The organism is Slackia piriformis YIT 12062 (genome assembly GCF_000296445.1).
GTDB lineage: Bacteria > Actinomycetota > Coriobacteriia > Coriobacteriales > Eggerthellaceae > Slackia > Slackia piriformis.
This window is the reverse complement of the sequence record NZ_JH815198.1, coordinates 60,172-290,857: the sequence shown is the minus strand read 5'-3', so window position 1 is coordinate 290,857 and position 230,686 is coordinate 60,172. Positions and strand designations below refer to the sequence as shown.

At 56.7% G+C, this 230,686-nt stretch carries 209 protein-coding genes, 3 tRNA genes and 1 pseudogene (1 of these 213 cut by a window edge); 42 read left to right on the top strand and 171 right to left on the bottom strand.

Translation table 11 applies throughout. The features are described from left to right. Window positions 1-223: 223 nt before the first annotated feature. Window positions 224-1,522, top strand: coding sequence for a glutamate-cysteine ligase family protein (locus HMPREF9451_RS01330; RefSeq protein WP_009138498.1), 1,299 nt, complete (start codon window positions 224-226; stop codon window positions 1,520-1,522). 159 nt (window positions 1,523-1,681) lie between these two features. Here HMPREF9451_RS01330 and pheT read toward each other — a convergent pair whose 3' ends face one another. Together pheT and pheS are read right to left on the bottom strand one after the other, a co-directional pair. After that, window positions 1,682-4,114 carry a phenylalanine--tRNA ligase subunit beta gene (gene pheT / locus HMPREF9451_RS01325; RefSeq protein ID WP_009138497.1) on the bottom strand — a complete coding sequence of 811 codons (2,433 nt, stop codon included), beginning with the start codon at window positions 4,112-4,114 and terminating at the stop codon, window positions 1,682-1,684. 19 nt (window positions 4,115-4,133) lie between these two features. After that, window positions 4,134-5,216 (bottom strand): phenylalanine--tRNA ligase subunit alpha, encoded by a 1,083-nt coding sequence (pheS, locus tag HMPREF9451_RS01320; RefSeq protein WP_009138496.1) that lies wholly within the window; start codon window positions 5,214-5,216, stop codon window positions 4,134-4,136. A gap of 787 nt (window positions 5,217-6,003) precedes the next feature. On the opposite strand from pheS, the gene HMPREF9451_RS01310 reads away from it, so the two are divergent. Together HMPREF9451_RS01310 and HMPREF9451_RS01305 are read left to right on the top strand one after the other, a co-directional pair. Continuing rightward, window positions 6,004-6,273 carry a type II toxin-antitoxin system Phd/YefM family antitoxin gene (locus HMPREF9451_RS01310; protein WP_009138495.1) on the top strand — a complete coding sequence of 90 codons (270 nt, stop codon included), beginning with the start codon at window positions 6,004-6,006 and terminating at the stop codon, window positions 6,271-6,273. Continuing rightward, window positions 6,263-6,574, top strand: coding sequence for a type II toxin-antitoxin system RelE/ParE family toxin (locus HMPREF9451_RS01305; RefSeq protein WP_009138494.1), 312 nt, complete (start codon window positions 6,263-6,265; stop codon window positions 6,572-6,574). The genes HMPREF9451_RS01310 and HMPREF9451_RS01305 overlap by 11 nt, the downstream gene beginning before the upstream one ends. Window positions 6,575-6,973: 399 nt before the next feature. On the opposite strand, the gene HMPREF9451_RS01300 is transcribed toward HMPREF9451_RS01305, so the two are convergent. After that, window positions 6,974-7,918 carry a LysR family transcriptional regulator gene (locus HMPREF9451_RS01300; RefSeq protein WP_009138493.1) on the bottom strand — a complete coding sequence of 315 codons (945 nt, stop codon included), beginning with the start codon at window positions 7,916-7,918 and terminating at the stop codon, window positions 6,974-6,976. A gap of 238 nt (window positions 7,919-8,156) precedes the next feature. Here HMPREF9451_RS01300 and HMPREF9451_RS01295 point away from each other — a divergent pair, with 238 nt between their 5' ends. Then, window positions 8,157-9,884 carry an FAD-dependent oxidoreductase gene (locus HMPREF9451_RS01295; protein WP_009138492.1) on the top strand — a complete coding sequence of 576 codons (1,728 nt, stop codon included), beginning with the start codon at window positions 8,157-8,159 and terminating at the stop codon, window positions 9,882-9,884. 156 nt (window positions 9,885-10,040) lie between these two features. Here HMPREF9451_RS01295 and HMPREF9451_RS09920 read toward each other — a convergent pair whose 3' ends face one another. Next, window positions 10,041-10,547 carry a hypothetical protein gene (locus HMPREF9451_RS09920; protein ID WP_009138491.1) on the bottom strand — a complete coding sequence of 169 codons (507 nt, stop codon included), beginning with the start codon at window positions 10,545-10,547 and terminating at the stop codon, window positions 10,041-10,043. Between the two features lie 308 nt (window positions 10,548-10,855). Here HMPREF9451_RS09920 and HMPREF9451_RS01285 point away from each other — a divergent pair, with 308 nt between their 5' ends. The 3 genes from HMPREF9451_RS01285 (at window position 10,856) to HMPREF9451_RS01275 (ending at window position 14,051) form a co-directional block, all read left to right on the top strand. Then, window positions 10,856-11,422, top strand: a complete 567-nt coding sequence (locus HMPREF9451_RS01285; RefSeq protein ID WP_009138490.1) for an NUDIX hydrolase — start codon at window positions 10,856-10,858, stop codon at window positions 11,420-11,422. Window positions 11,423-11,541: 119 nt separating this feature from the next. Continuing rightward, entirely contained in the window at window positions 11,542-12,642 is a 1,101-nt protein-coding gene (locus tag HMPREF9451_RS01280) for a pyridoxal phosphate-dependent aminotransferase (RefSeq protein ID WP_009138489.1), read from the top strand. Window positions 12,643-12,827: 185 nt separating this feature from the next. Beyond that, window positions 12,828-14,051 carry a YkvI family membrane protein gene (locus HMPREF9451_RS01275; RefSeq protein WP_009138488.1) on the top strand — a complete coding sequence of 408 codons (1,224 nt, stop codon included), beginning with the start codon at window positions 12,828-12,830 and terminating at the stop codon, window positions 14,049-14,051. A 205-nt stretch (window positions 14,052-14,256) separates the two neighbouring features. On the opposite strand, the gene rpmE is transcribed toward HMPREF9451_RS01275, so the two are convergent. From rpmE to sppA, 3 genes are all read right to left on the bottom strand, one after another. Beyond that, a complete protein-coding gene (gene rpmE, locus HMPREF9451_RS01270) occupies window positions 14,257-14,706 on the bottom strand; it encodes a 50S ribosomal protein L31 (RefSeq protein ID WP_009138487.1) in 450 nt (149 codons plus the stop codon). A gap of 203 nt (window positions 14,707-14,909) precedes the next feature. Next, window positions 14,910-16,925 carry a class I tRNA ligase family protein gene (locus tag HMPREF9451_RS01265; RefSeq protein WP_009138486.1) on the bottom strand — a complete coding sequence of 672 codons (2,016 nt, stop codon included), beginning with the start codon at window positions 16,923-16,925 and terminating at the stop codon, window positions 14,910-14,912. Continuing rightward, window positions 16,922-18,133, bottom strand: coding sequence for a signal peptide peptidase SppA (gene sppA / locus HMPREF9451_RS01260; RefSeq protein WP_009138485.1), 1,212 nt, complete (start codon window positions 18,131-18,133; stop codon window positions 16,922-16,924). Before sppA ends, HMPREF9451_RS01265 begins: the two co-directional genes overlap by 4 nt. Before the next feature lie 132 nt (window positions 18,134-18,265). Here sppA and HMPREF9451_RS01255 point away from each other — a divergent pair, with 132 nt between their 5' ends. Continuing rightward, window positions 18,266-18,745 (top strand): VanZ family protein, encoded by a 480-nt coding sequence (locus HMPREF9451_RS01255; protein ID WP_009138484.1) that lies wholly within the window; start codon window positions 18,266-18,268, stop codon window positions 18,743-18,745. A 129-nt stretch (window positions 18,746-18,874) separates the two neighbouring features. Here the strand turns inward: HMPREF9451_RS01255 and HMPREF9451_RS01250 are convergent, their stop codons facing one another. Both HMPREF9451_RS01250 and HMPREF9451_RS01245 read right to left on the bottom strand, forming a co-directional pair. Continuing rightward, on the bottom strand, window positions 18,875-19,324 hold the full coding sequence (locus HMPREF9451_RS01250; protein ID WP_009138483.1) for a NanQ anomerase/TabA/YiaL family protein: 450 nt from the start codon (window positions 19,322-19,324) through the stop codon (window positions 18,875-18,877). 18 nt (window positions 19,325-19,342) lie between these two features. Next, on the bottom strand, window positions 19,343-21,088 hold the full coding sequence (locus HMPREF9451_RS01245) for a phospho-sugar mutase (protein ID WP_009138482.1): 1,746 nt from the start codon (window positions 21,086-21,088) through the stop codon (window positions 19,343-19,345). Between the two features lie 407 nt (window positions 21,089-21,495). On the opposite strand from HMPREF9451_RS01245, the gene HMPREF9451_RS01240 reads away from it, so the two are divergent. Continuing rightward, window positions 21,496-21,702, top strand: coding sequence for a hypothetical protein (locus HMPREF9451_RS01240; protein WP_009138481.1), 207 nt, complete (start codon window positions 21,496-21,498; stop codon window positions 21,700-21,702). A gap of 233 nt (window positions 21,703-21,935) precedes the next feature. Here HMPREF9451_RS01240 and HMPREF9451_RS01235 read toward each other — a convergent pair whose 3' ends face one another. The 27 genes from HMPREF9451_RS01235 to HMPREF9451_RS01100 form a co-directional block, all read right to left on the bottom strand. Then, window positions 21,936-22,325, bottom strand: a complete 390-nt coding sequence (locus HMPREF9451_RS01235) for a GtrA family protein (RefSeq protein WP_009138480.1) — start codon at window positions 22,323-22,325, stop codon at window positions 21,936-21,938. A gap of 54 nt (window positions 22,326-22,379) precedes the next feature. Next, window positions 22,380-24,545 carry a hypothetical protein gene (locus tag HMPREF9451_RS01230; protein ID WP_009138479.1) on the bottom strand — a complete coding sequence of 722 codons (2,166 nt, stop codon included), beginning with the start codon at window positions 24,543-24,545 and terminating at the stop codon, window positions 22,380-22,382. A gap of 297 nt (window positions 24,546-24,842) precedes the next feature. Next, complete coding sequence (locus tag HMPREF9451_RS01220) at window positions 24,843-25,469, bottom strand: adenylate kinase (protein WP_009138478.1); 627 nt, start codon at window positions 25,467-25,469, stop codon at window positions 24,843-24,845. Between the two features lie 192 nt (window positions 25,470-25,661). Further along, the gene (locus tag HMPREF9451_RS01215; protein ID WP_009138477.1) at window positions 25,662-26,429 is read right to left on the bottom strand and encodes a type III pantothenate kinase; all 768 of its coding nucleotides are present in this window, start codon (window positions 26,427-26,429) and stop codon (window positions 25,662-25,664) included. A 3-nt stretch (window positions 26,430-26,432) separates the two neighbouring features. Further along, window positions 26,433-27,134: a bifunctional phosphopantothenoylcysteine decarboxylase/phosphopantothenate--cysteine ligase CoaBC gene (coaBC, locus tag HMPREF9451_RS01210; RefSeq protein ID WP_009138476.1), complete on the bottom strand. Its 702-nt coding sequence runs from the start codon at window positions 27,132-27,134 to the stop codon at window positions 26,433-26,435. 187 nt (window positions 27,135-27,321) lie between these two features. Next, window positions 27,322-28,602: a preprotein translocase subunit SecY gene (secY, locus tag HMPREF9451_RS01205; protein WP_009138475.1), complete on the bottom strand. Its 1,281-nt coding sequence runs from the start codon at window positions 28,600-28,602 to the stop codon at window positions 27,322-27,324. After that, entirely contained in the window at window positions 28,596-29,045 is a 450-nt protein-coding gene (gene rplO / locus HMPREF9451_RS01200) for a 50S ribosomal protein L15 (protein ID WP_009138474.1), read from the bottom strand. Before rplO ends, secY begins: the two co-directional genes overlap by 7 nt. Window positions 29,046-29,285: 240 nt before the next feature. Continuing rightward, a complete protein-coding gene (rpmD, locus tag HMPREF9451_RS01195; protein ID WP_009138473.1) occupies window positions 29,286-29,477 on the bottom strand; it encodes a 50S ribosomal protein L30 in 192 nt (63 codons plus the stop codon). A gap of 3 nt (window positions 29,478-29,480) precedes the next feature. Beyond that, on the bottom strand, window positions 29,481-30,020 hold the full coding sequence (gene rpsE / locus HMPREF9451_RS01190; RefSeq protein ID WP_009138472.1) for a 30S ribosomal protein S5: 540 nt from the start codon (window positions 30,018-30,020) through the stop codon (window positions 29,481-29,483). Window positions 30,021-30,034: 14 nt separating this feature from the next. Next, complete coding sequence (gene rplR / locus HMPREF9451_RS01185; protein WP_009138471.1) at window positions 30,035-30,403, bottom strand: 50S ribosomal protein L18; 369 nt, start codon at window positions 30,401-30,403, stop codon at window positions 30,035-30,037. 26 nt (window positions 30,404-30,429) lie between these two features. Continuing rightward, window positions 30,430-30,975, bottom strand: coding sequence for a 50S ribosomal protein L6 (gene rplF, locus HMPREF9451_RS01180; RefSeq protein WP_009138470.1), 546 nt, complete (start codon window positions 30,973-30,975; stop codon window positions 30,430-30,432). Window positions 30,976-30,993: 18 nt separating this feature from the next. Next, the gene (gene rpsH, locus HMPREF9451_RS01175; protein ID WP_009138469.1) at window positions 30,994-31,392 is read right to left on the bottom strand and encodes a 30S ribosomal protein S8; all 399 of its coding nucleotides are present in this window, start codon (window positions 31,390-31,392) and stop codon (window positions 30,994-30,996) included. A 99-nt stretch (window positions 31,393-31,491) separates the two neighbouring features. Then, window positions 31,492-31,677, bottom strand: a complete 186-nt coding sequence (locus tag HMPREF9451_RS01170; RefSeq protein ID WP_009138468.1) for a type Z 30S ribosomal protein S14 — start codon at window positions 31,675-31,677, stop codon at window positions 31,492-31,494. A 52-nt stretch (window positions 31,678-31,729) separates the two neighbouring features. Further along, on the bottom strand, window positions 31,730-32,278 hold the full coding sequence (rplE, locus tag HMPREF9451_RS01165) for a 50S ribosomal protein L5 (RefSeq protein WP_009138467.1): 549 nt from the start codon (window positions 32,276-32,278) through the stop codon (window positions 31,730-31,732). Window positions 32,279-32,414: 136 nt separating this feature from the next. Further along, window positions 32,415-32,738 (bottom strand): 50S ribosomal protein L24, encoded by a 324-nt coding sequence (gene rplX, locus HMPREF9451_RS01160; protein WP_009138466.1) that lies wholly within the window; start codon window positions 32,736-32,738, stop codon window positions 32,415-32,417. Window positions 32,739-32,752: 14 nt separating this feature from the next. Then, entirely contained in the window at window positions 32,753-33,121 is a 369-nt protein-coding gene (gene rplN / locus HMPREF9451_RS01155) for a 50S ribosomal protein L14 (RefSeq protein ID WP_009138465.1), read from the bottom strand. Between the two features lie 41 nt (window positions 33,122-33,162). Further along, window positions 33,163-33,426 (bottom strand): 30S ribosomal protein S17, encoded by a 264-nt coding sequence (rpsQ, locus tag HMPREF9451_RS01150; RefSeq protein ID WP_009138464.1) that lies wholly within the window; start codon window positions 33,424-33,426, stop codon window positions 33,163-33,165. 17 nt (window positions 33,427-33,443) lie between these two features. After that, on the bottom strand, window positions 33,444-33,653 hold the full coding sequence (rpmC, locus tag HMPREF9451_RS01145; RefSeq protein ID WP_009138463.1) for a 50S ribosomal protein L29: 210 nt from the start codon (window positions 33,651-33,653) through the stop codon (window positions 33,444-33,446). After that, on the bottom strand, window positions 33,653-34,075 hold the full coding sequence (rplP, locus tag HMPREF9451_RS01140) for a 50S ribosomal protein L16 (protein WP_009138462.1): 423 nt from the start codon (window positions 34,073-34,075) through the stop codon (window positions 33,653-33,655). Before rplP ends, rpmC begins: the two co-directional genes overlap by 1 nt. Beyond that, window positions 34,075-34,794: a 30S ribosomal protein S3 gene (gene rpsC / locus HMPREF9451_RS01135; RefSeq protein ID WP_009138461.1), complete on the bottom strand. Its 720-nt coding sequence runs from the start codon at window positions 34,792-34,794 to the stop codon at window positions 34,075-34,077. The genes rplP and rpsC overlap by 1 nt, the downstream gene beginning before the upstream one ends. Continuing rightward, window positions 34,795-35,136 carry a 50S ribosomal protein L22 gene (gene rplV / locus HMPREF9451_RS01130; RefSeq protein ID WP_009138460.1) on the bottom strand — a complete coding sequence of 114 codons (342 nt, stop codon included), beginning with the start codon at window positions 35,134-35,136 and terminating at the stop codon, window positions 34,795-34,797. Between the two features lie 14 nt (window positions 35,137-35,150). Continuing rightward, window positions 35,151-35,420: a 30S ribosomal protein S19 gene (gene rpsS, locus HMPREF9451_RS01125; RefSeq protein ID WP_009138459.1), complete on the bottom strand. Its 270-nt coding sequence runs from the start codon at window positions 35,418-35,420 to the stop codon at window positions 35,151-35,153. 25 nt (window positions 35,421-35,445) lie between these two features. Further along, window positions 35,446-36,276 carry a 50S ribosomal protein L2 gene (rplB, locus tag HMPREF9451_RS01120; protein ID WP_009138458.1) on the bottom strand — a complete coding sequence of 277 codons (831 nt, stop codon included), beginning with the start codon at window positions 36,274-36,276 and terminating at the stop codon, window positions 35,446-35,448. A gap of 252 nt (window positions 36,277-36,528) precedes the next feature. After that, on the bottom strand, window positions 36,529-37,719 hold the full coding sequence (locus tag HMPREF9451_RS01115) for a chloride channel protein (protein WP_009138457.1): 1,191 nt from the start codon (window positions 37,717-37,719) through the stop codon (window positions 36,529-36,531). 165 nt (window positions 37,720-37,884) lie between these two features. After that, complete coding sequence (locus HMPREF9451_RS01110; RefSeq protein WP_009138456.1) at window positions 37,885-40,425, bottom strand: DNA topoisomerase I; 2,541 nt, start codon at window positions 40,423-40,425, stop codon at window positions 37,885-37,887. Window positions 40,426-40,613: 188 nt separating this feature from the next. Continuing rightward, window positions 40,614-41,807: an MFS transporter gene (locus tag HMPREF9451_RS01105; RefSeq protein WP_009138455.1), complete on the bottom strand. Its 1,194-nt coding sequence runs from the start codon at window positions 41,805-41,807 to the stop codon at window positions 40,614-40,616. Between the two features lie 3 nt (window positions 41,808-41,810). After that, the gene (locus tag HMPREF9451_RS01100) at window positions 41,811-42,425 is read right to left on the bottom strand and encodes a TetR/AcrR family transcriptional regulator (RefSeq protein WP_009138454.1); all 615 of its coding nucleotides are present in this window, start codon (window positions 42,423-42,425) and stop codon (window positions 41,811-41,813) included. A 211-nt stretch (window positions 42,426-42,636) separates the two neighbouring features. Here HMPREF9451_RS01100 and HMPREF9451_RS01095 point away from each other — a divergent pair, with 211 nt between their 5' ends. Then, window positions 42,637-43,482 (top strand): DegV family protein, encoded by an 846-nt coding sequence (locus HMPREF9451_RS01095; RefSeq protein ID WP_009138453.1) that lies wholly within the window; start codon window positions 42,637-42,639, stop codon window positions 43,480-43,482. A 192-nt stretch (window positions 43,483-43,674) separates the two neighbouring features. On the opposite strand, the gene HMPREF9451_RS01090 is transcribed toward HMPREF9451_RS01095, so the two are convergent. The 8 genes from HMPREF9451_RS01090 to HMPREF9451_RS01060 form a co-directional block, all read right to left on the bottom strand. Next, window positions 43,675-43,971, bottom strand: coding sequence for a hypothetical protein (locus tag HMPREF9451_RS01090; RefSeq protein WP_009138452.1), 297 nt, complete (start codon window positions 43,969-43,971; stop codon window positions 43,675-43,677). A gap of 183 nt (window positions 43,972-44,154) precedes the next feature. Continuing rightward, window positions 44,155-46,644 carry a homocysteine S-methyltransferase family protein gene (locus HMPREF9451_RS01085; RefSeq protein WP_009138451.1) on the bottom strand — a complete coding sequence of 830 codons (2,490 nt, stop codon included), beginning with the start codon at window positions 46,642-46,644 and terminating at the stop codon, window positions 44,155-44,157. After that, entirely contained in the window at window positions 46,632-47,309 is a 678-nt protein-coding gene (locus HMPREF9451_RS01080) for a hypothetical protein (protein ID WP_009138450.1), read from the bottom strand. Before HMPREF9451_RS01080 ends, HMPREF9451_RS01085 begins: the two co-directional genes overlap by 13 nt. A 2-nt stretch (window positions 47,310-47,311) precedes the next feature. Further along, window positions 47,312-48,169: a methylenetetrahydrofolate reductase gene (locus HMPREF9451_RS01075; protein WP_009138449.1), complete on the bottom strand. Its 858-nt coding sequence runs from the start codon at window positions 48,167-48,169 to the stop codon at window positions 47,312-47,314. Window positions 48,170-48,561: 392 nt separating this feature from the next. Next, complete coding sequence (locus tag HMPREF9451_RS09915) at window positions 48,562-49,869, bottom strand: type IIL restriction-modification enzyme MmeI (RefSeq protein ID WP_316245092.1); 1,308 nt, start codon at window positions 49,867-49,869, stop codon at window positions 48,562-48,564. 11 nt (window positions 49,870-49,880) lie between these two features. Next, window positions 49,881-51,428: a DNA methyltransferase gene (locus HMPREF9451_RS09910; protein WP_009138447.1), complete on the bottom strand. Its 1,548-nt coding sequence runs from the start codon at window positions 51,426-51,428 to the stop codon at window positions 49,881-49,883. A 113-nt stretch (window positions 51,429-51,541) separates the two neighbouring features. After that, entirely contained in the window at window positions 51,542-52,150 is a 609-nt protein-coding gene (gene fic / locus HMPREF9451_RS01065; protein WP_009138446.1) for a protein adenylyltransferase Fic, read from the bottom strand. A 63-nt stretch (window positions 52,151-52,213) separates the two neighbouring features. Beyond that, window positions 52,214-53,587 carry a U32 family peptidase gene (locus HMPREF9451_RS01060; RefSeq protein ID WP_009138445.1) on the bottom strand — a complete coding sequence of 458 codons (1,374 nt, stop codon included), beginning with the start codon at window positions 53,585-53,587 and terminating at the stop codon, window positions 52,214-52,216. A gap of 199 nt (window positions 53,588-53,786) precedes the next feature. On the opposite strand from HMPREF9451_RS01060, the gene HMPREF9451_RS01055 reads away from it, so the two are divergent. Next, entirely contained in the window at window positions 53,787-54,287 is a 501-nt protein-coding gene (locus tag HMPREF9451_RS01055) for a YbhB/YbcL family Raf kinase inhibitor-like protein (RefSeq protein ID WP_009138444.1), read from the top strand. Between the two features lie 344 nt (window positions 54,288-54,631). On the opposite strand, the gene HMPREF9451_RS01050 is transcribed toward HMPREF9451_RS01055, so the two are convergent. The 6 genes and pseudogenes from HMPREF9451_RS01050 to HMPREF9451_RS01030 all read right to left on the bottom strand — a co-directional run bounded on the left by HMPREF9451_RS01050 (window position 54,632) and on the right by HMPREF9451_RS01030 (window position 61,752). Beyond that, window positions 54,632-56,347, bottom strand: a complete 1,716-nt coding sequence (locus tag HMPREF9451_RS01050; RefSeq protein ID WP_009138443.1) for a proline--tRNA ligase — start codon at window positions 56,345-56,347, stop codon at window positions 54,632-54,634. Between the two features lie 10 nt (window positions 56,348-56,357). Continuing rightward, on the bottom strand, window positions 56,358-57,425 hold the full coding sequence (gene ispG, locus HMPREF9451_RS01045) for a flavodoxin-dependent (E)-4-hydroxy-3-methylbut-2-enyl-diphosphate synthase (RefSeq protein WP_009138442.1): 1,068 nt from the start codon (window positions 57,423-57,425) through the stop codon (window positions 56,358-56,360). 68 nt (window positions 57,426-57,493) lie between these two features. Continuing rightward, window positions 57,494-57,769, bottom strand: a complete 276-nt coding sequence (locus tag HMPREF9451_RS10225; protein WP_009138441.1) for a hypothetical protein — start codon at window positions 57,767-57,769, stop codon at window positions 57,494-57,496. Next, window positions 57,755-58,731, bottom strand: a pseudogene (locus HMPREF9451_RS01040) (glycosyltransferase); the annotation flags it as partial. The pseudogene HMPREF9451_RS01040 and the gene HMPREF9451_RS10225, both read right to left, overlap by 15 nt. Before the next feature lie 67 nt (window positions 58,732-58,798). Further along, the gene (locus HMPREF9451_RS01035; RefSeq protein WP_009138439.1) at window positions 58,799-59,128 is read right to left on the bottom strand and encodes a hypothetical protein; all 330 of its coding nucleotides are present in this window, start codon (window positions 59,126-59,128) and stop codon (window positions 58,799-58,801) included. Window positions 59,129-59,130: 2 nt separating this feature from the next. Next, on the bottom strand, window positions 59,131-61,752 hold the full coding sequence (locus HMPREF9451_RS01030; RefSeq protein ID WP_009138438.1) for a protein translocase subunit SecDF: 2,622 nt from the start codon (window positions 61,750-61,752) through the stop codon (window positions 59,131-59,133). 204 nt (window positions 61,753-61,956) lie between these two features. Here HMPREF9451_RS01030 and HMPREF9451_RS01025 point away from each other — a divergent pair, with 204 nt between their 5' ends. Further along, on the top strand, window positions 61,957-62,763 hold the full coding sequence (locus tag HMPREF9451_RS01025; RefSeq protein WP_009138437.1) for a DNA alkylation repair protein: 807 nt from the start codon (window positions 61,957-61,959) through the stop codon (window positions 62,761-62,763). 413 nt (window positions 62,764-63,176) lie between these two features. Here the strand turns inward: HMPREF9451_RS01025 and HMPREF9451_RS01020 are convergent. From HMPREF9451_RS01020 to HMPREF9451_RS09765, 4 genes are all read right to left on the bottom strand, one after another. Beyond that, window positions 63,177-63,253, bottom strand: a tRNA-Glu gene (locus tag HMPREF9451_RS01020). A 231-nt stretch (window positions 63,254-63,484) separates the two neighbouring features. Beyond that, window positions 63,485-64,633 carry a tRNA guanosine(34) transglycosylase Tgt gene (gene tgt, locus HMPREF9451_RS01015; RefSeq protein WP_009138436.1) on the bottom strand — a complete coding sequence of 383 codons (1,149 nt, stop codon included), beginning with the start codon at window positions 64,631-64,633 and terminating at the stop codon, window positions 63,485-63,487. A gap of 83 nt (window positions 64,634-64,716) precedes the next feature. Beyond that, window positions 64,717-65,802: a tRNA preQ1(34) S-adenosylmethionine ribosyltransferase-isomerase QueA gene (queA, locus tag HMPREF9451_RS01010; RefSeq protein WP_009138435.1), complete on the bottom strand. Its 1,086-nt coding sequence runs from the start codon at window positions 65,800-65,802 to the stop codon at window positions 64,717-64,719. After that, window positions 65,792-66,517: an epoxyqueuosine reductase QueH gene (locus HMPREF9451_RS09765; RefSeq protein WP_009138434.1), complete on the bottom strand. Its 726-nt coding sequence runs from the start codon at window positions 66,515-66,517 to the stop codon at window positions 65,792-65,794. The genes queA and HMPREF9451_RS09765 overlap by 11 nt, the downstream gene beginning before the upstream one ends. Before the next feature lie 177 nt (window positions 66,518-66,694). On the opposite strand from HMPREF9451_RS09765, the gene HMPREF9451_RS09760 reads away from it, so the two are divergent. Both HMPREF9451_RS09760 and HMPREF9451_RS00995 read left to right on the top strand, forming a co-directional pair. After that, a complete protein-coding gene (locus tag HMPREF9451_RS09760) occupies window positions 66,695-67,444 on the top strand; it encodes an HAD family hydrolase (protein ID WP_009138433.1) in 750 nt (249 codons plus the stop codon). Between the two features lie 106 nt (window positions 67,445-67,550). Further along, a complete protein-coding gene (locus HMPREF9451_RS00995) occupies window positions 67,551-68,444 on the top strand; it encodes a proline iminopeptidase-family hydrolase (protein WP_009138432.1) in 894 nt (297 codons plus the stop codon). 140 nt (window positions 68,445-68,584) lie between these two features. Here HMPREF9451_RS00995 and HMPREF9451_RS00990 read toward each other — a convergent pair whose 3' ends face one another. The 11 genes from HMPREF9451_RS00990 to HMPREF9451_RS00940 all read right to left on the bottom strand — a co-directional run bounded on the left by HMPREF9451_RS00990 (window position 68,585) and on the right by HMPREF9451_RS00940 (window position 79,227). Continuing rightward, on the bottom strand, window positions 68,585-68,788 hold the full coding sequence (locus tag HMPREF9451_RS00990; RefSeq protein ID WP_009138431.1) for a cold-shock protein: 204 nt from the start codon (window positions 68,786-68,788) through the stop codon (window positions 68,585-68,587). Between the two features lie 228 nt (window positions 68,789-69,016). Beyond that, window positions 69,017-69,442: a hypothetical protein gene (locus HMPREF9451_RS00985; RefSeq protein WP_009138430.1), complete on the bottom strand. Its 426-nt coding sequence runs from the start codon at window positions 69,440-69,442 to the stop codon at window positions 69,017-69,019. Next, on the bottom strand, window positions 69,442-70,500 hold the full coding sequence (gene ruvB / locus HMPREF9451_RS00980) for a Holliday junction branch migration DNA helicase RuvB (protein WP_009138429.1): 1,059 nt from the start codon (window positions 70,498-70,500) through the stop codon (window positions 69,442-69,444). Before ruvB ends, HMPREF9451_RS00985 begins: the two co-directional genes overlap by 1 nt. Window positions 70,501-70,596: 96 nt before the next feature. Next, window positions 70,597-71,190, bottom strand: coding sequence for a Holliday junction branch migration protein RuvA (ruvA, locus tag HMPREF9451_RS00975; RefSeq protein WP_009138428.1), 594 nt, complete (start codon window positions 71,188-71,190; stop codon window positions 70,597-70,599). Beyond that, the gene (ruvC, locus tag HMPREF9451_RS00970) at window positions 71,187-71,729 is read right to left on the bottom strand and encodes a crossover junction endodeoxyribonuclease RuvC (RefSeq protein WP_009138427.1); all 543 of its coding nucleotides are present in this window, start codon (window positions 71,727-71,729) and stop codon (window positions 71,187-71,189) included. Before ruvC ends, ruvA begins: the two co-directional genes overlap by 4 nt. Window positions 71,730-71,883: 154 nt before the next feature. Continuing rightward, window positions 71,884-72,849, bottom strand: a complete 966-nt coding sequence (locus HMPREF9451_RS00965; RefSeq protein ID WP_009138426.1) for an FHA domain-containing protein — start codon at window positions 72,847-72,849, stop codon at window positions 71,884-71,886. Continuing rightward, window positions 72,836-74,692, bottom strand: coding sequence for a serine/threonine protein kinase (locus tag HMPREF9451_RS00960; RefSeq protein ID WP_009138425.1), 1,857 nt, complete (start codon window positions 74,690-74,692; stop codon window positions 72,836-72,838). The genes HMPREF9451_RS00965 and HMPREF9451_RS00960 overlap by 14 nt, the downstream gene beginning before the upstream one ends. Then, a complete protein-coding gene (locus tag HMPREF9451_RS00955) occupies window positions 74,692-75,633 on the bottom strand; it encodes a hypothetical protein (RefSeq protein WP_009138424.1) in 942 nt (313 codons plus the stop codon). The genes HMPREF9451_RS00960 and HMPREF9451_RS00955 overlap by 1 nt, the downstream gene beginning before the upstream one ends. 203 nt (window positions 75,634-75,836) lie before the next feature. Continuing rightward, complete coding sequence (locus HMPREF9451_RS00950; protein ID WP_009138423.1) at window positions 75,837-77,039, bottom strand: hypothetical protein; 1,203 nt, start codon at window positions 77,037-77,039, stop codon at window positions 75,837-75,839. 22 nt (window positions 77,040-77,061) lie between these two features. Next, window positions 77,062-77,748, bottom strand: a complete 687-nt coding sequence (locus HMPREF9451_RS00945) for a hypothetical protein (RefSeq protein WP_009138422.1) — start codon at window positions 77,746-77,748, stop codon at window positions 77,062-77,064. A 216-nt stretch (window positions 77,749-77,964) separates the two neighbouring features. Then, window positions 77,965-79,227, bottom strand: coding sequence for a lysylphosphatidylglycerol synthase transmembrane domain-containing protein (locus HMPREF9451_RS00940; RefSeq protein WP_009138421.1), 1,263 nt, complete (start codon window positions 79,225-79,227; stop codon window positions 77,965-77,967). 246 nt (window positions 79,228-79,473) lie between these two features. Here HMPREF9451_RS00940 and HMPREF9451_RS00935 point away from each other — a divergent pair, with 246 nt between their 5' ends. From HMPREF9451_RS00935 to HMPREF9451_RS00925, 3 genes are all read left to right on the top strand, one after another. After that, complete coding sequence (locus tag HMPREF9451_RS00935) at window positions 79,474-80,502, top strand: ABC transporter substrate-binding protein (protein WP_009138420.1); 1,029 nt, start codon at window positions 79,474-79,476, stop codon at window positions 80,500-80,502. Between the two features lie 118 nt (window positions 80,503-80,620). After that, window positions 80,621-81,397 (top strand): ABC transporter permease, encoded by a 777-nt coding sequence (locus HMPREF9451_RS00930; protein WP_009138419.1) that lies wholly within the window; start codon window positions 80,621-80,623, stop codon window positions 81,395-81,397. A gap of 89 nt (window positions 81,398-81,486) precedes the next feature. After that, window positions 81,487-82,143: an ATP-binding cassette domain-containing protein gene (locus tag HMPREF9451_RS00925; RefSeq protein ID WP_009138418.1), complete on the top strand. Its 657-nt coding sequence runs from the start codon at window positions 81,487-81,489 to the stop codon at window positions 82,141-82,143. An 80-nt stretch (window positions 82,144-82,223) separates the two neighbouring features. On the opposite strand, the gene HMPREF9451_RS00920 is transcribed toward HMPREF9451_RS00925, so the two are convergent. The 7 genes from HMPREF9451_RS00920 to HMPREF9451_RS00885 form a co-directional block, all read right to left on the bottom strand. After that, window positions 82,224-83,282 (bottom strand): ribonucleotide-diphosphate reductase subunit beta, encoded by a 1,059-nt coding sequence (locus tag HMPREF9451_RS00920; RefSeq protein ID WP_009138417.1) that lies wholly within the window; start codon window positions 83,280-83,282, stop codon window positions 82,224-82,226. A gap of 64 nt (window positions 83,283-83,346) precedes the next feature. After that, entirely contained in the window at window positions 83,347-85,902 is a 2,556-nt protein-coding gene (locus tag HMPREF9451_RS00915) for a ribonucleoside-diphosphate reductase subunit alpha (RefSeq protein WP_009138416.1), read from the bottom strand. 343 nt (window positions 85,903-86,245) lie between these two features. Next, complete coding sequence (locus HMPREF9451_RS00905) at window positions 86,246-87,550, bottom strand: MFS transporter (protein WP_040625902.1); 1,305 nt, start codon at window positions 87,548-87,550, stop codon at window positions 86,246-86,248. A gap of 165 nt (window positions 87,551-87,715) precedes the next feature. Further along, window positions 87,716-88,516 (bottom strand): creatininase, encoded by an 801-nt coding sequence (locus HMPREF9451_RS00900; protein ID WP_009138414.1) that lies wholly within the window; start codon window positions 88,514-88,516, stop codon window positions 87,716-87,718. Between the two features lie 59 nt (window positions 88,517-88,575). Further along, a complete protein-coding gene (locus HMPREF9451_RS00895) occupies window positions 88,576-89,133 on the bottom strand; it encodes a hypothetical protein (RefSeq protein WP_009138413.1) in 558 nt (185 codons plus the stop codon). Window positions 89,134-89,285: 152 nt separating this feature from the next. Further along, complete coding sequence (locus HMPREF9451_RS00890; RefSeq protein ID WP_009138412.1) at window positions 89,286-90,365, bottom strand: DMT family transporter; 1,080 nt, start codon at window positions 90,363-90,365, stop codon at window positions 89,286-89,288. A 271-nt stretch (window positions 90,366-90,636) separates the two neighbouring features. Then, window positions 90,637-91,785: a serine/threonine protein kinase gene (locus HMPREF9451_RS00885; RefSeq protein ID WP_009138273.1), complete on the bottom strand. Its 1,149-nt coding sequence runs from the start codon at window positions 91,783-91,785 to the stop codon at window positions 90,637-90,639. A gap of 389 nt (window positions 91,786-92,174) precedes the next feature. Between HMPREF9451_RS00885 and HMPREF9451_RS00880 the strand changes: the two genes are divergently transcribed. Further along, a complete protein-coding gene (locus HMPREF9451_RS00880; protein WP_009138411.1) occupies window positions 92,175-92,774 on the top strand; it encodes a TetR/AcrR family transcriptional regulator in 600 nt (199 codons plus the stop codon). Between the two features lie 209 nt (window positions 92,775-92,983). Here HMPREF9451_RS00880 and HMPREF9451_RS00875 read toward each other — a convergent pair whose 3' ends face one another. Continuing rightward, window positions 92,984-93,343 (bottom strand): DMT family transporter, encoded by a 360-nt coding sequence (locus HMPREF9451_RS00875; RefSeq protein WP_009138410.1) that lies wholly within the window; start codon window positions 93,341-93,343, stop codon window positions 92,984-92,986. Window positions 93,344-93,346: 3 nt separating this feature from the next. After that, window positions 93,347-93,664: a DMT family transporter gene (locus HMPREF9451_RS00870; RefSeq protein ID WP_009138409.1), complete on the bottom strand. Its 318-nt coding sequence runs from the start codon at window positions 93,662-93,664 to the stop codon at window positions 93,347-93,349. Between the two features lie 270 nt (window positions 93,665-93,934). Here HMPREF9451_RS00870 and HMPREF9451_RS09305 point away from each other — a divergent pair, with 270 nt between their 5' ends. Then, the gene (locus tag HMPREF9451_RS09305; RefSeq protein ID WP_009138408.1) at window positions 93,935-94,768 is read left to right on the top strand and encodes a MerR family DNA-binding transcriptional regulator; all 834 of its coding nucleotides are present in this window, start codon (window positions 93,935-93,937) and stop codon (window positions 94,766-94,768) included. 87 nt (window positions 94,769-94,855) lie between these two features. Here the strand turns inward: HMPREF9451_RS09305 and HMPREF9451_RS00860 are convergent, their stop codons facing one another. Together HMPREF9451_RS00860 and nhaA are read right to left on the bottom strand one after the other, a co-directional pair. After that, the gene (locus HMPREF9451_RS00860) at window positions 94,856-95,653 is read right to left on the bottom strand and encodes a YebC/PmpR family DNA-binding transcriptional regulator (RefSeq protein WP_009138407.1); all 798 of its coding nucleotides are present in this window, start codon (window positions 95,651-95,653) and stop codon (window positions 94,856-94,858) included. Window positions 95,654-95,811: 158 nt separating this feature from the next. After that, window positions 95,812-97,380 carry a Na+/H+ antiporter NhaA gene (gene nhaA, locus HMPREF9451_RS00855; RefSeq protein ID WP_009138406.1) on the bottom strand — a complete coding sequence of 523 codons (1,569 nt, stop codon included), beginning with the start codon at window positions 97,378-97,380 and terminating at the stop codon, window positions 95,812-95,814. A gap of 298 nt (window positions 97,381-97,678) precedes the next feature. Here nhaA and HMPREF9451_RS00850 point away from each other — a divergent pair, with 298 nt between their 5' ends. The 3 genes from HMPREF9451_RS00850 (at window position 97,679) to HMPREF9451_RS00840 (ending at window position 100,898) form a co-directional block, all read left to right on the top strand. Further along, the gene (locus HMPREF9451_RS00850; RefSeq protein WP_009138405.1) at window positions 97,679-99,313 is read left to right on the top strand and encodes an amidohydrolase; all 1,635 of its coding nucleotides are present in this window, start codon (window positions 97,679-97,681) and stop codon (window positions 99,311-99,313) included. A gap of 234 nt (window positions 99,314-99,547) precedes the next feature. Further along, on the top strand, window positions 99,548-100,114 hold the full coding sequence (gene hpf / locus HMPREF9451_RS00845) for a ribosome hibernation-promoting factor, HPF/YfiA family (protein ID WP_009138404.1): 567 nt from the start codon (window positions 99,548-99,550) through the stop codon (window positions 100,112-100,114). Window positions 100,115-100,334: 220 nt separating this feature from the next. Next, window positions 100,335-100,898 carry an FAD-binding protein gene (locus HMPREF9451_RS00840; RefSeq protein ID WP_009138403.1) on the top strand — a complete coding sequence of 188 codons (564 nt, stop codon included), beginning with the start codon at window positions 100,335-100,337 and terminating at the stop codon, window positions 100,896-100,898. Between the two features lie 228 nt (window positions 100,899-101,126). On the opposite strand, the gene HMPREF9451_RS00835 is transcribed toward HMPREF9451_RS00840, so the two are convergent. Beyond that, window positions 101,127-102,860: an FAD-dependent oxidoreductase gene (locus HMPREF9451_RS00835; RefSeq protein ID WP_009138402.1), complete on the bottom strand. Its 1,734-nt coding sequence runs from the start codon at window positions 102,858-102,860 to the stop codon at window positions 101,127-101,129. A gap of 218 nt (window positions 102,861-103,078) precedes the next feature. On the opposite strand from HMPREF9451_RS00835, the gene HMPREF9451_RS00830 reads away from it, so the two are divergent. Then, window positions 103,079-104,560, top strand: a complete 1,482-nt coding sequence (locus HMPREF9451_RS00830; protein ID WP_009138401.1) for a helix-turn-helix transcriptional regulator — start codon at window positions 103,079-103,081, stop codon at window positions 104,558-104,560. A gap of 111 nt (window positions 104,561-104,671) precedes the next feature. Here the strand turns inward: HMPREF9451_RS00830 and HMPREF9451_RS00825 are convergent, their stop codons facing one another. The 9 genes from HMPREF9451_RS00825 to HMPREF9451_RS00780 all read right to left on the bottom strand — a co-directional run bounded on the left by HMPREF9451_RS00825 (window position 104,672) and on the right by HMPREF9451_RS00780 (window position 115,089). After that, the gene (locus HMPREF9451_RS00825; RefSeq protein ID WP_009138400.1) at window positions 104,672-106,228 is read right to left on the bottom strand and encodes a carbon starvation CstA family protein; all 1,557 of its coding nucleotides are present in this window, start codon (window positions 106,226-106,228) and stop codon (window positions 104,672-104,674) included. Window positions 106,229-106,886: 658 nt separating this feature from the next. Continuing rightward, window positions 106,887-107,654: an amino acid ABC transporter ATP-binding protein gene (locus HMPREF9451_RS00815; protein ID WP_009138399.1), complete on the bottom strand. Its 768-nt coding sequence runs from the start codon at window positions 107,652-107,654 to the stop codon at window positions 106,887-106,889. A 24-nt stretch (window positions 107,655-107,678) separates the two neighbouring features. Continuing rightward, window positions 107,679-108,317 (bottom strand): amino acid ABC transporter permease, encoded by a 639-nt coding sequence (locus HMPREF9451_RS00810; RefSeq protein WP_009138398.1) that lies wholly within the window; start codon window positions 108,315-108,317, stop codon window positions 107,679-107,681. Window positions 108,318-108,585: 268 nt separating this feature from the next. Continuing rightward, on the bottom strand, window positions 108,586-109,419 hold the full coding sequence (locus tag HMPREF9451_RS00805) for an amino acid ABC transporter substrate-binding protein (RefSeq protein ID WP_009138397.1): 834 nt from the start codon (window positions 109,417-109,419) through the stop codon (window positions 108,586-108,588). Window positions 109,420-109,615: 196 nt separating this feature from the next. Next, window positions 109,616-110,473 carry a dimethyl sulfoxide reductase anchor subunit family protein gene (locus tag HMPREF9451_RS00800; protein WP_009138396.1) on the bottom strand — a complete coding sequence of 286 codons (858 nt, stop codon included), beginning with the start codon at window positions 110,471-110,473 and terminating at the stop codon, window positions 109,616-109,618. 7 nt (window positions 110,474-110,480) lie between these two features. Further along, window positions 110,481-111,155: a molecular chaperone TorD family protein gene (locus HMPREF9451_RS00795; protein ID WP_009138395.1), complete on the bottom strand. Its 675-nt coding sequence runs from the start codon at window positions 111,153-111,155 to the stop codon at window positions 110,481-110,483. A 72-nt stretch (window positions 111,156-111,227) separates the two neighbouring features. Further along, the gene (locus HMPREF9451_RS00790; protein ID WP_009138394.1) at window positions 111,228-111,863 is read right to left on the bottom strand and encodes a 4Fe-4S dicluster domain-containing protein; all 636 of its coding nucleotides are present in this window, start codon (window positions 111,861-111,863) and stop codon (window positions 111,228-111,230) included. Between the two features lie 137 nt (window positions 111,864-112,000). After that, on the bottom strand, window positions 112,001-112,639 hold the full coding sequence (locus tag HMPREF9451_RS00785; protein WP_009138393.1) for a 4Fe-4S dicluster domain-containing protein: 639 nt from the start codon (window positions 112,637-112,639) through the stop codon (window positions 112,001-112,003). A gap of 14 nt (window positions 112,640-112,653) precedes the next feature. Next, window positions 112,654-115,089, bottom strand: a complete 2,436-nt coding sequence (locus HMPREF9451_RS00780; protein WP_009138392.1) for a DMSO/selenate family reductase complex A subunit — start codon at window positions 115,087-115,089, stop codon at window positions 112,654-112,656. A 174-nt stretch (window positions 115,090-115,263) separates the two neighbouring features. Here HMPREF9451_RS00780 and HMPREF9451_RS00775 point away from each other — a divergent pair, with 174 nt between their 5' ends. After that, window positions 115,264-116,802, top strand: coding sequence for a response regulator transcription factor (locus HMPREF9451_RS00775; protein WP_009138391.1), 1,539 nt, complete (start codon window positions 115,264-115,266; stop codon window positions 116,800-116,802). Window positions 116,803-116,812: 10 nt separating this feature from the next. On the opposite strand, the gene HMPREF9451_RS00770 is transcribed toward HMPREF9451_RS00775, so the two are convergent. The 5 genes from HMPREF9451_RS00770 to HMPREF9451_RS00750 form a co-directional block, all read right to left on the bottom strand. After that, window positions 116,813-117,895 (bottom strand): 4Fe-4S binding protein, encoded by a 1,083-nt coding sequence (locus HMPREF9451_RS00770; protein WP_009138390.1) that lies wholly within the window; start codon window positions 117,893-117,895, stop codon window positions 116,813-116,815. A 103-nt stretch (window positions 117,896-117,998) separates the two neighbouring features. Continuing rightward, window positions 117,999-118,640 (bottom strand): SanA/YdcF family protein, encoded by a 642-nt coding sequence (locus tag HMPREF9451_RS00765; RefSeq protein ID WP_148508447.1) that lies wholly within the window; start codon window positions 118,638-118,640, stop codon window positions 117,999-118,001. A 326-nt stretch (window positions 118,641-118,966) separates the two neighbouring features. After that, complete coding sequence (gene leuS, locus HMPREF9451_RS00760; RefSeq protein ID WP_009138388.1) at window positions 118,967-121,516, bottom strand: leucine--tRNA ligase; 2,550 nt, start codon at window positions 121,514-121,516, stop codon at window positions 118,967-118,969. 950 nt (window positions 121,517-122,466) lie between these two features. Then, window positions 122,467-123,576, bottom strand: coding sequence for a coiled-coil domain-containing protein (locus HMPREF9451_RS00755; RefSeq protein ID WP_232204079.1), 1,110 nt, complete (start codon window positions 123,574-123,576; stop codon window positions 122,467-122,469). Between the two features lie 61 nt (window positions 123,577-123,637). Beyond that, window positions 123,638-125,155: an IMP dehydrogenase gene (locus HMPREF9451_RS00750; RefSeq protein WP_009138386.1), complete on the bottom strand. Its 1,518-nt coding sequence runs from the start codon at window positions 125,153-125,155 to the stop codon at window positions 123,638-123,640. Window positions 125,156-125,406: 251 nt separating this feature from the next. On the opposite strand from HMPREF9451_RS00750, the gene HMPREF9451_RS00745 reads away from it, so the two are divergent. Then, on the top strand, window positions 125,407-126,840 hold the full coding sequence (locus HMPREF9451_RS00745; protein WP_009138385.1) for an aminopeptidase: 1,434 nt from the start codon (window positions 125,407-125,409) through the stop codon (window positions 126,838-126,840). 577 nt (window positions 126,841-127,417) lie between these two features. Here HMPREF9451_RS00745 and HMPREF9451_RS00740 read toward each other — a convergent pair. Beyond that, window positions 127,418-128,371 carry a lactate/malate family dehydrogenase gene (locus HMPREF9451_RS00740; RefSeq protein WP_009138384.1) on the bottom strand — a complete coding sequence of 318 codons (954 nt, stop codon included), beginning with the start codon at window positions 128,369-128,371 and terminating at the stop codon, window positions 127,418-127,420. Window positions 128,372-128,713: 342 nt separating this feature from the next. On the opposite strand from HMPREF9451_RS00740, the gene HMPREF9451_RS00735 reads away from it, so the two are divergent. Beyond that, the gene (locus tag HMPREF9451_RS00735) at window positions 128,714-130,552 is read left to right on the top strand and encodes an ABC transporter ATP-binding protein (RefSeq protein WP_009138383.1); all 1,839 of its coding nucleotides are present in this window, start codon (window positions 128,714-128,716) and stop codon (window positions 130,550-130,552) included. A 79-nt stretch (window positions 130,553-130,631) separates the two neighbouring features. Here the strand turns inward: HMPREF9451_RS00735 and HMPREF9451_RS00730 are convergent, their stop codons facing one another. Continuing rightward, a complete protein-coding gene (locus tag HMPREF9451_RS00730; RefSeq protein ID WP_009138382.1) occupies window positions 130,632-131,534 on the bottom strand; it encodes a diacylglycerol/lipid kinase family protein in 903 nt (300 codons plus the stop codon). A 278-nt stretch (window positions 131,535-131,812) separates the two neighbouring features. Beyond that, window positions 131,813-133,129: a response regulator transcription factor gene (locus HMPREF9451_RS00725; protein WP_148508443.1), complete on the bottom strand. Its 1,317-nt coding sequence runs from the start codon at window positions 133,127-133,129 to the stop codon at window positions 131,813-131,815. Between the two features lie 495 nt (window positions 133,130-133,624). On the opposite strand from HMPREF9451_RS00725, the gene HMPREF9451_RS00720 reads away from it, so the two are divergent. Next, the gene (locus HMPREF9451_RS00720; RefSeq protein WP_009138380.1) at window positions 133,625-135,289 is read left to right on the top strand and encodes an FAD-dependent oxidoreductase; all 1,665 of its coding nucleotides are present in this window, start codon (window positions 133,625-133,627) and stop codon (window positions 135,287-135,289) included. 232 nt (window positions 135,290-135,521) lie between these two features. On the opposite strand, the gene HMPREF9451_RS00715 is transcribed toward HMPREF9451_RS00720, so the two are convergent. The 25 genes from HMPREF9451_RS00715 to HMPREF9451_RS00595 all read right to left on the bottom strand — a co-directional run bounded on the left by HMPREF9451_RS00715 (window position 135,522) and on the right by HMPREF9451_RS00595 (window position 163,678). After that, window positions 135,522-135,965 carry a rhodanese-like domain-containing protein gene (locus HMPREF9451_RS00715; RefSeq protein WP_009138379.1) on the bottom strand — a complete coding sequence of 148 codons (444 nt, stop codon included), beginning with the start codon at window positions 135,963-135,965 and terminating at the stop codon, window positions 135,522-135,524. Between the two features lie 59 nt (window positions 135,966-136,024). Continuing rightward, a complete protein-coding gene (locus tag HMPREF9451_RS00710) occupies window positions 136,025-136,576 on the bottom strand; it encodes a metallophosphoesterase family protein (protein ID WP_009138378.1) in 552 nt (183 codons plus the stop codon). Between the two features lie 3 nt (window positions 136,577-136,579). Continuing rightward, entirely contained in the window at window positions 136,580-138,439 is a 1,860-nt protein-coding gene (locus tag HMPREF9451_RS00705; RefSeq protein WP_009138377.1) for a DUF3825 domain-containing protein, read from the bottom strand. 323 nt (window positions 138,440-138,762) lie between these two features. After that, window positions 138,763-139,233 carry a 23S rRNA (pseudouridine(1915)-N(3))-methyltransferase RlmH gene (gene rlmH / locus HMPREF9451_RS00700; RefSeq protein WP_009138376.1) on the bottom strand — a complete coding sequence of 157 codons (471 nt, stop codon included), beginning with the start codon at window positions 139,231-139,233 and terminating at the stop codon, window positions 138,763-138,765. A 253-nt stretch (window positions 139,234-139,486) separates the two neighbouring features. Continuing rightward, on the bottom strand, window positions 139,487-140,035 hold the full coding sequence (locus tag HMPREF9451_RS00695) for an NYN domain-containing protein (RefSeq protein ID WP_009138375.1): 549 nt from the start codon (window positions 140,033-140,035) through the stop codon (window positions 139,487-139,489). A 10-nt stretch (window positions 140,036-140,045) separates the two neighbouring features. Further along, complete coding sequence (gene rlmB, locus HMPREF9451_RS00690) at window positions 140,046-140,807, bottom strand: 23S rRNA (guanosine(2251)-2'-O)-methyltransferase RlmB (protein WP_009138374.1); 762 nt, start codon at window positions 140,805-140,807, stop codon at window positions 140,046-140,048. Further along, complete coding sequence (locus HMPREF9451_RS00685; protein WP_009138373.1) at window positions 140,800-141,276, bottom strand: pyridoxamine 5'-phosphate oxidase family protein; 477 nt, start codon at window positions 141,274-141,276, stop codon at window positions 140,800-140,802. The genes rlmB and HMPREF9451_RS00685 overlap by 8 nt, the downstream gene beginning before the upstream one ends. Before the next feature lie 125 nt (window positions 141,277-141,401). Further along, window positions 141,402-142,910 (bottom strand): cysteine--tRNA ligase, encoded by a 1,509-nt coding sequence (cysS, locus tag HMPREF9451_RS00680; protein ID WP_009138372.1) that lies wholly within the window; start codon window positions 142,908-142,910, stop codon window positions 141,402-141,404. An 87-nt stretch (window positions 142,911-142,997) separates the two neighbouring features. Further along, window positions 142,998-143,489: a 2-C-methyl-D-erythritol 2,4-cyclodiphosphate synthase gene (gene ispF / locus HMPREF9451_RS00675; RefSeq protein WP_051000998.1), complete on the bottom strand. Its 492-nt coding sequence runs from the start codon at window positions 143,487-143,489 to the stop codon at window positions 142,998-143,000. Between the two features lie 27 nt (window positions 143,490-143,516). Next, window positions 143,517-144,371 (bottom strand): 2-C-methyl-D-erythritol 4-phosphate cytidylyltransferase, encoded by an 855-nt coding sequence (gene ispD / locus HMPREF9451_RS00670; protein WP_009138370.1) that lies wholly within the window; start codon window positions 144,369-144,371, stop codon window positions 143,517-143,519. Window positions 144,372-144,575: 204 nt separating this feature from the next. After that, window positions 144,576-145,685, bottom strand: a complete 1,110-nt coding sequence (locus HMPREF9451_RS00665) for an ATP-binding protein (RefSeq protein WP_148508440.1) — start codon at window positions 145,683-145,685, stop codon at window positions 144,576-144,578. 173 nt (window positions 145,686-145,858) lie between these two features. Next, window positions 145,859-148,429 (bottom strand): ATP-dependent Clp protease ATP-binding subunit, encoded by a 2,571-nt coding sequence (locus tag HMPREF9451_RS00660; protein WP_009138368.1) that lies wholly within the window; start codon window positions 148,427-148,429, stop codon window positions 145,859-145,861. Between the two features lie 368 nt (window positions 148,430-148,797). Next, window positions 148,798-150,795 (bottom strand): lysine--tRNA ligase, encoded by a 1,998-nt coding sequence (lysS, locus tag HMPREF9451_RS00655; RefSeq protein ID WP_009138367.1) that lies wholly within the window; start codon window positions 150,793-150,795, stop codon window positions 148,798-148,800. A 62-nt stretch (window positions 150,796-150,857) separates the two neighbouring features. Then, window positions 150,858-151,325 carry a transcription elongation factor GreA gene (greA, locus tag HMPREF9451_RS00650; protein WP_009138366.1) on the bottom strand — a complete coding sequence of 156 codons (468 nt, stop codon included), beginning with the start codon at window positions 151,323-151,325 and terminating at the stop codon, window positions 150,858-150,860. 111 nt (window positions 151,326-151,436) lie between these two features. Continuing rightward, a complete protein-coding gene (tatA, locus tag HMPREF9451_RS00645; RefSeq protein ID WP_009138365.1) occupies window positions 151,437-151,706 on the bottom strand; it encodes a twin-arginine translocase TatA/TatE family subunit in 270 nt (89 codons plus the stop codon). 62 nt (window positions 151,707-151,768) lie between these two features. Then, a tRNA-Pro gene (locus HMPREF9451_RS00640) sits at window positions 151,769-151,845 on the bottom strand. A gap of 80 nt (window positions 151,846-151,925) precedes the next feature. Next, window positions 151,926-153,260, bottom strand: a complete 1,335-nt coding sequence (locus HMPREF9451_RS00635; RefSeq protein WP_009138364.1) for a coiled-coil domain-containing protein — start codon at window positions 153,258-153,260, stop codon at window positions 151,926-151,928. A gap of 389 nt (window positions 153,261-153,649) precedes the next feature. Continuing rightward, the gene (locus HMPREF9451_RS00630) at window positions 153,650-154,912 is read right to left on the bottom strand and encodes a coiled-coil domain-containing protein (protein WP_009138363.1); all 1,263 of its coding nucleotides are present in this window, start codon (window positions 154,910-154,912) and stop codon (window positions 153,650-153,652) included. A 196-nt stretch (window positions 154,913-155,108) separates the two neighbouring features. After that, window positions 155,109-155,861 carry a peptidoglycan-binding domain-containing protein gene (locus HMPREF9451_RS00625; RefSeq protein WP_009138362.1) on the bottom strand — a complete coding sequence of 251 codons (753 nt, stop codon included), beginning with the start codon at window positions 155,859-155,861 and terminating at the stop codon, window positions 155,109-155,111. Window positions 155,862-155,878: 17 nt separating this feature from the next. Beyond that, window positions 155,879-156,949 (bottom strand): polyprenyl synthetase family protein, encoded by a 1,071-nt coding sequence (locus HMPREF9451_RS00620; protein WP_009138361.1) that lies wholly within the window; start codon window positions 156,947-156,949, stop codon window positions 155,879-155,881. Window positions 156,950-157,158: 209 nt separating this feature from the next. Beyond that, window positions 157,159-157,243 (bottom strand) — tRNA-Leu (locus HMPREF9451_RS00615). 256 nt (window positions 157,244-157,499) lie between these two features. Then, the gene (locus HMPREF9451_RS00610) at window positions 157,500-158,438 is read right to left on the bottom strand and encodes a Ppx/GppA phosphatase family protein (RefSeq protein ID WP_009138360.1); all 939 of its coding nucleotides are present in this window, start codon (window positions 158,436-158,438) and stop codon (window positions 157,500-157,502) included. A 53-nt stretch (window positions 158,439-158,491) separates the two neighbouring features. Further along, window positions 158,492-159,706: an FtsB family cell division protein gene (locus HMPREF9451_RS00605; RefSeq protein WP_009138359.1), complete on the bottom strand. Its 1,215-nt coding sequence runs from the start codon at window positions 159,704-159,706 to the stop codon at window positions 158,492-158,494. Window positions 159,707-159,920: 214 nt separating this feature from the next. Further along, on the bottom strand, window positions 159,921-161,390 hold the full coding sequence (locus HMPREF9451_RS00600; RefSeq protein WP_009138358.1) for a basic amino acid/polyamine antiporter: 1,470 nt from the start codon (window positions 161,388-161,390) through the stop codon (window positions 159,921-159,923). Window positions 161,391-161,716: 326 nt separating this feature from the next. Beyond that, the gene (locus tag HMPREF9451_RS00595) at window positions 161,717-163,678 is read right to left on the bottom strand and encodes a leucine-rich repeat domain-containing protein (RefSeq protein WP_009138357.1); all 1,962 of its coding nucleotides are present in this window, start codon (window positions 163,676-163,678) and stop codon (window positions 161,717-161,719) included. A 183-nt stretch (window positions 163,679-163,861) separates the two neighbouring features. Between HMPREF9451_RS00595 and HMPREF9451_RS00590 the strand changes: the two genes are divergently transcribed. Continuing rightward, entirely contained in the window at window positions 163,862-165,382 is a 1,521-nt protein-coding gene (locus HMPREF9451_RS00590; protein WP_009138356.1) for a vWA domain-containing protein, read from the top strand. Between the two features lie 120 nt (window positions 165,383-165,502). Then, on the top strand, window positions 165,503-167,011 hold the full coding sequence (locus HMPREF9451_RS00585) for an ATP-binding protein (RefSeq protein ID WP_009138355.1): 1,509 nt from the start codon (window positions 165,503-165,505) through the stop codon (window positions 167,009-167,011). Between the two features lie 160 nt (window positions 167,012-167,171). Here the strand turns inward: HMPREF9451_RS00585 and eno are convergent, their stop codons facing one another. The 10 genes from eno to infA all read right to left on the bottom strand — a co-directional run bounded on the left by eno (window position 167,172) and on the right by infA (window position 173,641). Next, entirely contained in the window at window positions 167,172-168,464 is a 1,293-nt protein-coding gene (eno, locus tag HMPREF9451_RS00580; protein ID WP_009138354.1) for a phosphopyruvate hydratase, read from the bottom strand. Between the two features lie 233 nt (window positions 168,465-168,697). Then, entirely contained in the window at window positions 168,698-169,417 is a 720-nt protein-coding gene (locus tag HMPREF9451_RS09300; protein WP_009138353.1) for an energy-coupling factor transporter transmembrane component T family protein, read from the bottom strand. Between the two features lie 149 nt (window positions 169,418-169,566). Further along, entirely contained in the window at window positions 169,567-169,944 is a 378-nt protein-coding gene (locus tag HMPREF9451_RS00570; RefSeq protein ID WP_009138352.1) for a hypothetical protein, read from the bottom strand. Between the two features lie 235 nt (window positions 169,945-170,179). Then, on the bottom strand, window positions 170,180-170,698 hold the full coding sequence (gene rplQ / locus HMPREF9451_RS00565) for a 50S ribosomal protein L17 (RefSeq protein ID WP_009138351.1): 519 nt from the start codon (window positions 170,696-170,698) through the stop codon (window positions 170,180-170,182). Between the two features lie 13 nt (window positions 170,699-170,711). Then, window positions 170,712-171,662, bottom strand: coding sequence for a DNA-directed RNA polymerase subunit alpha (locus tag HMPREF9451_RS00560; protein WP_009138350.1), 951 nt, complete (start codon window positions 171,660-171,662; stop codon window positions 170,712-170,714). A 32-nt stretch (window positions 171,663-171,694) separates the two neighbouring features. After that, window positions 171,695-172,291 (bottom strand): 30S ribosomal protein S4, encoded by a 597-nt coding sequence (rpsD, locus tag HMPREF9451_RS00555; RefSeq protein ID WP_009138349.1) that lies wholly within the window; start codon window positions 172,289-172,291, stop codon window positions 171,695-171,697. A gap of 21 nt (window positions 172,292-172,312) precedes the next feature. Continuing rightward, window positions 172,313-172,708 (bottom strand): 30S ribosomal protein S11, encoded by a 396-nt coding sequence (rpsK, locus tag HMPREF9451_RS00550; protein ID WP_009138348.1) that lies wholly within the window; start codon window positions 172,706-172,708, stop codon window positions 172,313-172,315. A 12-nt stretch (window positions 172,709-172,720) separates the two neighbouring features. Continuing rightward, window positions 172,721-173,089 (bottom strand): 30S ribosomal protein S13, encoded by a 369-nt coding sequence (gene rpsM / locus HMPREF9451_RS00545; protein ID WP_009138347.1) that lies wholly within the window; start codon window positions 173,087-173,089, stop codon window positions 172,721-172,723. Window positions 173,090-173,110: 21 nt separating this feature from the next. Next, window positions 173,111-173,224 carry a 50S ribosomal protein L36 gene (rpmJ, locus tag HMPREF9451_RS00540; protein WP_006363204.1) on the bottom strand — a complete coding sequence of 38 codons (114 nt, stop codon included), beginning with the start codon at window positions 173,222-173,224 and terminating at the stop codon, window positions 173,111-173,113. Window positions 173,225-173,422: 198 nt separating this feature from the next. After that, the gene (gene infA / locus HMPREF9451_RS00535) at window positions 173,423-173,641 is read right to left on the bottom strand and encodes a translation initiation factor IF-1 (protein ID WP_009138346.1); all 219 of its coding nucleotides are present in this window, start codon (window positions 173,639-173,641) and stop codon (window positions 173,423-173,425) included. A 287-nt stretch (window positions 173,642-173,928) separates the two neighbouring features. Here infA and HMPREF9451_RS00530 point away from each other — a divergent pair, with 287 nt between their 5' ends. Beyond that, window positions 173,929-175,065, top strand: a complete 1,137-nt coding sequence (locus HMPREF9451_RS00530) for a threonine aldolase family protein (protein WP_009138345.1) — start codon at window positions 173,929-173,931, stop codon at window positions 175,063-175,065. A gap of 115 nt (window positions 175,066-175,180) precedes the next feature. Then, entirely contained in the window at window positions 175,181-175,633 is a 453-nt protein-coding gene (locus tag HMPREF9451_RS00525) for a universal stress protein (protein ID WP_009138344.1), read from the top strand. Between the two features lie 123 nt (window positions 175,634-175,756). On the opposite strand, the gene tsaE is transcribed toward HMPREF9451_RS00525, so the two are convergent. Both tsaE and HMPREF9451_RS00515 read right to left on the bottom strand, forming a co-directional pair. Continuing rightward, complete coding sequence (tsaE, locus tag HMPREF9451_RS00520) at window positions 175,757-176,200, bottom strand: tRNA (adenosine(37)-N6)-threonylcarbamoyltransferase complex ATPase subunit type 1 TsaE (protein WP_009138343.1); 444 nt, start codon at window positions 176,198-176,200, stop codon at window positions 175,757-175,759. A 208-nt stretch (window positions 176,201-176,408) separates the two neighbouring features. After that, a complete protein-coding gene (locus HMPREF9451_RS00515; RefSeq protein WP_009138342.1) occupies window positions 176,409-177,305 on the bottom strand; it encodes an acetamidase/formamidase family protein in 897 nt (298 codons plus the stop codon). A 168-nt stretch (window positions 177,306-177,473) separates the two neighbouring features. Between HMPREF9451_RS00515 and HMPREF9451_RS00510 the strand changes: the two genes are divergently transcribed. Beyond that, window positions 177,474-178,400 carry a DMT family transporter gene (locus HMPREF9451_RS00510; RefSeq protein ID WP_009138341.1) on the top strand — a complete coding sequence of 309 codons (927 nt, stop codon included), beginning with the start codon at window positions 177,474-177,476 and terminating at the stop codon, window positions 178,398-178,400. A gap of 77 nt (window positions 178,401-178,477) precedes the next feature. On the opposite strand, the gene HMPREF9451_RS00505 is transcribed toward HMPREF9451_RS00510, so the two are convergent. Then, window positions 178,478-179,416, bottom strand: a complete 939-nt coding sequence (locus tag HMPREF9451_RS00505) for a beta/alpha barrel domain-containing protein (protein ID WP_009138340.1) — start codon at window positions 179,414-179,416, stop codon at window positions 178,478-178,480. Between the two features lie 252 nt (window positions 179,417-179,668). On the opposite strand from HMPREF9451_RS00505, the gene HMPREF9451_RS00500 reads away from it, so the two are divergent. Then, a complete protein-coding gene (locus tag HMPREF9451_RS00500) occupies window positions 179,669-180,160 on the top strand; it encodes a hypothetical protein (RefSeq protein WP_009138339.1) in 492 nt (163 codons plus the stop codon). A 183-nt stretch (window positions 180,161-180,343) separates the two neighbouring features. On the opposite strand, the gene HMPREF9451_RS00495 is transcribed toward HMPREF9451_RS00500, so the two are convergent. Next, window positions 180,344-181,834, bottom strand: coding sequence for an FAD-dependent oxidoreductase (locus HMPREF9451_RS00495; protein WP_009138338.1), 1,491 nt, complete (start codon window positions 181,832-181,834; stop codon window positions 180,344-180,346). Between the two features lie 238 nt (window positions 181,835-182,072). On the opposite strand from HMPREF9451_RS00495, the gene HMPREF9451_RS00490 reads away from it, so the two are divergent. Together HMPREF9451_RS00490 and HMPREF9451_RS00485 are read left to right on the top strand one after the other, a co-directional pair. Beyond that, window positions 182,073-183,041 (top strand): hypothetical protein, encoded by a 969-nt coding sequence (locus HMPREF9451_RS00490; RefSeq protein ID WP_009138337.1) that lies wholly within the window; start codon window positions 182,073-182,075, stop codon window positions 183,039-183,041. 144 nt (window positions 183,042-183,185) lie between these two features. Beyond that, the gene (locus HMPREF9451_RS00485; RefSeq protein ID WP_040625890.1) at window positions 183,186-183,683 is read left to right on the top strand and encodes a response regulator transcription factor; all 498 of its coding nucleotides are present in this window, start codon (window positions 183,186-183,188) and stop codon (window positions 183,681-183,683) included. Here the strand turns inward: HMPREF9451_RS00485 and nadE are convergent. The 3 genes from nadE to HMPREF9451_RS00470 form a co-directional block, all read right to left on the bottom strand. After that, complete coding sequence (gene nadE / locus HMPREF9451_RS00480) at window positions 183,676-184,491, bottom strand: NAD(+) synthase (protein WP_009138335.1); 816 nt, start codon at window positions 184,489-184,491, stop codon at window positions 183,676-183,678. The two genes, HMPREF9451_RS00485 and nadE, sit on opposite strands and share 8 nt — an antisense overlap. Window positions 184,492-184,625: 134 nt before the next feature. Next, the gene (locus HMPREF9451_RS00475) at window positions 184,626-185,144 is read right to left on the bottom strand and encodes a prolyl-tRNA synthetase associated domain-containing protein (protein WP_009138334.1); all 519 of its coding nucleotides are present in this window, start codon (window positions 185,142-185,144) and stop codon (window positions 184,626-184,628) included. An 18-nt stretch (window positions 185,145-185,162) separates the two neighbouring features. Further along, window positions 185,163-185,765 (bottom strand): cysteine hydrolase family protein, encoded by a 603-nt coding sequence (locus tag HMPREF9451_RS00470; RefSeq protein WP_009138333.1) that lies wholly within the window; start codon window positions 185,763-185,765, stop codon window positions 185,163-185,165. Window positions 185,766-186,046: 281 nt separating this feature from the next. Between HMPREF9451_RS00470 and HMPREF9451_RS00465 the strand changes: the two genes are divergently transcribed. Continuing rightward, on the top strand, window positions 186,047-186,685 hold the full coding sequence (locus HMPREF9451_RS00465) for a helix-turn-helix transcriptional regulator (protein WP_009138332.1): 639 nt from the start codon (window positions 186,047-186,049) through the stop codon (window positions 186,683-186,685). 91 nt (window positions 186,686-186,776) lie between these two features. On the opposite strand, the gene hypB is transcribed toward HMPREF9451_RS00465, so the two are convergent. From hypB to HMPREF9451_RS00405, 12 genes are all read right to left on the bottom strand, one after another. Further along, on the bottom strand, window positions 186,777-187,433 hold the full coding sequence (hypB, locus tag HMPREF9451_RS00460) for a hydrogenase nickel incorporation protein HypB (RefSeq protein ID WP_009138331.1): 657 nt from the start codon (window positions 187,431-187,433) through the stop codon (window positions 186,777-186,779). 93 nt (window positions 187,434-187,526) lie between these two features. After that, on the bottom strand, window positions 187,527-187,919 hold the full coding sequence (hypA, locus tag HMPREF9451_RS00455; protein ID WP_009138330.1) for a hydrogenase maturation nickel metallochaperone HypA: 393 nt from the start codon (window positions 187,917-187,919) through the stop codon (window positions 187,527-187,529). 415 nt (window positions 187,920-188,334) lie between these two features. Continuing rightward, complete coding sequence (tatC, locus tag HMPREF9451_RS00450) at window positions 188,335-189,186, bottom strand: twin-arginine translocase subunit TatC (RefSeq protein WP_009138329.1); 852 nt, start codon at window positions 189,184-189,186, stop codon at window positions 188,335-188,337. After that, window positions 189,186-189,833, bottom strand: a complete 648-nt coding sequence (locus HMPREF9451_RS00445; RefSeq protein ID WP_009138328.1) for a twin-arginine translocase TatA/TatE family subunit — start codon at window positions 189,831-189,833, stop codon at window positions 189,186-189,188. Before HMPREF9451_RS00445 ends, tatC begins: the two co-directional genes overlap by 1 nt. A gap of 184 nt (window positions 189,834-190,017) precedes the next feature. Beyond that, window positions 190,018-190,356, bottom strand: a complete 339-nt coding sequence (locus HMPREF9451_RS00440; protein ID WP_009138327.1) for a P-II family nitrogen regulator — start codon at window positions 190,354-190,356, stop codon at window positions 190,018-190,020. 52 nt (window positions 190,357-190,408) lie between these two features. Further along, a complete protein-coding gene (locus HMPREF9451_RS00435) occupies window positions 190,409-191,674 on the bottom strand; it encodes an ammonium transporter (RefSeq protein WP_009138326.1) in 1,266 nt (421 codons plus the stop codon). Window positions 191,675-191,942: 268 nt separating this feature from the next. Further along, complete coding sequence (locus tag HMPREF9451_RS00430) at window positions 191,943-192,620, bottom strand: winged helix-turn-helix domain-containing protein (RefSeq protein ID WP_009138325.1); 678 nt, start codon at window positions 192,618-192,620, stop codon at window positions 191,943-191,945. A 9-nt stretch (window positions 192,621-192,629) separates the two neighbouring features. After that, entirely contained in the window at window positions 192,630-193,961 is a 1,332-nt protein-coding gene (locus tag HMPREF9451_RS00425) for a glutamine synthetase family protein (RefSeq protein ID WP_009138324.1), read from the bottom strand. A gap of 232 nt (window positions 193,962-194,193) precedes the next feature. Then, window positions 194,194-194,922, bottom strand: coding sequence for a type 1 glutamine amidotransferase (locus HMPREF9451_RS00420; RefSeq protein WP_009138323.1), 729 nt, complete (start codon window positions 194,920-194,922; stop codon window positions 194,194-194,196). A 2-nt stretch (window positions 194,923-194,924) separates the two neighbouring features. Beyond that, the gene (locus HMPREF9451_RS00415) at window positions 194,925-196,271 is read right to left on the bottom strand and encodes a Mur ligase family protein (protein ID WP_009138322.1); all 1,347 of its coding nucleotides are present in this window, start codon (window positions 196,269-196,271) and stop codon (window positions 194,925-194,927) included. 118 nt (window positions 196,272-196,389) lie between these two features. After that, a complete protein-coding gene (locus tag HMPREF9451_RS00410; protein WP_232204078.1) occupies window positions 196,390-196,572 on the bottom strand; it encodes a CASC3 protein CASC3 in 183 nt (60 codons plus the stop codon). 13 nt (window positions 196,573-196,585) lie between these two features. Beyond that, window positions 196,586-197,965 (bottom strand): amidohydrolase family protein, encoded by a 1,380-nt coding sequence (locus HMPREF9451_RS00405; protein ID WP_009138320.1) that lies wholly within the window; start codon window positions 197,963-197,965, stop codon window positions 196,586-196,588. A gap of 88 nt (window positions 197,966-198,053) precedes the next feature. Between HMPREF9451_RS00405 and HMPREF9451_RS00400 the strand changes: the two genes are divergently transcribed. Continuing rightward, a complete protein-coding gene (locus HMPREF9451_RS00400; protein WP_009138319.1) occupies window positions 198,054-198,809 on the top strand; it encodes a class I SAM-dependent methyltransferase in 756 nt (251 codons plus the stop codon). A gap of 102 nt (window positions 198,810-198,911) precedes the next feature. On the opposite strand, the gene HMPREF9451_RS00395 is transcribed toward HMPREF9451_RS00400, so the two are convergent. The 10 genes from HMPREF9451_RS00395 to ppk1 all read right to left on the bottom strand — a co-directional run bounded on the left by HMPREF9451_RS00395 (window position 198,912) and on the right by ppk1 (window position 210,978). After that, window positions 198,912-199,499, bottom strand: coding sequence for a TlpA family protein disulfide reductase (locus tag HMPREF9451_RS00395; RefSeq protein WP_009138318.1), 588 nt, complete (start codon window positions 199,497-199,499; stop codon window positions 198,912-198,914). Window positions 199,500-199,501: 2 nt separating this feature from the next. Continuing rightward, window positions 199,502-200,416 (bottom strand): 4Fe-4S binding protein, encoded by a 915-nt coding sequence (locus tag HMPREF9451_RS00390; protein WP_009138317.1) that lies wholly within the window; start codon window positions 200,414-200,416, stop codon window positions 199,502-199,504. A 4-nt stretch (window positions 200,417-200,420) separates the two neighbouring features. Next, window positions 200,421-200,621 (bottom strand): CD1871A family CXXC motif-containing protein, encoded by a 201-nt coding sequence (locus tag HMPREF9451_RS00385; RefSeq protein ID WP_009138316.1) that lies wholly within the window; start codon window positions 200,619-200,621, stop codon window positions 200,421-200,423. Between the two features lie 182 nt (window positions 200,622-200,803). Next, window positions 200,804-202,390 carry a bifunctional phosphoribosylaminoimidazolecarboxamide formyltransferase/IMP cyclohydrolase gene (gene purH / locus HMPREF9451_RS00380; RefSeq protein ID WP_009138315.1) on the bottom strand — a complete coding sequence of 529 codons (1,587 nt, stop codon included), beginning with the start codon at window positions 202,388-202,390 and terminating at the stop codon, window positions 200,804-200,806. A 116-nt stretch (window positions 202,391-202,506) separates the two neighbouring features. Further along, window positions 202,507-203,319, bottom strand: coding sequence for a tyrosine-protein phosphatase (locus tag HMPREF9451_RS00375; RefSeq protein ID WP_009138314.1), 813 nt, complete (start codon window positions 203,317-203,319; stop codon window positions 202,507-202,509). 37 nt (window positions 203,320-203,356) lie between these two features. After that, window positions 203,357-204,337: an XdhC family protein gene (locus HMPREF9451_RS00370; protein ID WP_009138313.1), complete on the bottom strand. Its 981-nt coding sequence runs from the start codon at window positions 204,335-204,337 to the stop codon at window positions 203,357-203,359. A 98-nt stretch (window positions 204,338-204,435) separates the two neighbouring features. Beyond that, window positions 204,436-205,047, bottom strand: coding sequence for a phosphoribosylglycinamide formyltransferase (gene purN, locus HMPREF9451_RS00365; protein WP_009138312.1), 612 nt, complete (start codon window positions 205,045-205,047; stop codon window positions 204,436-204,438). A gap of 149 nt (window positions 205,048-205,196) precedes the next feature. Beyond that, a complete protein-coding gene (gene purM / locus HMPREF9451_RS00360) occupies window positions 205,197-206,249 on the bottom strand; it encodes a phosphoribosylformylglycinamidine cyclo-ligase (protein WP_009138311.1) in 1,053 nt (350 codons plus the stop codon). 191 nt (window positions 206,250-206,440) lie between these two features. Next, complete coding sequence (gene srtB, locus HMPREF9451_RS00355) at window positions 206,441-207,535, bottom strand: class B sortase (protein ID WP_187364025.1); 1,095 nt, start codon at window positions 207,533-207,535, stop codon at window positions 206,441-206,443. Between the two features lie 593 nt (window positions 207,536-208,128). Further along, the gene (gene ppk1 / locus HMPREF9451_RS00345; RefSeq protein WP_009138308.1) at window positions 208,129-210,978 is read right to left on the bottom strand and encodes a polyphosphate kinase 1; all 2,850 of its coding nucleotides are present in this window, start codon (window positions 210,976-210,978) and stop codon (window positions 208,129-208,131) included. Between the two features lie 181 nt (window positions 210,979-211,159). On the opposite strand from ppk1, the gene HMPREF9451_RS00340 reads away from it, so the two are divergent. Then, entirely contained in the window at window positions 211,160-212,809 is a 1,650-nt protein-coding gene (locus HMPREF9451_RS00340; protein WP_009138307.1) for a polyphosphate--AMP phosphotransferase, read from the top strand. Window positions 212,810-212,899: 90 nt separating this feature from the next. Here the strand turns inward: HMPREF9451_RS00340 and groL are convergent, their stop codons facing one another. Continuing rightward, window positions 212,900-214,525, bottom strand: coding sequence for a chaperonin GroEL (gene groL, locus HMPREF9451_RS00335; RefSeq protein WP_009138306.1), 1,626 nt, complete (start codon window positions 214,523-214,525; stop codon window positions 212,900-212,902). Between the two features lie 234 nt (window positions 214,526-214,759). Further along, a complete protein-coding gene (locus tag HMPREF9451_RS00330; protein WP_009138305.1) occupies window positions 214,760-215,224 on the bottom strand; it encodes a low molecular weight protein-tyrosine-phosphatase in 465 nt (154 codons plus the stop codon). 293 nt (window positions 215,225-215,517) lie between these two features. Here HMPREF9451_RS00330 and HMPREF9451_RS00325 point away from each other — a divergent pair, with 293 nt between their 5' ends. Next, window positions 215,518-216,744, top strand: a complete 1,227-nt coding sequence (locus HMPREF9451_RS00325) for a cation:proton antiporter (protein WP_009138304.1) — start codon at window positions 215,518-215,520, stop codon at window positions 216,742-216,744. Between the two features lie 31 nt (window positions 216,745-216,775). Here HMPREF9451_RS00325 and HMPREF9451_RS00320 read toward each other — a convergent pair whose 3' ends face one another. The 5 genes from HMPREF9451_RS00320 to HMPREF9451_RS00300 all read right to left on the bottom strand — a co-directional run bounded on the left by HMPREF9451_RS00320 (window position 216,776) and on the right by HMPREF9451_RS00300 (window position 222,107). After that, a complete protein-coding gene (locus tag HMPREF9451_RS00320; protein ID WP_009138303.1) occupies window positions 216,776-217,303 on the bottom strand; it encodes a gamma carbonic anhydrase family protein in 528 nt (175 codons plus the stop codon). Between the two features lie 1,058 nt (window positions 217,304-218,361). Then, window positions 218,362-219,255, bottom strand: coding sequence for a TrmH family RNA methyltransferase (locus tag HMPREF9451_RS00315; RefSeq protein WP_009138302.1), 894 nt, complete (start codon window positions 219,253-219,255; stop codon window positions 218,362-218,364). Window positions 219,256-219,409: 154 nt separating this feature from the next. Beyond that, window positions 219,410-219,925: a GNAT family N-acetyltransferase gene (locus tag HMPREF9451_RS00310; protein ID WP_009138301.1), complete on the bottom strand. Its 516-nt coding sequence runs from the start codon at window positions 219,923-219,925 to the stop codon at window positions 219,410-219,412. 412 nt (window positions 219,926-220,337) lie between these two features. Beyond that, a complete protein-coding gene (locus tag HMPREF9451_RS00305; protein WP_009138300.1) occupies window positions 220,338-221,702 on the bottom strand; it encodes a PFL family protein in 1,365 nt (454 codons plus the stop codon). A 132-nt stretch (window positions 221,703-221,834) separates the two neighbouring features. Continuing rightward, the gene (locus HMPREF9451_RS00300; RefSeq protein ID WP_009138299.1) at window positions 221,835-222,107 is read right to left on the bottom strand and encodes an ACT domain-containing protein; all 273 of its coding nucleotides are present in this window, start codon (window positions 222,105-222,107) and stop codon (window positions 221,835-221,837) included. 253 nt (window positions 222,108-222,360) lie between these two features. Here HMPREF9451_RS00300 and HMPREF9451_RS00295 point away from each other — a divergent pair, with 253 nt between their 5' ends. Further along, complete coding sequence (locus HMPREF9451_RS00295; RefSeq protein WP_009138298.1) at window positions 222,361-223,779, top strand: sodium-dependent transporter; 1,419 nt, start codon at window positions 222,361-222,363, stop codon at window positions 223,777-223,779. Window positions 223,780-223,871: 92 nt separating this feature from the next. On the opposite strand, the gene HMPREF9451_RS00290 is transcribed toward HMPREF9451_RS00295, so the two are convergent. From HMPREF9451_RS00290 to rlmD, 5 genes are all read right to left on the bottom strand, one after another. After that, window positions 223,872-224,912, bottom strand: coding sequence for an MBL fold metallo-hydrolase (locus HMPREF9451_RS00290; RefSeq protein ID WP_009138297.1), 1,041 nt, complete (start codon window positions 224,910-224,912; stop codon window positions 223,872-223,874). 230 nt (window positions 224,913-225,142) lie between these two features. Further along, the gene (tilS, locus tag HMPREF9451_RS00285; protein WP_009138296.1) at window positions 225,143-226,225 is read right to left on the bottom strand and encodes a tRNA lysidine(34) synthetase TilS; all 1,083 of its coding nucleotides are present in this window, start codon (window positions 226,223-226,225) and stop codon (window positions 225,143-225,145) included. Window positions 226,226-226,227: 2 nt separating this feature from the next. Next, on the bottom strand, window positions 226,228-226,860 hold the full coding sequence (locus HMPREF9451_RS00280) for a Maf family protein (RefSeq protein WP_009138295.1): 633 nt from the start codon (window positions 226,858-226,860) through the stop codon (window positions 226,228-226,230). A gap of 43 nt (window positions 226,861-226,903) precedes the next feature. Beyond that, window positions 226,904-227,881, bottom strand: a complete 978-nt coding sequence (gene cysK, locus HMPREF9451_RS00275; RefSeq protein ID WP_009138294.1) for a cysteine synthase A — start codon at window positions 227,879-227,881, stop codon at window positions 226,904-226,906. Window positions 227,882-227,935: 54 nt separating this feature from the next. After that, complete coding sequence (gene rlmD, locus HMPREF9451_RS00270; protein WP_009138293.1) at window positions 227,936-229,240, bottom strand: 23S rRNA (uracil(1939)-C(5))-methyltransferase RlmD; 1,305 nt, start codon at window positions 229,238-229,240, stop codon at window positions 227,936-227,938. A 142-nt stretch (window positions 229,241-229,382) separates the two neighbouring features. On the opposite strand from rlmD, the gene HMPREF9451_RS00265 reads away from it, so the two are divergent. Both HMPREF9451_RS00265 and HMPREF9451_RS00260 read left to right on the top strand, forming a co-directional pair. Further along, window positions 229,383-229,754, top strand: coding sequence for a phage holin family protein (locus HMPREF9451_RS00265; RefSeq protein ID WP_009138292.1), 372 nt, complete (start codon window positions 229,383-229,385; stop codon window positions 229,752-229,754). 78 nt (window positions 229,755-229,832) lie between these two features. Beyond that, window positions 229,833-230,369, top strand: coding sequence for a helix-turn-helix transcriptional regulator (locus tag HMPREF9451_RS00260; protein WP_009138291.1), 537 nt, complete (start codon window positions 229,833-229,835; stop codon window positions 230,367-230,369). Between the two features lie 109 nt (window positions 230,370-230,478). Here HMPREF9451_RS00260 and HMPREF9451_RS00255 read toward each other — a convergent pair whose 3' ends face one another. Next, window positions 230,479-230,686, bottom strand: the 3' end of a protein-coding gene (locus HMPREF9451_RS00255; protein ID WP_009138290.1) for a helix-turn-helix domain-containing protein. It continues 1,310 nt past the right edge of the window; 208 of the gene's 1,518 nt are visible here — the last part of the coding sequence; its start codon lies beyond the right edge, outside the window; its stop codon occupies window positions 230,479-230,481.

Here is a 230,686-nt window from a genome sequence, read left to right as displayed (position 1 = left end):
AACGAATCGGAACAAGAATGAATATTCACTGCACCAATTCGTTGTTTTTCGGCAATGCCGTACCATTTTTTGCGGAAAAAGCCGACAAAACGTCTTCTCTGTTGCATATTGCGTGTAGAACAATGCAACAGAGAGGAAACAAGACCGTGATTCCTTCTTCGTCGACATCATGGGAGGGCCTTCATGCGCTACCATACGCTCAAACACGTTGCAAGGAGAAAACATGCACGATACCGATCTGTTCGCCCTTCAGGGCAAAGCCGATGAACACAGCCTCGCGCAACATCAGCCTGCCCGCAAACGCAACATCGAAGCGCTCGTTTCCTTTTTCCGATCAGGCTGCAAGCGGGATTCTCGAGATGTTGGCATCGAGCTCGAGCATTTCCTCGTGGACGGAACCGGAGAGCCGCTCTCCTACAGCCAGCCCCACGGCGTCCGAGATATTCTCACAGGCCTTAGCGAACGCTACCCTCAGGTCACAACGCATAACGGAGACATCCTCGGCGTTGCAAAGCCCGGCATGAACGTCACCATAGAACCGGCCGCTCAGCTCGAGCTCTCCGCTGGACCGTTCTGCTCGCTCGATACCGCACGCAGGGTTTTCGACGAATTCGAATCTGACGTCGCACGCGAACTCGAGCCCGTATCCGGCAAATCCCTCGCCATAGGCTACGATCCCGCCTGCCGCGCCGTCGATAAAGAGCTCATCCCCAAAGCACGATACGAATTCATGAACGAGTATCTTTCCGCCATTTCGCCATGGGGCCCGCGCATGATGCGTGCGAGCGCCTCCACCCAGGTTTCCATCGATTACCGCGACGAGAAGGACTGCGTCAAGAAGATGCGCGTCGCTTCGGTGCTCGCTCCCCTTTTCGCCCTTGTATGCGACAACGCCGCCGTCTTCGAAGGCGGTCCGCGCCCGCACAGGCTCATGCGCACCGAGGTCTGGAAATACTGCGACCCCGATCGCTGCAACACGCCCCCGCATGTTCTGGACGATGATTTCGGATTCGAATCCTACGCGGAATATATCCTCGATACACCCGCCATCGTTCGCGTCGACGACGCAGGCGAGGTGCACTACGACCCGCGCACATTCGGGGAAATCTACGCGAACACGCCCATGAACCGCGCGAATGTCGAGCATGCCCTTTCCATGGTATTTCCCGACGTGCGCTTGAAAACATACGTGGAAATTCGTCCCGCAGACTCTATGCCCACCCCGTATGCGATTGCATACGCTGCGCTCATCAAGGGTCTTTTCTACTGCGATGAATGCCTGGAGGTTCTGCATGCCGCGTGTGAAAATGTCACCCTGGAAGACATTTGGCGCGCAAAAGAATCCCTTATGGAGAACGGATACCGCGGGAAAGCCTACGGCAGAAACGTCGACGAGATATGCGACGAGATGTTCAGTCTTGCGCGTCGCGGCCTGAATGCGATCGCGCCGCACGAGAAAGATTACCTGGAGCCCCTTGCCAAGCTCGTTGCCGCGCGCACAACGCTGGCCGACCTTTCCTAAACGCCGCACGTCCCATGGGCGTCGGGGCGTTTCGCGAACATCGATTTCGCAAAACGGTCCGCTTCATGCACAACGGCCTCAGGATACATGTCCTGAGGCCGTTTTCATTTGACATCTCGCAATCTGGGCCTGGTCTCTGCCCTGAAATCAAGCCTGCGACTAAGCGCGCTGCTCGGCTCCCGTAGCGTTCGAGACCTTCTTCACCAGGCGATCGTGAGCCTTGTCCACTTCTTCGCTTGTAAGCGTTCGGTCCGCTGCACGATAGGTGAGCGAATACGCCATGGACTTCTTGCCTGCGCCGATGCGCTCTTCATCGCGGTAGACGTCGAACAGCTGCACGCCTTCGAGCAGCTTACCGCCCGCAGACGTCATGCACTGCATGAGCTTCTCGTTGGTGACAGATTCGTCCACCACGAACGCGGCGTCACGCGCGACTGCGGGGAACTGAGGGACGTCCACGTAATCGCGAGCAGGACGTGCAGCGCGCTCGAGCACAGCCATGTCCAACTCGAATGCAACAACGGGCGCTGCAGCCTCGAAGGCATCGGCCGCAAGAGGATGGATTTCGCCGACCCAACCAACCACGTCGCCGCCGGAAAGCATCTGAGCCGCTCGGCCAGGTTGCAGGTGCGGAGCCTCTTCGGCAGAAAGAGCCTTGAAGCGAACCTTGGGCAGGGCCAATTCGCGGGCGATGGATTCAAGCACGCCTTTGCCGTCGAAGAAGTCAAAGGCCGCAGGAGCATTATTCCAGCCCACAGGGCCCATGGCTCCAGCCAAAACGCCGGCAAGCTTGCGGCGTTCCTTCGGCTGTGCCGCTCCCTCGCGAGCCGAGAATACGGTACCGATTTCGTAGAGTTGGATATTGCTCACGCCTCGGCTTTGGTTGTACGCCACGCTGCGCAGCAGTCCGGGAACAATGGTGCGACGCATGCAAGACTGCTCGGCATTCATCGGGTTGATGAGCTCGGCCGCCTCGCCAAGGCCCTCTTCGTTCATGCGCAGCTTCTCGACATCGTCTGCGGCGGCGAACGAATACGTCATAGTCTCGTTCATGCCGCATGCGGAAAGCGTAGCATGAAGCTTCGCATCCATGAGCTGCTGCGGAGTGCGCACGCCAAGACGTCCGCGGCCTGCGGGCAGCGTAGACGGAATGCGATCCATACCGTAGAGACGCAAGACCTCCTCGTAAAGGTCGATCTCGCGCTCGAGGTCGGGACGGAACGTGGGCGCCACCACGCGCAGCACGCCCTCGCCCTTGTCGGCCACGGCGCAGCCGAGGCGCTCGAGGCACTCGACGATGAAATCGACGGGGATCGCTTCGCCCATCATCTTCTGGAAACGCTCGATGCGAAATGCCAGCACGCGCTCTTCGGGTGCGCCCGCGGGCCATTCGTCAACGATGCCGGCACAGACGGTACCGCCGGAAACCTCAGAGATCAGGGCGGCTGCGTAATCGGCGCGCTGATTGACGTTCATGTCGTCCACACGGCGCTCGTAACGCAAAGAGGATTCGCTGATCAATCCCAGGTTGCGGCTCGTGCGGCTGGTATGCGCCGGGCTGAATGCGGCGGTTTCCAGCAAAACGTTCACGGTGGCATCGGTCACTTCGGAATCGAGCCCGCCCATAACGCCCGCCAACGCCACGGCACGCTTCGGCGTGGCGATGACGGTCATGTCGCCGGTCAGCTCGCGTTCGGCTTCGTCGAGCGTAACGAGTTTTTCGCCATCCTGGGCGGCGCGCACGATGATATGCGCCGCGCCGTCTTCAAGGTCAAGCGTGTCGAAGTCGAAGGTGTGCAGCGGCTGGCCGAGCTCGAAGAGCACGTAGTTGGTCACGTCAACGATGTTGTTGATGGGACGCTGGCCGATAGCAGTCAGACGCTCGACAAGCCAATCAGGGCTCGGGCCCACCTTCACGCCCTTGATCAGGCGCGCGGTATAGCGGGGGCAACGCTCGGCATCATCGATGGCAACACTGACCTGACCTTCGATGGATTCGTCGGATTCCTCGAGCTGAGCAGCGGGCTCGCACCAATCAAGGCCGTACATAGCGCCCACCTCGCGCGCAAAGCCCACCATGGAAAGGCAATCGGGACGGTTCGGCGTGATCTCCAGATCGATGACCGTGTCAGTAAGGCCCAGGTATTCGGCGATCGGCGTGCCCACGGCGGCGTCTTCGGGAAGAATCCAGATGCCTTCGTGATCGGTGCCAAGACCGAGCTCGCGCTTCGAGCAGCACATGCCGCAGCTAGCAACACCGCGCAGCTTGGATTTCTTGATTTTGAAATCGCCGGGAAGCACCGCGCCAACCGTGGCCACGGGGACCTTGATACCCTGAGCGATATTGGGAGCGCCGCACACGATCTGAACGGGCTCTTCGCCGCCTACATTGACGGTGACCACATGCATGTGATCGCTGTCAGGATGCTCTTCGCACGTTTCCACATAGCCCACGACCACACCGTCGAAGGTGGCACCGAGCGTCTCGACGCCTTCGACGCCCGTGCCCGTCAGGTCCAGGCGATCGCAGAATTCTTTTATATCGGAAGGCACGTCCACATAATCGGACAGCCACTTCAAAGAAACTTTCATGCTGTTTTCCCTTCGAAACCTAGAACTGACGCAGGAAGCGCATATCGCCTTCAAGCAGCATGCGCAGGTCGGGCACGTTGTACTTCAGGCAAGCGATGCGTTCGACGCCCATGCCGAATGCGAAGCCGGAATACTTTTCGGGATCGATGCCAACGAAACCGTAAACGTTAGGGTCGACCATGCCGCAGCCCAAGATTTCAAGCCAGCCGGTGCCTTTGCACATGCGACAGCGTTCGCCGTTGCGCAGATGGCCCGTACCGCCGCACACGCCACAGCTCACGTCGGCTTCGGCGGAAGGCTCCGTAAACGGGAAGTAATGAGCGCGGAAGCGAGTCTTGCGATCTTCGCCGAACATCTGCTTGCAGAAGTATTCGAGCGTGCCTTTCAGGTCGCCGAAGGTGATGCCCTCGTCTACCACAAGACCTTCCACCTGGTGGAACTGTGGGAGATGGCTGGGGTCGGCCACGTCGCGGCGATACACCTTGCCCGGCGCGATGATATAGATCGGCGGCTTCTGCTCTTCCATGGTATGCACCTGCACGCCAGAGGTCTGGGTGCGCAAGAGCACCTTGGATTCGCCGCGCACGGCCGCGTGGTCGCCGGAACGGTCCACCATGTAGAAGGTGTCCTGCATGCCGCGAGAGGGATGGTCTTCGGGAGCGTTGAGCGCCTGGAAGTTGTAGTAGTCGGTCTCAACCTCGGGACCGCGGGCCACGGAGTAGCCCATGCCGAGGAAGATGTCCGAGATTTCGTCGATGATGCCACTGATCAGATGACGCGTGCCCATCTGCTGCACACGGCCAGGAAGCGTGATATCCACCGCTTCGGCGTCCATCTTCGCCAAAAGCTCGGCCGATGCAAGCTCTGCCTTGCGCGCCTCAAGCGCCGACTCCACAGCGTTACGCACTTCGTTGGCGGTTTTGCCCACCGTGGCGCGGTCTTCGGGCGCAAGCTGGCCCATGCCGCGCAAATATGCGGTCAGCGTGCCTTTCTTGCCCAGCACGCTCACGCGCACAGCCTCGAGCTCAGACGTGTCGGCAGCCTGCGCGATGCTGTTCAGCGTGGCGGATTTCAGATCGATAAGCTCGTCGATTATCGCCATGTCTCCTTCGCCTTTCCTTCGTGCGGGCACCTAACGCCCGCCCCAAACAAAAAAGAGCCTTCTTTCATCCCAGCTGAACCTCGCGGTTCAACATCCAAGGACGAAAGAAGGCTCTCGCGGTACCACCTTGGTTGACGGAGACCTCGCACAGCACGAAAGAGCAGGAAACGCCGCCTTCGTCATGCGAAGAAGGCGCAGCGTCGCGGACGGCTTCGCTTCGACGAAAGCGGGCCGGGCAAACGGCAACGTGCAACGTGCGGGCAGCCGCCCACTCGTTTGTTCTATAACGGGAACACCCGACGCGGCTTACTGTACGTCCATGCGCCTCGTGCAAAAAACACGAATGTCGGAAGCCCGACGACGCATCCCGCGTTCGGCCACGCTGCTCGGAAGGGAATCAACGTGCGCTCTGCCGGATTCTTCCAGCCTGGGAATCCTTCTCTGGAGGCTTTGCCTGCACGTTGCTGTCTTCGTCAGCGCATTTGCGTATCAAGCGATACAAAGCTGAAGTATAGCGCAACTGCTAGCGCAGGATAAAGTGCCTGCGAGGATAAATCACGAATTGCAGCCGCCTTGTCCGACGAGAAACGGCACGACCCCCTCAGTCGCCACGTCAACGAAGAATGGCACGGACCCTTCATTGGCAAACCCACACGAAGCCCCTTCCAGCCCTCCACGCCCCGTTCCATATGCCGGAAACAAACAGAGAACAAGAGCTGCTCTTATCTGGTTGTTCAACGCAATATATGACATAATTATGTTCATTAAAATGTTTATAGGAGGCATCATGCCACTCTGCGTCCCCATTAAAGACCTAAGAAACACCGCCGCCTTCGACGAAATGGTCTCGAACAGTCCGTCGCCGGTCATTGTGACAAAGAACGGCTACGATCGATTCGTATGCATCAAAAGCTCCGAATTCAACCAATGGGAGCAGGCGGAAACCCGCGCCCGCTTGCTTGAACGCATTATGATTTCCGAGCGCGAACGTACCGAAGGGCTCCATTCCGACGCTTTTGAGACGACCGAATCACTGAGAGCAAAGTATGGCCTGTAGGGTAAAAATCCAGCCAACGGCCTCGAAAGAGCTGGAAGGCATAGTTGCCTATCTTTCCAGCTTCGGCCCCAATACCGCAGCTTCCTTTCTTGACGAATGGGAAAACGCCCTTGAAAGACTTCGGGAAGAATCCATCATACATCGCCTGTCCAGATTCGACATCCTCGCGCGTCTTGGCTATTGCACCATTCTAATCAAGGGGTATATCGCACTGTATTTCATTGAAGATGGCGATGTGATAATCGCCCACCTTTTCCACCAAAGCCAGGATTACGCAAACATCGTCCTTAACGGAATATAAGAAGCAAGGGGCTCCACTGCTTTTAGAATCGCCCAGAGCCCCAGATGGGTTTTAAGCACAAGTCAAGCCTCATGTCTCCAAAAGGGCCGCTTCAGACAACGCCGAAGCGGCCCTTTTGCTTGCACCTCTACATGCCGTAATCAAGTTTTCGTTTCAACGCCTCGCGATACACATCGTCATCGCAAATGCCAAGGGCGCCATGACCTCCTTTTCAGGAATGGCGGGGATTCCTTCGTTTGACGAAAGCCCCTCTTCAGCGAGACCCATTAAAACCAAATTCTCGCACGCGGCGCATAGAAAGCCCAATCGCCAACTTCATCTTGGCCTAAGCGAGGCTGGCGATCAGCCAATAACCCAGCAAGCCACCACAAGGCGAAGGGTCGGCCACAATGCAGGCCACTACAAGGAGCCGCCCGACTCGGCCTGTGCCGGCAGCCTACCCGCCTCTTGTCCGATTTCGCCAAGATAGCCCCAAAAACTCCGCTCAATAGGCGTAAGGCGAACGTCCTTGCGCTTGATGGCATATGTTGCAAATTGCGGATCGAAGTCGAACTCGAGGGGTACAAGAGTATGCGTGTCCCGATACTTCTCCGCAAAGAAAGGAAACCCGAAGAAACACGCTTTGTGCTCGACCGCCTGCTCTACAAGGAGATTCGCATTCGAGCTCGTAAAGAGAACGTCGGGCCTTACACCCAACGCCAGGCACTGCTCATGCACGAATCGATGCAAGTGGTCGCGAACCCCCATGGTCACAAAGGGCCGCCCGTCTAAATCCGAAGGGCTCAATACGCTCTTTTCCGCAAGATCGCTTTCGACGGGAACAAGAACATGAACGCCAGTGTAGACAATCATCTGAAAGTCGAAATCTTGCAAATACCGAGGAGTGGACCCCACAAGGCCAATACTCGCCTCCCCGGAATCGACCATATCCAAAACCCCTCTTGTCGTACTCTGCTCAATAGAGAAAATCATATCCTCATGAGCCTGTTCGAATGCGGCAATGGCATTTTTAGGCAAGGATAAAAGAGCGCCGTGCACCGCCGCGGCAGCAAGCGGCCGCCTCCCTTGATGACCCACGACATCGAAGGCGGCATGCGCTTTGCAGAAAGCTTCCCATGCATTTACGAGAGAAACAGCATCCCCCATGAGCTGGGTGCCTTTTTGAGTAAGCTTCAGCTGGCTCTGTCCGGGCACGCTGATAAAAAGCGGCTCGCCCACTTCTTTTTCTAGATGCTTCACGGTCTTGCTTAACGCCTGACGTGAAACGAACAGCTCTTCGGCTGCTTTGGTGTAGTTGCCTTTTCGGGCAACAGCCACAAAACATTCGATCTGCCGTATATCCATAATGCCCTCCCTGAATGCGTCGCCGCAACAATATGGATTCCGGTACGGTAGGTTTTCCAAAAAAGTCTAGCAAAGATAGCTCCGAAAAGAAAACCGCGTTGCATAGGGATGGGCACGCTCAATTTCATTGCAGCCCCGCAACGCAAAAATGCTTCCCGCAAATATGCAACGATCCATATGATGGTTTCAAGAAAGTGCTCGAAAAAGGGGTTTCGAGCTCACTTTAAGGAGGGAACAAATGGAAAAGGGATTCTCGCGTCGCGACTTTCTGAAATTCGGCGCAGCAGGAGCCGCAGGCGCCGCCACAATCGGCCTAGCAGGCTGCTCGCCCGCAACATCTGGAGAAGGAGCTGGCACTCAAGCTGCAGAAGGCGTCATCAACTCTTCCGAAGCAGTCATCAAATTGACCGACGCTATGCCCAAATGGTCGTTCATGGTTGCCCCCGAGCCCATCCCCGATGACGAAATCACCGAAACCATCGAAAACGACATCGTCATCGTAGGCGCAGGAATGTCGGGTCTCACCACTGCTGTAGCCGCAGCCGAAAAAGGTGCGAACGTCACGCTGTTTTCGGCCTCAAGCGCCCCCATTTCTCGTGGCGGTTCGAATTACGCGCGCAATTCGAAGGTCATGGAAGAGCTGGGCGTTGAACCATTCGACCCCTCGCCATTCTATTACCACGAGTATCGAGCCGCCTCCGATAATGTCGACCAACGTAAATGGATGAAGGGATTCAATCATTCCGAAGAAGCTATGAACTGGATGATCGACATCGCCCGCGAAGCAGGGCTGGAAGTCATCCTGGAGCGCGATAATACATTCGACCTCGGCCCAAATTACGCTCATGCGTTTTCGACCCTAGGCGATAGCGCCATGGTTTCAACGGGCCAGCAAGGAGCTGTTGAGGCGCTTGAAATGAAGGCCAAGGAATACGGCGTGCAATTGATATACGACACCAAGGCCGAGCAGCTCATCCGCGAAGACGGAGGCCGCGTGACAGGCGTCGTAGCTTCCAAGACCTCCGATGGCAGCTATGTGAAATTCGTCGCCAAAAAAGCCGTGGTTCTAGCAACGGGCGACTATTCGCGCGACAAAGAAATGCTGGCTTGCTACTGCCCCGAAGCGTTGAAGTTCGTCGGCTTCGAGCAGGAAGAGATCGACTACAACACGAGCTTCGTCATGGGCGGCATCTACGGCGGCGACGGACAGAAGATGGGGCTTTGGGCCGGCGCTGCATGGCAGCGTACAACGGCAGCTCCCATGTATCAGGGCGGCTGGGGCGGAAGCCACGAACCGCTTGCATTCCATATGGGACTGAACGTCAACGCAAACGCCGAGCGTTATCAGCGCGAAGACATGTCGGCACCGTACAGTGCGCATCAGCTTTTGTCCCAGCCCGGCAACATTGCATATGGCATCTGGACTTCCAACTATCCGCAAGAAATCATAGACCGCGGCCACGAATGGTACTCTTTCGGATCCGACTACACCTTGCCCCCGAAAACCGCGGAAGAGCTGATTGCAATATGGGACGCAGGAGTCGAAGACGGATCATATTTCAAGGCAGACACCCTGGATGACCTGGCTCAGCAGCTCGAACTCGACGCCACGAAATTAAAGGAAGTCGTAGCCCGATACAACGAACTGTGCGAAAAGGGCGTAGACGAAGATTTCTATAAGAACCCCGACTTCCTGGTAAAAATTGAGGAAGAAGGTCCTTATTACGCCGCGGTGAACACCTGCACCTTTATGACGATTATGGGCGGCCTGCGTACGAGCGTGGATATGGAAGTGTGCGACGAAAACGACCAGCCCATCCCCGGCCTTTTCAACGTCGGCTGCATGATAGGAGACATGTACGCTAACCAATACAACTTCGCCATTCCCGGCAACAGCTACGGCCTGAACTGCCTGACCTTCGGATATCTGCTCGGCCACGACCTCGCAGAAGGAAAGTTCGACTAGCACGACCAATTAGGAATCGCGCATCGATACCGCAGAAAATACAATCGTCCGCCCCTCGCCGCCAAGAGCTCCCCTCCCTTTAGCTCTTGGCGGCTTGTTCGCTAAATCAAACCCACTATCCCAGGCATCTATCAGACAGCCTATTTCGGCAGCGACTCAACGGTCTTTCTTGGAAATGAGCAGAAGAATACCTGCGACAAGCGAAGAAAAGATGAGCGTGCATACGCCGAAGGCGACCGTATTGGCCTTCGTTCCCTTGTAAATGCCCCACGAAATCACGCACATGGGAATCAGCCAGGCAAGCGGAATAATCAGCCAGCACATCGTGACGAGCGAAATAATATTGAAGATGAACGCAATCAAGCGCAACGTCTTATCCTGATCGCTTACGTAGTAAGTTCCCGACACCGACCCTGCAGGCCGTGCGTAGCCATAAGACTGCTGCGGCTGATATGGCTGTTGATACTGGCCGGATCCCTGTGGAGCCTGATACGGCGCCGGCTGGGGTTGAGGCTGCGGAACCTGATACTGCGCCGGCTGCGGCTGCGGTGCCTGAGGCTGGGTCTGCGGTTGCGGATATTGCGGGCTTTGCTGCGCCCCGAAGTTTTGAGCCTGGTCTCCCTGAGGCTGGGCCGGCATTTGAGGCTGCTGCTGTTCCTGCATGATGCTCTCCTATCACGAAAAGACGCCAAGTGCCTGTTGTGCTCCATAATACACGCAGCGAGCGCCCCTGTTGCGGGGTTACCTGCGCGATAATGCCTCACGTCAGTTTTCCCGCCCTCAAATCTCAAGTTCCTGCCGACCCGCATCACGGGCCCCTCTGCCGACGAAAGCACAAAGCAAAGTTCATGGACAATTCGCTGTAATTTGCTGATTAATGCCTTCTTTTACCCCTCGTTCCAGTCAACATCGCCTTTGCAATTGATACACTCCGTTTTAAACTTGCGAAAATCCAGGAGGAGACAAAGCGCATGAGCCTTTATGAAAGCATCGCCGCATTTCAGCCTTTCAACGAACAGGAAGCGACAGACAAAGAAGTCATCCTCCATGCCCTGAAAAGCGACCCGCATTGCCTCGACCGCAGCGCACAGGCGCACATGACCTGTTCGATATGGACCGTTGACGCAGCCATGAAACAAACGCTCATGGTCTATCACAACGTCTACGATTCCTGGTCGTGGATCGGCGGCCACGCAGACGGCGAACACGACCTTGCCGCAGTGGCTCTGCGCGAGCTGGAAGAAGAAACCGGAGTGGCAAACGCCCATCTGGTACCGTGTGGCCCGGAAGGCATCTTCTCCCTCGAAGTGCTCACCGTAGATGGTCATGAGAAACGCGGGGCGTACGTGGGCTCGCATCTACACCTCAACGTAACCTACCTTGCCATCGCCGACCCGAAAGAACCCCTGCGGATAAAACCGGACGAAAACAACGCCGTTGCATGGATGCCTCTTACCGAAGCGATCGAACGCTCCAGCGAACCTTGGATTCGCGATCGCATCTATCGCAAGCTCATCGACAAACTGGCCGCATTCTAGAACGCTTCGCCACCGCGATTCGAAACAGCCACCTTTCTCTATGCGATTTACAACTGCGCTTTATCGCGCTATCGTGCGATAAAGTCATCACTCGTATAACGAATCTTCGGAGGCAAACCATGTACGGAATTCACGATGTTTTGCTCCAGCAGGAGCGCGGCGACTATTCGGAGCATCTCAGCGAAGGCGACTTCATCCTCGATTGTTCCATGGGCTCGAACCCCTACGGATCGCCAGAATTCACCATTCCCGCCAATGTCATGCAAGACATCGCACACTACCCGCACTCCGACGCAGAGCTCACAGAGCTGATTCGCCAGCGTTTCGCTGACGTCCTCCCCATCACCGACGACATGGTCGCGTTTTCGTGCGGATCGATCGGCACGTGCGTTGCGTTGAACCGCATGTGTCTCAAGCCTGGCAAGACGGTTGTCTGCATGGCGCCCACCTTCACAGCGGTCACCGATGACATGACCACCTACGGCGTCGAATTCGAACACGTCTATTTGCGCCGCGAAAACAATTATGCGTTCGATGCCAATGAGCTCATCGAACGCATCGAGCGCAACCCCGGCGCATTCGTCTATCTTGACAACCCCAACAATCCCACTGGCCAGGTATTTCCGCTTGACCAGGTGCGGCGCGTCGTGCAGGCGGCGCAAAAAGCAAACTCGTTCATCGTCATGGACGAAGCCTACGGCGACTACATGGACGACGACCAAACCGCCCTTTCCCTTGTGCCCGAATTCGACAACCTGGCCGTGGTACGCACGTTTTCGAAGGGATTCGGCGCAGCGGGCGTTCGTCTGGGATACTGCATCGCCCAACCCCAAATCATGGCAGCGTTTCACAAGGTGAACATCCCGTTTTCAAAGAATTCCCTTGCCGACGCATTCGCCATCCAGGCCATGCAGGCCCGCTGGGCACAGAAAACACTCGAACGCGTCAAGCAAGACAAACCGAAGCTCCTGGCCGCCCTTGCCGAATGCGAGCATCTACACGTTGCCCACACTTCGCCCGGAGTGTCCATCAGCATGCTCTACGTAGATGACGAACAGATTAATTTGGAAAAAGTACTATCGCATGCTGGAGTGCGCGTGGTAACCTGTAGTGGCTACGACGGATTGGGGTGCAATGCCATTCGCCTCAACCTACACGAAGATATCGACACGCTGACAAACCTCGTCAGAAAGGCGGACGACCTTGTCCTACATGCATAAGGCATACCGATTTACCTACGCACATCCATGATTCGGCACGCCGATTGCTTGTTCATACACCAATGCACAAGGGGGGCGCGTCGGCGCTCCCTTTTCTTTTGCAGCCCATTCGTCTGGAGCACCCCTTGCCGAAACCGACAAGGTAAGAAACGCCGGCATACCGGCATGGAAGAAAGGATGCCATCATGGCAGAAACGACACCAAACGCCGCAGCCACGGGCCATTCCGGAGGCCAAGGCAGGCCCATGCAAGACTCGAGCAAGGAGCGAGTAAGCGCATTGAACGTCTTGAAGTTCGCAGGCGCCTTCGTCGCATTCCTCATCGGATCGGGATACGCCTCAGGCCAAGAGATCATGCAGTTCTTTACCGCATACGGAATCTGGTCCATCGGAGGTTTACTCATCGCGCTTGTACTGTTTGCATGGCTGGGTAAGGTTCTGATGAACTACGGATATCGCCATCACGACCTGGGGCCAGACCATATGGCCGACCAAGGATTTCGTTACTACTGCGGCAAATATTTCGGTGCGTTTCTCGCGTGGTTCATCCCTGTGTTCTTGTTGCTCGTGTGCATCGTCATGACCTCGGGCGCAGGCGCAACCCTTGCTCAGTATTTCGGGCTTCCTAACTGGGTGGGTTCGGCCGGCATGTGCGCGCTGGTTTTGGTGACGAATTTCTTCGGATTCAAGCGCATCGTCGACGTCATCGGCATCGTAGGCCCCGTAATCATCGTGTTCTCCGTGGTCATTGCAACAGTCGCCATAGCCGCCAACCCCGGTGGCCTTATGGAGGTGGGCGCGCATGCCGCAACGTTCGAAAGTATGGCCAACGCAACCAACGGCGCACCCTTGTGGGCTTTGGCGGGTCTGCTCTATGCAGCCTACAACGTCACTGGATCGCTGCCGTTCTTCACGCAAACCGGCGGCACCGCTTGCTCGGCTCGCGAGGCGAAATGGGGCGGCATCGTCGGCGGCATCGCATTCATCGGCGCGGCCATCCTCATGAACATAGCGCTGCTTTGCCATATCGAAGACGTTGCTCAGCTCGAAGTTCCCACACTGTTCCTGTCCGATCTAATCAGCCCCGTAATCAGCGTCATCTTCGCCGTCATCCTCATGGGCGGCATCTATTCCACCGCCGCACCCATGATGTGGACTTCGGTCAATCGCTTCGCTCCCGAAGGAACCAAGCGCAACAAGGCCGTGCTGGTCATCTTTTCCATCGTCATCATGCTGATTGTTTCCAGCCCGCTTTCCTACGGCCAGCTCATGGGCATTATCTACCCCTACACGGGCTACATCGGCATCGCCTTCATCGCATGCGTCATCGTTCGTCAAATCATCGAGGCGTACAACAAGAAAAAGGGACTCGATGTAGAAACGCCCCTCTTCTTCAAGGACAAGGAATAGCCTTCGCATTCGCATGGCAGCAGCCTGCGAATCGAATGCACGGAATTGCATGAATCAACGAAGCGATGCCGAACCATCCGGCACCGCTTCGTTTGTCTACAGCTTGAAGACGGGAACACTTTACGGCCTGCTTGCGCTTGCAAACAAAAACCCGCCTCGATGAGACGGGTTTTCCATACTATGAAATCAAGCTATGCATGCGCTGTTATTCAGCAGCGGTCTCCTCTGCGGGAGCCTCGGCGACCTCAGCCTCAACAGCCTCGGCGGCTTCCTCTGCGGGAGCCTCTGCAGCAGCCTTAGCGGCAGCAGCTTCAGCCTTCTTGGCGTACTCGGCAGCACGAGCGGCCTTCTCAGCAGCCTTGGCCTCGCGCTCAGCCTTCTTCTTTGCCTCGAGCTCGGCAGCAGCGGCAGCCTTGGCAGCCTTCTTGGCAGCCTCACGCTCGGCAACAGCAGCGGAAGCGGAACCGAACTTGTCGGCGAAGCGCTGGACGCGTCCACCGGTGTCGATCAGCTTCTGGGTGCCGGTGAAGAAGGGATGGCATGCATTGCAGATGTCAATCTTCAGCTCAGACTTGGTAGAACGGGTAACGAAGGTGTTACCGCAGGTGCACTTGACGGTGCAGTCCACATACTCGGGATGAATACCCTGCTTCATGTTGGTTTCTCCTTTTCAGGCGCCTTGGTTTCCGACCAAGACAAGACAGCCTTGGCATAATACCACACGGCACAACATCGGTGAAGGATTCTTTGCAAAGAATGCAGAAGAACCCCGCTTCTTAAACGCCCCCTGCATTGCGGGTTAACCGAGCGCTTGCGCTAGAAGGCTTATCGGAGCGAGGTTCTTCGCGTCTACTGCGTCTACTTGAACTGACTCGGATGACGCTCGAAGAAGTCGGTCCTCGGAGGAAGCTCGCGCACGGCATGACCGCCGGCGGCCACTTCCTCGCGGCTGCACAGCTCGCCCATATCCACAAAAGGCGCGTTCCAGCTAAAGAAAGCCTCGGGGGCGACCTGCAAGCAGTCCACGATTTTCTCGCAACCGCGCGGCGCAACAGGATGCATCAGAAGCGTCGCAACGCGCAAGACGAAGAAGCTGTCCACGAGTACCTGACGACGAGCATCGGCATCATCCGCCGCTTCCGCAGTCTTGATGCCGTCGGCCCAGTGTTTGTTTCCCCAGCGAATGAAGTCATCCATCAAATTCATGACGGAGTGCAGCTCGGCGCGATGCATGATACGTTCATACTCGGCCATCGTTTCATGGGCGCGACTCACAACCGCCTCGTCCACTTCGCCGATCGGCATCATGCCTTCGAAATTCTTCTGGGCCTCGTAGAAGCAGCTGCGCGCCAGGCGATTGAAGACGTTGGTCAGAAGAGCGCCTTCCTTCAAGGCCGGGTCGGCCACGCGGGGGTCGTTGCGCTTCTCTTCATCAGGGTCGAACGGCTTCGGCTTGAAGCCCACGGATTTCTGGCCGAGGCCCAAGCCGAGCCAATGGGCGCGAAGCTGCTCGACCGTGTAGTAATTCAGCAGATCATCGGCCGAAGGAGGCTTGACGGAGCCCGAAGAAGACGCCTTGGTCTTGCCGAACAGGATATGGTGGTTCGCGATCAAACGCGTTTGCTGCAGCTGGCCCTCTGCGGGCTCGGCCTGCATGGCGTTGCCGTCTTCAAGGCCCACCCAAAGCGCGGGCTGTGCCACGCCGTAGAAATACAGGTTGTCCTGACCGATGAACTGATACACACACGCATCGGAAGAGCACCACCAGTCGCGCACGGACGCAAGGTCGAAGCCGCGCTCTTCAAGGGCCGTGGCGGAGAAGCTGATGGGGGCCCAAAGGCTTTCGGGCCAGCACCACACGGTCAGATCGTCGACACCCTCCATCTCGGGCACCTTCACGCCCCACTCCACATTCCCGGAAATGCGGAACGGCACGAGCGCCTTGCCGGTGCGGAAACGAACGCCCGCCTCGAAAAGAACGTCGCGCGCCCTATCGCGGTCTTCGATGCTTTCGAACTCTATTTCGAAGGACTGCTTTCCTTTTTCGGCTTCGTGGAACGAATGCTTGGGCAGCTTATCGGCAACGGCGCGATAGTCTTGTTCGAGTTCGTTTTTGATATACATCACGGGCGGCACGAGGAATTCTTTCGCGCCTTTCACCACTACGGGGCGAACCTCTTCGTCCGCTTCAAGGCGCGAAGCGTGCTCTTGCAGCTGCGCGCGGAAATTGGGCAGGTCGAAATACCAGTTGCGCACAGGACGCATCTCGGGCACTTCCCCCGAAAGCGTGGAAACGGGCTTGATCAGGTCTTCGGGGTTGAACTGATGACCAAGATCGCATTCGTCCGCATAAGCTTTCTCGGATTTGCAGCCTTGCACGGGGCAATGACCAAGCACCTGGCGGCCGTTCAAGAACGCGCCGACTTTGGCGTCGTAGAACTGAAGGGTCTCCATAAGGGTCAGATGCCCGTTTTCATGCAGACGACGCAGCACGCTGTTCGTGACCAGCTGATGCACCTCGCCCGCACGGCCTATTCCGCTGCCTTCATAGATGGAAAGGTCGATGTCGTACGCATCGAGCGTCGCCTTCTGGGCGTCGTGATTGCGCTGCACGTAGTCGCCAATCGTGCCTTCAAAGCCTTCGTTCTCGCACGCTTTGCGATACCCCTCCTGAATAGGAGAGCCAAAGCAGTCGGTTCCGGAGACGAACAGCACGTTATCGCGACCAAGGCGGTCGCGCAAAAAGCGCGCGTACGCATCAGCGGGAACAAAAACGCCCGCAACATGGCCAAAGTGTAATTTCTTGTTGCCATACGGCATGCCGGCCGTCACCACCGCGCGGCGAGGCCAAGGCGTAGTGCTTACATAGCTCACGAACGAGCCCCCTCCTGTTTCATAGACTCAAGCAGCATCTCTGCCACCGAAGACGATTCCGAAGTACCCAGCAGGTCCATCAAGGCAGACAGATCAGACGGCGACTGGGTCAAGGACACGACATCGTACGCACCATCGAACGACTCGATGCCGCCGAGCTGCGCCGCCTTATCCAAAGCGTCTTCATAGATGCCCACTTCGTCGGCCAATCCGTTTTCGACCGCTACCGTGCCCGCGAACTGCATGCCGGTGGCAAGCGCGCGAACCTTCTCGACGGTCATGTCGCGGCCTTCGGCAACCGAGTTGATGAAGGTCTCGTTGATGGTGTCTACAAGCTCCTGGTAATACGCCCGCTCTTCATCGGTCAAAGGACGCGTGCCGTAGCTGGAATCCTTGGAATCGGCCGAAGCGATATTGTCCACGGAAATTCCCAGCTTGTCTAGCAGCTCGGAGATGTCGGTCGACTGCATGATGGTGCCGATGGCCCCGATCGCCGTGGTTTCGTTAACGAAGATGTAGTCTGCCTGGCTGGATATCTCATAGGCGGCGCTGCAGTTCATCGACGCGCTGGAAACAACGATGGGCTTAGAGAAATCGCGCACATAGGCAGCCATCTCCTCGCCGGCCGTAGCCGTGCCTCCGCCCGAATCCACACGAAGCACCACCGCTTTGATGTCGGGGTTCTCCTCGGCTTGGTTCAAAAGCTCCCGTAAACCTTCAGGACTGCACGACGTTCCGTCGTACTGTATGGTTCCGGCCATATCGATCACACCGACACTGTCACCCGTCGTGAGGGCCGCGTAATCCTGCGTCGGCGCAGAAATGCTCGAGACCATGTGGGAGCAGGACAGAGCTCCAATGGTGAAAACGAACACGATGGCGAAAAGGATGATGCCAAGAACCACCCACACGGCCTTTCCGCCCTTGCGAGACGCCGAAGCGGCGCCGGCATTGGCCCCCGCCGCGTACGCTTGCTGGGCATAGGCGGACTGGGCATAGGCCTGCTGCTGGGCGTAAGGCTGCTGAAACCCTTGCGGTTGCGCGCCGTACACAGGCTGCGTCTGAGGCTGCTGGGCGAAAACCTGCTGGTTCGCCGGCGCCTGAGGCTGCGGCGGAACCTGAGGCTGCCCAACCTCCCCCTTCATCAAGGGAGCCTGCCCGCCGTTGGAATATGCGGAAGGTTCTTGGTTGTCGTATCGATCGGCCATGCGAGATTCTCCTTCGTATTCGCGGCCTGCCTTAGCGCCCGCGCGCAAATGCGAACGCATCACATGGAGACATGGTAGCGGAAAGCCTTTTCAAAGACAGGTACAGCCATCGTTTTGCTACAATCCTCAACCATGATTTCCCCCGAAAAACACCGCATCGCCGCCATAGCGGCATCATGGGCGCTCGTCCTTGTTATCGCCGCGCTCATTTTCACGATGAGCGCCAAAGACGGCGCGACGTTAGACCACGGATCGGGCTTTGTTTCAGCGGTAAAAACTTGGCTCGCAAGCACGGGCCAGGCCTTGTTCGGCCATCCCGTGGACGTCTCCCCCGTAGGCCATTTCAGCGAGTATTTCGTCTTCGGCGCATCTCTTCTCAACGCGCTGCGCTGGCATTTCCCCGCAAAAAACGCGCTATTCGCGGCTCCCCTGATTGCAAGCCTCTACGGAGTCACCGACGAAATTCATCAGATCTTCGTCCCCACGCGCTCCTGCGACCCGGCCGACTGGGCGGTAGACACCGTTGCGGCGATCGTCGGCGCGATACTTGCCTACGTCGTGATCAAACGCCTCAAAAAGACGAAAGGCGCCGACAAAACGCCGACGCCTTAAGGGCAAACCGCAAGGATGCGCTTCATCGTCGTCCGCGGCGAGCGTAAATCTCCGCATGCCGAGCGCTATGCCCGCGCGGCGTGCTTGCGCTCTACGCCCATGCGTTCGCCCGCGCATGCGACTCGCGTGCTACACCAGCACCTTAAAGACGGCTTTTTTCACCGGTTCCGACCCGTTGACCGCAATGCCCGGCTTATGGGCGTCTTCGGGGAAGCAGGCGACAAACGTGCCCGGGGTCATGACGACAGAAGCCGCCGCGGCGCCATCGAGAAACATGTTGTCGGCCTCTTCGTCGAAAGGCTCAGCCTCGAGCGCATCCACGAATTGGACGTCGATGCGCTCCTGCCCCTCAAGCACCATCTGCACGTCAATATAACGACGATGGGCCTCGAAACGGCAATCTTCGAGCGCACGCGTATCGTAGGAGCACGCGTTCACGAACAGCACGTCGCCGTCTATTTCATTGCGGCCCGCCTCAAGAAGAGACAGGTCGTGTTCTTTCGCGTATGCGAGGGCGCGACGCACGCCCTCGTGTCCGATTTCGTTGCAATCGGTCTGGTCAAGATGTCCAAAAATCATGGTATCAACGTCTTTCTACTAGGCTAAAAGCTCGCGAGCAGCAGTATCGAGCCTATCAAGCAAGGCTGCGGATTGGTCGGCGCAATCCGCCTTGGCAAACAGGTAGGCTTTGATCTTGGGTTCGGTGCCGCTGGGACGTACGATAAGCTTGCACCCGCCCTGCAAGACGAACTCGACAACATTCGCACATGGCAAAATCTGCGAGGTTTCGCCGCCCACCACAGGCATCGACGCCTGAGTGTTGTAGTCTATCACGCGCTCGACGGGCAGACCGGCAATCGCCGCAGGAGCCTCGCGACGCACACGCGTCATGATGTCGGCCATCTTCGCCGCGCCGTCAGCTCCCGGATACGTCAAGGAGACCGTACGGTTGAAGCAATACCCGAAGCGTTCGTACAGAGCCCTCATGGCGTCGACGAGGGACATACCGCGCGCACGGTAGTAACGCGCCATCTGGCAGATCAGCATGCTTGCCACCACGGCATCTTTATCGCGCACATGCGTTCCTGCAAGGTAGCCGTAGCTTTCCTCGAAACCGAACATGAAGCGGTCAGCCTCGCCCGCCGCCTCAAGCATGGCAATCTGCTCGCCGATGTATTTGAAGCCCGTAAGCACGCGGCGAAGTTCGAAGCCGTGCGCCTCGGCCACTTCGTCGGCCATGGCGGAAGAGACGATCGTGGTGATGGCGACGCTACGGTCCAGGGATTCGCCGCGTTCGAGCTTACGACGCGCGATGAAATCCATCAGCAAAATGCCCATCTCGTTGCCCGTGATAAGCGCGAAATCATCGCCGTCAGGAACCGCCACGCCGACGCGATCGGCATCGGGGTCGGTCGCCAGAAGCAGGTCGGGCGTACGGCCAGCAGCCGCTCGTTTGCGGCACAGCTCGATGCCCTTCTCAAGCGCGGCGCGCTCTTCGGGATTGGGATATTCGCACGTCGGGAAATCTCCATCGGGCACATCCTGACCCGGAACTACGTTCAGATACGGCACGCCGATCTTCACAAGCACGGCCTGAACGCATTCGAGACCGGTGCCGCACAGCGGCGTATACACAATGTCGAGAGGAGCGTCGGCATCGTCGGGCTCTTCCTGGGACTGTTCGAGCACGGCGTTCTCAAAACGCGCCAGAACATCTTCGCCAATCCAATTGACCAAGCCGCCGTCGAGCATATCGCGAATATCAGCGATTTTCGCGCACACGCCATCCTCCTCGAAGTACCCCAGGCGTGCGATGCAATCCGAAATTTCCTTTGCAGCCTCGCTCGTAATCTGGCAGCCGTCAGCGCCATAGACCTTGTATCCGTTGTATGCCGCAGGATTATGACTGGCCGTCATGTTGATACCGGCGGAACAACCCAGGTCGCGAACGGCGAACGACAGCGCGGGCGTAGGCTCGACGCGAGGATAGATGTACGAACGAATGCCGTTCATCGCCAGCACGGACGCCGCCGTGTTAACGAAAAGCTGTCCCTTGTGGCGCGAATCGCGCGCGATGGCAACGCTCGGGTCGTCGAAATGGGCATTGAGATAGTCAGCAAGACCCTGCGTGGCACGAGCGACCGTGTAGATGTTCATACGGTTCGTGCCTGCGCCGATAATTCCGCGTAATCCCGCAGTTCCGAATGCCAGGTCCTGAAAGAATGCATCGGCAACGGCCGCATCGTCCGCATTCGAGAGATTATCTAGTTCGGAGGCTAATTCCGCATCCGCCACACATTCTTTCCAGTGCGCCAGCTTCGCGCGCACATCAATATCGCCCATGATTCGTCCTTTTTTCGCATAACGCCTGATAGTGCGCAATTCCGAACCACCCGGCCCGTGAATCGCACACCGATTCTACCAATGATGCCCCAAGCTCACCAGAGATCGTTCGACAAAGAGCCGCACATCCCATAATCCGAACAGGATTTATCACCACGCCTCGCATGTCCTACGACGGCATCCTTAGAGAAAGCAGCTCCCTACTCCTTGTTTTGACGCCAACTTGATGCCGTCCGCCATTTTTCAAGCGCCTTATGCCGATTAGTTATGGTGAAAAATTGACAAATGTTACAAGCGTATGTACAAAGTTCCACTTTCAACCTCTCTGTGCTACCCTTGCGGCAACGCCAGAAACAGACCTGGCATACGAAGCAGAACGCCTCGGAACAAAGAAAGGGGGCATTCTCATGAATGCCTATCTTATCGCCGCAAAGGCAAACGCATGGGAAGTTTCCCAGCACGTCGGATACGCCATCGAAGCAAACCAGCCTGAGTATCTGACCGATGCCCAAGGCCGTGGAGCAGGGTGCGATCTTCGCATGAAGCGCAAGATTATGGCCAGGCCCCATCTGCTGAAAGACATCCTGCGCATGTCACAGCAGTCGCTTGCTTAAGCGCAAGCCTCGCAGACAACCGAATAACCACGAAGAGGACCCGTTCGGGTCCTCTTCTTTTATTGCCGGCGACACAGTGCGATGCGCCCATCGTGCAAGCTGAACGCTCAAAGCGAAGGCCCTTTGGGCGGCTCCTCGATAAACCTCCCTGGGCGACTCTCTCAATGGAGTCCTTGAGACGGACGGCCGCCGTAAACCCTCAACATCCAGCGCCGCGTCTCGAGACAACCACCTTATTCTCCGGCATCGAGGAATATTTTTCGAGTCACGAAATTCCAGATCATGACAATCGCCGTCGCAACAATCTTGGTCAAAAGATAATGAACGCCCAGCAATTCGACACCTGCCCACATGCATCCGTTGTTAATCAGCAGGCCAATAACGGACAGCACAACGAAAATGATGAATTCGCGACGTCTGCTCATTCCCTCTTTGTGCGTGAACACATAGCGCATCGAAGCGACGTAATTGAACACCACCGATGCCGTGAACGATATGGTTGCGCTCACCAGGTAGTTAATGCCGAAAAGCTCCGTCAGAAGAGCAAGCAGGCCGTAATCAATCACGAACGCAATCACGCCAACCACGCCGAACTTCATGAACTGCGCAAGAAGCTTTTTCATTCCTGACCTCTCAAAAGAAACAAACGATTCCCGCAGTCGCTCCCTGCGCGTTTCCTACGTCCAGAACTGGAAGGTCTCAAGCAGGGATTGGTACGCCCACGGATACGCATCGCTCCACCAGCCCGATTCGGCCACGAAGCACAGCAGCACCGAGTAAATCACACCGACGAATACGAGCACAGGCATGATTCGAAGAAACAGCCCGTACAGCGTAGAGCGATGGTCGAGGTTCTCATTTATGATGAACGCAATCAGAACCGCAGCCATCAAGAACATGATGCTGAAATCGGCGAAATAACGCTGAAGGATACCCGCGACCTCGGCGTCCGCCACGCCGATAATGACGCCCGACACGATAAGCACGCCCACAACGCCGACAATCGTGCGGGTCTTGCGCTGACGCACGCGCATCTGCAGGGCGCTCTTCGCAAAAGGAAGAATCCACAGAAGCGGCAAGCATGCGAAGATACCGCCGAACGTGGGCTCTTTGACCGTCTGACCCAGATAGGTAGTGTCGAAAGGAGCCGCTTGCAGATACGGGAACACGCCGCTTGCCGACGGAGGCTGGAAGAAATACGCGAAGAGAGCCGGGGCTATGCGACCCACCGCCATGCCTCGCTTCGTCATATCGTTCACCGTAAGATTGTAGTTGGCTCCGAAATCGAGATACGAACCGAACCGCGCGTAGTTATAACCCATGATGCCAGCGACCACGAGCACATATGGGGCAATCAAACAGGCAAACTGCCGAATGCCCGCAGCGCTCTTGATATGGCCCTCGGTAATGAACGGCCTCCAAAACAGAGGAAACGCCAGGAAGCTCAACATGACCATTTGAGGACGACACCCGACCACAAGCGCCATGCACAACGAACCGAAGAAGTAAAACAGCTCGGGGCGACGACGAGCCCTGCCGAGCATCCAGAAATACAAGCCCCATACCGAGAAGGCTAGCGCAAGAATAATGGGCAGCGAATAAAACGTGGGGAACTTCAGCAAATAGAGCATGCCGCTGCAAGAGACCACCGCAATCTGCAAGAGCAGATACAGCCCGACGCTCACACGCTTGAAGTGGTAACGCGCGAATCGATCGAGCAGCGCGGACACGCCCGTCACGAACGCGATCATTCCCAGGATGACACCGATCGCCGTCGGGAAATTGGCACCCGTCAAAAGATAGAACGGCAGATAGAACAACACCACGGGAACCACGCCGAAATAGACGTAGTAGTGCCCTTCGTAGTAAGCAACGTCCCAAAGGTAGTTCTCGCCCGTCTCCTTGACCATCTGGTCGCGCGCGCCGCGATCGTGCGGATCTTCCATATTCTGCAACCAATTCGGCGGCTCTTCTTCGAGGTATAGCTTTCCGTGCGCCATGCTCTTCGCAAGCTCGGCGTACTGCTGCGCGTTATCACCGCCTACTTCGAAGGTGTTTATCGGGCTTACGCCGTCCCATGATCCGGAATTGTACGAAGACGTCGCCACGCCAACAAGATTCGATCCCATAAGCGTGAAAGAGGCGCATAGCCAGATCTCCGCAACAACAATGCCGACTACGGCTATCTTCGAACGACGCGGATGCTCCCTCAAAAAGATTCGATACAGACTGCTACGCGGTCGAAATGCGTAGACAAGGGCCATGACGAAAGAGGCCAGAACAACCCGCGTCATATTGAAACCGAACGGCTCAGGCGCATTGATGACGATATTCTCCAGATATAGCGGGTATACCGTTCCCTCCCCGCCGATTTGTATACGAAGTTTCCCCATCTCGCCCGAGGAATTGAGGTTGAGGTATTCGCTTTCTTCGCAATTCGTGGCGACGTAGGTCACGGGGACGCCTGACGTGTATTCCGTGTCGTCGAAATACGTGGCATGGGCCTCGTCGGTAAACCATATCTTCACCGGAACGTTCTGAGCGCCCTGGTTTCCGCTGAAATCCAACCTGAGATTATGCACCTTTACGCCGAGGTGCTCGAATTCCACATCGTTATCGATGGCTGAGACGCGATACCTGCCATCGGCCGTCTGCTGCAGGTCGACCTTCGCGTTCAGCGTCACCGGCTCCCAGGAAAGACTGCGCCAGTGATTGAAATTGAACACGACGACCTCGCAGACCACAGCGCAGGCCAGCACGATGCAGGCGACCTTCAAGAAGTGTCGCAATTGGGGATGATGGGTGGCTACGAACTCTCGCAGCGATGTCATGAATTCACGCATGGCGGATATTATACCGAAGCGGCGGAATCGTGGCAGCAGCGCATATCATCCCTCGACAAGCTTACTCTGCTCCAGACCATGCCTTGCTGACCCGTTTTCCTTACGCCTACTCGTCCGTTCCTTATTTCCTTGCAACCCCAGCAGCCCACCGTTTCGTTTCTCCGTCTTCTCCAAAATAGCCGCGCGATTCTGCAAGTCATTCCCAAAATAGAAAAAGAACCCCGATAGCAAATCGCGCCTCTCTTTGGAGGGCAACCTGAATGCATCGGGGCTCTTTTCGAAAAAACGTAAAAGAGATTACAGACCCAGCGCAACCTTCACGTCGGCGTAGACCTCGTCAACGGGACGGTCGCCGTCAACGGCCTTGAGCAGGCCCTTGCCCTTGTAATAGTCGATCAAGGGAGAGGTGCTCTTCTCGTAGACATCGAGGCGGTTGCGCACCGTTGCTTCGTTGTCGTCATCGCGCTGGTACATTTCGCCACCGCACTTGGGGCAAGATGCGTCCGCGTCAGAGCCGATATAGCCACAATCCTTGCAGCAACGACGAGCGGTCAGACGCTTGACGATGACCTCAGACTCCACATCGACGAGCAGCGCGCCGTCAAGCGGACGCTCGAGACGGGCCAGCATGTCGTCGAGGGCAACAGCCTGCGCGGTGGTGCGAGGGAAGCCATCGAGAATGAAGCCGACCTGAGCATCAGGCTCCTGGAAACGCTCATTCATGAGGTCGATGATCAGGCTGTCGGGAACAAGGTCGCCGGCATCCATGTAGGACTTCGCCTTCTTGCCGAGCTCGGTCTGGTTCTTCACAGCTGCGCGAAGAATGTCGCCCGTAGAAATGTGGGGCGTGCCGAACTCTTCGACCAGCTTTGCTGCCTGAGTTCCCTTGCCAGCGCCAGGAGCGCCCAACAAAACGATGTTCATATGAACTTCCTTTCGAATTCCAATGGTTTTCTCATTGTATCAGCGGCGACCAAGCGACGCATTGCAAATTCGCGAACAACAAAGACAACGTACGAGCGGGCTCCCGCATAGGACGAGCGGCAGAGCGCGCCACAATCGCCGACGCGCACAGAAGGTTCTTCAAGGCGCGTCACATCCGGAACCTATCGCCTGCTATACGTTGGCGTGATACAAATCCCACAGGCCCTTCAGCAGCAGATTCGGATCATGCACCACATAACGACGGCATGCTGGCACAATCAGGCGGGAAATGCCGCCCGTAGCGACAGCCAGCACAGGACCGTCCAGTTCGTCCGAGATGCGGTCGACCAGACCATCCATCATGGCCGCATTAGCGTACATGACGCCGCTGCGCATACAATCGACGGTATCGCGGCCGATAAGACGCTTCGGACGCTCGAATTTGATGAACGGCAACGCCGAAGCTTGGGCAGTCAGCGCATCCTGGGAAATAACCACGCCGGGCATGATAATGGAGCCCAGATAGACGCGATCGGCGCTTACCACCGAACAGGTAGTGGCCGTACCCATGTCGAAAATGGCCAGATTGCCTTCGTAATCGCCGACGGCGCCGGCCGCGTCGGCGATCATATCCACGCCGAGCTTCTCGGGGGTGTCCATATCGATCGTGAAGCCCAGGTTCATGCGATGGTCAACAACCAAAGGATCATCGCCCGTCTTCGCACGCACCGATGCAACTACCGAATCGGTGAGTTCAGGCACGACGGAACTGACAATAGCGCCATTTACGTTAGAGAAATCGAAGCCATGCATGGCAACAAGCGCCTCGAATCCCTCCATGAATTCCTGGACTGTGCGCCTCTTGTCCGTGGGAAAACGCAGGTTCGAAGCCAACAGACCTCGCTCGGGCATAAGGCCCATCACCACGTTGGTGTTACCGATATCGACCGTCAGCAGCATGCGCTATTCCCCTTTCGGCTCGATCGAAAACAGTTCGTCAAGCACGCGGTCGGCGGCGTCGAGCTTGTCCATAAGGGGAAGATCGACCGTGCGCTCACGCGAGATGAGGGTCAGATGGTTCGTCGGCGTACCGAATCCGGCGCCGTCTTCCTTCAGGCAATTCGCGCAAATCATATCGACATTCTTCTTCGAAAGCTTGGCGCGGGAATTCTCCAGGACATCGCGTGTCTCCATGGAAAAGCCGCACAGTCGCTGTCCCGCGACTCGATGAGCACCAAGCCACGAAAGGATGTCCTGCGTCCGCTCGAGGAGGATCGACATTTCGCCATCCTTCTTTTTCACCTTGTCCTCGTGAATCTGAGCGGGACGATAGTCGGCCACCGCCGCCGCCTTAATGACAGCATCACAGGTTTCATAGCGTGACGAGACCGCCTCGAACATATCCTGCGCGCTCACCACGTTGACAAGCTCAACGCCGCAAGGTGCCTGAATAGACACGGGTCCGGAGACCAAAACAACCTCGGCTCCTCTTTCGTGAGCACGTTGCGCAATGGCGTACCCCATACGTCCCGTGGAATGATTGGTAATGTAGCGAACAGGGTCAATGGCCTCTTGCGTAGGGCCCGCCGTCACCAGAATGCGCTTCCCTGCCAGATCGCGCATAGAATCGGACGCTTCAGCGACGCCCGCCTTCTGATCGAACATCAATCGCCTCTATCTCTCTTTCGTATACAACTTGCACGCGAGCATCTTCGCGCCTAAAGCGCGGCCACTCGCGTTGGCACAGTCTAGCCCAAATGTTCACAGTTGCAAAATGCATAGGGCGAGCCCGCACGCAAAAGACCCCTCGCACAGGGCAAGGGGTCTTTACTGTTGGACTACGAACAAGTGCCTATTTAAAGAAACCGTCGTAATTATGCATCTTGAGCTGAGACTCAATCTTAGACATAGTATCCAGCGCAACGCCAATCATGATGAGGATAGACGTGCCGCCGAATGCCTGGATGAGCTGGTTGCCCGTGAAGTAGAACAGAATGGACGGAACAACCGCGATCAAAGCGATGAACAAGCCACCCGGAAGAGTGACGCGGTTGATCACACGCTTGATGTAATCGGTCGTAGCCGAACCGGGACGCACGCCCGGAATAAAGCCACCCTGCCTACGCAGGTTGTCGCTCGTCTCCTCGGGGTTGAACACCATAGAGGTATAGAAATACGCAAAGAAGACGACGAGGACCAGCGTAAGAATCCAGTTGATCCATCCCGAGCTCATGGCGTCTGCCGCAGCGGTAAGCCAACCGATGTTGAACAGAGCTGCAAGCTGAGCCGGGAAATAAATCAGGCAGCTTGCGAAGATGATGGGGATAACACCCGCTGCATTCACTTTCAAAGGAATGTAGGTGGTCTGACCACCCATCATGCGACGACCCTGAACACGCTTGGCGTAGTTGACCGGGATACGGCGCTGAGCACGCTCGACGAAAATAATCGCGGGGATGCACAGCAGAACAACGAGAACGATCAGAATCGTCACCACAATGCCCATGCCCATGTCGGACTGGAGGTTCACGCTGCTGAAAATTGCAGAAGGCACGCGCGAGATGATCGAGGTGAAGATGATCAACGACATGCCATTGCCAATGCCGCGCTGCGTGATGAGCTCGCCCATCCACATAATGAATGCCGTGCCGGCAACCAGCGTGAAGACGACAACGATATCCGTCACGATCTCAGGCAGCTCGGAAGAGAACACAACACCGTAGGCGCTGCTCTTGAAAAGGAAGAGATAGCCGATGGCGTTGATAAGACCGAGGCCGAGCGTCATGAAACGAGTAACCTGGGTAATCTTCTTGCGACCGGACTCGCCTTCCTTCGCCCAACGTCCCACAGCGGGAATAACGCCCTGCATAAGCTGCATGATAATCGATGCCGTAATGTAGGGCATGATGCCAAGCGAGAACACGGAGAAGTGCGAAAGCGCACCGCCCGTGAACAAGTCGAGCATGGCCATGCTGACGCCGCTTTGCGCAAAAGCATTAGCGAATTCATTGAAGGGGATGCCGGGTACGGGCACGTACGCGCCGAAGCGGTACAGCGCCAGAATACCCAAGGTGAACAGAATCTTATTCCTAAGCTCAGGCACCTTGAACGCATCGATGATGGTTCTTAGCAAGGCTGCTCGACCTTTCCTCCAGCTGCTTCGATCTTAGCCACGGCGCTTGCGGAAACCTTGTCCACCTTGACGGTGAGGGACTTGGTCAGTTCGCCGTCACCAAGAACCTTGACCAAAGTATCGACATTCTTGATGATGCCCTTAGCAACAAGAGCCTCGTGATCGACGACATCGCCAGCCTCGAACTTGAGCTCGAGACGTGCAACGTTGACGGGAGCGTACTCGACGCGGTTGAAGTTGCGGAAGCCAGGGAGCTTGGGCAGACGCATTGCGAGAGGAGTCTGGCCACCCTCGAAGCCGATGCGCTTACCGCCACCAGCACGGGACTTCTGACCGTTCATACCGCGACCAGAGGTCTTACCATGGCCGGAAGCAGGACCGCGACCAACGCGCTTGCGATTTTTCGTAGAGCCCTCTGCGGGCACCAAGTCTTTGAGTTCCATGTAACAATCCTTTCGCTTTTTTCGGGCGGGTCACTCACCCGCTCTCAGCCGACAGCTCGCTCGTCGGCTCACTACAAAAAACCTGCGTCACATAACAGTTCTGAAAACGCAAGCTTTCCTAGAATACACGTATTACCTTGGATATGCTAGTGATTTTTATTCTGAGGTGGTCATTTGCGGAAAAGAAACGGAGCTCTTTCCATAAAAAAGAGCCCGCAATTGCGGGCTCTTTCGAGTTCATTAGTCTTCGACAACCTCGACGAGGTGCTTGACTTTGAAAATCATGCCGCGGATGCAGTCGTTGTCGACCTGATCGACAGTGCGGCCGATTTTGCCCAGGCCCAGAGCCTTCAGAGTCTTGCCCTGGTCGGCTTTGCGGCCGATGGCGGAACGAACCTGAGTGATGTGGAGGGTCTTCTTAGCTTCAGCCATGATTTATGCCTCCTTCTTCTCAGACCAGCCGTAGATGTGAGCAACGCTCACGTTACGACGAGCAGCAACCTCATTGACGTTGGAGAGCTCCTTGAGGCCCTCGGCAGCTGCCTTGACGATGTTCATGGCGTTGCCGGAACCGAGAGACTTGCCGAAAACGTTCTTGACGCCTGCAAGCTCCATGAGAGCGCGAACAGGACCGCCAGCGATAACGCCGGTACCGGGGGTAGCCGGCTTCAGCAGAACGCGGCCTGCGCCGAACTCGCCGATAACCTCATGGGGAAGAGTCTGCTCAGCGGTCAGAGGAACCGTGAACATGTTCTTCTTGGCATCTTCGATGCCCTTCTTGATAGCGATAGGCACTTCCTGGCTCTTGCCCATGCCAACGCCTACGCGGCCGTTGCCGTCACCGACGACGACCAGAGCAGTCAGAGCAAAGCGACGACCACCCTTAACAACCTTGGAAACACGATTGATGTAAACCACGCGCTCCTGAAGCTCAGGAACGGCAGACTGGTTCTTTTCTTCTTTACGAGGAGTCATTTACCTACCCTTTCCTAGAACTTCAGGCCGGCTTCACGAGCACCCTCTGCCAGAGCCTTAACACGGCCATGGTACAGGTTGCCGCCGCGGTCGAAGACGATTTCGGTAATACCGGCTTCGAGGGCCTTCTTGCCAGCGATTTCACCCATTGCGGCAGCGCCTTCAACGTTAGCACCGTTTTTGCCGGTTGCCTTGAAGTCGGGGCCGAGGGTGCTGACGCCGAGAAGGGTCTTGCCAGCAACATCGTCTACGAACTGAACGTAGATGTTGGAGTTGGAACGGGTAACGCAAAGCCTCGGGCGAGCAGCGGTGCCAGAAATCTTACCGCGCACGCGACGATGGCGGCGAGCCAACGCAGCTTGTTTCTTCTGAAGTTTCTTCATCTTAAAATCCCTTCACACCTGAGTCGCTATTTGTCGCCCTTGGCGGCCTTGCCCAGCTTGCGGCGGACCTGCTCGCCGGCGTAGCGGATACCCTTGCCCTTGTAAGGCTCAGGCTTACGCCACTTGCGCACGACAGCAGCGGTCTCGCCGACCAACTGCTTGTCAGCGCCCTTGACGGTGATGTGCGTCTGATCGGGCACCTCGAAGGTGATACCTTCGGGAGCTTCAACAATAACGGGGTGAGAGAAACCGAGCTGGAGTTCAAGAGCGGTGCCCTTGAGAGCAGCACGATAGCCAACGCCCACAAGCTCGAGCTTCTTCTCGAAGCCCTGGGAAACACCCTCGACCATGTTGGCGATGAGGGTACGGGTCAAGCCGTGGAAGCTGCGAGCCTCACGGGAGTCATCGGGACGAGTGACGATGATTTCTTCGCCTTCGTGAGCAACGCCCATGATGGGATTGAACTCATAGGAGAGTTCGCCCTTGGCGCCCTTGACAGTGATGGTGTTGTCCTTGATGGAGACCTCGACTCCGGCGGGAACCGGAATAGGCTGCTTACCGATACGAGACATATCTAGCTCCTTCCTTTCCTACCAGATGTACGCAATCACTTCGCCGCCGACGCCGGCCTTGCGGGCGTCACGGTCGGTCATAACACCTTTGGAGGTGGACACAACAGCGGTGCCCAGGCCACCCAGAACGCGGGGCAGCTCGTCCTTGCCAGCGTAAATACGCAGACCAGGCTTGGAGATGCGCTTGATGCCGCGGATGATTTTCTCCTTCTTGTCACCATACTTGAGGGTGATCTCGAGGATGTCACGAGGCTGTGCAGGGAGAACTTCGTAACCCTGGACATAGCCCTCTTCAGTCATGATGCGGGCGATTTCGGTAAGCTTCTTGGAAGACGGCATGGAAACCGTAGCCTTACCGGCAGAATTAGCATTACGCACGCGCGTAAGCATATCTGCAATGGGATCGTTCATGCTCATGTTTTCTCCTTTGGTTCGTGATGAGCGGAGTCGGAGGTACGTAATGGCGCCCGTAACGCGTACGCCTTACCGACCAGCACACACAGCGTGCAGGTTTTCCTACCAGGAAGCCTTGGTCACGCCGGGCAGTTCGCCTTTGCTTGCGAGTTCACGCAGGCACACGCGGCACAGACCGAACTTGCGATACACAGAGTGCGGACGGCCACAGCGAGTGCAGCGAGAATACTTACGAGTCGAGAACTTCGGCTCGCGCGCAGCCTTGGCGATCATCGATTTTTTTGCCATGCTTTTCCTTCTTTCCTATTTCTTCACTCAACAGATAGCGTCGAGTAGAAACCTAGTTCTTCTTGAACGGGAAGCCCAGAGCATCCAGAAGAGCCTTGGCATCCGTGTTGTTTTCAGCGGTGGTGACGAAGGTGATGTCCATACCACGGGTACGATCAACCTTGTCGTATTCGATCTCGGGGAAGATCATCTGCTCGGTGATGCCGAGCGTGTAGTTACCACGGCCGTCGAAAGAGGTCGGGGAAATACCACGGAAGTCGCGAACGCGGGGCAGAGCCATGGACAGCAGACGGTCCAGGAACTCCCACATGCGGTTGCCACGCAGGGTGACCTTGCAGCCGATAGCCATACCCTGGCGGATATGGAAGCCTGCGATGGATTTCTTAGCGCGCGTAACGCAAGGCTGCTGACCGGTGATAACACGCAGGTCAGCCATAGCGGCATCGAGCTGCTTGGAATCGGAAGCGGCAGCGCCGACGCCCATGTTCACAACGATCTTCTCAAGGCGCGGAACCTTGTTGATGTTGTCGATGTTGAGCTCGCTTTCGAGCTTGGCGACGATTTCGTTGGTGTACTTTTCCTTCAGACGAGGAGTAGCCATCTTGAAATTTCTCCTTTTCGATGATTTAAACGCAGGATTTCCGACCCTACGTCCCTACCCCTGCGTGAAACACACAGGGAGGGTCATTGTACCAAGCAAGCGGGGATTGTAAAACCCCCGCTCACAAAAACTTGATTTATTTGGGCTCAACGATGTCGGCGCCGCACTTCTTGCAGACGCGAACACCCTTGCCGTCGACGCGTTTCTTAGCGATACGGGTCGGCTTGCCGCACGTCGGGCAAACGAGCATCACGTTGGAGACGTGGATGGGAGCCTCCTTGGTGACGATGCCGCCCTGCGGGTTCTGCTGGGTAGGACGCATAGCCTTCTTGACCATGTTCACACCCTCGACGAGAACGCGCTCCTCCTTGGGGAGGCCACGCAGGACAACGCCCTGCTTGCCCTTGTCCTTGCCGGTAATGACCTGGACCTTATCGCCTTTGCGAATGTTCATCTTCATGCTTCTGACCTCCTCTACAGCGTTTCAGGTGCCAGAGACACGATCTTCATGTACTTCTTGTCGCGAAGCTCGCGGGCCACAGGGCCAAAGATACGAGTGCCCTTGGGAGCACCGTCGTTGTTGATCAGAACGGCGGCGTTCTGATCAAAACGGATGTAAGAACCGTCGTTGCGACGGACTTCCTTCTTCACGCGAACGATGACGCAGCGAACAACGTCACCCTTCTTCACGTTGCCGTTAGGAGCGGCTTCCTTGACGCTGCAGATAATGACGTCACCGAGGCCTGCGTAACGGCGCTTGGAGCCGCCGAGAACCTTGATGCACTGCACCTTGCGAGCGCCGGAGTTGTCGGCAACGTTCAGCATGGTTTGCATCTGAATCATTGTGCAATCCTTCCGATACTAGAATACGCTGAGAGCGTAGACTATTTAGCCTTCTCGATGATCTCGACGAGGCGCCAGCGCTTCATCTTGGACAGGGGGCGGGTTTCCATGATGGAAACGGTATCGCCCACGCCGCACTCGTTGTTCTCATCATGAGCATGGAACTTCTTGGTGCTCGTCATCATCTTGCCGTACACGGGGTGCGGCTTGCGTTCCTTGATCTGAACCACAATGGTCTTGTCGCCGGCTGCGCTTACAACGACGCCCTGGCGGACCTTGCGGGTATTACGGGTAGCTTCACTCATCTAATCCCACCGAATCCTTACTTCAATGCGCCGGCAGCGGCGATTTCGCGAGCGCGCATCTCGGTCTGAAGACGCGCGATGTCTTTCTTGACCTGCTTCACGCGAGCAGTGTTGTCCAGCTGGCTGGTAGCCATCTGGAAGCGCAGGTTGAACAGCTCAGCGCGAGCTTCCTTCAGCTTGACGTTCAGATCGTCAGAAGAGAGTTCACGAATCTCAACGGGCTTCATTATTTAGCCACCTCCGTTTCCTTGGAAACGATCTTGCACTTGATGGGCAGCTTGTTGATAGCAAGACGAAGAGCCTCTTTTGCGGTGGCCTCGTCAACGCCATCAATCTCGAACATAATGCGGCCCGGCTTCACGACAGCAACCCAAGCCTCGGGGTTACCCTTACCGGAACCCATGCGGGTCTCAGCAGGCTTCTGGGTGATCGGCTTGTCGGGGAAGATCGTAATCCACACTTTACCGCCACGCTTCATGTAACGAGTCATAGCGATACGAGCGGCCTCGATCTGACGGTTGGTGATCCAATGGGGCTCGAGAGCCTGGATGCCATAGCTGCCATGATGGAGCTGGGTGTAGCCCTTTGCCTTGCCCTTCATGGAGCCACGCTGCACCTTGCGGTGACGAATGCGCTTAGGAGCTAGCATTATTTAGCACCCCTTTCATTGCGGTCATTGCGGTCGCGACGACCGCGAGACGGGCGAGAATTGCCCTCGAGTGCAGGCTGGGGAATCTTGCCGCCGGGAAGAACTTCACCGTGGTAGACCCAGACCTTGATGCCGATGGAGCCCATCGTGGTGGCAGCGGTAGCGAAGCCGTAATCGATCTTCGCACGCAGGGTGTGCAGAGGCACGCGGCCTTCGCGATACCACTCGCGACGGCTCATCTCAGCGCCGCCCAGACGACCGGAGCACTGGATACGGATGCCCTGAGCACCGGACTTGCGAGCAGACTGAACAGCCTTGCGCATTGCGCGGCGGAATGCCACGCGACCCTCGAGCTGCTCAGCGACAGACTGAGCGATGAGAGCTGCATCGAGCTCGGGGCGCTTGACCTCGACGACCTCGATGTTGACGGGGCCGCCGACAACCTTGGCAAGCTGCTTGCGCAGGTTCTCGATTTCAGCACCCTTCTTGCCGATCACAACGCCCGGGCGAGCCGTGACGATGATGACCTTGACCTTGTCGCCAGCGCGCTCGATCTCAACCTTGGAGACAGCGGCTTTGGCGAGGTACTTGTCCAGGAAACGACGGATAGCAATGTCGTTCTCCAGGTTCTTGGCGTAATCCTTATCGGAATACCAGCGGCTACGCCAGTCCTCGGTGATGCCGAGACGGAAGCCGGTGGGCATTACTTTCTGACCCATTTATGCCTCCTCTCGCGGCGCAACGATGACGGTGATGTGGCTGGTACGCTTGCGAATACGCGAAGCGGAGCCCTTAGCACGCGGGCGGATGCGCTTGAGAGTGGGACCCTCGTCGACGAAGGCAGCCTTGACGACGAGATTGTTGGAACGCATGTGATGGTTGTTCTCCGCATTAGCGACGGCAGAATTCAGAACCTTCTCCACGACCTCGGAAATCGCACGCTCGGAGAAGCGAAGGATCTCACGGGCGCGAGCAATGTCCTTGCCGCGGACCTGGTCGACGACGAGACGTGCTTTGCGGGGGCTCACACGCACGTACTTAGCAGTTGCTTTAGCTTCCATGTGTGTTTACCTCCTTACTTCTTACCCTTGTTGGCATGGCCCTTGAAGGTACGGGTGGGAGCAAACTCACCCAGCTTGTGGCCAACCATGGATTCAGTGACATATACGGGGACATGCTTGCGGCCATCATGAACGGCAATGGTGTGACCAACCATTTCCGGGAAGATGGTCGAAGAGCGAGACCACGTCTTGATGACGTTCTTTTCGCCAGCTGCGTTCATCGCATTGATGCGACCGAGAAGACGCGGCTCAACGAAAGGACCTTTCTTCAAACTTCTGCTCACAGTTTCTCCTTAACGTTTCAGTCGCTTACTTCTTGCGGCGACGAATGATCAGGCGGCTCGAAGCCTTCTTGGGGTTGCGGGTGCGATGACCCTTGGTGGGAACGCCCCAGGGGCTAACGGGATGACGACCCGAGGACTTGTTCTTGCCCTCGCCACCGCCGTGGGGATGGTCGACCGGGTTCATGACGGTACCGCGAACAGTAGGACGAACGCCCTTCCAGCGGTTACGACCAGCCTTGCCGATCTTGATGTTGGCATGCTCTGCATTGCCCACCTCGCCGATGGTGGCACGGCAGGTCAGAAGCACGCGACGCATTTCGGAGGAAGGCATACGCAGGATTGCGTACTTGCCCTCTTTACCCATGAGCTGGATGGAGGTGCCTGCGGAGCGAGCAATAGCAGCGCCCTTGCCAGGCTGGAGCTCGACGGCATGAATCAACGTACCGACGGGAATCTCGGAAAGCGGCATTGCGTTGCCGGGCTTGATGTCAGCGCCGACGCCAGAAACAACCATGTCGCCAACCTGCAGGCCCTTGGGGTGCAGGATGTAGCGCTTCTCGCCGTCCACATAGTGGAGCAGGGCGATGCGGGCGGAACGGTTGGGGTCGTACTCGACCGTTGCAACCTTGGCGGGTACGCCGTCTTTGTTGCGCTTGAAGTCGATGATACGATAACGGCGCTTGTTGCCGCCACCCTGATGACGAGTGGTGATGCGACCGTTGTTGTTGCGGCCTGCCTTCTTCGGCAAAGGCGCAAGAAGCGACTTCTCCGGCTTGCTGCAGGTGATTTCGGCGAAGTCCGAAACCGTCTGGAAGCGGCGACCGGGGCTAGTCGGCTTGTATTGCTTGATTCCCATCAAACAACCTTTCTTCCTTGGAGCCCTGCTCGCGTGCCACTCCTCGCACGTACCAGGCGCTCCCCTTACATTCTTGGAAACGATTGCCGAATGGGCTGTTCTTGGGAGTGTGCAGCCTCGACTCCGTTTCCACGCGCCCGGGTGTATCCATTCACTTGCGGACGCAGCTTTTGAATTATAATCCGGGACGCCAAGGGCTGCAAGAATCAATTTGTCGTTTATGAAGATACTGCGATGACCTTTCGCACGGGCTTACATCAGCCCCTTCGGTCTGAGCTTTTCCGGCATGGGAAGCACGATTCCCGCCGCCGTGCATACGGCCACAAGGGGAATGCTTTGGGGGGCGAATATGAACAGCATGAAGACGAAGGCCCCGAAGAACCTGCCAACAAAGGCCCCCATGAGCGCGCAGACCGTCGCGCAGACGCATACCATGGCGTCTGCGCCGAGCACCGAGGCCATGCCGTAGCCGAAAACCGACGCGCAAAACACCAGCGGCAGGTATGGGCCGCCGCCCCACCCCATTTTCAGGCAAAACGCCACGAGACACGTCTTGACCACGCCTGTTGCGAGAAGCACCCAGCCCGACATGCTCTGCCACGATTGCCCAAGCGAGGCGAACTGCTGCGTTCCGGGAAAGAGAACATACGGAAGAAACACCGCCACAGCGCCCAAGACCAGACCGCACACGGTCGTGCGCAACACCTGGCGGCCGTCGCCGAAAGCCTTGGCAACACGCTCGCTCGCCTTGGAGGCGAGGCGATACATAATAACGAGACCCCATCCAGCACATGCACACACAAGCAGGCACAAGGCCGAATACGCCGAAAACTCTTCGGGGGCGGAGAAACGCGGAAGCGCCATGCCGCCGGGAAGAAACGTCGTATACAAGACGATGCCCGCAATTCCGCCGAGAATGCCGAACGCATAGACGAAGCGCCTTGAGGACTTGGTCAGAAACGAACGCGCCGAGCGGGCGTCCGATTGCAAGCCCATCTTCTCGGCAAGCGCGCGAAGGCGGTCGCCCACCCATGTGCAGCCTGCGGCAGCCATGCCCATAAGCCCAGCCTCGGGCCCGACCGAACCGCCGAAGGCTATGGGAAGGAAAAACGAAACGGCGCCTGCGGCCGGTTTCTCCATCCTGTAGCCGCCTTCGCGCTTCACCTGGGCCATTACCTGGTCGAACGGAACAGGCGCGCTTTTGAATCTCTTGTTCCACAGCCCTATGGCCAGCCCTCCGATGCCGCAAGCGAGAAGGGGAAAGTATAGCCAGCCCGTTGCAGACCCTACGCCCCTCCATACGAAATCGCACAGCGCATAGGCTATGCTCAGCAGCGTCCAAAGGACGAACCCTACGGGTACACCCAATACAAAGGAAAAACACGCCAGCGCGCAAAGCAGCCCGCTGCGTTTACATCGCGCAGAAAACCCAGACAAGACCACGCAGGCCAACCTTTCTTCACAATTCGCCGTAAACACGACATGCGCACTCAAGCAAAAGCGACCGGCTTCCTATCCCCCGTTCGCAAGCATGCCGTCCAACGAAGAAAAGGAGCCGAGGCTCCTTTTCGCTTCGATCTTCGACCCTTTCGTCAAAGATAGCTCCCTTTATTCCTTCTCTTTTTTTGGCGAAGGCTTCTTTGCCGTCTTCTTCGCAGGGGCTTTTTTCGCCGTCGGCTTGGCGGCAACCTTTTTCTGCGCGGCCTTCGCCTCTTTTTCCTCGGCTTCTTTCTCTTTGCCGGGGCAGTTAAAATTCGGGCAGAGCTTCCATGGGCCGCGTGCGGTCTTCACGATCACCATGGGGGCCCCGCAATGTTCGCACGTCTCTTCGGTGGCCGTCAGCTCGCCGTACTGAGGCAGCGGATAGCTGGTCTCGCACTCCTCATAGTTCTCGCAGCGAATGAAGCGCTTGAGCGTGCGGGGATTCTTGCTTGCAATGAGCTTTTTGTCGAGCCCCTTTTCGGCACACGTCGGACACTTCCCCACAACCACATCCGGCTCTTGGTTGGTCGGGCAGTTCGGGTCGATGCACAGCGTACGCGGCTTCGAACGAAACGCCGTCACCTTGATCTGCGGCATGCCGCACGTCGGACATTTTTCCTCGAGCGCCTCCACCTTGCCCTTAGGAAGCGGATAGGTCACGTCGCAATCGGGCCAGCCTGCGCATCCGATAAACATAGAACGCGTTTTAGAGGATGCGCGCAACTGAAGGTCTTTTCCGCACTTCGGGCAAGGACCCACGTAGGCATCGGCTGCCACGGCATCGGCCAGCGCGTCTTTGACTTCCTCCTGATGCGGCAAAAGCTCGTCTAGGACGTCATGCAGAATATCGCGGGAAAGATCAACCACGTCTTTGCGCGATTTCTCGCCGGCGGCAATCTTGTTCATGTCTTCTTCAAGAGTGGCCGTCATATCGGGGCTGGTGATCTGCGGGGCGAACTTACCCAGCGCATCGCACACGGCAATGCCAAGCTGACTTGGCTCGATCGGGTCGTTCTGCACGTACTTCACCGTGTACAGACGCTCGATGATGGCATGGCGCGTGGCCTTGGTGCCAAGGCCAAGCTTCTCCATTTCCTGAATGAGCTTGCCCTGAGAATAGCGCGCCGGGGGTTCGGTTTGCTTCTTGGTGCACGTTGCACCCTGAAAATCGACCGACTGGCCCTCTTCGAGCGAAGGAAGTTGCTCGTCTTTTTTCAAGCCGTACGGATAGATAGCGCGAAAACCGGGCTTCACCAGCACGTCTCCGCGTGTGACAAACGGCTCGGAGGCAACGTCGATCGTAACCTTGGTGCCTTCGACGACCGCCGATTCCGACAACGTTGCCAGGAAGCGGCGCGCAATGAGGTTGTAGAGCTTCCATTCGGGCGCCCCGAGTTTATCGGGGTCGGCCGCCGCCGTGGGATGAATGGGCGGATGGTCGGTGGTCTCCTTCTTGCCGCGCGTTGCGACAAGCGCGCCCTTGGAAAGAAGCTCCTGGCAATACGGACGGTACACCGCAACGTCGGAGAGCTTTCTCACCGTGCCCTCGAGGTCGAGCGATTCGGGATAGACCGTATTGTCCACGCGGGGATAGCTGATATAGCCGTCCATATAGAGGCTTTCGGCAATGCGCATGGTTCGCGCAGGAGAAAGGCCCTCGGACGCCGCTGCGGCCATAAGGCTCGTGGTGTTGAACGGCACCGGAGCCGCAACCGTGCGTTTGCGTTTTTCAATGGAAGAAATCACGCCCTTCGAAGCATCCTCGACATGGCCCATGACGGCATTGGCCTGCGCCTCTGCCTTGAAGCGAGCCATCGCATGCGTTGCCTCGAAATCTTCGGGCTCTTTGCCGAAGCGAGCTTTGATGACCCAATAATCCTCGGGCACGAACGCCATGCGCTCGCGTTCGCGCGCCACGATCAAAGCGAGCGTCGGCGTTTGCACGCGGCCAGAAGAACGCACGTTTCCGTAACCCGCGAACTTCACGATGGTCAGATAGCGCGTGAGCACCGCGCCCCAGATGAGGTCGATATCCTGACGACTTTCGCCGGCTTGGGCAAGATCGTTGTCAAGCTCCACCAAATGGGAGAACGCGTGCTGGATTTCGTCTTTGGTGATTGCCGAATAGCGCGCACGGAACACCGGAGCGGTGTCATTAACCTCTTTCATGCAGCTCAAGGCATCCGATCCAATAAGCTCGCCCTCGCGGTCGAAGTCGGTCGCGATGATGATTTCGTCGGACTTTTTCGCCAGATTCTTCAAGCTGCGAATGATGTCTTTTTCTTTGGGCTTCTTTTCGATGGGGGCATATGCTAGATACGGCAACGCGTCCATCTTCCATGCGCCCATTTCAACGCCGTCTTCCTTGAAAGGCTTGCGCTTCGTTTTGAAGGGAGGCTTAGGAAGGAAGTCGGGAATATGAGCAGGAACGACTTCGCCTTCCGCCGTGACGCCTTGCCAGCCGCTTGATTTCTTGTAGACGATGGAGGGCATGAAATCGGGCTCGAGAATATGACCGCGTAAACCGATGGTCACCCACTCATCGCCATCCACCTGGAAACGATACACGGGGGTGTTGTAGACCTTGTCGGCCTTGGGCTTTCCGACGCTGAGCAGGTCGGCGATTTTCTGGGCGGCAATGTTTTTCTCGGTGACAACCAGTTTCAAGATTGTATCCTCCGATGCGGAATTGATTTGACGCTTTATGATTCACGGCAAGAGCCGAATTCGATTCAACGAACCGATAGCATACACGATTTTTTGGGAAGCGGAAAATAGGCGAGAAACCTTTCAGGAGAGCAGGATCTTCAAAAGCGGACAAATACAAGGGACCGTGCACGAAATCACTCGTTTCTCTACTTTGGCACGACCCCTCTCTTGCTCATGGAAGGAATCAAGAACACGGCACAAGCCACAACGCCTGCCACCCCGATAAATCCGCCAACGATGCCGACCCACGAAATTGACATGCCCGAACTTACTGCCCCGCCTATCGCCGATCCGCTGCCGATGCCAAGATTGAAAATCCCGGAGAAAATGGACATGGCAACCGCGGCAGCACCTTCGGGAGCATATTTGAGAATCTCAGACTGAAGCGAGACGTTGAAGGCCGTTGCGCACGCGCCCCAAAGAACGCACATGCTCGACACAAAAGCAAAACCCGTTGTGCAAGGCAGCATGAGAAAGAGCGATGCCGTGATGCCGAAAAGCGCCAGGATGAGAAACGCGAAACGTCGACGACGCCCCATATAGAGACGGGCGAACAGCGCACTTCCCGCAATGCCCGCAATACCGAAGATGGAAAGAGCCGCCGTAATCGACCCGTCCGAAAACCCGCCGATCTGCTGCAAAAACGGCTCGATATAGCTATACCCTGTATAGTAAGCTGTCGCCATCAAGGCAGTCACAACATACACTCCCATAAGGACAGGGTTTTTCAAGAGCTTCGGCAGCTCTCGGGCAGAAAAGCGCTCGCCCGCGGGAACCTTCGGAAAAACCGCGGCAAGATATGCCAGAACGCCGAAGGATACCGCCGCTATGCAGAAAAACGTCATGCGCCATCCAAGGGCAAGGCCCACAACGCGGCCAAGAGGCAAGCCGCATATCATCGCCACCGAAGACCCCGTTACGATGGCGGAAAGCGCCAGAGACTGATGCTCGATGCGAACCACGCGCACCGCCGCAGGAGACGCGATGGACCAAAACACCGCATGGGCGCAAGCCACTCCGATTCGAGCGGCCATAAGCGTCCAATACCCTGGTGCCAACGCGGAAAGAACCTGGCATGTCCCGAACAAGGCGACAAGAGCCAGCAAAAGATTACGAAAGCCGAAGCGGGAGGCAAAGACCATCAACGGCAGCGAAAGCACACAAACGGCCCACGCATATGCGGTAATAAGGATGCCCGCCTGCGGTTCGCTCACTTGGAAATCCGCGGCAATATCCACCAGCAATGCAATGGGCATGAATTCCGACGTGTTGAACACGAACGCCGAAAACGCAATGCCTATGAGCGGGAGCAGTTCCTTTGCGCTCATGCCGTTTTTCATATGCTACCTTTCTTCCGCAACCGCCTCGCAACGATGCGTACCGACCGCCTTATCGACCTTCTCGCCTTCCATAAAAGACGTTCCGACCGACTCGAAAGCCGCCGCCATCATGGTGTAAAACAACGAAGCCATGCGCTCGGGAGATTCTTTCATTCCGTTTTCAAGCCATCGAACGTAGACGTTGAAAAGAGCGCCGGTGTAAAAAGACACTCCGTAGCGAAGCATGCTTTCAGGAATGCGCCCTTGCGCCGTGCGCACGACGTATTCCTGAAACAGCCGTTCGTAGATACTCGTGAATCCAGCCTCATGAAGGCGAAGAAGCTCGATGCGATACTCACGGAAGTACCGAAACGTGAGAACGACCCCTTCGTAACTGAGACAGCCCCCGTCGATTTCCCCCATGGCCTTCCCGAAGTCGACCATAATCAAACGCCCGGCATTCACCAAGATGTCTTCTTTCGAAGAGAAATTGCGGTAGTAGGAAGCCCGGGCAACATGGGCCTCCCGCACAATATCGGTTACCGAGATATCGGAAAACTCTTTAATTCCAAGAAGGCGCAAAAGAGCTCGCGCAATGCGCTCGCGTGTCTGTCTATTCGCTTCCGAGCGTTTGTCCATGAATCCTTCGTCCTCTTTCCCGCTCGTTTGAAACGCGCAGACAACACCAGCGCCGTCGGGGGTTTCTCTTTGACGCCGCCGACAGCCTTCTCTTTATATTCTGCGATTGTTGCGCTTTTGTAACACAGCCCGCATTGACGCGTAACGACCACACAATAAGATATGAACCTGAGACATTTTGTATCACTTTATACATATCGGGAGAAACACCATGATGATCGTTACCGACACCGCGTCGGACATCCTCGAAAGCGAGGCGGCCGAACTTGACATCAGGCTCGCTCCGCTCGATATCGCTTTCGGCGACGTGCACTGCTCGCGCAACACGCCCGAAATGCTCGATGAATTCTACCGTCTGCTCACGACTTCTGAGGAATTCCCCAAAACAAGCCAGCCTGCACCCGAAACATGGCTTGAGCTTTTCCGCGAAGCGCAGCGAAACGGCGAAGACGTGCTCGTGCTCGCCATGACCTCGCAGATATCGGGCACGTACGAATCCGCTTGCATGGCAGCACGCCTCTCCGGATACGACAGCCACATCGCCGTCGTCGATACCCGTCAGGCAATCGTCTGCCAGTATATCGTGGTGCGCTATGCGGCCGCACAACGCGACGCCGGCAAGTCCCTCAGCGAAATTGTCGACTTGGTGAACGCGTTCACCAAGCGAGTCCACGTCCACGGAATCATGGGAACGCTCACCTACCTGCGCAAAGGCGGCCGCATTCCCGCATCGGTCGCCACAATCGGCAATCTGCTCAAAATCAAGCCGACTATCGGCATCGACAACGGCAAGCTGGTGAGCCCCGCCAAGACGAAAGGAACCGCGGCGGCGAAAAGAATCATCTGGAAAGAACTCGAGGCGGCAGACCCCGATCCGGCATGGCCCGTCTACTTCCCGTACACAAGCGACAGAGAGGCAGTCGAGAAACTGCGCGACGAAACTGTCGAGAAATTTGGACTTGATATCGAAAACACAAGATTTCGCCAGGTCAGCGGCACTATTGGGGCACACCTTGGACCAGGTGCGTTCGGGTTCGCTTACGTAGAGAAAGAATAAGCTCCATATTCGAGCATGCGTCTTGCAAAACGAAACAACGTACGGGCTTTCCGCAGACCGCAAGGCCCGCTTCTAAACGAAGCCCGCAAAACGGCTCAGGCCGTTCCTGCAAAGTAGCCCACAAAAGACGGTCTCAACCGCCCCCGAAAAGCAATCGTGCCGCCTTTGCGAGCGGCACGATGTTTTTTTGCCTTATTCCTGAATGCTCTTGTAGAACTTCGCATCGGCGAAAACGTCTTCGACGCTCTTGCCGTCAAGCCACGCCAAACCGAGCAACTCGTTGAGCGTGGGAACCAATTCGGAGCAATCGACGAAATGGCCCTTATCGTTCAGTTCCGAGCAATCCTGCGCACGCCAGTAGCCGTCAGTATGGGTGAGGTAATACGTCTTGTCACCCAATTCCATAAATACGCGCGTGTTTGCGCGGAGGTAATTCGCGAATTCGTCGAACGAACCTACTTCAAGTACCTCTTCAGCCTGAACTCCCATAGCAGCTCTCCTTCCGGCTCGATAGCAAGGCGTCCCCTACGCCATTTTCAGCATAGTTGCATAGTACTATATCGAGAGACGCCGTGCCGAACGCAACCGTCCGGCAAACGCCCCACGCATCCGAGCGAATCCATGCTAGAGACCGCAACGCCATCTGGGGCGGTCCGGGAGCTTTGTCCCAGGCTATCCCAGCACTTCCGCGCAGATGCGCGCGCTTTCAGAGGCGTCCTTCGCATAGTAATCCGCCCCTACCATCTTCGCGTACTCGGGCGTGAGCACCGCGCCGCCCACGAATACCTTGGTATCGGGCGCCTGCTCGCGCAGCAGTGCGATGGTCTCTTCCATCCCTCGAACCGTCGTGGTCATAAGGGCAGAAAGCCCGACGAGCTTAATACCGTGTTTCTTCACGCAATCAACCACCGCCTGAGGATCGACATCGCGCCCCAGATCGAAAACCGTGTACCCGTAGTTTTCCAACAGCATCTTCACGATATTCTTGCCTATGTCGTGAATATCGCCTTTGACCGTAGCAACGGCAACTTTGCCCTTGTCGGCCACGCTTGCAGACGACGCAAGCTCCTTGATGACGTCGAAGCCGGCTTTTGCGGCCTCCGCCGAAGACATGAGCTGCGGCAGGAAAAACGTGCCTTTTTCGAAACGCTCCCCCACCTCGTCAAGCGCAGGAATCAGGTGATCATTGATAACGGCCATAGGCTCCACGCCTTCTTTTTCGAGCATGGAACGCACGATATCCGCCGCTTGGGCACGACGGCCCGTAATCACGCAATGGCGCAACGTGCCCGCTTCGCCATCGGGCGCTTCGGACGAAACCGCAACCTGAGCAGCGCCGTCTTGCCGGGCCTGACCCGGTGCAAGAGCGCTGGCAGACGCCATGGTGCGATTCGCGTATTCTTCAATGTAGCGCGCGGCGGAAACGTCCTGTCCGCACAACACGCGCCAGCTGTCCACGATTTCGCGATAACGGTCGGAAAGCGGATTGAGAATAGGCAGGTCAAGGCCTGCGGAAAACGCCGCCGCCAAAAACGTGGCGTTCACCACTTCGCGCAACGGCAAACCGAAGCTCACGTTGGACACACCGAGCACCGTACGCACGCCCAAACGCTCTTTCACCATGGTGATGGCGCGCAGGATTTCGACCACTTCGCTCTGATTGGTAGACGCTGCCATGACCAGGCAGTCGATGAAAACGTCCTGACGCGGAATGCCCGCCGCCTCGGCCGCACGCACAATGCGCTCCGCAATGGCAAATCGCTCCTCGGCCGTAGGAGGAATGCCCCCTTCGTCAAGCGTCAGGCCAACCACCGCGCAGCCGTAATGCTTGGCGATCGGGAGCACCGCCGCCAGACTTTCCGCCTTGCCGTTCACAGAGTTGATGATGGGCTTGCCCGCATACACGCGAACCGCCGCCTCCACCGCTTCCGGGTCGGAGGAATCCACCTGCAGCGGCAGACCGGTCACGCCTTGAATTTTGCCGACCAGGTCCACCAGCACGGCCGCTTCGTCTATTTCCGGCAAACCGGCATTGACATCCAGAATGTCGGCGCCGGCCTCGGTCTGCGCGATGGCCTCATTGATGATGTAGTCGAAATCCCCGGTGCGAAGAGCTTCCTTCAGACGCTTCTTGCCCGTAGGGTTAATGCGCTCGCCAATCGTGGCCACATGACGGCCTTTCAGGACGACCGCCTCCTGAGCGCTGGTCACGCTGCAGACGGGTTCGGCAAAAGACCTGGTGGGTTGTTTGCCGCATACGATATCCGCCAGATTCGCAATATAGGCGGGGTTCGTTCCACAGCAGCCGCCCACAATGCGCACGCCCGCTTCAACCATGCCGGCAACGCTTTTCGCGTACGAATCGGGGTCGACGGAAAATACCGTCTTGCCGTCTTCGACATGAGGAAGGCCCGCATTGGCCTGCACCATCACCGGACATGTTGCGACTTCGAGCATTTCGTCCACCAACGGACGCAAGTCGTCGGGGCCGAGCGAGCAATTCATACCCAACGCCTGCACGCCGAGCGCCGAAAGCGTAAGCGCCGCAATGCGCGGACTTGTGCCCAGAAATGTGCGGCCGTCTTCCCCAAAAGTCATGGTGGCAAACACGGGCAGATCGCTGCATTCTTTGGCGGCCAAGACGGCGGCCTTCATCTCAAGCAAGTCGGCCATAGTCTCAATCAGGATGATGTCGGCACCGGCTTCGGCTGCCGCACGCACCTGCTCCGCGAACAGGTCGTACGCTTCATCGAAGCTCATGGTGCCAAGCGGCGCGAGCAGCGCCCCCGTCGGGCCGATGTCGGCAACCACGTAACGTGCGCCGGCGTTGCGCACGCACGCCACGGCGGCCGCGAAAATCTCGCGCACCGAAGCCGCATCGCCGAGCTTGCGCGCGTTTGCGCCGAACGTGTTCGTAGTGACTGCGAGGCTTCCCGCTTCGACGTATTGGCGATGAATCGCGATCACTTCGTCGGGGCTGTTCAGGCACAGAAGCTCCGGGAGTTCGCCCGCCTCCAAGCCTGCCGCCTGCAACATGGTGCCCATAGCGCCGTCGAAAACCAGGTACTCTTCGCCCGCAATCACGCGCGCAAGATAATCATCGGCAATGCGCAGCACGTCACGCGCATCGGCGGAAACAGCATGAGAAGTTATCGGTAGCATGGCGTACCAGCCTTTCGCAATGAACAATGAGCAGCGCAGGGGCATCCGGCACAGCTTCGTTTGGCACCTTCGTACAGTTCGTCGAACAATCCGACGAACGCCGTGACACTTTTCACGGGAACAAGCAGGTTGGAGTCAGTCACCGTCATCCCGAGTTTTTTGTCCGCCTCGAGCGTGCGCACGATGGCGGGCTGAATATCAAGCGGCAAATCGCCGTAACCAGGACTGAAACGCCAATTCGTGTGCAGCCCGAGCCCTGCCGCTTCGGCCACAATTGCAGCTTCGCATGCATCCGCCGCACATTCCACCAGCGAGGAGCCCGCCGCACCGAACACGACAGCATCAAGCGCGCTTTTCGCCTTCATACGCATGGCAGCGCGTTCGTTTGCGAGCCCAAGCGTGACCGCCATGACCGCACAAGAACGCGCCGCATGAAGGTGTTCGTAGATAGCCGACCCTTCGAGCACGAGAGAACTTCCCTGAAGACGAATCACGCCGTCCGACGCATCCACGGGAAATATTTTGTATACAAAAGCGGGAGCCGAATCGCGCTCGCAGGCGGCGATGAGCGAATCGATGCGTTCGTCAAGCATTTCATCGGTCTGTTGACCAGAATATCCGATATAGCGAAGCGCTTCGGCCTTATCGACGCAATAGCGCGGCATGGCTAGCTCGCCGCGCCGCGCAGTCGTGCAACAGCCGCGCGGGCTATGCTCGGCTGATTCATCGTGTATACATGAATGCCGTCGACGCCCGCCTGGGCGAGGCCTTCCATCTGGTCGCACGCGTATTCGATACCGGCCGCGCGCAGCGATTCCGGGTCTTCTTCGTAGCGCGCGAGAAGCTTGATAATCGGAGAAGGCAGGCTGGCACCGCACATGAACACCATGCGCGAAATCTGAGCCTTTGACAAAAACGGCATGATGCCGAACGTGATCGGCACCGTAATGCCCGCATTGCGGGCGGCTTCAAGGAATTCGAGCGCACAATCGTTGTCGAAGAAAAGCTGCGTCACGAAGAATTGCGCGCCTGCGTCCTGCTTTTCCTTCAGGTGTTCGATGCTCTTTTTGAAATCCAAGCAGTCTATATGGCCTTCGGGATACGCCGCGGCGCCCACGCAAAAGCCCGCTTCGCGTACTACGGGAATGAGGTCTTTGGCAAAGTGAAAATCGTTCGTCGCAGCACCGGGGACGGGATCGCCGCGCAGGGCGAGAACGTTCTCAAGGCCCACTTCGCGCATGGCGGCAAGCGTTGCGTCGATATCGTCCTTCGTTGCTCCCATGCAGGTCAGATGAGCCATGATGGGCAGCGCGAAGTCTTCTTTCATCATACGGGCGACGTCGATCGTGCGCGCGCTGTTACCGCTTCCGCCGGCCGAGTACGTCACCGAAACGAATGCGGGATCCAAAGGAGCAAGCTCCTCGGTCATTGCATGCGCAGTCTCGACAGGAAGGTCGCCTTTCGGAGGGAAAATCTCGAATGAAATGGGCAGGCTTTCGCCTTGAAACGCCTGTGAGATTTGCATAGCAGGGGTCCTTTCTCGTCGAACCGCCATTGTAACGCCTTATCCCCACGACGCTTTAGCATGCGATAGTATGAAACACGCTTGAAACATTCGGCGACGACACAGACGAAAAGCAGGCAGCGGCAACGCGGCCGACACCCCACCGCAATGGGAAATGTCAATGAGCAAATACGGCACGAGACGCCGCTGCAAATGACTCGAATTAGACTATGCGACGAAATTTTTTGTCGCTGGAAGAACAAAACGAAAACTGCTTTTGTTTCAGAACGAATGGAACACAAGGATCCGCGTTTCACCGTTACGCAAGACCCCCCGATGCGCGTTGAAGCATCGGGGGATTCGAAAAACACCTCGAAATTATGGAAGCAATCGCTCGGACCGCAGGCACACCGCTAGCTTGTCAGCTCGGCATAGAGCTTGAACAAATGCGCGACGATGCGTTCTTCGTCGCCGCTGAAATCGACACCGTAGGCGACCTCGACCGCCGCATCAAGCGCCTGATGAGCGGAAAGCAAATCCATGGGCATCTTGTCGGGGTCGTAAAGATCCGCGAGCGTTTTACCGGGATGCGCCGCACGGGCGTCGAGCACCGCCTGCGCACACGCCTCGATACGAGAGCGAATCTCGGGCGCGACCGCATCTTCAACCGGAACCTCCAACGTTTCGCGCGTGACACCAGGCCAAACGAAGTTGTTGTAGACGACCGTATTCGCGTAGCGATACCGCATCTCGAGACGTCCAGCAACAGCACGCATCCACGCATTGTGGACCTGCGACACCATAAGGCCGAACACGTACAACGAAGACGAAGGCACGAAATAGAGCATGTTGCCGGGAATCATACCGTTATCGATAAATCCCATGGGGACGTAATCGCGACGCTCCGACGATACGGAAGGTACTCCGATATACGGAATATCTTTGAACTTCCCGCACGGCCGCAAGATATGAGGGGTATCTTTGAGCTTGAACGCATCACCCGTAGGAGTTTGAGCCGAACGCCACTCCGCACACGCACGAACTCGCTCAGCAATAAAAGGATGTTCGTCATAGGTTGAGGCATCCGCATCGACAAGCCAGAGGCAGTATCGGTCATCGCCCTTGATAAAGTCCGCACCCATCGAGAACGGGCGAATCCATTTCAGCGCGCCGGGGTCAGATTCGACAAGCTTGTCATATTCATCAGCCCCAAACAGCAGACATCCATTATCCGCAGGCTTAAATCCCTGGGCCATCCCCTCAACGCGGCACAGCGGATTAGTACGCTTCTCGACGAACACATTGGGGGCAGGCTGCAGGTAGCCATTGATATTCTCGACCACGCGACCGTGGCCTTCCCGATCGAACAGAATACGCTCGCGCGTTCCGACATACGAGAAGCCCACGATGACCACGTGCACGTGCGCCTGATCGTTCGCTTCGCTGTTCCACACGAACGACTGCCATGCGAAGTCGATGCCGATACCTTGCTCGAAAAGCGGCTTCCACAACGGCTCGACCTGCTGGCCCTGGCAAATGCTATTCGTGGATACGAATGCCGCGCGAATGTTTGTATCACGCATATATACGGCCGCCTTTGCGTACCAGCAGGCAACATAATCGAGCGTCTTCACTTTGCCGAAAATTTCAGCACGATCGTCCGACTGCTCCTTCGACAAGTTCGAATATCCAAGGAACGGAGGGTTTCCTGCGAGAAGAATCGAGCCTTCAGCTACGCCGCCATCACGCTGCGCGCTTCGAGAGAGAGAGAGAGAGAGAGAGCAGGCTCCGCCGGAAGGACATCGTTCCAGTCCATGCGCAGGGCGTTGCCTTCGTGAATGTTGCCATTGCTCTTCAGGGGCAGGAAGTCGAAGGGCTGCAGCAGAATCTCCTGCGTGGCTTCCATCATCTGCTCTTCGGCAATCCACAGCGCAGTCTTGGCGACGCTCACAGCAAAATCGTTGATCTCAATGCCGTAGAACTGGCTGATAGACACCTTGATGGACGCAGCATCCTGATCGAAGCCCAAACCCATCTGATCACCCTGTAAGTCTTCCAACGCGCGATTTTCGAGCTTGCGCAGGCTCAAGTAGCTTTCCGTCAGGAAGTTGCCGCTGCCGCACGCGGGGTCGAAGATACGCAGGCTGGACAGCTTGCGCTGGAATGCCTTCAGCTTGAGAATGCGATTCTTCTCTACCTTTTCTCCCTCGATTTCGGCAAGTTCTGCACGTAAATCGTCCAAAAACAGCGGGTCGATGACTTTATGGATGTTCTCGATACTGGTGTAGTGCATGCCGCCCGCACGACGCGTGACGGGATTCAGCGTGCTCTCGAACGCCGCGCCAAAAATGGTGGGGCTGATGCCCGACCAATCGAACTTCTGTGACGCCTCGAGCAACAAGTCAAGGCGAATATCGTCGGTGAACTGCGGGACCACGATGTCGTCATTGCCGAACAACCCGCCATTGACGTACGGGAATGCCAGCAAGGCATCGGGCAAGTACGGATCGCGCTGCTCAACGGGCGTGTCGAGCACGCGAAACAGGTCGACCACCGCCTGGCGCATCTGGTCGGCACGGTAGTCCTTCAAATAATTCAGCACGGCGTCTTTCTCGTGCATAAGGCCCGAGTCTTCCGCGTACAGCAAGAATACCAAGCGCACGATCAGCACGTTCAGGCTGCGCTGCTCATGAACGTCGGTTTCGATGTTCTTATATTGCTTCGAAAGCTGCGTGTACAGCTTGCCCACCAACTCGCCTGCCTGCACCGACAGCTGCTTTTCGCGCTCGATGCGAGAATTCTTCGCATCGGTAAGAAAGCCGAGCAGATGCAGCTGTTCGGGCAGCTCGTCAAGAGCGAGCGAAACATACTCCTCCTGACGCTCTTTCTCCTGGTCGTAAATGCGGAACTCATCGAAGTTGCACGTGATGATCCAGCGTGGGCGAATGGAGAACGGCAGGTTATCGGCGTACCATTTTGCCTGCTGATACGGTGTTTCGGGACCCGCCTTCTTGCTGCGTACGGTGGCTTCGTCAAGGCCGATGCCGCGCCCCTTCATTTCAACCAGAACGCCCATGTCTTCATAGAACACGTCGATCTTGCGGCCTTTGACCTTGCGCTCGAATTCAAGCGCATGCGTGGCGTTTTTCAAACCGTAGACGTCTTGAAGCAGCTCGATCCAAAACGACCGCGAATGCTCCTCCTCCACGCACGGAAGCGCACGCCAGCGCTCGACAAACGCCTTCGCCGCACGCTTCTGCTCCGTAAACGAAATGCTCATTCCAACCTCTTCGTCTTCACCGGGTCGCTCGCGAAACCATCTGTTTCGGACTGACGCATTCCCGATTCTTTCTTCCTGCGGCCGTCCTCAGCAGGAACATCCCTGCCATGTATTCACCCGTCCAGTTCATCCATCGTGTAGACAGAATAGCCTTCGTAGCGATAACTGGCGTCAATGCCTTTCATGTAAACCTGACGATCATCGATGGCATCGGTAAGTGCCGATTTCAGAAGCGCTTTTATCTCCGTGTCGCGCACGGGACTGCGCTCCATCGCAAGCAGATAATCCTCCTTATCAACGCGGCTCCAATCGACCACGCGCCCCAACTCTTTTCTCAAAATGGCATCCAGCCAAATTCTCGTACTTCTGCCGTTTCCCTCTCGAAACGGATGAGCCACATTCATTTCGACATATTTTTCGATTATTTCATCGAATGTGCCCTGCGGCATTTTGTCGATCGCCTCAAGAGCTGCCGAAAGATACATTACCGGTGCGAAACGGAAATTACCCTTGGCAATATTGACCGCACGCATACGACCGGCGAAATCGTACACATCCTGGAAAAGATGACGATGAATGGAGCAAAGCCCCTCGAATGTGCCCACTTCGAAAGAATCGAACAGCCCCATCTCGAACAGCTCCCGCGCACGCAATTTCGTCAGGCGCTCTTCTTCGCGCGCCAACTCAACTTCGTTCGCAATTCCCAACTTGTTCTCAAGCATCGACGCATCCCTCCGTAACAACAATTCTCGAACAAAAGGGCATCCCGACAATATGACCACGCATTACAGCACGCGGCCGACATCCTGACCTTCGCGGCGGATGCGCAGGATGTCTCGTTCGTGCAGCTCGAACGAGACGGCGAATGAATAGCGCTCCATGGTGCGATTGGCCACCTCCACAGCCACCAGCGTGCCGCGCGGACACGTCGGATCAGGGCCGATAATGCGGCCCAGGCCGTCACGTTCAATGTCCTTCAGATCGGTTCCTGGCGCAGCATGCCAGACCAGACGCTTCACCGTGCACGTGCGCACGGCAGCATCGGGACTGATAGCCTCAAGTTCCTCACCCTCGAAGAAGCGGTTGCGGCAAAGCGTTTCCACGCGGTATGGCTCGGCGGCATCGCACAGTCCATCCAGCTTAAAAGCGCCGCGCTCCCCCAGCTCATCAGCGGCGCAGCCCAGAACGCGCGCCACCATCTGATGCGAACGCGCATACTCAACCGTGCCCTGGTTTTGCCCCGGATCGCCAAAGTAGAAGCCCGTGCAGTACGGACGATGACTCGTGGTCTCAAGTTCGTCTTGCCATGCATCGGCGTCTTCGCCGTCGAGGACGTGGCGATACGCGTTGACCACCGACGCTACGTAGTATGCACCTTTCGCACGACCTTCGATTTTGATACTGTTCACACCGGCATCTTTAAGTTCTTGCAGGTGCGAAAGCATATTCATGTCGTTCGAACTCATGATGAAGCTGCCGCGATCGTCCTGTTCAATCGGGAAATACTGTCCCGGGCGTTTCTCTTCCACAAGCGCATACTTCCAGCGGCACGGCTGCGCGCAATGACCTACATTAGCGCCGCGACCCGCCATATAATCGCTAATCAGGCAACGCCCCGAATACGCCATGCACATAGCGCCGTGGACGAATGCTTCAAGCTCGATTTCATCAGAAAGACGACGGCGCATTTCAGCGATGGCCGCAAGGCTCATCTCGCGCGCAAGCACGATGCGCGAAACGCCTAGGCTCGCATACATGCGCGCCGATTCAGCATTCATGCACGACACCTGCGTGGAAAGATGGATTGCCAGGTTGGGAGCCACTTCGCGCGCAACCGCCAACGCACCCATATCGCCGATGATCACGGCGTCCACGCCCGCTTCGTCAAGCATAGCAAAATAGCGACGCAAATCGTCGATATCTTCGTCGGTCATCATGGTATTGACCGTGACATGCACATCCACGCCATGCGCATGTGCGTATTCGACAACTTTGGGCAGTTCGTCTTCGTCGAAGTTATCGGCACGGCGACGCATGCCATAGCGCGTCGATGCGAGATACACCGCATCCGCGCCGAAATGAATCGCGTACTCGAGCTGCTCCCATCCGCCCGCAGGCGCGAGCAGCTCCATCGTGTCTTGAGACGAAGAGCGTGCCATGAACCGTCCTTTTCTGACTATATAATCGAGATGTTCGTACATGCAAAACGACCCGTTTGCCTCCGCATGCAACGCCTCAGTATATCGAACCGCGCATTCAGGCACGCCATGTACATCGATTTGGAACAATATCGCGCGGCCACTGCGCACGAAGTGACGGATTCCCCTCCTCATCGGGGAGAAAGCACGAGTATCACCCATGCACATTACCATGAACCTCGAAGATGGGTTTCTACCCGACGAATACGGAAAATATGCCGATCCTGCGGATTGCCATGGCTGGAGCTGCCGTCGTTCGTTTCCTTTCGAGGTGACGGACATCCCAGCCGAAACAAAAGCACTCGCATTTGTCTTTCTTGACTGGGACAGCGTTCCTGTATGCGGTTTTCCGTGGATTCATTGGTGTGCTTATGCAAACGGCCCGTTCAACGGCTTCTTTGCTTTGGACGATGACGCCAGCCGCAACGGCGCCGAAGGTCTAATACAAGGTTACAACAGCGCCGCGCAATCCGAACCCGAGCGCGGCACGGGATACGTAGGACCCTGCCCTCCCAATGCCGACCACGTATACACTCTACGCGTCATGGCGCTCGATACACCCGTTGACTTGGCCGAGCCCTTCTGGGCCAACGAGCTCATCGCCGCAGCTCGCGGGCACGTACTTGCCGAGACAAGCGTCGAAATGATTGGGCGCTGCTAGCTCCGGCACGCCGCATTCCGCTATAGTGCACCAAAACCCACTTTGAAACTCGCAAAACTCACGAAACGTACCAAACACGAAGCAAAGACAAATATAGATAAGCAAAATAATCAACATGATTGCCTGTAATATCCATTAATTTGCTTCTTTAAAGCGATTTTTTGAAAAAAGGATCCGCGCCTTGGTACGTTTCGTGGGTTTTGCGATAACGAAGACGGGGTTTCGTGCACTTTTGCGGCAAATGCATACGAACAACAAACGTAAAGCGCCCCTGTCGCGCGCCCGCAATGCGGGAGCCGGCAGGGGCGCTTGCGTGTCTGCGACATGCTTGAGGCGATCACGCCCTACGCGATAACCTCGTCAACGACGGCTTCGACGGCGTCCAACGCCACAGAAACCTTCTCTCCCGTTGCGCGGTTCTTCACTTCGACAGTGCCTTCTTTCAAGCCGCGCTTGCCCACGATGACCTGCACCGGCCAACCAATCAGATCGTTGTCGGCGAACTTGACGCCGGCGCGCTCGTTGCGATCGTCCAACACCACTTCGTAGCCGGCGGCGGAAAGCTTCTTGGCCAGCTCCTCTGCAGCCTCGGTCACCTCGTCAGGCTTCGGAGACAGCGGAATCACGCACACGTGAGCAGGTGCGATGCCGGCCGGCCAGATAATGCCGAAGTCGTCGTAGCTCTGCTCGACGGCAGCAGCCATGGTACGAGAGACGCCAACGCCATAGCAACCCATCATGAACGGCTTCTCGGAACCGTCCTCATCCATGAACGTCGCGCCCATGGCCTTGGAATACTTGTCTCCCAGCTTGAAGATCTGACCCACCTCGATACCGCGGGCGGCCTTCAACGGCAAACCGCAATGCGGGCATGCGTCGCCCTCTTTGACAGTGCACAAATCGGCCCAGGCATCCACCTGGAAGTCCTCGCCGTGCTTGGCACCCACGAAATGGAAACCATCATCATTGGCGCCAACGACCCAGCGCTCGATGGAGCGTAGGCTCTCGTCGGCCGCCACCTTAACGCCCTCGGGCAGGTTCACCGGACCCATGGAACCCTTGGTCAGACCAGCCTTGAGCATCTCTTCGTCAGTCAGCGGAGTGAAGCCGGGAACCAGGCGGTCGGCTTTGCACTCGTTGACTTCGTAATTGCCGGGAACGAAGAGGACCCAGATGGAGCCGTCGTCGCCCTTGCCGGAGAACGCCTTGGCGGTGGCGCTTTCTTCGCACTTGAGGAATGCCGCAAGCTCGGCGATGGTATGAACGCCCGGGGTTTCGATCTTGGCAAGAGCCTCGGCGGGATACTCGGTGGGGACGGGAGAACACTCGCCCACCTCGACGTCGGCCGCATAGCCGCAGTCGCAATACACGAGCTCGGCCTCGCCGGTTTCTGCCAGAGCCATGAACTCCTCGGTGGCGTTGCCGCCGATCTGGCCCGGGTCGGCCTGCACGATACGGTACTTCAGGCCCATGCGATCGCACATGTTGATATAAGCGTCGCGCATGAGCTTATAGGTCTCGTCCAGGCTTTCCTGGTCGGCATTGAAGCTGTAAGCGTCTTTCATGATGAACTCGCGACCACGCAGAAGCGCAAAACGCGGGCGGCGTTCGTCACGGAACTTCACCTGGATCTGATAGAGATTCTTCGGCAGGTCCTTATAGCTGCGAAGCTCGTTGCTCACCAGGTCGGTAATGACCTCCTCATGCGTGGGGCCCAGGCAGAACTGGTTGTCGTGACGGTCGGTCACACGCAGCATCTCGGCACCGTATGCGTCCCAACGACCGGAGCGATGCCACAGCTCAGCGGGCTGAACGAAGGGCATGAGCACTTCCTGGCCGCCGTGAGAGTCCATCTCTTCGCGGACGATGTTTTCGATCTTATGGATGACGCGCAGACCGAGCGGCAGGAAGGTATACAGACCTGCAGCCTCTTTGCGAATCATGCCGGCGCGAGCGAGAAGCTTCGCGGAAACGATATCTGCGTCGGAGGGGTCCTCCTTCAGCGTGGGGGCGTAAATTTCGCTCATGCGCAGCACGTTGCGATTCACGAACTTGTTCATGCTTCGATGCCTATCTTTCTATCTCGAGTTTTTCGATCTCTTCCGTCAGAGCTTCAACGATACAAGCCTCATCAACCTTGCGCAAGACTTTTCCCTTGGAGAAGATGACGCCTGAACCCGCTCCGCACGCCACGCCCAGATCGGCATCGGCCGCCTCGCCCGGTCCGTTGACCACGCAGCCCATGACGGCCACCTTGATCGGCGCCGCGCAAGCTGCCAGGCGCTCGTCCACGCGCTTGGCCAGGTCGATCAAATCCACCTGGCAGCGACCGCACGTAGGACAGCTGATGATTTCGGGGCCGCGGCGGCGCAGATCGAGCGCCGCAAGCAGCATCCAGCACGCGCGAACCTCGGCCGTAGGCTCGTCGGTGAGCGAAATGCGCATAGTGTCTCCGATGCCCTCTTCGAGCAGAATGCCCAAACCGCTAGCAGATTTGATCACGCCCTGCATGAGCGTACCCGCCTCGGTAATGCCTATATGCAAGGGCACCTCGGGAATCTCCTTCGCAAGCATACGGTAGGTCTTGACCGTAGCCATGACATCATGGGCCTTCGCGGACACCACTACATCGTAAAAACCGCGCTCTTCGAAATGGCGCACGTAATCAACTGCGGAGGCCGCAAGCTTCTCGGGCAGCGTGAGGTCTTCACGCGCCTTGAGCCCTTCGTCGAGAGAGCCTGCGTTCACGCCGACACGAATGGGGATGCCCACCTCGCGCGCAGCCTCGATCACGGCATCGGTTTTCTCCCAGCCTCCAATGTTGCCCGGGTTGATGCGCAGCTTCGCCGCGCCGCGACGGGCCGCCTCGATGGCGATCTGCGCATCGAAGTGAATGTCCGCCACCACGGGAAGGGGGCTTTTCGCACACACCTCTTCGAAGGCGTCCAAGCACGCACGGCGCGGGATGGCCATGCGCACCACCTCGCAACCCGCCTGCGCGAGCGCCTCGATCTGCACGAGGTTGGCCGCCACGTCATCGGCCGGCGCGTTGAGCATGGATTGAACGACGCACGGAGCGCCGCCGCCCATGGGCACATTGCCCACCATGACGCGACACGTTTGCTGGTTTGGCTTCATGTTGTCAGCCCCTTCCTCTTCTTCGCATCTGACCAGTGTATCCCATGAGATCGCCGTGAAAGAAGACCCTATAGCGCCTCCACGATACGCGCAGTCAAGCCCTCCCAGGAAAGATGCGAAACGTCGAAGGGGGCAGCCTCCAGAAGTATGCACGCCTCGATAGCGTCAGCCAGCCGACGCTCAAAAGCGGGCAGCTCGTCTTCGAACGGCTCGTCGACGCCGCGCATAAGCGGCGGCGCAACGTATACAATCGGCGCGCCTGGCGCATTCGCATCGAGCCAAGGACGAATCCCAGGCAAATCGGTGGTCACAACCTTGCAGCCGCACGCAAGAGCCTCGATCACCACAAGCGGCAACCCCTCGAAAAACGAAGGCAGAAGAATATGTCTGCGCGCCGATACGCCTGCGCCAAATCCGTCTGCGAAAGCCTGCCGAGAAACGCCACGTCGGAAACGCAACGAGCGGCGCGCGCAACAATTCCGGCATATTCTTCGGGGTCGTTATGCCCTCCTGCAAGGCAAAGCCTCAGACGCGGCGACGAACCCCCGCCGCGGCGCGCACCTTCTTGATGCGCCGCTTCAATAAGGTCGGCCGCCTCCAAAAGCGACGGAACCCCTTTCTTCTTCCAAATCTTTCCCGCGTACACAAGCTCGACAGGCGCACCCGCACGTACATCATCGTCGCATGCATCCGACTTTCCAGCATTGAATATCGCCGCGTTGAATCCCGTACCCACCACATGCACGCGCGCGGGATCGACTCCGTACACGCGCACGATCTCTTCCTTTTGCGCTTCATGCAGCGCGAACACGCCCGTCAAACGACGCATTGCCGCAACGATGCGGTCTCGCTCAAGGCCGTGCTCGCCCATCTGACGCAAATCAGTTGAATGGCATACTGCGAATACCCGCCGATGCGCAAACGTTTCCACCGCCACTGCCGTCGCGAGATAGAGGTGGTGGCACAGCACGACATCGGGTCCGAACGCTTCGTCAAGCTCCTCGAACACCCGGGCGAAAGAAGTCGCGAATGCCGCCGTCATAGAAGGCGTCATGTCGCAATAGCGCGTAGCCGGATAGGGCATTTGATTAGACATGCCCGCTACGTGAAACGGCAGGGCTTCAGTGTCGAAGCGAACGGGACGAAACAGCACGCCCTCCGAAAGCTCAGGGGCATCGTCGGCGGCAACACCCGCCACCACCGCCACGTCATGCCCTGCGGCAACTTGGCAACGAACCGTTTCGGCCAGATAAACGCCGCTACCGGTGCTGTCGGGCTTTTGAGCGGACACGTTAAGAATTCTCATATGCAACCTCTTGAGAACCACAAGCAAAAGCGGCCCCGCAGGACCGCCTTTGCAGCATATGGATCGCTTACACGAAACGATAGATGTCTTTGGTCGCCTCGACGAACACATCGTAGACTTCCTGGGCCACGCCCTCGTCAACCAGAAGCTCGAAGCTTGCGGGCTGGCCCTCTTCGTCAAGCTCGGTCACCTCGAGAATCAGCACCTCGCCGGAAGAGCCTGCAGGCAAATCTTCTTCGACCGGGAAGAAGAAGCCGTAGCGGTGGTCGTTGTGAAGCACCAGACCAAGAAATTCCAGGCTCTCGATATCGCCCTTCTCGTCCTCGAACTGAAAGACGATGCCTTCCTCGACAGGAGGGGCGAAATTGGGGGAGCTTCCCTCACGAATGTCAGCCATGATTAATGTCCCTTCTTTTTGTGGTTGGTCTTTTTCTTAGATGAAGGCGCCTTGCCGGCCTTCGAAGCCGTAGCGCCCGAGGAAGTTGCAGGTTTCCCAGAGGCGACAGCCGCATCTCCCACAGCAACAGGAGCTTCTCCAACGGAAGCGACGTTGCCAGCACCCGCTACCGCAGCCTTGCCGGCAGGCAGCTTGTTCAGGAAGAAACGCTGCACCTCCGGACCGTACTTCTTAGAAAGCTTCGCGAACTTGTCTTCGCGCGTCTTCCAGATGGCATACAGCGGCGTTGCAATGGCAATGGAGGAATAGCAGCCGGTAATCAGGCCGATGGTCATGGCGAGCGCGAAGTCTTTCAGCGTTTCGCCGCCGAACAGCAGCATGGCCACGACAGGGATAAGCGATGTGATCGACGTGTTCAGAGAACGGATAAGCACCTCGTTGACCGAGTGGTTGGCCATGGTCATGAAGGTACACTTCACGTTTTCGGCCTTCATGTTCTCGTTAATGCGATGGAACACGACAACCGTATCGTAGAGCGAGTATCCCAGAATGGTAAGCAGCGCGGCGATGGTGTTCGGCGTGACTTCGTGGCCGAGCAAGGCGTATACGCCGAAAACGATGACGAGGTCGTGCAGCAGCGCGACAACCGCCGTAACACCCATCTTATAGTCGCGGAAGCGAATGGAAATATAGGCGATGATGAGCGCCAGCGAAACGAGGAACGCCAGGATCGAGCTCTTGACCACTGAGGTTCCCCAGTCGGGACCGATGGTCGTCACCTCGAATCCGTCCGTGCCCCATCCGAACGTATCGGCAACGTCGTTCGCCACAGCGGTCGCATCTTCGGCGGACGTGGAAGCGGTACGAGCCAGGAATCCCTCCTCGCCGTCGGACGTGGTGGTTTGGATAACCGCGTCGGGTTCGCCCGCATCGGCGAAGGCGTCGCGCACCTGTTCGATAGTCACATCGCCCGTATTGTGGAAGGCGATAGACGTGCCGCCCACGAATTCGATGCCGAAGTTGATGCCGCGCACGCCCACGATAACGGCAATTGCGACAACCACCACGGCCGCCGCGGTAAGGAAGTACTTGCGCAGGCCAAGGATGTCGAAATCGCGCTTGATGAAGCGGCCGCGCAGCTTCTTGCCAGCCTCGACTTCTTTCCCCTCTTCGTAATAAGGAACGGCTTCCTGGGAATCTTTAATGCCCCAGAAGCCCGGATGCTTCGCGATGGCACGCGGAGCAAGCAGGCGAATGATCGGCGCCTTGAACAGGAGCATCATGACGATATCGCACAGAATGCCGAGTGCCAACGTGAGACCGAAGCCTTTGACGGATGCGCTCGCCAGGAAGAACAGCGTCAGCGCAGATACGAGCGTGACCAGGTCGGCGTCGATCGACGTCAAGATACCGTGGCGCACGCCGGTGATGGATGCGGCACGAACGCTGCGGCCCATGCGAATCTCTTCGCGGAAGCGCTCAAGCGTCAGAATGGAAGAGTCGGCCGCCATACCGATGGTAAGCACGATGCCGGCAATGCCCGCAAGCGAGAGCGAGAACAGCCCGAAATGCGAAAGCGTAGCGAGAATGCCAAGGTACAGCGCCGCGAACACCGCCATGGCAGCGGCGGTGATCAGGCCGAGGCCATGATAGAACAGCAGCAAATACAGCATGACGAGCGCAAGGCCGATTCCTGCAACCACAACACCCGACGCAAGGGCGTCCTGACCCAAGGTGGGTCCGACGGTCTGGCTCTGCGCAAACTCAAAGCTCACGGGCAAAGACCCAGACTCGAGCACGGTCTGCAGCGCCTTCGCCTCGTCAAGCGTGTAGCCTCCCGTGATGGAAACGTCGCCATTGGGAATCTCTCCCTGCACGGCAGGCGCTGACTGAACCACCCCGTCGAGAATGATGACGATTTTGCCGTTAGTGGGTGCAAGATCTTTGGTGGCCTGCGCAAATGCAGCGGCACCTTCGCTATTCAATTTGAGATTGACCGCATAATCGGTTGCAGCCTCGGAAGCCTGGCCAACCGTTACGCGCTCGATGTCATCGCCCGTGACGATGGGCGTGTACGTGCCCTCATCGACATGCAGGGTAAGCTCTTCCTCGCCCGTGGGGAACTGGTTTCCCAGCGAGTCGGTCACCGATTGCTGCTGGATGTACCCACCCGTGTCGATTTTGTTTTTCACGGTTTCGTCAGTAAACGAATCGAGGCGCGCAAATTCGAGCTTGCCGGTTTTACCGATGGTGGCAAGAGCATCCTCGGTATCAGACAAGCCGGGAATCTGAACAAGAATCTGGTCGGAACCCTGCAAGGCAACCGTGGCCTCGGAGGCGCCGAGAGAGTTTACGCGGCTCTCGATGACCGCGCGAGACTTCTCCATATCCTCGGCAGAGACGGTAGCTCCATCATCGCCTTTCGCCGTGAGCACCACAGAAAGACCGCCTTGGATATCGAGGCCTTGGTTGATTTTCTCTTGGGGAGGCGTGAACATGAACACGGACCCAAGAACGAGCAACGCCGTGGCAACAATGAGCCAGACATTGCGGCGGTTCACGTGCTGCGACGTCTTCCTCCGCGTAGACGACTTCGTTGAAGCCGGTTTAGAAGCAGGTTTCATACTCTTCCTTTGTCATCGCTTCGCGCGGCGACCTCGATGCCGTCTGCGCATTTGTCTATAACCTTTGATATTGTGCCATACTCGAAGATAATTACCAGGGTTTTCGCGGGAGCGACGCAAACAGCGCATGGAAAACGGCCAGTCCGCGATCGGAAAGACAACCGCTGCGCACCACGCAAGAAACAGAGGAGGAAGGGGCTCGCCATGACACCGACGCAGAAGTTCGACAGCTTCAATGACGAGGAAGCCATCCGAGACATTCGTAAGCGGCTTTTCTCTCTTCAAGACCTCGAGTACAAGGAATTTCATCGCAAGCTCCTGCCGACGATCGACCCCGACCGCATTATCGGCGTACGCGTCCCCAAGGTGCGCGCATTGGCAAAAGAGCTTCGAAACACGCCGGAGTCGCATGCGTTCTTCCACGCTCTACCCCATCGTTATTTCGAAGAAAACAACCTGCATGGCTTTCTCATCGAGCACATGAACGACTTCGACGAAGCGGCAGAGTCCCTCGATGCGCTTCTTCCCTATATCGACAACTGGGCAACGTGCGATTCCATTTCCCCGAAGACGTTCTCGAAACACCCTGACAAGCTGCTGGCGAAAATAGACGAGTGGCTTTCTTCCGACAAGGCCTTCACCGTTCGTTTCGCCATCGGCATGCTCATGAAGCACTTCCTTGACGACAGATTCGAAGAAAGGTTCCTAGGCATCGTGGCGTCCGTCGCGCATGAAGGATGGGATAGCGAAAACGAGCAACAGGCCGTGGATGCCGACGGCAGCATTACGTATGACAACGCCTATTACGTGAACATGATGCGCGCATGGTATTTTGCAACCGCCTTAGCGAAACAGCCCGATGCGACGCTGCCCTATATCGAACAATATCGCCTTGATCAATGGACCCACAATATGGCCATACAGAAAGCGGTCGAGAGCAGGCGCATCAATCCCGAACTGAAAGCGCATCTGCGCACACTGCGAGCCTCGTCCGAGCGACGCATGCGTTGACGCGCTCCCGCAACGTGCTCCCTAATCTCTGGATAAGGAGGCGCCATCGGAGAATCTGTACTATTTCGTCGTTTTGCGCACCGAAAATACACGCAATGACGAAATAGTACAGCTCCGTCGGCACGATTGAGGAAGAACTCTTAACCGTAACGCTCTGACCAGGTGTTTCTTTAGCGTCTCCGCACTGTGCCCTTTGGCTCAGCAGCGGAATCCATGCTATTTCGTAATTCCTGCCATTTCCTGTGTCAAAAGACACGAAATAGTATGGATTGTCCGTTAAGCCTGGATTCAAGGCACGGATCAAACTTAGCCCATAGATTCCGAGTCGGAGCCGACGATCGAGGATGGCGCGACGAAAAAGGCGAACCCTCCGAGCTGATAGCCAACCTCGAAGGGTTCGCAGAAAATGACTGTGGTAGCCTGGAGGGGATTCGAACCCCCGATCTTCGCCTTGAGAGGGCGATGTCCTAAACCGCTAGACGACCAGGCCATGTTTTACGCTTTTCCAAGCGCGGGTTAGAAGTATCGCAGCGTTGTCGGCTTTCGTCAACTACTTTTTCGAAAAATGTCGGCAAGCCAGCCAGGAATCGAGGTCCGCCCCAATAGCTGCTCGCCGCCGAAAAAACGTTTCAACAGCTGCTCACCGAAAGAAAACCCATCCTAACGGTCGTTCGCCGCGGGGGAATTCTCCTGGCAGTCGTTCGCCGCGGGAGAATTCATCCTAGTAGTCGTTCGCCGCGGGAGAGTTCATCCAATCCTGGTAAAACGCCTCGTATTCTCCCGCCAGAACGGCCTCGCGCGCCTTTGCCATCAAATCAATCAAGAAATGCAGATTGTGAATGGACAGCAAAATGCCGCCGAGCATTTCCTTCTGCATAACCAGATGACGAAGGTAGGCGCGCGTGTACTGCGTACACACCGGACAGGTGCACTGCGGATCAAGCGGCGTGAAATCCTCCTTGTACTTCGCGTTGCGCAAATTCATACGTCCCTCGTGCGAAAACGCCGTGCCCATGCGGCCCGTGCGCGTGGGAAGCACGCAGTCGAACATATCCACGCCTTCGCGCACCGCGCGCACCAACGTGGTGGGATTGCCGACGCCCATCAGATAGCGCGGCCTGTCCTGCGGCAGCGCGTCGCATACCGCGCCCAGCGTTTCGAACATCACATCATGCGGCTCGCCGACGGAATACCCACCGATGCCGAAGCCCTGAAAGCCCTTATGCCCCGCAGCGCGGCTTGCGGCATCGATTTCCATCAGACGGCGCGCGCTCTCTAGACGCAAGTCACGATGCATGCCGCCCTGCACGATAGCGAACAGAGCCTGGTCTTCGCGCGTATGGGCGGCGCAGCAACGCTCCGCCCACTCCCAGGAAAGCTTCGTCGACGCGGCGACAGCTTCCTTTTCCGCGGGATAGCCAATGCACTGGTCAAGCTGCATGACAATATCGGCGCCGATGCGCTGCTGAATGTCCATGTTGCTCTCGGGCGTCCAACGATGCTTGCTGCCGTCATAGTCGCGGGCATGAAAGCTCACGCCGTCGGGATCGGTCTTCATCATGTGATCAAGGCTGAAGAGCTGAAACCCGCCCGAATCGGTCAGCATGGGCCCGTTGTAGTTCATGAACTTCTGCACGCCCCCCGCACGCTCGATGATATCGACACCGGGACGCATATAGAGATGGTACGTATTCGCAAGCACGACCTGACTGCCCAAGTCGTGCAGCTGGTCGACCGTCACGCCTTTGACCGTGGCATGCGTGCCAACCGGCATGAACATGGGGGTATGCACCGCACCATGGGCGGTATCGAACGTCAACGCGCGCGCATTGCCGTCGCGTGCGTCAATGGTCACGTCGAAAAGCGCCATTGCAGGTTTCCTTTCACGAAATGAGTGTAGCGGGAACGTTCGGCAGAACGACCAGCTTCGTCAGCCGTTTGAACGACGAATCCCTAATGAATGAACATGGCGTCGCCGAAGCTCAGCATGCGGTAATCGCCCTCGATGGCATGCTGATAAGCCGCCATGATGTTCTCGCGCGTGGAAAACGCGCTTACCAGCATCATGAGCGTCGAACGCGGCACGTGGAAGTTCGTAATGAGCGCGTCCACCACGCCGAATTCGTAGCCGGGAAGAATATAGAGGCTCGTCGCCTCGTGATCGCGAGCCCTCAAACGGCCTTCCTTGCGATCATAGGCGCTCTCGAGCGAGCGCACGCTCGTGGTTCCCACGGCGATCACGCGGTTGCCGCGCGCATGGGCGGCATCGCATGCATCCACCACGCTTTGCGAAACCGTGTAGAACTCAGTATGGATAGTGTGCTTCTCCGGATCTTCCTCGTCGACCACGCGAAACGTATCCAAGCCCACCTCAAGCTCGACGGTGTGCCATTCAACGCCCTTTTCCCGCAGACGCTCGATCAGCTCAGGCGTGAAGTGCAGACCGGCCGTAGGAGCCGCCGCGCTTTTCTCATTGTGGGAATATACCGTCTGGTACATTTCTTCATCGCCCGCGTATCCCTTGATATAAGGAGGAAGCGGTGTGTGTCCAACCGCATGAAGCGCGTCGTCAAGCGAACCAAGCGGCGTGGTCAGGCGCACAAGGCGCTCGCCCTTGCCTTCGTCTGCTCCCCAGCCAATGACCTCGGCAGACAAGGCAACCTGGCCGCCCTTGTCGCAGAAATCGACCACGGCGCCGCTACCCGGCTTCAAACGCTTGCCGGGACGTACGAGCACCTCCCAAACGGCGGACGATCCGGTCTTCGGCTCCACATCGAAACGCTCACGCAGCAGAAACACCTCGGCGGCGCCGCCGGTACCGCGCTTCGCGCCCAAAAGCCTGGCCGGCATGACACGCGTGTTGTTTGCCACCAGCACATCGCCCGGCTCGAGGTAATCGTAGATATCGCGGAAAATCCGGTCTTCGATCGCCCCGCTCTTGCGATCCATGGCAAGCATCTTGCATGCATCGCGCACAGGAGCCGGCGCTTGGGCTATGCAGCGCTCGGGCAGTTCGTAGTCGAAATCGTCAGTTCTCATGATTCTGCTCTCTCATTTTCCGCAAGGTCTCGTGCTTGCGTCGTTGCTTCTCGTTATAAGCTTCCTTCTCGGCCTTGCGCGCGGCACGCGCCGCAGCCTCCGCCGCACGTTGGGGCGCACGTTCTTCTTCACGCTTCGCCTTCGCAGCGGCACGCTCCGCCTTGCGCTGCTCGCGCTCTTCGGCGGCCTCCACTTTGGAAAACGCGCAGCCGCAGTAATTCTGACGGTACATGCCCAGCGCCTTGCTCCTGCGCGTCGCCTCGGGATACTGCTCGCGAAAATCCTGAAAGACCGGGGAAATCCCGACTTTGCGGCATGCCGCTTCAAGCTCTTCGTGAATCGTCTCGATGTACTGATACGGGCTCACCGTCAACGTGGTAGCAAGCCCTTCAAAACCGTTGGCGGCCGCATACGACGCCGCCTCCTCCAAGCGAAGGCGATAGCAGGCGCGGCATCTGTCGGGACGGGCATCGGGATCGGTGCCGAATACGCCAGCGGCGTTCGCCCAGGCTTGAGGCTCATATGGCCCCTCGACGACTTCTATCCCCTGACTTTGCGCGAAATCGAGCATCGTCCGCAAACGATGATCGTATTCGGAAGCAGGATGGATATTGGAATTCATATAGGCGATCGTGATCTGGTGCCCCGCCTCAAGCAGCAGGCGAAGCGGCTCGAGCGAGCACGGCCCGCAGCATGCATGCAGCAGCAGCTTCATAACGACCCCTTTCTTCGGCGCGTCGAACCCTCGACCAGAAGAGCATGGCGACGTATGCGCCGTGCTCGCGTATGCGTCGTGTGCATATGCGCAGCGCAATCACGCATTCCTTCAAAACCGCACTATACTACCATGCAGACAGACATATTCCTCATCCTTCAGAAAAGGACGATACGCATGAGCAATACGCAGCAACCGGCCGCACGCAGCTACACCACCCTCTTCTTCGACCTGGACGGCACGCTTCTTCCCATCGAGACAAGCGCCTTCATGAAGGCCTACACCCGCTCTTTGGGAGAATTCGCCCACGACCACGGCATGGACGGCCGCGCTGTGATGGGCGCTTTGTTCGAAGGCGTGAAAGCCATGGCGGCAAACGACGGATCGCGCTCAAACCACGACGTGTTCTGGCCCGTCTTCTCGAAGCTCACCGGCACGAATGCCGAAGAGGTGGAGGCGCTTTTCGACGAGTATTACGCAGGGCCGTTCAACGAAATATCCAAACTCGCGACTCCCAATCCCGCGGCAGCGAAAGCCATCGCGACGCTTAAGGAAAAAGGCTACACCCTGGCTGTAACGACCATGCCCATGTTCCCCCTTGCTGCCGTCCATGCACGCCTGCGCTGGGCCGGCCTTGACCCCAACGATTTCATCTTCGTGACCGACTATGCAACCGCAACCTCCGTCAAGCCGCATACCGCCTATTACGAGGAGGCCCTTCGCCGAGCGGGCGTTGCCGCGTCGGACGTGCTCATGGTGGGCAATAACACGCGCGAAGACGGAGCGGCCACCAAGACGGGCGCGGACATCTATTTCGTCACCGACCATGCAATAGAGGAAGAAGACGGCCTTGACCTCGCACAATGCAAGCATGGATCGCTCGAGGATTTCGCTCGCTTCTGCGAGGATCTGCCCTCGCTGAAGTAGGCGGCCAATCAAAAAGACGCGTAAGCGGCGAATGCGCGCTCGGACTTTTTCGGATACGGTCGCGCAATGCGACGAAGCATACAGGCACGCTAGATTGGAGGCAGTTATGTCTGAAATCAAAGAAACCTACGTCGATTACCTGGGGTACAAAACCTACTGCAAAATTGTCACTCCGGACAATCCCGATCCCGCGAAAAAACCGCTGCTCGTGCTCCACGGCGGACCTGGAGACTGCCACAACTACCTGCTCACCTATGCAAAGCTCGCCGATCGCGCAAACCGCCAAGTTGTATTCTACGACCAGATCGGCTGCGGAAAATCGGCCATTCCCCACCAGGAAGACGACTTCTACACCTATGACTTGTGGGCAAACGAATTCTACACGGTGCGAGAGGCGCTTGGCCTTGACGACATTCACCTGTTCGGCAATTCCTGGGGCGGCATGCTTGGCATGTACTGCATGATGAGAGACGACGCGGGCGTGAATTCCTTCGTCATCAACAGCTCACCAGTCCGCATCCAGACATGGCTCGACGAGGCAAACCGCCTTCTACAATACATGCCGCAGGACATGCAGGAAGCCCTCGCTGAAGCGGAACGCACCGGCAACTACGAAACGCCCGAAGCGAAAGCAGCCGCAGACGAATATTACAAGCGCCATGTGGTGGGCTTCTACGAGAAGGACTATCCCCAGTTCGTGACCGATTCGTTCGCCGGCGTCGGAGAGTGCTACATGGTCATGCAAGGCGCAAGCGAATTCGTGGTTACCGGGAAAATGAAGGACTGGGATATCCGCGAAGGCGTGAAGAACATCAAAGTACCCTGCATGGCGCTTTCCGGAACCGACGATGAAGGAACGCCCTACACCATCAAAGAAGGCGTCGACCTTATCCCCGGCTGCGAATGGACGCTTATCCAAGGCGCCCCGCATATCGCCAACGCGACGCATCCCGACGAATGCCTCGCCGCCGTCGAAGGGTTCATCTGCAAGTTCGATTAGACCCCCAAACAATCGCTTTACAAACAATTCGAATGGTTTCGACATTCGTCGCACAAAATCGAAAGGGAGGCTCTCGCCTCCCTTTCGATTCGTTCAAGTGAATTCGCTCGCCGAAGCGAACGATCTATTCCTGCGAACGGTTAAAGCTTCACGACGTTGCTCGCCTGCTTCTTGCCGTTCTGACCCTCGGTCACCTCGAAGGAGACACGTGCGCCCTCATCGAGCGTCTTGTATCCGTCCATCTTGATTTCCGAGAAATGCACGAACAAATCTTCCCCGTCTTCCTGAGAAATGAATCCGTAACCCTTCTCAGCGTTGAACCACTTGACAGTTCCTTCAGCCATCTTGGCCTCTTTCCCTTCCCCATACGGAGAAGTTGACACCCTAGTTTCAAACCAGGTAACTCATCCCATTTCCCCAATGGGATCCCACATAATATATCGCCATAAGCGATATGAATACAGCCTACCACCTTTTGACCGCAGACAACCGCCGCAAGCAAAATCATCCTCTTTTTTACCCACTTTGTTGAAAAAACCCACGGAAACACTTTGGACGAAGCGGCCGATCTCCTACCGCGAAGAGGATTCGACCACGCCGTCTTCCTCAAGCATGCCCGCAAGTTCTTCCTCGGTAAAAACTTTGTTGCGCTCCGGCTCTTCGACGCCGTACGCCCTCGCCAACGCGCACGCCTGCGCGTACCGCAAATCAGATCTGCCCGTACGCCCCGCCTGTTCAAGATAGAAGGCTTCCAGCGCAAGGCTTCGAACGACGTACTCGACCACGCGAGAATCCGTCCCCGAAATATGCACGATCGAAGCGAAGCTTTCCGCCTCGAGGCCGAGTATGACGTCGGCGTCCATATCAAGCGCGCGGGAAATCGCATCTTCGAGAGATTCCGACGCCTCGTTGGGGTCGTGCTTGCCATAGTCCATGCTTCGCCGTATTCCTTCGGCGAACTGCAAGAACAAACGCATGAGATAGTCTTGCTGCAGCATTACGGACGATTCACCCCCATATGTTCGAAAGCCCGATCGGTTGCCTGGCGGCCCTTAGGCGTACGCATAATCAGGCCCTGCTGAATAAGATACGGTTCGTACACATCCTCGACGGTATCGGGATCTTCGGCAAGCGCCGAAGAAAGCGTGGAAAGCCCGACCGGACGCCCGCCGAACGAAACGCATAAAAGCTCGAGGATTTTATTGTCAAGGGAATCCAGGCCCAGGGAATCGACCTCGAAAAAGCTCAGCGCCTGAGCTGCTGTATCTTCGTCGATAGACCCAGACCCGCGAACCTGGGCCCAGTCGCGCACACGCTTGAGCAGCCTGTTCGCCAAACGCGGCGTACCCCGGCTGCGGCGTGCGATTTCCAAGGCGCCCTCTTCATCTATGCTGACGTCCAAAATGCCCGAAGAGCGCTTCACAATATCGGAGAGCTCTTCGGGGGTGTAGTAATCAAGGCGAAACACAATGCCGAAGCGATCGCGCAAAGGCCCTGTCAGCAAGCCCGTACGCGTGGTGGCGCCCACCAGCGTGAATTTAGGGAGGTCCAAACGAATGCTGCGCGCCGCCGGGCCTTTCCCGACCACGATATCGAGCACGTAATCTTCCAGCGCGGGATAGAGAACTTCTTCGACCTGACGGTTCAGGCGGTGGATTTCATCGATGAATAAAACATCGCCTTCTTCGAGATTGGTGAGAATGGCGGCAAGGTCTCCCGGACGAGCGATGGCGGGCCCGCTTGTTGTGCGGATATTGGCCCCAAGTTCGTTGGCAACCACCGTCGCAAGCGTGGTCTTGCCCAGCCCCGGAGGGCCGCTGAACAAAACATGGTCCATGCATTCGCCGCGTTGCCTTGCAGCCTGGATGAGAATAGACAGGCTCTCTTTCACGCGCGTCTGACCAAGATAATCGTCCAGGCGCTTCGGCCTCAGGGAACGATCGAGGGCAAGGTCGTCCTCGATCAATTCGGGGGCAACCATGCGATCTGTGGCAGTACGCGCAGTTTGCGCCCCTGCGTCGAACACCATTCCTTCTATTTCGATGCCGTTACTCATACTTTCCTTTGCAATCGAATCGGCGTATGCCCTTGCCGCGCCTTAAACCGGCAAACTCCGGAAGGTCGCAGCGAAAAAAGCTTACCAAACGGCCGCCTAGACAGAACCCAGCCTTTTAAGAGCATACTGCAAAAGCGCCCCTTCCGTGTCGGCCGATTCGGGAGCATCTTTCAAGGCAAGGTCGGCCTCTGCCGAAGAGAAGCCCATTGAAAGCAAGGCGTCTCGAGCGTCCTGCAAACGCGCGGAAGCCTCCGCGACCTGCGCGCTGAACAGATTGCCTTCCGCTTCTTCGGCCAATGTGCCCTTAAGCTCCAGGATGAGACGCTGCGCCGTTTTCTTCCCGACGCCGGGAATGTTCGATACGGCCTTTACGTCCTGAGATTGAATGGCGGAAACAAGCTCCTCGGGCTTAAACGTGGAAAGCGCGGCAAGCGCCACCTTCGGCCCGACGCCTGATACGCCAATCAGACGCAGAAAAAGCGCATGCGCCTCTTGCGACAAGAACCCGTACAACGCCATAGCATCTTCGCGTACAGACAGGTGCGTATACACCATGACCTCGGAGCCCCGATCGGGAAGGCGCGACAAATCCGTTGCCGGCATGCCTACGGAAAATCCGACGCCGTTCACGTTGATGAACGCGTGACTCGACGTGCGGCCCGCCATTGTTCCCTTCAAAAACGCAATCACAGCTTTTCCTCCTTGCATACAGGACCGTGCGTGACGTAGCAGATGGCCGCCGCAAGCGCGTCGGCCGCATGGTCGGGACGAGGGAGGTCCTCTAGCCCGAGGATCTGACGAACCATATACTGTACCTGTTCCTTTTCCGCTGTGCCCTCGCCCACCACGGCAAGCTTTATCTGCCGCGGCGTGAACTCGCCCACAGAAAGCCCGTGTTGGGCGCATGCCACCAAGGCCGCGCCTCGCGCCTGCCCAGTATCGAACGCTGCGGTGACATTCTGGCCGAACCACACCGTTTCGATGCCTACGCACGAAGGCTCGAAACGCTGAGAAACCGCGTCAATCTGCTCGCAGATCTTGGCAAGACGCTGGGAAAGCTCTGTACGAGGCGTGGTGGTTATGCAGCCATATGCAAGACAGGAGAGGCGAGAACCGCGTTGCTCGATCACGCCCCACCCCGTATGAGCAAGGCCGGGATCGATTCCGAGTATTACCCGAGCATCAGCGCGCACCGTGCATCCTTCCCGTCCTAGCGGGAAAAGCTGCATCGACTTCCCGCAATGCTAAAAAACGCCGGCTGCGCGGCGTTTCAAATATAAATACCAAACGTCTGTTCGATATTACACTATTACGGGTTCCGCATTGGATGCTGCCCGGCATCTTCAACCAGAATGCACAATCAAGCGGCCCGAAACATAGCGTTTACGGCTCGGGAACGCCTTCTATGACAAGAAACTTCGTACTTTTAGCCAAAATAAGTTCATCCCCAGGACGAACAGCAACGGGCTTCGACACGAAGCCCTCCCGCTCCGCATGCGGAGGCTCCACGACCACGGACTCGCCGCTTGCTCCGTTCACCAGCACCGTTCCATTGCTTGACCCAAGTCCTTCGGCGAACCAGAAGCCCTCTTCGTCTCTCCATATGCGCATATGGAGAGCAGAAACATCGGAACCTACACTGCTTATGGAATGCTCTTCGCTAGCAAGCGCTCCTATCTCCACTGCGCCCACAGACGAATCAAGCCAATATGGAGCCCCCACGACATAGCCGTCTACAACGCGAAGGAGCCCGAGGGAGAGAGCGGGAACCTGCGAAGAGTCAGCTGCGGAATCAGACGAGGCCATGGGCGAAGTCACAGGACGACGACCGTAGGCGGACTGAGAGAAATCCAGCGTGCATTCGATCGCCTTGCGAACATTTCCCGAACAACCTGCCGACACGAACAAAACCATGGCGATTTCCGACCGTTCATCAACGGTGTATCCGCTTTTCTCGGAAAGACGGTCGAGCATGTTTCGATAGACCGTCACATCCTGGTGGCAAGCAACGAGCACGTCCTGCATCGAACGACCTGGCTCTCCGGCCACCAAATCAAACACATCCTCACTCGAAAGCGCACGCCCTTCGCGAGATTTCAAACGGGCCACAATACGTAGCGCGCTTACCCCGAAGTCGCAGAAATAACGCTCCTGCAAAGAGCCTATAGGAGCATGCACGATGAAGCGCGAGACCCATGTGCGATCGCCTACACGACTCACGGGACTGCGCCCGTCGGAAAGGGGCCTCCCTGAAAGAACGAGGGAAGCAAGCTCCTTATTGCTGATGCCACCATGTTTTTTCAAGGTTTCAAACAGCACGGCGCAAGGCGTTTTATCATTCGTCACCATCGCGCACCTCCTTTCCGCAATCACTCTTTTCGGGCAAAAGACCCGTTGCAGCCTTATTATCCGCCAAAACACCGCCTTGTAGCGAGAGCGCATCGTCGTCGCCCGACGCCTCATCAAGCGCGTGGACGGATGCCTCCCCACGGCTCGCCGGAAGCGCCTTGCGGGGCCGAAAAGGAAGCACGGCCAACGCATAATCTAGCACCAGCGGACACCATCCCGCCGCCACAACGGCGAAAAGCGCCGCAGCAAGACCGCGAAAGACCTCATCCGAAGGAAGCTCGAGCATCGACCCAAGCAAGAAGACCAAGCACGCCATCGATAGCAGGGCGACGCTTCCGGACAGAAACCCGCGCAGCGTGTGCGACCGCTTTCCGCGAATCGCAAACCCAGCCAGCGCAGGAACGGCAAGCGCGGCAGACACCGCACACCCGTTCAACGAGCCGGACCACGAACAGGGCCCCAGCGCCCATGAAGCATCTACGCCGTGAACAAGCAGGCCCGTGGCCACGACCGAAACCGACCACACCGCCGCCGAAGCCGCCTTTCCTACAGAACGAAGCAGGTTGCGAATGCGAAGCGGAGATCCCGCGAAACCACTTGCAGGCCCGCCCGAAACACAAGAATCGAGCGGCTCACCGCGCAAAGCGTGTCTGATGTTTCCTGCGTAACGAAACGCAAATGCGCCACATGCATCGCGCGCAGCCGCTGGGCAAGGCCGGTCTTTTGGATCGACCGACAGGCACGCTTCGATGACGGCCTCCAATTGCGCATCGATCGAAGAAAGCGCCGTACGTACGTCCTCCGCATGGGGACGAACGGACATCTGCGAAGATTCCATCCCGACAGCAACGGCTATCTCGGGCTCGCGAGCGAGAACCACCGAAACGTCCTCCGCAACACGATGCGCCGACGCCCCGAATACGGGCCTTCTGGTTCGCTTCACCTCGCCGATACTCAATTCGTCTTCGAAACACTCAAAAGGCAGACACGCATAGAGCAGCTCGTAGAGAACGCTTGCCGCAGCATAGACATCGACGGCGGGCGAACGACGCACTTTCGCACTTTTCGAGCCATCGAGCAGTTCAGGGGCGGCATAATCAACCGTCGTGTTCGAGCCGGCAACCACATCCGCGTCGTCCCCCGCTGCCGCAGACCCAAAATCCAGCAGACAGAGATCGAAGACGCCTTCGTCAATCTGGTCGGAAACGTCCAAACAAGACGTACGCACTATAATGTTGGAAGGAGAAACATCGCGATGAGCCAATCCCCCTTCGACAAAATCGAGCCTCGCAAGCACATCGAACATATCGCGGCCGATTCTCGCCACGGTCAAAGGGGACATTCGCCCCGCATCATCCACGGCAAAGCGACGACGCACGTGCGCCAACGGCTCCCCTTCTATCCATTCCATCACGATGGCGGGAGCCCCTTCGATATAGCCCCATCCGTACAAACGGGGAAATCCCTTCAAGGAATGCACCGTACGATGGAGTTCGTACTCCCTTCGAAAAGCGGCCTGGCGCTGTTCTTCGGACAAAGCACAGGGCGTTTCCTGGGAGCTTTCCGTCTGCGACAAAAGCCGCTTGACGGCAAGAACCTCCCCGCATGCGCTCTTCGCACGCACTACGCATCCAAGGCCGCCGTAGCGTACGCTTGATTCGTCCAAAAGAAGCGTCGTAAAACGGCGGACATAAGCGTCTCGCTCCGATTCGGCAAGCACGAAAGAGGCTTCGAAGCGTTCGAGGCGAACGAAACGTACATGAGCGTTTCGTTCCGCCGCTTCTTTGCAAGAATCGTAGGATGCTATGTCGTAATAGGGAGATTCGTCGGGAAGCTCATACATCACGGCCGTGCTCCTGGATAACGCTGTTCAAAATCGGACAAGGGAATGATTTTGCCGTCTGGGCCGGTGTTTTCAAGAATTGGAGCCATGAAGTCCGCCTGATGTTCAGAAGGGTTCTCCATGCTTACATTGATGATCCAAGCGCGCCTTAAGACGGCCGTTGCCGAAGTAAGATCGGAATACAGCGTGTTGATGCCTTCGTATTTCTGCGCATAAGCCGACCCGTTGGGAACAGCAAGGTTCTGAACCTCGATGCCCAAGGCCATCAAAGCGTTGAACTCCGTATTGACTTCGGAGAAGCAGCTCATGCGAAGGTCGGAATCAGTAGAAAGACAGTTGCTGTTGAACTGCGCATAAAGATTCGACACCGTTTGGGCATGGGGAGCTAAATTGTTGTAATACCCAACAAGCACATCCCGAAACGACGCGTCCTCATCGGCGTCGGGACCAGGCTGTACAGGCGGCTGAGAATTTCCGCCATCCGATCCCCCGTCAGAGGGTGGAACGGGATTCTGGGAGCCACCATCCCCCGATTCTGAATTGTCCTGAGGCTCTTCAGTGGAAGAGGATTCTTCTTCGTTCGAAGAATCTGACGATATATCAGGATTGTCTGAAGAAGCAGCCAAGGGCGAGACGCCGGGAAACGATACGCCCCCCGAGTTCGATGATGCAACAGGACCCGAAGAGAAAGATTTTGACCCGGAAGATTGCGATGAGGAATCCGCCGCATCCGCGCTTTCATCACGCGAAGCCGTCACGGATTCGACCACCGACTGAATAACGGGGTTTTGAACGATGAGGGCAGGAACGGCAGCGGCATACACTACGCCCCCGAAAAGCACGAGCACGAGCGAAAAAGTTGCGAGACCCATAAGCGTTGGCGGAAGAGAGGCTCGGTACGAACGGCGGGCAAGCAGGCCTTTTTGATGGAAAAAACGCACGACGACCTGCTCCTTTCTAAGATAAAGAACGCGAAAAAACACCCTTGAAAAGAGTTGCTTCTCCATTATATCCAGGCTTCCCCTAATTTGTTGCGCAACAAATGCATCCGCAATACTCAGGAAATTGAAAGAATTGACTAATGAATTCGTCGAAAAAAGCCGCATCTAGCGGCTTTTTTCGACGAATATCCCCCAGAAGACAATCAAATCTTGCTGTCGAACACGAACTCACTCGAGTATTCGTATGCAAAGTAAATGCTCTCATTGTCTGCATACTTATAGTATGACAAATGGAACGCGGAGCCATCAAACGTAAGCTTTGACTCCCCGTCATCGTAGAGAACCTCAGGGACGGACGACCCTGTCTGAGAAAAATCAATAGAATCAGAGCTGGTGCGCAACGCAGCAGAAATCGAGGAGAAATTGACAGGATAGCTATACGAGGCATCGCCGAAAACGGTTAGAGTTCCGTCATCATTGATGGTGCACTTCACGTGCATCGATTGCGCGCCAAAATCATCCCAGTCCCAATATTCATACCTTCCATCGCCAGCTACCCAAATCTGCTTGGTCGTGGCAGAACTCGAGGATGATTTCCATGTTCCGCACAAATCAACCAGCGATTGATTGTTGGACAAGGCCTCAAGACGCGAGGCGACCGAAATACCTTCATATTCAAAATCGGAAGGAAGATTACCGAAAGCTTTCTGAGCACTGCCGAGATTGCCGTCATCGTACTCTTTCTCCGCCTTCATCAATTGCTCCGCATTATTGCAGTACTCTTTCTTTGCGGCAGAATCCTCGTAACCGTCAGCCTTGGAGAAGTAATCCGACGCCGCACTGACGTCGGCCGCTTCAAGGCGATTCGTTCCAAGACGGTAATACGCCTCTTTCATTCTTTGATCAGAATCCTCTATGCCAGATGATTTCTCAAACGACTCCACCGCATCTTTTTGGGTGAGGTATTCGTTCGATTGCAGCTGAATCATCCCATTGCAGTATGCGATGTATTTCTCGAAATCGTCTTTTTTCGATTCCCCGAAAAGTTCAATGGCCTTGGAATAGTCTCCCTCTTTCATGAGCTGCTTCGCATCGGCATATTTCATTGACGGAACAGCAACCGTAATGGCCACGATGCCAGCAACAGCAAGCACAACGGTCGCAGCAGCTATTCCGATGAATTTGCGGGGAATCTTTTTTTCAATCGCTTCATCGCTTGTAGAAGAATTGGACCGTTTGCTCTCCCCCGCATCATCCTTGTTGTCAATAGAATTCTCGAGAGACAGCTCCGTTGAATTGGTTTCAGAACCCTCTCCTTCATTCAGCTGAACCGCATCGGTGCAATCAGGACATTCGTCAAACGAATCCTCGCAAGGAGTCGCTTCTCGCTCGTTGGGATCCCCCATAATGTACCCCCTCTTCTACTCGCTAAAGATTCGCAAACCCAAGATCGGCCATCGTCACTTCCGTGCCGCTCTTCTTCGCAACACTTTCCAGGCCGCATACGGTCCTCTTAATCATCTCGGCGTTGCTCGCCAATAAAGTAGGGTCCGTCGTGTTTGGGTTGCCATGTATATCGATGGTTTCGCTCGATACCGAGTCCCATTCGATTTCGTCGCCCTCCACATACTCAAGAAGATTCAGCTTTCCCGTCGCTTTCTCCTGCGTCTTGCCATTGAGTATGTTCATCTGCGCAGACGCGTTGAGCGTCGCGTCGCTCTTCCCGTATGTAATGGCTACAACAAGCGTTTGCCCCATGCTTGCGTATATGCTATCTTCCGTCGCGAGACTGTACGTGCACTGCAATCCGCTCTCGCCAGATTTTCCAACCGCAACCGTATAGCTTTTATCGGGAGCGCTATACGTAGCCCCTCCCTCCTGCTTCAGGTAATCGAGAAAAAGAAAGTAACGACATTCGCTCATGGCTTTTGCCACTTCTTCATCTTGTTCAAGGCTCGCATATATTTCGAGAGCCTCTTGATACGACCCTTCGGCCATCAAGTCGCCAGCTTCGCTTTTCTTGTCAGCGCAGCCGACCAAAAGCATGGACAGGACGCCCAACAAAAACAACGCGCAAAACAATGTCGTTGCCTTGGCTTTGACAGAAAACCCCATTTATATGCTCCCTTCTTAACGTCGATGAAAGAATCATACAAACGATTTTCTTGCTTTTGTTGAGCAACAATTCGAGGTATTCTCCGAGAGTCCTCTCATGCTAAGATGTTTCAATCATTCCCGAAACAAAAAAAGCGGCTTCCTTCCTCGAAAAACCGCCTTTGACATGCAATAATACGTTCGCAATTCGCTGCAGCATGCACCGAACGAGCCTCTTTAGGAAGCAACTTCGGTACCACCGTCAGGAACGCCTTCCTTGGAAGAAGCGCTCCCCTTTGCGTCCGGAAAGCCTTTGGCATCCTTCTTTCCGTCGAATTCATCGACGTCGGCCGCGCACGCATCGCCTTGGTTCTGCGCAAAACCTTCACTGGCTTCGGCAACGAAAGCCACCTCGTCAGGCTCTTCGCCAACGACCGCATTGTCATTCAAAGCGGCCGGAAGGACGGCTTTCTTTGCGGGCTTACCCTTCTTGCCGCCGTCGCGCTTAAACGTCTTCGTGCGCTGAATGAGCACAGCGCCGATCAAGAACGGCATCCAGAACACTAGGCCTCTATACACCAGCACGCTCGCCATGCCCGCCGCCGAATTGATGTCGTACGCGCTGAACAGCACCATGACGCCCGCCTCCACGAACCCGACGCCCTGAGGCACAGGAGAGATCATGGCAAGCAGCGTAGCAATAACGTAGCCGCATATCAGCGCTTCGGGATTCGTGATATTGAACGCAACGCCCACCAGGCAAAACGCCGCAAGTTCGCACGTGCTTGCGGCAATGGAGCAGCCGAAGGCCTTCGCCGCTGTTTTCGGATTGGCCGCAATGGTGCCCGCCGCGTCGCCAAACGATGCAACCGCTTTCTCCGCCCAAGGATCGAGCGGATTCTTGTTGAACTTCTTCAGAATACGGTTTACCAGACGCTCCACCGGATGCAGCAGGCCCACGAGCATCTTGGGGCTTTTGCGGCCGATGAACATAATGCCGCCCATGAAGCCGACCATGACCACCACCACAAGCCCGGTCAAAAACCATGCAGGACTCAAATTGCCCGTAACCTGCAAGATAATGAAGCCGACGACCATGATGGTCATGAAGCCCGATTCGATGGTCATCTGCATCAACAACGCAGCTGATGTCGCCTTGCCTCCGGGAATGCCGCGGCGCCGAGCATCGTCGACCACAAGCGTCGCGCCCGCCATGTTCAACGACGGCGCAATGGTATTCATGAAAAACGTGCCGAACACCAGCGGAAGCGTTTCCTTTGGACCCATCTTCTCGTTGACCGACGCGAACGTGAAATGATACGCCCAGCTTTGCGCATAGTACTTTCCAAGCTGCGTCAGCACGGCCAAAACCAAGGGGATGACCGCCCCTTTCTTCATGGTCTCCACCAGTTCGACAAGCTGGTCGCCACGTAAAAGAATGAATGCCAGCACGATAACGATAACGAAGCCGACGAGGAGTTTCTGAATGCTTGGTTTCAAAAGGCTCAGCTTTCTTCGTCAGGATGATGCGGCCTGTGCCGCCCGATAACGCCTGGATTATACTCCCCCGCCCTTGCAAAACCTCCCGTCGAAGCCCAAGCGTTGCCCATACGGCATGCTATCGGCACCGATGCGGCATATGTTACAGAGGGGCAACAATCGCTAACAGCAAGCATGATATTCTTCGCATTTAATTCTCTTGCACGAATCACCTCCTCATATACGCACCCCGAAAGGAGCCGTCTCATGAGAAAAATCACGCTTGCCTGCGCCGCGGCGCTCTTCTGCGTCCTCGTCGCTTTGGGCGGATGTTCGACGCACAGTCAGGAGCCGAACAACGAACCAGAAGAACAACAGGTCTCTTCGCAGCAGCCTATGGATGTTCGCGCCGCGGCTTTGAAGGGACCCACCGCCATGGGCCTGGTCAAGTTCATGGACGAAGCCGAAGCCGGCACCGTCTCCGACAACGACTATTCTTTCCAGATTGCAGCTTCCCCCGATGAGTTGACGCCCCAAATCGCGCAAGGATCGCTAGACATTGCCTGCGTTCCCGCAAACCTGGCCTCCGTTCTCTACAACAACACCGACGGAGCCGTGCGCGTACTTGCCGTCAACACTCTCGGCGTACTGTATATATGCGATAGCAACGGATCAATTCAGAGCGTCGCTGACTTGGCGGGAAAGACTATCTATGCCAGCGGCAAAGGATCGACCCCCGAATACGCCCTTAATTACATCCTGGAAGGAAACGGGCTTACCCCTGGTCGCGACGTGACGATAGAATGGAAGAGCGAACACGCCGAATGCGTAGCCGCCATGACGAAAGATTCTCAAGCAATCGCCCTTTTGCCTCAGCCTTTTGTAACAACCGCTCAGATGAAAGACGATTCAATCCGTACAGCCCTCGATCTAACGGAAGAATGGAACGCTCTCCAAAGCGATGCCGACGCAAGTTCGCTCATTACCGGCGTCGTGGTCGCACGCGCTGATTTTGTTGACGAGCACCCCGAAGCCGTCGAAGCATTCATGAAGCACTACCGTGAATCCGTCGCATTTGTCAACGAGGACATCGAGGCTGCAGCCGAGCTGATCGACACCTACGATATCGTTCCCGCCGCTGTGGCTCAAAAAGCCATTCCCGCGTGCAACATCGTCTGCATGGAAGGTGACGAAATGAAAAACGCCCTTTCCGGCTACCTTGAGGTGCTCTTCGAGCAGAATCCCAAATCCGTCGGAGGAACCTTGCCGGGTGACGATTTCTATTACGCATCCTAACGGCGCTCGGACCCAAAGCCGCTTTCTCAACGAGTAAAAGCGGCTTTGCCGCACGTCGAAACACCGGCATCGGGGTTAGTATTATCGCGAAGCATCAGGCGAATCAAATAGGAGGGACATGAGCGCAACAAAGCTCGATCGACGCCTGAAAACATGGGCGCAACGATTCTGGCCCCTGATATTCTGGCTGCTCGTATGGCATATGGCAAGCATCGCGATCGGACACGACATCCTTCTCGTGTCCCCCTTCGACGCGGGAAGGCGCCTGATTGAACTGGCAGGCAACGTAGAATTCTGGATTTCGGTAGGACTGTCCCTTTCCCGCATAGCAACAGGATTCGCCTCGGCTCTTGCGGCGGGCATCGTCTTGGCCGCCGCCTCGGCTCGCCTCCCCTTCATGCGCCACCTGCTTGCGCCCCTTGTGGCCGCGATCAAATCAGTTCCCGTGGCATCCTTCGTCATTCTGATTTTGATTTGGGTGTCATCAGAGCATTTGTCGGTCGCAATCTCATTTCTCATGGCGTTTCCCATCGTCTACACCACAATGCTCGAAGGCATCGAGCAGACCGACCGCAACCTGCTCGAAATGGCAGACGTATTCGACATCGGCCCCTTCAACCGCCTTCGCTTCATCTACGCTTCCCAAGTCCTGCCCTATTTCCAAGCTGCCTGCTCGCTTTCTCTGGGAATGTGCTGGAAAGCGGGCATAGCCGCTGAGGTAATCGGCCTCCCCGCCATGTCGATAGGCGAACACCTCTACGAAGCCAAAGTCTATCTGGCGACATCCGACCTATTCGCATGGACGCTCGTGATCATCTGCATCAGCATTTTGGGGGAAACGCTTTTCTCTAAACTCGTTGCAGCCGTCATAGACAAGATAGAACGGGCGCTCTAGTCGCCGAGGCATTCGGACGCCAGCCCGAAGACCCGCCGCCCGAACAACGCTTGACCACGGGCTTTCAGGCCCGAAGCAAAGGAGCCATCGTGAACGAACACAATCCTTGTCTCAAGGAAAAAGAGCCCGACAGACCCCGCTTTGTGACTCTTTCTCACGTGTGCAAGAATTTCGGAGCGCTGAACGTATTCGACGACGTGCATATCTCTTTCGAACACGGACGCGTCCATGCGCTCATGGGTGCGTCGGGCAGCGGGAAAACCACGCTTATGCGCTTACTAGCAGGGATCGAGAAGCCCGATGCTGGCCATATCGAGGGCATGAGCGGCCTGAAGCGAAGCGCCGTGTTCCAGGAAGACCGCCTGTGCGAGAATCTCAGCGTTGCCGTCAACATCCGCATGCCTCACACCGGATTAAAGGGACAAGACAAACAGCGCTTCCTTCAACGCTGCGAAAACTTACTTCGCGCCATGGGCATGGATGAAACCCTAACCCGCCCCATCCATGAGCTTTCAGGCGGCATGAAACGCCGCGTCGCCCTGGCGCGCGCCGTGCTCGCCGATGCAGACGTGTTTTTCTTCGACGAACCGCTCAAAGGACTCGACGAAAAGACCGAGCAGCGCGTCATGACCGCAATCGTGCCGCTCCTTGCCGGCAAGACCGTATTCTGGGCTACGCACCGCGAGGGAGAGCTGCGTTATTTCAGCTCTCCCTCGCTTACCAGAATCGAAGATATCGGCAAATAGCGTCGGCAGGCAAATAACCCTTGCTCGCCAACGCCTTCGCTCACTGCTGGCGCATGCCCAAAACTGGTACCTCTTAAGTCCTACAGGTCGTCCACCAATGCGGTTGATTTGGCATAGGCTGTGGACTTCGCCTCGAAGAAGTCGGTCTTCACCATATTCGCGTTGGAATACTGCGACACCCAGCGCATGTTCTCGGGCTCTTCGACGTTGTCCGCAAAAAGCGGCTCGAAACCAAGGCTCATCCAACGCTGGTTGCCCAGGTAGCGAATGTAGTCGGTAATCATTTCGCGCGTGAGGCCGGAAACATCATCGCCTATGACGTAGTGGCCCCAGGCAATCTCCTGGCGTACGCCCTCTTCGAGCATGGCACGCAATTCTGCCACGTTTTCATCCGTGAACAGCCCCGGCTCTTCCTTCTGCAATTCCAGAATGATGTTGCGGAACAGCCACAAATGCGTATTCTCATCGCGGTTGATGTAGCGGATTTCCTGGGCAGAACCGGGCATTTTGCCGTTGCGCGCAAGGTTGTAGAAGAACATGAACCCGGAATAGAAGTACACGCCCTCCAGAATGAAATTCGCCATCATGACCTTGAGCAGCGTGAACGGGTGCTTATCGCGTTGGAATTCGTTATACAGGTCGCCGATGAACGTATTGCGCGCAAGCAACCTTTCATCGGTGCGCCACTGGTACAGAATTTCGTTGCGCTGCTCTGGCGAACAGATGGTGTCGAGCATGTAGCTATAGCTCTGCGAATGCACGCATTCCTGGAACGTCTGAATATTCAGGCAGAGATTCACCTCGTTCGCCGTGATGTATTCGCCGATAGCCGGCAGGTTCGCCGACTGGATGGAGTCAAGAAACACCAAAAACGAGAGTATCTTGTCGTAAGCCGCACGTTCGGCCGCGTCAAGATGCGGATAGTCTTTCACATCCTGACCCAGGTTGATTTCCTCGGGAATCCAGAAGTTGTTCATGGCCTGACGATACCAATCAGAAACCCAGAGGTATTTCATATTGTTGAAGTCGTTGAGATTGGTGGTGTTGCCGCCGATCATGCGACGGTCGCGCACGTCGAGGTCGCCCTGGGGATTGAACAGGGGCTTCTTCGTCAACGATTCGTTCTGCTCTATAGTCATGGGCAATTTCCTTTCTCCTCAAGAAGGGCGCGGGGCAATATTAAATCTCTTAGGCCGCCGCAACCTAGGAGGCGCAGCTTTCGCATTCTTCTACTTCGAGGGACTTGCTTCGTACGTAATACACCGTCTTCACGCCCGCCTTCCACGCTTCATGGTACAGGTTGAAAACCTGGCGCATGGTGTAGTCGTTTGTGATGTAGAGGTTCATCGACTGCGCCTGATCGACATGGCGCTGGCGAACACCCGAAGCGCGCACGCTCCACGTCTGGTCGATGTAGTGCGCGGGCTTATAGAACCAATACGTTTCCATGGACAGCTCGGGCGCAACGCGCGGCAGCATGCCGCCTTTCTTCTCCTCCAGGAAGAATCTGCGCATGATCGGGTCAACCCCCGGCGTGGTGCCGGCAAGAATGCTGGTAGAAGACGTAGGCGCCACCGCCATCAGATACGCATTGCGCATGCCGCGTGCAGCCCTCTCGCGCACGAGACCCCATGCGGAGCCGTCGTAGTCGCGCTTGTCGAAATACGCCCCCGTCTGCCAATCGCTCCCCTCGAAGACCTCGTAGGACCCCTTTTCTTCCGCAAGGCGAGCCGAAGCATCCACGGCGCAGCGGTTAATGCGCTCGAACACTTCGTCGGCGAACGCAAGGTGCTCGTCGGACTCCCAGCGAATGCCGCGTTTGGCAAGCATGTGGTGATACCCCGAAACGCCCAGGCCGATGGAGCGATAACGCTTGTTCGTGATGCGCGCATATTCGAGCGCATAGAAATTCAAGTCGATGACGTTATCGAGCGCGCGCACCGCCGTGCTCACCACGTCGCGCATAGCCTCTTCGCTTTCCACCGGAAGACGTCCGAGCGAAAGGCTCGCAAGGTTGCACACGACGAAATCACCCGGACGCGTGGTGGTCACCACCACGGTATCTCCGTCCTTGGTCTTCGTCTCCACCGACACGCTTTCAACAGGTGCCATATTCTGCGCGATTTCGGTGCACAGATTGCTGCAATAGATAATGCCCTCATGAGGATTCGGGTTCGCCCTGTTAACGATATCGCGATTGAACGTGAACGGCGTGCCCGTCTCCACGGCGCTCTTCAGAACGAGACGCACGATATCTCGAATGACCATCGTGCGCTTAGGAATGCGCGGGTCGGCCACGCAGTCGAAGTAACGCTTCTCCCATTCGTCGCCGAAATAGTCTTCTAGAGCATATCCTTTGACGGTCAAGATGTCATGCGGGCACATGAGATGCCACTCCTGCCCCATATCTTCGCCGGCAAGACGCCAGAAAAGATCTGGGTAGCAGACGGCGGGAAACACGTCATGAGCCTTCATGCGATCGTCGCCGTTGTTGGTACGAAGCTGCAAGAATTCGGGAAGGTCCTTATGCCACGCATCGAGATAGACCGCCGCCGCACCGGCACGCATGCCAAGCTGATCGACCGCGACCGCCGTGTCGTTGATAATGCGAATCCACCGAATGACGCCGCCCGCCGCTCCTTCGAAGCCGCGAATCATGCCGCCCGTTGCGCGCACCTTGCCGAGATACATGCCCATGCCGCCACCGAATTTGCTCACCTGGGCAAAATTGTCGATGCTGCGATAGATGCCATCAAGGCTGTCAGGTACGGTATCGATGAAACAACTGGAAAGCTGATGATGGGGTTTGCGAGCGTTAGACATAGTGGGAGTTGCCATGGTGACTTCGAGTTTGGAAAGCATGTCGTAGAACTTTCGCACCCAGCCCATGCGATCGTTTTTCTCCTCCATGGCGAGATGGAGGGCAATTCCCAGAAACATCTCTTGCGGGCTTTCTATCGCCACATGCTGTCGCGTCGTGATCACGTAACGCTTCAGAAGCAGGTCGAGACCAGAGTAGGTGAACAGCTCGTCGCGCTCGGGCCTCAAGAACCCTTCCGCCTCCTCGATTTCGGCGCGCGTATAATGCTGCAAGATATACGCGCCGTAGAGGTCTTGGTCGGTGAGCCAAAGAATCTTGTCGTAAAACGTTTCAATTCCACGAGAAGCGCAATTGAGCGCGAGCGTGCGTCGGAAAGAAAACAGCAGGATACGTGCGGCGATAAATTCCCATTTCGGAGCTTCTTGCGTAGTAAGCTCAACCGCGGCACGCGTCAAGGATTCAAGGCGCTCGTCAATGGACATGTCGGCTTTGATAAAGCTCTTGAATTTGGCGGAAAGCGCCGAGAGTGCATACGGCTCGTCCGGGAAATCTTCCTGAATGCACGCGAGACAGGCGTCGAGGAAGGAGGCGTCGGACGGCTCGCGGCCGCACGAGAGGATATCGCACGAAGCCACGGCGGTGGCGACGATATCGGCACGGACGGTTCGCAATTCTGCCCGGCGGTGGCGATACAGGATGTAGGCCTTCGCCTCGTCGAAATAGCCCTGCTCCATAAGGCTGCGCTCCACGATGTCCTGGATGGCCTCCACCGTGCGGGCGTCCGTCGCCGCGATCGATTCCTCCGCCGCACGCAACAAAGCGGCAAGCGTTTCCTCGGATGCTTCGCGGTTGACGTCGGAAAACGCGCCCGCTATGGCTGCGACGATCTTCGAGCCGTCGTAGGCCTCCGTCGCCCCGCTTCGTTTGACGATATCCATAGCTGTTCCCCTTCCGGCACAAGGCGCGCGGCAAACCGGCAGGCACGCAGGAGCCTCTCGTGCGGATTCGTTTATTGCTACTTTTTCAATAGCATTTAAACACGGGCGACGGCGTTTCGTCGGCATGCGTCGGCAAACACGCACCCGTCGACGGAAAAACCGCAAATCGAACGCAGCGGCCGAGCGGGCAAAAACACCCGCGCACGATGCCGAAAGCACGCAAAGGCGCAGCCCGAAGACCGCGCCTTATACGCAACAGCAACGTATTGACAGGGAAAGAGGCTTGCGTGAGGAGACGCAAGACCGCAACAAACACGCCGCGTTTTTCGAAGGGTACGAAACCCTAGTCGATTTCATCCATCGGAATATTGTTGTGATCGCGCGCCGTGAACAGAAGGATGATACCCGCCACGATGCAAATTCCCATCATGTAGTACGCAGGAGCCATTCCGTTGCCCGTGAAGTCAATCAAAGCGGTCGCCACCATGGAAGCCGTTCCTCCGAAGATGACATATGCGATATTCGACCCCAAAGCAGCGCCCGTATAACGAACCTCGGTCGGGAACAATTCAGCCTGGTAGCATGCGATATTGGAGTCGTTGATGGAAAGCGTCACGCACAGTATGAGCTCGGCGACGATAACGATCGGCAAGCTCGCCGTATTCAGCATCATGAATCCGGGAATGCTCAAAGCCACAAATGCTATGCATGCACCAATGAGCATCTTTCTGCGTCCCACGATATCGGACACCTTTCCCGCACCGAACACGATGATCACATAGGCTAGTAAGGCAACGTCAGTAGCAAGCTGCGCAGAAGCCGCATCCATACCCGCATAGCTGGTCAGATACGTCGGCAAATACGTCAAAACCAAGTAGAAACCAACGGAGTTGACCATCGTGGCAGCAATGCTGGAAAGCAGGCGCTTGCTGTATTTCTTGAACACCAGACGAGTGGGATGCTCGACTTCTTTATGAGCAGAGTCGCCCGATTCCATCTGCTGATACGCGGGAGAATCGTCGAGCTTCAGCTTGATGTAGAAATGGAATGCGATGCCGAGAGGGCCGGCCAACAAGAACGGAATGCGCCATCCCCACTCAACCACATCCGCCTCGGGAATGAACGCCTTGATCAACAAAGCCGCCGTCGATCCGGCGAACAAGCCCATGGCCGTCGACGCAGGAACGAGGGAGCAGTACTTGCCACGATGCTTCGGCGGGGCGTATTCGGCCAAAAAGACCGCTGCGCCCGAATACTCGCCCGCAGCGGAAAATCCCTGAATGCTTCGCAACGCAAGCAGCAGAATCGGCGAAAGCAATCCTATCGTCTCGAACGACGGAAGGCAGCCGATCAAGAATGCCGCAGCCGTCATCAAAAGAATCGACGTCGAAAGCGACCATTTGCGGCCTTTCTTATCGCCCATGCTTCCCCAAAACGCTGCGCCAAGCGGGCGGAATATGAACGAAAGCGCAAATACGGCGAATGCCATCAACGTGGAATCGACTGCCGATTCAGGAAAGAATACGACACCAATCGTAATGGCGAAATAGGTATAGGTGGCATAATCGAACCATTCGAGGAAATTCCCGAGGAATGACGACAACGCCACTTTAAAAGGCACTTTTACCTCTGCGACTTCTGCACTCATAACAGGTCCCTTCATAGAATCTCGTGGTAATCGCCCGAGAAACGGGCCATCTCTTTCGATACGGAGAACGAGACGACACGCAGCATCGGCAACAACCCCTTTCGAGAAATGAAAGGCGGCCGCCCTCACGCCGGGCAGGCCGCCTTCGAGGCGGCTTGAAGCCGCTTAGACGAATTCTTTCTTGATGGCCTCGACCATGTTCTTCACGGCAACGTCGCGCAAGATGACGCCCTTCTCGCGCGAAGAGGCGCCCGGGTGAGACAGACAGCCCGAAGGCGGCGTGTAATCGGCAATGATGGGCAGCACGTCGTAATTCGGAAGCTCCGCCGGAAGCCCGGTGTAAAGCTCGCCGTCAATAGCGTCCATATCAACAAGGTCGGGATAGAACAGCAGCATGAGAGACGTCTCCATAACGCCCGCATGCTCGAGGTCCCAGCCGGTAAAGCCGTCGGGATACAGCTCCGCAATCGTCTGATCGTCAACGAAGTCCCAGTAAGAAAGAAGCTGAATCTTCACATCGTCGATGCCATTGGCGCGAGCCTTCTCCAAGGCAAGCTCCGCGCCTTCGAAAATGAACTGGTAGTTCTCATAGTGCCCGTTCATGAAGACAATCTTGCGAGCGCCGTGAACGATGATGTTGTAGACAATGTCGCGCGCAAGCATGATAAGCGTCTGGCCGCTCAAGCTCGTGGTGCCAGAAAGATGGAAGCCGCCACCAGAACGCTGCTGGGAGCGATAACCGTAATTGATAGGGGCAGAAACGATGCCCTCGAGCACCCCTTCTTCAACAAGCGCCTCAGCCGTAGCGCCAGCCATGGCCTTGGTCAAAGCGGCGTCGACGCACATTGCCATATGCGAGCCATGCTGCTCGAGAGCGCCAACGGGAACGAAAACGACAGCGTCTTTCTTCAGTTTGTCGCGATAGGTAAATGCATCCATTTCCTCCATGTATACCGTCTTTTTCATGGAAACCTCCTTCAATCAAGTAGTGCGGCAAACCAGAGTTCGCCGCACGCAAGAACGTTTTAGTAGTCGATGTAGTCCATCTGAAGCTTGCTGGCGCGCATGACAAAGGCATGCTCCGCCTCTGCCCCGCCTGCAATAAGTTTGCGAAGGATGACGCGCTTAAGACGCGGGTACTCGTTGATGCCGTACCATGCAAACGCCGTACCGCCGATATATGCTTCGACAATGCTGTGAACAGGGCGTTCAGCGTCGCGCTCTTTGTCGAGAGCAAGATATTCGTCGATTTCTTCAGCGCACAGGCTGCGAATGACCTCGGAGCTGATCTCCAAGTCGCGTGCAAGCTGCGAAACCTGGTAATCGATCTCGGCATCGTCCGCATGGGGGAAATACGTGACGTCGTACGTCACCGCATTGACGCCCGACGCCTTGGCGAATCCCAGAAGATCCTCCAAAGCGACAATCTGAACATGCTCTTCGGTACGCTCGGCGATATCGAGCTCGGCAGGAAAGCCCTGCATGCCTTTTTCCCCGAGTACGTTTGCGAGTTCTTTCTCGTTAAGGGCCGCCTGAAAATCGACGGAGCTAACGACGTGCGTGAGATTTTTCGTAATCTTCATTGACGCACCTCTTTTCTCTTCAGAGGCGTCCTTCGCCAAGCATGCGCACACAGCTCGGGACGCCCGAATAACTTCAATACGCTGCAGATGCGTTCTTCGGCGGCTTTCGCATCGAACGGAAGCCGCCGAGGTGATTCGTCAAGAACCGAAGGCTACTTCAGACCTTCTTTCTCGGATTCCTCCTCGATACGTGTCGCAAGGTTTTCGCGTATCTCGGCTTCCTTCTCTATCTTTTCGCCCTTTGCACCAGCGGACTTCGTGGAAAAGACGACCTGAGAAACGCCGCCGGCGATGATCAAGGCGCCACCGATAACCTGGAAGGCAGTCATGGTCTCGCCGAAGAGGAACAGGCCGAGCAGCGATGCCATGATGGTTTCCTGATAGGAAATGGCAGCGAGCTCGCCAGCCTTCAAACGCTTCGTAGCGTGAGTCAGCAGATAGAATGCGCCGAAGCCCGTAATGAGAGCAGCAGCGATCAACCATGCCCAGGAAGAGCCGTCCATGGTGAACAGGTTCCACGGATGCGTAATGATCTGACCAGTCGCGTCGAACTGCGTTACACCATTGATCTTCTCGGGATAAGAAAGCGGCTGCAGGAAGAAGTGATGCCAAACGAGCAGCACGAGGATGGAAAGCGAACCGAACAGGAAGTTCCACCAGGAACGAACGTTGGAATCGCAGTCCTCGCGATAGCGAGAGAAGAACAGGTACAAGCCGTATGCGATGCCCGACGCGAATGCGATGGCATTACCGAACGCGTAGCTAGGATCGAGACTGAGCGTCAAGCCCTCGGGGGTGATGATACCGACGATGAACAGCATGCCGACAACTACCGCAATGATGCAGATAACGCTCTTGATGCTGAGCTTCTCTTTCAGAAAGATTGCCGCAAGGATCGTGGAGTAAATCGGGCCGGTGTAAATCAAGAACGATGCATTTGCCAAGGTGGTGTACTGCGTAGAAAGGCAATACAGACCGGAAAGCAGGCCCAAGAAGACACCGGATGCCAGCATGGTTCCAGAGAAGCGGGTTTCCTTGACTTTACGCCAGCTGCCCGAAATGAAGCAGAAGATGATAGTCAGGCAAATGAAGCCAGCGAAATTTCGCCAGAAGGAAACGAAGTCGCCAGGAGCGTCGATGAATCGGGTGAACGCTCCGATGCCGCCCATCAAAGACGAGGAGGCAAACATCATCACAAAACCGATGAGTTTGTATTTTGCTGATTGATTCATAGGTTCCCCTTTGTGTCAGTCGATTCCGCCTTCATGGCACAAGAGGTCTAAGCCGCATAAAGGTATGCGGAATTAAGCCCGGTCTATGCATTTTGGTCGCGGACTCGATCGGGTATAGGCTCTGTGAGCTGAATTGTTGGAAGTTGGGGGATTCGTTCTTGAGGACTCCGACGACGGAAGGAGTTGCCGTGGCAGCTAGCACAGCAACCGCCGCCGAAGCCCTCAGAACTACGAAGCTATGGCAGAACTATGCGTTCCGCGATAAAGATGATTAGTCGTTCCACATCTCAGGATGGATGAGGGTGTCGTCCTTGACACGGTTCGGGAAGTAGTCCTCGCAGCCGCCCTCGCGGTAGACGTCGGCGGTGGAGCAGTGCAGGCCGCCGCCGAACGGATAGGCGTCGCGCAGGTCGACGGGGACGACGTTCATGCCGAGCTTGTCCATCTGCTCCTGCTGATGGACCTCGGAGGCCTCGACGATGACGGTCTTGGGGTCGAGGACGAGGCAGTTCATGGACAGCCAGACGGAGCTGTAGCACAGCGCGGGAGGCTCGTCATGGGCGGGCTGGGCCGCGTCGACGACTTCCCAGTCGTTGGCCTCGAAGATGGCCAGCTGGCCCTCTGCGGGGTGGCGGTGCGGGTTGTTGATGATCAGGCCCGGGCGCAGCGGCACGAAGGTCGCGTCGATGTGGATGGGATAGGGGTCGCCGGGGAAGTTCATCGCATGGACGCGCAGCTCGGGATAGTAGCGCTGGAACCATTCCATGGCGGTGCGGTTGGTGGTCAGGCCGTGCTGGATGAAGAGGTCCTTGCCCATACGCATGACGTCTGCGGCGTCCCACATGGGCTCGACCTCGGTGGTGACGAAGTCCTTGTTGGCGGTGCGGACGAGGCGCTCCTCGAGGGTGATCTTCTCGTCGTAGTAGTTGTGCTTGTAGGAGGCGTCGGTCAGACGGGGGCGGGGAGCCTGGGTCCACTTGAACTCGGGGTCCTCGTCGAAGTACTGCTTCATGAGCGGCCAGTACGCGAGGTACTCGAAGTAGCGGCAGCGGAAGGAGTTGGCGGAGGCCATGATCTCGTTGCCGATCGTGAGCAGGATGTCGCGGGGAGGCATGCAGGTCATCATGGAGTCATTGCGGAAGTCGGGGGTGCCGATTGCCTGGTTCCACTGCAGCGGGGTCGGGCGGTCGACGACGACGCCGCGGTCCTCGACTGCCTTCACGAGGTTCTCGAGGCATTCGTTGCCGCGCTCGACGGTAGCGAGCGGGCGGAGGCCCCACATGCCGCGCATCTCGGAATCAACGGGCACCTTCTCGGAGGTCGCGGGCTCCTCGGGCGGAATCATGGAGTTGTCGCAGCGGCCGACGATGACGCGCTTCAGCGGATCCCAGTCGTTCCAAGAATTAACGATCTTAGCCATAATAATGACTCCTTTCTTGAAAGGGGCTCTCTTCTACCCCTAACCGGATTGGAAAACTCGCAATCTCCTACTCGTTTTCTATGAAAGCCCTTGGAAACCACTTGTTTTCCTTATGGGTTTATTCTGAAGACACAAGAAATCCACTCCAAGAGCCACCAAAGGATGCTTGTCCGTCAAATTTGGCATATTCATTGCTTTTGTAACATCTTTGTTACTTACCGCTGTTCAAGACCGCTTTCGGAACATTCGCTTTGCCAAACGTCACAGAGCCCATCATTCGTTGTACACTTGGGAAAAAGAAATGACGCAACGTTCGGCAGACCCCTCACCCCGTCGAACACTGCGCCACTTTCTTAGTGCATGAATTGAATGCATGGAGGTGTGCAATTATGATTCAAGAATTTTACGGGGGGGGGGAGAGCATTTTTGACTCCCCGGAAATTAAGACGAAACTGAAGATTCTTCACGCGGTAGACAAGTCGCTTGACCGCATAACCATTTCGGAGATTTGCGAAAACGCCGATATTTCACGTCAGACGTTCTACCGCCATTTCAAGAGTAAGTACGACATTCCCTCATGGCACACCATATTCTGCAGGCAGTTTTACCTTAACGAAATTGGCCGAACCATCAATTGGGAAATAGGCTATTACCAGCACCTACGACTTATTACTCAAGAACGCGACTTCTACCGCAAATCAATTCAGTACACCATCAACGAGCCTTTCGGGCAAACCGTTATCCCCGAAAGCAGGAAAAACGTCATCTTTGAAACGCTTATCAACTGGCGACACGTCAATATCGATCACAATATGAGATTCCTCGTGGAAACGTTCTCTAAGCTTGAATGCGAAATCCTGAACGACTGGCTTCGCTCAGAACGCGAGACGGATTTGACCCAATGGACAAACGATCTGTTGAGCATCGTTCCTGTCAAATTGTATAAGGCGATGCTCATTCCGCCCTCGGATAAAAAACCCAAGTCCTAATTCTGCTACCACCTGGCAACAACCGGCTTCTCTCGCTCCCCCGGTTCGATTCCTGTCAAAAACAGAGCCTCGGAAGACAAGCTTGTTCTCCGAGGAATGCTCCTGCATTCTAAACAGAAAGAGGGAGCGGCGTCTTTTCAGATGCCGCTCCCTCTCTGCTAATCTCTCAAACCCTCGGATGTTCATGCAGTTAATGGCGAAGCATACAGCTAGAGACTTTCGTTCACCTTCGCTACCGTCTTATCCGTCTCTTGCTGCGTCCCTGCATTCATCAGATAAATACCACCTGCCACCAGGGCAATTCCGAGACCTGTATAAAGCGTGAACGGCTCTCCCCACACCATGCAGCCAATAATGGTGGTAGCAACCGTACCCAAACCGCCCCAGATGCCGTATGCAAGGCCAAGCGGAACGGTTTTCAGAACAATAACGAAAAGCGAGAACGATATGACGTAGCCTATCACGACCGCAATAGATGGACCGAGAATCGTAAAGCCCTCAGAAAGCTTGAGCATAGTGGTCGCAAAGACCTCAGTGACGATCGAGATGCCCAAAAGAACATATGGCATGGCTTACACCCCCAACTTCAGAACAACAACGCCGCCGATGATGGCAGCCAGACCCAATGCTTTCTTCACATTGAACCCTTCTTTCCAAACCACAGCGCCAACAATGGCGGTCAAGGCAATTCCCAGGCCCGTCCATGCGGCATACACCGGTCCTAACGGCAAATGCTCCAGCGCAAGGGCGATCAGGTAAAACGCAATGCCGTAGCCTAGGACCGTGCCCACAAGCGGCAGCTTCCTCTGGAAACCGTTAGAGAGTTTCATCATGGAGTCCCCGAAGACCTCAGCCACTACGGCAATGCCTATAAGCGCGTACGCGACCATAGCATCAATCCTTCCTTTCGGCCTTTGCGGCTGGATGCATTCAAGCAGACGCGACCAGCCACGAACCGTTCGAATAACCTCGCTCTTTGATTGCCCGGGAAACGATAAACTATGCCATTATGGCAGAGTCAACGAATTGTCTGGGCGATTCGTTGACCTCACAAGCGCTTCACAAACAAGTCCGTAAGACAATCATGGCTTGCCCTCAGCAATCCAGTCTCAAGTGATACGCGCAAAGCAAAATAAGACGGCACCGATGCAGGAGGAAGCATGAAAAACGAGCTGTTAAGCATCGGAGAGGTTTCGCGCATGAAAGGCGTCAGCCCCAAATCGCTGCGCTACTACGAGCAACTCGGCATCCTTACACCCGCCTGCGTAAACGAGCACAGCGGCTACCGCTATTACGCCATGAGTCAAATGATCGTCGTCGACGTAATCATCACCTGCATCGAGCTGGGAATCCCTTTGAAGTCACTTGCCGATTACCGCAAGCCGAACGGTTTGCTCGATATTGCCTCTCTTCTCGAGAAGGGTCGCAAGACGGCCGTTAACAATATTCGAAAAGCACAAGCCTCTCTTGCGCAGATAGACAGCTATCTTCAAGAGGCGCATGAGCAAAGCCAGATAGAAGACGAAAGTCTTCCGTACAAACGCGTCGTTTCCCGCCGAACGATCATGCATACTCCTTGGCAGAGCAAGCACTTCGATGCAAAGAATTACCTATCCCTGACCACCTCTCTTTACAACTGCGCGGCACAGCTTGGCATCGTGCCTCTTTACCAATGGGGAATGATGCGTACGCCGCGCGAAGAGGGCGCGCAATGGAGCGTTTTCGTAGAAGTGGCGCTCGAAGACGAACCCGAGCGCATCGAAAACGGACACACGGCGTTTCTCGACGGGTCGCTTAATCAGGAAATAACAGTCAGTACAACCATTGAGGGCACGTATCGTGGAAGCAGGTTGCGGGGCGCAGGGTTCGACCAATGCTTTCATGACGTTTTTCGCATGGCGAAAAAGATGGACGGAGCCCTCGTCGCGACCGAGGTGTGGACAGACGAGCTCGACCCGCGCAACTACATTGTGGAATTGCTCGAAAAGCAATAACGATTCAAGAGACCGCCCCTTCCCTGCATAAAAAAACGGCACCCTCCCGGGTGCCGTTCTCATTCATCGTCTTAGACGAAAACTTGCTTAGTCCTCTTCGAGGGCAGCGACGACTTCTTCGGTCATATCCATGGTGTGATAGACGTTCTGAAGGTCTTCAAGCTCTTCGAGCTTGTCAACAAGACGCATGACCTTTTTCGCGTCAGCCGGAGAAATCTCGGTCGGCGTGGTGGGCTCCATGGTGAGCTCGGCACCCTTGGTCTCAATGCCGGCGGCCTCAAGAGCGTTTTTGACGGCCATGAGGTCGGAGGGAGCGGTGTAAACAATCCACTCTTCATCGGCATCTTCGTAGTCAGAGCCGCCGCACTCGGCAACCATCATCATGAACTCGTCCTCGTCGACGGCGTTCTCTTTGTCGGCAACCTTCTTGTCGTCGCTCTTGATGACCTTCTCGACCATGATCTGGCCCTTGCGCTCGAACTGGAAGGAAACACAGCCCGGAGTACCCAGGTTGCCGCCATGGTGACGGAACGCAGCGCCCACGTCTGCAGCGGTGCGGTTGCGGTTGTCGGTAAGGGCCTCGCACAGGATGGCGACACCAGCAGGGCCGTAGCCCTCATACGTCAGGGTTTCGTAATTCGCCGCATCTTTGCCAGTGCCGAATGCTTTGTCGATAGCGGTCTTAATCTTGTCTTTCGGCAGAGAGTAGCCCTTTGCCTTTTCAATTGCGGCCGCCAAAGACGCGTTGTTCGCGGGATTCGGATCGCCGCCTTCCTTCGCCGCAACGGTGATGTTGCGAGAAAGCTTGCTGAACAGAGCGGAACGCTTAGCGTCCTGTGCAGCCTTACGATGCTTCGTGGTAGCCCATTTAGAATGACCGGACATGCTTGCCTCTTTCTTGCTATCGAGTGTGCACGTTTGCGCACAGGGCGCGATACGTGCGTCGCGTGCGTCTTGAGAAAATACCGCGCGATAGTTTACTGCAAAACCCCAGCTGCGTAAAGAAAGAGTCCCTCACGCAGCATAGAACGCAAAGTAAAAACTTAGCCTTTCTTCAGCTCTTCGGGATTAAGCTGAACCGCCACTTCGCGGTTATCGCGATCCTCGAAGGCCTCCTGCACTTCCGCCTGGTCCTCTTCGCCGAACGTATCGATGATTCCTTCGCTCGCGCGGCGGGCCTCTGCGTCTGCGAACGTCGCGTTGTCCGCACCCTCAGGGGAAGTGACATACAAAACGCCACGCTTCGCATCGGCCTTCGCCTCGATAAGCAGGAAGGTGAAGCCGATAATGCCAGCAACGGTGGATGCGCTCAGAATAGCGGCCTTGGCCATGGCGATGTGCGTTTCGTCAACATAAGCGAGGTTGGCAACGAAGATGGCCATGGTAAATCCAACGCCGCCGAGAATAGCCGCGCCCATCATATGCGTCCACGAAACGTTGGTCGGAAGCGATGCCAGCTTGGTTTTCACCACGATGAAGCTAAACAGCATGATACCGATCGGCTTGCCCAAAAGCAGACCGAAGAACACGCCCATGAACACCGTGTCGCCGAAAAGCATCGACGAATCGATTCCCGCCAGGTGCACATCAGCATTCGTCAATGCGAACAGGGGAAGAACGAGGAAATACACCCATGGATACAGCTTGTGCTCAAGCCTTGTTGCCGGCGGAATGACCTGGGCGGCAATAGCGGAAAGGTTCTTCACGTTGCGCATGTAATCCTTCTGGCCGATAACGGGCTCATCAGGATTGAAAGAATCATATGCTTGGCGGATCTTTTTGCCAGACCAAGACAAGAACCCGCGAAGGTTAACGCGCGAACCCGAAGGAATGGTAAACGCAAGAAGCACGCCTGCGATGGTGGAGTGCACGCCGCTCATGAAGACGCAGAACCACAGAACCACGCCAAGCGCCAGATACGGCACCAACGAATAGACATGCGTGCGGTTCAGCAACAGCAGCAGCACGACAACACCCGCTGCGGCGGCAAGCCACATGAAGCTTGGTGCCTGACCGTAGAAGATAGCGATGACGAGAATAGCAATGATGTCGTCCGCGACGGCAAGCGTGGACAAGAAAACGCGCACACCGGCAGGAATGCGATTACCCAGCAGCGCCATGATGCCAAGGGCGAATGCGATATCGGTCGCGGTAGGAACACCCCAGCCATGGATAGTGTCGGGATGGCCAATGTTGAACAGCAGGTAGATGACGATAGGAGCCAAAACGCCGCCGCATGCCGCAACGATAGGAAGCAGCGCCTGACGGATGTTGGTAAGCTCACCGACCGTCATTTCGTATTTGATCTCTAGGCCGACAATCAGGAAGAAAACCGCCATGAAGATATCGTTGATGATATGGCCGGCAGACATGGTATACGCGGTGCCGCCGATGACGAATCCGATTTCCTGATGAATCAAATGCTCGAAGGCCTCATAAGCGCCCGTATTCGCGATGACAAGCGCCGCGATGGCGGCAAGCAGCATGATGCCTGCAGACTTCGTCGCCGAATGAGTGAACTCGAGAATCTTTTTGTATCGCGCTTGATGACCGCGAACCTCGTCGATGAAAATCGACGGTTCGGTGTTGCGCTCCTCGCTCGCAGCGGCCATGCTCACACCCCTCCCGAAATCGACGCGCACGCAGACGCCGGAGGCAACTGCCCCTTTTACGACGCTTCCGCGACCGCGTTCGAGACGGCCGAGTTGGCGAATGCAACCATAGACGAAAGACACCTTGAATGCGCGTTTTCCTGTACGTTGAAGTTGCTATTATATCCCCGTCATTCGGTGTTCCTGTTAAAACCACGTGAAACACCGTCGGAACAGCATGCGAGCGCGCGAAAGCGGCGGCCGGATACCTTGCGGCCTTAGGCGCTTTTTTGCGCTCCACTTGTGTAAGGAGGTTGCAGTGCACGCCGATCTTATTATCACGGGCACGCACGTGTTCACGGGGCTTGACGATGAAGCAAAACCCCTGTCCATCTGCGTGAAAGACGGAAAGATACAGGCGGTCGTCGCCCCTGGCGATGCTCAACGCTTCATTGGCCCCGATACAAGGACCGAAGATTTCAAAGACGCTTTCGTCTGCGCCGGACTGCATGACGCCCATTTGCACGCTTTCCATTCGGCCCTGTATTCCAGTCCGCTCGCCGAAAACTTTCTCGGAGAAAACGAAGCAGACTGTGTAGCACGCCTCGAACAGCTTGCAAAGCGACGCCCGAACGGCTGGCTTCTGGCCCAGGGATGGCGAGAATATCGCTGGAATCCACCCGTGCTCCCCAGCAAGCATTCCCTTGACGCCGCCTATCCCAACCGCCCCGTCGCCCTGTATTCCGGCGACGCCCACACGCTATGGCTCAACACCAAGGCGCTCGAAGAGCTGGGTGTGACAAACAACAGCGTGGCGCCCGAAGGCGGCAGCTACGACCGAGACGAAAACGGCGAGCTTACCGGCATCGTCCGCGAAGCGGCTGCAATGGAACTCATGCCCCGCATCGTCGCGTCGTTCACCCTCGATGAAATAGCCCATGCCTACGAAGGTTTCCTAAAGCGTCTTGCCGAAAACGGCATCACGAGTATTTGCGACGTCAGCTTGATGGCACAACCAGGACTGGACTTCGTGCGCGACGACGTCTATGCAGCCCTCGAAAAAGACGGACGCCTCACCGCGCGCGTGCACCTCTTCCCCACCCTGCTCGAGGATATGGGGCGCTTTGAGACTATGCGCGAAACCTACCGCGGTCCTCTCCTGAACGTATCTGGCTTCAAACAGTTCTTCGACGGCGTTTCCAGCCAGCACACCGCCTATCTGCACGCTCCGTACACCAATGCGCGCTTCGAGGGCGACCGCGGGCAGACCACCGTCCCGTTCTCGACCATGCACGACCTTGTCATGAAAGCCGCCGAAAAAGGCTATCCCGTCCGCATTCACACCATCGGCGACGAAGCCATTCATGAGGCTCTCGACATCTTCGAGGAGGCCCGCGAGCGTTTCGGCCTTCCCGAATTCGGCCGCAATTCCCTCGAGCATCTTGAGAATTTCCAGCCAGACGACATAGCGCGACTTGCCCGCCTTGGCGTAACCGCCTCCGTGCAGCCGCCGCACATCACGCTCGACCCCGGCGGCCCTGAACGAGACCTGGGGGCAGAGCGTTGCCAATACATGTGGCCGTTCAAGACGCTCCTTGCCGAAGGGGCCGTCTTGGCGTTCGGAACCGACTCTCCCGTCGTCGATGTCAACTCTCGCGGGGTTCTCTACACCGCCGTCACGCGCAAAGACGCCGCAACGCATGCTCCTGAAAACGGATGGCTTCCTTCCGAACGCATCAGCATGGCGGAAGCGCTGCGCGCATACACCGCAGGCTCGGCAATTGCCGCGAACGACCCCGACATCGGAACGTTGGAAGCCGGGAAATGGGCCGATATCGCCGTGTTCGATCGAAATCTGCTCGGGGAGGAACTAGCCGACAAGCCGGAACTCATCCTCGAGACGGAAACGCTTGCCACCTACGTTGCCGGACGGGAGGTCTACCGCGCCAAGTAATGCGACACGCCCCGATACGTGACTTAAGGCCCCGTAGCCACGCCCCGATACGTGGTGTAAGGCACTTCGACAAGATGGCAACACACGTGCTGCGCCGGCCAAGAAGTGCGCTACCATAGGGCTGAGAGGAACTAGGGGAAGTTAAAAAATAACTAGCTCATCCGAACAACAACTCGGACGTTCGTATTCGTTCTTCCGAGTGACACCGCATCCACGAGCGAAAGGATGGAAAGTATGGATATCAAGGTTATCGGTCGCAAGGTCACGGTTACCGACGCCCTCAACGACTACGCAATCGAGAAGATTGGCAACGCAATGAAGGTCATGAGCCTCGATGTTGCTGATACCGAGGTCGTGCTGCGCGTCGAAAAGACTCGCGCCATCCCTTGCATCTGCGAAGTCACCATTCGCCTCAAGGGCCACACCATCCATGTGGAAGAGCACGAAGAAGACATGTACGCCGCAATCGACGTCGCATCCGCCAAGGTTCTTCGCCAGCTGCGCAAGTACAAGACCCGCGTTATCGATCACCGCATGCGCGAAACCCTGAAAGAAACCGCCCCCATCGAAGCAACCGGTGCAAACTTCGATGAGCTGATGGCCGAGCTTTCCGCCGATGACGAAGTCGTCCGCGTCAAAGAAATGGACTTCGAGCCCATGACCGAAGAAGAGGCGCTCATTCAGATTGACCTTTTGGGCCATGACTTCTTCGTCTACACCGACCGCGACACCAACGAAGTCAACGTCATGTATCGCCGCACCGGCGGCGGCTACGGTCTGCTGAAGCCGAAGGCCGAATAAGCCCGAGCGTACAACGTACAACCTCAACACATGAGGAGGGAGCCCAAAAAGGCTCCCTTCTTTACTCTGTGATTGAACTTCAAACCTATCCCGAAAACGCATCGGCATTCGAAGGAGCGTCAGAAAATCTCTTTTTCTATCACGTCGAGAAGCTCTTGTTTGCCCTTCACCCCCCCATTACGCCGAACGCAACTTCAGCTTCTCTGGCGACGCGCAAAGCATGCAAGAACGCGTCATCTCCATCGTCACTCAATCGCAGATGGACAACATGGCGGCAAACGGAGGTACGTTCGGGTGCGGCGAGTACATTCACGCAGGCGAACCGTTGACCGACTTATGGGATGAGTTCAATGCGCAAAAAGACGCAGGAAACGCCGCTGTGCATGGACCGATTTCGACGCTCGACGAGCTCGCCTCGGAGCTTCAACTCGACGCCGACAAGCTGAAGGCATCCGTCGAGAAATACAACGGTTATTGCGAAAGCGGCATCGATGAAGAATTCTCGAAAGCAAGCGAGTATCTTTTCGCTATCGATGACGGACCCTATTACGCCTTTGAGCTCAATGTGGGCATCTTTACCACCGTTGGAGGCATGAAAATCAGCCACGATGCCGAAGTTCTCGATTCCGGAGCCCAGCCTATCCCTCACCTCTATGCGGTCGGGTACGATGCGGGCGGCATCTACGGAGATGCCTACGATGTCAGCATCTGCGAAGGGTCATGCCAAGGATTCGCCGTCTTCACCGGAAAGATGGCTGCCGAGCATATCGCCGAAAACGCTTAGCCTCGTACTAACCAACCCATAGCGCAGCCCCTCCCTCTTTTTACTGCGCCGTTTCAAAGCGAAAGCCCCAGATGGGGCTTTCGCCGCTGTTTGCGTTTTGCCGAAGTCCACCGCTCATCCGCACATACAAAAGGCGCCAAGCGCATGGCTTGGCGCCTCTGACCTACGAGCAGTCAACGCCTGGACTAGCGAATTTAAGGGGAGGGATTGAATCCAGGCTTCGACACGCTACGCGGTCTCAAGGAATTTGCCGACGGATTTTCCGCATTCGCGACCAAGGGTGATGGCCATGCCGAGGCTGCATCCAGGAATAGGAGTGATGTATTCGTAGCCGAAGCGACGACCGCAGTCGTTGCCGGAGACATAAAGGCCGGCGATAGGTTCGAAGTTTTCATCAAGAGCGTTCTGCTCGCCGTCGGTGATAATGCCGCCGCACGTTACCATGGTCTCGCCGAGCACGGGGTCGAACGTGCACGCATAGAACGGAGGCTCTTTGACCGGGAACAAAACCTTTGCGTCGCGCCCGAATTCCATATCGGCGCCCGCTTCGCAATACGCGTTGTAATTGTTGATGGTCTCGACGAAATTCGTTGCCGCTTCGCCCTCAAGGCCGAGCTGGGCAGCAAGGCCCTCAAGCGTGTCATCGGCAATATATTCCACCTGAGTGACAGGCCCTTGGCTCTGCTCGCCTTCTTTTTCTTCGGGCTCGACGTAGGTTCCCTGGAATTTCGCATATGCCGTGTCGAGGGATTCCTGAAGGGATGCAATGTTTTCCTCGTTCGCCGTAAAGCCCGCATGTTGAGGGATCGTATATTGGCGGTATTCGGGGAAATTCGAATCGAGGACTGCGAATTTCGTCTTACGGCTACGATACACCGTAGCAAGACCGCGCTGCTCGGAAGTAGGATAGTATTCGTTGCAGAAACGCTTGCCGTTTTCGTCGATCCATACCGCCTGCGGCAAGCAGTTCATCTTGCCAGGGAGGGAAAGGCCCTTCATGTTCATGCCGGGAATGGGACACGTCTCAAGATGGGCGCCGGCCCAATAAGCCATCTGCACGCCGCGGCCATCATTTGCAGACATGGAGCTCAACGCCTCTTCGCCAACCAAAGCACCAGCCATATCGGGCATCAAGTCGGTCATCATCTCGGGGTTTCCACCGAAGCCGCCGCATGCAATAACAACCGCTTTGCAGTTGAACTTGATATTGCCGTTGGCGTCGGAGGCAACCAGACCCGCAACCGCCCCGTCGTTCATGATGACGTACTGGGCCTCGGTCCCGAACATGAACGTCGCACCGTTTGCCTGAGCGGCAGCGCGATTGTATTCGTGAATCTTCTTCTGATTGCAATCGCCGTAGAAGCTGCAGACCGAAGGCCAGAATTTCACGCCGCTCAATTCGTCAAGCTGATGCTCGGTCTTGGGAAAGAACGCCGTGGTCATGGTGGCGAAGTCTTCCTCGCTCAAGTCAGACAGATACCAATCGGTATTCGCCGCAGAGTTCTGGGCGAATTTCATGACCAATTCCTGATTGGGGTAATTTCCCGTGATGAGCATCCAGTTCTGGAAGAACTCGACGGGGTCAATCTCGGGCACGCCGCGCTCTTTCAGAATGGATGCATTTAATGCGGCGAATTCGTTCCCGACGGGCGCAAAGGTGTCTTCGGGCTGTTTTTCCACGAGGTAGACGGACTTGCCCTCTTCGGCAAGCTCGCGGCACGCAGTCAAACCCGCAAAACCATGCCCGCACACCACAACGTCACAGTCTATTTCCTGAGCGAAATCCGTCACCTCGGCAGGAGGATTCTTCCAGTTTGAACCCTGAGATACTTCGTCAGTTGAACCTTCTTCGGGTTTGCTCGTTGAGGGAGAGCATGCGCTCAGCGCAGTGGCTGCCGCCGTTGTGGCGCCAACGACCCCCAACCCTTTCAAGAAATTACGACGACTCAGCTCCTTTTCCATGGCTGCGTTTCCCCTTCCCTTCCGCTTTTATGTGCTAGCCGCGCCAAGCAAGACGGCGAACAAGAAATCCGCTTTTCGCCGCATCGCCGACGCTTTTCGTCAAAAACCTTACGAAAACAGGCCTTCATCCACCATCGTGGCAATTAAGGAACCGCATCAAGGAAATTAGGTATTGCCCGTTCTAAGGCATAAAACCTATAGTTTTCCTGGGAGGGAACATGAATAGAAAGCTCATGCCGTTAGAGGCGTTCGCGCTCATTGCGTTTTTTGCAACCATGCCCATTTACTCGCCCAATGTCGTCCCTTTGCAGGAATGCCTGCAGGACAACGAGATCATGGGGCATTTCGTAACACCGCTGCTTGTTTCTGTGGCAGGCGCATCCGCCATACTGTTCGCCCACGCGGCCACAAGCGCAACCGGCTTTAAAAGAGCCTTCTTGCTGTATTCGAAGGCCTCCCCTTTTGTCTACGTTGCATGCATGACGTATTTCATCCTCACCTCGGTCAGGGTTATCCCCGCGCACCCGACAGCAGTAACGCTTTGCGGCATTGCATGCGGACTTTGCCTTCCATACGTGGCAATCTGGTGGGGAAAGCGTCTCGAGCCTCTTCGCCTGCAGCAGGCGCTCCTTCTTGTCTGCGTGGTCTGCGCAAGCACTGCGATTATCAACTGGGTTTTCAGCATCCTTGCCGCCACGCCGCTGGCGGTGCTTTCCATCGCCCTTGTTGCTTTGGGGTCTTTCTTCCCCTCTGCCTTGAACAGAGTCGAACACGTAAAAGACCCAGGCAGAAAAACCGCAAAAACGCGCCCTGCGTCTAGCTCTGACAATTGCTTGCAAAGTGCCGGAAAAGAAAGTGTTTTGCCAAACAGAAACGAAAAGAAGACCGACCCCCTCCTTCTTCCGCGCTTTATGTCGGTTTTGGTTCCTGCGCTCATAGGCCTGTCGGTTTTCGCGTTTCATATGGGAGTGAGCAGAGAGTCGGTACTTGACTCCGTGAGTACCGAAATTCTGGGCAATCTTTTTGCCGCCCTCATCCTTGCTCCTCTTTGCTTCGTCAAAAGCCGCAAGCCCGTATCGGTGCTCCTTTTCTCAGGGGTCGCCCCCGTTGCTGCAGCCATGCTGCTTTCGTACATGGCCATAGCCAGCGACTTCGAAGTGCTGGAAAACTTCACCTCAACAGGCATATACACCTTCTTCTGCATGATCGCCCAGATCTCTCTTGCGCTTGGCATAGCGGGAACCCATGCGCAAGAATTTTCAGCACGCATGATCTGGTCCGGTTTCACGCTCCTCTTTGCCATATTCAGCATTTCGGGAATTTCCCTGGGCGCCCTCCTATCGGACAAGCAGCCTCTTATACCTCAAACCATTACCGCGCTGTATTGCGCCTATCTTATTGTCCAGTCGGTCGGTTCATTTTGGAAAAACGAAGCCGGTCACAGCAGCAGTTCCGCGCATGCTAACGAAGAACACGATTACGCCCATCGCTGTAAAAAACTGGCGGACGACTTCTCGCTTTCGCCCCGCGAACAGGAAATCAGCACGTATCTGGGACGAGGGCATACGTGTACATACATTGCGAAAATGCTGGTGATATCCGAAAGCACCGTGTATACCCATGCGCGAAACATCTATCGCAAGGTGGGCATTCAATCAAAAGAAGAGCTCATCCAGATTCTTGCAAGCAAATCCGAATAACTGGAAGGCATCGCGCAGGACGGAGCAAGGCGAAACGCGGTCAAATGCAAAGGGGCGCCAAGCGTGCCGCCTGGCGCCCCCTGGATACTTTGCCCCAATGCGCAGCCGCCCTTACGCGACGGACTGCTCAATTGCTTTGTCGGCAGAATCGTCGGGCGTTTCCATGGCCTTCGCCTCCGCCATACCGCCGTTTTCAAGGCGCTTGCGACGCACCAGTCCCGCGCGAACCACCAACCCGGCATAGACAACGGTCAAAACTCCCGCAACCGCGTAGGCAACACCCCATTCCAACCCGAAGCCGATCTTCGCATTGAGCAGATAGCTCGAGCACACGAACATGTAGAAAGATCCCGGGATAAGGGTCATGATGCCTGGTTTGCGAAGCCCGAACAGATACACGCTGATCAGGGCAAAGGCAAACACGGCACAAGCTTCGTTAGCGAAACTGAAGTAGCGCCACAAGATGTTGAAACCGTTAGGGTCAAGCTTGGAGTACACCAAGATGACAGCGACCGGCACAAAGATTGCCAGCGCCAACAGGATGCGCTTCGTCTTGCTCACCTGGTCAATATGGAAGTAGTCGGCAATCATCAGGCGAAGCGAGCGCAATGCGGTGTCGCCCGAAGTGATGGCCAGAACCACCACGCCCAAGATGGCAATGATGCCGCCTATCTCCCCCAAGAAGCTCTTGGAGATAAGACCCACCACGGCCACAGCGCCCGTCACGCCCGCCTCGGCAACGCCGTTGTTGTAAATAACCATAGCGGCTGCAGCCCAAATCATGGCAATGAAGCCTTCGAGAATCATCATGGTGTAGAACGTGTTGCGACCCTCGAATTCGCTGTTGACGGAACGCGCGATGATGCACGCCTGGGTGCTGTGGAAGCCAGACACAATACCGCAGGCCACCGTGATGAAGAACAGCGGCACAAGATTGTCCAGACTCACCCATGCAGGCCATGCGCCCCACAGTTCGTTAAGCTGGAAAACGCCGCCCGTGAAAAACAGACCGAAGAAAATTCCCACTGCGGAAAGCAGCAGAATCGCGCCGAAAACCGGATAGATGCGGCCGATGATTTTGTCGATCGGGAAGACCGTGGCAACCAGATAGTAGACAAGGATGATTCCATAAATCGCAAGAATGGGAGCAAGCGCGCCAATACCGAGCATTGCGCCGTCCGCATCGGTAAACGAAGTGGAAAGACCCAGAATAGAACCGGCCAACATGTCTCCGGGCGTGTAGATGAACACAACGCCCACCAAGAACATGAGCAGGCATACGAAGATGCTATAGATCTGATAGACGCCTTTACCCATGAAACGCCTCATAAGACCCGGCATCTGGTCGCCGTTGTGACGCAGGCTCATCATGCCGCTGAAGTAGTCATGTACGGCGCCGCCGAGCACGCAGCCTATAGGAATGAGGATGAACGCAACGGGACCGAACAAAATACCCTGGATAGGACCGAGCACCGGACCGGTGCCGGCAATGTTGAGCAACTGAATAAGCGCATTCTTCCACTTCTTCATGGGGACATAGTTCACACCATCACCCCGCGCATACGCGGGCGTCGTTCGCGCATCCGGACCGAAGATGCGCTCGACGAATTTGCCGTACACATAGCCGCCCACAAGCAGGACGGCTAAGCCAATGAGAAACGTAGCCATAGACTCTCCTGACTATCGGAGGAACAATGCTCCTGACAACTGTTTACAACACGCCGTAACGGCGCACTTCAAGCAAGTGTCACGCGAGCCTCGAGCATGTCGAGTGCATCGCATGCTATCGTTTGCGGGAAAAGTTAACCATGGTTATTAACCGTTACGAAACATGAAAAACAGCGAGCGGCGGTCACAGTGCGGCGCTCGGCAAGAATGCATGAAACATCGATTCATTATGCATAAATGCACGATAATCATCATCTGTGTGTTTTTACGCATAGCAACCCTGAAAAATTATGCATACCAACCACACCGAAAAGTTTTTGCGCGTGCGAGAAACGGACGCGCATGCAAGCGCGACATTCAAGCCCCCTGTAGCAAGAAGAACATCGACCAAGCCGCATCCGAGCAACTGAAACGATTCTGCGAATTCCTCAAGACAAAAAGAACCTGGAAGGCGTCCTTGCGGTTTGAGGCGAAAATCATTCTCCAAAACCAACAACGGCGGCACCCCGCCGATAGACAGGATGCCGCCGCAACCGTGAATATTTGTTTGTTGACAAGCTCGTTTACCGGTAAGTAAAACGCGCAACAGCCGGCGCCTTCGCGGTCGGCAAACTGGGCGCGAAAGACCCGTAAAGCAAACCCGCCGGGGAAACGAACCCTAGTAGCGAGCCAAGAACTCCCTGGTGCGCTGATGCTGCGGGTTGTTCACCACCTGCTCCGCCGGACCTTCTTCGACGATCACGCCGCCATCCATGAAAATGATACGGTCGGCCACGTCGCGCGCAAACTGCATCTCGTGCGTAACGATAACCATGGTCATGTGCTCTGCCGCGAGCTTCTTGATGACCTTGAGCACTTCGGCCGTAAGCTCGGGATCAAGCGCGCTCGTAGGCTCGTCGAAGAACACGACCTCAGGATTCATGCACAAAGCACGCGCAATGCTGACGCGCTGCTGCTGACCGCCGGAAAGCTGGCAGGGAACCTTGTCCTCGTTGCCCTCGAGGCCCATTTTGGCGATCAGTTCGCGCGCCTGACGCTCCACTTCCTCCTTGTTGCGCTTCTGCACGCAGATGGGCGCATCCATGATGTTTTTGAGCACGGTGTAATGGGGAAACAGGTTGTAGTTCTGAAACACCAGGCCGAATTTCATCTTCGCGCGACGCAAGACGTCGGACTTGGCGTATTCCGCCTTCCCATTACTCCCCGTACGGGCCACCGTCATGTCATCGTAGAACAGATCGCCCGAATCAAACGTTTCGAGCAGCGTAGCGCAGCGCAGCAGCGTGGATTTGCCGCCGCCCGACGGACCGATCACCGCAACAACCTCGCCCGGCATGACATCGAGCGAAATATCCTTGAGCACTTCGTTTTTTCCGAAGCTCTTTTTGATGTGCGACAGGCGCACTACAGGGTTTTGAGTATCCATGCGTAAGTCCTTATTGCAGAAACGTTAGTCGTGGTAGTAATTGAGTTTTTTCTCGACGCGATTGAGCACAATTTCAACCACGAAGTTGAAGACCCAGTAAAACGCGGCCGCGAACACAAACGGCAACATGCTGACCTGAGAAGCGACCAACGCCTTTGCCGTGCTGAACATCTCGGCGACACCGATGGCGAATGCAAGCGAAGTGTCTTTGACAAGCGTGATAATCTCATTGCCCATGGCGGGAAGAATGCGCTTAATCACCTGAGGAAGAACAATCTTCATGAACGTCTGAGCGCGCGAGTAGCCCAGCACACTGGCTGCTTCAAGCTGACCCTTGGGAATGGACTGGATGCCGCTGCGGTAGATTTCGGCAAAATAGGCCGCATAATTGATGATGAACGCAATAATGGTCGCGTTGAATTTCGAGTCGGTAGAAAGCTCTATGCCGAAAATGTAGTACGGCGCGAAATAAATAAAGAACATTTGCAGCATAAGCGGCGTACCGCGCATGATGGAAATGTAGAAACGCATAAGCCACGCAAGCGGCTTGAACTTGCTCATGCGTCCAAGGGCAACGAGCACGCCCAAAGGCAGAGACCCGACAAGGGTCAGAAAGAAAATCTGCAGGGTGACCACAAAGCCTGTCCCCAGCATTCCGAGCATAGTGCCAATATCCACGAAAGTCCCCTTTCCTTGTATATGCACGCGATCATTGCATACGAGAAATGCGATTCAGCATCTGTGCGCATATAGCGCCGCCAATCAGGCCGTATATGCGCACAAAACCCGAATCGAAAACCCACGCCCAACCAAACTCGCCAAAACCATTTCGTACGACGCATGAGGTTGCAGCGCAAATCGCGGACGAGCATGACGCCCGTCCGCGATGCAAGGTCTCAAAACCCTTTCAGCAGTCTACCTGAAAACCGCCTTACTTAATGAGCCAGTTTTCGAAAGAGAGGCCGTACTCGGAGTATTTGTTGCACAGCTCCTCGACGGTGCCGTCCTCATACATTTCCTTCAAGGTTTGGCTGACCTTCTCGGCGGTCTCCGTATCACCCTTCTTGAAGCCGACTGCATAATGTTCGGAGGAAAGCGTCTCGTCAAGCATGACGTATGCACCGGGCTTCGCGCTCATCTGGTACTGAGCGATGGACAGGTCGCAGGCAACAGCGTCAACGGCGCCGGACTCGAGCTGCATGAATGCCGTGTTGTACTCGGCAATGGTCTCAAGGTTGGCGAAGGTGGCAGCCAGATCGGCACGGTCGCCTTCGAGAACGTCGAGAGCAGCAGAGTCGGTCTGGGTAATGACGTTTTTGCCGGCAAGGTCAGCAAGGCTTGCAATGCCCTTGTCCGCCTTCACAACAATGACCTGGCCGTTAAGCATATAAGGATCAGAGAAAGTGTAGTCGTCCTCGCGGCCTTCCATGGTGAAGCCGTTCCAAATGCAGGTAATGGCACCGCTGTTAAGCAGGGTGTCCTTCGCGTCCCAATCGATCGGCTCGTACTTGACGGTCCAACCGTTGCGCTCTGCCACTTCGGCGGCAAGATCAAGGTCGAAGCCGGTGAAGTTACCGTCATCGCCCACGAAGCCATACGGCGGATAAGACTGGTCGAAACCAACGATAAGCTCATTTGAAGCAGCAGCATCGCCCGAAGCAGCACCGGAGCCTTCGCTGGAGTTGGAAGAGCATCCCGCAAGCGCTGCCACAGACAGAGCCATTGCCGCCACGAAGGCGAAAATCAAAGAAAGTTTCTTCTTCATTTCGTCACCCTTGCTTTCTGAAACGTTTTCCTCTTAATACCCTCCTGCACTTTACCATGCTAAAGTGCGTGGCACATAGTATACCACAGCAGCGTGATGAAGCGAATACGGCAAAGAGAGAACGGCAAACGGGCTGTTTCGCCCCACAGGCGCACGCCGTAAACGTAGCCAGGGGGACCTAAGAAACAAGCCGCAATCAAAACCCCGCAGAAAGATACGAGAAGTAAAACGGCAAACGAGCCAGAAACGTGGCGATGAAAACAAGGACGCAGCCGAGGCTACCCATGACGGCTCCCCGCCAACCTTCGCAACGTGCCGCTTTCCCCAGCACATAAAGACCCGCCAGGCTTATTGCCGCATACGAAACGATGACGACGCCGTACCACGGCACGGCCTGATAAGCGCCGGCAACATTGTTCTCGACCCCCGCAAGGAACCGCGCATGCATTCCCAGCAAAAGAACGACGCCGACCACGCATACATACGAAATACGCCGCAAAACGCGAGGCCAGCGATCGTCGCGACCAAACAGAACCCCCAGTACGCAGGACGCAAGCGCCGTTCCTGCCGCAAAGGAAAGACCCCAGAGATTCAAGGGGGTATGCCATGTGTCCCACGAAGGCACGGTGGGAACCGAGTATGCGAACGCGGTGAACCACATCATGAGGGCCGATGCAACGATCGAGCAGACAAGCAGCGCTTGGGCGAGTGATTTTAAGTAGCTGATTTTGTACGTATAGAGCCAGTACATGCCGCCGACGAAAAGAAATACGACCGTACAGAGCACTTCGTTTGAAAGCGGAGACCTCCCGATGCCCGCAAAAGCATGCAATGCATTTGCGGGCGTGCCCAAATGCGTGGCGGATGCCATGAAGCCCATCCAGACCACCCCAAGCGGAACCAGAAACGCATGGCTCACGCGATCCCACGATGCTTGGTCCATGCGCTTTGCGTGCGCCAGAAGATATGCGGCCATCAATGCGAAAGTCAGCGCACCCGCCGGAGAGAGCGCCGTGAACATGGCGAGCGAACCCTCGCTGAATCCTCCTGCCATCATGCCCCTATCGATACATCCTGCGCACCGCAGGCTCCACAGCAAGCAGGCCTTGGACATCGCGCAACGTCGTGCGGCACAACAGGGCAAGTCCGCGATACGTATTCGTTTCGCACGCTTCGTGGAATTGGGTCAAAAAACGCCCAGACCAGCACAGAACGTGATCGCCCAGCAGCTCGCACAGCAAATCGGGGCGATTGCGCGCAACCTGTGCGCACAGCATCAAAAGGCGACCGAACTGGTCTTCGGGGTCATTCGCCTCATACAGGCTTGTCACCCCGTGCTCGCGCATCCAATCGCGCAGCATATGCCACGTGCGGCCGTACATCACCTTGTCGCGATCCATATACACAGATCCCCACGCAGGCGCCGGCTTTATTCCCGGACCGCGAAGCAGCCGCGTAAACTCTTCGGAGACCTTCTCGGGAAATTCGTCTTGACCCTCACGCATAAGAAGCGCCGCCTCGCGTCGGTCGCGTTCTTCGCCAAACGGCCAGTCAAGCGCGATATCCATGCCGGCAAGAACAGAAAAAACCTGCGCGGCCTGCTCTTTCACGGGGTGGAAAAGAAAGCATGACCCCAAGATATCGGCGCATGCCGCAAACGCCTCGATGAATTCGTCGTTTTGAAGCATGGCCGAAGACTGAGTTTCGTCTTCGACGAAATACGGCTGTTCGTTCATCGAATTCCTTTCACGAATGGCTGCCGACCCCTGCGCGAAGCTCGTTTCCGAGCCTTCGCCCCGTCGCTTCCGCTACACCTCGCGGTTATTCTCAATCTCCGCCGGATTGGCTATAAACCCTTTCGCCTCGAGGGCTTCGCGCGCAGCCGGAGAAAGACGCACGAAGAAATGAGGGCTCGTGTATGACGAATCGGGCAGGGGCATGATATCGGACGAAACATCCTCGGACAGCCCCCTCAGCTCATCCGGCCGCCCGAACGCAAGAGCGCGAAGCGGACAGGCCTCGACGCATATGGGCAGCTTGCCTTCAGATACGCGGTCAGAACACCCGTCGCATTTCGAACTCTGTCTCGAAAACGGATCGATCGAAGGCGCGTGGTAAGGACACGCCATGGTGCAGTAGCCGCAGCCGATGCATTTCTTCGCATCGACGCACACGAGGTCGAGCTCGTTTTTATGCATGGCCCCCGTCGGACACACATGAACGCATTCGGGCCGCTCGCAATGATTGCACGACAGGGAGACGTGGTACGCGTACGCATCCGCATGGACGAGTCCGCGTGAATCGGCCTTGCACGATCCGCCCTCGTAATCGATCACACGCCGGTACGCTCGCCCCAAAGGAAGGTCTCGATAGTCGGCGCACGCCATCACGCAGGTGCGGCAACCCGTACAGCGCGTATTGTCGAAATAGAACCCGCGAGCCAAAGCCTCCCCTTTCTATGCCATCGTGCCATTGTATGCGTGAAATACGCCAAGGCGAACGCGAAACGCAACAACACGTCCGAACACCCAAAAGCGCCCCGTGCCCGCAGGCACAGGGCGCTTATCACGGCCGGCAGAGATTATTCGAACGCAGCGACGCCCGTAACCTCTTTCTCATTGGCGACAAAACCGGTGGTGTCGCCTGGCTCTTTCGCGGCCGGGCAGGCGTTGATCAGCAGGCTCGGCACCGTTTCGGAAGGATCGGCCAGAGGAGCAATGCCGGCAACCGCATCGGGGTGAGCCGCCTTGAGCTCGTCAAGGTCTCCCCATTCAAGCGCGCGCAGCGGGCATGCTTCGACGCAGATGGGCTGCTTGCCCTCGGCAACGCGGTCGCGGCACATGTCGCACTTCTTCGCCTTGCCCTCCTCCTTCACCAGGATAGGCACGCCGTATGGGCACGCATCCACGCAGGCGCCGTTACCCGTGCAAGTTTCCTGGTTGATGAAGACGATACCGTCATCGTCTTTCTCGATAGCGCCCGTCGGACATGCCGCGAAGCACTTCGGGTTTTCGCAGTGGTTGCACGCATCGGAGACGTGGTACATGAACACGTCGCTGGCGACGGTTCCGTCGGCGCCGAGAGCGCACGAACCGCCCTCGTAGTCGAACACCCTGCGGAAGGCAATTTCGGCAGGAAGGTCTTTATAGTCTTTGCACGCCATCTCGCAGGTACGGCAACCCGTGCAGCGCGTGCTGTCGAAATAGAATCCGTATGCCATCTCTTAATCCCCCTTTAAGCCTTTGCAACCTGAACGATCATGGAATGGGCGTTGCCGTTGCCCTTGGCAAGCGGCGTGGGCTTGTAAGTGGTGAGCGTGTTCACGCAACCGCCTTCGTCCACCTTGTCGCCGAACATGTCGGCCTTATGCCATGCGCCCTGAGGAATGCCGACGGTTCCGGGAACAATACGGGACGTGACCTTTGCCTCGATGCGAATCTCGCCTGCGGGGCTTTTCACGGACAGCATATCGCCCGAAACGATGCCGCGGCTTTCCGCGTCGGCCGGGTTGATCCACAGCTGCTGACGCGCAACCTGCTCGAGCTCGGGAATGAACCCGAACGACGAATGGGTGCGGCTCTTGTGATGGAAGCCGGTGCAGTACAGCGGATACTCGTCGTTGACCGAGCCATAACCCTGGAAGCCAGGAGTGAACACGGGGATGGGATTGATGGTTTCGCCCTCCTCAAGCTCCCACGTCGCGGCGATGTCGGCCAAGCGTTCGGAGTAGATTTCGATCTTGCCCGAGGGGGTTGCAAGGGGGTTGGCCTCGGGGTCGTCGCGGAAGTCCTTCAGGCCGATAGCGGTCGGCAGCTCGCGCTTGTACACGCCCTGCTTTACGATTTCATCCCAGCTCGGCATCTCGGAATCTTTCTCGGCGCCGGCTTCATAGAGCTCGCGAATCCAGTCTTCCTGCGTCTTGCCTTCGGTGAACTGGTCCTTCACGCCGAACTTATCGGCGATGTCGGCCATCACATCGTAGCTGGTGCGGCACTCGCCAGGAGCGTCCTGAGCAGGGCCGCCCACCACGACGCCCGTATACCACTCGGTGTAGCCGTTGGTCTTCATGTTCAGCTGCTCGGAACGCATGGCGTCGGGAAGCAGGATGTCGGCGTATTTCGCAGAGTCGGTCATCACGGTATCCCATACCAGGATGAATTCGCACTTGCTCTCGTCTGAGAGAACCTCATGCGTGTAGTTGATGTCGCCGTGCTGGTTGGTGAGGCAGTTACCCGCATAGTTCCAAAGGAACTTGATATCGTTGTTGAGTTTCTCGACGCCGGTGACGCCCGCGTTGGTGGCGGTCATCTCCTTGCCGTGGTCGACAGCATTGACCCATTCGTAGCACGGAATGCATGCCTCGACCGGGTTCTTGCCGCTGGGCAAGCCGCCAACCAAAGCCACGGACGGCTCGGCCTCGCGCTGGCCGGTGTTGGTGCCGGGAAGGCCGATTTTGCCAAGCAGGATGGGGATCATGCAGATGGCGCGGCAGGTGTCCTCGCCGTTGGTGTGGCGCTGGGGACCCCAACCCTGCACGACGAACGGAGCCTCGGCAGAAGCCAGGTCGGACGCCAAAGAGCGGATGGTATCTGCGGGAATCTGAGTGATTTCGGCAGCCCATTCGGGGGTCTTTTCCACCATGTCGTAACCGGTTCCCATGATGTAGTCCTTATAGGACTTGTTCTGGCCCTTGGCAGATTCGGGCATGGTGTCCTCGTCGTAGCCTACGCAGTACGTATCCAGGAATTCTTTGTCAACCTGATCGTTGGCGATGAGTTCATGGGCAATTGCAGAAGCGAGCGCTGCGTCGGTGCCGGGGCGAATAGGCAACCACTCCTCAGGATGTCCCGAGGCGCTTTCGTTCATGCGGTAGTCGATGTTGACGATCTTGCCGCCACGACCCTGAACGGCCTCGCGCACGCGTGCGAAGTCCCAGACGATGTTCGCGCCGCCCATGCGGGTTTCCGCCGGGCTGTTACCAAACATGACCACGAGGTCGGAATTCGCCTCCGCCTCGGTCATGGAAGATGCATAGACGTCGTCGTAAGGGCCGCAGTCGTCACCGTACAAGAACGGCAAAGCGGCCGAGAGCATATTGGTGGAGTAGTCGTAGCTACGCTTCAGATAGCCGCCCAAAAGATTAAGCAGGCGGGAAGACGGATTGCCCGTAGCGGAATACATGCCGGTCGCATAGTTCACGTAGATGGCGTCGTTGCCGTACGTATCGATGGTGTACTTCAGCTTGTCAGCGATGGTCTGAATGGCCTCGTCCCAGCTGATCTGCTCGAACTTGCCTTCGCCACGCTTGCCGACGCGCTTCATGGGATAGAGCAAGCGATCGGGGCTATTCAGCCAGCGACGCATGGAGCGGCCGCGCAGGCAAGCGCGTGCCTGAAGATTGATATCTCCGGTGTTATCGGACTCCATATAGACGACTTTGCCGTCTTTGGAGTGCCACTGGAATACGCAGTTGCCGCCGCAGTTCACGTTGCACTGGCTCCATGCGATGGTTTCTTCGGCGGCTGCGCCGGTACTTCCCTCTTCGCCCTTCGGAGCACAGCCGTACATGGAAGCGCCGCCGAGCAAGCCAGCACCAGCAACGGCGCCCGCGAAGGTGCCCTTCACGAAATTGCGTCGCGAAACTGCATGCTTCTTGTTCTCAGTAGTCATACATTCCCCCTCTCGTGTTTGGGCCATCATCTGGCCCCTATGAAAAGGAAGATACCTAAAATGCCTGATGAAAGCATCACACCTCACATGTGATTTCATCCCCTATGCCCCTGATGCGCTTGCATATCTTCCCGCGCATTGCCAAACTTACGGCATGAGCGAAAGGACGCCCTTTTGAACCGCACACTTCTCAAGCCGCATGTATCGAGCATCGGCTACGCCATCTTCCTCGTCATCAACGCCGCCCAGATATGGGGCGGCATCTTTCCGTTTTTGCCAAAAGACTTCCAGACCGACGAAGTAACGCTGACGTTCTACCTCTCCCAGACGTTTTCTTTCTGCGCCGCGTTCATAGCAAGCACGCTCGGTTCATACTACTTCCCCAAGCAGGCGCGCCGCATGCTTGTCACCCTCAGCACCGCCATGGTCTTCTCCGGATCGTCATGCATCATCGCCGCCATGTATCTGCCCGTATACACGCTTCTCTTCATTCTTGCGGGCGGTGTGTTCCTCGGCGTGGGAACCGCAGGGCTGTTCATGCTTTGGCAACGCTATTTCTCCTCCATTCCCAGCAAGGCGTGCAATTACCGCCTCGCGCTCGGCACGGTCTTCGCGAGCGTATGCTACTTCGCCCTGTACGCCGTGCCCACCGCGCTCACGGCGTTTCTAGTTCCCCTTGTCTTTTTGCCCATCTGCGCGCTGTGTCTTTCGCTTTCCGTACGCGAAATGACCTTCGACCAACCGATGTTCGAGGATATTCCCCGGGAGCACCCGCAGGTCTACCTCCAACTTCTCAAGGACTCTCGGGCGGACGCCCTCTGCGTCGGAGCTATCGCGTTTTCAAGCGGCCTGGCGCGCGGCGTGGAAATCGTCAATCCCGCCGTATCGGACGTGGTGAACTCCGCCTCCATGACGGGGTCTCTGATAGCCGGATTAATCCTGCTGGCGCTATGGCTGACTTCGTCGGTCCGCTTCGGCCTTCGCACCATCTTCCGAACGGTCTATCCCGTCATCATTACGGGACTGCTGCTCTTCCCCTTCATGCACCATGCGGGCTTGAGCCTGTTCGCAGGCCTAACGTACATGACGTTTTCCCTCATCCTGCTAATCATGATGATGCAATGCGCCCAAACATCCCGAGACCGCGGCACGAACCCCGTGTTCGCATACGGTTTCTTCGGAAGCGTCGCATACGTCATGCAAAGTGTCGGATTTCTCCTGGGATGGTTCGCAAACGACGTGGCGATCTTCGGCGTCGAGCAGGTAACGCTGCTCTCGCTCATAGCCGCTTACGTGCTTGGCATGGCGCTTCTTGCATCCACGGGCTCTTTCGCCGGACAAGCCACACCCGAATCGACAAGCCAAATCGAATTCACCGCCACCAATGCACGCAGCAAGGAGAAAGCCTCAACGGCCCCGGAGAAAAACGCCGGAAAAACAAGGAAGCAGAAGAAAGCCATCGCAAGCGACGGACACGTCATCACCGACCGTCTTTCGAAGCAGTGCCTGGTCGTGAAAGTGCAGTACGGCCTTTCCTCGCGCGAAACCGAGGTCATGGAGCTTATCGCGCGCGGCCGCTCCATGGTCGCCATTGCCGAGGACCTCTTCATATCGGAGAACACGGTTCGCACGCACTGCAAGCATATCTACGGAAAGCTCGACATCCATTCGCGTCAAGAGCTCAGCGACCTCGTATCGAATACGGAGCTGTAGCGGCATACGACTAGGGACGAAAACGGAAGCGCGAGCATGCGGGACAAATTGTTCTCCCCTTTTCCTCCTTGAAGAAACGACCGCATTTTTCGCATCGAGCCACATGGATGGGGTTGCACGCCAACGCCGGAACCTCCGACGTGCGCAATTCGACCCATCCTCCCAGATTATCCTCCGGGCAGCTTAGATAGCACAGCCCGCATTGCGTGCAGCGGCTTGCGTCATGAGCCAAAAACCGGGGAACGGAATCATCCGAGCAATGCGTTCCTTCGATATCCGCTGCAAAAGACAAAGCGCCGTGCGGGCACATCTTGACGCATATGCCGCAACCGCGACACGCCCCATCTTCCGAAAGGATGAGCCAGCGGACAGCCGGACGCTCTTCGAGAGGAAGCGATACCAACGCATCAAGAAGCATCGCCCGCGAACGGGAGACAGAAGGCGGCTCTTCGTTTCCCGACAAGCGAGCCGTGCCCTCTTTGACACTGTCGGCAAAGGTGGAAAACATGCGGCGTCGCTGCGCTCCCGACGCGCGGCCTTCGGCGTGCTCTTGCGCAAGCGCAGACGGAATGCGGGGAAACACGCGACGAGAAAACTCTTCCGATCCGTAGAAGTCTTTGACGTGACGAATCGTTTCCTTCAAGCACGACACCGCTCGGGCATCGGGGCAGGTTTTACAGGGACCGGTCTTGAGAACAACGGGAATGCGCAGCGCTATCGCGGCAATTTCATCCCAAGAAAGCGACGCAAGGCAGGCAAGGACCGCGTCCGCTGCCCCTTCGTAGCGCCGACACGCCAAGACCACGCACCCTTGCGCGGCGTCGACCGCGGAATCAACCTGCTTGCACGATGCGCCCGACGCGTTGATGGCCTGTGTGGGACACGCCGTCACGCACAGGCCGCAATCTGTGCAGCCTTTCCAATTGGGATTCTTCTCGTGAATCGAAAGACCGGCGGGACAGACCGCGCTGCATTCATCGCAAGGAGTTTTTCGTTGGATGTCATTGAGGCACAACCCCGAAATACGGGAAGGATGGTTTTCGTGCATCCAATATCCCAGCGCATACAGCGCCGCTTCGTCGGCAATGCCCATGAACTCTCCTTATCGACGCGAACATCGATCAGTATAGCGTTCGCGAAGACGAAGACGAACGATGCGTCCGCCTGAAGCCGATTACCCCACGGCAATCCGCACATTACAAGCTGATAGCCGCGCCTGGATTGTCCGGGACGGCGCCAATGGCGATATTCCAGAAATCGTGCGTCCGCCCTGCAATCTCGCGGATATCGTACCAAAGCTGATCGGTATACGTTCCTTCGTCGCTCACGATACCGCGAGCGTCCATCCCGACGCCCTGGGCATCGAAAACCGCGCGATAGAGATGATACTCCTGGGTGACCACGAGGCAGCTTTCCGCCCCGAACACCCTCGATACGCGCCACATGGTGTCGTAGGTGTTGTATCCACCGGGATCGCAAAAAACATCATCCGCAGAAACGCCGCAGGAAACCGCGTATTCCTTCATGGCGGAAGGTTCGTTATAGTTCGCCTCGCGACCGTCTCCCGACATCACGATGACGGGAGCGACACCGCGCTTGTAAAGCTGGATAGCAGCATCGACCCGGCTTTGAAGAATGGGAGAAAGCGTTCCGTCCGCATAAACGCTTGCCCCTAACACGATGATGCAGTCGCACGGATCGCTCGAGGTGTATACGGCTTCGTCGAGCGATTCCATGCTTCCTTTGGAAGACAGAATAACCCAAGCGTTCACGCCTGCGACAACAAGCACGCACGCAAGCACGCAGGCTCCTATGCCTTTGAGAAATCCGCGGATCAAGATGCCCCTTCCCATAAACCGCCACGTTGCAACCACGCCGTCTTCAGCATGAACGCCCCAAACATCGGACAATCCGTTTTGTCTGGCTTAGCAGATTGCATCTTCGGCATCGAGGCAAGAATCGCGAATGCACCCATTCGGCATTCTTCGACTTTTGCGTTGCAGGCAGAATCCTACTCCATCGGTAGCACACCCTTTTCGCATCGTGGGAAACATTCACGGGAAAAGGAAGCGAGCTGCAAGAATGCAACACAAAAGCGCCGCCGTAAACGGCATCCATCGCCAAAAAAATCCCCCCGACGTATCGGAGGGATTCTCAAGAGGCCCTATTTGGCGACGATATTTACCAAGCGACCGGGAATGACGATCTTCTTTACCACGTTCTTGCCTTCGAGCGCGTTGGAAACGGCGCTCAGAGCAACCTCGAGGATTGCAGCCTCATCCGCATCGGCGGCAACCGTGATGCGGGACTTCACCTTGCCATTGACCTGAACGGCAAGCTCCACTTCGTCGGCCTTCGCCATCTCGGGATCGAACGTCGGCCACGCCTCGCTATGAACGCTGGTCTCGTGACCGAGGAGCGTATGCCACAGCTCTTCGGAAAGATGAGCAGACATCGGAGCGAGCAGCTTGACGATGGTCTCGGCTACCTCGCGGCCAAGCGCAGCATCACGCTGATCAGGGGCTGCTTTACGCAGGTAATCGCCTGCGGCATTGACCAACTCCATGATTGCGGCGATGGCGGTGTTGAAGTTGTTGCGATCGAAATCGTCGGTCACCTTGCCCACAACGCGATGGCGCTCACGCAGCAAAATCTTCGCAGCCTCTGCGGCCTGCTCGGGCGTTGCGGCGCCTTCCTGGTAATACGTATCGTCTCCCGCTTCACCCATCAGGTCATACGCAATACGCCACACGCGATTCAGGAAGCGGTAGATACCGCCAAGACCAGCCTCGTTCCAATCGAGGTCCTTATCGGGAGGAGCCATAAACAAAATGTAGGTACGGACGGCGTCCGCGCCGTATTCGTCCATCATATCTACCGGAGAAACAACGTTACCCTTCGACTTGGACATGGTTTCGCCATGCTCGTCTTTCACCATGCCCTGACACAACAGGTTGGTGAACGGCTCATCGAAATCGACCATGCCGGCATCGCGCAGGACCTTGGTGAAGAAACGCGAGTACAGCAGGTGCAGAATAGCGTGCTCGATACCGCCGATATACTGATCGACCGGCATGTAGCGGTTCGCTTTTTCAGGAGCGAACGGCAGCTCTTCGTTATGAGGATCGCAATAGCGCAGATAGTACCAGCTCGAGCAGGTGAACGTATCCATGGTGTCGGTCTCGCGACGAGCGGGACGGCCGCACTTCGGACACGTGCATTCGACGAATTCAGCATGATCAGCCAGCTGCTCGCCCTTGGTGATATCAAGGTCAAGCGGCAGCTCGACCGGCAAATCCTCTTCGGGAACAGGGACAATGCCGCACTCGTCGCAATAGATCGCAGGAATCGGATTGCCCCAGTAACGCTGACGACTGATCAACCAATCGCGCAGACGGAACTGCACGGAAAGCTTGCCCTTACCCTGCGCCTCAAGGTCGGCGATGATTGCGTCCACGGCAGGAGAATGCTTTCCGCCCTCCATGCCGGTGTATTTGCCGGACTGCACCAAATAGCCCGTTGCCTCGAAGGACTGCTCCCAATCGACGTTTTCGACCACCATATCCTGCTGGTCTTTAAGCTGCTCGTACAGCTCGTCCTCTTTCGGAAGAATGATGGGAGGAACGGGAAGATCATATTTGCGGGCGAATTCGAAGTCGCGCTGATCACCGCACGGAACAGCCATAACCGCGCCGGTTCCGTAATCGGCCACGACATAGTCGGCAACCCATACGGGAACCTTCTTGCCATTGATGGGATTTACCACATAACGACCCGTGAACGCACCGTGCTTTTCGAGCTCTCCTTGGGCGCGCTCGACCGCAGTCACCTTCTCGGCGCCCTCCATGACCTCACGTACGGCGGCTTCGTACTCGGTGCCCTCAACCAGCTCAATCAGGCCGTCATACTCGGGAGCAAGCAGGAAGAAGGAGCAGCCGAACAACGTATCGGGGCGTGTGGTGAAAACGGTGATGTCATGGCCCTCCATAGGATTGCCTTCAGCATCGCACAGGGTGAAATCGACCTCAGCGCCTTCGGAGCGACCAATCCAATTTGCCTGCATCTGCTTGACGCGCTCCGGCCAGCCATCAAGCTTGTCCAGGTCATCAAGAAGCTCCTGAGCGTAGTCGGTAATCTTGAAATACCACTGCTCAAGCTCGCGGCGTTCAACGGCATCGCCGCAACGCCAGCATACGCCGTCGGTAACCTGCTCGTTCGCAAGCACGGTATGGCAGGATTCGCACCAGTTCACCGGATTGCTGCGACGCTCAACCAGACCTTTCTCCCACATCTTGAGGAAAATCCACTGGCCCCAACGATAGTATTCCTTATCGCACGTGCGCACCGTACGATCCCAGTCGTAGGAAAAGCCCATGCGCTTGAACACGTTGCGCTGGGTTTCGATATTGCCGTACGTCCACGTGGCGGGATGACCATTATGCTTGATTGCCGCGTTTTCCGCAGGAAGACCGAAAGCGTCCCAACCCATAGGATGAAGCACGTCATAACCGCACATCTTGGAATAGCGGGCGATAACGTCACCAATGGAATAGTTGCGCGCATGACCCATATGAGGATCGCCCGAAGGATACGGGAACATTTCGAGCACATATTTCTTAGGCTTGGAAGAATCCTCGGCCATGACGTTCTGGCCGCTCTCCTCCCATACCGCCTGCCATCGCGGCTCTATTTCATGAGGGTTGTATTCTTTCATCTGCAGCTCCTGATGATCGCTCAGTGTACGGCCTCGCGGCCTTTGAAACACGAATTCGTCCTATTATACGGCGGCATGCAAGAATGAGGGAATCATAAGAAAAAATCCCCTACTCTCGTCGCGGCCCTTCAGCCCCCCCTTTTTTTCAGCAAGCCCCTTCAGCAAGCCCCTTCAGCCCCCCCTCAGCAAGCCCTTTCGAGAAGCGACCGTTGCCCACGGCTTTGAATCCGAGCTTCCGCGATTGGAAGGCTTCCCGGCAAATCGCGAGCTCTTCGGGTGGTCAAAGAGGGCACATTGGGGGAAAGCTGGAGGTGCCGGCTGCGGTTCGTGGTCAAAAATAGTGAGTTAGGGGAACGGAGAGTGCCGCTCGTCGGCTATTACATACCGCTCGCTGCTGGAAATTGATTCGATTCCCTCCCGCGTAAAACCACGTTTTTTCTTCCTAGCAAAACCCCAGGTCAAATGACCGGCTTTATAGGCAATCCACGCATCCCAAGTGCCCCACTTCCCCTAAGTCGCACAAATTGACCATCGATGAAGGCATCAACGCAAAACAGTCCCCCAAGTAGGGCTTTTTGACCACAAATCGCAGGGCAATCGACTCAACCCGCAAAACACGTGCATGACGGTGCCGACCGCAATAGTCACGAGCCACAGGGCAATCGGCTCAACCCGCAAAACAGGCGGCTTTCTCGGCGCAGCTACGCACGCGCCGAGCTGTAGCCAGCAAGCAAAAGCGCTCGGGAAACCCCGAGCGCTTTTCGAACTCAATGTCTATACGGCAGCTCTGCGGAAAGCGATGCCATCCATCAGAAACGGTTCCATAGAAAGCGTCGTCGTCCGCGAGAGCGATTCTACAGAAAGCGATGCGATCCGCAAGAAATGCCTCGGCAGGAAGCGATTCTTCAAAGGCGATCTCTCTATAAGAAACGACCCCGCAGAAAACAGCCTTACAGGAAGCGATAGCTCACTGTGCGCACACCCCAATCGAAGCATGAGCTTGCGCCAAACGCACGCCATACGCCCGGTTGCAAATCGAGAGAGCGCGAGCCGCCGCCCATACCTCCAAGGTCATTGACCGTAGCGATCACGGTCATGCCGCTATAGCTGATTTCGACCTGCCTGCCCAAATACGAACGGGCATTCGGCCACGAAAGAGGAACGGCAACACCCATCGAGCTTTCGGTCACAATGGCGCCCGTGGCCGTCGCAGCACCAAGCGTGCCATCGCTTTCCGAGCCGTACGCCGAAGCAGAGCCCGTCTTCCAGCCGGTCTGAGAATCGGAAGATCCGCCAGTGTTTCCGCCCGAAGAAGACCCTCCCGAATTGCCCGTATTCGAACCGGCATTATCAGAGTTCGATTCTGTGCTGCCATTATCGGCACTTTCAGATTGAGTGGACGTCTCGGGCTCAGGGTCGACGGGCGTTTCGACAGCAGCTTGCTTTTCCTCCTGCTCCTTCGCCAAAGCTTCAGCTTGCGCCTTGAGCTCGGCAAGACGCTTGGCTTCAGCAGCGGCGTCTTTCGCATCGGCAAGCTTCGTTTCGGCGTTGGACACAACCTGAGCAGCCTCGGCGGTTTTTTGCTCCGCCTCGGAGATTTTCTTCATCTGCTCGTCTTTCTTGGTGTTCAAATCGTCAAGGGCGGTATTGAACGCTTCCTGGCGCTGGCGCTGCAGCTCGATTTCATCTGCCTGCGCCTGCTGGACGGCATCGAGATAATGGAGATTGTTGACGAGCTCGTTAAGGTTCTCGGATTCGAACAAGACCGTAAGCAAACCGATGCCGCCCGTCTTGTACTCGCAAGAGAGCATTTCGCCGAGATGCTCTCGGCCCTCTTGAACCTCAGACTGAGCGTCCATAACCCCTTCGATAGCAGCATCAATCTGAGTCTGCAGGCCTTCGGCCTCCTCTTGCAGCTTCGCATGCTCCTGGCTGATCTGGGTCAGACGCTCTTCCGCCTGCTCGAGCGTAGCCTGAGCATCGGAAACATCATCCGCCCACGCCTCGGAAGGGGCCATGGGTATGAAAGGCGTTGCTGCCAGCACGCCAGCCAGCAGCAACGCGGATATGTTCTTTACGTACCTGATGAGAACTACTTTCCTCGGTGGACAGAGTTGGCGCTTAGCGCACCTTGCTCACGTAAGGAGTCTTATCCTTCAGAAGGACGTCGTGAGCACCGCCTTCGACGATGGACGTCGAAGAAACAACCGTAAGCTTCGCCTTATCGCGGAACTCGGGAATGGTAAGAGCACCGCAGTTGCACATGGTGGAGCGAATCTTAAGCAGCGTAACGGCAATATTGTCCTTCAGGCTGCCTGCATAGGGAACGTAAGAGTCGACGCCCTCCTCGAAAGAAAGGGACTTCTTGCCACCCAGGTCGTAACGGCCCCAATTGCGAGCACGGGCAGAACCCTCGCCCCAATACTCCTTCATATAGGTGCCGTTGACGACGACCTTGCTCGAGGGGCTCTCGTCGAAGCGGGCGAAGTAGCGGCCCAGCATGACAAAGTCGGAGCCCATGGCCAACGCCAAAGAGATGTGATGGTCGTAAACGATGCCGCCGTCAGAGCAGATGGGCACGTAGATGCCGGTCTCCTCGAAGTACTCGTCGCGCGCCTTGGCAACTTCGATGGTAGCGGTTGCCTGGCCGCGACCGATGCCCTTGGTCTCACGCGTGATGCAGATGGAACCGCCGCCGATGCCCACCTTGACGAAGTCTGCGCCGGCCTCTGCCAGGAAGCGGAAGCCCTCGCGGTCCACCACGTTGCCTGCGCCGATTTTCACATCGTTGCCGTAGTGCTCGCGCACCCATTCGATGGTCATCTTCTGCCAGTCAGAGAAGCCTTCAGAGGAGTCGATGCACAGCACGTCCGCACCGGCTTCGACCAGGGCAGGAACGCGCTCGGCGTAGTCGCGGGAGTTGATGCCAGCACCCACGATGTAGCGCTTTTCGGCATCGAGCATCTCGAGCGGATTGTCTTTGTGGGAATCGTAGTCTTTGCGGAAGGTCATATAGACAAGACGGTCTTCGGCATCAACAAGGGGAAGGCTGTTGAGCTTGTGCTCCCAGATGATGTCGTTTGCTTCCTTGAGAGAGGTTTCCGCGGGAGCGACGATGAGCTTTTCGCGCGGGGTCATGAAATCGACGACCTTGGCGTCCAAAGACATGCGGGACAGACGGTAGTCGCGCTCAGTCACCACGCCGAGCAGCTTACCGTGGGGCTCGCCGTCGTCGGTAACGGGCATGGTGGAGTGGCCCGTTGCCTCCTTGAGCTCGAGCACCTGATCGAGCGTCATATCCGGAGAAAGGGTTGCGTCGCTTACGACGAATCCCGCCTTGTGCTGCTTTACGCGAGAGACCATGGCAGCCTGGTCTTCGATGGTCTGGTTGCCATAGATGAAGGACAGACCGCCCTCGGTTGCAAGCGCCACGGCCATGCGATCGTCGGAGACGGCGGCCATAATGGCGGAAACCATGGGGATGTTCAGCGAAAGGGGGCATTCCTCCTCGCCTTTGCGGTAACGAACCAACGGCGTTTTCAGGCTGACCTTCGTCGGAATGCAGCTGGCGGGCGTGTGACCGGGAACCAGCAGGTACTCGTTAAAGGTGCGCGAGGGCTCCTCATAATAGAACGCCATATGGCTTCTCCTTCATCTTCGAGGCTGAAACGTTATAACGGAACATTATATGCTTCAGAAACGTATTTGAAACGACCTCTTGGCAAAAATAGCGTCAAGCAGTTGCCCTGCTTCACGAAAATTGCACCAAAAGCACCTTGCACAATGCCTCCACCCCCGCGTGGTACCATGCCCGCATCAGCAACCATGTCCGAGCGCGACCGCACGCTGCAAGGACACGCGCCCGGATTGAGCCGAGAGAAAGAAGCATCATGGAACATAGAAACGCGTGGCTTTCTTACGACGAAGCCGACCTCGCGAAAGTCGAGGCCTTCGCCGCCGACTACAAAACGTTCATCACCAAAAACAAGACCGAGCGCGAATGCGCAGCCACGGCCGTGTCCATGGCACGCACGGCAGGCTATATCTCCATTGACGAAGCGCGGGCAGCGGGCGCCGTGCTCAAAGCGGGCGATAAAGTGTACGCCGAATGCTTCGGCAAGTCGGTCATCCTGGCGCAAATCGGCCGCCGCCCCATGGAAGAGGGCCTGAACATCCTTGGCGCTCACATTGACAGCCCCCGCCTGGACATCAAGCAGAACCCGCTGTATGAAGCGGGCGGATTCGCGCTGCTTGACACGCATTATTACGGTGGCATCAAGAAATACCAATGGGTCACGCTGCCCTTGGCCATCCATGGCGTAATCGCCAAGAAAGACGGCAGCGTCGTCGAGGTGAACATGGGCGAAGACGAAGGTGACCCCGTGTTCTGCGTCACCGACCTGCTGGTGCACCTGGCACAAGACCAGCTTCAAAAAAAGGCGTCCGAAGTGGTTGAAGGCGAAAATCTCGACATCCTCGTTGGGAGCCGCCCCGCAAAAGCCGCCGATGCGCATCAAAAGGCAGCCGGTGCCCAAGCCGACGAGCTGGATAAACTGGCGGAAAAGGAACCCGTCAAGGCGCTGCTGCTGTCCATCCTTGCTGAAAAATACGATATGACGGAGGCTGACTTCCTCTCGAGCGAGCTTGAGGTGGTTCCTGCAGGCGCCGCCCGCGACTGCGGCTTCGACAAATCCATGGTGATCGGCTACGGCCACGATGACCGCGTATGCGCCTACCCCAGCCTGATCGCCCAGCTCGAAGCAAGCGACCTGGAGAAAACGGGCGTGTGCATTCTTGTGGACAAAGAGGAAATCGGCAGCGTCGGTGCCACGGGCATGACCTCCATGTTCTTCGAGAACACCATCGCCGAAATCATGGATCTTGCGGGACAGGCGAGCGATTTGCCGCTGCGCCGCTGCCTGGCAAACTCAAGCATGCTTTCCAGCGACGTTTCTGCAGGCTTCGATCCGTCCTACGCAAGCGCGTTCGAGACGAAGAACGCGGCGTATCTCGGTCGCGGCGTGGTGTTCAACAAGTTCACCGGCAGCCGTGGCAAAAGCGGGTCCAACGACGCCAACGCCGAATACATGGCACGCATCCGTGCCATCATGGAAAAGGGCGATGCTGCGTTCCAGACCGCTGAACTGGGTAAAGTCGATGTTGGAGGCGGCGGCACCATCGCCTATATCCTCGCCAAATACGGAATGAACGTGATTGACTGCGGCGTGGCCGTGCTCAACATGCACGCGCCGTGGGAGGTCGTCGACAAGGCCGACCTCTACGAGACGCTCAAGGCCTACCGCGCGTTTTTGAAGTGGGCATAGCGCCTGACAGGACGCAAGAGGACGCCCGATAGCACGCCTGGAGGCGAAAACGGACGACAAGACGAGATGGGCGGAAATCCAAAAAGGCTTCCGCCCGTCTTTTTACTTATCGGGGCATATTCCTACAATTTGGCTTACATACCAGCGGCGCATCGATTGTCGGCATCGCAGCTCCGTTTGGAAAAGCGACACGTGCGAAAAAGATACAATGCCGTTGGTCTCGCATAGCGGTTGCCAGAGCGCCTTTGCGCCCCGAATCCACCTGGGTACGAAAGCAGCATCCGACATGCTGGCGGTACGTACACGCCTATAGTGCACGAATTCGCTGCTGCAAACTCAGTTTTTGTACGAAACGTATCATTAGCCAGATTGTGCGAGCCAAATAAGACAATGATAATCAACATAAAGCAGTATTATGTTGATTAAGCTAAAGCCTTTCGGACCTGCGCAGGGCTCCGATGCAGTCGTTTTGATACGTTTCGTACAAAACTCGAGTGATTGACCGCGTTTTCGTGCATTTTTCCATTTCGGAAGCGCAGAAGTCGGGCCGAGCTGCCCTTGTGCGTCTTCTTGCAACCTACCACCAGGCAAGACGGCCGATGTTGTCGCGAATGTGCTGGCAGCTGGCATGAAACGCCTCAAGCTCACCCTGGGAGAGATCGAGCTCCATAACGCGCTCGACACCGTTGCGCCCGATGATACAGGGCAGCGAGGTAAAGATTCCCTCTTCGCCGTACTGACCCGTCAAGAGGGTGGATGCGCCCATCACGGCATGTTCGTCATGCAGCACTGCGGCAACCACACGCACAGCTGCATTGGCCACGGCATATTCGGTGCACTGCTTGCCGGCGTAGGCAACGTAGCCGCCCTGACGGGCCTTGTCTTCTATATCGGCCAAGTCAAAGGCGAAACGATCGGGCTCTTCTTCCGCCAACTGCGCCAGAGGCTTGCCAGAAATCGAGGCGGACCTCCAAGCGGCGAGCATGGACGCTCCGTGCTCGCCGATCATGTAAGCGTTAATTGACTTGGGGTCCAGATTGCAGGCAAGCGAAATCTGAGAGCGCAAGCGCGCGGAATCCAAACCAGTACCCGAACCGATAATGCGAGAAGGGTCGTATCCGGTAAGATGCCAGAGCTCCGTGCAGATCACATCGCAGGGATTGGAGACAGAAACCCAGATACCGTCGAAGCCAGCGTCGACGATGCGGTTGGCGAAGGCACGGCAGGTATCCGTAGTAAAGAAAAGCTCACCGTCTCGATTACCGGCGGCCAACGATACCTTGCCTGCGGCGTTGACAATGACATCGCAGTCCGCAAGCTCCTCATAGCGGTCCTGGCAGTCGATGATTCTAGCGTTGTACGGACAGAACATAAGCGAATCGCGCAAATCCTGCGTCTCGGACGCAGATTTAACGAAATCGATATCGCACAAATAGAGCTCGTCCGCCAACCCCTGCAGCAACAGGCTGTTAGCCACATGAGCGCCCACATGTCCCATACCCACAATGCCTACGGTTCGCGGTTTAATCATGATGCACCCCTTCTGATCGACGAACGTCGCAGACCTTCGATAAGCGGCGGCGCTTCGTTTGTCGTGCATGGTAGCGATACCATGTGTCAGCTCTGTTGCAGATAGACGCAAATCAGCAATACTGTTGATTTCGGACGAGAACCTCGGAGCGACGACATCTTCTGCCGCGCTGCCGAAGCCTTGCCGCAAAAGGCAACTTCACCGCCGCATGCACCGCACTTGCAGATTCCCTGCTCTCTTGGGCGCATCGCTCGCCGGCGTGCAGCAGACGTACTACCATAGACCGCGTTTTCCAAATCATACGAACCGCGCTCGATTGCCTCGCGCAACGAAAGGATATCCGTGTCCCCATCGACCTCTCCCGCCCAAAGCACCGCCACATCTCATGCGCCGTCTATTTCTGGCGCCCAGGTGTTTAAGAAGTTCATAGGCTATTACAGCAAGTACAAGTTCCTCTTCTGGTTCGATTTGGTGTGCGCCACCTTGCTCGCCTGCATCGACCTGGCGTTTCCCCAGCTGCTCAACTTCTTCACGCGTGATTTCTTCTTGCAGCCAGCGCCCGTCGTCTTAGGCGCGCTCGGGCTCATCTGTGTTGGCATGGTCGCCCTCTACCTGCTGCGCACGGGCTGCCAATGGTTCATCGCCCGTTGGGGCCACGTCATGGGCGCACGTATGGAGGCCGATATGCGCGCCGATTTGTTCGACCAATACCAACGCCTCAGCTTTTCGTATTACGACAAGAACAACACCGGCGAAATGATGAGCCGCCTGGTCACCGACCTGTTCGACGTATCGGAGCTGGCACATCACGGACCTGAAAACATCTTCATTTGCTCGCTGAAAATCATCGGATCATTCGTGCTGCTGTTCTTCATCAACGTGCCGCTGACGCTGATTATGCTTGTGTGCACTGTGGTTATGGCAGCCTATGCGGCATGGATCAACTATCGCAAACGCGTCATTTTCACCGAGAATCGCCGCACCATGGCGGGCGTCAATTCGCGCATCCAAGACGCCCTTGGCGGCATGCGCGTGGTGAAATCGTTCGGCAACGAAGTACTCGAAGCAAAGAAGTTCGAGCACACCAACCGCCTGTTCGTTGATACGAAAGAGCGTTCGTATAAGTTCATGGGACGCTTTCATGCCGTGAATTCCCTGTTCACAGGCCTGCTCTATACCATCGTTGTCGTAGGCGGCGGCTACTTCATGGTGCAGGGACAAATCGAGCCAACCGATCTGGCAATCTACGCCCTTTATATCGGCATCTTCCTCTCGCCGATCGAACAGCTTATCAACTTCGCCGAACAGTTCCAGAAAGGTTATGCAGGGTTCCGCCGCTTCGCAGAAATCATGGCAATCACGCCCGCCATCCAGGACCGTCCAGGAGCCGTAGAGCTGGAGAGGGCCGCATGCGCAAACAGCAGCTCGAACGAAACGGGCGGTTCGGGCGTACGCGGAGACATCCGCTACGAAAACGTCTCGTTCTCCTATGACGATGCGACCGAGGTCTTGCATGGCTTCACCCTGCATGCGTCTGCCGGTAAAACCACGGCTCTCGTGGGACCGAGCGGCGGCGGCAAAACCACCACGTGTTCGCTGCTCCCTCGCTTCTACGACGTGTGCGAGGGGCGCGTGAGCATCGACGGCGCCGACGTGCGCGACGTCACGCTGGCGTCGCTGCGCCGCACCGTAGGCATCGTGCAGCAGGATGTATACCTGTTCGACGGCACCATCCGCGACAACATCCTCTACGGCAACCCCGAGGCGAGCAACGCCGAAGTGATCGAGGCGGCCAAACGCGCAAACATTCACGACACTATTATGGAATTCGAAAACGGCTACGACACCTACGTGGGCGAGCGCGGTGCGCGCCTTTCGGGCGGCCAGAAGCAGCGTATCTCCATTGCCCGCGTCTTCTTGAAAAACCCGCCGATCCTAATCTTGGACGAAGCAACCAGCGCGCTTGATAACGAAAGCGAACGCCATGTGCAAGAATCGCTGGCTGAGCTTTCAAAAGGACGCACCACGCTCGTGATCGCGCATAGGCTTTCCACCATTCGCAACGCCGATAAAATCGCCGTCGTCGACGAAGGGCACGTTGTCGAAGAGGGCACGCATGACGAGCTAATCGCCCTCGGCGGCACCTACGCGCGCTACTGTGCCATGCAGTTCGGGGTGTAGGTAGAAACCGCGCTATCAAGCGTGTTCCTCTCCCATCAATGGCACAGCTTCATCGAGCTTCCAGCCCATTGCCAAGCAACTACTCTTTCTTCAAGGCAAACATGCGCAACGCACCCGGACGAACGGTGAGTTTGACGGGCAGGCACGGGCCGTCGTCACCGTCGACCCCACAGCAAAGCCCACCATCGACGCACGAAATCTCGATTGTCTTTCCGTGCAGGAAAAGCACACGGTCGTCCCCGTCCACAGCATGCATCAATATGTCCGGAAGAAGAGCAAGCAGGGAAGGAAGCGATGCGTCCCTGAGCGCAATCAAATGAATCTCCCCGTCGGCCACGCTTGTCTGGTACCTGGAAAACTCATTCGCCAAGGCATTCGCGGAAAATGCCGAAAACGAGCTGATGTCTTCCTTGCGCTCTTCCCCATCGACCACGATACGCAGAGCATGATGCTCTCCATCGCCCATGCGCAAAATAGTGCTTGCCACGTAGGCGAGAAACCCGTATCGAGATTTGAGCTCGGGCGACACTTTTCGAATGCCCTCAGGCAGCGTTCCCCCTGTTACGGTATAGGCGAACGGCCGCCCGTTGACCAGCCCGACATCAAGAAGAGTGGTTTCGGAGAAATCGTATGACTCAACCGCCCGCAAAGCATCAGGCGCAACGCCGATAGTACGAGCCAACCCGTTGCCCGTACCTCCGGGAATCAGGCCGAAAGCAGGCAGGCGGCTGCTTTCGCACGCGCCGTCAAACAGCCCGTGAAAACTCAAGCCCACCGTGCCGTCTCCTCCCATGACGAACAAGGCGTCGTATTCCTGCTCGCGCGCTTCACGCGCCCACGCTTCGACATCGGCCGCGCACGACGACAGCCGCACGTCCACGCTGGAAAAATGCTCGCCAAGGTGCGCCGCCACCCGTTCCGAAAGAGCACGCCCTTCTTTCTTTCCCGAATTAGGGTTCACGATGAGCATGGCTTTGTCCATGGGTGCGGCTCCTTCGCCTTCTGCACAATATTCCGGCTTTCGCAGCCAGCAAACAGAGATAACAGCTTCTTTAGCGACGGTACCGCAACCTTGGAGACATTGCAGGCAAAACCAACATTAGGAAACAAACAGATATCTTTGCACCACCGAATCGACAAAAGCGATGCCTGCAGTCACGCACGCCGCTACCCGCATAGTCGATTCCATCGAAGAGCGCATGTCGTTAACAAAAACCCGCCGATTTGCTTCGACGTCCATATGCTGACACATAAGCAGAGTCAGTCCTTTTTCCACCCTTCAAACAGGTCGATTAATTCCTGCTTCGATTTAACCCCGAGTTTGCGGTAGATATGAACGGTATGGGTCTTCACCGTACCCGTCGTAACGAAAAGTTCATCGGCTATATAAGGCAGGCTCCTTCCTTTCGAAAGATAGGAGAATACCTCGCTTTCGCGTTTCGTCAATTCGAACGCCGTCGCAAACAAAGCGACCTTTTCCTCCAAGGAAACCTCCGTGGAATCGAAACATGGCTCATCGCGGTGCGAAAACAGGCCGTTTTCATCCTGCGAACATTCGGATTTCTCACCCATTGCCACTGCGTCCGAAACCTCGGGTAAGGCGGCATCGGCGTTGGCAGCCTGCTTCACCATAATGAGAAACAACGCCAGCATGGCAAGGCCGCACGCCCACTCGAAAACGCCCGGACAGGAAGCATCGCCCACATTGACCTGCTTTCCAACCACGTTTCCAGCAAGCACCACGGCCGCCGTTACCGCTTGAGCCATAGAGAAAGACAAGAGCGGCGACAAGGCCTTTTCCCATGTTGCCCTGCTCACGGAAACAATAATCAGAACCTGGAAGAAAAAGGCACACCCTTGAACCAAAGCGCCACACAGGGCAATGGCCGATCCGTCGGAAGCAAGAATCCCTATGAGCCCCACCGCCGAAAACGTCAAGGTGAGCCTATAGGCCGCCGACGCGGAAAGCGAAGACCCGTCGGATGTCAAAGGCACGAGCGCCATAGTGGCAATGCAAGCGCACACGAAAGCGCCGCCCCTGAAAAGACCGTCCGCGTTTTCGTACGAAAAACCCATTGCCGCCGAAGCAACCATATTGCCGACAAATGCGGCGAGAAGAACGGCGGCCAAGGCCCTCCACGGAATGCCCGATAGCTCCCATGAACCGTTGAAAAGCTCGCCGAGAAACGCAAGGCTTCTGCCAGCGTCTTTTTTCTCTTGCGATTCATCGACCTTTCTTACCAGCGCATCACGATTGCGCGCGTCAATGCGCCATAGTGCCCATGATGCCAGCGGCATGACCGCAACGCAGACAATCCCGCCTTTATATGGGGCAAACGGAAAAACGAAGTACAACGCATAGGCAATAAGAAACGACAATACCACCAGCGATTGCATGCCCTTCGACCCGATGGAGTAGCGCGCTCCCCAAGCAATCCCAAGCAGGGGAATGCAAACGCCATGCACTATACCACAGCAGACGATGCCCACCATGCAACCGGACGAGACAAACGCCGCAAGCAGCAAGGTCAAAACCGAGGAGAGAATCGCACAGAAAGCAAGAACGAAGCGACGCACAACAAATCGCCGCAAAGAAGACGACGCCAGAAGCAAGCAGGCAGATGTGACAATGCAGCCTTGCGATACGAAAAAACCAACCTCAAGGCCAACGCTTCCAGCCCCAACCGTAGGAGGGAAAAGAACCGGGCTTAAATAACAAAGAAAGCCCCATGCCCATAAAAACGACGACCCGACGACAGCAATCGAATTTGACACCGTACGATTACTCGAAACGAAACGTCGCAAACGTGAACCAGCCAACACGTCCCCTTTTCCCCTTGCTTGCCAATATAAGCTCTCCGTTTTTACGCATTGTACAAAGACCCCCTCGTGTACACGTTGGAATCTCTTGGCATATTTCAAACGCAATGACCACGCCCATATTGTGAACAGGTATTTTGATGGCCATTCATAAAAATATACCGTTTCGTATGACGCACAAAACACAGCGATTCGCCACCATGGGAACCCATAGGTCGTGCCATTGGGGCAACGTCTACAAGGAGGGAACAGATGAACGAGAGGAAACTGAGCCGCCGCGCATTTCTCGGAACGGCAGGGGCGGCAACCGGTCTTGCCGCACTTGCAAGCTTGAGCGGATGCGCACCTAAAACGACGGGAGCCGAGCAAAGCACTGCAGACGATATCGCCGCAAACGGAGCCATGCAAACAACCGACCCTTCGAAGGCCGTATGGCCCGTTGTCGAGGAGATAGAAGTGGGAGCGGCGGGCGAAGGCAAAATTGCCTTCGTGGCCGAGCCGATCGCGGAATCGGATATCGTCGCAACCCATGATGTCGATGTCGTCGTATGCGGATTAGGGCCGGCGGGCGATGCCGCCGCGCTTTCCTGCGCCGAACATGGCCTGAAAACCGTCGCCGTCGAAAAACAGAGCACCGGCAACTACAACTCGGCGACCATCGGCGGAACGAGCTCGAAGCTGCATCAGCACTGGGGCATGACCTACGACACCGACGCATGGATCGCCGACGCCATGGTCGACTGCGCTTTCCAGGGCGACATGAGCCTGTACCGCCACTTCCTCGAGAAAAACGGCGAGGCCGTCGATTGGTACATCGGACACTTCGACAACCAGAACCTCGACGACTACCCGCTCACGTTCGCCGCAGGAGACTTCCCCGATTTTCGCGACGAATACGACAAAACATCGCTTTCGCGCTCGTGGAACACATCGCTCAACCTGCCCTATCCTCCCGGCGACCTTGCAGGGATTCTGGCAGGAATCCTCGAAAATGCAGGAGTTGAAATTCGCTACAGCTGCCCGGCATGCCAGCTCGTGTCCGACGATGCGGGAAAAGTAACCGGTGTCATCGTGAAAAGCGAGCAAGGCTTCGAGAAATACAACTGCGCGAAAGGCGTCGTGCTGGCCACCGGCGGATACGAATTCAACCAGCAGATGCTCAAAGAGCGCTGCCGTCCGCGCAGCGTACCGGGCAGCTGGCTTACGGGCGCATTCGGAAACACCGGCGACGGCCACCAGATGGGCATTGCCGTCGGGGCCGCCGAAGACGAATTTCCCCAGCCTATCATGCTCGACCCCGAACAGCTTATGCCGTATCTGCGCGTCAATAAGCTGGGTAAGCGATTCACCCCCGAATACGAACCCTACGGCCACCTCGCGCTTGCAATTCAGGCGCAGCCCGGAACCTACGACTTCTACATCGTCGACGACGCCATCGACGAGAAAATCGACAAGATCTGGACGCCGAGCTCTTCATGCTACGGTCCCAAGGAAGCCTGGACGGCCGCCGCGCGCAGTGAAAAAGCCTTGAAAGCCGATACGCTCGAAGAGCTTGCTGAATTGATGGAAGTGCCAGTAGATGAGTTCGTGGCCTCCATCGAGCGATGGAACACCATGGCCGCCGCCGGAAAGGACGAAGACTTCGGCTTCCCCGGCGACATGATGATGACCATCGATACCCCGCCCTATTACGCCACGAAAGAATTTGCCGACGGGCTTTGCACCGCGGGAGGTTTGCTCGTGGACACCGAATGCCGCGTCCTCGACAAGAATCGCACCCCCATCGAAGGCCTTTTCGCAGCGGGCGTGGTTTCGGGCGGCATGTTCTACAACACGTACCCGCACAATCTGAACTGCCTCTCTCATACGCGCAATTGCCTAATGGGCTACACCATCGGAGAAGTACTCGGCGCTTAGCAGCCCCTCCTCTCGACGCATGGACGAACAAGGCTTTCGCCCGTCCATGCGTCGTCCAAGCTGCCGGAAACGAAAAAACGTCGTAATTGAACGGCATACCAAAAACGAGGAAGCCCGCCTTGCGCGGACTACCTCGTTTTTCGTTTTCACACCGTGCACGCGCGCAAATCAAACACCTGTAGTTCCTTTAGCAGTTGCAAGCGCCAAAATACGCACGATTGCCTTCGCATGCTCAGTCGTGGTCGTGGCCGCAACCGCAGCCGCCCCCATGTGCAACAACGTCGGACGCCGCAAGCGCCGCCGCCACAGCCTGCTCTTCCGCAGTGGTCACCACGTCGTAAGGCCATTCGTCAAGAGCGCCGGCGTCGTAGACGTTCACGTAGCCGATCGCTTCCATGTGCTGCAGCACCTGCGCACTGCGCTCTCCATGGCCGCTATAGAGCAGGATGACCGATGCGTCATCGGAAAGCTCCATGCCGCGCATGTTCGCGATAGCATCCAGTCCGCGCTCGCCAAGCGCCTCGTCGTAAAGGCAATCGAGCATCTCTTCGGCGGGCATGCACCCGGCGCCGGGAATATGCCCAGCATCGAAATCTTCTTTGCCGCGTACGTCGACAAGCAGCATATGGGGGTCATTAGCGATAATCTCCTGCACTTCAGCAGTATCGAGCTTCATAGGGAACTCCTGTCTTCATTCGCTTCGTGAAAACGCCTTGGAACAAGGCTTCCGGGCATCTAGTCGCGCGTCAATTCGACCAGGCGCGCGCTTTTCACCACGCCGTCGCAGAGCGCAAGCTTTGCCACCGTGGGCGAAGAACCGCCCCGTGGACGTGTAACCGAACCGGGACAAACAAGCAACGTCGCAGGACGGGCGGCCTTGCCTTTCACGACACGCGGGATATGCGTATGCCCATGCACCACGACATCAGGAACAGGATCGCCCGGCTGAAGCGCCGACGTACAGCCGCGAAGAGCGCGCTCCAAATCATCGGGCTTGTGCGTCACCAGGAACGACACTCCCGCCATCTTCACCGAGGCAAACTTGTCCACCGCGGCGCCATATTCCCGATAATCGTTGTTGCCCAAAACCGCCGCCACGGGCGCCAGCGTTTCAAGCTCCGCCAGAATATCGGGGCCGCAGATATCGCCCGCGTGAATGATGTGGTCGCAATCCGCAAGCTCCGCATAGGCCGATCGCGGCAACGTTCCATGCGTGTCCGAAAGGATCCCTACCAGAAAGGATCCGCGATCCGATGATGTGCAGGATGCAGCAGTGTTGGAATCCATGCCTTATTCCTCTTCGTCTTCCTCTTCGGCGGCGTCGATAATCGAAGCCGGAGAAAGCCAATCGATGTAGGGGCGGCACAGCAGGCGCGCATCCCTGTAAGCCTGAGCCATGGTGACCACGGTCTGCCCCTGGTAATTCCCCGATTTCTGCAACTCAACGACAAGTGCCACGTCCGGCGTCGGCGAATCGGTGAGAATGAGCGGAAGCAGCAGGTTCATGCTGTTCGTACGCGGGTAATACGCAGGAACAGCGGTCTTGTAATTCCAACGGACCTGACGCTTCGCGACATCGATGGCGGCATTGATGCTCGTGCTCAGCCTGTTGAAGAGACGCGTGTCGTTCTCGATGACAATACGCAGTTTCTCGAACCTATCGCCGCGCGCGCCGTCCGTCAAATCCTCAATACCGGCAAGAATACCGAGGCATTCCTGGGAAGAGGCAAGCTCATCGCGCAGGAAATTCACCGGCAGTCTGTGCACGTTGTCTACAACAATGTGATGGACATCGCAAACAACCTCTCGATCGAGGTCGAACAGCAGGTCCTCCTTGCGTTCAAGATAGCTCGCCGGCTGAGGAAGCGGGCTAAGCTCGCGAACCAGTCGCTTGCCGAGCCTTCCTGTACCGGCCGTGCAAAAGCCTGCAAACGACCACGCATAACGAGCCTCTTCGGGGCGCTCGGGATCGGAAGGCTCAAAGCATGCATAGATGTCCTCATAATGTCTATCCACCAGACCGGTATTGAACACGGCGAAATCCTCGTCCGACGAAAAGCCTATCTTGTCCTCGAGGGTCAGACGGTAGAACGTATAGCGGATGTAGTTGTGGAGGATGTCGTACTTACGCGTTGCCTCGCCGATGTCTTGATTGCAGAAATCCCACGGCTCATCGAGCGCCAGATTGGCAAGCGTGCGGAGGAACTCGGGCCATGTTCCAAGATAGCCGAAACGCTCGAGAGCTTTGCCGGGAATAACGCGTCGCCGAGGCCTATCCCCCGATGCGCGCGAGACGGCCTGGGAACGTGAAGCAGGCTTCGAGGAAGACCTCGTTTTCTGCTTCGACGAAGAGCCCTTGGAAGATTCCAAACGGCGCGACGGAGCTATTTCGCCCTGCGCTGGCGAGGGCAAAGCGGCTACAGACGAACGACGATCGCCCTTACTTCCTGCATCCTCATCTGTTTTCTTAGCCTCTTTAGTATCTTTTTGTTCCTTAGCTACTTTTTTATTGTTAGATTCATTTTTGTTGTTTGTTGCTTTTTCGCTTCTGATTCCATTTTTATCTTTAGAATCATTTTCATCTTTAGTAGCTGAAACTTTTTTGCTATCTTTTCCCTCTTTATCTCCCTTTGCATTTTCAGGGCTTGATTCGGCGCTTATTTCTTTTTCACTTCTAGTTTCTATTTTTTTATTACTGTTGCTTTTAGTGTTAGTTTCTTTTTTACACTTTTCTTCATCAGCAATAACTTCTGAAAAACTCTGCTTGTTGTCCTTTTCCGCATCGGAAGACGCTTCGGATGCTTCCGGCTTCTCTTCGGAACCAGAAGCGCCTTCCTGCGTATCCTCCGATTCGTCCTCTTCCGCAAGCTTTTCTTCGAACGGAGCGAACTCATGAAGAGCAAACATCGACTGCGACACTCCCCCGATTTCCTTCGTGGAAGTGCTTACGAAATCGACCATCTCCTCAAGCATCGCCTTAAGCTTCAGAAAGCCGTAGTCTTCCTTGTTGATTCCCTCGCGAACAAAACACCAACCAAGATTGGCAAGGGGGTAATCCTCATCGAAAGAAAAGTTCTTTTTCAAAATGCCGTATATGGAAAGACGGTCCTCGGCGGACATGCGAGGTTCGTCTTTTTTTCGAGCAGTCATACAAACTCCTTATGGTAAAAACAGAGCATGCGCTCCGCTGAAATTGTTATTCGGCCATCATACGAAAAAGCGCGCCCACGCTTTTGATATGCATCGAAAAAGCGGAGGCCGGAAAACCTTCGAACGTGTCTGGACAAACGATGCCAAGGCATCCGGCACCAACTCGTTCAAAGACGAAAACGTCCGACAACTCAGCCGATTTCGGTCAACCCGTGTCTTCGGCAAAACAACCCACACCGCATTTGGGAAAGAGAAAGCGAACCAGGCCTCCAAGCGGCATGCTGGAAACCTGGTTCGCCCATATTGCTTATATCGTGAAAGCTCTATTTATGGTAGGGCTCTCCGCGGCTGATTTTGAACGCGCGATATATCTGCTCTAGAAGCACCACGCGTGCAAGATTATGCGGAAGCGTGATTTTGCCGAACGATAGGTGCTCGTCCGCAAAATCGTACACACCGCGGCTCACACCGCCCGATCCGCCGACGACAAACGTAATGTCGCTTACACCGGAGAGCATAAGCGCATCCATGCGGGCGGCGATGCCTTCGCTTGAAAGTTGCTTTCCGCCCACATCGAGAAGAATAACGTGGGAATGCTCGGGCAGAGCCTCGAGGATGCCTTTGCCCTCGATCCTGCGAGCGCCCTCCTCGCCGCCGCTTTTCGCAGGGTCGCGATCGGGAATCTCCTGAACCGTTACTTTCGCGTACGCCTTCAAGCGTTTAACGTATTCGGCGCAAGCATCTACCCAGAACTTTTCCTTCAGCTTACCGACCGCTATAACGTGAATCTTCATGCCCGGCACCCCCTTTCGATAAAACTTTCGCAGAGCCATGTAACTTGTTATTGTATCCCATGCCCTTGCGCTGAACAATGCGCGAACGAGGTTGCCTTTCTTCTGAAAACGCAATCTACCTGCGCTTATATCGGTCAATCATTGCGCCAAAACCAAGAATTGCCCTAAACGATCCACCTCGCGCAAGTCATACCGGAAGAAAAGGCCACGGCAAGACGCATAAAATAGAACGAAAAAGACGCGCTGTCCGACGCTACAGAGAATCCCTCAGGGCGGCAAGTTTCGCACGAACAGATGGGGCAAGCCGATCGCTCACGGTGTTTTTAACCGCAGGGCGAGGCGTTTCATCGAGCTCGTATTCTTGATGGTTCACCTCGACCGCATGGCTAAACCCATTGGCGCTCATGCGATCGACTCCCAAACCGAAGACCGTATTCTGGATAGTGGCATCGCTGGTCACCACCATGGTTTCGATGCCACGTTCGCGCGCATCGCGGCTCAGCTTCTCTATGACCTTGTCCGCCGAATCCCCCGCTCGTGAAAACATGATGCGCACGCCGCCGACACGTTCGACAGAACCGTCGGAGAACTGATTACGACCTCCGTCGAAAACAACAACAGCATCGCAATCGCGGCCGGCGTACGCCACCACGTCGTTAATCAGGGCTTCACGAGCCCTATTGAACGCATCGTCAGCATAATCAGGGTTCGGCCCCGCATCGCGCAGACACCGATACCGCGAGCCGCTTCGCAGCACGTTGTATCCGTCTACGATGAGAAGCCTCCTTCTTGCACGAGCCATCTGAATGCGCCTAGCCCTGCGCTTTGACCGTGCTCTGGCGCATCCATTCGTACATGATGGCCGTAGCAGCCTGCGCCACGTTGAGGGAGCCAACCTTGCCCTCCTGCGGAAGCCTGGTCAGAAAATCGCAGCTTTCAAGAGTCAGGCGGGACAAGCCCTCGCCTTCGTTACCCATGACCAGGGCGATCTTGCCATGCAGCGGAGCTTCCCAGACCGTGTAGTGCGCCTCTTCGCTCGCTCCTGCAACCCAATAACCCTCGGTCTTCAGACGCTCGAGCGTCTGGGCAATATTGGAAACCTGGGCGCACTTGATATGGTTGATGGCTCCCGCCGAGCTTTTGTACGTAGCCGCCGTAACATGGGCGCTGCGCTTGTTCGGGATGATGACGCCCGACGCGCCTACGATTTCCGCCGATCGAGCGATGGCGCCGAGGTTTCCTGCATCGGTGATATGGTCAAGCACCATAATGAGCGCATTGCCGTCGTGCTCTTCAGCATGTTTCTCCGCACCGCGCAGAATCTCTTTGAAGCTGGAATACGGGTACGGAAGCGCCTGGGCCATGACGCCCTGGTGGCTACCGCGCTCGCTCATATCGTCGAGCTTACGACGCGTGACGGTTTTCACCGGCACGTTGAACTGGCGTGCCTTGCGCAGGATGTCTTTGACCTGTCCGTCTTGCTGGAGATTATCCGCCAACATGACGCACTTCATGGGCATCTGCGCACGAAGCGCCTCGATGACCGGACGTTTTCCTTCTATGTAATCAGCCATTCTTTTGTCTCTCATTCACTTTCGCACTGAGCGATTCGATATCAATACGCACCATGGCAACCTGCTTGACGCATGCCCCCAGGATGTTCGGTTGACGCTCGATTTCCCCAGGAGCAAGACGCTCCGTCAGAAAAGCAATCGTGCGACGAACCTCGTCCTCGTCTTCGAGGAAACGCGCCCTGCCGTCAACGGCGACGCTTTCGTAATACGTGGTGATGCGCGAGCCGTCAATCGTTTCGTTTGCTACGGCAAAGTACCTGACGAACGGGTTGTCATGCAAGCATTTCCAGCGCATTCCTTCGCGCGCACAATGAAAATACAGGCAGTGCTCCTTCGGGCTGTACACGGCATTCACCGCCGTCGAGTACGGCCTTCCCTGAGCGTCGACCATAGAAAGAACGCCCCAATGGGTCTTTTCGAGAATCTCTACTGCACGCTCTTCACTAACCATTCGCTGCGGACGAGACATGGCGCCCCCTTTCTTTATGCTGCACCATTGTACTCGTCCTCAGACCGCACGTAAAAACGGGACAGGGGCTTTTGCCCGCTGTCCCGCATCCGATAAGACGATCGCGGCAACAAACGCCGCGCCGTCTAGCAGCTATACGAAACCTTCGCGCCCTGAGGGGTGTCCTCGATTGTGAAGCCCAAGCCGCACAAACCGTCGCGCACGGCATCGGCCACCGCCCAGTTCTTCTCAGCACGTGCGTCGGCTCGTGCTTCGAGCAGAGCATCCACCGCCTCCGCGGCGTCTTCGCCCTCGAAGCCCGCAACTTCGCGGGCGAGGTCCACGACCTCAGCGGGATATGCGACTTCCGCCTTAGCGGGGGCCACATCAATGCCCAACACGCCCATGAGCTCGATAATCACATCGCGCACGGATTCGAGATTGGCGACATCGGCGGGCCCAAACGTCGCCGTGCCGAGCGCCGCGTTCACTTCGCCAACGAATCCGAAGATAGCACCCAAGGCGCCAGCGGTATTGAAATCGTCGTCCATGGAGGCGGCGAAAGCCTCGCGGACATTCTTGACGGCTTTCTCGAACGTGAACCCTTCGGTTTCGGGAACGAACGCCGGGGCGTTCTCATCAGGATGGGATGCCAGCCAATCCATGCGATCGATGCAGCAGCACAAACGACCCAGCGACGCGCCCGCCTCGTCGAGGCGCTCTTTGCTGAAATCGAGCGGGCTGCGATAGTGCGTCTGCATCATAAGCATGCGCAAAACACGCGCGTCGCACTCCTTAAGCACGTCGCGCAGCAAAAGGAAGTTGCCCAGGCTCTTGGACATCTTCTCTGAGTTGATCTGCAGCATGCCGCCGTGCATCCAGTAGTTGGAGAACGTGCATCCACACGCCGCCTCGCTCTGAGCGATTTCGTTCTCATGGTGCGGGAACGCCAGGTCGGCACCGCCGCCGTGAATGTCGAGCGGCATGCCCAAGTACTTGCGGCTCATAGCGCTGCACTCGATATGCCAGCCCGGGCGACCCTGGCCCCAGGGGCTTTCCCAGCTTGGCTCGCCCGGTTTGGCGGCCTTCCACACGGCGAAATCGAGGGGATCGCGCTTGCGGTCTTCAAGACCCTTGCCGTCGGCGCGCAGTTCGCGATGGCCGCCCTCCATCTCATCGATGTTGCGGTTGGAAAGCTTGCCGTATTCGGGGAACGAACGAACGCTGAAATACACGTCGCCCTCCACCTCGTAGGCATGGCCCTTCTCGATGAGGGTCTCTACGAGCTTGATCATCTCGTCGATCTCTTCGGTGGCTTTCGGGCGGATATCGGGGTCTTTAACGCCGGCCGCGCGCATGTCGGCGATGAACGCCTCGGTGTATTCGGCGGCAACTTCGGCGGCGGTGCGGCCCTCTTCGTTCGCCTTCGTGATAATTTTGTCATCGACGTCGGTGACGTTTTGCACGAAGGTCACGTCGTAACCGCTCCATTCCAGGTAACGACGAACCGTGTCGAAGCTGATGAACGTGCGGGCATTGCCGATGTGAATGTAGTTATAGACCGTAGGGCCGCATACGTACATGCCCACTTTGCCCTCGCGTGCGGGAACGAAATCGCGCTTGGCGCGCGCCTGCGTATCGTAAATGCGAATCATAGATGCAATCCTCTTCTTCTCAAAACGCCGAAGCGTCATTATTCAACGAACCGTGCATCACCCTTGGATGCAACGAAATGCGCCGGCCTATTCCGCCGGCTCGCTACACTTCTTCGCCAAAAGGCACACAGCCTGCGCCGAGATGCCTTCTTCGCGGCCCTCGAAGCCAAGACGCTCCGTAGTGGTAGCCTTCACGCCCACAGCGTCCACGGAAACGCCTATGGCACGCGCCAGGTTTTCCCGCATGGCATCGCGATGGGGCGAAAGCTTGGGGGCCTGCGCGGCGATCACGCTGTCAACATCCACGATTTCGAAGCCAAGACCGCGCACGTGCGCTGCAACTTCTGCCAGAAGTTTCAGAGAATCAGCGCCGGCATACGCCGGGTCGGTATCCGGGAAAAGCTTGCCGATATCGCCTGCGCGCGCAGCACCGAGAATAGCGTCAGAAATAGCATGCGCAAGCACATCGGCATCGGAGTGCCCGAGCAGTCCCTTGTGATGGGGAATTTCGACTCCGCCCAAAATGAGCTTGCGGCCTTCGGCGAACGCATGGACGTCGTAGCCCAAGCCAACGCGCATCTGCGAAACATTCGTCACTATGCCACCCTATCCTTTCATGAGGCCAGAGGAATCGACCGCCGCCGCGAGCATAAGATAATCCTCGGGCACGGTAAGCTTGATATTGTCGCGCTTGCCCTCGACCACGAGCACTTTGCCGCCCAGACGTTCAATCAAGGAGGCGTCGTCGGTGCCCACGAATCCATCGCGCAGAGCGGATGCATGAGCACGGCGATACACGCCGCTGCGGAAAACCTGCGGCGTTTGGGCGTTCCAGAACACGCGACGGTCGGGCGTCCCCACGATGCAGTTGTTCTCGACAACCTTCAGCGTGTCCACGGCAGGCGTCGCCACAATGGCTCCGTCCGCATCCACCATGCCCTTGAGCGTGTTGATTGTATGAGCGATCAGATCGGGGGAAACAAGCGGACGTGCGCCGTCATGCAAAATGACGTATTCGTACTCTTCGGGAACGAATTCAAGGCCGGAAAACGCGCTCTCCTGACGAGAGCTTCCCGAGGGAGCCATAATAAGCGGCGTCACGAACTCAAACGGATCGATGGCGCGCTCGCGGTATTCGTCCGTGCGATCGGGCGGACACACCACCACGATCATGCCGATATCCTCCACGGCGTCAAATGCCGCGACGGACCACGAAAGAATAGGACGACCTGCAATTTCCACCAGCTGCTTGCCGCCTTCGTGACCGAAGCGCTCTCCCGAGCCGCCTGCAAGAATAATAGCGGCCGTCTTGGGCTTCTTTCCTACAACACCGCGGAATTGGGAAGATGCGGTTTCGGAAGCATCTCCCCCAAGTGTCATAGCGGACGCCACATCCACCAACACAGAAGGCAGAAAGACAGGATCTTCAGGATAGATTTTTCCGTCGCTGAAATTGTTCATTGCTTTCCTCCGTCGCACGCATCGAGCCGTAGCAAACCCGAAACCCGTAGACCGAACACCGTTTATAAAGTAATTATCTTATCCCATCGAGCAGTATCGCGAAGCGACAAACGCAAGAAGCAGCAAACGAACTGCACGGATGTCTTCTTCGTCAATTTGCAAGTTCATCCGAACGTTCGATTTCTGCCCACGAACGTTTTTTCGCTACTCCTGCTCTTCTTTCAGCCTCTGCTCGAGATAATCTCGAAACACCGGCATGTCGAAGCGCACGTATCCTTTGCTGTATTCGCCGATGACGCCCTGGGCTAGCAGGCGGCGCTTGTACTGCGACGCATAGTTGCTTTTCACGCCCATGCGCCGGGATATCGCGGCAAGAGAGCTGTCCTGCGAATCGGGCAGCATGGCTGCAAGAAAACGCTTGTCTCCGTCGGACAGTTCGCGATACGTGTATTCCAGGATGCCTTCAATCATCTCGCGTTTCGCAAGCTCGATGCCATGGCGCGCGTCCGCGAGCGCGATCTGTTCGCTGCGCGGGTTTTCCGCCCACATGCGATAGCCCACGAGCTGCATCATATAAGGAAAACCGTCGATAACCCCAACCGCCTCATCCAGCGCTTCGGCGGAAATGCTTCTCCCGCCTTCGTTGACGGTAAGCAGTAAGGCATCGCGAATCTCGCCGTCGGGGATGCGCCCCAGCACATGCTTTCGCGCGCGGCGCAGAAACGACACGTCGTCGTCGCCGAACAGGGCCGACACCGCCTGAGGCAGGCCGGCCATAAGCAACGCCACCTTGCGGCCCTCGGTGACGAAATGCTGATACACCTGGGCAAGCCTCTTCATCTCGGGGACGGTCACCTTCACTTCGTCCACCGTGATAAGCAGGCCGATGTCTTGTTCGGCCAATTGGTCGAGCAGCGCATTCATCTGCGTACGCCAATTGCCCACGCGCGGCGCTTCGTTATCCCATTCGAAGCTGACGAACTGCCCGATAGAAACGCCCGAAAGCTTGCGACCGTCCAACGCATCGAGGAAGGTGCGCGCCGACACCAGCGCCTGGTCAAGAATGTCTTCGAGCATACCTTCCGCAGCAGTGGTACGAGCGGTTATCCACCCCTGCGATTCGGCTTCGGAGGCCATGAACGAAAGCAGCGCTGTTTTCCCGGCGCCTCGAGCGCCGGAAACGATAGTGCATAGATTCGGATCGCCCAAGCCGTTGGAAAAAGCGCTCGAAAGCTCTTCGATAAGCGCTTCGCGTCCGGCCATAAAAGGCGGAATGATGCCGAACGTCGGAGTAAACGGATTCGCCATGCCCATGAACCTCGCCCCTTTCATGCATGCCCACAATGGCTTTTGCATCTTTTGCAAACTTTTGCATCTTTTGCAAACTTTTGCAAGCTTTGCAGACGAGCTGGATTAGAGCAACAAGGAAAGGGGCCTTACGCCCCTTTCCATCATGTAGGTTTCAGTTGTAAGAACGGCACGATTCGCTAATCAGCCGCACCGCCGCTTGAAGCGCCCGACCCCGAATAGCCGGCATAACCAAGGTCGAACTGCGGAAGCAGGCTTTCGGCCTCTCGCGCAATGCTGTCGCGTTTGCGCGGCGCGGGAATCTCTCCCTCGCCTTCCGAGAACACCAGCTTGCCGTCGACGAAGTCCACGTCGATGACAGACCCCGCATGCCACCTTCCCTCAAGAATCTGCTCGGCAATCTCATCCTCGAGCAGACGCTGAATGGCGCGACGAAGCGGACGAGCACCCATGGAGGTATCGGTGCCCTCTTCGGCAATATGCTTGCGCGCAGCAGGCGTGAGGTTGATCGTCATATCCTGAGCAATCAAGCGATCGCGCAGGTCGGCAACCATAAGGTCGACGATCTGACCGATTTCTTCAGCCGTCAGGCTCTTGAACACGATGATTTCATCAAGGCGGTTCAGGAACTCGGGACGGAAAAGCTTCTTCATCTCGCTCATGACGCGGCTCTTGATTTCCTTATCGGAAAGGCCGGCCTGAGAATCAGGCGCGAAACCAAGTGGGGCGCCCTGCGCGATTTCGCGAGCACCCACGTTCGACGTCATGATGATGACCGTGTTGCGGAAGTCCACCGAACGACCCTGAGAGTCGGTCAAGCGACCCTCTTCAAGAATCTGCAGCAAGATATTGAAGACATCGGGATGCGCTTTCTCGATTTCGTCAAAGAGCACCACCGAATACGGACGCTGACGCACGGCCTTGGTAAGCTGGCCGCCCTCGTCGAAGCCAACATAGCCCGGAGGAGAACCGACCAGACGGCTGACGCTGTGCTTCTCCATGTACTCGGACATGTCGAACGAAATGAGCGCCTCCTCGCTATTGAAGAGAAACTCGGCAAGTGCCTTGGAAAGCTCCGTCTTGCCCACGCCAGACGGGCCCAGGAAGATGAAGGAGCCAGCAGGACGCTTGGGGTCCTTCAGACCGCTTCTGCTGCGGCGGATGGCCTTCGAAAGCGCCGTGACCGCCTCTTCCTGGCCGATGATGCGTTCGTGTAAAACGCCTTCCATGCGCAGAAGCTTCTCAGTCTCGGCCTCAGTGAGATTGCTGACAGGAACACCCGTGGACATGCTCACCACGTCGGCGATCTCCGCCTCAGTGACCTCGGAGGTCGCGCGATCCGCCTCTTCGGAAAGTTTCTTTTCGGCCTCCTCGCGACGGGTAAGAATGTCCTTTTCCTTGTCGCGCAGCGATGCGGCGCGTTCGTAATCTTGCGCGGAAATGGCTTCTTCCTTCTCCGTGCGCAGCGCGCGAAGCTCGTCGTCGATGGCGCGAACCTCATCGGGAAGCACGCGGTTGCGAATGCGCATGCGCGCGCCCGCTTCGTCAAGAACGTCGATGGCCTTGTCCGGCAGGAAGCGATCTTGGATGTAGCGATTGGAAAGCTTCACCGCAGCATGAAGGGCTTCATCAGAGAAGCGCACATGATGATGCGCCTCGTAGCGATCTCGCAAACCGTCGAGGATGCGAATGGCCTGCTCTTCGTTCGGCTCGCCCACTACGATGGTCTGGAAGCGTCGTTCGAGCGCCGAATCTTTCTCAAGGTGCTTGCGATATTCCTCGATGGTGGTAGCGCCAATGACCTGAATCTCGCCGCGCGACAGAGGCGGCTTCAGAATAGCGGCAGCATCGATGGAGCCTTCGGCCGAACCTGCGCCGATAATAGTATGCATCTCGTCAATGAAAAGAATGGTGTTGCCGTCTTTGACGACTTCTTTGATAACCTTCTTCAGACGCTCCTCGAATTCGCCGCGATATTTGCTGCCGGCGACCAGCGCCGAAACATCAAGCGTCACTACGCGCTTACCGCGAATGATATCCGGGACCTGATCGGCTACGATCAACTGCGCCAGACCCTCAACAACCGCCGTCTTGCCAACGCCCGGCTCGCCAATGAGCAAAGGATTGTTCTTTTGACGGCGCGAAAGCACCTGCATCACGCGCTCGATTTCAGCCGCACGCCCGATGACCGGATCGAGCTTGCCCTTGCGCGCCTTTTCGGTCAGGTCGGTGCCGAATTCCTCCAGCATGCTGGATTCCGCCTGAGGCTCACCGCCACCGAAGAACGGCAGGCCTGCAGCAACCGGCGTAGGCTGCCCCACAAGGTCATTCAGCGCGGAACGAACCTTGTCAACCGAAACATCGAGCTTGGCAAGCGCGTCTATCGCACCGCCTTCGCCTTCGCGAATGATGCCCAGCAGCAAATGCTCGGTTGAAATATAGCTCTGCCCCATCTGCATGGCCTCGCGCAGAGAATGCTCCAGGATTCTTTTGACGCGCGGGCTGAACGAAAGATGATCGACCGGGCTGGATGCCCTGGTCGACTCGTTCATCTCGCGAATGACCTTGAGAGCTCCTTCGTAGGTCACGCCGACATGCTCAAGCGCTTGCGACGCCATGCCTTCGGGTTCTTTGGCCAAGCCAAGCAGCAGATGCTCGCTGCCCACATGGGGCTGGTTCAAAGAACGAGCCTCCTCTTGGGCAAGCACGAGCACATGGCGCGCTTTATCGGTAAATTTTTCGAATGCCATAAACGGCCCCGTTTCTCAAACGTGCTGCGCCCGAGCAATCGTCCGCAACGAACGACCCCGAACGCCCTCGCTGTACAGCTCGGTGAAACTCTAACGTAATTCTACGTAATCCTAGCACTCATGCTGAACGAGTGCCAATACGCAAGCGCGTCGATGCCATTTCGTTACACCGCATTCACATGCTTTCCTTTTCTTTTAGAACGAGGAGTGTATGTCGTATTTCGAAATGGCGTTGCACTCAAAAGGCCCGGCGAACGAAACGCCAGGCCTTTTGAAAAACACTCTATGCGCGTTGGAACAAGCGCCCACTCGTCACGATTCCCGTCGCAGCATGCAGCATGCCATGCGCATTCGCGGCTCGGACAAGCCTAGTACAGCTTCGCGCCGGCGGGAATGGAATCATCGACCATAAGCACGTTCAGACGCTCTTCGGACTCCTCGCCAACGGTTTCTTCGTGCACGGCGCTGATAATCATGCCGCAGGATTCGATGCCCATCATCTTGCGCGGAGGCAGATTGGTGATGGCGATAAGCGTACGGCCCACCAGATCCTCCGGCTCGTAATACGCATGGATTCCGGAAAGAATCGTGCGGTCTTCGCCCGTGCCGTCATCCAAGGTGAACTGCAGAAGCTTCTTGCTCTTGGGCACCGCGACGCACTCTTTCACCTTCACGGCACGGAAATCGGACTTGCAGAACGTGTCGAAATCGACAAACTCCTCGAACAGGGGCTCGACGGCAATCTTGGAGTAATCGACAGTCGGAACCTTGTTGGGCGCATATACGCTCGAAGAGGCGTCGTCCTGGACGGGCTGCTCGCCTGCAGCAGATGCAGAAGCACCGAGCTTCTTCTTGCCTTCAGGACGCATATGCGGGAACAGCAGCACGTCACGGATGCTGGCGGAATTCGTCAGCAGCATGACCACGCGGTCGATGCCGATGCCGATGCCGCCCGCAGGAGGCATGCCGTACTCAAGAGCGCGCACGTAATCTTCGTCATATTCCATGGCCTCGTCGTCGCCTTCGGCCTTTTCCTCCATCTGGCGGGCGAAGCGCTCGGCCTGATCAACCGGGTCGTTGAGCTCGGAGAACGCATTGGCGTATTCATGGCCGGCGATGACAAGCTCGAAACGATGGGTCAGGCGCGGGTCTTCCTCGTTGCGCTTGGCAAGGGGGCTTACCTCAACCGGATAGTCGCAGACGAACGTGGGATTCACGATGGAGTCTTCACCGATTTCGTCATAGATTTCGGCGATGATCTTACCCGGACCCCAATCGCTTTTAACCTCGATGCCGTGCTTTTTCGCATGGGCGGCAAGATCTTCGACAGGCGTATCCATGGTGACGGTTTCGCCCAAGACGTCGGAGACGATTTCGGTCATAGGACGGCTCGGCCATGCGCCGAACAAATCGATTTCCTGGTCCTGGTAAAGAATGGCCCCATCGAGACCGATGGCGCGAGCCGCAGCCTTGATGACGCCCTCGGCGAGCTCCTTCATGCCTTCAAGGTCGGAATAGGCGCGATAAGCCTCCATGGTGGTGAACTCGGGATTATGCGTAAGGTCCATACCCTCGTTGCGGAAAATGCGGCCGATCTCGAACACGCGCTCAAAACCGCCCACCAGCAGGCGCTTCAGGTGCAGCTCGGTCGCAATGCGCAGGTAGCATTCCTGGTCGAGCGCGTTGAAATGCGTGATGAACGGTTTCGCCGTGGCACCGCCCTGAATGGTCTGAAGAATGGGGGTCTCGACCTCCATGTAGCCGTCTTCTTCCATATAGCGGCGGAAGGCGGAAAGGATGGCAGAACGCTTGCGGAACGTGTCGCGCACGTCCTCGTTAACAATCAGATCGACATAGCGCTGACGATAACGTGTCTCTTTGTCAGAGAGACCGTGGAACTTCTCGGGAAGGGGGCGAACCGCCTTGGAGAGAAGTTTGATCTGGCGCGGGGCCACGGAAAGCTGGCCGCGCTTCGTGCGAACGACGGCGCCTTCGACGTTGATGATATCGCCCAGGTCGAGCTGGCCAAGCAACGTCCAATCGGATTCGGCCATGTCGTTGATACGGCAGAACAGCTGGATATCGCCCGTGGTGTCGCGCAAAACGACGAAGACGATTTTGCCCTGGCCGCGCTTGGCGACGATGCGGCCGCCGATTTTCACGATGTCTTCGGTGTTCTCTCCGTCTCCAAGGTCTGCATATTTTGCATCGATATCGACGACATAATCGGAAACTTCGGAATGCTCCGGATACGGATTGACGCCGTCCTCGATATAGGACATGCGCGTGACAAGGCGGCGGGCGCGCTCGTCATTCAGCGTGTCGAGGCCTTCGGCCTGCTCGTTTTCGATAGTGGCTTCGCTCATCAAGCATCCTTCATTCGTTCTCAATCGCCCGTCGGGCGGTGTGTATGCAAGTCTTTCGTAAATTAGTGCTCGATCTTCAGAATGGACATCGTGACCTCGCGACCGGTAGGTCCGACCGTAGAAACGACATCATCCTTCTTGTGGCCGAGCAGAGCAGAGCCTACAGGGCTCTCGTTGGAGATTTTCCCTTCGGCAACGTCTGCCTCCGCAGCGCCGACAATGGTGAAAACGCGCTCGCGACCGCCCATGTCAACCGTGACAATGCTGCCCACGGTCACCTTGTTGGACTTCTTAGGAGCAGCAACAACGGTGGCCTCGGAGAGAATCTGGTTGATCTCGGCGATGCGGGCCTCCACCATGCCCTGCTCGTTCTTCGCGTCGTCATACTCGGAGTTCTCCGAGATATCGCCGAATTCACGAGCGACCTTGATGCGCTCGCCTACCTCGGCGCGCTTTTCATTCTCCAGGTAATGAAGTTCCTTCTCGAGCTTTTCTTTGCCTTCGGGAGTAAGGATGTACTCGTTTGCCATTGCAACAACACCTAACCTAAAAAACAGGCACGCTTGCGGCGTGCTCCTATAAACCAAAAAACGGTATGCCGACAACCGCCGACATACCGTTGCTGAATCTAAACCGAGAACTTATTCCTCTTCGGAATCAGTTGCCTGCGCGGCGGCTTTCTTGGCGGATGCAGCCTTCTTTTTACGAACAGGTTTCTCTTCGACCTCTTCCTCTTCGTCGTCGAGGTCTTCGATTTCCTTCTTTGCGCCGCCACCCATGCCGTCACGCAGATTCTTTACCGTACGGCCAAGGGCGCTACCGAGCTTTGGAAGGTTCTTGGGGCCGAAAATCAGAAGAGCGACGGCCAAGATGATAAGAAGTTCAGGAACACCGAGTCCAAAGATTTTCATGAATTCCTCCAAGCTAATGCCCGACTGAAAATTGTGGGCTCATGAACGCGTCTGCAAAGAAATGGTCGGGACGACAGGATTTGAACCTGCGGCCTCTGCGTCCCGAACGCAGCGCTCTACCAAGCTGAGCCACGTCCCGACATATCGCAAACAGCGCGCTATATGTTAACGCATTTCCTCAAAAATGCAAAGGGGTTTTTCAAATCAAAACTCTCTGCATTAATACCAACGCAGCGCAGCGGTGAACGGATCCCACCATGAACGGCTGCTATAGCAGACCACTTCCCCCGGCTGAGGTGCGTGGATGTAGCTGTATCCGCCCGAGCTTGCCGCAATGGCGACATGGCCGCTCGTGTACAGAACATCTCCAGGCTGGGCTTGCCCAACCGAGCCGACCCACTGCGCCGAAGCGTATTGCGCCGTAGTATTGCGGCCGATCCAGATTCCCGCGCCCGCCTGCCAGCAATAGCTGGTAAGGCCTGAGCAATCCAGGCCGACGCCCGGCGTTGTTCCGCCCCAGACATACGGCACGCCAAGCTGGCTTTGGGCTGCGCCGACAATGGCGGAGCCGTACGAGTTTCCGCCACCGGTGCCGCCGGTCGAGCCGCCCGTAGAACCACCGCCGCTAGAGCCACCCGTGGAGCCTCCGGTCGAGCCTCCTGCAGAGCCGCCCGTGGAGCCTTCGGTCGAACCGCCCGTGGAACCGCCCGTAGAACCGCCTGCGGAACCACCGGTCGAACCGCCTCCCGTGGAACCTCCGCCAGTGCTGCCCTCAGTGGAGCCGCCGCCCGTAGAACCGCCCAATTCTTCGCCCTGGCTGCCCGCACCATCGGACGAGGAGTCCTGGTCGGATTCGGCTTCCGAAGAAGCATCCGTTCCCGTCGCCGCTGCGGCCTGCACCGCAGCCTCTTCAGCGGCCTTCTTTTCTTCCTCCAAAAGCGCGGCCACCTCGGCGTCAAGGGAGTCCACTTCGTCTTGATACTGACTCACAAGGCTTTCTGCCTCGGTTTTCGCAGCCTGAGCTTCGTCCATCTTCTGCTTAGCCGTGTCGGCCTGAGCGGAATACTCGGCCTTCTGGGCCTCGTTGTCTTCGCGCAGGGTCTTCGTCTCGGAGACGAGCTTTGCATCCTCGTCATTGAGCATATTGAGCGAATCCCAATTCTTCAGGAAATCATCGAAGGAAGCCGAGCCCAGAACGATATCCAGAAACGTGGTCTGGCCGTTGCGATACATGCTGCGCGCGCGGCCGCCCAAACGCTCCTGGAGCTCTGCGATGCGCACGTTGTTCTCGTCGATCTTCGTCTGCGCCTCGTCCATCTTCGACAAGGCCGTATCGTGGTCTTCAAGAGCCTGGTTGTACGTATCGGAGGCAACACCGAGTTGCAAGCGCATCTCGTTGAGCTTCTGACGAGCAGCATCCGCTTTCGCCTGAACGTCGGAGGATGTCTCGGGCTCGGCAAAAGCAACCTTGGGCGCAATCAGGCCGACGGCACCGAATGCTACGGCGCCTCCGAGGAAAGTCCGTCGTGTAAGGTGTGCATGCAAGGAGTTCATACATGTCCTTTCAAACAAAAGACGCCGTTACATACGACGTCGAACACTGCGAGCATAACAAACCAAGCCCCATTCGCCACATTGTTCATATTTGAATCATGCTACGTTCACACACGCCAATACCAAGTTTGAAACCGTAAGCTGGTTTCTTTTCGAGCCTTTTCCTTTTCAGAGCATCAAAGAATTTCAACACCGCTAGAAGCCACATGCCGTTATGCGGAACTTTGGAATCGTCCGGCGAGAAGAAACCCATCCGGCAATCCCGCCCAGGAATACAAAAAATCCCCGGCTCTGTGAACCGGGGATTTCGAAAGCAATGCAATCGCACACGATTAAAACACGCAAACCCTTTGCCGAATCGTGGCTTTCTAGGCAAACGCCCGCGCCCCTTACCAGCGAAGCGCGCAGTAGAACTGCCGCCAGGAAGAGTAGCAGACAACTTCGCCCGGCTGAGGCGCATGGATGTAGCTACCGCCGCCGGCAGATGCGCAGATGCCCACATGACCGCCCGTATAGAGAACGTCGCCTGGCTGAGCCTCGCTAAGAGAAAGAACGTAGCGAGCAGAAGAATACTGCGCGCCCGTGGTGCGTCCGATGCTGTAGCCCGTGGCGCTGTAGCAATAGCTGGTAAGACCGGAGCAATCCAGGCCGACGCCGGGAGTAGAGCCGCCCCATACGTAAGGGACGCCAAGCTGGGTCTGAGCAACACCCAGAGCAGCCGTGTTCGGCGTGCCACTGCCCGTGCCGCCGCTGGTAGAACCGCCACCGGTGCTGCCGCCGCCGGAGTTACCGCCGCCAGTAGTGCCACCGCCACCAGGTCCGCCACCGGTGCTGCCGCCCCCGGGGATGCCGCCGCCGGAGTTACCGCCACCAGTGCTGCCGCCGCCGGAGTTGCCACCACCAGTGCTGCCGCCGGTAGAACCGCCAGAATTGTCATCAGTATTTTCAGAAGACTCCTGGGTGCGCTCCTCCTCCTTGAAGGATGCAGCCTGGGCTGCCGCAGCAGCCTCTGCCGCCGCTTGACGCTCCTGCTCGACCAGAGCAGCAACCTCAGCATCGAGGGAGTCGACTTCGGCCTGATACTGAACGACCAGCGCCTCTGCCTCCGTCTTAATAGCAGAAGCTTCGTCCATCTTCTGCTTGGCCGTGTCGGCCTGAGCGGAGTATTCGGCCTTCTGGGCCTCGTTGTCTTCGCGCAGGGTCTTCGTCTCGGAAACGAGCTTGGCGTCGTTGTCGTTCAACGTTTCTAAGGAATCCCAGTTTTTTAGGAAATCATCGAAGGACGCAGAGCCGACAAGGATATCCAAAAACGTAGTCTGGCCGTTGCGATACATGCTGCGCGCGCGGCCGCCCAGGCGCTCCTGGAGCTCTGCGATGCGCACGTTGTTCTCGTCGATCTTCGTCTGGGCCTCGTCCATCTTCTGCGTTGCCACATCATGCTCTTCAAGAGCCGTATAGTAATCGTCAGAAGCCTTGGAGAGCTTCGACTGCATATCATCAAGCTTGACGCGCACAGCGTCGGCCTCCGCCTGCTTGTCCGCAGACGTGGGGTCGGCGAACGCGACGCTCGGCACACCCAAGGAAACGACACCGAAAGCGGCGGCACCTCCCACGAATGCACGTCTCGTCAAATGCATGTTCTGTTCTGCCATACAAGCCCCTTACCATAATTCGGTCATAAAGCCCTAAGTCTTATGTACGATACAAAAAAACCCGCCCTATGCAAAGTAAGAATGCTGGTTTATTCATTCGCTCGTCACAGAGCGTTCACATAAAGAAGGGGCGCTTACAGCGACACCCCTTCATGGTTTTTCTTTTATCTTTCGCTTCCCACGATCCTGGAAAACGCTAGGAAAACGCCATACAGAACGCGTCAAGAAGCATAATCGCGTCATGATGAGCCAGCCTGTCGGTTTCCGCCTGGTCCGCCTCGGCGGAAGAAGGACCGGGAACTTCGATAGCGATACGCAAAGGAACTCCCGACAAAGCCTTATCGCGAGCTACATCCACGGCGGCGGCGATACTGCGGGAAAGCGCCGACGTGTCATCGCACACAACGCGTGGAACCGCTTTGTCGGTTTCGTCGTTCGAACGAACGATATGGGTCAAAATCATATGCCCATCAGGAGGAACGAGCAGTGTCTCGGCGCTGACCATTTTCGACCGCGGATTGGTTGCCATGGCGAGATTGGACATGTTCGATGCAACCTTGCGCGTGAAATCTTCCGTACCGAAAAGACACACGGCATGATGCTCGAGCACGTCGGCCGCACGCGCAAAGCCCATATAGGCATGATCTTCCACCTGGGGCTTGTCCATCCATGCGTTATGAAGGTTCTTCAGGATCGCATACGTGTTAACGCCCGCGATACCGTCGGGCTCAAGACCCATGTTAAGCTGGAATTTCCGCAAGGCTCCTTCGGTATAGGCTCCGAACGTACCGCTCACCCCGCCGCACGCGAAGCCCAGAGCACCAAGAGCCGTCTGCAATTCTTCGACATCTTTGCCCGTGAAATTCGGCGTGCGCAGATACAAGAGGCGATCGCCCAGGTCAAACCGATTGCCCTCTTTATCCTGACGATGAATGGTTGGAGAAATCATTCCGCGGTCCACGCTTTCTACTTGAGACGACGAACGAAATAGTCTGCCATGGAAATCAGGAGGTCGCGAGCGGGGCTCTCGTCAAGCATGTCAAGCAAGCGAACCTTCGAAACGCTCGTGAGATTTTCTGCATAGCAGCGGGCATAATCGATAGACCCGCTTTCGCGCATAATATCGACCGCCTCGGAAAGCATAGCAGGATCGGTCGTTTTGCTCGAAAGAATGTCAATCAGACGATCTTTCTGAGAAGAATTCTGAAGCGCATGCACCACCATGAGCGTGCGTTTTCCTTCAGTGATGTCGCTGCAGAAATCCTTGCCGACCACATCGGCATCACCTTCTATATTGAGAAGATCGTCCTGGATCTGGAACGCAAGCCCGGTATCCAATCCATAATTGCGCAGCGCTTCGATCTGAGCTTCGGATCCGCCGCCGATGATTGCACCGATGGCCAGAGGCACCGCACCCGAATAATGGGCGGTCTTATGGGTCGCCATGACAAGGTAATCTTCAGGCGTAATGTCGTAGCGATTATCGCGCGCCCAGCCAAGATCGAGGGCTTGGCCTTCTATGGTCCGCCTAGTCATATCGATCAGCTCAGTGACGACGCGAACCTTCACGGCGTCGGACAACGCGGGATCCTTGATGACGCTGCCGTTGACGAGGGACAACGCAAGATCGCCCGCATTGATTGCTAAACCGAGCCCCTCGGTCAAGTGCAGGCAAGGCTCGCCGCGACGAAGGGTTGCCTCATCGGCGATGTCATCGTGAATAAGGGCCGCCGTGTGGAAATGCTCGATCGCGGCAGCAGCAGAAACAGCCATGCGGACATCTCCGCCAACGGCAACGCAGGAAGCAAAGCAAATGAGCGGACGATGACGCTTCCCGCCGTTTTCGCTGTATTTCAACACAGGAGCATACAAATACGAATCCATATCGGCGTGCGTGCCGGAAGGGATGAAGGTGTTTACAAGCACACCCACTTTTCCCGCGTACAAATCGAGGTATTCTTCGAAAGATGCGGGAGGATGTTCGAGGGCGCCGAGAAGGTCTTCCATGCTTGCTTTTCTCAGTTCGGCTGCAGTCATGCGTTGCGTCTCTTTTCGTCGTAAATCATGTCGCCAATGCGGCGCGTGCTCATGCGCCAATCCAGTGTCCGTCGGCCACAATGCGCTGCATTTTTCGCGAAAAAGAGCTTTCGCCTTCCCTTTCGCGAAAAAACAGCCGTACAGACAACGCTGCCATTCCGGCAAGACCCTCGCCCTCTTGGCTACGGAACACGTTTACGCGAGGAGATTGGTAGGAGCGGTGGGACTCGAACCCACAAGACCGAAGTCGGAAGATTTTAAGTCTCCTGCGTATGCCAATTCCGCCACGCTCCCCCGTATGGACCATCGCGCGTCAAGCGCAGTTCCTAATAATAGCAAAAAGCATCCGCGTGCTCGCCTCACTCACGAAACGTACCCAATCGTTAAGGCGAATTGCCCTTGTCCGTTACCATGCCGCATCTTTCTCGCACGATACGACCCGTTCGCCATGCGCCGCGACGATGAATGAAGAACGCAAGATTTCTCGGCAAACACCCCTTGCAGGAAACGCGCTACGACGTGCAAGAGGCGTTACGGCGAAACCGTGGCTCTACGAACGCAGCGCGTCAAGAACGATGCCGATAAGAATATCGCTTTCGCTCGCCGTGAAACCATCGACCTTGGCAAGGCTCATCACTGCGTCAAGGATAACGACTCCCGCAGGAAACACGCCCGCTCGCTTGGGCTGAATACCGGCAACCTTCTTGCGCTTTTCAAGAGGAAGCGCGCAAAGGCGCCGGGCAACGTCGTCGAATTCCTCACGGGCAACTACGGTCTTATGCACGCGGGACGAATCGTACGGAACGAGGGAATCGCGCACGGCAACCACGCTCGTGGGCGTTCCCGCCACAGCAACGAGACGGTCGAAATGGATGGATTCTCCCTCGAAAAACGGCGCCAGCGTTTCGAGCGCCCATGCACGAGCCTGCGCAAGCTCGCATTCAGACGGCGGGTCGCTTTTCAAAAACCGCTCGGTCATGCGACGGCAGCCGATATCGAAAGAGCGACTTGCGCGCAGCTCGATTTTGGGAACAACAGACTCCGCCGGCCCGTAAGCCCTCCCGAATGCGAGCTCGGTGGAGCCTCCTCCTATGTCTGCAAACAGAATGTCTTCTCCGCGAAAATCATTGGAAGCCCCGAGGAAAGAAAGCTCTGCCTCGCGCGACCCGGGAATGACCGACAGTTCGACGCCTATGTCGCGCAAACGGTCCACGAACACATCGGAATTCTCCGCATCGCGGCTGGCGCTGGTGGCAAGAGCTACCAGCGAGTCTATGGGCGCGTATTCGTCGATGGTCTCCTTATAACGCGTGACCTGATCGACCGTGCGCGCTATAGCATCGTCGGACAAACGCCCCGATGCATCAACGCCTTCGCCAAGGTTAGTGATAACGCTCTTTCGACAAAGCGGCGTTACGCCCGATTCGCTAACGTCGGCAATAAAAAGCCTGCTCGTAACCGTGCCGATATCTATAGCCGCAACACGCATTGGCCCGCCTTTCACGCGTTTGTCGATCGCCCTCTCGCCGAAGGCGCCAGTCTTTACGAATCGCTCTTTTCCTCGGATGAAGCCTCGCCGGAAGAGCCTTCCCCGTCGGAGGATGCCGAAGCCCCCTCGTCGGAGGCCACATCGTGCACATTGCTCATATCGGTATTGTCGGTCTTAGCGCTTGCCGGATCGACATAGCCGAAAAACGCATCGAGCATCGGTGAGTACCACGTCTCCGGGGCAGGAACGCTGCCGCTTTTCACCTGGGCGTTTATGGATTCGTCTTTTTGCGAGGAACCCTCCTGGTCGAGGCCTTGCACGACACCCGCCGTCTCGCCCTCTTCGACCCATCCGAGCTCGGTCCGAGCGGCGTCCTTGATTCCCTCGTCGGTCTTCAAATGCTCAATCTCGCTCTCCATGGCGGCATTGCGGGCCGAAAGAGCGTCGTATTCCGCCTGCAGGCGCGATTGCTCTCTAAGCTCGAGATAATACTGCCTGGTCGTGGGATACAGAAAAACCAAGGCCATGACAATGCAAAGAAGCGATCCTAGGACGATTGCAAGACGGGGGGTGACGATGCGCGATGCCTTCTTCCCTTCAGAGGAAGCCGACGAGCGTTTGCGCGAAGACGTCGAGCCGCCGAGGTTCTCGAACGCTCTCTTGTGGCTTTTGCCCATCTCGGCCTTATATACCGCAGCCCGAGACGTTTCCTGCCGATCGCGATCATCGGCGCCAAACTGGCGCGTGAACATTTTCTCGGCTCGCTGTTTCGCGCGAGCCTTTCCCCGATCGGAAGAAGACCTCTTCGAGCGTTCACCGCTCTCCTCTTCATACGCCTCAAGAGCGGCGCGCGGAGCAAAGATGTCATCTGCGGGCTCCTCGCGCACGGCCTCGTCGAAACGAGTGCGGGAAGAAGACCCGGGTATGTACGAGAACGTGCTGTTCGAGCGCGCGTTGCGGACGCTCGGACGAGCCGACCCGGCCAGATGGATATCAGTCGAACGCCCCGTGGAAACACGAGAAGAAAAAGACGAAGACGAAGCCCCGTAAGAAGAAGACACACCCGTGCGGGCAGAAACGCCGTAGCCGCCCGATGCCGCATACCTCGCAGAAGAACGACCGTCCTCTCGCGCCGACGGCATTGCCTCGCCCACTGCAGCATCGGCGCGCCCATTCCGTCGAACAGACGCGGAACGCACATTCCGAGACGAAGCCATATGCTTTACGTCGTCAAACGGAATGATATTGGTATTGCCGGGATGTGCCATGCAGACGTTGGCTCCTTGGATGCATAGGGTGCGTTTCAATGGGTACATACATGCTAGAGCTGCTTAATGGTACCACAACGGTTTTCCTCACCGCACATCTTCGCACGCCCTTGACAACCGCCGCAAAACGAAAAGGGAAACACGACATCAAACAAAATGGGGCGCCGACCGCTCATTGCAAGTCGACGCCCCGTTAAGCGCTCGCGCTCGGTGGCTAGATAACGCTGATTTGCCCAGTGGCGATCAACGCGATGCTCACGATGAAGAAAATCACGATGGCAGAAGCAAGAATCTTGTCCGCGAGCTTCGGCAGAACCGCCTGGCCGCGCTCCTTCTGCCCATAGGCATACAGCACAATGCCCGGAGCGAACAAGATGGTGGTGATCATGAGACCCGTCAGTCCGCCCGCGTAAATCAGGAACAAGCTGTAGAAAAAGCCTACGCCGCCGATGATGCGATACAGCCACACGGTCTTGGCGCTCTGCCCCTCGAAACCATCCTTCTTCAGCGCGCACACAAACAGGTAGAGCGAGCTGAAGAAATACGGGATGAGAATCATAGAAACAGAAACCCCGTAGAAGAACTGGTAGGTCTGCTCGGAGAACAGAATGACCACGAGAAACGCCTGCACGATAAGACACGTAATGGTGCAGGTAACGATAGGAGCGCCGTTTTTGTTCTTTTTCGCGAAGATTTTCGGGAAAACTCCCTGTTCAGCGGCCTCATGCGGGCATTCCGACGCAATGATCGTATAGCCCAGCATGGCGCCGAGCAGAGAAAGCGCAACGCCCAGGTTCACCAGAGCGGCGCCCCACGGTCCCACGACCGCCTCGAGCACGCCGGCCATGGAGGGATTCGGCAGCGCAGCCAGCTCCGCACGCGACATAACGCCCATGGACAAGATGGAGACAAGCAGGTAGATGGCAAGAATGCCGAAGAACGCGATGACGGTCGCACGGCCTACGTCCTTGCTGTACTTCGCACGCCCGGAAATGGCGACGGCGCCCTCGATGCCAAGGAAAATCCAGATGCTCACACCCACCGTGGCAACCACCTGATCCCACAGAACCGGTCCGTCGGGCTCTCCCCAGAAGTTATCCATGAAAATCGCAGGGTCGAAATTCATGGAAAAGATGATGGCAACGACGGCCACCAGAAGCGGAACGAGCTTGGCGATGGTCGTTATGATGTTGATGCTCGCAGCCTCTTTCACGCCACGCGTCACAAGCGTCCAGCATACCCACACGATGATCGAGGCGCCAATGACGGACACAAGATTGTTTCCCTCCCCGAACACCGGGAAGAAGAACGAAAGACTCGCAAACAGCAGCGTCGTATAAGAAACCGTGGCAAGCAGAGCGCTGATCCAATAGCCGTAGGCCGAATTGAATCCCATGTATTCACCGAACCCGGCACGCGCGTAGCTGTAGATGCCGCCCGTCAGCTTCGGCTTGAACTTATTGAGCGCGTAGAAACACATCATGAGGCAGAACACGCCGATGCCGCAGACCAGCCAGCCGATCAAAACGGCGCCGGTATTCGCCCCGGCGGCGGCCATATCGCCCGCCATCGTGAAAACGCCACCGCCGATTACGGCGGTGATCACGGCCGCGATCAAATGCGGCATAGAAAGACCATTGGGGTCGTTGACCAAGTCAGTACGCCCCTCGGCAAGGTTAGCCATGACAAACCTGCTTTCTGTACTTTTATTCCCCTTGCGCCAACCTCTCCCTGTCAGCGCACTTCAACAGAATACTCCCAATTTTCCCAAATTAACTCCTTGCAACGAATCATTTTCCTCTTATTTCTCCCCGTTCTTGCGCATTTTCATGCAAATCACCTGTTCATTATGCATTTGTATGATATTTACGATTCGTCAACGAAACGTTCCGATCGATTTCTTCCATCCGATGATCCTTCCGCAAAAGACGAACAAGGGCGATTCCGGCCATAGAAAAGGCCGGCTCCGAAGAGCCGGCCTGATGCAATACGATCAGCATTACGCTCGGTCTACAAGGCAAAACGAGCACGAGAGGACGACGAAGGCCGCGAAGCCGCCGCATTGCTGCGACGATGCTCCTCCATCAGGAACAACACGCAATCGGCGCGGTTGCACGACCGAAGAAGCTCGATCTGCTCGTCGAAGGTTGCATCGTCGATGAAGCCGGCCGCGAGAAGCGCCGCCACCTCGTCGCGATCGCCATTTTGCGCAACGCGTTTGCGAGCATCCGACCCCCGTTCGCGCAGGCGCTCGACCAGCGCCGAGCAAACTTCGTCAGGAGCGCGGTGCGGGTCGGCAACGCGCGAGATAAGTGCGCCAAGGCGATCGGGGAGGTTTTTCCCCGAAAGCAACAGCTCGTCATACCGGGCATAGTTAAACGGCACACCGTCCTCGCCCGATTCGCAAAAGCAACTAAGGAGCTGGTCCGCGGAAATATGAACCGTCGAGCCCGTATGCGCGAGTTTGCAGACCGCATATTCGAAACAGCCCTCTCCCACGAAACGCACGCTTTTCGGAATGACCACAGCACCGTCGAACGCGCGGGAGCAGAAGCTGTGCGCGCCGATGCTTTCAAGTCCTTCGGGAAGCACGAGCCGCTTCGTCCCCTTGCATGCGTTATCGCGCTCGATGGTGCGCACGGTATCGGGGAATACCACAGTCTCGGGCGCAAACGGTAGCGCACGCACACCGATGCGCACAAGCGGCCTGCCGCAGACTTCGTTCGGAAGCGAGAGCATGGTGCGGGCCGGAGGCACGGCCTGCTTGATTGCAGCCGAGGGAGACTGATCGGCCATGCCCGCATGACGAGCAGCGGCCGCTTCGGCAAAACGCTTCGATATCGACTTCGGAGCCGCAGGGCCCGCCACAAGCAGAGCGCCTTCGTCGTTGAAGTCGTAGAAGCAGTCATCAGACTGCACCACGCCATCGCTCGCAAGGCGCACGCCGCGCGCCGTGAGCGCGATACCGACGCGCGAGGCGGGCGAGCAGATCCATACGGCATCATCCCATCCGCGCGCAGCCACGCGATCGAGCGTTTCGGGGCAGCGAACAATGCGCGGCGGCTCGCATCCGGTGCACAGCGCGACAGACCCTATCTCACGCACGCCGGCAGGAATGACGAAATCGCTGGCGTACGGAGGCGCGATGAACAAAAGCTTCGCCCCGTCTTTCGTCAACAAATTGCCGTCCGACGAGGAATAATGGGCATTGTCGGGGTCGACCGAATATGCACGCCTCCCCAAGCGAGGAGACACGCCCGCAAGATCGCACGGCATATCTCCCATACGCTCGACGCCGGAGCCCAGGTGGATATGACCCGCCGAGACGGCGGAAAAGGCATCGGCATCGATGCAAGCAACCGTATCGGGCACAATGAGCGCACGGACGCCGACCCCTTGGACATAGCGACGGGCGAACGCCTCGGCCGTGATGCGCACGATGGGAACATCGCCCACAAACGCCGGCAGCACAACAACCAGGTCGTCATCCGCACCCGTCGCCCTCGCGAGGCTTTTCAGGTCGAACCCAGACAGCGCATAGCCGCCTTCGTCTTCGCGCACAGACACCACGTCGCGAATGCTCAGCTCATCGCCGCTTGCCCCGTTCAAGCGAGGAGCGAGCACGGCGCTGCTTTCGGGACGCGCAAGATGACTTCCCGCCATAGCGCGCTCGAGCACCGAATTCAGCTCTTCGTCGCTGATTCCGCCCATGCTGTATGCGCCCGTGTAAATTAGCCCGATCTCCTGCCCTTCGAGCATTTCCGTCGAAGCCGACGCCTCTCCGGCGCGCTCCGAAACCCATTCCTCATACGGCAGAAGCTGAGGCGACCACACTTCGCCTTCGCGCGCCTGCGCGGCAGCGGTCAATTCAACATCATTTGGAGAAAGTCTCCTCATCTGACGCTTCGCTTCGGCCACAAGCGCCTCGATGTCTGTCGTCTCGTCGAAAAACACCAGAGAATCGCCCGCCATCGGTCCCTCCTCGCACGAACGCGACACCTGACCCTCCGGCGTCGCAATATTGTTTACCGTCATATTTCGCCATGCTACACTTCGGTAAAGACCTTGGGCAAGCGTGCGTTGACATTGCATTGCGAATACGCGGCAATCCGCATATGCAGCCCTGTCGTTTTCTTCCTTCGATTAGGAGCAGCCATGGCCACCGAAACCGTCGACGCGCTCGCAAGACAAGCGCTCGACCTTGCGAAAAACGCACTACTCGTACATGTGCGCTTTATGAATGCGGCGTTTGCTCGCTTGCGCCCTCTGCCCATTCCCGGCTCCACGCTTGCCACCGACGGGACCCATATCCGCTACGATTCGGCGGAAATAGCGCGTATGTACGCAGAAGAGCCCGCCTCGGTAGCACGCGGGTTCCTCCACGTGATTTTGCATAACGTATTTCTGCATCTTTACCCCAGCCCAAAAGTCGACGCCTTGCGATGGAACACGGCATGTGACATAGCCGTAGAACACGTCATCTCCGAACTCGACCTTCCTGCCGCTCGCACGCAACGCGCATCGAAGCAAAGCGCCGCAATCGCCCGTATCACGGCGGCACTCGATATCGTCACCGCCGAAACCATCTATCGGTATTTGGTGGACACCGTCGCAGACGACGAAGAAGTCGAACTGATGCGCGAAGCCTTCATCGTGGACGACCATGACCCATGGCATGCCATGGCCGCAGAAGAAGAGGCCCGACGCCAAGCCAAAGAACGCAAGCACGTCGAGGAAAACAACACCGGCGCCACGCAAGCTGCGACAAAAGCAGGCGAAGACGGCACCAAGACTGATATCCCCGAAGAAGCGAAGGACGCTAAGAAAAGCCATTCTTCCAAACGCGGCCTTCCCCAGGAGGAAATCACCCAGAAGGAAACGCCCGAAGACCCGCGGCGCGCGATCGGCGAGCGATTCGCCGACACGGTCAATCTGGACCGCTCGCGCGACCAATGGAAGAACGCCGCATACGAAATGGGCGTTCAGCTTGACACCTACGTGCAACTCTGGGGCGCTGAAGGCTCCAACCTCGCCATGAACCTCAAGGCGGTCACCAGGGAGAAGCACGACTACCGCGAATTTCTGCGCAAATTCGCCCACATGGGCGAACATATGAAAATCAACGACGACGAATTCGATTACGTCTACTACTGCTATGGTCTTTCGCGCTATGGGAACCTTCCGCTGATCGAACCGCTCGAATACAACGAGGAAAAACGCATCCGCGACTTCGTCATTGCAATCGACACCTCGTCTTCCACCAAAGATGGGCTGGTGCGCAAGTTCATCGAAAAGACCTATTCCATCCTTTCCGACGAAACGAGCTTTTTCTCGGACATGAACGTAGTCATCCTGCAGTGCGATGCGGCGATCACCGACGTCACCCGCATTTCATCGCTAGGCGATCTGAATGATTATCTGGACGACCTCGAAATCAAGGGACTCGGAGGCACCGACTTCCGCCCCGTTTTCGCCTATGTGGACGAAGCGCTCGAACGAGGCGACTTCTCCAAGCTCGGCGGCTTGATCTATTTCACCGACGGACAAGGTACCTATCCTGCGCGAAAACCGGATTATCCGGCGGCGTTCGTCCTCGTGGAAGACGATACCGGCGTTGAAATGCCCGTGTGGGCAATCAAAGTCGTCCTTGAAGAAACAGCATTGATTGAAGAATAGAAACGTCAGCGAAGTGAACAGCCGCTAACGCTTCGAGCGCGTCTTCGACGACAAGGGGAATGGCGTCAACGCACAAGACGCGCGGTTCGCAACGAAGCCTGCGGCGCAACGGGAGGAATCATGAACATCAGACAAGCAAAACAGCAGATCGAACGATCCATGAAGGCATATTTCGCCAAAGACGAATTCGGAGAATATCGCCTCTCCGTCAACAGGCAGCGTCCCGTTTTCCTGATCGGCGCGCCCGGCATCGGCAAAACCGCCATCATGGAGCAAATCGCACAAGAGCTCGAAGTGGGCTTCGTCGCCTACTCCATGACGCATCACACGCGCCAAAGCGCCCTTGGCCTGCCTTTCATTTCGCACAAGACCTACGGCGGCGAAGAGTACGACGTCTCCGAATACACCATGAGCGAAATCATCGCGTCGGTATACGAAACCATGGAGGCCACCGGCAAGAAAGAAGGCATCCTCTTCCTCGACGAAATCAACTGCGTCTCCGAGACGCTGACCCCTGCCATGCTGCAGTTCCTGCAGTATAAGGTCTTCGGCCGCCATCGAGTGCCCGATGGCTGGATCGTCGTGACGGCGGGCAATCCCCCAGAGTACAACCGCACCGTGCATGACTTCGATATGGCAACATGGGACCGTCTGAAGCGCATCGACGTCGACCCCGATTACACCGCATGGCGCGACTACGCCGTCGAAACGGGGGTACATCCCGCCGTGCTCACGTATCTCGATATCGAGCAGGGGCACTTCTACCATGTAGAGACCACAGTCGACGGCATGTCCTTCGTCACGGCGCGTGGCTGGGACGACCTTTCCTCCATCATCAAGCTCTACGAGGAGCAGAATCTGCCCGTCGACGACCTCCTTATCGGACAGTACGTCCAAAGCCCTGAAATTGCTAAGCATTTCTCCGTCTACTACGAGCTGTTCACGAAATACCGCTCCGATTACCAAATCGACCGCATCGTAGAAGGCACGTTCGACCAGGGTATCGTGGAGCGTGCACAGGAAGCGGGGTTTGACGAGCGTGTATCGCTTATGGGTCTGATTACCGATGCGCTGATCGGCGTTGTCCGCGAAGCCGTCTCCGAGGAAAAAGCCGTCGCGTTCACGCATGAACAGCTTGCGGCATTGCGTGACCGCATGGCCGAAGACGCAACGGAAGACGCGCGCGATCTGGCGCAAAAAGCTGCTGCTGAAATTCGTAAAAAGGCAGGCATCGAAAAAACGGCGGGGCTGCTTAGCTCCGATAAGAAGCTTTCCTACGAACGCGCAGCAGGACTCCTTGAAGCCACCGTGCGCAACACCGAGGGCTCCGCGCTTTCCTTCGACGACATCAAAGCGGAATTCGAAGAAATGCTCGACGCGCTCGATGACCGCTTGGACCGTGCAGCGCGCGGGCTCGACAACGTATTCCGCTTCGTCGAAGAAACATTCGGCGACGGCCAGGAAATGCTGTTGCTGGTAACCGACCTGTCCGTCAACCGCTATAGCATGGCATTCATCAACGACCACGGCTGCGAACGTTACTTCGCCCACAACGAAAAACTGTTGTTCCGCGAACGGGGCGACGACCTGATCGATCGCATCAACAGGTTGAATCTCGAAGAGGAATAAGCATACGGGGGCGCTATGGACGGTCGAGCGCAGCGCCCCCGTCCCGCGTCCACACGAGGTCGTGTGAAGCACTGCGACCCCCGTTTCGTACCCACACGCAAAAGCCGCCTGCGAGCACCAGGGCTTGCAGGCGGCTTCACGTTTCAATAGGGGCGCCGAGTTAACGCTTGATGTTGTAGAACGCGTTCATGCCGGCATACTGGCCCGCGTCGGCGAGCTCTTCCTCGATACGGATGAGCTGGTTGTACTTGGCAATGCGGTCGGAACGGCACGGTGCGCCGGTCTTAATCTGGCCCGCATTGCACGCGACGGAAAGGTCGGCGATGGTGGTGTCTTCGGACTCGCCGGAGCGATGGCTCATAACGCATGCATAGCCAGCCTGCTTTGCCATCTGAATGGCTTCCATAGCCTCGGTCAGGCTGCCGATCTGGTTCACCTTGACCAGAATGGCGTTGGCAACGCCAAGCTCGATACCTTTCTTCAGGCGCTCGGAATTGGTGACGAAGAGGTCGTCGCCAACCAGCTGGACGCGATCGCCAATGCGATCGGTCAGAAGCTTCCAGCCGTCCCAGTCTTCCTCGGCCATGCCGTCTTCGATGGAGATGATGGGGTACTTGTCGACGAGCTTCTCCCAGTAATCGACCATTTCCTCGCTGGTGTACTCAACGCCCTCACCAGCCAGGACGTACACGCCGCGTTCCGCATCGTAATATTCGGTGGAAGCGGGGTCCATGGCGAACATGATATCGACGCCCGGCTTGTAGCCTGCCTTCTCACATGCTTCGGAGATGTACTTCAAAGGCTCTTCGTTGGTCTTGAGATTCGGAGCAAAACCGCCTTCGTCGCCCACGCCGCCGCCGAGGCCCGCATCATGCAGAACCTTCTTCAGGGTATGGTAGATTTCGGCGCACCAGCGCAGGCCCTCAGCAAAAGAGGGAGCGCCCACGGGCATAATCATGAACTCCTGGAAGTCAACGTTGTTATCAGCATGCACGCCGCCGTTGAGAATGTTCATCATCGGAGTGGGAAGCACGTTGGCATTCACGCCGCCGACATAGCGGTACAGCGGAAGTTCGACGGATTCCGCAGCGGCACGAGCGGCGGCCAAGGAAACGCCCAGAATGGCGTTTGCGCCCAAGCGACCCTTGTTCGGAGTGCCATCCAGGTCGATCATCTCGGCATCGAGAGAACGCTGGTCGGTTGCATCCATGCCGATAACGGCATCAGCGATTTCTTCATTCACATGGGCGACGGCCTTGGTAACGCCCTTGCCCAGATAACGGTCGGCTTCGCCATCACGCAGTTCAACCGCCTCGAATGCGCCCGTAGATGCACCAGACGGAACGATAGCGCGGGCAAACGAGCCGTCGTCCAGCGTGACTTCCACCTCTACGGTCGGATTACCGCGGGAATCCAGAACTTCGCGACCGTACACGTCGAAGATGATGCTCATGAAGATTGCCTCCTCTTTCGGTTGAAACGGCAAGAGCAGTATGGTTGCCGCCTTTTGAAGCGGCAGCAATTCGCATGCCGCATGAACAGAGCGATTGTATCAGGATTTACAGCAAGCGGCATCGAGCGCAAAGCGAGCGGTGGCAACGAGACAGCAAGCGAATGAGGCAAGGCAAGAAGGCGGTTCCATACGCACGGGTACCCCTTCGACACTTGCAAGCTATGGCAACAACGCTATAGCAGCAACGCCGCCGAAACGATGGCAGCGCATAGAAGGAGCGTGAGCGCAACGGCAGCGGCACCGAGATTTTCGTCTCCATGCAAGCTCGTTCGACGAGAGCATCCCCCGTAACAACGAGCCTCCATCGCCTGGGCCAGCACGCCGGCTCTGTGAAACAGCCCCACGAGCATCGGCACCAAAACGCTCCCCCAGTTCTTGACGCGCTCGATCACGCCGCCTTCGTCAAGATTCGCGCCTCGCGCACGCTGAGCCGATGAAACCCTCTGGAATTCGTCCATGCTCACGGGAATGAACCTCAGGGCGATAGAAAACATTGTGGCAATATCATCAACGGGTACGTGCACTTTTCGAAGCGGAGAAAGAAAGAACGCAAACGCTCGTACAAGGCAGGTATCATCGTAGGAAAAAGCCACCGACAATGTTGCAACGGCAAGGAGGAAAATGCGGAACGCGTAGAAAAAACCTTCGGCGATCCCCTGGGGAATATGAGCCACTACCGTAAACGCCAGAATGAGCAGCAGCGGCACCATGCCGCGCATCACCTTGACGAACGAAACGCGAGCTGCAGCAAGAACCACGAAGAGGCCAATAGCAAAAATCCCGAGAGCCATCCACGAATCCGCTAAAAACAGCGCGATGGAGTACACGAACGCCAGCGCGATGGCGATACGCGCATCAATACGAAGGGATACGTTGTTTGGACGCAATGACATGCCCTTCAGTATATGCGAGCCACACGGACCTGCTGATACCCTCCATCAAACATCAAGACACGCACGAAAGCCTTTGAAGAACCTGCACAAAAAAAAACGGACGCAAGAAAAAACTTGCGCCCGTTTCCCGACAAATAAAAGCTATTCGGCTATTCAGCCGTATCGTCTTTTTTCGAAATGCGCTCTACCGTCGCCTTTGCGGCTTCAGCAGCACGATCGCCCATTTCCTTCGCCGTTTCAACGGATTTATCAGCAATGTGAGAAGTAGCATCCATCACATGCTCGGCCGCCTGTTTGGATGCATCCATGGCTTTTTCTGCCGCAGCCTTAGCTTCGTCGACCATCCCAGGAAAATTATCATGAGCGGCGTTGGCAAGCTCTTCGGTTTTCGCACGCGCGCTTTCGACGACAGCCGGAGCCTGCTCTTGAATTGCGTCGATGATCTTATCGTTCGCATCTTTCAGCTCTCCAGCGAATTCCTGCGCTTTATCAATAGCTTCGTTGATGATTTTTCCCAGTTCGGACATGGCGCCCCCTTCGTACCGGGGATTATGCGCATCTGCGCAAACCCCTCTGTTGCCCCTGTTCATTGGACAACTTCATCCTACCACGGCAGAAGTTGAGTCGAAGGATGAATTCGACACGTTGACAACTTGCTACGCCCCGTCGAAGCCCATCGAGAACCATCAAACGCATGTCTACAGCATGCATACAAAAAACGCCGCCCTGGACAGGACGGCGTTTCCTTGCAAGAAAATAAGGTTATTCAGCCTTCTTCTCTTCGGCCTCTTCTGCAGGAGCCTCGGTAGCCTCAGCAGCTTCCTCGACAACCTCCTCAGCCTTTGCTTCCTCGGCGGGAGCTTCAATCTTCTTCGGCTCAGCCTTCTCGGCAGGAGCTTCAGCGGTCTTCTTCTGGACGGGCTCGGTCACGAGCTCCATGATGACCATGGGAGCATTGTCACCCTTGCGGGGACCAAGCTTCATGATGCGGGTGTAGCCACCCTGACGGTCGGCGAACATGCCCTGCGCGACCTTCTCGAAAATCTCGCGAACGAGCTCTTTGTCATTGCCGAGAGCAGCAATGGCAAGACGACGGGAGTGCAGGTCGCCCTTCTTTGCCCAGGTAATGATCTTGTCCACGTCGGGACGAATCTCCTTGGCACGAGACTCGATGGTCTTGATGCGGTCGTTGAGGAACAGCGACTTCACCAAGGACCTCTTCATGGCCTTAGTGTGGGAAGCGTCAGTACCCAGCTTGCGGCCCTTCTTGTAATGCCTCATCGTGTATCTCCTATTATTGCTTCAAATTGAGGTCCATGGAGATCAGCTTGTCTTTGACCTCTTCAATGGACTTCGCACCAAAGTTACGGATATTGAGCAAGTCATTCTCAGAGAACTCGACCAGCTGACGCACGGAGTGAATGCCCGCGCGCTTCAGGCAGTTGTAGGAACGGACGGAAAGGTCCAAATCCTCGATCTGCTTATCGAGCTCCGCATTCGCCTCCTGGCCTTCGGGAGCGAAGATAGAAGGAATCTCGCCCTCTTCTTCGTCTGCAATATCAGCCAGGGTCAAGAATGCGCCCATGTACTGGTTGATGATATTGGCCGCACGGCACACCGCCTCATTAGGAACGATGGAGCCGTCAGTCTCGACCTCAAGAACCAGCTTGTCGAAGTCGGTGCGCTGGCCCACGCGCGTATCGCTGACAGCAAGCGTGCAGCGACGCACCGGGGAGAACAGGCTGTCCACATGAATGATGCCGATAGGGTCTTCGGTGCGCTTGTTGCGCTCGGCCGAAACATACCCGCGACCAACACCGATGCGAATGCTCATGTTCAACGTACCGCCATCGGCGACAGTGGCGATAACATGCTCAGGATTGACGAGCGTGAACTCGGCGGGCACCTTGATGTCAGCACCGGTTACCGTGCAGGGACCCTCGACGGAAATGGTCGCGGTCGCCTCGGTGTAGTCCTCGGAAAGGGCCGAGAAAACAAGGCCCTTTACGTTCAGGACGATATCGGTGACATCTTCGATAACACCCTCAGCGGTGGTGAACTCATGCTGCACGCCTTCAATCTGAATAGCGGTAGCCTTCGCACCATCGAGAGAGGACAGAAGCACGCGACGCATGCAATTGCCCAGCGTATATCCGAAACCACGCTCAAGCGGCTCTACGATGAAGCGAGCGACGGTATCGTTCACTTCTTCGGTTGTGACGGTTGGCCTCATGAACTCTGCCATAGTTTGTAAGCCTCCTAATCAGCCGCTGGTTATTACTTAGAGTAGAGCTCGACGATAAGCTGCTCGTTGATATCCAGGTCGATCTGATCACGGTTGGGAAGGGAGAGCACGCTGCCCTGCAGCTTCTCGATGTCAACTTCGAGCCATGCAGGAACCTGCATACGCTCGTTGGAGACGAGAGCGCTCTTGATGACGAGCATTTCCTTTGCCTTGGGGGCAACGGAAACGAGGTCGCCAGGACGGACGCGGAAAGACGGAATGTCAACGCGACGACCGTTCACCAGGATATGACCATGGGTCACAGTCTGGCGAGCTTCCTTGCGGGTGCGAGCGAAGCCCAGGCGGAACACGACATTGTCGAGACGAGACTCGAGGATACGCATGAGGTTCTCGCCGGTAATGCCCTGCTGGCGCTTAGCCTGCTTGAAGTAGCCACGGAACTGCTTCTCGAGAACGCCATAGATGAACTTGGCCTTCTGCTTCTCGCGAAGCTGCATGCCGTATTCGCTTTCCTTGCGACGGCGCTTGGGCTGACGGATAGATTCTTTCTTGCTGCTGTAGCCCAGCACAACCGGATCAATACCGAGCTGGCGGCAGCGCTTAAGAACCGGAGTCCTATTGATTGCCATAATGATTCGATCCTTTCTGAACTACACGCGACGGCGCTTGCACTGACGGCAGCCGTTGTGCGGGATGGGGGTGCAATCCTGGATGCTTGCCACTTCGAGGCCTGCAGCCTGCAGAGAGCGGATAGCGGTCTCGCGACCAGAGCCGGGGCCCTTCACGAAAACGCTGACCTTCTTCAGGCCATGCTCCATAGCGGTCTTAGCAGCCTGCTCGGCAGCCATCTGCGCAGCAAAGGGGGTAGACTTGCGGGAGCCTTTGAAGCCCACGGTGCCTGCAGAATTCCAGGAAATCACGTTACCCTGAGGATCGGTGATAGAAACGATGGTGTTGTTGAAGGTGCTCTTGATATGAGCCTGACCGACCGCAATGTTCTTGCGCTCGGAGCGCTTGATGCGCGTACGAACGTTCTTCTTAGCCATGTGTCAAAACCCCTACTTCTTCTTGCCGCCGATTTGACGCTTGGGACCCTTGCGGGTACGAGCGTTGGTGTGGGTGCGCTGACCGCGAACAGGAAGACCCTTGCGGTGACGCAGGCCACGGTAGCAGCCGATTTCCATAAGGCGCTTAACGTTCTGAGAAACCTCGCGATGAAGGTCGCCCTCGACGGTGAGGTTCTTGTCGATGTATTCGCGGATTTTCTGGAGATCGTCCTCGGAGATGTCCTTCACGCGGACATCCGGGTCGATGCCAGTCTCAGCGATAATCTTTTTTGCGGTGGTGTTGCCGATACCGTAGATGTAAGTCAAGCCGATCTCAATGCGCTTCTCGCGAGGGAGGTCGACACCAAAAAGACGTGCCATAGTTTAGCTAGCCTTCCTCTCTTAACCCTGACGCTGCTTATGACGGGGGTTCTCGCAGATCACGAGCACCTTGCCATGGCGTCGAATGATTTTGCACTTGTCGCACATTTTCTTGACCGAAGGACGGACCTTCATTTTCGTCTCCTTAGAATGTGCGGCTTCCCTTGGCCGACGGTTCAGCCGTAGGGGAACCTTTTGTTTTCTTTTACTCTATGCAACACGCCCAGCCGCAGGCGATAGTTGTCATATTGCTATGTGTCGGACATGCGGCCGCTGCACTTTTAAGCACAGTAATGCACCCTTGAAACCCTCGAAATGACGGGCAGGGTGCAGCTATTTGGAACGATAGGTAATACGACCGCGAGACAAGTCGTACACAGACAGCTCAACGGTAACTTTGTCGCCCGGCAGAATTTTGATGTAGTGCATGCGCATTTTGCCGGAAATATGCGCCAAAATCTGATGGCCGTTTTCGAGCTCCACCTTAAACATTGCATTCGGGAGCGCTTCGAGAACCTTACCCTCAAGTTCGATGACGTCTTCTTTTGCCAAGAATCTTCCTTCTTCACTCATCTTTGCCAAGCAGCAGCTGATTATTTTACCAAACTTTTTATCCCTCGGACAAAATTCATTTTGGCATCACAAAAGACAGCGCTTTTGCAGCTGCTTTGGAGCATTTTAGCACTCTTTCTTTCATTTTCGACCCTCTACCTGCGGTATTTTAGAAAAACCAACCATTTATCTTTGGAGGTAGATTACAAATAATATGCTGGTATCTTAAAGTAATCAGAACCGCTTAAAACAGATCGCATACCGACCATCCAAGGAAAGGCACCCGCATGCACAGCTTTCGCAACGACTACATGGAAGGCGCGCACCCCTTCGTTCTAGAGCGCATCGTGCAAACAAACAACGAGCAGTACATCGGATACACCGAGGACAATCTCTGCAAAAAAGGCCGATCGGCGATTCGCAGCGCTATCGTGCGCAGCGACAACAAAGGAACCCTGCGCAGCGCAGGAATCATCCCCGCCGCTTTACAGGTCGAATTCGTCGCAGGTGGCACCATGGCAAACCTCGTCAGCATCGCCGCGTCCCTTCGCCCGCACGAATGCGCGATAGCGGCGCCCGATGCGCATATAAACGTGCATGAGACCGGAGCGATCGAAGCATGCGGGCACAAAGTGCTCGTCACCGACGACGCCGACGGCATGCTGAGCGTTGCCGGAATCGACGCCGTCATGAAAGAGCACGAATACGGCCGTAGCTTCCATATGGTAAAGCCACGGCTGCTCTACGTCTCCTTCGCCACCGAAACGGGTCTTGTGCTTTCGTTGAGCGAACTTACCGCCCTTCGCTCATACGCAACCAGCAAAGACCTTCTGCTCTTTATAGATGGAGCCCGCCTTGCCGTAGGCTTGACCTCGAAAGACTGCGACGTCACGCTTGCGGACATATGCGCCGCCGCAGACATCTTCACCATAGGAGGCACGAAGAACGGCGCCCTCTTCGGAGAGGCAATCGTTGTGAGAAATCCCGACATCCAGCGTGATTTCCGCTACATCATGAAACAAAAAGGCGCCGTCATGGCGAAGGGACGCCTCCTTGGCGCACAGTTCGATGCGCTCTTTTCGGCCACGGGCGCACAGGCAGGCGTTGAAGAAGCGTTTGAAGACGAACCTCTCTATCTCTCGCTCGGACGCCACTCAAACGCCATGGCCGCGCGCCTTAAAGAAGTCCTGAAACGCCATGGGTTCGACAGCTTCATCAGCGACTCTCCCACCAACCAGCAATTCCTTCTTCTTGAAAACCACGTTGCGCAGGATTTCATGCACGCCTTCGATGCCGACGAAATCTCCCGTCCCGACAGCGAGCACACCGTCGTGCGTATGACGTGCTCGTGGGCCACGACGCAAGAAGACATCGACCAGGTTGACGCGATGTTCTCCCAGGCAGAAGCGAACGTGGAAGCCTAGACCCGTCAACAAGCGTGCATCGCCGTAGCCCGACCGTTTCCTAAGAGGAACGCACCCAGTGGTACAATGAGGCTGATTCCAAAAACTTGGAATTATCCCAAAGTCAGGAGTTATCATGGCAAAGCAGTACAAACGCATTTTCGCCGCGCTCGATGGAGGACAGACCCAGAACATGGTTGCCGAGCGTGCCATCGAACTCGCAGCCGACACCCACGCCGCGCTGATGTTCGGCCACGTGGTTGACTCGGTCCCCTACGAAGCAGCCGGCACCGACTTTGCAGCGCTCGCTGCCGACATGAAAGCGAAACTCGAGGAATCAATTGCCGACCTGCTCGAAAAGGCCCGCAACAACCCCAACATCCCCGAGGTGCAAGTGGTGGTTAAAGCCGGTCGCATCACCGAAACCCTGAGCGAGCAGATTATCGAGCCGTACCATCCTGACCTGGTTATCTGCGGAGAACGCGGACTCTCTAACATCAAATACGTTTTCGTGGGCAGCGTCTCCACGTATCTCATCCGTAACTTGCGCTGCGACGTCTTGGTGGTCAAGGAAGACGAAGAAGCCTAGCAGCCACTCCGGATCATGTGCAAAAAAGAAGCCGGCTCATCTCTCAAGCGCCGGCTTCTTTTCTTTTTGGCCTATAGAACAAAATTGCGTCCGATTTCGAGTGCCCTTTTCGCGAAAGCACGGTCAGGAAAGAAGATTCTGGGACCGCATTCCAAAGGCAGTGGCTTCGATTTCACGCGCGCCATGCTCATCAACAGAAAAATCAAGCAGCAGATAGTCGTCAGGAGCCGCTTCCTCGAACTTATTCCCCCATTCCACCAGGGAAACTCCGTCTCCCTCGATAATGGCGTAATAGTCGATATCATCGAGCTCCGTCGCGTCCTCAAGACGGTATAGGTCGAAATGATATAGGGGAAGACGCCCGTCGTGATATTCGCATACCAGGTTGAATGTAGGACTCGTCGGTACCTCGTTCATACCAAGGCCGCACGCAAACCCCTGCGTGAAATGGGTCTTTCCCGCACCGAGGTCACCGGTAAGCAGAATGACATCCCCTGGTTGAGCCTTCTGCGCCATGCCGAAAGCAAGCTTTCTGGTTTCTTCGACCGATGTGCTCTTAAAATGCATCTTACTTTCCTTTAGTAACTTATTTACTTTTTCATAGCTGCATTATTACAACTACTGTCTGAGCTTGGAATAGGCTCGCCTTCATGGAGACCCTTCTATGAGTTTCTAAATTATACTAACTAGCTCATAGTAGCTTATCGCCTATAATGAAGCAGGTTGCCTACAGAAAGAAGAACTCCGTAAGCAACCTGCAAACCAATCGAACAATCTACAGTTCGAAACCATACGAATCGAGAACGTGCTTTGGCACCATGAAACGCACGGTCTTTTCAGGGTCGACCATCTGGCACACTTCGACATTGCCGCACAGGCTGAACAGCATCACGAGCTCAGCGGGATCTTTGCCCGTGCGATCGGAAACCAGATCGACCATACGATGCACCGCGCCGTCAGCAGCGGCATCCAGCGTTTCAGCGGAGTAGATGACGCCGAATTCGGTCTCATTCTCAATCAGGGGTGTATCGATGGAAAGATCGGGCAAAGCAGTCAACGTAACCGTGGCATGGCCCGCGGCCTCGGCGCCGGAAACACTGACCTCCCCATCGCCCATGACCGCGTGCATATCACCGCACCCGAACAGCGCGCCGTCGACGGCCACGGGGAAATATAGCGTTGCGCCTGGGGCGATTTTCGTGTTATCCATGTTGCCGCCATGAACGCCGGGGGTTCCGCAGTTTACTGGATCGCCTGCAGGGGCAACGCCTATAACGCCAATCATCGGAGTAAGCGACAGACGGACCTTATCATCCCACACCAACTCGTCTTCTTCTATTTTGCACAAACGAGTGCTCCAGCACTCCAGCTTATCGCCGTAAACGCCCTCGTCTTTGCCCGTGCAGCTCGCCGTCTGGCCGTCGAATTCGATCGCGTCGATACGAACCTTCAGCGAGCCTCCCGCCACGGCGCCTTCCACATAAATCGGACCCGTCGCGGGATTGATGGCATCCCAGTCGATGCTATCCAGCTCGTCTTCGGGGGTCTGAACCTGATTACCGAAGCAATCTTTCGTGCGCACGCGCACCGTCTCGCCCGATTTCACCGTCAGAGCAGGCTCCAGGTCTTTCGAGAATGCATACAGAATCTTGTCGTCGGAAAGCTCGATCATGAGCACGCCTCCGTTTCTTCGTAAAGTTGCCTTCGTCCATCATACCCGCCCTCCGACAGTTCGCAAACACGCGAAACAGACTGCCGAAAGCTCGGCGTACGCGAAATTCCAGCAGCATTGTATGATGAGCGAGAAGCAAAATGAAATCGGTTGCAGGAGGAGATTGTAATGCTCGAAAAAGAGCGCACGAATAGACAGGGCTCCGAAGCGCCGATCGAAAAAGACGCATCCGGGTGGATTGCGAAAAACAGCGGCCTCATAGCCACGCACGTTGCAGTATTGCTCTTCGGACTCGTGGGCCTTTTCGCCAAGGTCGTCGCTCTGCCGGCCATTATTCTTGTTCTGGGACGCACGTTTTTCTCGTCAGCGTTTCTCGGGGCCTACCTTGCCGTCAAACGACAGAAATTCGCCCTGAAAACACGGGGCGACTATGTGCTCATCATTTTCGCGGGCATCATCCTTGCTATACATTGGACAAGCTTCATGCAATCGATCCAAGTTTCAACCGTAGCCGTAGGAACACTTACCCTTGCAACGTTCCCGCTGTTCAGCGCCGTGCTCGAGCCTCTTCTTTTTCACGAAAAGATGCGCGCATCGGACATCGTGTGCGCGCTGGTCATGCTTGGAGGCGTCACTTGCATCGTGGATGATTTCAGCCTGGAAGGCTCTATGGCTCAGGGCGTTTTATGGGGGCTGCTCAGCGCGTTCACCTACGCGCTTCTCTCGCTCGCCAATAGGAAGTTCTCCAGCGGCTACCCCGCTTCGCTCGTATCGTTTTACGAACAGGCCACGGCCACCGTGGTGCTTCTTCCCGCCTTGTTCGTGCTCAAGCCGTCTTTCACCGCTCTCGATATCGGCATGCTCGCCATTATGGGCATCGTGTTCACGGCAATTGCCCACACCCTCTTCATTGGAGGATTGCGTACCGTCAAGGTGCGCACCGCAGGCATTATCACCGGACTCGAATCGGTATATGGGGTCGTAGCCGCCCTTTTATTCCTTGGCGAGATTCCCGGCGTTCGCGAAGTCATCGGCGGCGCCGTCATTTTGGCCGTTGCCCTGTATTCCACCCTTGCCTCAACCCGCAGCAATTAAAAAGCGAGGCCCCGAATGGAACCTCGCTTCTACGAATTTCGTGCGCAACGAGCAGCCGACAAACGACTCGCTTTTTCCTACAGAGCGAAATCCTTTTCGCCGTTGAACACGGCCAAAGCATCGGCGACTTCGTAATCCGCCAACGTAATAGCGGAAATGGCCTTGGTCAGGCGAACCGCCTCATCCAGGCTGCGCTGATGAATGTTGCGGCCGGTTGCGTTGCCGCAAGCACCGCCGATATGAATCTGATCATGCAGCTGGGTAAGGAAGGTTTCCGCATCAACGGTAGAACCGCCTGCGCATACCAAGCCGGTGCGGCCTGCGGCAGTAGCGGCAATCTTGAGGTTTTCGGCAGAGGTTGCCTCGTCGCTTGCCTTGGGAGGATTGACCTTGACGAAGTCCGCGCCCAGGCACAGAGCAACGCCCGCAGCACCGGCGATCAGGGCAGGAGCCTTCTCGTCGGTAACGGCCTTGCCGCGGGGGTAAATCCACAGAACGACGATCAGACCCGCAGCATGAGCCTCGGCGATGAGCTGGCCCGCTTCCGCCATCATGGTTGCCTCGTATTCGCTGCCCAGATACAGGGTGTAGCCAAGGCCGACAACGTTAACGCCGGCTTCGCGCATGGCAAGAACGGCCTCGAGGTCATGCAGCTGGGGGCTATAGGGATCGTCCTGGGCGGTCTTGACCAGGTTGGTCTTGGAATTCATCTTGACCAGATAGTTGATTTCGGGATAGTCAGCCGCATAGCGGGCGATCAGGCCGCGCTGACCGGCCAGAACGCCGCAAACGCCCTGAGATCCGATTTTGAACAGATGCTCGGGATCGAGGTCGGCGGGATCGATTCCTTCACCGTAGAAATCGCCATTGAGATGCTCCACCTTCTGGTCGCATGCGAACAGCATCAAACGACCGGTTTCACGCGTGGCAGCCATGTAGTTGTCGATGTACGTTTCGCGGGCCTCGGGCGCTACGTCGACGGGCACCTTCACCTGATCACGAGTGATCTTGGGCATGACATTCCTCCTTGAAAAGGTTTCATCCGTGGAATCGCATTCGAATCAAGACATGCGACAAAGCCAAGTGTAAGGGAAGAAGGAGCAGCTTTGCCCCCTGTTCACGGAAACGGTAAGCATGCGGCGGGAGACGGCATGCCGAAGGAGACGAACGGCAGATATGTTTATTGCGACATACGATTCACCGTTGCAGGACGAAGCGCGCGCCGTCAAAACAACCTGGTAAAATAAGACGCGAACCAAGGAGGACCCATGCCTGAAGCAGATATCAACGAAATCGCGGGCGACCCCGTTGCCGCCAATACGGAAGCAGATGCCCTGCAGTACAGCATCGCTCTGACGCCCGAAGAATACAGCGAGCTCGAAATGCTCGTTTCCGCCGAAAGCAACGGCGAAGACGTGACGCTTGCCGCGTTTCGCCACCTCTGCCCTACGGGCGAGGAAAACTCCTTCGACCATGAGTATTGCGAGCTATACCGCTCCCTCGCGTGCAAAGGCATGATAGAAGGCGCCGAGGTCGGAGAAGGATTTTTCTTCTTCGGCATTGCCGATCTTGGACGCAACGCCGTGATGGAGAATGTGGCGCAGACGAAAACCCCCGGAAAAGACGCAAGCCTCCTCGGGTCGATCGAGGCGCGTTTCGGTGTTGACGCACGCACCGTCATCGCAAGCGTCGGGTGCTCGGCCGTCATCGGCCTGATCGCAGGCATTGTCGGTGCGCTCATCGGTAATGCAATCGCATAGCTTCGCCGCGTACAACCTCGCTATCGCAACAAAGGCTCCGAAAACTCGGAGCCTTTTTCGTTGCGGGCGAAGGGAGGGGATATCGCCCATGACGATTTGCGCCTGCGCCCCTTATGCAGCAATGCATCGGTTCGAAGCAGGCGATTCGTCAAAGCAAAGAAGCCGCATGCAAGATCGGACGGCCTACGCCTGCTCGGACTGAAGCGAAGCAACGACGGCCTTGCCCGTGATAAGGCCGGAACCCGCATTCGGGGAAAGGTCGCTGCCCGTGTCCGGGGTGGTAGACCCACAGCAATACACGTTCGCAATCGGATTGCCTTGATTGTCGACAAGCTGGCTGTCGGTTGCAATCTTCAAGCCACCATGCGTCTTGTAGCGGAACGGGAAATGCTTGAGCGCATAGTAGGGAGCTTCAAGCTTCTCGAGGAAAAGTTTTTTGCCGAACGCCGCGTCCTCGCCCGCATCCACGTAGCCGTCGTATTCGGCGAAGGTGGCCTTGAGGTTTTCGGCGGGAACATCCATGGCCTGCGCGAGCTCGTCGAGCGTATTGCAGGGACCGACCAGACGATCTTCGTGAGCCTTCATGTTCATCTCGACGTTCCATGCCTGAGACCCCTCGATGAGCTGATTGTCGAAGATGGTCCACCAAAAGCCCAAGCCCAGCTCCGCACAGGCATCGGGCGTGTCATGGGACTGGTCTTCCTTGATGAAGCGACGGCCCATCGGGCTTACCTGCACATTGCGGCCAAAATAGCCCCATACCGTAACCTGCGCAAGGTCGCTCATGCGGTTGGAATCCATGTCCATATGGGCATATACGCCTCCGATGGAGCGACCGAGCTCGTGGCCCTCTCCCATGGAATACACCGTCAGCGGGCAGAGCTCTGCCTGCTGCGGCATATATTCGGAAACCATAACCTGGTTGCAGGAAAAACCGCCCGTAGCCAAGACGATTTTCTTCGCCTTCACGTCTATGATTTTGTCGGTCTTGGAGTCGACGAAGCGAACGCCAATGACGGTTCCTTCGGAATCGACGATGAAGTTGGTCGCTTTGCGGTTCAGCTCGACCGTGGCGCCTTTGTCCTGGAGACCGTTGATAAGCGGCGTAAGAACAGAGGTCATGTCGCCGATGCCATTCAGCGGAAGCAGCATGGACGTAGGAGCCCCGGTGTCTTTATAGGCCTCAAGCGGCTGGAACTGCGCGCCGTAATCGGCCTCAACACGGTTCGCCCACTCGGTCTGGCCCAGATAGACGTTCTTCTTGTACTCCATGTCGTCGGTCTCGCCCTTTTTCTCAAGAACGGGAGCGTACTTTTCCCACTTCTCTTCGACGCTGCCCTCGATGCCGGCTCGCTTCTGCATTTCAGAACCGGAAACATTCATAACGCCGCACGCCATGAAGCTTTCGCCGCCATAGGTATCGCGCTTGTCGGCTAGCGTAACCTTGTAGCCCGCTTCGACCGGATCCATCGCAGCGGAAAGGCCGGCGATGCCAGTGCCGATAATCAACACGTCGGTTTCTTCGGCGAATTCAACCGGAGCAAAGCCGACGACGGTGTCGCCGGAATTGCCGCCTTCGGAGGCGCAGCCTGCAAGCGCGCCGCCCGCCATAAGAACTGCGCCGGATGCCAAAGCACCTTTCAGAAAATTACGACGATTAAGCGTAGTATCCATAGTTTCCCTCCTCGGTACGCTTCGACGCTTCCCCGCGTCGTTGTCTCCATCATGGCTTTTTCGGCCAGAAAGCGAACCGTACAAAATGGACTGTTTCACCGTTGCGCCAGTTCAGGATAAAGAAAATGCGTATTTCCACCCAATCTGTCGAAGAGGGCATCGCGCGAGGATTCGAAACAGTACCTGCGCAATGGACTAACCGCTACAATACGTCGTACACAACAGGGAGGGGAATCTTATGTCGAACGACGCCGCTGCGCGCACGCCGCACCATGCCTCGCTCGTCTTCGGCGCGCTCGTCGTCATGGGATACGGGCTTTTTCGGTCCGCGAATTCTTCCATATACCTCTCCCATTTCTCTCAGACAGACGGATCGTTCATCTTCATGACGGATGTAACGTTCAACATGGCGTCCGCATTCGCCACGGCGGTTTGCGCACTTGCGATTGCGCTGCTGAGTTCCTTTAAAAACCTGCCGCGGTTTTCCATGCCCCTGTGGCCTGCCGCCGCCGTTTTGATCGTCGGCATGCTCCTAGCGACCACGAATCTTGGCGACCTCGTTCCCCAGCAGTGGACGCTCGGGCTGTCCGTGGCCGTTTTCTCAATCGGGTCGATCGCCATGAAGCTGTCGTGGATCGAGATATTCGCCATGGAGAATCCAACGAAAGCAATCGTTCACATCGGCTGCGCTTCGCTTGCCAGCTCGGCCTTGCAATACACCCTTTCCCCCGCAAACGGCTCCCTGACGCCCGTTCTTACCATTGCGTTTTTGGTATGCAGCGCGCTCTGCCTGCAAGAGACCCGTTGCCGTCTGCGCACAGACGAATCCTTCGAGCCCATTCCGGCACGCCCTTGCGCCGAAGCCCGTTGTAAAGCGATGAACGAAATAGGCGACGCTCTGCTCGCGCTCTGCGCACTCGAAGCGGTCATCGGACTCATCAACAGCTTCATGCTGGCGGCTTCCATGGAATTCGCCGGCGCCGCGCTTGTTCCCGGCATGGCCATGACCATCGCCTCCGTGCTCTTCTGCGTGGCATTGCTCGTCGCCCGGCGCATTCCCGCCGCTTCCGCGACATTTCGCATCGCGTTTCCCATCTTGGCGGCCATGGTGGTCTTCGTCCCCTTTATGAGCGAAGGCTACTCGCGCCTGTTCAGCACCATGCTGCTGGTAAGCTACGATTTCGTGGCGCTGCTTGTGGTATACTAGGTCGCCTATGCCGCGAATCGCTTCGGTGTATCGAGCTACGCACTGTTTGCCCTGACTACGGGGTGCGCCAAGTTTTCTCTGTTTGCATCTCTCGTCGTGGGCAGCGCATTCGGCGGCCCGCATATTGAGCAAGCATCCTCCACCGTGAGGTTTCTTGTGCTTTCGTGCGGCATCATCTACCTGCTTGCCATGGCGATCGTGCTGCTTTCGCGCGACCGCAAAAGGCACGAACGCAAGAAAGGCGTTTCAAAAAACGAAGCGCCTCTTTCCTCTTTCGGGCACACTCCAAAGGCTGACGAAGCCGCCGATGAAGCAGCCTCTTACACTTGCGAAAAAATCCCGGCAGATGAAGCGACTCCTTACACCCGCGAAGGAGCCTCCGCCAGTTCCATCCAGGCGTCGCCATCGGCCAATGAATCCGAAACGGACGCCTTCGAGGAAACGTGCCAATTCCTCGCCGCCCAGCATGGACTGACCGAGCGTGAGACCGAAGTGCTCGGATATCTTGCCCGAGGGCGTACGAACACCTATATAGCCGAGGAGTTATCCATATCGCCCACTACCGTGCGCGGCCACATTCGCCACATCTACACGAAGCTCGATGTGCACAAGCGCCAAGAACTTATAGATCTGTTCAATTAAGACCGTATTCAATCGCGGGAAACGGAGGTTCCAGAGCGCGCTTGAACGCATATGAATCAACGCGATTCTTCACGCGATCAACCTCTGCAGCATCATAGCCAGCGGCGATAAGCGCGCTTCGATCCATACCGCGCTCGCAATAATTGATCAAAAGACGATCAAGCTCATCATATGACCCCAACGTATCCTCGTCGCGCTGATCGGGAGCGAGTTCTGCGCTTGGCGGTTTCGTAAGAACACGCTCAGGAATGAGGATGCGCCCCTCCTTACGAAGAGCTTCTTCGTTCACCCAACGAGACATGGCAAAAACATCGGTCTTATACAACCCGCCAATAGGAGCATAGGCGCCCGCCGTATCTCCGTAAAGCGTGGAATAACCCATCATAGCTTCACTTTTGTTGCCGGTGTTGACCATCATCCATCCATGGGCGTTCGAAAGCGCCATGAGCACGGTCATACGGCATCGCGCCTGCGTATTCTCGGCAGCAAGGCCCCGCGCCATGATGCAGTGGTCCCCGAGGGCGTCGACGAACGCCTCGAAAGGCTTTCCGATTGAGATGCGCTCTGCGCGAATTCCCAAGTTCAAGGCGAGCTCCTGAGCATCCACCAGCGAATGCTCGCTCGAGTACGGACCAGGAAGCATATAGCCGTGGACATGCTCGGCGCCGAAGGCATCGACGCACATGCAGGCGACCAGGCTCGAGTCTATTCCGCCCGAAAGGCCAATGACCGCATCCGTCATGCCGATGCCGCGCGCAAACGAGGCGAGCCCTTCGACGCATGTATGGTACTTTTCCTCGATGAGCACTATGCGCTTCCTTTCCTCAGCAAGACGATTCGCAAACGCGCTTCGGCCAATGCAAGCGCGCCCCACAAGAATATCGTCCGGATACCGCAAAGCGAAGCGCGACAACGCAACTTGCCGCGCTTCGTCAGAAAATTTTATTCCTCAGGCTCGGGCCTTGAGAGCTCGACGAACCGCATGGAATTCCCATGGCTCTCGATGATCCGAACCATGTCGTCCAAGGCAACGTGCAGCGTTGCCGTATTGTCGTTAGGATGCACTCCCAGCCCGCGATACCCCCTGAGCTCTTCGTCGAAAACCACCTGAACGGCGGCGTCTTCGTCATTCAGCACGCCGAAAGGAGAAACCGCTCCTCCACGCAGGCCAAGATATTGTGCAAGGTCGTCCTCAGAGGCAAAACGAAGCGGACGCGCCTCGAGCTTCGTACGCAGTTCTTTCAGGTTCGCAGGCTTGTCTTCCGGCATGACCACCAGGTAGTAGTTGCGCTTTTTGTCATCGCGCAAGAAGAGGTTCTTCACCACCTCTTCGCCAAAGGGCAGATTCAACGCCTCCATGCCCTCCATGGTGAACACCGCCTCATGCTCCACTATCTCGAATTCACACCCGCCATCATGCAGAAACGCGATGACTTCCTCTTTGCCCATACGCTGCGTCATTCGACTCCCCTTTCGCGACTACGCGCTCGCACCCAGATATCCGAGCGCGGTTTCGGTATCGACAACGCGGCTATCGTAGCAGCGCGTGAAGTATTCAAGACCCTGCTCCTGCGTTCCGACGAGGAACGTCCCGCACGCATCGGCAGGAACCACCGTCTTGTATCCGCGGAAATACGCGCCCGCGAGCGTCTGCAGCACGCAAATGTTGGTATCGCAGCCAAAAGCGATCAGGGTATCGACGCCGAGTTCGCGCAGCGTAAGGTCAAGGTCGGTCTGGAAGAATCCGTCGTAACGGCGCTTCGGAATGAGGAAATCGCCCTTCTTAACTTCGAAGGCATCGAGCGGACGGGCCGCATCGCTTCCTGCGATGCCGTGACCGCCCCACAGCTCGATTTCTTTGTCAATCCCGGCGATATGGGCATCGTTGACGAACACCACCGGCACGCCGGCCTTGCGGGCCGCCTTCACAATGCGCACTGCGTTTTCCGCCATGCCCTCAAGACCAGGAACCACCCCGCCGCTGCCGCCAAGCACGTCGATCACGAGCACGGCGGTCCGTGTAAGATCGACCTCTTCGGATTGCTGCCACGGAGTATGCTGAGCTTCGGGAAGATAAGGCATGGTGCGTCCTTTCGTATACGAATTCCGTCCATCATTGTAGCGCGATGCCCCTCGACGGCAACGTGCGATAGGCCAACGGCGCGAAAGGCCCCTGTCCAAGACCGACCATCGTGCGCTATCATGCAGAGCGGCAAGTCTGCAAAACGCACGCGGCAAAGAGCCCGACACCAGTCGATTTTCTTTTTCGGTCTCCTAAAACACCTGATAGAAAGCATGTCAAAGCCTTTTAGCGGCAGCGATCGGCATCTTTTCGTACGCTACAGACCGTCGAAAGGAACTGCATGGACATCAGCAACCAGATCAAGAAACGGCGTACCGACATGGGGCTTTCACAGGAAGAGCTTGCCGAGCGCATCTACGTATCGCGCCAGACCATCTCCAACTGGGAAACGGACAAGACATACCCCGACATCCAAAGCCTGCTGCTGCTCAGCATCCTTTTCGACACGACAATTGACGTGCTCGTGAAAGGAGACCTGGATATGATGGAGAATACCGTAGCATCGGCCGATGCAAAGAGGATGCGCACGCTCGCCATAACCATGTCCGCCCTCTTGGTACTCATGATTCCGTTCGCCCTGGCAGGTATAGCATTGTGGGGACCTCTTGGGATTCTGCTGGGATTGGCGCCCTGGGCCGCCTCGATAGTGGTGTCCGTGATACTCGAACGCATAAAGGTCGAAAACGATGTGCAGACGTACCGTGAAATTCTCGCCTTCCAAAAGGGCAAGCCCGTAGACAGGACGAATCGCACCGAGCGCGCCGTCAGGCGCCAGGCGAAAATGAAGAAAGCCTACAGCAACAAACCGCTCTGGCAAGCAGCTACACGCGCCTTGGGAATTGGAATCGCTTTTACCGCTATCGGTGCAATCCTCGGCTATGCGACGGCGATGTTCTTCGACATGGCTCTGCCGTTCTAGCAACTCACAGAAGACGAAACAAAACGGCGGGAACGGCAGCCGCACCGTTCCCGCCCATTTTTTTGGCGTTATCTTGAGCCGACAATTCGTCCTATGCGCGAAACGCCTCGATTTTCGCACGCAACCAGTCGGCCCATTCGTCAACGCCGGCACCCTTGGTGGCGGAAATCGGGAAAATCGGAGCCGCGGGATTGAGCTGCGTCACCGCATCGCGGAATGCCTGCTCGTTGAAGTTGAACACCTCCATGGTGTCCACCTTGTTCAAGATGATGGCCTCGGATGCCTGGAATACGCCGGGGTATTTCAGCGGTTTATCGTCGCCTTCGGGCACCGACAGAATCATGACCTTAGCACCTTCGCCCAAGTCGAAATCGGTCGGGCACACCAGGTTGCCTACGTTTTCCACGATGATCAGATCGAGGTTGTCAAGATCGAGCGCATCCACAGCGCGGCGAATCATGTCGCTTTCGAGATGGCACGCGCCACCCGTGTTGATTTGCACCGCCGCAATGCCCTGCGCACTGATGCGTTCGGCATCGACGTTGCTGGCAATATCGCCTTCGATGACGGCGATGTTGTATTCGTCGCGCAGCGCTTCGATCGTCGCAAGAATAGTGGACGTCTTGCCAGAGCCAGGACTCGCCAGAAGGTCGAGCACGAACACGCCCTTCTCCTTGAACAACACACGGTTATCGGCCGCAAGACGATCGTTCTTATCGAGAATAGGCTGCTTCAAATCTATCTTCATGGTTCCTCCTACCATCTATTCCTTGCTGCGCGCGTCGCGCAAGCACTTCGATGCTCGCGGTCCGGCAACATGCCAGACGCCTCGACTGCCTGCTTAGTCTTCGCCAGAAGGCGCGTTCGCTCCGGCGTCCTCTTCGTCATCGGGAAGGTCAACCTCGATGCTCTCTATGCGCAAATCCTTGCCTTCTATCAGTTCAGCAAACCCGCCGCATTCGGGACAGGTCACATGGAAGCGATCGTGGCGGAATTCTTTTCCGCAATCAAGGCAGCGGCTCTTTGGCTCTACCATGGTAATTTCAAGCTTGGCATCTTTGAGCAACGGCTCCGTTTCGCACAGCACTTCGAAAGCGAATTGCAACGCATCTTCGATTGCCTCGGTCATCTCCCCAACAGAAAGCGAGACTTTGAGCACACGGGTTGCGCCGTTCGCGCGCGCCGCCGAACTCACACTCTCGACAACGCCCGTCATAATACCCAATTCGTGCATGCTTATCCTTTCGTGTCCGAGCGATGTGAAGCACACGCTTTTCGCGGATGGACGCGTTCAACATATGACAAAGACGCCCCTTCGCGCCCTGAAAGCATCCGCTGCTTTCGGAGAGCAACCGACCGAACGAGTTCCTTCCCCCCAACGGGCAAGCTCCTTCGTTCAAAAGCAACTTCTTATGCGAAGACATCCTATCGCAGAAACGAGACCGCACCTGTGCAGCATTCAGTATCCGAACCGAATCTCCGCGCAACAGGCTTCTCGAGCCCGCCTTGACCATATTTGCCAGCCACGAAGCAGGTGTGAAGACGTGCCGCTAGCAAAACGGCCCGGTTCGAAAACGAACCAGGCCGCAATAGTTGCTACATCCGTTTGACACCGTACCTGCCAGACGTTTCGTCCGTCAGTTGAGTCGTTAATCGTCAGAAAGGCGCTTTTTAATGGCAGCCTTTTTCTGGCCCCATTCTTCTTGCCATTCGGCCTCTTCGCGAGCTTCGCGCTCGGCCTCTTCCTTCTGCTCCTTCACGCGCTTGCCCAGCACCAAACGAGCGACAAGCAGGCTGACCTCATACAGCATAAGCAACGCCGCAAACATCATGAGCATGGTGACCGGCGAAGCATCCAGCGTGACCATGGCGGAAATGACCATGAGAACAATGTAGACCGTACGCCAGGAGTTGCGGAGCTTTGCATACGGGATAATCTCGAAGACCACCAGGTAGAAGACCACCAGGGGCAGCTCGAAGGCAAAACCAAAAGCAAGCTCGAAGTTGATAATGACGTCGATCCACGCTTTAGCATCGGGGAAGATGTTCGCAAAGCCGTTCGCCTGATCGGTCAGCCACTGCACTGCGGGGTTCAGGATCAGAGCGTAGCAGAACACGGTACCACCGATAAACAGCGCCACACCCGCAGCAAACGTAGGAATGAACCATTTACGCTCACTCGGCTTAAGCGCGGGCAAGAAAAACGCCAGAATCTGCCACAAGATAATGGGCATGCAGGCAACGACAGACGTCCATAGCGCCACCTTGAAACGAATGGTGAACGACCCGAAGACGTCAAAGACGTTCAAGGCTATGGCGCCCGTTGTTGCGTCTTTCGGCAGATAATCGTACACCGGCAGGCACATGAATTGAATGATCGTGGGCGTTGCCATGTAGAAGATGCACATGGCGATAAACAGGCTGACCACAATACGGACAAGGCGCATGCGCAACTCGCCCAGGTGATCGAAAAGGGGCATACGCGCCGGACCGATAGGCATTAGTTGTCCTCCTTCTTGACCGAATCAGACGTCTGAGCAGCATCGTTCGCGGAAGCACCGGATGCGGCATCGGAGGCGTCCTGCGTTCTCGCAGCCTTCTTCACGGCGGGTTTTGCACCGAAGATTTCGTCAGCAAGGTCTTTGTCAGCGGCCTTTTTCGCCTCCTGCTCCGCAGCAACCTTGGCAGTTGCCTCCTTGCGCGCGCTCATGACATCTTCATGAACCTGGGAAGGGGTTTTTGCGGCGGCGACAGCAGCTCCGGCCACGGCGGCCTTTTCCGCAGCCTCCTGCTTTTCCGCAGCGGCGGCGGCGCGCACTTCTTTGGCAGCCTCATTAGCGGCCTCGCGCTTCTTCTTGTCCTCGCGCTCTTTGTCGTACTTCGCTTTACGAGCGGCGAAGGACTCCTTCTTCTCGACCTTCTGCTTGTTGTCCTTGTCGATAGCGTCAAGCGGGTTTTTCACGGGTTTGTCGCTCGCAGGGTCGTAAATCTCGGTCTTAACGACCTTGTTCATCTCGTCTTGCGCGCTACGGAATTTCTGAACTGCCATACCGATGGTCTTGGCAAGCTGGGGAAGCTTGTCAGGGCCGAAAATCAGGAACCCGAACAGCAAGATAAGGAATAGCTCGAATCCACCTATACCGAACACAGCCAACCTCTCAAACTCTCGTAGATTAACTGCGTAATCTTACCACATGCACGAAGAGGGCTCCGCGCCAATAGGGCGCAGAACCCTCTCCATTTTTAATCCTTCGAAACGCCAGATTGAAATCACGGCTTCACCATGAAGCAAGAGGCTTTTCGTGCTATAGTGCGTGGCTTCCGTCCGTCCGCTACACGGCAGCAGACCCTCTTTCCCCCGTACGAATGCGAACCACATCTTCAACGGGAAGAATGAAAATCTTCCCGTCCCCCACATCGCCGGTGCGGGCGATGCGGCATATGGCCTCCACCATTTCTTTCACCTGCGCATCGTCCACGACAACCGACACCATGACCTTCGGAAGCATATTCACGAGAACCTCGCTTCCTCGGTAGTACTCCTTCCAGCCATGCTGCTTCCCGCATCCCTGCACCTGAGAGATAGTCATTCCCTTCAGCCCTGCGCTCAGCAGCTCCTCCTTAAGCGCCTCGAGCTTCGTCGGGCGGACAATTGCCTCTATCTTCTTCATTGCGTTTCCTCTCTTCAACCAAACACTCGCACTTGTCTTCTAACAGCGTCGACTAATCAAGACCGTTGAACGACGGATAGGCGCTCTCGCCATGCTGGCGGGCATCCAAGCCCTCCCCTTCCTCGCGAGCGTCCACGCGCAGCCCGTGAAACGCCGCCTTCAGCACGAACCCAATGACCAGCGTGGCAACCGCCACGAAGGCTATAGTGACGAGAATGCCGAGCAGCTGAGAAACCAGCAGGGACGGATCGCCCGTGTACAAAAGACCGCCCACTTCGGTCCAGGACAGCTCGGGAACGCAGAACACGCCCGTCAAAAGGCCGCCTACGATACCGCCGACGGTATGGCACCCGAAAGCGTCAAGCGCATCGTCGTATCCGAAACGCGGCTTAAGAAACGCAATGGCCGCGTAGCAGATAGGGGCCGTAACCACGCCCATGACAACAGCGGCCCACACGTCGACGAATCCAGCGGCGGGCGTAACGGCAACCAAGCCGGTCACGACTCCCGTGCACGCGCCGACAAGGGTCACCTTGCGCGTATGGGCGGCTTCGACCAACATCCACGCGAGCATCGCTGCCGCAGGAGCAACCATGGTATTGAGCAGAGCGAGCGCGGCAACGGCATCGGCGGCGAAAGCAGAGCCGGCATTGAAGCCGAACCAACCGAACCACAAAAGACCGGCGCCCAAAAGTACGAACGGAACGTTATGGGGACGATACGCCATCATGCCGAAACCGCGGCGCTTCCCAAGAAGAACGGCAAGAACCAGACCGGTAAGGCCCGAGGAGATATGAACGACGTCTCCGCCGGCGAAATCAAGGGCGCCGATCCTATCGCCGATAAAACTGCCGTCTCCGCCCCAGACCATATGGGCAAGCGGCGCATAAACCACCACAGACCATATAGCTATAAAAGCGATCACCGCAACAAACTTCATACGCCCCGCAAGAGAACCGGTGATGATGGCTGCAGTTATGGCTGCAAAAGCAAGCTGAAACGCCATATCCACTACGCCCGGATACGATGCATCTTCCAGCGGCGCATTGGACACAGCCTCGGACAAGGCGCCCGAACACATCAGCTGGTCGAACCCTCCGAAAAACGGCGACGACCCGTCACCTCCGTAGGCAAGAGACCAACCGAGCACGACCCACAAAACGCCGACGATTCCGATGACCGAGAACGCCATAATCATGGTGTTCACCACGTTTTTACGACGTGAAAGACCGCCGTAAAAAAACGCCAAAGCAGGGGTCATAAGAAACACAAGCATGGTGCATACCATCATGAATGCACTCGTTCCTTCATCGTACACATCTTCTCCCTTCGCTTGACAACAAGGCAATTATGGGAAAAGAACCTGAAGTAACTCCTGGTCAAGGGTATGTTTAACACTGCGGTATGCAAGACGTAACGAAAAAGAAACGCCGGTAACATGGCGCACATCATTCGGAAACAAAGAGGAAATACGCCGCCTGCCCGAACATGAAAAGGAGCCTGCGAACGAATCAAACCATCAGATTCGATTCGTTCACAGGCTCCCAAGCAACGAGGCGGACCGATTCGGCAAAAGCAGAGACCGACTAGCTCTCCCAGAGATACCCCGCACCTCGCACGGTTTCGATATGTTGGGCCATTTCAGGGCCGAGCTTCGCCCTCAGGCGACGGATATGCACATCTACCGTGCGCGTTCCGCCGTAATAATCGAAGCCCCACACCTGCGAAAGCAAAACCTCGCGCGAATAAATCCTGCCCGGATGCGTCACCAAGAACGCAAGCAGCGCATATTCCATAAATGTAAGGTCGACCGGCTCCCCCGCAACTTTGACTTGATATGTGGCAAGATTGATTGTCATGGACCCCACATGAACGAAATCGGCGTCGGAGGTCATCTCACCTGGCCACAACAATCTGCGGCAACGCACTTTTACCTCGTCATCGGAGGCGTACTCGCATGCGAAATCAAAGGGAATCTGGACGGGGAGGCGCACTGAAGCGGCACGGCCCCCTTCCATCACCACGAACAGCGCCGTTGTGCTGCCTCCGCGAGAAAGGGCCGCCTCCACCTCTGCCAAATCGCACGACCCGTCGGAATCGTCTATCAAAAGCATATCGAACGATGCGCCCCTCATGGCATCGAGAGCCTGGTTGGGTGGCACTTTGAGCGCTCGCACGTCCGCGTCCATCGACGAGAAAAGCGTCGCAGCTCGTTCGGGGGTAACGGCATCTCCACACGAAACAATAATGGTCTTCGAATGCATGCGCTCCTCCTACAAAGTTGCGAGATAGCGGTCTATTTCCCACGAAGTAACGTGAGCGCGGTACTCTTCCCATTCCGCCCTCTTCGTTTTCACGAGGTACGAATGCACAGAATCCCCCAGGACCTCGCGCATGAGCTCGGATTGCTCGAAAGCGTCCACCGCACGGGACAAATCGGACGGCAGGGGAACAAGCCCCATCTCCTCGCGCTCGGACGAAGAGAGCGCGAAGGCGTTTTTCAAAATGGGCGCAGGAAGCTCCAGCCCCTCTTCCATGCCCCGCAGGCCGGCGCCAATCATCACCGCGAACGCCAAATACGGATTCGCGGCCGAATCGACGCTGCGAACCTCGACGCGCGTCGAAGAACCCTTCGTCGGCTTATAGCGCGGCACGCGAACCATGGCCGAACGATTGGCCTGACCCCAGCACGCATGCAAGGGAGCGTCAAGATCGGGAACGAAACGTTTGTAGGAATTCACGAATTGGTTTGTGACCAGCATGTATTCAGGAGCGTACTTCAGCAGGCCGGCGATATAGCTTTTCGCAGCACTGGACAAGCCGTAGCCGTCCGGGTCGTTCGCATCGAAGAAAGCATTGCCCCCTTCGTCGAAAAGAGACTGATGCACATGCATGGCGCTGCCGGGACACCCTTCAAGAGGCTTCGGCATGAAGGTTGCATGCAACCCCTGGGCGTACGCTGTCTCCTTGATGACCAGCCGGGCCGTTATCACAGCATCGGCCGCCGCAAGGGCGTCGCAGTAGCGCAGATCTATCTCCTGCTGCGCCGGAGCCGCTTCGTGATGGGAATATTCGACAGGAATGCCCATCTGCTCAAGCGTCAAAACCGTATCGCGACGAAGATCGGCCGCATTATCAAGTGGCGCCAGGTCGAAATAGCCTCCCCTGTCGATCGGATCGGGAGACGTCGAATCCTTGAAGCAGAAATACTCCACGGCCGTGCCGACGTTGACTGCATACCCGAGGTTCGAGGCCTTTTTCAGCATCTTCATGAGGATATGGCGGGAATCGGCACGAGCGGGCTCGCCGTCAGGCGTGTAGATGTCGCAGAACATGCGTGCAACGCCATTATTGCTCGGGCGCCAAGGAAGCACCTGAAACGTGGAAGGTTCGGGATGAGCCAGCATGTCGCTGTCCTGGACGCATGCAAGCCCGTCGATGGACGACCCATCGAATCCGATGCCCTCTTCGAATGCCGTGTCGATATCCGATGGGGTAATGGCTATATTCTTGAGGTTTCCCAGAATGTCGACGAACCAAAGACGGAGAAAGCGGATATCGCGCTCCTCGATCTGCTTGATGACATACTGCTTGGTATCGATCATAGAAAGTATCCTTCCCACTGTGGTCGCGCGTAGAGGCCGAGACGCCGAAAAAGGCGAGGGCGATGCCGCGCCTTATGCCACGAAAATCGCACGCATCGGATACACTCCATCGCGCTAAAGTAAGAGCATATCATGTTAGCGAAGCGGCCCTTGTTTCCCTTGCGTTAAAACCATCTCACATCCAAAAAAGAAGGTTCAGGCGTTCAGGAAGGCGAGGAGCCCTCCTGCCACGCTAGAAAACGCCTAAGCGATGGAGCATGATACGATTCGCCTCGAGCTCAACCGCGTCGTCAAGCGGCGCAAGCTCCGCAGAATCGCCGCGACGTTCGAGGGCACGAGAAATCAGGTGGTCTGCAACCTGCGGATTCTTGGGCAGAAGCGGACCATGGAGATATGTTCCGATCAAGTTGTCCTGATGAACGCCCTCCCCTCCATCTTCGCCATTGTTGCCGCGCGTCTGCGCGAGCACCCGCCCGAAGGGAGCAACGCCCGATCCGAGCGTGGTGCGGCCCCCGTGGTTTTCGAAGCCGACCACGGGAATGTCAGAAATGTCGCTTTGCACGACGGCGTTTCCGATCAAGCGGCCCTCGCCTCGCACAGTCTCCATGTCGACGATTCCCAAGCCGTCCACCACCACGTCATCCATGGCGTAATGGTGGCCCAGGAATTGATATCCTCCGCATACGGCCAAAAGCACGCCGGCGTCGGCGACGTAGGAAGAAAGGTCGGCCTTGCGGCTCATCATGGCATCTTTCACGATGAGCTGTTCGCGGTCGGCACCGCCGCCGATGAAAACGATATCGGCAGAAGAGAAGTCGATGGAATCGCCCATTCCTACTTCGGTGACCTGCACGGGAATGTTGCGCCACTCGCAGCGGCGACGAAGCGTCATGACGTTGCCGCCGTCGCCGTAAAGGTTCAAAAGCTCTGGGAAGAGGTGCACGATGTTCAATGGTTTCACGACTAGTTCTCCCATTCTTTCTGCATAGCCTCGAGCTCTCGGCGAAGCGGAGGCAGTGCCGTGTAGTTCGCGATGACGTACACCTTGCCGTCTCCTGCTTCGGTTCGCTCGAGCACGTCGGCCGCATTCTTTACGATATCCGCCTTGATTCCGGCGTATTTCAAACGAACCTGCATGTCGTTGGCGCGCGAACCGCCAACGAAGGCCTTCAGCCCCTCGATTTCCGACCATCGCTCGAAATCGATATCCCAGAACCACGACACGTCAATGCCATCAGCCTCTTCGTCGTTTACGAAAAGCGCAAGAACATGCCCGCCCTCGTTCAAGACAATGCGAATATTCTGGTTGAACCCCGTAGGATTTTTGGCAAGATTGGTCATGACCGAGCGGTCGCCAAGCGTAAACGTTTGCAAACGGCCGTTCGTGGGGCGATACGCCTCAACCGCCTGTTCGAACTGGTCGAACTCAACCAGGCCGGAGACCTTCGACGCCGCATACGCCGCAAGCGTGTTGTAAATCATGTATGTGCCCATTTGGCCCGTACGAACCTCATGCCCGTCTATATCGAAGACAAGCCCGTCTTCTTCCATGCGCACATGCTCCGCCGCGAACGAAAGCTCCGGACGCCGCCATCCGCACTCAGGACAACGATACGCGCCGAGTTGACCGTAGTGCACGTATTCGTATTCGAGCGCTGCTCCGCACTTTTGACAAAAGCGGCTGTCGCTTATGCGATCGCCGTCAAGCTTCATATCGCAAGCAATGCCGAACGCCATTGATTCGTTGGGAATGCGATCGGCGATGGATGCGCACAGGGGATCATCGCCGTTATAGAGAAAGACGGTATCGGGCGTTGCCTCCAGCGCACGCGCGATAGTTTGCTGCACGTTGTCAATCTCTCCGACACGGTCGAGCTGGTCGCGAAACAGGTTGAGCAGCATGAAAAAGCGTGGCTTCACGCGAGGCAGAACATATTTCGTGTAAAGCTCGTCGCATTCGAAACAAGCGACGGGTTGTTCCTGGCAGCCTTGAGCATGCTGCATTTCAGGACGAACGAGCAAGGCGGTCACAACGCCAGACTCGAGATTATTGCCGTCGCGATTACAGTGCAAAGGACGACCGGCTTTTGCCAAGCAGTCGGCAACGAGGTTTGTCGTGGTGGTCTTGCCGTTGGTCCCCGATACCACCACGACCGTATCGACCTTCTTTGCCAAATCGCACAGCACAAGCGGCGCCGCCTTCATGGCAAGAACCCCGGGCAGGTTGCCCGGCGAACGATGCATAAACGTTTCCCCCGCCCAGTGGGCGCTTTTCCCCAATGCAGCGGCTATCGAAGACCGAAATGCCATGAGGCTCCTTTCGACATGCGTTCTGACATGATTGTCGCCTTGAACACGCGCAATCATACGCGAAAAAACCCCGCCTTGAGCACAAAGCGGGGTTTTACAAAAATGCTATAGACGAGCTCTACGACGCCCCACCCATCGCCATAATGGCGACCGTGGGAATACCCAGAGCCAGAACGAGGATGATGCACACCACAACCGTGAAAATCTTCTTCGTACGGGCGGCGCGCTCCCTACGCTTACGCTCGGCCTCTTCGCGCTTGCGGGCAGCTTCAACCTGCGCGGCGCGTTGTTTGGCCGTCATTTTCTGTCCCATGCTAATCTCTCAGCTTTCCACGAATATGAATGCCGCGCTGTGCAACCTCGACGGGATCGACCTTGAGGTTCCAGATGCCGCCGCGCTCGTACAAGACGCTGCCCTCCACCATGGTGAATACGACGTCTGCAGCTGCGGCGCCCGTGACAACCGCCGTAACGGGATCGACAAGCGGAGTCTGGCGAGATCCGGAAAGATCGACGACAATTACGTCCGCGCGCTTACCGGGCTCAAGGCTGCCGATTTCGTCATCCATGCGAAGGGCTCGTGCGCCGCCGATGGTGGCAAGCTCAAGCATGGTAGAGGCACTCAAGAAATAGCTGCGATCGACCGCACGATGAATCAGCGTTGCGAGGCGCATTTCCGTGAACATGTCGGACGTATCCGTTGCCGCCGGGGAATCGGTGCCAAGACCAACGCGGATACCCGCCTGCAAGAACTGCTGCAGAGGGGCAAGGCCCATGCCGAGCTGCGCGTTGCATCGCGTGCAGACGGCAATGGCGACGTCGTATTCCTTCAACTTGGCAATGTCATCGTCATCAACATGGACGCAATGTACGGCAAGAACGTCTTTGCTGCGGAACGCATCCCAGTTCAGCGCATAATTGACCGGCGTAACCCCCGTAGGAAGCCACATGGGACGGTCGGTCAGGCTGTCGTCCCCCGCATCAATGCCGCGCACCGAAAGGGGCGTGGAGCCGTTTTTGATGTACTGGTATTCCTCGTAGCTACCGGCGACATGCATGGCAACAGGAAGGTCCATTTCATCGGCAACCTGGTTCACCTTGCTAAACACCGTAGGATGGCATGCATGAAGGGCCTTCGGGGCAATGCCGATACGCGTAAGGTTGGAATCGGAATCCTGCCTCCAGGCACGAATGTCTTCTACCGCCTCCGCAATGGTGCTGTCCACCTTGGATTTCTCAGGAACGCCGACGCTGCGATAAATCACGGAGCGCAGGCCCAGATCGCGCACCGCCTCTCGCGAAGCGCCCGTGCCCGTGAAGTCGGCAACTGTGGTGACGCCGCCCGAGAGCATTTCCATGCCGCCGAGCAATGCGGAATCGTAGCGATCGTCGCGCGTCATCATGTCCGCCTTGGCATGTTCGTGAGCAAGCCATTCGGCATACGGGACATCGTGGACAATACCGCGCAATGCCGTGTATTCGAGATGCGTATGACAGTCTACGAAACCAGGCATGATGGCTGCACGGCCGAAATCGCGTACCTCCTCCTCGGGGTAGCGGGATTTCATACGTTGGGCACCGCCTATTTCAACGATGCGCCCGTCGCGCACCAAAACCGCGCCATCGTCGATAGGAGGCTGCGTGACGGGGATGATATGTTCAGCACACAATAGCATGCGGACATAATAGCGCATCGGCTTTAGGCTATACTGAGAACTTAGAAAAATCGAAGAGCGGATTATATTCGCCGACCACAATCACTAACTAAACGACGGAAGATTCATGACTGAAACCAGCCACCACACGGTAGACACCGCGACAGGAAAGGAAGCCGAAGCGGCCCTTTCGGAAGAACGCGTGCAGCACATATTCGGAACCATCGCCGAGCAGTACAAGAAATTCAACGCCTTCTCGAGCTTCGGGCTCTACAAAGGATGGCTGCGCAAAACGGTCGACGCAGCCAATCTCACCCCTGAATCCGACTTGCTCGATTTGGCGGGCGGCACAGGCGACGTAAGCTACATGGCGGCGCATCGCAATCCCCCGGCCCATATCCAGCTTACTGACTTCGTGCCCGAAATGCTCGACGTGGCCAAGGAACGCCTCAAGGCGGGAGAGAACTGCGGCGTTCCCTTCGATTTCGAAGTGGTGGACGCTCAAAACGTCCCCTATGCCGACAATTCCTACGATGCGGTTACCATGGCCTACGGCATTCGCAACATCCCCGATCGCATGAAGGCCCTTTCCGAAGTGCACCGCGTGCTTAAACCGGGCGGTACGTTCGCCTGCCTCGAGTTTTCCACCCCGCCGAATGCGCTCTGGCGCGCGCTATATCACGTTTATCTGAAGGTCGTGATTCCTTTCTGGGGCTGGCTTTTCACCCGCGATGCGCCAAGCTTCGTCTATCTGGCCGATTCCATCAAGGCGTTCCCGTGCCAGAAAGATTACGCCGCCATGCTGCGCGAAGCGGGATTCAAAGACGTGACCTGGAAAAACTACGCCGGCGGCATTGTTGCCGTGCATACGGGACGAAAATAACGCAAGCAGACGGAAAAGCGACACGCAGCGGTAGGCAAGGCAGCGTGTCGCTTCGCTATGAAAGCTTTTTAACGCAAGTATGACAGCGCGAGGCAAAAGGAGCTACCCTATCGCCTGCTGCACGGCAGATTCAAACCTAGAATACATGTCGCGTCCCGAGCCTGCAAAAATTTCGCTCACATTTCCTTCGGAATCGATCACCACGGTATAAGGAATGCCGCTTGTGGGATAGGCCGTCTGAGCTTCGAAATTCGGATCAAGCGCCCATGTAAAGTCGTAGTCATGCTGCTGCACGAAATCGACCACAAGAGCCTGGTCCTCGCCACAATTCACCAGGACCACATTAACATCGGGGTAGTTCTCCCTTATCTGCTGCAAATCGGGCATCTCCTTGATGCAGTATGGGCACCACGTTGCCCAAAAGTTCACGATAGTCACGCCGCCCTGAAAGTCGGAGATATTCTTCGTAGAACCGTCGGGCATGGTCAAGGGAGCATCCGGAGCAGGATTTCCTTTCACCACGCCAGCCGTTTTCCCGTTGCTTACAGAGCCTTGCGTGTTCTGGCTTCCATCTGTCGCGCCTTGCGTTTGGCAGCCCGCCATCATAAGAACGGACACAGCGCAAATAGCACAGACGGCCAGCATGATGCATTTCGATACGGCAAGAGGCTTCCCCGTGGTCCGGTTCATGGCTACTTCCCTTTCTTCTGAACTTCTTCTTGACCCGAATTATCGCAGGCAATGGCCGGAGGTTGTTTCAATGAAGAGCGCGATACGCTGAAACGAATGGCCCCGCATGCGCAAGATTCCTTGCACGCTCCGCATTGGATGCACTCATGGTCGCTGACGCGAGCAACGTCCATGCGACACGCTTCCACGCACGCTCCGCAGTTCGTGCAAGCATTCTCATCCACCACGTAACGAAGCGCGCAGAAACGATTGAAGAACCCGTAGAGCGCACCGAGCGGACAGAGGAATCGGCAAAACGGCCGATAGATTGCCATGGCCGCAATGACAATGGCCGCAAGCACGGCCGTTTTCCACGTGAACAACGCACCCACGATGGCTTGTAGGTCGGGACTTGTCGACACAAGAGCGACGCCGGCGATGGTTCCTGCAGGGCAAATGTACGTGCAGAACAGCGGAGAGGCAACACCGTCGATGGCCAGCGTAGCAAGCGGGCCAATAACCACGAGCGCGAGCACGGCATATTTCAAATAGCTGAGCTTGCGCGTGAAAGCGCTCTTTCGCATCTTGGGAATACGAAGGAAGCGGCCGAGTTTATCGAGCATGTCCTGGATAAAGCCAAATGGGCACGCCCAGCCGCAGATGGTGCGACCGAATAGCGCGCCGAACGCAAGCAGGCATCCAACCACGTAAAATGGCAGCTTGAGCGAGGATGCGCCGAGCGATTGCTGCAAAGCGCCGATTGGGCATGCACCTATGGCGCCCGGGCACGAATAGCAATGCAGTCCCGGAACACAAACGCCCTTGGTAACAGACTTGCCCACCGAAAGCGTGGCAATGCCCTGGAAGTCAAGGTTGTACAGAAGAGCGGCCAGCAGCTGAACGAAGTGGCACTTCGTACGTAGGAGAAACTTCTTCATGGCGCTACCCTATACCGATGCATTCGTAGCAGATAAGCGACGCCTTGCGCCAGGTATCGAGCATATCGCCCTGAGCAATGCCGAGGGCGATGAGCGCCACGCCAATGGCAAGCACAAGCACCCATGCAAATGAGCGCGCCTTGCCGCGCTTGACCCTTGGCGTGTCGCCGTCATTTGAAATGGTATGTTTTTCGTCACGTATCATGCGCGCATTGTAGCATGGCAGCCTTGCGCTGTCTGAAAACGATATCGAATCAAAATGTTGCAAACAGAGCAACCAGAAATTGCCGCCATCATCGAGAATGGACGCATGAAAAAGCCTGGACGCCAAAACGCCCAGGCTTTAACTGATTACAGCGCCTTCAGCTAGCGAGTTGCTGAAACGGCTTAGTGACGGAAATGACGATGTCCGGTGAACACCATGGCAATGCCGTGTTCGTCGCACGCCTGGATGACCTCTTCGTCACGCACGGAACCGCCAGGCTGGATGATGGCGGTCACGCCATAGCCCGCCAGCTGGTCGACACCGTCGCGGAACGGGAAGAAGGCGTCGGATGCAGCCATAAGGCCGTCGGCGGACATGCCCATGCGCTCGCATGCCTCATGCGCACGCTCGCATGCGAGCTTCGCAGAGTCCACACGGTTCGGCTGGCCAGGGCCCATGCCGATGCCGGCGCGGTTCTTGGAGACCAGGATGGCGTTGGACTTGACGCCCTTGCAGACCTTCCAAGCGAACATAAGCTCGTCCATCTCGGCCTCGGTGGGCTTGCGCTTGGTAGGAACGGTGAAGTCTTCCACCCGCTCGTTCACACGGTCGACGCACTGGGCCAGCATGCCGCCATCGACGCTGCGGAACTCGATGGCAGCAGGAGCATCCACGCCGCCGGTGCGCAGAACGCGCAGGTTCTTCTTCTGCTGCAAAAGCTCCAAGGCCGCTGGCTCGAAAGAAGGAGCAATCAACACCTCGACAAACTGCTTGTTCTCGTTGATGTGCTCGACCATGGCCAGAGAAACCTCGACGTTGGCCGCAATGATGCCGCCGAATGCGCTCTTGGGGTCGCAGGCGAAGGCCTTGTCGTAAGCCTCTTCGACCGTAGCGCCCGTAGCGGAGCCGCAGGGGTTCTGATGCTTCAAAATAACAACGGCAGGGTCGGAGAACTCACGCGCGATGGCCCAGCAAGCGTCCGTATCCAGAATGTTGTTGTAGGACAGCTCCTTGCCGTTGAGCTGCTCGGCGTTAACCAAGGAGTGCGCGGTGGCGAACTCGGGCATGCGGTAGTACATGGCAGCCTGATGCGGATTTTCGCCATAGCGCAGATCCTGCTGCTTTACCAGGTGAAGGTCGCGCTGTGCGGGGTGAAGCTCGGCTTCCTCGCCCAGCTGGCTACCCAACCAACGAGCAATGGCGCCGTCGTAGGCATTGGTGGTCTGGAACACCTTGAGAGCAAGCTGTACGCGGGTATCGCGCGTGGTAGCACCATCGTTGGCGCGCATTTCTTCAAGAATGGCGTCATAGCGCTCAGGCTCGGTTACCACGACAACGCTCTCGAAATTCTTCGCAGCAGAGCGCAGCATGGAAGGGCCGCCGATGTCGATGTTCTCGATGCAGGTGCCGAATTCAGCGCCCGACTCGACCGTCTTTTCAAAGGCATACAAGTTCACAACGACCATATCGATCATGCCGATGCCGTGCTCTTCCGCCTGGCGCATATGCTCGGCATTGTCGCGCTTGGCAAGAAGACCGCCATGCACCTTGGGATGCAGCGTTTTCACACGGCCGTCCATCATCTCAGGAAATCCGGTCAAATCGTCGATCGGACGTACGGGAACGCCAGCCTCTTCGATAACCTTGGCCGTTCCGCCCGTGGAAACGATCTCCACACCGAACTCCTCGTGCAGCGCACGAGCGAAATCAACAATGCCCGTCTTGTCGGTCACCGACATGAGCGCACGCTTGATCTTCGGGTCTGCCACCTGGATACCACCTTTCCATGCAACGTTTTTCAAGACTGAACCAGCATACCAGCGCTACAGCGTGCCATATTCGCAATGAGCGGGAATGGCACAAATGCCACGCAGACGAACACATTTTATTCCAAATACCTGTCGCGCAATGCCTTCAGGCGTTCGCCCGTCAAGCCGAATTCGCGATCGAGATAGGCCTCGAACGTACCGCATTCCTGGCGAATTTCGTCAAGGACGCGCCGACCGAAATCCTCCACCACGCCCTCGCCCGCACGTACCGCCAACTCGAAAAGGTCGATACGCGAAAGAAAGGGATGCTCTGCCAGCCTTCTCTCGATGGCCTCATGACGATACTCGTTCGTAAGCAGGTAATCTGCGATGATGGTTCTTTCGTCCACGCCTAACGCCATCAGAATAACCATGGCCGCAATGCCTGTACGATCTTTGCCCGCCGTACAGTGGAAAAGCAGCGGCGTGCAGCCTTTCTCAAGCTGCGCCATAAGCTCGCGATACGCTACGTTGTCAAAGGCAAGCGAAGAGTACACTTCCGCGACGGCGGATACGATATCCTCCTCTGGGTCGTCGTCTTTGCGACGCGGATTCCCGAGCAGGTTCAAAATAGCGGAAGGCGAAAGATTGACTTCGTTTCCGTCCGCATCCATGCATCCGCTGATTCGCACGTGCTCGGTGCCGCATATCTCAGGGTCGGGCAGCTCGCCGGCCTCCTCTGCGCTACGCAAATCGAGAACGTAGCGAAGACCCAGGCCGCTCAGGCGCTCAAGCTCTTCTTCGTTGAAATCGCCCAGTGCCGCTGTTCTGAAAAAGATACCGTGCTTGACCCTACGCCCATCGGCAGCCTCGTACCCTCCAAGCTCACGGACATTGAGCTCACGGCGAAAACCAGGCACGTAGCCCTTCGTCATGCAGACATCGATCATGTCAGAACCTTTCGAACTCAAATGAAATCATGCAAGACTACCAGAGGCTCGCATCGTGCTTTTCGCGGGCTTCTTGGCTATAACGCTGCCTATATCGCACGTCGACAAGCTCGGCAACAATGGATATTGCCAGTTCAGCAGGGGTTTTAGCACCGAATTTCAGACCGATTGGACGCTTGATAGCCTCCCATTGCTCTTCCGTCATGCCGGCGTCTACGCACAAATCGTGCACACGACCGTTCTTTCCCTTGCAGCCCATCATGCCCACATACCGCACACCCTGCGCAATCGCCCACACACAGCCCTCGGGGTCGTGCATGTGTCCGCGGGTCAGCACGCACACGCAATCGGACGAATTCGCCCTCATAGAGCCAAGATCATCGAACGAGGAGACCAGCGTTCGCTTGCAGCCGGGAAAACGCTCCTCGCTCAAAAAGGAGGCGTCGTCGTCTACGACTTCTACCTCGAAGCCAACATGCCGAGCAAGAGCCGCCGTCTCCACCGCCACGTCCGAAGCGCCAAGAAGCCAAACCTTCACCGAATCGAACAACGGCACCGAAGCCCATGTCAGGCCCTCGAACTGGTCGTTGTGCATGGAAGGGCCACGCGTGACGTCTTTCATCTGGAAGAAATCTCGAGCGGAGTAGTCGCGCGCCGCCACGACCTCTTTCGCATCGTTGCAGAAAAACACCAGGTCATAGCCATCAGCGCTGCCAATGGTTCCGTAGCTCTTCGTGACGTCGTTATCTACGTTGGATACCGCAACGGAAGCATTATCAACCACTTTGAAGCCGACCCAGGCCATGTCGCCCTCTTCGACGGCACGTGCCGCGCGTTCGAAGACGCAAGCGTCTTTCGCTGTCAGCCCTGCGGAAATGCGCGCCAACGCTTCAGGAGAGGTCCTCGGGTCTTCAATCGCCGCCTCTTCTGAAAAGCAAGGAAAGTCTTCTACGGACAGGTTGACACTACGCCCCGTCCGCAAATCCGACGCAATGCTTTCAAGCGTTTCCTTACGCATGCAAACGCACCCTTTCTGCACTCTAAGCAAATAGCCCCGACCCACCATGGACCAGGGCTATTTTCACCGTATGCTACTTTGGCCCGACGGCGCTTCCCCTACGAAATATGCACCTTGCGGTCGGCGCCAACCGTTACGCGATTTTCGGCAATAAGCTGCAGCACGTAAGGGTACAACTCATGTTCGGTCGCATGGATTTTCTCTTCGAGCGTTTCGAGCGTATCGTCCTCGGCAACCTCTACCGCACGCTGGGCAACAATGGGGCCCTTATCGTATTCGGCGTTGGCGAAATGAACCGTAACACCCGTAACCTTCACGCCGGCCTCGAAAGCATCCTGAATAGCATGCGCACCCTTAAAGGATGGCAGCAGAGCGGGATGCAGGTTCAACACGCGATCGGGAAACGCCATGAGAATAGAATCGGTCACCATGCGCATATAGCCCGCCATGACCACGTATTCGCAGCCGGCACGAACAAGCTCGGCCGCAATAGCTTCGTTGGCCATATCGTAATCGGCATACACGTCCTTGGAAAGAGCGATGGTCTGAATGCCCGCCTCCTTGGCGCGCACCAATCCATACGCATCAGGGCGGCTCGATATAACAACGCGAATCTCCGCATTCAAACGCCCTGCGGCAATCGCGTCGATGATCGCCTGCAGATTCGAGCCGGAGCCAGAAAGAAGTACGCCGATTTTCAGAGGTGCCATAAGCTTCCTTTCGCCAGAGGCCGGATACGACATGGTAAGACGAACAAGGCGAAGACGACGCTCAGCGTCCGCTTCGCCAAACAGAATACCGCGCAAAACAATCGGTGCCGCCCACGGAGGGACGGCACCGTCGCAAGCGGTTGAAAACCCTATTTCTCGGGGTAGGCCACTTCGCCCGTCCCTTCGATGATAGAGCCGATCACGCAAGGGTCTTCACCTTGGGATTTCAGCTGGTCGATAACAGCATCGACCTGAGCGGGGTCGACGATCAAGGCCATGCCGATGCCCATGTTGAAGGTCTTGAGCGCCTCTTCGTCAGTCAGGCCGGCAGCCTCGACAGTCATCTGAGTAATGGCGGGAACCTCCCACGATGCGGGATCGACAAGCGCATCAAGATGCTTTGGCAGGGCACGGTTCAGATTTTCCGTCATGCCGCCGCCCGTAATATGGGCGAGCGCATGTACGGCGCCCGGCAGCTCGCGCAGACAGGAAAGCACGGGCTTCACGTAAATGCGCGTAGGCTCGAGCAGCGCTTCTCCCACGGTCTTGCCCCCAAGGCATTCAGGAGTAGCAGCAAGATCTTCGGCGGTCTTGCCCTCTACCATGACTTTGCGAACCAGGGAATAGCCGTTGGAGTGGAACCCGCTCGAACGAAGGCCTACCACCACATCGTCCTTTTTCACATTGTCGGGACCGATCATCTTGGGGCGGTCGACCACGCCGACGCAGAAGCCGGACAGGTCATAGTCATCGGGGTCCATGACGCCGGGATGCTCCGCCATTTCGCCACCGACCAGAGCGCATCCGGCCTGACGGCATCCGTCGGCAATGCCGCCGACAACTTTAGCGACATGTTCGCGACGAAGCTTTCCAATGGCCACATAATCCAAGAAGAACAACGGCTCGGCACCGCAAGCCAGAATATCATTCACGCACATGGCGACAAGGTCAATGCCAACGGTGTCATGCTTGTCGAGCAGCTGGGCAACCTTGAGCTTGGTGCCAACGCCGTCGGTGCCAGAAATGAGGATGGGGTCTTCCATATCCTTCATTGCGGCAGCAGAGAACAATCCGCCGAAACCTCCGATATCGCCGATAACCTCGGGGCGATAAGTGGAATGCACGGCATCTTTGATGGCATCTACCGCAGCAGCACCCTCCGCAATATCGACACCTGCATCGGCGTATGTCACCTGAGTCATGAATCTCCCTTTCGTTCCAAACGCGCACCTTCGTACGCTTTTCTATTCTGCCCTATCATGCCACGGCAATGCGCATACGACCATACGCAACATGCCGCCGACACGAAAAACAAGCCGATATGGCCGCTTTTGCGTCCTGGAATAACAAATTCGCTCGCCGCACCGCCTCAAGCCTTCGGCATTTAACCCGTCTAGGACGCGTTCGTAGGCGTTGCGGACTCCACAACCGCCCCGAACAGCACGGCACGCGTTGCCGCATAGTCATCGCCGCATGTAATGAGCGTGAAAAGCTTTGAAACCTGCTCGGAATCGACATCGTTCGGCACGGAGACCACGGAATCGCTCTTTCTTTCGTCCATGTACTGTTGCAAGGCCGCTTTACCGGAGAAGGTGTACTGCAGAAGGTCTGTCTGCGTAGAGTCCACCACGTCGAGAGCAAACGTAGAGCAGCGGTAATTTTGGGTGGGCGTAAGCACGTAGAAGGTTCTTGCCGCGTCGAATGTTGCCTGATCGGTCATCTGCAGCAGATGCGCGAACATCGTATCGTCATTCATGTTGTGCCCGTACAGCACGTTGTTCTCGTCAGAAAAATCTCCCGCATTGTCGGTTGCCAGGAAAATGGTCCCCTTATGAACGATTCCCCCAGAATCGCCCGTGAAGTCCTTCTTCAGGTATTCCTCATCCGAATCGCCCTGAACAACCGGATAGTCTATGCTCGTGCCCGGCATGTAGATCCATGCCACCGTATCGGGGTTTTGCGCAAGAAGGGCATCCCAATCAACCGTCATAGCAGAAAGAGCGTCGGCCTCTTTTTCAGGAAAAGCCTGTTCGGCAATGGTGGTGTACACCTTGCTGCCATGCCAGTAGCCGTAGCCGATCATGCCGAGCACGGCAAGGCATAGCACAAGCACCAAGACGGCGATGACAAGCACGACCGTCCATGGGCCGTTCTTTCTTTTTTTAGCAGCCGCATTGCCCATGTCGAACGGCTGCACATTACCGCCTACACCCCAATGCGCAGCCGGAGCGGCGTTACGGTACGCGGCCGGAGCAGCACCGCGATGCGCGCCCGTTCCTGGATTACGAGGTGCGCCCGCATGATAAGGAGCACTCGCACGGTATGCGCCAGAATCGGGACGAGGCGCTTCCCCACCCCTCGAAGCATGAGCGGTTTGTCCCGAAGCGTGAGCCGCGCGTTTCGAAGCGTGAGCCGCATGACCGTATCGGTCGCGGGAGAAATCACTGACGCTCTGCTGGTCAAACAGGTTTTTCGGCGAATTAGGCACGGGCATCGTATCCTCCCGAACAGCTTGCTCTCAAAACGGAATCCTCCGAAAAAGCCTTCGCGGCCTCGGAAGACAAAATCTGGCATGGCAAAACGCGGCTTTACGCGCTCAGCCCCCTGAAGGCAGCGTCGCGAATATTGTGTTCACGCTTGCCCATAAAGAAAATAATAAAGAAAAACAGCCGCAGCAAACCTCAGAATCGCCCCTTTTCGCCCAAAAGAGCGCAAAGCGGGAACGAACGCTAAAAAGAAAACGGCCCGCATGCTATCCATGCGGGCCGCCTGAATCAGCCTATTTCTTCCTCATCTCTTCAACGAAGCCTTTGACGATAAAGGCCACGATGATGATGACGATGATTGCAGCGATAACCCAAATCGCCTCGGCCGGCAAGAAGCTCAAATCCATGGGGTCCTCCTTACTGAAGCGCACATGAACTCTTCGGCAGTTCTTTCAACATGCGATAGTAACGCAAGCAGCCACTTCACGCAATTTCCACGAGTTTCGCAGTTACCGAACCGATACCTTCTCCGCCGCCATCTCGCATCGGTCGCACGCACCCCACAGGCACGATCGCCGACGCGGCTTTCATGCTTCTACCTGCCAAACAGACGAGCAAAGAAACCCTTCTTTTTGGCTGGCATCTCAATAGGACGCCCCGAAGCAGACTGGGACGCAGGATCGCGCCTCGGCACGGGAGGAAGCTCGTCGCTAGGAACTGCCGACACCGGAATTGCAGCCTTTGCCGGCGCATGCGCGCTAGCAACCGGTTGCGTGCGAGGCTCGGAGCCTGATGCGACCGGCGAAGCAGCAGAAACCGAAACCTGCGCAGAAGCAGACGGTGCAGCGGACTTTTCGACCGAAGCCACAGGGGGCATCTCGACCGTGGCATACGCAACCTTGTCTTCCTCGGGCTTCTTTTCCTCGGGAGCTTTCGCAGGCGAATCGTCAACATGCGAATCTGTAGGCTCAAACTCCTTGGTTTCAGGCTTTTCAGTCTTGGGCTCTTCGACCTTGGGCTTTGGGTCCTGGCCTTCTCTGTCTACCGGCTCCGCCGCTTCGGACTCCTCGCGTTCGCGCGCCATCTCATCCGCGGCCTCTTCCACAAGCGCCTCGACCTGCGTGGAAAGGTTCGCGTGCATGACGAAATTGGGGCCTTCGGGACGCGGAGCACGCTCTGCGGCGATATACGCCTCCTTGATGAGATGGTCCTGGGCATCGAACGGCTTGGCAATCGGGTTGCCTTGAGCGTCTTTCGCCAGGAAATGGCCCAGTTCCGTATACGTTCCGTCCGGCTTGAGCTCACGAAGCTTCGCCGTATCGGAAAGCATGGTATTGAAGTAGCTCTGTACCTTTTCGCGCAAATGGGGATCGTTCACCGGCCATGCGATCTCGACGCGCTTGTCGAGGTTGCGCGTCATGAGGTCGGCACTCGACAAGTAGATTTTCCTATCCTCGCCAGCACCGAAGATGTAGATGCGCGAGTGTTCGAGCAGGCGACCAACCACGCTGACCACGCGAATGTTTTCCGTCTCGCCCTCAACGCCCGGCACCAAGCAGGAAATGCCGCGGACCAGCATGGTCACCTTCACGCCCGCACGACTTGCTTCGGCGAGCTTTTCGATGACGTCTTTGTCCGTCACGGAGTTCGTCTTCATGAGAATCTCCGCCGGCTCGCCCGCATGGGCCTTTGCTATCTCCTCGTCGATATAGGCGCAGATACCCTTCTTGATCATGAGAGGGGCAACCATAAGCGTCTGGTAATCGTCCGTTGCGCTTTCAAGCTGCATGCTGCGGAAGAACATGGACGCGTCCTCGCCGATCTTGGGGTCGGCCGTGATCATGGACAGGTCCGTATAGAGCTTGGCAGTCTTTTCGTTATAGTTGCCCGTGCCGAGCTGCGTGATGAACTCCAGGCCATCGGCGCCGCGACGAGTGATGGCGCATATCTTGCTATGCACTTTGTAGTCGCGGAAGCCGTAGATGATATTGCATCCCGCCTGCTCGAAACGCTGGGACCATTCGATATTGTTGCTTTCGTCGAAGCGGGCGCGAAGCTCGAAAAGCGCCGTGACGTCCTTGCCGTTTTCGGCCGCCGTGATCAACGCTTCCGCCAGGCGCGATTGGCTCGCAAGACGGTAGAGCGTAATTTTGATCGAAATGACATCGGGATCGGTCGCCGCCTCTTGCAGCAGGTGCACAAACGCGTCCATGCTTTCATACGGATATGAAAGCAAGACATCTTTTTCCTTGACCTGCTCCATGATGCTCTTGCCGCGAACAAGGTCGGCAGGCCATTGCGGGCTTGCGGGCTCGTCAACGAAAGATTCGGCAAGCTTGGGACCAACCATGCTCGGAAGACCGAACGCATACCCCATATCAAGCGGCAGCCCAACCGCATAGATCTGGCTGCGCTTAAGGCCGAGGCGCTTTGCAAGGAAACGCTCGGTCACGTCGGAAAGAGGACGCTCGCTTTCAAGACGAACCGGAGCCAGGCGACTGCGCTTCTTGAGGATGCGCTTCATGTGACTGCGGAAATCCTCGTCGTATTCGTCGGATTCTTCATACATGTCCAAGTCGGCGTTGCGCGTCACTTGAATAACGTTGGCATGCTTGACCGGATACATGCTGAAAATCTTATCGGCCACCATCTCGAGCGCATGTTCGAGCAGTATGAAGGAATAGCCCTCGCCCTCGCTGTCGAGCTTGATCGTGCGCGGGCAATTGCGCGGCATGGGGATGATGCCCATAAGAACGTCTTCCGCCGCCTTGGCGCGAAGGGCCTTGCGACGCTCCTTCGACATGCCCTCCTTCGGCTCGGGAAGATTGTCAAGACGCACCGCGATGTAGAGCGCGCCGTTTTCAAGATGAGGGAACGGATGCGTTGCGTTGACAATCTGCGGCGAAATGAGCGGCAAGACGTTCGATTTAAGGTACTGGTTGAGCTGGTCACGCTGGTGAGAGGTGAGCTCATCGGGATACAGCTGATGGATGCCCTGAGCCTCGAGCTGGCGCCTTACGGTGCGGAAATCCTCCGAAACCTGCGGCGTCAACTCGCGTACGCGCGCATAGACCGACTCAAGCTGCTCGGTGGGGGTCATGCCCGTCTTGCTGTCGTAGATGGCCTCTTTCGCAAGCTCCAGGTCAAGCAGGCTGCCCACGCGCACCATGAAGAACTCCTGCAAGTTGGAACGCCAGATGGCAATGAACTTCATGCGCTCGAGCAACGGAACGTTAGGATCGACCGACTGATCGAGCACGCGTTCGTTGAACGTCAGCCAAGAAAGCTCTCTATTCTGCATGTACGCCTTGGTCCTGGGGCGGCTCTTCTTCACGCGCTTCGCCTTGTCTGAAGCCTTGGAATCCAATTCAGACTGGGGAGCTGCGGCGTGCGCTCCTTGATGAACGGTATCTGCCCCCGTTTTCATGCGATCAATATCCGCCATGATTGCCCTCCTCGACGCATGTGGAACACAAGGAAATCCAACTCTCCTATAATTCAATTATAGCGTTACACTAGATCATCATTATTCGCCGCTGCGCTTCTTAACGCCGTTTTGGCAAAAGAAGCAGCGAAGCCTTCGCATTTTTCGGCATCGCAAACAGCCGACCACCGAGGAGCCGCCTATGTTAGAGCAGGTTGATCTTTCCATCGAAACGCCCAAGGAAACGTATAAGCCTCTCTACGACGAGCTCATGACGAAGCTTATCGTGCTGCAGCAGCGAGCGCGGGCCAAAGGCATCGGACTCGTCGCGCTGTTCGAAGGCTGGAACGGAGCGGGAAAAGGCAGCCGCATCGGGGACCTGCTCCACAACCTTGACGCACGCGCCACGCACGTCCACGTGCTTTCCAACTTCGACCAAGACGAAGCGGCCCGCTTCCGCGATATGGGAACGGGCGTTACGGGTTTCGCCCCGCTTATGCAGGAGTTCTGGCAGGCGCTCGGTCCGCGCGGGGACATGACCATCTACGAACGCGGCTGGTACACCGCCGCGGCGCGCCGCTTGCTCTACACCGACAAGGAAGACCTCGCGAAGAGCTACGAAGCAAGCATCCACGGCTTCGAGAAGCAACTTGCCGCCGACGGCTACGTCATTGTGAAATTCTTCGTGCATATCAGCCAAGATGCGCAGGAGAAGCGCCTGCGCCGCCTGCACGAAGACCCCGACACCAGCTGGCGCGTCACGAAACAAGAGCTCGAACATATCAAAGACTACGATATCACCTACGCCAAATACGACGACCTCTTGCGTCGCAGCGACTACGACTTTGCCCGCTGGACCATGGTGAACGGGGAAGACAAGCGAACGGCAAACCTCACCATATGCAAGACCCTGGTCAAAGCCCTCGAAAACGCCCTCGACGCCGCAGCCGATCCGGCAGCCGAAGCCGCAGCGAAGAAAGCCGCGCAAAACAGCGCCGGAATGCTTCAGGCCGCAGACCCTCGGGACCGCAGCGACGAAGAATCCGCTCGGGTGCTTGAGGCGGCCCTCGAAGCCGCTGCCACGCAGAGCGCCCTGGCCCCCACCCATTCTCGCTTCACCATAGTCCCTCGGCCTCCGCGCGTCGAAGAGATAGACCACACGCTCGCCCTCACGCGCGAAGAATACGCCAAGGCGCTCAAGAAGGAGCAGAAGCGCCTTGGCGAGCTCGAGCTGAAAATGTATCGAGCACGCATCCCCCTCATGCTTCTCTACGAAGGCGACGACGCCGCAGGCAAGGGCGGAAACATCAAGCGAGTGGCCCAGGCGATCGATGCGCGCGCATACACGGTGTTTCCCAGCCCGGCCCCCACGAAGCCCGAGCTTATGCATCCTCATCTGTGGCGTTACTGGACAAGGCTTCCCCGCGCCGGCCACGTGGGAATTTACGACCGCAGCTGGTACGGGCGCGTCCTGGTCGAACGCGTCGAAGGTTTCGCCAGCCCTGCCGAATGGAGCCGTGCCTACGATGAAATAAACGAATTCGAACGCCAGCTGGAAGCATGGGGCGCCATCCTGCTGAAATTCTGGGTTGCGGTTGACCCCGATGAACAGCTACGCCGCTTCACGGAGCGCGAAACCAACCCCGACAAGCAATGGAAGATCACCCCGGAAGACTGGCGCAACAGGGACAAGCATCCACAGTATGCCGCGGCGGCAAACGACATGTTCCGCCTTACTTCGACCGAATACGCCCCCTGGATCGTCCTCGAATCCACGAACAAATACTACGCGCGCATCAAAGCGCTTCGCATCATCAACGAAACGCTCGAGAAGCGGTTGGGTTTGCGCTAAGCGTCGCTCTCTCGTTAAACGAAGCGAACAAGAAAGAGGCGATGCCCCGAAGGGCATCGCCTCTTTTCGAATCAACGTACAGAAGGCAGGTTATTTGCCAACCTTGATTCCAAGGTCTTCCCAAGTCACTTCTTCAACCTTCTCGTTGATGGTAGCCTCGGTGACAAGAATCAAGCATGCCAGAGAAACGGCGGACTGCAACGACGTGCGAACGACCTCGGTGGGGTCGGCAACGCCCATGGCAATCATATCGCCGTATTCGCCGGTTGCACTGTTCAGGCCGCATCCTTTGTCGAGGGTCTTGCACTTCTCGACCACCAGGTTGCCTTCGTAGCCGGCATTTTCGGCAATGGTGCGTACGGGGGCCTCGAGAGCCTTGCGAACGATTTCGATACCGGTCCTCTCGTCGCCTTCCGCCTCGAGAGCGTCAAGCGCAGGAATGGCCTGGAGAAGAGCCACGCCGCCGCCTGCAACAATGCCTTCGCGCAAGGCGGACTGAACAGAGCGGATGGCATCCTCGATACGGCGACGAACGGAGATAAGCTCGGTCTCGGTTGCGGCGCCGACGCGCAGAATGCCGATGCCACCGGACATCTTGGCAAGACGCTCGCGCAGCTCGCGACGCTCGCCGCTTGCGGTGGTGCGCTCAAGCTCCGCCTTGATCTGCTTGCAGCGCTCCTCGATGGCTTCCTTGTTGCCGAAACCGCCCACGATCAGCGTGCTGTCCTTAGTGATTTTGACCTTTTTCGCACGGCCGAGCATGGCCTTGGTAGCATCCGCCGGAGTCAAGCCGAATTCGGGAGAGATAACCTGGCCACCCGTAAGTACGGCAATGTCCATGAGCTGCTTCTTGCGAGAATCGCTATCCATGAAGCCAGGAGCCTTGACGGCAACGACGTCGAGCGTCTTGTGCATCCTGTTGAGCAAGAGCGTGTTGACGACTTCGTTGCCCAGATCCTCTGCGATGATGAGGAGCGGATGGACGGCCTGCTTGACCGCCTCAAGAACGGGAAGAATATCCTGGATATTGAGGATTTTCTGGTCGGTAATCAAGACGTACGCTTCGTCAAGCTCGCCTTTCATATTGCCCATGTCGGACGCCATGTAGGGAGACAGGAAGCCGCGCTCGAACATGAGGCCCTTCTTGACATCGACCTGAATGCCAAACGTCTGGGACTTTTCGGCAATGATGACGCCGTCCTTGCCCACTTCGTCGATGCATTCGGCGATCTTCTCGCCAATGAGCTCATCGCCCGAAGAGATGGTGGCGACATTTGCGGTCTGCTCGTGCGTCTCAATGGCAACGGCGTTCGCCTTCACGGCCTCGATAGCGGCTTCGGCGGCGCGCTGAATGCCGCGACGAATTGCGATGGGATCGGCTCCTGCAGTGATGCTGCGCAGGCCGACGCTTACCAACTCGTCAGTGAGAAGCGTTGCGGTGGTGGTTCCGTCGCCTACCTCTTTGTCGGTCTGGCCGGCAACCTCGCGAACCATCTTTGCGCCCATCTGCTCGACAGGGTTGGCGAAATCGATATCCTTCGCAACGGTAACGCCGTCGTTGGTAATCGCAGGAGGCCTGTACTGGGGCTTTTCCGACTGCAGCGCCGCATAACGGCCCTTAGGTCCAAGGGTCACCTTTACGGCCTGAGACAATTTGTGAACGCCCGAAGCAAGACCGCTGCGCGCGTCGACATCGAATGCGATTTCTTTTGACATGGCCAGTCCTCTCTATATGCGCGGAAAAGTATTGGCCCGCGTTTTCTCTGAGCCATACGAACACGCCTGAATACAGCATGCTCGCAATACGTCGAACAGCAATCAAGATTAGCACTCTTTTATAAGGAGTGCTAGAGCGCAACCGTCTTCAAGCAGGCTGGTTTGGCAACGAATGGGAAACGTCCGCGAAGCCGCAGGAAGGCGCAGAAGCACAAAGGGGCAATTCGACAGTTTCTACCTCAAGAATGCAAGCAACGCCTCGCAGCCGCGAAGCACGTCATCGTAGGTGGTTTCGAAATCGCCCGTGTACCAAGGATCGGCCACGTCGGATGCATCATCAGTCGCAACACCTTCAGAGAATTCGAGAAGCTTGTGCACCTTGCTCAGCGGGTCGCCGCCAAGCATGCGGCGCATGTTGCGAATGTTCGCAGAATCCATGCCTACGAACAGGTCGAACCCATCGTAATCGGCGGCGCGAAGCTGCACGGCAGCGCGGGGAGAAAACGGCACGCCATGCGCCATGAGCGCCCGCTTGGTGCCGGGATGCGTATCGTTGCCGATTTCCTCGCGACTCGTGGCAGAAGACGAAATGACAAAATCAGCCTCTCGACCAGCACGTTTCACCAGGTCCCTCATAACGAACTCGGCCATGGTGGAACGACAGATATTGCCGTGGCATACAAACATGATTCTATGCATAGCGCGCACCCTTTCGCATTCTTTCCTCGCTTGTCGCTTCGAGCCATTCTACCAACAGCCCGCGCCGTGAACGGTTCGCCATCGCGCAACCCCGCCGTCGGCAAGGCATGCAAGCCGAAGGCCCGAATCCCGACCATCTTCTACGGTAGAGAAAAATGACAGAAACGTGACAGGCCAAACAACGCATGCCACTTGCACAAATCGATGCCAATTAGCCGTATGATACCCTCTGGAAGTTCGGAGAAAGCAGATTTCCGAGCTACTGCAGTACTACCATCAAGCGAAAGACCATCATGACGCACGACTTCGTATCGCTTGCCCTCATCGCCCTCGTTGCGGCCGCGGCACCCATCATTGCCAACCTCATTCCGAAAAAGCCCATTCCGGAAACCGTACTCCTTCTGATAGGCGGCGCGCTTTTGGGTCCGAGCATGGCAAACGTAATCTGGACCGATGAAAGCGTCATGCTTCTCTCCGACCTCGGATGCGCCATGCTCTTCCTTCTTGCCGGCTACGAAATAAACCCGCGGACAATCACCGGCCGCGAAGGCAAGAGAGGCCTTATAACCTGGGTCATCACCTTCGCGTTGGGATTTGGGGCGGTATATTGCTTTACGGGGGTCTCGGCTCGGGGGCTTGACGGCCTGGCGGTCACCATAGCCCTTACCACCACGGCCATCGGAGCATTGATGCCCATCCTCAAAGAACGAGGCCTGCTCGGCACCCGGCTGGGCGACTCCATCTTGTCATATGGCACCTGGGGCGAACTCGGCCCCATCGTTGCCATGGCGCTTCTTCTCTCCACCCGGTCAACATGGACAACGGCGTCCATCCTGGTCCTCTTCATCGTCATCGCCGTGCTGACCGCGGTCTTCGGGCACGAATCGTCCAAGAAAGAGGGGCCTATTCGAGATATCTTTTTCGCGGGACGCGACACCACGTCTCAAACGTTCGTCCGCATCACCATGCTGCTCCTCATTGCGCTTGTCACATTGTCTTCCCTGTTCAGCCTTGATATCGTCCTAGGGGCATTTGCTGCCGGATTCATCTTGCGCTACATCATTCCTAAGGGAAGCCAAGACCTGGAGAAAAAGCTCAATGCCATCGGGTACGGATTTCTGATTCCCTTGTTCTTCGTCATTTCCGGAGCGAAAATCGATCTGCTTGCCGTAGCGGAAAACCCACTTTTGCTTGTCGGGTTCATAGCGATGCTTGTGCTCATCCGCGCCGTCCCCATCTTCTTGTCTATGCGCTACGACAAAGACCCCGAAGTAGCCGAATTGGGAGGCCGGGCGCACGCTTCGGTTGCCCTGTACTGCACCACCGCCCTGCCCCTCATCGTTGCCGTTACCTCTGTTGCCGTGAATGCAGGCGCGATGAGCGATTCGACCGCTTCGGTTTTCGTATCGGCGGGCGCCCTCACCGTTCTCATCATGCCGCTCATCGCATCGGCAACATACCGCGTTGCCGATGCGCACCCCATCGAGCGCCTCAGGGAGGGACGAGTCGGACACGAGTAGCAAAACGGCCATGCGGCGTTTTATAAGGCGGCTATTTCGCAGGAACGGGGTAATGCGGAGCCTCGGCATAAGCAAGCGCATCAGCGGTATAGACCTCGTCGTTGTTCTCCTGCGGACGCTGGCCGGGTTCGAAAGTCTTCTTCACCACACCAGGAACGCCTGCGACCAAAGAGTACGGAGGAACCACCATGCCCTCTTTGACCAGGGCGCCCGCAGCAATGATGGAGCCTTCGCCAACAACCGCACCGTTCATAACGATAGCACCCATGCCGACAATAACGCGGTCCTCGATGGTGGCGCCATGCACAATGGCACCATGCCCGATAGAAACGCGATCGCCAATGACAACAGGACAGTCGTAATCGGCATGAAGCATCACGTGGTCTTGCACGTTGCTCAAAGCACCGACGGTGATTGGAGCCACTTCCGCACGCATAACGGCGTTGAACCAGACGGAACTGCCCTCTCCCAGGGCCACATCACCGCTGATGGTGGCGTTTTCTGCAATATAGGCCGCCTTCTCGATATCCGGACGCATTCCTTTGAATTCGATGATCATGAAATCCTCCTACGCCGCACGATACGATCGCAATCACGGCGGGGCCGCACATTGCGCCCAGCTTCGCGGCTTTAGCCAGGCAGGAAAATCATAACAACCGGCAGCAAAAGGATGCCTTTCGGCGTAAGGCAACGACCAAACGTCACGATTTGCCCAAAACCCAAGTCGCACCCTCCCAGCCTCCGATTGCACCAATCCCATGACACCACCCCGAAAGCGCACAAACCCAAGGACGCACGTCCCCAGAAAGCGCAATGTTAAAGCCATGGGCTCCGAAGAAGCACCGTTTTAAAACGCTACGACATCAAAGACATTCGGCTTTGCCCTTACTACCTTGTCGGATACTTTAGTTTCAAAATTATAGTAGCTTTTGTTTATATACTTAAATTCAATTTGCTTGCTACTTTTCAATCCACTGCTGCACACTAGTAAATTTCTACAACGTATTAGTTTTCAACAGTATTTTTCAATGTTGATAACTTTTTCTACAACACGCACTTTTCAACATTCTTGTTAATAGTTTCTTCCACACACCTTGGAACCAATCGGGTTTTCAACAATACGTAGTGTTACCTCGGGTTTTTCTCCCATATGTTCGGGTTTCCAGAAGTAACTTATGCCCTACTTTTACACTTATTTCAGAAAGATTGTTGAAAACTTGGGATATTCCACAGCATCTTGTGTGCAAAATGAACCACACCGCAGGATAGTGACATACGGGACGAAATGTACCAAAGAAACGCCTCTTTCCTTTGCATTTCGTTCGCCAATGAAAAGACCCAAGAGAATCAAGAAACAAAAACGCCCGCCTTCATAGGTTTTAAATCCTACGAAGGCGGGCGTTGATTCGAACTCCGCCGTTAAAGCTCGGTAAATGTCGGCGAGAATCCTCCTAATAGCCTTACAATAAGCCCATCGGTGCGAGCCCTCCTCTCTCTTCTATGGCTCGCGCCGCTTTCTTCCCTTCTTATTCACGCCGCTCATCTTGCGAGATAAGCGGCGTGAATTACTTTTGTCAGAGCGTCATTGTTGCTGCACCGTGCGCTTCATGCGGCTCTTTATCGACAAAGCTCCCAAAACGTCACGGCAGAGGCGGCGGCAACATTAAGGCTGTCGACACCATGCATCATGGGAATCCGCACCGTGTAATTGCACCCTTCGATGGTTTTTCGGGAAAGACCATCGCCCTCGGTCCCGAAAATCAAGGCCAGCTTCTCGCATGCGGCAAGCCCTTCATCCCCAAGTGCAATGGAATCGTCGGAGAGGGCGAGGGCGGCCGTTTTGTAGCCGAGCGCCTCAAGTCGAGCAAGGCCCGCCGCCGGCCAGTCGCGTACCGATTCGCCAATACGCGTCCACGGAACTTGAAACACGGTGCCCATAGACACGCGCACTGCGCGTCTATAGAGCGGATCGCAGCACGTCGGCGTTACCAATACCGCGTCTACGCCAAGCGCTGCAGCGGAACGAAAAATCGCACCAACATTCGTATGGTCCACAATGCCCTCAAGCACAGCAACGCGGCGACGCCCGTCGTCCGGGATGCCGCACGCCTGAGCCTTCCTCTGGCGCTCTTCGTCCACCCGATCAAGAAGCTCTTCAACGCTCGGCAGAACAGGACGACGCATGGCGCACAGTATTCCGCGCGTAAGAGCAAAGCCCGTTAACTTCTTGAGCTCGTTCTCGGGGGCAACGAAAATCGGAATACCGCCCTCTTCGGGAGCAGCCTTTTCAATCGCATCAACGGTGGAAGCGGCCGATTCGAGCCATTCGGGGGTCATAAGTACAGAAACCGGCTGCATACCGCCCGCAAGCGCCCGCTCAATGACCTTGATGCTCTCCGCTATGAAAATGCCCTTTTCGGGCTCGAGCCTGTTACGCAGCTGAGCCTCAGTCAGGCGAGCGTACGCATCCAGCCTCGGATCATCCAGATTATCTACTTCTATATAAGGCACGATTTTCCTTTCTTGCGAGGCTTAATCCAACAACGCACCTCGCCGCAGCACGACGCGAAAAGCAACAATGATTCGCAGCATGATGGCATCCCGCAGCAAGACGGCTCAACATCCTTGCTTCGCCGCGAAAAGCCGACGACGCATCAGATGCGCATTACAGCGTAGTCAGATCGTATATATGAGGAATGATATCTTCATATTCGCCCTCTTTATTGAGGAAGCCGCCTGGAATAATGCCAAGCTGCTTGAACCCTATTTTTTCGTACAAATGCAACGCGGAGGCATTGCTTGCCACCACCGCGTTGAACTGAAGCACGCGAAACCCCAGGTCTCGAGCACGAACGAGGGAATCGCGCACAAGAGCCTCCCCCAAATGCATGCCGCGAGCTGCGGAAGCCACCGCATAGCTCGAATTGGCAATATGCCCACAGCGCCCGACATTGTTCGGATGCAGAATATACAGCCCCAGCAACCGCCCTTCGGATTCGACAACCACCGTAACCGTCTGCGAGTCGAAAAATTTCTTAGCCTCGTCATCATCCGCCAATTCATCTATCTGAGGAAACGCCGCCCCGTCACGTACAACCTCATTCCAAATCTCGCGCATCGCCGCAAGGTCGCGCTCCTCGTATGGACGCACAATACGCTGAGGATTCTGATTCTGTTCCATGGTTTCCTCCGATTCCGATTACACCGCCCGCGCAGCGCAGCCAACCCCGCCCGATTGCAAAGCGGCATAGACAACCCAAACGGCTATAAGGCGACACGGCCAAATCCGCTCGACTGCGAAGTTTTTCGGTTATGAGCCGAATTCGGCGTGAAAAGCAACTTCTACATCGGAATTCTACTGCGTCTTCTTTTTTGGCATAAGCACCACCTGGGCTTTCGGCAGCGTCATCGCAAAGGCATCATCAAGGCGAGTTCATGACCGAAAAAACTTCGCACATTCACCCCGCAAGATGTCGCAAGCCATGGTCCCCTGCATGAAAAAGCGCGGGAAACCCCGCGCTTTCAGCAGCATCCATCAGACTTTCAGCAGTATCTGCCAGATGCAGTTAGCCAATTGTCCAGACGAAACTCGACTAGTTCTTGAACGAATGAATTGGCGCGGGGATACGACCTCCGCGGCTGATAAACGCCTCACAGCTCTTCGGATTCACCGGCATGATGGGAGCGTATCCCAAAAGCCCGCCGAATTCGGCCGTTTCTCCGACGCCTTTTCCGATAACGGGAATCACACGAACCGCCGTGGTTTTCTGATTGACCATGCCGATAGCCGCCTCGTCGGCGATAATGCCCGAAATAGTAGCGGCCGTCGTGTCGCCGGGGATGGCAATCATGTCCAAGCCAACGCTGCAGACGCACGTCATGGCCTCGAGCTTTTCGATGGTCAGGCACCCGCTCGTTGCGGCATCGATCATATTCTTGTCCTCGGACACGGGAATAAACGCGCCGGAAAGGCCGCCGACATAGCTCGACGCCATGACGCCGCCCTTTTTCACCTGGTCATTCAGCATGGCAAGCGCCGCCGTTGTTCCAGGGGCGCCAACCTGCTCAAGGCCTATCTCCTCGAGAATCTCCCCGACGGAATCGCCCACAGCCGGAGTGGGGGCAAGAGAGAGGTCGATGATTCCGAACGGAATGCCCATACGACGGCTTGCCTCCTGGGCAACAAGCTGACCGACTCTCGTAATCTTGAAAGCCGTCTTCTTGATGGTTTCGCACAGGACCTCGAAGTTCTCCCCGCGAGCAGATTCGATAGCGGTTTTCACCACGCCAGGACCCGAAACGCCCACGTTGATAACCGCATCTCCCTCGGTCACCCCATGAAATGCGCCGGCCATGAACGGATTGTCGTCGGGCGCGTTGCAGAACACCACCAGCTTTGCGCATCCCAAGCTGTCGTTATCAGCCGTAGCTTCGGCGGTAGCGCGCACTACTTCGCCCATCAACTTGACCGCATCCATGTTGATGCCCGTCTTGGTTGATCCGACATTGACGCTTGAGCAGACACGCTCGGTTTCCGCAAGCGCCTGGGGAATCGATTTGATCAGCAGCTCTTCGGCCGGAGTCATGGACTTTCCGACCAAGGCGGAGTATCCGCCCAAGAAATTGACGCCCACTTCTGCCGCAGCTTTATCGAGCGTATGGATGATTTTGACGAAGTCTTCGCTCGTCTTGCACGCACGCGCGCCGACAAGCGAAATAGGAGTCACGGAAATGCGCTTGTTCACAATGGGGATGCCGTACTCTCGCTCAATGGCTTCGCCCGTTGCAACCAGGTCTTTCGCATATGTCGTAATCTTGTCATAGATGTTGGAGCAAAGCGTGTCGACGTCGTCGCACACGCAATCGAGCAGGCTTATGCCCAGCGTGATCGTACGCACATCGAGCTTTTCCTGCTCGATCATATGATTGGTCTCGTGGACCTCCATGATGTTAAGCATGTGGATATGCCTTTCGTTCGAAAAGAACCTCAAGCGCAAGACGCCCCGCGCAATTTTCTGGATTGCCGAAACGCTCCGTCCGCCCGAAGTCGGATAAACGCGCGTTGTCAGCCCGCTGGGCCGACGAAACCGCTACACGCGATGCATCTTGGTAAAAATCTCTTCTTTCTGACAACGAATACGCACGCCGATTTCATCGCCGAGGGCCTCAAGGTCGTCCACCATGGCGCCGAAATCCTTGTCGGCCTCCGCGAAATCCGCAATCATCATCATGTTGAAGAAGCCATCGATGATGGTTTGGGAGATATCGAGCACGTTGACATGGTGCTCTGCAAGATAGGTGCAAACGCGCGCGATGATGCCGACGGTGTCCTGGCCGACAACGGTAATGATCGCTTTGTTCATGGCGAAAGTCTCCTCGCATTCGTCTCAGACTCCGAAGCCCCTTGAAAACACGGGGCGCATACAGCACGTCACTTTATCACGATGTAGCACGCGCAACCACAACAGCATCTCCCCCGACGGCAAAAGCCCGTTTTTTTCGGCGCACCGCACGCCGTATCCTCGCGTGTCCGTATGTCCTTTACCCCTATAATGATTCGTCTGACTGCAATTCGCATGCTCGCTTTGAGCATCTATAACGAAAGAGAGCACGACTATGGGAGAGCAACAACCGTCGCGCGAGAAATTCGCTTCGCGCATCGGCTTCATCCTCATCTCGGCCGGTTGCGCTATCGGCCTTGGCAACGTCTGGCGATTCCCCTACGTCACCGGCGAGTACGGCGGCGCAGCCTTCGTCCTGCTGTATCTTCTATTCCTTGTCATCCTGGGCCTCCCCATCCTGGTCATGGAGTTTTCGGTAGGCCGCGCGTCGCAAAAAAGCTGCGCGCGAAGCTTCAACATCCTGGAACCGAAAGGAACGAAGTGGCATCTCTATAAGTGGTTCGCCATCGCCGGCAACTACATCCTCATGATGTTTTACACCACCGTCGCAGGCTGGATGGTGGCCTACGCCTTCAAGATGGGAGCGGGACACCTCAACGGTGTCGCCCCCGAAAACACCGGCAGCATCTTCGCGGCGCTTCAGGCCGATCCCTTGCAGATGTTCGGCTGGCTGCTTCTTGTCTGCCTTATCGGCTTCGGCATCTGCGGCATGGGCCTGCAGAAAGGCGTGGAGCGCATCACGAAGGTCATGATGGCGTGCCTCTTCGTGGCCATCGTCATCCTCGCCATCAACAGCATCCTGCTCCCCAACTCGGCCGAGGGCCTCGCCTTCTACTTGCTCCCGGACTTCTCTCGCCTCTTCGCGGGAAGCACGCTGGCAGAGCAGATGGGCACGTTCGGCGATGCGGTCTATGCCGCTATGGGCCAGGCGTTCTTCACGCTTTCCATCGGCGCTTCGGGCATGGCCATCTTCGGCAGCTACATCGGCCGCGACCGCCGTTTGACGGGAGAGGCCGTTTCGGTGGCAGGCCTTTCCACCATGATTTCCCTGCTTGCAGGCCTCATCATCTTCCCCGCCTGCTTCTCGTTCGGCGTCAACCCCGACTCCGGCCCCAATCTGGTGTTCGTCACGCTGCCAAGCGTCTTCAACCAAATGTGGCTCGGCCAGCTGTGGGGTACGCTCTTCTTCATCTTCATGAGCTTCGCCGCGCTTTCCACCGTCATTGGCGTATTCGAAAACATCATCGCCTTCGCCATGGATCAGTGGGGCATCTCCCGCAAGAAAGCCGTAGCCATCAACGCCGTGGCCATCGTCGTTTTAAGCCTGCCGTGCATTCTTGGCATGAACGTATGGAGCGGCTTCCAGATTCCCGGCATCGGCGACATCCAGGGTCTTGAAGACTTCATCGTCTCGAACAACATTCTGCCTTTGGGCGGCCTGTTGTACGTGCTGTTCTGCACGAGCCGCTACGGCTGGGGCTGGAAGAATTTCAAGGCCGAGGCCGATGCCGGCGCAGGCATGAAGTTCCCCGCCTGGAGCTACGTGTGGATCAAGTACTGCATCCCCGTGCTGATGGTTATCATCTTCATCATGGGCTATGTGCCGAAGTTCCAAATCTGGTTCGGCGCATAAACAACGAAAGGCCTCGGTCGCAGCGACCGAGGCCTTTTCTCTTTGTGCCAGCCAAAAAGCAACCAGATACGGCAAGCGAAACGACACACCTGCTATTTCGCCACGTGATAGCGATAGATGCCCCGATCATCCTTTTCCCGGGTAATCGTTCCCATATGCGTCTGGTGCTCCAGAATGATGATGCCGCTCTCCAGTATGCACCATTTCTGAGCAGGAGATATCGCGTCCCAGTCTTTCGGTACGTTCCAGTTCAGGTTTCGAATAATCTCGACGCCGGAAATTCCCGGATTCATCCTTGTCACCTCGACTGCACGCTCCATGCGCTTCTTATGATGGGCGATCAGCCACTCGCACCGCTCTCGCCAGCCATCTTTCAATTCGCCATGAGAAACGAGCAAGCGACTGATGTCCATACCCAGCATCTTCTCGACATTGCCCAGATACACCGCCATGGCGTCTGCGCGATCGGGACGAAAACCAAGCCCGGGGGAGATGACGAAAAGCACGTGATCTCCGACGAAGAACAGCCCCGACGGCTCGTGGAAAAGCGACTGGTGACCGGGCGTATGGCCCGCCGTCGAAACCACCTTGAATTCATGCCGCCCGACGAAAAGGGAGTCGCCTTCGTCGACAAAACGCACATCTCGCCCTGCGGCGTCAAAGCTGTCAATGCCGATACCGTAATGTCCGATCCGACAATAAAGCCTGGTCTTTTCAGGACCGAGCCCCTCTTCGAGCATGCGCAGCTCCATGCGCTTCCAAAATTGAGGACCTTTCGAGGCGTTCATAAGGTCGAAGTCAGTCTTATTGACATAGAGCGGAGCCTCGCAAGGCACGAGCCTATCGACCAGACCCGCATGGTCCATATGAAGATGCGTCAAGAAGAAAGAAGCTCTCGAAGGGTCTATCCCCAAGATTTCAAACGCCTCCGAAAGTACGACGGCCCCCTTGTCCGTGGGCGCGCCCGTATCAACGACAAGGGCTTCGTCTCCGTCCTTGACAATGTAGACGTTCGTCTCCGACGTCGAAATATTCATGAACGGCACCCGAACCATATAGACGTCCGGATTGCGATTGATCAGTCGGCAGCGACCGTGCAATGCACCGCCGCAGTCTTCTATGTTTTCACCCATTGACACGCCTCGCTCACATGCTGTCGAATCCCGCAAACGGAGACTCGCCTTTTCTTCGTCACCTTCTTCTTCGTCCATACTACGAAATAGCCCGCAAAAAACCAGAGGAACGTCCGATTCGAAAAAAGAAATTAGAAACGCCCGACCGATCAAGCCTTTCCTGGGCATATTGCCGCGAACCAAAGCAGATACCCGAGCGAAGTCGCACGCTGCGCGCATTCAAGGCGTCGCTACCCCTTCTTCCTCCGCGCACGAAATGCGGCCATAGGCTCAAGGCGAAGCCCCTGCCTGTTATACGACACAGCGATATCTCCCTGAATGTTCGCAACGTATCCGCTTTTCCCAAGCCCATCGACACACGCCTGAATAGATGAGGTCTCTACGCGAGCATCACGGCCAAGCATTAAGGAAAGAACCCTATCGATTACGCGACGAACAAGAGGCAGCGAACTATCCGCCAATGCAGGAGACACCAAAAATCCCTCGGCAGGCGATGTTCCCAGCGGAACCACCTTCTCAAGAAGAAGCACGCGAGCGTCACGGATGAGCATGTCATCCTCTTCGGCAATGAGATTCATGGTGCGCGTCAGCGTTTCCAGCAATCGGGGGTTGCGCTCTTTGGCACGCGGCACTATCTCGTGGCGAACGAACGCGCGAAACCTGTCGGTGTCCGCATTGGTGGCGTCCTCGCGCCACGCGGCGCCGTGCTCATCTTGCACTGCATCATGGCGATGCAGGACATACGAGCGCAACTCGTCTCGACCAACCTCAAGCAGGGGTCTGCACACGCGGCACCCGTCGATCATGACATCGTGCTTCATGGAGCGAAAGCCGCCCGGCCCCGTACCGACAATGGAGCGCATGTAAAAGTTCTCAACTCTATCATCCGCCGTATGGGCAACGAAGACACGACCCGCTTCCAGGGAAAACCCTAGATGAAGACACGTACTTTCCAGCGCTTCGCGCGCAGCTCTGTATCGTTCTGCGCGAGCGAGGGCCTCCATGTTCCCACCGGTGCTCCGAACCATTTCGGCGATATCGACCTCGCAGAGGAACAGGGGGATTTCCAGCCTTGAAGCCAAGTCGGCCACGAAGGCGGCGTCCCCATCCGATGCTTCGCCACGCAGCTTGTGATTGACATGCAGCATAGAAACCGCCCCGAGTTCGCCTGCAGCCACCATCTGGGCCGCAAGGTATGCCAGCGCCGTGCTGTCGGAGCCACCGCTAACCATCAGAAGCGCGACGTTTTCAGACGATGCCATATCGTGTTCTCGCACCGTCTTCATAACGGAGTCGAAAAGCGATTGAGCCATGCCTATTTCGCCGCCTCGAAAAACTCTCCGAACTCCGCAATAAGGCGCTTCACGGGAAGTCCCACCACATTGTCGAAATCGCCCGCAACACGCTCGACCAGCATCTCGCCGCCCTTGCCCTGCACGCCGTATGCCCCCGCCTTGTCCATCGGTTCGCCCGTGGCGATATATCTATCGATCAGTTCTTCGTCAAGTTCCTTGAAGAACACATGGCTCGTTTCGGCGAAAGACCGAAACGCAATGGAAATGTCCTCTTCGTTGGCCGGAGCGCCCGCCAACCAAACGGAAACGCCGGTAATAACCTGGTGCGCGCGGCCCGAAAGCTCGCCGAGGATACGGCGAGCGTCCGCTTCGTCCTCGGGCTTTCCGTAGATAACGCCGTCGGCAACCACCATAGTGTCAGCGCCAACCACCATGGCCGTTCCCACATATGCCTCATTGAGCATTTCCTCTAGAACGGCTCGAGCTTTGCGCTCCGCCAGTTTTTTAGCCGCCTCTTCCGGCTGCCTTAAAAGGTCTGGCTCCAAAGATTCATCCACTTCAGAAACGCGAACGGTGAATTCCACGCCTTCGCGCTCCATGAGATCCTTCCTGCGCGGGCTCCCGCTTGCGAGGACAATGTCTATTTTCTCCATTAGTATCCTTTTTACACTTGATACATTATTTATAGTTATCACCTTATTCAAACAAAGATGTAGAAAGATACCGCTCTCCTGTATCGACCGCGAAGGTCACGATGGTCGAACCCTTCGCTTCAGGATGCTGCTCGATCAATTTGCGAACGCCTGCTATATTAGCTCCGCTCGAAATGCCCACCAGAAGAGCTTCGACGTTTGCCATATAACGAGCCTGCTCATATGCTTCTTCCGTCGTAACGCGCAACGCACCGTCCAAAACGTCAAGGTCAAGCGTTTCGGGAACGAAGTTCGCTCCGATTCCTTGAATGCCATGAGGAGCCGGCGTCAGCTCCTCGCCCGCAAGCGACTGAGAAATAAGCGGGCTCTCATCAGGTTCTACAGCATAGATGCGAACGCGCTCTCCCACCAAGTCCACCAGGCCGCCAGGACGGAATTTACCATGTCCGTTGAAGAAGTGGGCTACACCCGAAACCGTGCCGCCCGTGCCCGCTGCGGCAACCACGTAATCGGGATTAACGCCGCCGAGGGCCTTCTTGATTTCGGGACCGGTGGTCTTTTCGTGCGCCGCAGGATTGTCGGGGTTGGTGAATTGCCCGACGATCCACGCACCAGACGTTTCGCGCTCAATGCGTTCGGCTTCGGCCAGCGCGCCCGCCATGCCTTCGGCGGCGGGCGTAAGCACGAGCTTTGCGCCGTATGCGGCAAGCAGCATGCGGCGCTCTTTGCTCATGGATTCAGGCATGGTCAGCACCACATCGTACCCGCGAGCCGCCCCGATCATCGCGATGCCGATACCGGTATTGCCGCTGGTCGGCTCAACCAAAACACTGCGACCAGGGGCAATCTCCCCGCGGGCTTCCGCCGCATCGATCATGTTCATTGCGGCGCGATCCTTAATCGAACCCCCCGGGTTGGAGGCCTCGAACTTCACGTACACCGTTGCGCCAACTTCTTCGCTCAGTCGCTCGAGCTTGATCAGCGGCGTTTCTCCAATGGTTGCACTCACATGTTCTGTCATAACGACCTCCGCTTTCTTGCGTAAATGCGATCGATCCCCATACGGATCCATGCTTTATCTCGACGAATTTCCCACTCTCTCGAATGAAAGAATGTTTTCGGTATGCGGCGTATGCGGGAACATATCCACAGGCTGCATTTCGTCGATGCGATACCCGTGCGCAACAAGATACTCCGCATCCCGCGCCTGCGTCTTCGGGTTGCACGATATATAGACGATTCTATGCGGCGCCAACGTGCACGCCGCCTTCAAGAAGTCGGGCGTCGATCCGCTGCGCGGCGGATCCATCAGCAGCACGTCAAGCTCTTCGCCGCGAGCCGCCAGCGTACGCATGAACGCGCCCGCATCGTCAGCGACGAATTCGGCCGCTGCAACACCGTTATGCCTCGCATTATTGCGCGCATCCGCCACGGCATCGGGGCGTTCTTCCACGCCGATAACGCGGGCCGCACCAGGCCCGCCCGATACGCCGCGCGCAGCAACAAGCCCGATCGTTCCCGTGCCGCAATACGCGTCCATCACCGTCTCGGCGCCCGTCAACCGGGCCATTTCAACGGCGCGCGTATACAGAGCCTCCGTCTGCTCTACATTGACCTGGTAAAACGATTTTGACGAAATACGGAAGGAGAGCCCGCACAAAGAATCGAGAATGAACCCGGGGCCGTACAGCGTACGTTCTTTATCACCCATAATCACATTGGTCTGGCGCGTGTTGACGTTCTGCACCACCGTGGTGATGGAGGGGTACATCTTTATCAGGGCACGCACAAACGCCTTCGACGCCGGAAACGTATCCTCGCGCGTGACAAGCGTCACCATGACCTCGCCGGACGCATGGCCCACACGCACTTGCACATGGCGAAGAAAGCCCGTATCGGCGTCTTCGTCATAGGGCGCTATGCCAAACTTCGGCATGAGGTCGCGAATGGCGAGGATAATGCGCTTCGCCTCCTGATTCTCGATCAGGCATTCGCGCGAATCTATGACGCGGTGCGTCCCTCGTTCATACATGCCGCACAGCACGCGGCGTCGGCGCGCCTTCTTGTCGTACACGCCCACGTAAGGAGAAACGACCTTATTGCGGTAATGGCGGGGGTCCTTCATGCCAACGATAGGACGGATGCAAGTATCGCCGTCGAGCAGATCGGCGAAAAGAGCCTCCATTTCGGCCTGCTTGGAACGAAGCTGCTGATTATAAGGAACGCTGAGCAGCATGCAGCCGCCGCATCTCCCATCGATAGGGCAATACAGGCCACCCTTCGCAAGAATCGCCTCACGCGAAGGAGCCTGCGGACGGCGAACGCGCCGATTCGACCGGCCAGACGAATTCTTGCGGTTTTTCTGACTGTGTTTTTTCATACGAGTATCCATTGCTCCATTGTAACGAAACGAAACCAGATTGAGCCGAAACAGAAACCATGCCCTAGGCTATACATAAACTTACGGCATCACGTGCACAGAAAAGCGTGCCTATTGCCTTCTTTTGGACCAGGAGGTCGCCATGAAATTCATTCTTCGTTGGATCGTCACCGCCATTGCCGTCGCCGCCGCCGTTTGGCTCGTCCCCGGTATCGAGATAGCCTCCACCATGGAAACCTGGGCGGGCGTGATGATTCTGTCGCTGCTCCTTTCGCTGCTCAACATGTCCATCAAGCCGCTTTTGCAGGTTCTTAGCCTTCCTATTTCGTTTTTGACCCTAGGAATCTTCTGCATCGTGGTCAACACCTTCGTCCTTTACCTTGCGTCCTGGCTTGCAAACGGGCTCTTTGACGTTGGCTTTGAAATCGCAACCTTCGGAAGCGCCTTCGTGGCAAGTATCGTCATCAGCATCGTAAGCGCCATCATGAACGCCATCACGGGGGCGAACGACTAACCTCGCCCCTCATGTGCCTTCGGCTCTTTCCCCATCGTGCGCTTTCGACCCTCCCATCAGCTAACCGAAGGCGCAGGAATGCACTCCTCCATCTCAACCGCCATGGCCATGATGGCGTTCGCAGGATTCGTGTACTTCCTCTCAGACCGCATCAGCCTTAATGCGCTTGTGAAATCGGCCCTGCCGCTCACTCTCTGCGGATTCCTGCTTATCCCCAGCGAAGGATTCCTCGGAACGGTTGTGTCAAGCTACATGATTTCCGCGGGATATTCGTTCATGACGCTGCTCATCGCGCTTATGCTCTACGATATTTCGAAGCGGTTCGGCATCATGGTGCTCCTGCTGTTCTGCCTGAAAAACGCCATGCAGATTTTCGTTGTCTGGGGCAGGGAGGAAGCCCGCACGACGCTGCGCGACCACCTTTCCTCGAAACATAAGCTCAGCCCTCGGGAGGACGAAATCCTTCGCCTCTATGCGCAGGGAATGAACGGCCCGCAAATCGAACGCGAGCTGTTCATAGCCGAAGGAACCCTCAAGACGCATACGCGCCATATCTACGAAAAGCTCGGCATCTCAAATCGTAAAGAGCTCCGTGCGCTTCTTGGCGTGAAATAGATTCTGAGCATCTGGCATTCTCGCACCCGCCTGCTTGCCGTCGTGCACGCTTCCCCATTGCGCATTGATCGAGAAGACGGCTGAGCCTAGAACTTGCCGGTTTGATTCGTCAGGAACGGCGCGATTCGCTCTCGCGCCTCATGCAATCAACGGCCTCGATAAGCTCCTGGCGAGAATGGACTCCCATTTTTGTATAGATATTACGCGAATGCGTACGCACCGTGTTCCATGAAATGCCAAGCTTTTCCGACACGGCATCAGCAGAATAGCCCATAGCAAGATAGCGCAGCACATCACTTTCCCGAGAAGTAAGCTCG

What these genes read in the sequence shown, in the direction of transcription:
- HMPREF9451_RS01330 (WP_009138498.1), top strand. Translation starts at nt 224, where the DNA reads ATGCACGATACCGATCTGTTCGCCCTTCAGGGCAAAGCCGATGAACAC.
- pheT (WP_009138497.1), bottom strand. Translation starts at nt 4,114, where the DNA reads ATGAAAGTTTCTTTGAAGTGGCTGTCCGATTATGTGGACGTGCCTTCC.
- pheS (WP_009138496.1), bottom strand. Translation starts at nt 5,216, where the DNA reads ATGGCGATAATCGACGAGCTTATCGATCTGAAATCCGCCACGCTGAAC.
- HMPREF9451_RS01310 (WP_009138495.1), top strand. Translation starts at nt 6,004, where the DNA reads ATGCCACTCTGCGTCCCCATTAAAGACCTAAGAAACACCGCCGCCTTC.
- HMPREF9451_RS01305 (WP_009138494.1), top strand. Translation starts at nt 6,263, where the DNA reads ATGGCCTGTAGGGTAAAAATCCAGCCAACGGCCTCGAAAGAGCTGGAA.
- HMPREF9451_RS01300 (WP_009138493.1), bottom strand. Translation starts at nt 7,918, where the DNA reads ATGGATATACGGCAGATCGAATGTTTTGTGGCTGTTGCCCGAAAAGGC.
- HMPREF9451_RS01295 (WP_009138492.1), top strand. Translation starts at nt 8,157, where the DNA reads ATGGAAAAGGGATTCTCGCGTCGCGACTTTCTGAAATTCGGCGCAGCA.
- HMPREF9451_RS09920 (WP_009138491.1), bottom strand. Translation starts at nt 10,547, where the DNA reads ATGCAGGAACAGCAGCAGCCTCAAATGCCGGCCCAGCCTCAGGGAGAC.
- HMPREF9451_RS01285 (WP_009138490.1), top strand. Translation starts at nt 10,856, where the DNA reads ATGAGCCTTTATGAAAGCATCGCCGCATTTCAGCCTTTCAACGAACAG.
- HMPREF9451_RS01280 (WP_009138489.1), top strand. Translation starts at nt 11,542, where the DNA reads ATGTACGGAATTCACGATGTTTTGCTCCAGCAGGAGCGCGGCGACTAT.
- HMPREF9451_RS01275 (WP_009138488.1), top strand. Translation starts at nt 12,828, where the DNA reads ATGGCAGAAACGACACCAAACGCCGCAGCCACGGGCCATTCCGGAGGC.
- rpmE (WP_009138487.1), bottom strand. Translation starts at nt 14,706, where the DNA reads ATGAAGCAGGGTATTCATCCCGAGTATGTGGACTGCACCGTCAAGTGC.
- sppA (WP_009138485.1), bottom strand. Translation starts at nt 18,133, where the DNA reads ATGGCCGATCGATACGACAACCAAGAACCTTCCGCATATTCCAACGGC.
- HMPREF9451_RS01255 (WP_009138484.1), top strand. Translation starts at nt 18,266, where the DNA reads ATGATTTCCCCCGAAAAACACCGCATCGCCGCCATAGCGGCATCATGG.
- HMPREF9451_RS01250 (WP_009138483.1), bottom strand. Translation starts at nt 19,324, where the DNA reads ATGATTTTTGGACATCTTGACCAGACCGATTGCAACGAAATCGGACAC.
- HMPREF9451_RS01245 (WP_009138482.1), bottom strand. Translation starts at nt 21,088, where the DNA reads ATGGGCGATATTGATGTGCGCGCGAAGCTGGCGCACTGGAAAGAATGT.
- HMPREF9451_RS01240 (WP_009138481.1), top strand. Translation starts at nt 21,496, where the DNA reads ATGAATGCCTATCTTATCGCCGCAAAGGCAAACGCATGGGAAGTTTCC.
- HMPREF9451_RS01235 (WP_009138480.1), bottom strand. Translation starts at nt 22,325, where the DNA reads ATGAAAAAGCTTCTTGCGCAGTTCATGAAGTTCGGCGTGGTTGGCGTG.
- HMPREF9451_RS01230 (WP_009138479.1), bottom strand. Translation starts at nt 24,545, where the DNA reads ATGCGTGAATTCATGACATCGCTGCGAGAGTTCGTAGCCACCCATCAT.
- HMPREF9451_RS01220 (WP_009138478.1), bottom strand. Translation starts at nt 25,469, where the DNA reads ATGAACATCGTTTTGTTGGGCGCTCCTGGCGCTGGCAAGGGAACTCAG.
- HMPREF9451_RS01215 (WP_009138477.1), bottom strand. Translation starts at nt 26,429, where the DNA reads ATGCTGCTGACGGTCGATATCGGTAACACCAACGTGGTGATGGGCCTT.
- coaBC (WP_009138476.1), bottom strand. Translation starts at nt 27,134, where the DNA reads ATGTTCGATCAGAAGGCGGGCGTCGCTGAAGCGTCCGATTCTATGCGC.
- rplO (WP_009138474.1), bottom strand. Translation starts at nt 29,045, where the DNA reads ATGGAACTCAAAGACTTGGTGCCCGCAGAGGGCTCTACGAAAAATCGC.
- rpmD (WP_009138473.1), bottom strand. Translation starts at nt 29,477, where the DNA reads ATGGCTGAAGCTAAGAAGACCCTCCACATCACTCAGGTTCGTTCCGCC.
- rpsE (WP_009138472.1), bottom strand. Translation starts at nt 30,020, where the DNA reads ATGACTCCTCGTAAAGAAGAAAAGAACCAGTCTGCCGTTCCTGAGCTT.
- rplR (WP_009138471.1), bottom strand. Translation starts at nt 30,403, where the DNA reads ATGAAGAAACTTCAGAAGAAACAAGCTGCGTTGGCTCGCCGCCATCGT.
- rplF (WP_009138470.1), bottom strand. Translation starts at nt 30,975, where the DNA reads ATGTCTCGTATCGGTAAGCAGCCTATTCCGGTTCCCGCCGGAGTCGAG.
- rpsH (WP_009138469.1), bottom strand. Translation starts at nt 31,392, where the DNA reads ATGAGCATGAACGATCCCATTGCAGATATGCTTACGCGCGTGCGTAAT.
- HMPREF9451_RS01170 (WP_009138468.1), bottom strand. Translation starts at nt 31,677, where the DNA reads ATGGCAAAAAAATCGATGATCGCCAAGGCTGCGCGCGAGCCGAAGTTC.
- rplE (WP_009138467.1), bottom strand. Translation starts at nt 32,278, where the DNA reads ATGGCTACTCCTCGTCTGAAGGAAAAGTACACCAACGAAATCGTCGCC.
- rplX (WP_009138466.1), bottom strand. Translation starts at nt 32,738, where the DNA reads ATGAAGATGAACATTCGCAAAGGCGATAAGGTCCAGGTCATTACCGGC.
- rplN (WP_009138465.1), bottom strand. Translation starts at nt 33,121, where the DNA reads ATGATTCAGATGCAAACCATGCTGAACGTTGCCGACAACTCCGGCGCT.
- rpsQ (WP_009138464.1), bottom strand. Translation starts at nt 33,426, where the DNA reads ATGAGTGAAGCTACCCGTAATACCCGCAAGGTCCGCCAGGGCGTCGTT.
- rpmC (WP_009138463.1), bottom strand. Translation starts at nt 33,653, where the DNA reads ATGAAGCCCGTTGAGATTCGTGAACTCTCTTCTGACGATCTGAACGTC.
- rplP (WP_009138462.1), bottom strand. Translation starts at nt 34,075, where the DNA reads ATGCTAGCTCCTAAGCGCATTCGTCACCGCAAGGTGCAGCGTGGCTCC.
- rpsC (WP_009138461.1), bottom strand. Translation starts at nt 34,794, where the DNA reads ATGGGTCAGAAAGTAATGCCCACCGGCTTCCGTCTCGGCATCACCGAG.
- rplV (WP_009138460.1), bottom strand. Translation starts at nt 35,136, where the DNA reads ATGGAAGCTAAAGCAACTGCTAAGTACGTGCGTGTGAGCCCCCGCAAA.
- rplB (WP_009138458.1), bottom strand. Translation starts at nt 36,276, where the DNA reads ATGGGAATCAAGCAATACAAGCCGACTAGCCCCGGTCGCCGCTTCCAG.
- HMPREF9451_RS01105 (WP_009138455.1), bottom strand. Translation starts at nt 41,807, where the DNA reads ATGAAAAACGGCATGAGCGCAAAGGAACTGCTCCCGCTCATAGGCATT.
- HMPREF9451_RS01100 (WP_009138454.1), bottom strand. Translation starts at nt 42,425, where the DNA reads ATGGACAAACGCTCGGAAGCGAATAGACAGACACGCGAGCGCATTGCG.
- HMPREF9451_RS01095 (WP_009138453.1), top strand. Translation starts at nt 42,637, where the DNA reads ATGATGATCGTTACCGACACCGCGTCGGACATCCTCGAAAGCGAGGCG.
- HMPREF9451_RS01090 (WP_009138452.1), bottom strand. Translation starts at nt 43,971, where the DNA reads ATGGGAGTTCAGGCTGAAGAGGTACTTGAAGTAGGTTCGTTCGACGAA.
- HMPREF9451_RS01085 (WP_009138451.1), bottom strand. Translation starts at nt 46,644, where the DNA reads ATGCTACCGATAACTTCTCATGCTGTTTCCGCCGATGCGCGTGACGTG.
- HMPREF9451_RS01080 (WP_009138450.1), bottom strand. Translation starts at nt 47,309, where the DNA reads ATGCCGCGCTATTGCGTCGATAAGGCCGAAGCGCTTCGCTATATCGGA.
- HMPREF9451_RS01075 (WP_009138449.1), bottom strand. Translation starts at nt 48,169, where the DNA reads ATGCAAATCTCACAGGCGTTTCAAGGCGAAAGCCTGCCCATTTCATTC.
- HMPREF9451_RS09910 (WP_009138447.1), bottom strand. Translation starts at nt 51,428, where the DNA reads ATGAGCATTTCGTTTACGGAGCAGAAGCGTGCGGCGAAGGCGTTTGTC.
- fic (WP_009138446.1), bottom strand. Translation starts at nt 52,150, where the DNA reads ATGCTTGAGAACAAGTTGGGAATTGCGAACGAAGTTGAGTTGGCGCGC.
- HMPREF9451_RS01060 (WP_009138445.1), bottom strand. Translation starts at nt 53,587, where the DNA reads ATGGCACGCTCTTCGTCTCAAGACACGATGGAGCTGCTCGCGCCTGCG.
- HMPREF9451_RS01055 (WP_009138444.1), top strand. Translation starts at nt 53,787, where the DNA reads ATGCACATTACCATGAACCTCGAAGATGGGTTTCTACCCGACGAATAC.
- HMPREF9451_RS01050 (WP_009138443.1), bottom strand. Translation starts at nt 56,347, where the DNA reads ATGAACAAGTTCGTGAATCGCAACGTGCTGCGCATGAGCGAAATTTAC.
- ispG (WP_009138442.1), bottom strand. Translation starts at nt 57,425, where the DNA reads ATGAAGCCAAACCAGCAAACGTGTCGCGTCATGGTGGGCAATGTGCCC.
- HMPREF9451_RS01035 (WP_009138439.1), bottom strand. Translation starts at nt 59,128, where the DNA reads ATGGCTGACATTCGTGAGGGAAGCTCCCCCAATTTCGCCCCTCCTGTC.
- HMPREF9451_RS01030 (WP_009138438.1), bottom strand. Translation starts at nt 61,752, where the DNA reads ATGAAACCTGCTTCTAAACCGGCTTCAACGAAGTCGTCTACGCGGAGG.
- HMPREF9451_RS01025 (WP_009138437.1), top strand. Translation starts at nt 61,957, where the DNA reads ATGACACCGACGCAGAAGTTCGACAGCTTCAATGACGAGGAAGCCATC.
- tgt (WP_009138436.1), bottom strand. Translation starts at nt 64,633, where the DNA reads ATGGCGCTTTTCGACGTGACCATTGACGCACGCGACGGCAATGCGCGC.
- queA (WP_009138435.1), bottom strand. Translation starts at nt 65,802, where the DNA reads ATGAGAACTGACGATTTCGACTACGAACTGCCCGAGCGCTGCATAGCC.
- HMPREF9451_RS09765 (WP_009138434.1), bottom strand. Translation starts at nt 66,517, where the DNA reads ATGAAGCTGCTGCTGCATGCATGCTGCGGGCCGTGCTCGCTCGAGCCG.
- HMPREF9451_RS09760 (WP_009138433.1), top strand. Translation starts at nt 66,695, where the DNA reads ATGAGCAATACGCAGCAACCGGCCGCACGCAGCTACACCACCCTCTTC.
- HMPREF9451_RS00995 (WP_009138432.1), top strand. Translation starts at nt 67,551, where the DNA reads ATGTCTGAAATCAAAGAAACCTACGTCGATTACCTGGGGTACAAAACC.
- HMPREF9451_RS00990 (WP_009138431.1), bottom strand. Translation starts at nt 68,788, where the DNA reads ATGGCTGAAGGAACTGTCAAGTGGTTCAACGCTGAGAAGGGTTACGGA.
- HMPREF9451_RS00985 (WP_009138430.1), bottom strand. Translation starts at nt 69,442, where the DNA reads ATGCTGCAGCAAGACTATCTCATGCGTTTGTTCTTGCAGTTCGCCGAA.
- ruvB (WP_009138429.1), bottom strand. Translation starts at nt 70,500, where the DNA reads ATGAGTAACGGCATCGAAATAGAAGGAATGGTGTTCGACGCAGGGGCG.
- ruvC (WP_009138427.1), bottom strand. Translation starts at nt 71,729, where the DNA reads ATGCAGCTTTTCCCGCTAGGACGGGAAGGATGCACGGTGCGCGCTGAT.
- HMPREF9451_RS00965 (WP_009138426.1), bottom strand. Translation starts at nt 72,849, where the DNA reads ATGGTGACGAATGATAAAACGCCTTGCGCCGTGCTGTTTGAAACCTTG.
- HMPREF9451_RS00960 (WP_009138425.1), bottom strand. Translation starts at nt 74,692, where the DNA reads ATGTATGAGCTTCCCGACGAATCTCCCTATTACGACATAGCATCCTAC.
- HMPREF9451_RS00950 (WP_009138423.1), bottom strand. Translation starts at nt 77,039, where the DNA reads ATGGGGGATCCCAACGAGCGAGAAGCGACTCCTTGCGAGGATTCGTTT.
- HMPREF9451_RS00945 (WP_009138422.1), bottom strand. Translation starts at nt 77,748, where the DNA reads ATGGGGTTTTCTGTCAAAGCCAAGGCAACGACATTGTTTTGCGCGTTG.
- HMPREF9451_RS00935 (WP_009138420.1), top strand. Translation starts at nt 79,474, where the DNA reads ATGAGAAAAATCACGCTTGCCTGCGCCGCGGCGCTCTTCTGCGTCCTC.
- HMPREF9451_RS00930 (WP_009138419.1), top strand. Translation starts at nt 80,621, where the DNA reads ATGAGCGCAACAAAGCTCGATCGACGCCTGAAAACATGGGCGCAACGA.
- HMPREF9451_RS00920 (WP_009138417.1), bottom strand. Translation starts at nt 83,282, where the DNA reads ATGACTATAGAGCAGAACGAATCGTTGACGAAGAAGCCCCTGTTCAAT.
- HMPREF9451_RS00915 (WP_009138416.1), bottom strand. Translation starts at nt 85,902, where the DNA reads ATGGATATCGTCAAACGAAGCGGGGCGACGGAGGCCTACGACGGCTCG.
- HMPREF9451_RS00905 (WP_040625902.1), bottom strand. Translation starts at nt 87,550, where the DNA reads ATGAGTGCAGAAGTCGCAGAGGTAAAAGTGCCTTTTAAAGTGGCGTTG.
- HMPREF9451_RS00900 (WP_009138414.1), bottom strand. Translation starts at nt 88,516, where the DNA reads ATGAAAAAGACGGTATACATGGAGGAAATGGATGCATTTACCTATCGC.
- HMPREF9451_RS00895 (WP_009138413.1), bottom strand. Translation starts at nt 89,133, where the DNA reads ATGAAGATTACGAAAAATCTCACGCACGTCGTTAGCTCCGTCGATTTT.
- HMPREF9451_RS00890 (WP_009138412.1), bottom strand. Translation starts at nt 90,365, where the DNA reads ATGAATCAATCAGCAAAATACAAACTCATCGGTTTTGTGATGATGTTT.
- HMPREF9451_RS00885 (WP_009138273.1), bottom strand. Translation starts at nt 91,785, where the DNA reads ATGGCTAAGATCGTTAATTCTTGGAACGACTGGGATCCGCTGAAGCGC.
- HMPREF9451_RS00880 (WP_009138411.1), top strand. Translation starts at nt 92,175, where the DNA reads ATGATTCAAGAATTTTACGGGGGGGGGGAGAGCATTTTTGACTCCCCG.
- HMPREF9451_RS00875 (WP_009138410.1), bottom strand. Translation starts at nt 93,343, where the DNA reads ATGCCATATGTTCTTTTGGGCATCTCGATCGTCACTGAGGTCTTTGCG.
- HMPREF9451_RS00870 (WP_009138409.1), bottom strand. Translation starts at nt 93,664, where the DNA reads ATGGTCGCGTACGCGCTTATAGGCATTGCCGTAGTGGCTGAGGTCTTC.
- HMPREF9451_RS09305 (WP_009138408.1), top strand. Translation starts at nt 93,935, where the DNA reads ATGAAAAACGAGCTGTTAAGCATCGGAGAGGTTTCGCGCATGAAAGGC.
- HMPREF9451_RS00860 (WP_009138407.1), bottom strand. Translation starts at nt 95,653, where the DNA reads ATGTCCGGTCATTCTAAATGGGCTACCACGAAGCATCGTAAGGCTGCA.
- nhaA (WP_009138406.1), bottom strand. Translation starts at nt 97,380, where the DNA reads ATGGCCGCTGCGAGCGAGGAGCGCAACACCGAACCGTCGATTTTCATC.
- hpf (WP_009138404.1), top strand. Translation starts at nt 99,548, where the DNA reads ATGGATATCAAGGTTATCGGTCGCAAGGTCACGGTTACCGACGCCCTC.
- HMPREF9451_RS00840 (WP_009138403.1), top strand. Translation starts at nt 100,335, where the DNA reads ATGCAAGAACGCGTCATCTCCATCGTCACTCAATCGCAGATGGACAAC.
- HMPREF9451_RS00835 (WP_009138402.1), bottom strand. Translation starts at nt 102,860, where the DNA reads ATGGAAAAGGAGCTGAGTCGTCGTAATTTCTTGAAAGGGTTGGGGGTC.
- HMPREF9451_RS00830 (WP_009138401.1), top strand. Translation starts at nt 103,079, where the DNA reads ATGAATAGAAAGCTCATGCCGTTAGAGGCGTTCGCGCTCATTGCGTTT.
- HMPREF9451_RS00825 (WP_009138400.1), bottom strand. Translation starts at nt 106,228, where the DNA reads ATGGCTACGTTTCTCATTGGCTTAGCCGTCCTGCTTGTGGGCGGCTAT.
- HMPREF9451_RS00815 (WP_009138399.1), bottom strand. Translation starts at nt 107,654, where the DNA reads ATGGATACTCAAAACCCTGTAGTGCGCCTGTCGCACATCAAAAAGAGC.
- HMPREF9451_RS00810 (WP_009138398.1), bottom strand. Translation starts at nt 108,317, where the DNA reads ATGCTCGGAATGCTGGGGACAGGCTTTGTGGTCACCCTGCAGATTTTC.
- HMPREF9451_RS00805 (WP_009138397.1), bottom strand. Translation starts at nt 109,419, where the DNA reads ATGAAGAAGAAACTTTCTTTGATTTTCGCCTTCGTGGCGGCAATGGCT.
- HMPREF9451_RS00800 (WP_009138396.1), bottom strand. Translation starts at nt 110,473, where the DNA reads ATGGCAGGAGGATTCAGCGAGGGTTCGCTCGCCATGTTCACGGCGCTC.
- HMPREF9451_RS00795 (WP_009138395.1), bottom strand. Translation starts at nt 111,155, where the DNA reads ATGAACGAACAGCCGTATTTCGTCGAAGACGAAACTCAGTCTTCGGCC.
- HMPREF9451_RS00785 (WP_009138393.1), bottom strand. Translation starts at nt 112,639, where the DNA reads ATGGCATACGGATTCTATTTCGACAGCACGCGCTGCACGGGTTGCCGT.
- HMPREF9451_RS00780 (WP_009138392.1), bottom strand. Translation starts at nt 115,089, where the DNA reads ATGACTACTGAGAACAAGAAGCATGCAGTTTCGCGACGCAATTTCGTG.
- HMPREF9451_RS00770 (WP_009138390.1), bottom strand. Translation starts at nt 117,895, where the DNA reads ATGGGCATTGCCGACGAAGCGGCGCTGTATGCGCTGGGATATTGGATG.
- leuS (WP_009138388.1), bottom strand. Translation starts at nt 121,516, where the DNA reads ATGAAAGAATACAACCCTCATGAAATAGAGCCGCGATGGCAGGCGGTA.
- HMPREF9451_RS00750 (WP_009138386.1), bottom strand. Translation starts at nt 125,155, where the DNA reads ATGGCGTTCTATTATGAGGAGCCCTCGCGCACCTTTAACGAGTACCTG.
- HMPREF9451_RS00745 (WP_009138385.1), top strand. Translation starts at nt 125,407, where the DNA reads ATGGAACATAGAAACGCGTGGCTTTCTTACGACGAAGCCGACCTCGCG.
- HMPREF9451_RS00740 (WP_009138384.1), bottom strand. Translation starts at nt 128,371, where the DNA reads ATGATTAAACCGCGAACCGTAGGCATTGTGGGTATGGGACATGTGGGC.
- HMPREF9451_RS00730 (WP_009138382.1), bottom strand. Translation starts at nt 131,534, where the DNA reads ATGGACAAAGCCATGCTCATCGTGAACCCTAATTCGGGAAAGAAAGAA.
- HMPREF9451_RS00720 (WP_009138380.1), top strand. Translation starts at nt 133,625, where the DNA reads ATGAACGAGAGGAAACTGAGCCGCCGCGCATTTCTCGGAACGGCAGGG.
- HMPREF9451_RS00715 (WP_009138379.1), bottom strand. Translation starts at nt 135,965, where the DNA reads ATGAAGCTCGATACTGCTGAAGTGCAGGAGATTATCGCTAATGACCCC.
- HMPREF9451_RS00710 (WP_009138378.1), bottom strand. Translation starts at nt 136,576, where the DNA reads ATGGATTCCAACACTGCTGCATCCTGCACATCATCGGATCGCGGATCC.
- HMPREF9451_RS00705 (WP_009138377.1), bottom strand. Translation starts at nt 138,439, where the DNA reads ATGACTGCTCGAAAAAAAGACGAACCTCGCATGTCCGCCGAGGACCGT.
- rlmH (WP_009138376.1), bottom strand. Translation starts at nt 139,233, where the DNA reads ATGAAGATTCACGTTATAGCGGTCGGTAAGCTGAAGGAAAAGTTCTGG.
- HMPREF9451_RS00695 (WP_009138375.1), bottom strand. Translation starts at nt 140,035, where the DNA reads ATGGCTCGTGCAAGAAGGAGGCTTCTCATCGTAGACGGATACAACGTG.
- rlmB (WP_009138374.1), bottom strand. Translation starts at nt 140,807, where the DNA reads ATGGCTGATTACATAGAAGGAAAACGTCCGGTCATCGAGGCGCTTCGT.
- HMPREF9451_RS00685 (WP_009138373.1), bottom strand. Translation starts at nt 141,276, where the DNA reads ATGTCTCGTCCGCAGCGAATGGTTAGTGAAGAGCGTGCAGTAGAGATT.
- cysS (WP_009138372.1), bottom strand. Translation starts at nt 142,910, where the DNA reads ATGATTCGCATTTACGATACGCAGGCGCGCGCCAAGCGCGATTTCGTT.
- ispF (WP_051000998.1), bottom strand. Translation starts at nt 143,489, where the DNA reads ATGCGCGTTGGCTTGGGCTACGACGTCCATGCGTTCGCCGAAGGCCGC.
- ispD (WP_009138370.1), bottom strand. Translation starts at nt 144,371, where the DNA reads ATGAACAATTTCAGCGACGGAAAAATCTATCCTGAAGATCCTGTCTTT.
- HMPREF9451_RS00665 (WP_148508440.1), bottom strand. Translation starts at nt 145,685, where the DNA reads ATGGGCATGGCGAATCCGTTTACTCCGACGTTCGGCATCATTCCGCCT.
- HMPREF9451_RS00660 (WP_009138368.1), bottom strand. Translation starts at nt 148,429, where the DNA reads ATGGCATTCGAAAAATTTACCGATAAAGCGCGCCATGTGCTCGTGCTT.
- lysS (WP_009138367.1), bottom strand. Translation starts at nt 150,795, where the DNA reads ATGAGCGAAGCCACTATCGAAAACGAGCAGGCCGAAGGCCTCGACACG.
- greA (WP_009138366.1), bottom strand. Translation starts at nt 151,325, where the DNA reads ATGGCAAACGAGTACATCCTTACTCCCGAAGGCAAAGAAAAGCTCGAG.
- tatA (WP_009138365.1), bottom strand. Translation starts at nt 151,706, where the DNA reads ATGAAAATCTTTGGACTCGGTGTTCCTGAACTTCTTATCATCTTGGCC.
- HMPREF9451_RS00635 (WP_009138364.1), bottom strand. Translation starts at nt 153,260, where the DNA reads ATGAACTCCTTGCATGCACACCTTACACGACGGACTTTCCTCGGAGGC.
- HMPREF9451_RS00630 (WP_009138363.1), bottom strand. Translation starts at nt 154,912, where the DNA reads ATGGCAGAACAGAACATGCATTTGACGAGACGTGCATTCGTGGGAGGT.
- HMPREF9451_RS00625 (WP_009138362.1), bottom strand. Translation starts at nt 155,861, where the DNA reads ATGATTTCTCCAACCATTCATCGTCAGGATAAAGAGGGCAATCGGTTT.
- HMPREF9451_RS00620 (WP_009138361.1), bottom strand. Translation starts at nt 156,949, where the DNA reads ATGACTGCAGCCGAACTGAGAAAAGCAAGCATGGAAGACCTTCTCGGC.
- HMPREF9451_RS00610 (WP_009138360.1), bottom strand. Translation starts at nt 158,438, where the DNA reads ATGCGTGTTGCGGCTATAGATATCGGCACGGTTACGAGCAGGCTTTTT.
- HMPREF9451_RS00605 (WP_009138359.1), bottom strand. Translation starts at nt 159,706, where the DNA reads ATGGCACATCCCGGCAATACCAATATCATTCCGTTTGACGACGTAAAG.
- HMPREF9451_RS00600 (WP_009138358.1), bottom strand. Translation starts at nt 161,390, where the DNA reads ATGGCTAACCTTGCCGAGGGGCGTACTGACTTGGTCAACGACCCCAAT.
- HMPREF9451_RS00595 (WP_009138357.1), bottom strand. Translation starts at nt 163,678, where the DNA reads ATGGCGGGCGATTCTCTGGTGTTTTTCGACGAGACGACAGACATCGAG.
- HMPREF9451_RS00590 (WP_009138356.1), top strand. Translation starts at nt 163,862, where the DNA reads ATGGCCACCGAAACCGTCGACGCGCTCGCAAGACAAGCGCTCGACCTT.
- HMPREF9451_RS00585 (WP_009138355.1), top strand. Translation starts at nt 165,503, where the DNA reads ATGAACATCAGACAAGCAAAACAGCAGATCGAACGATCCATGAAGGCA.
- eno (WP_009138354.1), bottom strand. Translation starts at nt 168,464, where the DNA reads ATGAGCATCATCTTCGACGTGTACGGTCGCGAAGTTCTGGATTCCCGC.
- HMPREF9451_RS09300 (WP_009138353.1), bottom strand. Translation starts at nt 169,417, where the DNA reads ATGTCATTGCGTCCAAACAACGTATCCCTTCGTATTGATGCGCGTATC.
- HMPREF9451_RS00570 (WP_009138352.1), bottom strand. Translation starts at nt 169,944, where the DNA reads ATGTCCGAACTGGGAAAAATCATCAACGAAGCTATTGATAAAGCGCAG.
- rplQ (WP_009138351.1), bottom strand. Translation starts at nt 170,698, where the DNA reads ATGAGGCATTACAAGAAGGGCCGCAAGCTGGGTACTGACGCTTCCCAC.
- HMPREF9451_RS00560 (WP_009138350.1), bottom strand. Translation starts at nt 171,662, where the DNA reads ATGGCAGAGTTCATGAGGCCAACCGTCACAACCGAAGAAGTGAACGAT.
- rpsD (WP_009138349.1), bottom strand. Translation starts at nt 172,291, where the DNA reads ATGGCAATCAATAGGACTCCGGTTCTTAAGCGCTGCCGCCAGCTCGGT.
- rpsK (WP_009138348.1), bottom strand. Translation starts at nt 172,708, where the DNA reads ATGGCTAAGAAGAACGTTCGTACGCGCATCAAGCGCTCCGAGCGCAAG.
- rpsM (WP_009138347.1), bottom strand. Translation starts at nt 173,089, where the DNA reads ATGGCACGTCTTTTTGGTGTCGACCTCCCTCGCGAGAAGCGCATTGAG.
- rpmJ (WP_006363204.1), bottom strand. Translation starts at nt 173,224, where the DNA reads ATGAAGGTCCGTCCTTCGGTCAAGAAAATGTGCGACAAGTGCAAAATC.
- HMPREF9451_RS00530 (WP_009138345.1), top strand. Translation starts at nt 173,929, where the DNA reads ATGCACAGCTTTCGCAACGACTACATGGAAGGCGCGCACCCCTTCGTT.
- HMPREF9451_RS00525 (WP_009138344.1), top strand. Translation starts at nt 175,181, where the DNA reads ATGGCAAAGCAGTACAAACGCATTTTCGCCGCGCTCGATGGAGGACAG.
- tsaE (WP_009138343.1), bottom strand. Translation starts at nt 176,200, where the DNA reads ATGCATTTTAAGAGCACATCGGTCGAAGAAACCAGAAAGCTTGCTTTC.
- HMPREF9451_RS00515 (WP_009138342.1), bottom strand. Translation starts at nt 177,305, where the DNA reads ATGATCGAGCTTTCCGACGACAAGATTCTGTATGCATTCTCGAAAGAC.
- HMPREF9451_RS00510 (WP_009138341.1), top strand. Translation starts at nt 177,474, where the DNA reads ATGCTCGAAAAAGAGCGCACGAATAGACAGGGCTCCGAAGCGCCGATC.
- HMPREF9451_RS00505 (WP_009138340.1), bottom strand. Translation starts at nt 179,416, where the DNA reads ATGCCCAAGATCACTCGTGATCAGGTGAAGGTGCCCGTCGACGTAGCG.
- HMPREF9451_RS00500 (WP_009138339.1), top strand. Translation starts at nt 179,669, where the DNA reads ATGCCTGAAGCAGATATCAACGAAATCGCGGGCGACCCCGTTGCCGCC.
- HMPREF9451_RS00495 (WP_009138338.1), bottom strand. Translation starts at nt 181,834, where the DNA reads ATGGATACTACGCTTAATCGTCGTAATTTTCTGAAAGGTGCTTTGGCA.
- HMPREF9451_RS00490 (WP_009138337.1), top strand. Translation starts at nt 182,073, where the DNA reads ATGTCGAACGACGCCGCTGCGCGCACGCCGCACCATGCCTCGCTCGTC.
- HMPREF9451_RS00475 (WP_009138334.1), bottom strand. Translation starts at nt 185,144, where the DNA reads ATGACGCAGCGTATGGGCAAAGAGGAAGTCATCGCGTTTCTGCATGAT.
- HMPREF9451_RS00470 (WP_009138333.1), bottom strand. Translation starts at nt 185,765, where the DNA reads ATGCCTTATCTTCCCGAAGCTCAGCATACTCCGTGGCAGCAATCCGAA.
- HMPREF9451_RS00465 (WP_009138332.1), top strand. Translation starts at nt 186,047, where the DNA reads ATGGACATCAGCAACCAGATCAAGAAACGGCGTACCGACATGGGGCTT.
- hypB (WP_009138331.1), bottom strand. Translation starts at nt 187,433, where the DNA reads ATGAAGATAGATTTGAAGCAGCCTATTCTCGATAAGAACGATCGTCTT.
- hypA (WP_009138330.1), bottom strand. Translation starts at nt 187,919, where the DNA reads ATGCACGAATTGGGTATTATGACGGGCGTTGTCGAGAGTGTGAGTTCG.
- tatC (WP_009138329.1), bottom strand. Translation starts at nt 189,186, where the DNA reads ATGCCTATCGGTCCGGCGCGTATGCCCCTTTTCGATCACCTGGGCGAG.
- HMPREF9451_RS00440 (WP_009138327.1), bottom strand. Translation starts at nt 190,356, where the DNA reads ATGAAGAAGATAGAGGCAATTGTCCGCCCGACGAAGCTCGAGGCGCTT.
- HMPREF9451_RS00430 (WP_009138325.1), bottom strand. Translation starts at nt 192,620, where the DNA reads ATGCATTCGAAGACCATTATTGTTTCGTGTGGAGATGCCGTTACCCCC.
- HMPREF9451_RS00425 (WP_009138324.1), bottom strand. Translation starts at nt 193,961, where the DNA reads ATGATCGATACCAAGCAGTATGTCATCAAGCAGATCGAGGAGCGCGAT.
- HMPREF9451_RS00415 (WP_009138322.1), bottom strand. Translation starts at nt 196,271, where the DNA reads ATGGCATTTCGGTCTTCGATAGCCGCTGCATTGGGGAAAAGCGCCCAC.
- HMPREF9451_RS00410 (WP_232204078.1), bottom strand. Translation starts at nt 196,572, where the DNA reads ATGACGGCCAAACAACGCGCCGCGCAGGTTGAAGCTGCCCGCAAGCGC.
- HMPREF9451_RS00405 (WP_009138320.1), bottom strand. Translation starts at nt 197,965, where the DNA reads ATGCGCTATTATGTCCGCATGCTATTGTGTGCTGAACATATCATCCCC.
- HMPREF9451_RS00400 (WP_009138319.1), top strand. Translation starts at nt 198,054, where the DNA reads ATGACTGAAACCAGCCACCACACGGTAGACACCGCGACAGGAAAGGAA.
- HMPREF9451_RS00395 (WP_009138318.1), bottom strand. Translation starts at nt 199,499, where the DNA reads ATGAACCGGACCACGGGGAAGCCTCTTGCCGTATCGAAATGCATCATG.
- HMPREF9451_RS00390 (WP_009138317.1), bottom strand. Translation starts at nt 200,416, where the DNA reads ATGAAGAAGTTTCTCCTACGTACGAAGTGCCACTTCGTTCAGCTGCTG.
- HMPREF9451_RS00385 (WP_009138316.1), bottom strand. Translation starts at nt 200,621, where the DNA reads ATGATACGTGACGAAAAACATACCATTTCAAATGACGGCGACACGCCA.
- HMPREF9451_RS00375 (WP_009138314.1), bottom strand. Translation starts at nt 203,319, where the DNA reads ATGATCGATGTCTGCATGACGAAGGGCTACGTGCCTGGTTTTCGCCGT.
- HMPREF9451_RS00370 (WP_009138313.1), bottom strand. Translation starts at nt 204,337, where the DNA reads ATGCGTAAGGAAACGCTTGAAAGCATTGCGTCGGATTTGCGGACGGGG.
- purN (WP_009138312.1), bottom strand. Translation starts at nt 205,047, where the DNA reads ATGGCACCTCTGAAAATCGGCGTACTTCTTTCTGGCTCCGGCTCGAAT.
- purM (WP_009138311.1), bottom strand. Translation starts at nt 206,249, where the DNA reads ATGACTCAGGTGACATACGCCGATGCAGGTGTCGATATTGCGGAGGGT.
- ppk1 (WP_009138308.1), bottom strand. Translation starts at nt 210,978, where the DNA reads ATGGCGGATATTGATCGCATGAAAACGGGGGCAGATACCGTTCATCAA.
- HMPREF9451_RS00340 (WP_009138307.1), top strand. Translation starts at nt 211,160, where the DNA reads ATGTTAGAGCAGGTTGATCTTTCCATCGAAACGCCCAAGGAAACGTAT.
- groL (WP_009138306.1), bottom strand. Translation starts at nt 214,525, where the DNA reads ATGTCAAAAGAAATCGCATTCGATGTCGACGCGCGCAGCGGTCTTGCT.
- HMPREF9451_RS00330 (WP_009138305.1), bottom strand. Translation starts at nt 215,224, where the DNA reads ATGCATAGAATCATGTTTGTATGCCACGGCAATATCTGTCGTTCCACC.
- HMPREF9451_RS00325 (WP_009138304.1), top strand. Translation starts at nt 215,518, where the DNA reads ATGACGCACGACTTCGTATCGCTTGCCCTCATCGCCCTCGTTGCGGCC.
- HMPREF9451_RS00320 (WP_009138303.1), bottom strand. Translation starts at nt 217,303, where the DNA reads ATGATCATCGAATTCAAAGGAATGCGTCCGGATATCGAGAAGGCGGCC.
- HMPREF9451_RS00310 (WP_009138301.1), bottom strand. Translation starts at nt 219,925, where the DNA reads ATGGAACAGAATCAGAATCCTCAGCGTATTGTGCGTCCATACGAGGAG.
- HMPREF9451_RS00305 (WP_009138300.1), bottom strand. Translation starts at nt 221,702, where the DNA reads ATGCTTAACATCATGGAGGTCCACGAGACCAATCATATGATCGAGCAG.
- HMPREF9451_RS00300 (WP_009138299.1), bottom strand. Translation starts at nt 222,107, where the DNA reads ATGAACAAAGCGATCATTACCGTTGTCGGCCAGGACACCGTCGGCATC.
- HMPREF9451_RS00295 (WP_009138298.1), top strand. Translation starts at nt 222,361, where the DNA reads ATGGGAGAGCAACAACCGTCGCGCGAGAAATTCGCTTCGCGCATCGGC.
- HMPREF9451_RS00290 (WP_009138297.1), bottom strand. Translation starts at nt 224,912, where the DNA reads ATGGGTGAAAACATAGAAGACTGCGGCGGTGCATTGCACGGTCGCTGC.
- tilS (WP_009138296.1), bottom strand. Translation starts at nt 226,225, where the DNA reads ATGGCTCAATCGCTTTTCGACTCCGTTATGAAGACGGTGCGAGAACAC.
- HMPREF9451_RS00280 (WP_009138295.1), bottom strand. Translation starts at nt 226,860, where the DNA reads ATGGAGAAAATAGACATTGTCCTCGCAAGCGGGAGCCCGCGCAGGAAG.
- cysK (WP_009138294.1), bottom strand. Translation starts at nt 227,881, where the DNA reads ATGACAGAACATGTGAGTGCAACCATTGGAGAAACGCCGCTGATCAAG.
- rlmD (WP_009138293.1), bottom strand. Translation starts at nt 229,240, where the DNA reads ATGAAAAAACACAGTCAGAAAAACCGCAAGAATTCGTCTGGCCGGTCG.
- HMPREF9451_RS00265 (WP_009138292.1), top strand. Translation starts at nt 229,383, where the DNA reads ATGAAATTCATTCTTCGTTGGATCGTCACCGCCATTGCCGTCGCCGCC.
- HMPREF9451_RS00260 (WP_009138291.1), top strand. Translation starts at nt 229,833, where the DNA reads ATGCACTCCTCCATCTCAACCGCCATGGCCATGATGGCGTTCGCAGGA.